The following is a 230686-nucleotide window of genomic DNA, read 5'->3' on the forward strand; positions in this document are numbered from 1 at the left end:
CAGCCCGCGGCAGATGCCGCGGCCGTGGACGACACACAGACGCTGGCCGGCCTCTACGACCTCGGCGCCTTCCGTGAGCTGCTTCAGGCAGCGGCGGATCACCGCCATCGCACCGAACAGGGCGGCGTCCTGTTGTTCGATCTGGATACCAGCAGCTCGGGAAACCCGCTCGGCGCCGAGCAGGACGTCATGGCGGCCATCGGCGTGCTGAAACAGGCCACCCGGCCGCAAGACAGTCTGGCGCGGCTGGCGCACGGGGAGTTTGCGCTGTTCCTGCCGGGCAGCAGCGAATCCGGCCTGCTGTCGGTGGCACGACGCATCCAGTCGTCGCTGCGCTCCAAGGGCCTGAGCGCCAAGTGGGGCGCAAGCTGGTTCAAGGAGATGGGGCAGCTCAACAACATCGACCACCTCATCAAGGTCGGGCCGCTGCTGCCATCCAGCCCGGTCGGCGATGCGCCAGCCGTGGCGCCGGTCAACTGACGCGCAACGTTCCGGCATGCGCCAGGCACTGCGATGTCGAGCGCCCGACGTGGATCGATAGGCGCCCCCTGCAAGCGGGCTCACCCACGCCGACAGAACCTTCATCCCCTCCCTTCGATACTGCGGCCTTGTCGCGCTCGCTACCGGGCGCTCATCCGCTGACGCTGCTGCACCGTCAGCACCGGCCGCTGTCTTCAAGAGGGCTTGCTTTTGGATACCCCGACTGTCCGGGACGTGGGCGAGTATCTGCTCACCGCCCACGTCTGCCCACTGCATGGAAAGTTCGTGCCGGAGCTTCTGGTGTCCCGGCCCGGCGGCATCACCCTGCGTCGCCATTGCCTGCCCGGTGCTGCGTTTGCGGACCGCGACACGGCATATGACTATGCCCGGCAATCGATGGCCTTGTGCCAGGTGTCGAGTACGGGCCTGGTGACCCTGTCGAACGTCAGCCTGGCCTGACGCTCCGACAACGGCGGGCTACGACCAAGCGCCGGGAGTGCGCCTGTCCACACGAGCGGCGTGAGCCCTGTACGCCAGCGATGGCGGCCAACGCATTGTGCGCGCTCGAAAGAAGTCAGCAGGCGACCCACCTCCCCCATCGATATGGGACGACGGGCCAGGATCATCTCCGGCCGCGATCGCGCAGCCGCTGTCGCCGATCAAGAGTTCCTGCCGACAGCCGCTAATCCGTGTAGCCACCGGTACCAGTGCCAACCGGTGAAGCCGAACGCTGATGAGCCTCGCACCGGAGCGGACGACGCCTTCGGATGGTCAGTTGGTGGTCGTTGTTCCGACACGCAGATCCACCACTCACCAAGGTCCACCATGCTCGCTACCATCAAGCGCAAGTTCCTGCTGGCATTGCTGGGGACATTGATCCCAAGCATCCTGCTCTGCCTCTTCCTGCTGCATAGCCTGCATGGTTCCAAGGACCGGGTGGGCACGCTCTACAACCGGGATTTCACCGGTTCGGCCCTGGCGAGCAGCATCGATGGCCAGCTGACCCGCGTCGACATCAACATCCTGCGCATGATCGCCATCGGTACGCCGGACACGATCGCCCAGTGGAAGCAGGAGAACGAGACGCGCTTCACCCAGGTGGAATCCAACATCGCGCAGCTCAAGCGCCTGCTGAGCAATGAAAGCGACCACACTGCGCAGCTGCAGAAGATCACCGCCAGCTACGCCTTGATGCACGATGGCATGCGGCGTCAGGTCGAGCTGATCGAAGCCGGCGACATTCCGGCCGGCGCAGAAGTCAACCGCACCCAGGTCAAGGACAACGCCAACGCCACCTTCGCCGGGCTCTCCACCTTGCGCGACGAGCTGGGCAGGTCCGCCAAGCTCCGTTACGAGCAGCAGCAGGAAGCCAACACGCGCGCAATGATCCTCTCGGCCATTGCGTTGGCCCTGATCGCGGTGGGTGGCATCAGCGCTGCGCTGGTGTTGGGAAACACGATCTCCCGTGCCATCCGGCGCGCGGTCGGCGAGGTCGAAAAACTCTCCAATGGCGTCCTCGACGCAGATGCCGGCCCCAAGGCGACCGGCAAGGACGAGACCGTGCAACTGGCCAATGCCGTTGACCGCATTCGTGACCGGCTGAAGGGCGTCATCGCAGCACAGGTGGAAATGGCACGTCAGCACGATGCCGGCCAGATCAGCTACCGCATGGATGAAAGCGCGTTCCCGGGCCAATACGGCCACATGGTGCGCGATGCCAATGCATTGGCAAACTCGCATGTGCAGGTCATGACGCGCCTGGCCCAGATCACCGGCCGCTATGCAGTCGGCGACCTGTCCGAAGACATGGACCGGCTGCCTGGCGAGAAGGCAGTGCTGACCGAGACCATGGATCAGGTCAAGCGCAACCTGACCGCCATCAATCACGAAATCAGCCACCTGGCCGCGGCAGCGGCGGCCGGCGACTTTGGCGTACGTGGCGACACCGCGCGCTTCCAGCACGACTTCCGCACCATGGTCGAGCGCCTGAATGCCCTGATGTCCACCGCAGACGGAAATCTGCAGTCGTTGTCGGCCCTGCTGAAGTCCATCGCCGCCGGCGATCTCACCGCGCGGATGACGGGTAGCTTCCAGGGCGTGTTTGCGCAGATGCGCGACGACGCCAACACCACCGCGGCGCAGCTTGCAGAGATTGTCGGGCGCATCCAGCAGTCGGCCGGCGCCATCAACTTGGCCGCAAGCGAGATCGCGGCGGGCAATCAGGATCTGTCGCAACGCACCGAGCAGCAGGCGGCCAATCTCGAAGAGACGGCCGCATCGATGGAAGAGCTGACCTCCACCGTGCGCCAGAACGCCGAGCACGCACGCCAGGCCAACCAGCTGGCGATCAGCGCCGCAGGGGTGGCATCGCAGGGCGGCGAGATCGTCAGCAAGGTGGTCGGCACCATGGCCGGTATCGAAGCCTCGTCGAAGAAGATCGCAGACATCATCAGCGTCATCGACGGCATCTCCTTCCAGACCAACATCCTGGCGTTGAATGCCGCCGTGGAAGCGGCGCGTGCCGGCGAACAGGGGCGCGGGTTCGCGGTGGTGGCATCGGAAGTGCGCACCCTGGCCCAGCGTTCCACCGCTGCCGCCAAGGAGATCAAGACACTGATCGATGACTCCGTGCAGCGCGTGGCCGAGGGTTCGACGCTGGTGCACTCTGCCGGGGCGACCATGTCCGACATCGTTGCCGGCGTGCAGCGGGTGACCGACATCATGGGTGAAATCTCTGCCGCCTCGCAGGAACAATCCAAGGGGATCGAGCAGGTCAACCTCACCGTCACCCAGATGGACGAAACCACCCAGCAGAACGCTGCGCTGGTGGAAGAAGCCACCGCGGCTGCCCGCGCGATGGAGGAGCAGTCCGTCCAGCTGACCGAGGCCGTTGCAGTGTTCAAGGTCGATGGCGGCGTGACCAGGCCAGCGCACGCACCGGCGGCGGTCGCACCGGCGCGCAAGGCCGGCAGCGGCAAGGCAAAAACGACCGCCCCCGTCACCTCCAACCGACACGCGACCAAACAGACGCACGTGGCGGTGGCTGCATCCGATGGCGGCAACTGGCAGGAGTTTTAGGGCCGGCGCGCATGCGTGGGCCGCAACCGGGCCGCGACCGGCGTGGCCCGACTCGATCACATGATGCTGCTGGCCATCGGACCAGTGCAGCCAAGCGCGGGGCCGGTGTGCTTGCGGCTGCTCATCGCTGCAGGGCTCCGGACAATCAGGTAGTGACAATCGGTTTTTCGCATCGTCCGGCGCATCTCCAGGCGCCTGATCTGCAAGCGCCGCTCTGGTCAGACAGCGGCCGTGCAACGTCCAGCCGCGATGACAGCGTCTGGATGCACTGCAATCACCGCTCGACGCACCGCGCGAAGCAAGCCCGCTGACGGGGCGAACGGCACGACCATCACTTCTGGCATGCGACGCGCACAGCGTGTCGCCGCTAACGTCGATGACACCGTTCAACGTGTCATCAGGCATGCATCATCCAGATCCATCACATCCTGCCGTGCAACCGGGCCTTGCCGTGCTGCGGCATCCTCTTTCGCGGCTTGTCATGATCGCGGCCATCCTGTTTCTGGCGCACTTTCCTTGGCTGCCGTTTCCGTGGCGGATGCCTCTGGTCGGTGTCGCTGGTCTTGCGCTGGTCTGGGTCGAAACGCGCTCGGCGCGTGCGTGCGGACTGGCGCCAACCGCGTTTCGCGCCGTGCTGGGTTGGACACTATTGCTGCTGGCGTTGGTCATCGGACTGATCAATCCGGTGGTGCAGCCACTCATCGATACGTTGACCGCAACCCGGACCGACTACAGCGCCTACGGCGCGCTTCGCGGCAATATGGCGGCGGCCGTCCAGCTGGCCGGTGGCGCCTGGCTCAGTGCCGCAGTGGGCGAAGAACTGGTCTTTCGCGCGTTCCTGCTGCACCAGCTCGATCAGATGCTGGGCCGCCATCGCGGCGGGCGGCTGCTTGCGGCGCTGGCCGCAGGCGTGGTGTTTGGCCTGATGCACGCCGCGCAAGGCATCTCCGGCGTGCTGCTGACAGGAATCGTCGGCACGTTGCTGGGCGTTGTCTATCTGCGCTCCGGGCGCAACCTCTATGCGCTGGTAGTGGCGCATGGACTCATCGACACCTGGGGAATCGCCACCTTGTATCTGGGATGGTATTAACGCCATGCGTCGCGGACAGACGGGTGGCGACGCCACGGCGGTGACCTGCGCGCTGGCGGCGTGAGAACCATTGGATACGCCATGTACAACTACAAGGCTCGGCACGGCGGTGACCGAGTCTTGCCATGACGTGCCACGCAGATGACACCGGCGACGATGCGCGCAACCCACGCACATCGCCGCAATCGCTCACTCGATCAGCCCACCAGCGCCAGCGCCGGCTTGGCAGCGGTGCCGCGCCCACGGTCTGCCACGCTCTGCACCAGCAGCGAGGCCTGGTCTTCCAGCGCGCGTGCCGACGCAGCCATGGTGTCCACCAGCGACGCGTTCTGCTGGGTGGCGGTATCCATCTGGATGATGCTCTGGTTGATCTGCTCGATACCGGCGCTCTGCTCGGCGCTGGCATTGGCGATGTCGCCCATGATCTGGTTGACCCGGCTCACCGACGCGAGCAGCTCCTGCATGGTCTGGCCGGCCACCGCCACCTGCTCGGCGCCCTGCTTCACCTTTGCGCCGGAGTCGGCGATCAGGTCGCGGATCTCCTTGGCGGCATTGGTGCAGCGTTGCGCCAGGCTGCGCACTTCCGAGGCCACCACGGCAAACCCGCGGCCCTGCTCTCCCGCCCGCGCCGCTTCCACTGCTGCGTTGAGGGCGAGGATGTTGGTCTGGAAGGCGATGCCGTCGATGACGGTGATGATCTCGCCGATCTTGCGTGATGACGCCTCGATCTGCGTCATCGTGTCGACCACGCCATTGACCAGCTCACCGCCCTGCTGCGCCGTGCTGGCCGCGCCGCTGGCCAGCGTGTTGGCCTGGCGCGCGCCTTCGGCATTCTTGCGCACGATGCTGGTCATCTCCTCCATCGAGCTGGCCGTCTCTTCCAGTGCGGCGGCCTGCTGCTCGGTGCGGCGGGACAGGTTGTCGTTGCTCTGCACGATCTCGCCCGCGGCCTGACTCAGGGTCTGCGCCACTTCGCCCAGCTGGCGTCCGGACTGGATATCCATCAACGCACCCACCGCACGCAGCGGCGTGCCGTCGGCCGCGCGCTTGGTCAGGCCACGCGCCCGGAACCAGCGGTACTGGCCATTCTTCAGCTGCAGGCGGTATTCGATGTCGAAGCCGGTGCGGCCGCTACGGTCGTTCAGATGCGCCGCGAATGCATTGAGCGAGCGCGCCTTGTCTTCCGGATGCAGCCGCGAGGCCCAACTGTCGAGCACATTGGGAAACTCCTGCTCATTCTCAAACCCGAGCAGGTTACGGAACTGCGGCGACCACCAGAATTCGTTGCTGGGGTTGATCGGATCACCGGCGATCACGCTCATGTCCCACAGGCCGTCGCTGAGCATCTGCGAGCCCAGCTCGAAGCGCGTCAGGGTGATATCCAGGAAGCGGTCGCGCTTGCGCCGCTCGGTGATGTCGGTAATGGAGCCGGCAACGCGTAACGGCGTGCCGTCTGCATCGCGCGCGGTCGTACCGAAGGCGCGGAACCACCGGTACTCGCCGGACTTCAGGCAGATGCGGTTTTCCACGTCGTAGGGCGTGCGGCCGCTGCGGTCGGTCAGGTGCGCCGCAAAGGCATCCAGCGTGCGCTGCAGATCGTCCGGATGCAGACGCTGCACCCAGCTGTCGAGCACATTGGGAAAGTCCTGCTCGGACGTGAAGCCAAGCAGCCGGCGCATTTGCGGCGACCACCACACCGGGTTGTCCGCATGCCCCGGGTCACCAGCCACGATACCGATGTCCCACAGGCCATCGGTGGTGCCGTCGGCGACCAGGTCAAAGCGCCCCTGCAGATGCTGCAGTGCCCGTGTGGCGTCTTGCGCCATTGCCTGCGCCTGCGCGCGTTCGCGCTGCAGGGTGGCCAACTGCTCGGACAAGCGCCTGGCCACGCCCTCGGGCACCACCGACGGCCATTGCGGAGCGCCTGCCTGCTGCAGCGTGTCCAGTGCGCGGCCCCATTGCTCGGTGTTGGGTGTCTTGGCAAACCACATGGCGGTCTCTTCAATTGCTGGGGAGACCCCGCTAGCGGCAGCGACCGCGCAGTTCTTGAGCGAGTGGATCGCCACGAGTGGGCCGTCAGTCAGTCTGGCGGCGCACAGGCCTTGCACGGGCGTTGCCACCGGCGGCGTGATATGTCGCGCCGATCGCCGCCGATGTCGGCCCGAGCTACGTGCGTGCTTCCTGTCTCATGCTGCGGATGCAGACCAGACCCATCAACCTGTGGAAGCACGGGATCAGCATGGCCGCCCGCAGCGCCCACGCTGGCAAGATAGGCGCCTGAGTCGAAGAGGAGCGGAGCGTGGGACTGTATCTGCCGCGGCGCGTCTGGCTGGGGGCAACCGTGCTGGGATTCACCGCCGGCATCGTCAATGCTGCCGGCTATCTGGGATTCAAGCACCAGGCGCTGAGCCATCTGACCGGAACAGCGTCGCTTGGGGCGCTTGCCATGGGAGCCGGGCACTGGCGCCTGGCCGCAGAACTGGCCGCGATCGTCACCAGCTTCGTGGGCGGCGGGCTGCTGGTCGGGCTGGTCCTGCGCGGGCGCGCCCTCTCGTGGCGTTACGTCGGCCTGCTCTGCGTGCAGGCCGCCTTGCTGCTCGCCGCATGCGCGCTTCTCGGCAGTGGCCATGGCTGGGGTGGCTGCCTGGCGGCAGCGGCGTGCGGCCTGCAGAACGCGATGACCACCTTCTACAACGGCTCGGCGATCCGCACCACGCATCTCACCGGTTTTTTCACCGACCTGGGCTTGCTGCTGGGGCAAGGCCTGCGCGGCGATGCCCTGCCATGGCGCAGGTTGTCATTGGGCAGCCTGGTGCTGGCCGCATTCGTCGCAGGCGGCGTCTTTACCGCCACGGCCTTCGGTCGCTTCGGCTTCCAGGTTCTCCTGGTTCCGGCAGCGCTGGCGGCCAGCCTTGCCGCCTGCCTGGCACTTCATCTCGCACGGCATGGCGGCGAAGAGCGCCCGGTGTCTGCATCCAAGTGAGCAACGTCGGCCTGCCCTGGCTGCCGGCCAGCGGCAGACCAAGCCGGCAGACACGCTGCTAGAACCGCACACGCGACAGCGCCTGGCGGCCGTGCAGCGGCACCGTTACACCAGGTCGCGGTAATCCTGCAGGATCACCATCACCAACTGGCTGCGCGAGCGCACGTCTAGCTTGTTGAACAATTGCTGGAAGGTCGCCTTGATCGCGCTTTCCGAGCTGCCCAGCTGACGTGCGATCAATTTGTTGGACTGCCCGCGCAACAGCCCCCGCAATACCTCGCGCTCGCGATCGGTGAAACTGGGACGGCTTTCCTGGGTGCCCTGCACCACCAGCGATTGCAGGTAGCGCTGGTCGATCAGCACCCGGCCCATCGCCACGGCATGGATGCTGTCGATGAGTTCATCGGTAGACACATCCTTGCGGCAGATGCCGGAGACGCCCAGGCGGATCAGGGCCAGCGCGTCGCGCTCGGGCAGGCCGGCCGTGACCACCAGCGTGGCCGGGCGGCGCGCCTGCTCGGCCTGGCGGCGCATGTAGTCCAGCGCGTTGTACTCGCCCATGTCGTAGTCCAGGATCACCACGTCCGGCGCCAGCGATGCGATCTGCACGATGGCCTGCGCCAGCGCGCCGGACTGGCCCACCACCTCAAAGCGCGCATCGGCGCCGAGCAGGCGCAGCAGCCCCTCGCGGAACAGCGTGTGGTCGTCCAGCAGGTACAGCCGGACCGGTGGGCGCGGCGCCTCATCCATCGGGCAGCTCCGCATGCGGTGCGTGCGCCAGCGGCAGATGCAGCTCGAAACACGCGCCTTGCCCGCCGGGCGCGTAGCGTAGCAGGCCGCCCTGGTTGGCCATCAGCGCCCGCGAGATGTACAGCCCCAGCCCGGAGCCATCGCTGTCGCTGCGGAACGGCTGGAACAGGCGGGCCGGCTCGGCGATGCCCGGCCCGGTGTCACGCACGCTCACCACCGCACGGCCCTGCTCCAGGCGCGCACTCACGATCAACTGCCGGCGGTGCGGCGGCAGCCCCTGTACCGCGCGCAACGAATTGCGCGCCAGATTGAGCAGCACCTGCAGCAACGCATGGCGGTCGCCCTGCAGCGACGGAAACTCGGCCGGGATCTGGATGATCAGCTGGCCGTCGATGTCTTCCCAGTCGGAGCGGATGATCACGTCCAGCTCGCTGCACAACGTCTGCAGCCGCGTTTCGTGCACCTCGTCGGGCAGCTGCCGGCGCAGGTTGAACGACGCCAGCTCCATCAGCGCCGCCACCAGGCTGCGCAGCGCAGCCAGATCCGGGTCTGCACCGATGGCCGGATGTCGCGCCAGGTTGGAGGTGACCACGCCTGCGGCCGAACACAGGTTGCGGATCTCGTGCGACACCGCACCGGCCAACAGCCGGTTGTTCTTCAACACATCGTCAAAATGCGCCGACTCGCGCGCGCGCACTTCCTCGCTGGTGTCGACCAGGATCGCGGCCAGATGGCGCTCCTGGCTGTCTTCGTAGACCGAGAACCAGGTGGTGGCCGGAAACCGGGTGCCGTCGCTGCGGCAGCCCCAGGTGCTGGCCGAGGTACGCATGCCATCCAGGTTGGCGCTCATGCTGAGCGCATCGTCGAGCAAGGGCAGGAACTCGCGCACCGCGCGGCCTTCCAGTCCACCGTCGTCGGCCATGTCCAGGATCTCGTGCGCGGCCCGGTTGGCGGCCACGATGCGGCCGTCGCCGGCCACGGTGAGCAGCGCTGCCGGGCTGCTTTCGGCCAGCAGGCGCAGTTGCCGCTCCAGCCGTCGGCGTAGCCGCTGCTCGGCACGCAGCTGCACGTAATGGGCCAGGATCACTCGCCGCGTGCGGCTGATCTCTGCCACCAGCAGGCCGCAGCCGGCATAGGCGATCGTGGCCATGAAAAACCGCAGCGCCTGTTCGACCAGGGTCTCCTCGGTCACGAACAACCCGCGCAGCACGGCGCAGGCAATTGCGGCAATGACGATGTCGCGTCGTGACAACACCGTGGCGGCTAGCACCACCGGCAGGATGTACAGCAGCCCCAGCGAGACGCCCAGGTGCGAATACCACTCGGCCCACACCAGCGAGGCCAGCATCGCCAATGATGCCCACAGCGTCGGGCCGCGATTGAGTTTGACCACCTGCCCGCGCCACTTGAATGGCAGCCTCAGTCTGTCCATCGCCCACCGGTGCACTTGCGCTGCAAATTCGCTCCTCGCCACATCCTCAACACCACAACATGCCGGCCTGGGACGCAGATTTCACCCTATCGAAAGATAGCCCGGCCGCATCGTTCGGACCGCCTGCAGCCTGTCCGATGCCGGCGCAAGGATGGCAGACACAACCGTGCAGGCCGGGTGTAATGCGGCCACCCCACCTTGGCTGCCCCTCCATGATCACCCGCGATACGTTTCCGTTGCGGCGCATCTGGCCCAAGACCTACAAGCGCCTGCTGGTGCTGCTGGCCTTCGACTGTGCCGTGGCCGTGCTGTACACCTTCTTCGATTGGCATTGGCTGTCCATCGAAGCGCTGCCGCTGGCACAACTGGGCTCGGCGCTCACCATTTTCCTGGCATTTCGCGCCAATGCGGCCTATGGCCGCTGGTGGGAGGCACGCCAGCTATGGGGCGCGCTGGTCAATACCTCGCGTGCCATCGCACGCCAGGCGTTGACCGCACTGGATGTGGACCCCGACGACCCGCGCCAGCGCGCACTGCGCGATGACATCGTCGTCCACCAGGTCGCCTTCGTCCATGCGTTGCGCTGCCACCTGCGCCGACAGAATCCCTTCCCCGAACTCACCGGCCTGCTGGGGCAGGCACGTGCCGACGCATTGCGCAGCTACGCCAACATCCCCAACGCGCTCACCCTGCGCCTGGGCCAGCAGCTGCAGCAGGCGCGCGACCACGGCATGCTCGACAGCCTGCGCTGGTCGTCGCTGGACGCCAACCTCACTGCGCTGGCCAATATCCAGGGCGCCTGCGAGCGCATCAAGAACACCCCGTTGCCGCGGCAGTTTTCATCGCTGCCCAGGACGCTGGTGAACATGTATTGCTGGCTGGTGCCGCTGGGCCTGATCGCCGGCATGGGCCTGGCCATGCCGATCGCCTCGGTCCTGATCAGCTTCACCCTGATCGCCATCGACAGCGCCAGCAGCGCCATCGAAGACCCGTTCGAAAACACCGTGCACGACACCCCGATGACCGCATTGTCGCGCGGCATCGAGCTGACACTGCGCGAAATGCTGGGCCAGCGCGTGCCACTGCGCGAAGTGCGCGCCATCGACGGCTTCATCTACTGACCACGGAGAGTGCCATGCAGACCACGCCAACCCACCTGATCTTTGCGACCAACTTTTCCGAAACCTGCCACGCGGCCATTCCCACCGTGGCGCAACTGGTGGACCGCCTGCGCGCCCGCCTCACCATCCTGCACGTGCATGCCAAGGGCAAGCGCGCGCAGGCCCGGCAATCGCTGGACGCGTTTTTTGCCGAAGCCTCCAACTACCCGGGCTGCGAGCGCGCGCTTGCCAGCGGCCCGGCCGCCGCCGGTATCGTCTCGTTCTGCCGCAGCCGCGACGACGCACTGCTGATCATGCCGCCGTCCGAACGCACTGGGCTGCCACGGCCGCTGCATGTCTCGCTGCGTGCACGCGTGCTCGAACGCGTCGCCACCCCCATGCTCACCCTTCCCTACGCCGACGCCATCCCGCGCGACGGCGCGGGCGGCGGCCATGTCGCCTGCTGGATCACCGGCCGCGAGACCAGTCTCGACACATTGCGCGATGCCGCCGCCATGGCGCGCCGTCGCGGCGCGGACCTGCACCTGCTGCACGTCATGCCGGACATCAGCGAAGGCCTGCTGGTGGACAGCCTGTTCAACGACAAGCCCCTGACCGAAGCCGCAGCCGCCAGCTGGCTCAGCGACCTGGCCCTTCAACTGCACGATGATGACCTGCGCGTGCGGCTGCATGTGGCCGTGGGCAACCCACGCCGCGAGATCGCCGGCCTGCTCAAACGCGCCTGTGCCGACGTGCTCGTCGTCGAACACGACGCTGTCGTCCGCCGCGGTGTCTGGCGCTCCTCGCTGCAGGCCACCCTGGCCAAGACCCCCTGCGTGCTGATCTGCCTGCCACCGTCGCATCTGCGCCGCCCGGCCATCGGCACCGCACCCAACCAGGACACGCCGCGACGCCGCCGCGGCCGCGCCAGATGGTTGCTGCGCGCGTAGACGCCCTTTCGCCCGATTTGGTGCATGCATGCCGAGGCTGTCAAACCGTTTCGATGTCTGACCTGCCACCCGCACGCAATAAGGCGAGACCGTGCACACCTCGAAGGCGGGAGAATTTCAGCCCTGCACCGCTGGAGCACCGCTATTGGAATGGCCTGCGTCACCACCGCATCATGGCAGGGCGCGACGGCGGGTATCTCCGTCCAGCAATCAATGCGCGTTTGAGCAACGCCGGCGAACTCCGAGCACATCATCTCCGATCTGCCACACGGCAGCTTTCACGCGTTGCAGCGGCGGAGCGCCTCAACAACGACGTTGGGTCGGATTACGAAGTCCCCAACGGCAGATACAGTGTCATCGCACTCTCAGCAGCCTCACGGAATCCGTAGCTCTTGTAGAACCCGGCTGCCTTCGTATGCAAGGCATCCACCAGCAGCACCCGCACGCCCAACTGCTCTCGCAAACCCAAGCAGCGAGCGACCGCATGTGCCAGCAGGTAATCCCCATACCCCTTACCCTGCTCTGCTGATGAAACCGCCAAGCGTCCCATCCGGATCGCGGGCACCGGGTAGTTGGGCAGGCGCTTGCGATCCTGCTCCTGTAACGCTGTCAGCAAGAGCTGAGCCGCTGACAAGGTGTAGTAGCCCAGAATGTTGCCAGCAACCTCATCATCCACCAGGACATGGGTCGTGCTGATGCCATCGCGATGGTGCTGCACCGCCTGCCGTCGCAAATAAGCATCCAGTGTCGGCTCCCCACAGCTGAAGCTGTTGCGGTCATGCCGCTTTGCCTGGAGTTGCTCAACGATGAGCACGCACTCAGCCCTGCGCAACGCGGGCGAGCGCCTTCCTCAACTTGGCGTTGGGCTGGAAGGGTGCATCCAAGGCTTTCAGGAATCGCCTGGACTCCTCTGCCGACAACGTCACCGTCAACTCGGCAGCCATGACGCTCTCGGCCTCGCGCATGACCGCATCGCGCACAAAGGCCGAAAGCGGCACGCCACGCAGATCGGCGGCACGGGAAATCCGCGCCTTGTCGGCAGGGTCTAAGCGCAGATCGAGGCGGGCAGCGGCGTTGGTCATGGCAGGCTCCTATCTTGTACGGAATATTACCGTACATGCCATTCATGTCAAATGACCTCCCTGCCCCTGGCGGGCGTTGTGGTTGACCTTCAACGACCTGGGCAGCTTGGACAAGACAGCAGACAAGCGTTGCGCGTGACAGCCGTTAGCGGCAAACAGGCGCTTCGGCCAACGCTTGGCACAAGAGATTGGGCGAGACGGCTGTCTGCGTTGAACTGCGCCGCGCGTGCTCGCTCGCCGGCTACAGCGCCCAATCTGAAAGAGCGTCAGGCACGACCACGTCGTGCCGGAGATTCTCGAAATGAGCTACGCCGACTCCAAAGCTTTTCCGTTGACACGCGCCGTGAGCTAGAGCGAGTATTCGGGCGTCGCCGCACAATCGGCGACCGGGATTGGCGTCCCGGAACCTGAGGCGCACCAGCGCCCATCGATCGATGCATGGCGCTTTTTTTATCGCCAGCGTGATCGCTGGCGCATGCCGGCCAGCTTTATGGCGGGCGGTGCGCGGGGGCCGCAAGGCCCACCGGTCCTCAGGCCGGCACGCCAACCGCGTACCGTCCGTCACCCGGATTGGCGTCGGGGTGACGGATTTCCAAAACCTGAGGAAATCCATATGTCCTACGACACCCAAGAAACGCCCGCATCTGCTGCGCGTCAGACCGTCCACCATGTCGACCTGATCGCCAACACCTCCGAATGCGGCCATGCCCCATGGCTGGGCCAGATAGCACTCTTCGCACAGGCAGGCGAAGCCATTCAACCTATCAGGCTTGCCGACGGTGATGCAGCAATCGCTACCGTCGATATCTTGTCTGCGCAGGTGCGGCGATGAGTACGCGCAAACACTTCCGCGTCTGCACCGGCGTCACCCTCAGCTTCGAGATGATGCAAGGCTACGTGCTGGCCATGCTGCATTCCGATGCGCAGCCCGATCTACCGCCGGTCCTCATCGCCTGCGAAGCCACCGGCTTTGATGACGTTCTGCCGGGCGGCGATACGCAGAGCATCGTGCTGGGCCGGCTGCATGTCTGCATGTATGAAGACCCGGCAGTTGATGTCCTCACTTGGCTGCGCAGGCAAGCGCACCGCAATGGACCTGCACAATAAATACCGCCCACGCAAACGCTTATCGAGAAACACGCCGACTCCGCGATCAGCTCAAAAAAAGACTGTTTCCGATAGGCCTCCGAATGTTCCCGACACTTTTCCGACTGACAAAAGGCACTTGGATGCGCGTCCACGTGCCTACTCTCTATGGTGGCCCACCAGAATTCGAACATGCAACCAACGGGTTATGTGGCATGGAGGCAGCTGATGTGCAGCGCCTTCGCGACCTGGAGACCGAGCACAGCAAGCTCAAACGCATGTACGCCGAGCTCGCGATGGAAAACCATGCATTGAAGGATGTCATCGCAAAAAAGCTGTAGACCCGGCGCACAAACGCCCGCTTCTTGCCTGGCTCGTCGAGCAGCATGGCTGGAGCGAGCGCCGGGCCTGTGCGGTCGTTGGCGTGGCTCGCTCGACAGCCCGCTATCGGCGCCGTCCCGATCGCGACGAGGAAGTCATTGCGCTGCTTTCCGAATTGGCCGAGCGCTTTCCCGAGCGTGGTTTTGGAAAGCTCTTTCAGATCATCCGCCGTCGCGGACATGTGTGGAATCATAAACGGTTATGGCGCGTGTACTGCCTGATGAAGCTCAATCAATGTCGTCGCAGCAGGCGCCGAGTCCCAACCCGTCATCCACAACCGCTGGCATGCGGAGCACACCCCAATGCCGGATGGTCGATCGACTTCATGTCCGATGCGTTGTGGGATGGTCGACGCTTCCGTACGTTCAATGTCATCGACGACTTCAGCCGGTAAGCATTGGCGATCGAAGTGGACTTGAATCTTCCGGCCGCCCGCGTCATCCGCACCTTGGAACGCATCGCGGCCTGGCGCGGCTATCCCAATTAGCTTCGTTTGGACAATGGCCCGGAGTTTGTCGCAGTGGCCTTGGCCGAACGGGCCGAGCGCAAGGGTATCGCCTTGGACTTCATCGAGCCGGCGCGTCAATGCAAAACGGTTTATCGAACGCTTCAACGGCAGCTACCGGCGCGTGCTGGACATGCATCTGTTCCGCACGCTGAGCGAGGTTCGCGAACAGACCGAACACTGGCTGGCCGACTACAACCAATCACACCCTGGAGCATCCTCTCGAAAGCTCCGCTGCACGCTCCCTTCGCAGCACTCGGCTTACAACGAACCCCTTCCCGCGCACGAGTACGTCACTCTGGACATCAATCGTGACAACAACGAGCTACTGAGAAAGCGTGATGAGGCGGTTCAGGAGCGCAACAAGGTCATAGCGCTATTGGCGCGTCTATTTCCCGCAGGCATTTCGCAGACACGTGTTCAGGACAACAATGGAAGAGCACAAAATTGTGTGCTCATCGACCTGCCCACAGGGCAGATTTCCTGGCATTTTGGGGAAGAGGATGCCGACTACTTCCAAGGGCTTCCAGCTTACCTCGGCCACTACGACGGCCACTCGCAGGAAGAAAAATACAAGCGGTTGGAGCAGTGGACGAAGATGCTGGATCTGGGCGAAGCGCGCCCAACCTGGCGCGCTTACAGCAGCAGAAAGACGCATGCCGGCTGACGGGCTAATTGCCGGTGCACGTGGGGCAGCGGATTGCTCTCGCCATAGCCCCTCTACGGAACCGAGATTTCCCCGCCTTCCCAGAACTTGATCAGCTGAGACACTGCCTCAGGCTTCCTGCCTGCGGCCGACAGGGCCATCCGTGTCCTAGACCAGCGCTGCGCACTGAGTTCAACAATTGATCCCGTTAGTACCTTCCTGCATGCCATTTGCCAGTCGGGGAAGTGGCGCTCGACGATCGACCCGTTGTACACCTCGGCAATAACCACGTGGCGGGACGACTGCTTGATGCGATCGTAGGTCTCCCGCACGCCTGCGGGCGAACCCTCGAAGTATTGGAAAAATCGAGCTCCGTCATACAACAGCACGCCAGTGATGCCAGCTTGCGAGTTATGTGCACTCGAGGAGATCAGAAGGCGATCGACTTCGCCCATCGACATGGGGCGGCGCCCCTCGCTGACGTAAGCAACAGCCTGCAACGGTGGATTTGGCAAGAAAGCATCTCGGTATGACCCGACCCATATCCGTATTTGCAGGTCTATTGATGCCGACATTTCCTATGTCGACCACGCGGCCCAGGTAAGGCGAAGATGTCGCCAGCGCAACGCGGCCCGCTCGCTGCGATCTCTTCCTAAACAAGTCACGGTGAGTACCCGTTCGTATGGTACTGAAAGACTGCGAGCGCAGCCTAGAGCGACCTGAACAATTCCGACGAGCAAAGAATATATATTAGTCATTATGCTAACACCTGGCCCGTCTCTTGCCCTGACCCCATAGCTGGCGAGAGGTTGAGCCATGCCATCTCTGCCGCCTTCACCTACGCCCTCTTACTCGGCCCGGCCTGTTTCAATCCGGCGCCTTCATGGCTGCCGGTCAGCGCGCTTCTGATCTAGCTCGGCTTTCCGTGCCGTGGTTCAGCCATCCACAAGGCCAACAGCGGTGCGCCGCCGGCTTGCGCCGCGCTCGGCAAAGACCGATGAGGGCGGCCGGCGATTCTGTCACTTGCTCAGCTGCATCTTGGCGACGTTGACCTTGACGATGGCGTCACCTCGGTACAAGCGCTGGCCATCGCGCTGAGGCCCGTGGTCACCAGCAAGCCCGGCAGCACAGAAGATTCGACCAGAGGTATGCCAAGAGACAGGCATGCCCCCACGTGTGCAGTGCCTTTGCTCTGCCCATATCGACTCGCTGTTGAGCGGCTGAATACCTTGCCTGGCAAAAACATCGCTCCCTTGGAGCGACCCGAAACCGATTCAGCACTCGATGCTCAAGCATTGTTCTGGGCAGGCCTACGGCAATGCCTGCTGACGCTCCAGTCAATCGAACCGAGAGATAACACCTGAATGCGACGGCAGCTCGATGGTCACGATGGCGCTCCACGCGCAAACCTTTCGCCCGGCTTGCATCGTATTGCCCCTACGCTCCTATGCTGCGATGTCGACCACGTTGGCATCGCCGTTAGCGCATCGCGAGCACAGCTGCTTTCGTGTGAGCGACGTTCTGCATAGCCGTCATTGAAAAACGCTGACCTGACTCACCTGAAGACGGCATGGCGTGTGCTGTCGCATCCGCGTGCTGCGTCTGATGCCTTGCCTTGGTATGGCGTCGGCATCATGCCCGGTGTCAGTGGACGGCGCTCCTGCCAGGCGCAGTAACCGCGCGATGTGACGATCCGCCTGAGTCATTCAGCATCGCCGCCATCGCAAGATGCTTGGCCTGTCAGCCTTTGGTACGTTGCTTCGACTTCCTTCACATCAGGACCGCGTCTTCGAGTAGGCACCCATGCCCATTTCGGGCAACATAAGCGGGCTCGGCACACGGTGATGCGATCTCCCGCAGCGGCAGTGCTGGTGTCGCTTTCGAGCTGCCGATCCTCAACCGTGTAGCAGCAGGAGCAGGCATTGTCGTCCGAATCAACTCTTGAGCCCGTCTTGGATCTGTCCAGCTGTGCCAGGGAGCCGATCCACATCCCGGGCGCGATCCAGCCTCACGGGATCTTGCTGGTCGTCGATCCATCCAGCTTGTGCGTCGTCGAGCGCGCCGCCTCCAATCCTGCGCTGCTCGAGCACTTCGGCGACCCGTTGGGCGCCGCGCTCTCGACCGTGCTGAACGGCGTACTCGCGTTTTCCTGCGCGCAACTCTCGGCGCTCCAGCCTGGCGCGTCGGTCTTCCTGGGCATGCTTGCGTTGGGCGAGTACGGCACGTATCCCGCCCTGGCCCACCGCTCCGACGCAGACATCCTGGTCGAACTCGAGGAACCGGTGGGAGGCGCACCTGGGGCGCTCGAAGATATGTATCCCACGATCCGTCAGTTCATCGAGACCATCGAGAAGGCGGCCACACCGACCGAGCTGTGCCAGGTCGCCGCCACACACATCCGCGCACTGACCGGCTTCGACCGGACCTTGATCTACAAATTCGACGACGAATGGAATGGCGCGGTCCTGGCGGAGGATCGCAACGATGTCCTGCCCTCCTATCTGGATCTGCGCTTTCCCGAGTCCGACATCCCCGCACAGGCGCGCGAGCTGTACCGGCGCAACCGGGTACGGCTGATCGCCAACAACGCCTATGTGCCGGTACCCCTGGTCGTCGCCCCTGGTCACGTGCGCGACAGACCGACCGATTTGAGCCTGGCCGTGCTTCGCAGTGTGTCGCCGGTGCATCTGCAGTACATGCGAAACATGGGCACCGCCGCATCGCTGTCGATTTCCATCGTGTGCGAAGGCCGCCTATGGGGCCTGATTTCCTGCCACCACCACACGCCCTTGCGGGTGTCCCATCCGGTGCGCACGGCGTGCGAGTTCATCGGGCAGATCTTCTCGCTGCAGGTGTCGCTCAAGGAGCGAGCGATGCGGGTGGAAGAGCGTGTGAGCCGGCGCGCAATCCAAGTGCAGCTGTTGGGCCGAATGGCAGGCGACGAAAACTTCATGGCCGCACTCGGCCGCGACCCGCAAAGCCTGCTGGCACTGACGCGCTCCAATGGCGCAGCCATCGTGCATCGCGACGAGTGCGTGCTGCTGGGCGAATGCCCCACCCAACCGCAGGTGCTGAAGCTGGTGCAGTGGCTGACCTCCCATCAGGGGAGCGAGGATCTGTTTCACACCGACCGGCTGCCTGCGGTATGGGACGACGCGGATGCGTTCTCCGATGTCGCCAGTGGCGTGCTCTCGCTATCGATCTCCCAGTTGCACGACAGCTTCGTGCTGTGGTTTCGGCCCGAGGTCGTGCGGACGGTTCGCTGGGGCGGCGACCCACGCAAGAAGGCATCCGGCCAGGTGCTGTCCCCTCGCATGTCGTTCGAGGCCTGGAAGGAAATCGTGCACAAGCAGGCCTTGCCCTGGGAGGACGTCGATCAGGACGCGGCGATGGAACTGCGTGTGGCCATCGTCGACATCGTGCTGCGCAAGGCCGAGGAAATGGCCGAGCTCAACGAGCAACTGCTCCGCAGCAACAAGGAACTGGAGGCGTTTTCGTATTCGGTCAGTCACGACCTGCGTGCGCCGTTTCGCCATATCGTCGGTTACTCCGAACTGCTTGGCTCCTCGGCAGCCGAGCGCCTGACCGACACCGAACGCCGCTATCTGGCGACCATTGCCGAATCGGCCAAGTCGGCCGGCATCCTGGTGGACGACCTGCTGAGCTTCTCGCAGATGGGCCGCTCCACGCTGGGGCGGCTGAGCATCGACATGCGCACGCTGGTCGACGATGTCCGCCATAAGCTGGAGATGGAATACAGCGGCCGCTCGATCGAATGGGTGTTGCCGCCCCTTCCCAGAGTGGATGCCGACCCGGCCATGCTGCGCCTGGTCTGGCAGAACCTGTTGGCCAACGCGATCAAGTTCACCCGCGACAGCGCTACCCCGCGCATCGAGGTCGGGCACGAGCGCACCGACATCGAGGACGTTTTCTTCGTCCGTGATAATGGCTGTGGCTTCGATATGCGCTACGTCAACAAGTTGTTCGGGGTGTTCCAGCGCCTGCATCACTCCGACGAATACGAGGGCACGGGCATCGGGCTGGCCAACGTGCAACGGATCGTTGGCCGACATGGCGGCCGGACCTGGGCCCAGGGCGAGATCGGCACGGGCGCGACGTTCTATTTCACCATTCCCTTTTTCCTCGGAGGCAACTCGTGAGAGATCTTCGTCCCATTCTGCTCGTGGAGGACAACCCCAAGGACGCGGAGCTGACCATGGCGGCCCTGGCACGTTGCCAGCTGCTGAACGATGTCGCGCACGTGCGGGATGGCGCGGAGGCATTGGATTACCTGCGTTGTGAAGGTGCCTACGCCGGCGCGCAACATGGCGGTCCAGTGGTGGTGCTGCTGGACCTCAAGCTTCCGAAGGTGAACGGGCTCGAGGTGCTGGCTGAGGTTCGCGGCGATCCCGCGCTCAGCAGCACGCCGGTGGTGATGCTGACCTCCTCACGCGAGGAGCCGGACCTCATCAAGAGCTATCAGTTGGGCGTCAATGCCTTTGTGGTCAAGCCCGTCGACTTCAAGGAATTCTTCGAAGCCATCCAGGGGCTCGGCATGTTCTGGGGCATCACCAACCAGCCACCACCGCATCGTCCGCTACCGCCTGGCAAGAGCCCGAAGAATGACTGAGCCAAGGACGGACGCGCCGGTTCGCGTCCTGATGCTGGAAGACAATGCCCTCGATGCCGAACTCATCGGCGCGCAGCTGGCAGCCGCACGGCTGAAGGTCGACATCACCCGGGTGTGGACACGCGATGCGTTTGTGCAGGCGCTGGCCACGCAGCAGCACGACGTCATCCTGGCCGACCATGTCCTGCCCGGCTTCGACGGCGACGCTGCGCTGCAGATCGCCCAGACGCTCTACCCGCAGATACCCTTCATCTTCGTCTCCGGCACGCTGACCGAGGAGTTGGCCGTTCAGGCGCTGACGCGCGGCGCGCGCGACTACGTGGTGAAGCAGCGCCTGCAGCGCCTGCCTGATGCGATCATGCGATGCATCAGGGAAAGCGGCGAACAGACAAGGCTGCTTGCGGCCCAAAACGACCTGCAGGAAAGCCGTCAGCGCCTGCAGCTCATCACCGATTCGCTGCCGGCACTGATTGCACATCTGGACATCGAGCACCGCTATCGCTTCGTCAACAATGCCTACACCCTGTGGCATGGCCGTCAGGCGGAGCAGTTGGTGGGCATGCATGTGCGCGATATCGTCGGCCACACGATGTTCGATGAGATAGCGCCCTACCTGCGCAAGGCTTCGGAGGGCGAGCGCGTCCAGTTCGAGGCGCGTCTGCCGCGACAGGACGGCGGGTTTCGTTACGCACTGGTCGACTGCGTCCCCGAGACGGACCGCGATGGGCAGGTCAACGGGTATTACTCGCTGGTGCGGGATATCAGCGACCTGAAGGACGCGGAGATTTCGCTCCGAGAAGCCAACGAATCGCTCGAGCGTCAGGTGGAAGAACGCACGGCAGACTTGCGCAGCAGCGAGAGCCGCCTGCAAGCGGTGTTTGAATCCAGTTTCCAGCACCAGAATCTGCTCTCTCCAGACGGCTACATCCTCGATGCCAATCTCGCATCGCTTTCAGCGATCCTGGCGCACAAGGACGATGTCTGCGGCACGCTGTTTTGCGATGCCCCCTGGTTTTCCGAAACGCCGGACATCCGCAGTCTGGTCGCCGACGCGATTGCCGCTGCAGCAGCAGGAACCGCCTCGCAGCACGAGCTCAAACTGGTCCTTCCAACCGGGTTGCGGTCGTTCGACTTTTCCTTCCGCCCTCTGTCTGACTACCAGGGCACGATCACCGCTGTGGTATCGGAAGCTGTCGAGACCACTGCGCGACGTCAAGCCGAAGAAGCGCTAAGGCAAAGTCAGAAGATTGAGGCAGTGGGACAACTCACTGGTGGCATTGCGCATGACTTCAATAACATCCTGACCGTCATCGCCGGCAACGTCGAGCACGCCAAGCTCTACATCGACCGCATGGGTGAGGCGGCGGCCGTTCCGTCCAGGGCGATGGACAATGCGCTGAAGGGCGTGACACGTGCTGCCTCGTTGACCCAGCGCCTGTTGGCATTCGCCCGCAAGCAACCGCTGCAGAGCCAGGCAGTCGATCTCAATGAACAGTTGCTCGGGATGCAGGACATGCTGCGGCGGACCCTGGGCGAATTGGTGTACCTGGAAATCCTGACGGCCCCGGACGTCTGGTGCGTCGAGGTCGACCCAAGCCAGGTCGAGGCATCTGTACTGAATCTGGCGGTCAACGCCCGTGACGCCATGCCCAGTGGAGGGCAGTTGACCATCGAGGTCGGCAACGGGCATCTGGAGCATGACTACGCCAACGTACTCGCCGACGTGCCTCCGGGTGAGTACGTGATGTTGCGCATTCGCGATACCGGTCACGGGATGTCGGAAGAGGTGATATCGCGTGTCTTCGAGCCATTCTTCACGACCAAAGACGTCGGGCGCGGTACCGGGCTCGGGCTGTCGATGGTCTACGGCTTTGTGAAGCAATCGGGTGGTCATGTGCTGATCGAATCCACGCCTGGCCGCGGCACGCTCGTCACCATGCTGTTTCCACGCTCATCGCTGCCGCTGTCCGGCGTTGCATCGGCTGCCAGGCACGAGCACGACCGGTATCGCACGAGCGAGGAAACGGTTCTGGTCGCCGAAGACAACGATGACGTGCGCGCATACACCGTCGAAGCGTTGCGCCAGCTGGGCTATAAAGTGCTCGAGGCACACGATGGGGCCTCGGCAATGCGCTTGCTGGAACGTCGCGATGTCAAGGTGGACCTGCTGCTTTCGGACATCGTGATGCCTGGAATGAGCGGCTGGGAGCTTGCACGCAAGGCGAAAGCCCAACTGCCGGCCTTACGCATCCTCTTTGCCTCCGGATACCCGCGCGACTTCAACGCCAAGGAAATCTCGCGAAGCGACGCGGCCATCCTCGTCAAGCCCTTCACCCGCAGCGACCTTGAACGCGCGGTTCGCTTGAGCATCGATGGATCTGACGCGGCGGCTTAGTTGCCGTTGGATAAGGCCATGTCCACCTGACGCGTAGAAGGAAATATGGGCAGTCGGTATTGCCCTTTCATGCAGTCTGGGAACTTGTTCACGACCTTCTGAGGATCGACCAAATTCCGCGCGATGCCTCGTTGAAGATGTAAGGCGGGAGGGCGCTCAAGCGCCCTCTTTTACCTCAGAGGTGGTGGAGACGCTCGCAGGTCACAGCGGCATATTGCTCCGTCATCTCAATGCCGACCGCTTCGAAGCCCTCCAGCTGCGCTGCGACCAATGTCGTGCCTGAGCCAGCAAAGAGGTCAAGTACACGACCATCCGACTCATGGATCACGCCGGGCAACACCGACGCGCGGCGATCAAGCGGCATGTGGCCCTTGTTTTTCCGAAGAAAAGATCATGGCTTCCTGCGCGAACGTAAGAGCGAGGGTGGTGACCGAAATCCACTTGGCTGCGCAAGCAAGCGCATTGCGCTGACGCGCGACGACGAAGCCCGCACACGCAGCCGTTTATCGAGAACCCGCCTACGCCGCGATTAGCTACGCAAAAAGACCTTCTCCGATAGGTCTCTGAAGACTATCGACAGTGTTCCGACGGCAACAAAAAAGGCACTTGGGCGGGCATCCCAAGTGCCTGCTATCTATTGGTGGGCCCACCAGCACACGAATAAAAAATGCATCCAATTGTTTTTACTGGACTTTCCTTGAACAAACTAGAACATCGACTCACTTTTTGACTCACTTTTAAGTCGACGTGAATCGGACATCATTGGACGACCTCAGACAGTTTGAGGGCAAAGCTGCCTACGACCAAGCACGCCAGTGTCGCTCGTGTGTGCTCTGCGAGCTCTACAGAAACAGCACCCGCCTCCCAAGCCCGAGCATCTAGGCTCTTGGCCGACTCTCACGCGCGCACCGATGGGATTGATCACCAAGACCGATCCGCCGGGAGCGCCGGCCGACGCTGGACGGTAGACCTAGAGAACGGCGGCTTTCGGCCAGTTGCCATCGTTCGCCCCACGGGAGCAACTGTCAGGTCCAGACTCGCTGCCGTCGGCGGCTTCCCGTCTGCGAAGTCGGAGGTGTCCGTGACCGGACTCCCAGCAACCGGCACGCTGGTCAAGCGTTGTTGGCAAGGGAACGAGCCCCCTAATCCCCGACCCGACGGCCACGCTGACACGCCGTGGGCGGCTAACATCGATCCTAGGAGTCGACTGAACATCACAAGACGGGGCGGGCAAATGAATCGGACAAAGGCATGGCGCAGCGCGCCGACGATCAGCAGCATGACCCGCCGGCCAACCCCGGCGTTCGACCGATGAGCGGCCCGTCACCCACCGCGGGCGGCCGGGCAACGGAAGCTGGCATGTCCTTTCAGGCGAGCGTTGCCGCTTGGTTCGCCGCCCATCTTGTTGCGGACATGCCGGTTGGCGAGAAGGTCGGCATGGCTGGTGACACACGCCTTGTCGAACTTCAGTGCGAGACCGCCGACCCCATGGATGACGTCGTTGCCCGTCTGGCCAACGGCGGCAAGATCTACGTTCAGTGCAAAACGCAGGCCGGGTTGGCAAGAACGCACGACAGCGCCCTCGGGCGCACGATTTCCCAGCTCGTCGGCCTGTATCTCGACGTCGCTCAGGCCGTGGGGACCGCGCAAATCGTCGCCGTGCTCGCAGTACAGGAATCGGCGCCGCGCTCGCTCGACAATCTGGAAGGGGCATGCCGTATGTTCGATGCCGGCGGGACATGGCCCACCGTCTTGGCTCTGCTGTCGGCGGCGCAACGCGAAGCGCTGGCTTTGTTCGAGGACCACGTTCGCGCTGCGTGGGCGGTGCGGAAGCCCGTCGGGCCGAGCGACGACGACTTGGTGGCGATGGCGCGGCTATTCCGCATCGCGCGTTTTTCTGAGCCCGGAGAAGGGGCGGAATGGCGTCTCGCCAGTCATCTGCTGGGCGGACGGCTGTACGGCAGTGCTGACAAAGGCGAGCAGCCGATGCTCGCTCTACTCGACATCAGCCGACGTGCCATCAGGTCGGGCGCGCCGCAGGATCGCAACGGGCTGCTTCGCAGCCTCCGGTCCGCGGGCCACTTGGAAGTCGCCGCCCCTGGGTTCGACGAAGACATCGCGACCGTCCTCACCTACTCAACGCATGAGCGGGAGCGGCTAAAGAAGCACACGGTGCTACCGCTCGACGGCATCGCGCCGCTTGAGCGGGACTGCCTGAAACCACTACTGGACGCTGCCAGGGATGGAAGCCTGCTGGTCACTGGCGAGCCTGGTGCCGGCAAAACAGGGGTCCAGCTGCGCTTGGCAGATCTGGCTGAGCAAGAGTCTGGCCCGGTATTGTTTCTTTCCGTCGAGCGGTTCTCAGGATTCACGCACCGACGCAACTTCCGGGACGAGCTCGGCATCGTCCACGACCTCCTGGACGTGCTGGCTGCATGGCCGGGCGACACACCGGGGCTACTCATCATTGACGCCCTGGACGCCTCGCGAGGCGGCCCGTCAGAGCAGGTGCTGGCGACCTTCATTGCCGATGCGGTGGCGAAAATCGGCGTGCGTTGGTCCATCGTCGCCTCGATCCGCAGTTTCGACCTCCGCAATGGGCGGCGATTCCGTGACCTGATGCGGGGCAGCCCGCCGGACCAGAGGTTCATGGAGAAGGAGTTGGCCGACGTACGGCATTTCCACGTCGCGCGCTTGTCTGCTCGCGAACTCGCTGCCATCGCTGCAGGATCGCCTGAACTGAAGGACCTTGAGTCGACCGCGCCGGATAAGGTCAAGGAGTTGCTGCGCAACATCTTCAACCTGTCGCTTGCCGCAGAACTGCTCGCCTCAGGGGTGGAGGCGGAAGCAATACGCCATCTCGCAACGCAGTCGGAGCTGATCTCGCGATATGAGGACGTGCGACTGACAGGACACCGGATGCAACGCGCCGCGAAGGCCGCCGTGACGCAGATGATCCAGCGGCGCCGTCTGATCGTGCCGTCCACCGCTATCGAGCATGATGCGGTAGACGATGTTCGCGCGTCCGGCGTGTTGGTATCCGCCGGCCGCGATCGAGTTGCCTTCGCGCACCACGTTCTTTTCGACCATATCGCTGGCAGGTTTTATCTTGACGCGAGCGACCCCGAGGCGTTGCGCGGACAGCTGCCGAGCGATGCGGCCACGGCGCTCTTGCTTGGGCCGGCGCTGCGCTTCGCGCTTGAGCGACTGTGGAAGGAAGGTGGCGCCAGCCATGACAGCACTTGGCTGTTTCTGCTGAACCTCGCCTCTGAAGACAAAGCTGACCCCGTGCTCCTCAGCACGGCACTGCGGACCGCTGCTGAACAGGTAGTGGTGCCATCGGACATAGACGGACTGCTCCTGGCGCTGAGGGCCTCCGAGAATGCAACGGCGCCCGGCAAACTGCTTGGACAGCTCTCGCGGTTTGTGGGAATGACAAGTGCTCAGGTCGCACCGGACGAGGCGGCGGCACCGGCCGCGCTCGCCTGGATGCGCGTGGCGAGATTTGCCGCAGCATCGACAAATCCGCAAGCCGTTGATGCCGCACGCATGTTGCTCATGGCGTACTCCGACCGGATCGAGCTAAACGATGCGTTGGTTCTCGCGGAGTTCGGAGAGGCCGCGCGGACGCTACTAAGCGCCGTGTGGTCAACCGACGTGACACATCCCGCGCTGGCGTCTGCAGCCATTAGCTTCGTGACGCGATCTTACGGGGCCGATTGCGCGGCGTCGCGCGCCTTGCTCAAGCGAATTCTGGAAGACCGGTTTGAACAGCACGCATCAAACGAGGCCCCGTGGCTCGCCGATGGCGTGCGCAACATCTATCCCCACGACCCAGACTTTGTGGTTCACATTTATGGCAGTCTTTTCGAGCGAGACGTGACGGACCAGAGCAAGACATGGATAGGTGGGACTGCGAGTCGCATCCTCCCACTGACGTCCACCCATCGCCAGGACTACCAACACGCCCGCTGGCAGCTTGGCCAGTCGCTGTCGCCGTTCCTAAAGGACCATCCAGCCGCAGCAACCCGCGCCGTCATCAGTGCAGTGCGGGGGCTGAACCTGGAGCGCCGCAGCGGACGTGGCCAGACGCCGCAGGCGGTTACCGACGTTGACGTTGATGGTCGGCTCGTCAGGGTTATCGACGACTACCTGACGCTGCAGGACTGGCGTGCGAGGAAGTCTTATGACTCCGAGGTTCTCACCAGCTTTGTTAGCTTCCTCAATGATTGCTCAGACGCGGCATTCCGCACGGTCGTCGAGGCGGCCCTGCAGGAAACCACCAACGCGGCGGTCTGGTCGCGGATATTGGGCACCGCCGCCGATCGTGGGCCGGCCGCAGACAACCTCCTCGCACCACTCGTGCTGCAGCCCCGGTTTCTCGAGATATCGGGCGTGACGCGAGACGCCATCATATTCTTGGCCGCCGTTTACCCCAGGCTGGCGCAAGAACAACGCCGAGCGCTGGAGGAGTATTTCCTACAAGACAGCTTCCTCGATGACGAGGGCCAAGCACGTCTGCTGAGCCGATTGCTTTCTAACGTGCCCGCCGAACAACTGGCAACTGAGGCCATGCGCGCGCAGCGCACAGCATTTAACATGGCTGGTCATCTGAAGGGGAACCGGCCCGCGATGGAGATGTCGTTTGGTTGGGCACCGACTGACAATATCGTCGATAGCATGCTGCAGAGTAGCGGCGCGAATCTGGAGGAAAGTCCAAACCGAGAAATCCGAGCCGCAAGCCGGCTGGTCGAGGATGCGGTCAAGGGGCTGCCGGAGAACGCTGATGCATCGGCTCTTGTCATCCTTTGGGAACATGCAGCCAGCTTAGCCGGGTTGCTCGATGAGGAACCTACGCCGCCCCCTCATCCTCAGCTGACTCATTCGAGCTGGGGAGCGCTGAGCAACGCAGTTCAAAAGCTTGCCGCCAGTCAAGCCTATGAGCCCGGCACCAGCGGCTTGCCAGAACTGAAAGAACTGCTTGACCTGATTGATCGTTTGTCTGCGAGCCCATACCCGGAGTCTGCCAATGATACGTCCAAGGGCATCGGCTGGGGCAATTGGGATGTGCGCGTGTACGCAGCAGAGAGCATCACGTCTCTAGCGCCTCGATTCGCTTTGAACCGTCCAGACTTACTAGACAGGATGGAGCGCTGCCTCGATGACACAGCGCCCACTGTCAGACATCAGATATCAGCTCACCTGAACGTGATTTGGAATGTGGCACCTGACCGCATGTGGCAATTGGTCGAAAAGGTCGTGGAGCACGAAACCCATAGAGCTGCCCTAGCTTTTTTTGTGTCTGGTCCTTTGTGGTCAATAGCTCACAAGTATCCGGACCGCATCGCGCAGATTCTGTCGCGGTTGCTGAGCAAGAACTGGCCAACAATCGAGGGGAGCCCTCCCGAAGAGCGTGATGGGTTCACTGACGCGGTGGCGGACCTGATCGCGTTTCTATACGTGGCCCACGGCAGTGACATCGCCTGGCAATGGATCGAGCGCTGGGTGACCGACCTGCAGCAGGGCGCCAGATTCCTCACGGCCATGTTACACGGCCTGCGGGAGGTGTTCTTCTTCGCCTACCGACCAACGCCAAGCGCAGAGGATCTGCAAATGGTGCAGCGGCTTCAGCGACTAGTCCAAGCTGCAGCCAAGAGTGCGGCGGCTGACCAGAATGCAGCGTGGCCGTATCTCCGCGGTACATCCACTGACGAGGCCGAACGCTGGCGGCCCCAGTTTGATGCTGCAGACAAGGTTCTCAACCAGATCTGTAATCAACTCTACTTTGGGGCTGGCGCGTTCAATTCTGGAAACCGGGACGAGAGGGAACAGCCGGGCCTTCCCGATCCCGAATCCAAGCAACGATTCATCGTCGACTACGCGCCCATCCTCGACATCCTCAATAGCTATTCCCAGGCCCGCACCACCTACAACCTAGTTAGCTTGTATGGCTTCCTTGCGGAAGGAAATCCAGGCGCGATCTTTGATAACGTGGCAAATCTGCTGCTCGGTGCCGGCGCCCAGGATGGGTATCACTATGAGCACCTGGGATCCGAGGGCTTGGTAAAGCTGGTCAGGCGCTACTTGGCCGACCACCGCGGCATCTTTGATGACGCGCAGAGGCGCGGCAAACTAATCAAGATCCTGGAGCTTTTCTCTGGGGCTGGCTGGCCAGAGGCCCTGCGCCTGATGTTCGAGCTTCCGGACCTGTTGCGGTGAGCGGCAACGGCAGGTCAGCCTTCCGGCGCGCTTGGCGCGAGTCCGTTGATCGCTTTCGCGCAGAAGAGCCGATTCTGCGAGAAACTTACGCAGGAGAGCTCGGAGCTGGCCAAGTGACGATCGAAGAACTGCTTGAGCGTCCGACACGCCGGTTCCTGATCGACAGCCTCCTGAAGGCGCTGGACTGGAATCCAGACATGCCGAGCCAAGTTGTTGAAGAGGTGCGTAGCCGCGACAAGGATAGCAGGCAGCCGCTCTTCTTCGACTACCTCGGCCGGGCGCAGGACAAATCGCCAGCACTGCTGGTAGAAGCAAAGCGATTTGACGCTGATCTCCCGCGGCAACCTCGAGGGGAAGTTTCTTCGAGCCACGAGATAACGCGCCTCATCTGTGACGGGCTGACGCAGTTGAAGGGCGGCAAGAACGCACTCGAACTTCTTTCGTCCTGGAAAGGTTGGCTCACTGATCTGATTGGCTATGTCAAGTCGCTCTCGGATAGCGAGCAGAAGGGGCTCGCCCGCGTCGTCATCACGGCAGGGCAGTGGCTCATTGTCTTCAAGCGGCCGTATTCGAGCTTTGTTGCCGACACTGTTCTGGACCCGGATGACGTAGTCTGCTTCAGCTCCTTCGAAGAAATGGAGACGAGGTCGAACGAAATCTTCGACCTGCTAAACCGTGCGCGTCTCATCGATACCCTGCCACTGACGATGGATATCGGCGAAGCGCTTGCGGTGATCCAGCCAGGCGACATCCAGGCCATGTTCCGTGGTGTCGTCGTGTCAACGCAGCGAGTGGGACCAAAACGCGCCAGCTACCCGCACAGAACGGTGATTCCTGCCATCACATTTTTAGTTGGCAACCGGGAATTTGCGGTCACCCGATACGGTGGTGAGCCCGTCGTGGAGCCCATCACTATCAACGGACTAGGTGACTTTCTCCAACGGCTAGCGACCGAGGGCGATGCTTTCGAAGCCGCAGTGTTACGAGATTTTGGTCGCGAGGATCTCCGTCCCTCTCCCGTGACTCTGTTCCCACTGACGGCCAGAACGTTTGTGGAGTCGGCGCATCCGCCGCTCATCGCGTCAACTGCGGCCCGGGCGACCGCCAGACAACCCAAGCGGCCAACACTAGTGATGGAAATCGACGAATCTGGGGGAGCGGCTGACTTCCTTGCGATCACGGGGGACGTGTGGTTCTACAAGGCCCCAGCACCGTTTGCCGGCGATTGCCAGTTTCACAACTACCCAGCAGCAAGGAAAGCAGGCTTCGCTAGTCAAACTGCAAGCATGGGCGAACGGCCCGATTCCTACACAGCGTCAGGAGATCTGCATCATTGCGAGCATCAGACGCTACTGTCTCAGCGCAGGCCGGAGGGCCGTTGTCAGCTGACAGCATTGGAGACTCACCTGTGCTGCCGGGCCTGCGTCTTTCACAACGTCTGCTGGGAGCCGGAAGAGTTGCCGCGGCTGCCCTGCGAGTAACTTTCCGCGAATCCGTAGGTTTCCGGTTGCCGAGACATTGTGGCGATGACCGTGAGTTCGCATTCGGACAGCGACTGACACCTTACGCAGTACAGCTGTCTTTCAGATTGGCGGAGCGAACGGCAGCAACGGGTCGCTTTCTGACGGTCGGGCCGCTGCCGGCTTCTGGCAATTTGAGAACCCACCATGGTCAATACCAACGCCGATCCCGGTCAGCTCCGCTGGCAATCGCTGGTCAGTTGGCTGGCAATATGCAACTGGTGTTGCCGTGTTGCTATCATGTTGGACCTGCTGCCTTAAACGCTTACCTCATGAGCCCAGAGTAGGCGCGCCAAGACGAAGTGCTTTCCAGTCGAGCATCTTTCCGGTGTTTTCGGACCTAGCCACTAGACTACGCCCAGTCCTGACACCCCATTCATGGCAACTGCGCTAACGCCGTTTTAGCCCATCTCTTTGAACCCGTGATTACGAACGAGATGTGCCCATACTGCTTGGTCATCATGGTAAAGGCCGAGAACCTGGATAACAGCCGTTCGGTCGAGCACCTAATCCCCAATGCCGCGCTGACGCGGAAACGCAAGAACGACGAAGGTGATTTCTATGCATGCCGTCGATGCAACTCCCAGAAGAGCAAGGTTGACGAGATCATCGGCGCCATGGCAAAGGCCCAGTCGGCCGATAGCGAGTTGGCGGCGTCAGCATTGATCAAGCTTGTTACGCGTCATGAGGGCCTGCCTGCACGCTATGCGCGAATGCTCGATTCGGCTCGGCCTGATCTGGACGGTGTGCACGTTGACATGCCCCTCACCGGACCCGAACTGATCCAGTACCTCACCTTCCTAGGTAAGGGCTCCTACTTCAAGAAATTCAAGAAGCCATTGCGGTCTTCCAGTCAGATCATGCTGTTTGACCTGCACAACAAGCAAGTACTGGCATCCTTTGAGCAGGCCTATGAGACCAAGCATGGCACCCGACCCGTCAGGGATCTGGAGACCAACCCTCGTTCAGAGGTAATTGAGCCCGGTCAAAGCGTGATCTGGTCCAAGGGCACGACGTTCTTCATCGTCCTGCACGATTATCTCGGCATCAGCATCAAAGTCAGGCCGCGCAATCGAAAGAATGAGATGCGCGCGCGCACCGCAACCAACTATCTTCTTCAGCACTTTGGCCACTGAGCGCCGGAATGAACACGCGTCCTATGGTCTCAGCAGCTTCAAAATTAGAAGCGTGACAATCTTGAACATATATCTCCGGGAACACCTTGTTCGTCTCCAGGAACAGATAGGCGTTGATCCGCTTTCCCGTACCTTTATCTTCCACCGCAAGTATGCGAAAGACCGTCACGTACCCTATCCCGACGATCTGAGCCGCCCTTGGCTCTCGGTGCTACTGCGCCATGCCCTGACCCCCGAGTCACGTCGCGCCCTTTATCCAAGCCGCTTTGACCTTGGTCATCCATCGGGAGGTACGGCGGAACACGCCACAGTCAGCGAGTTGATCCAACACCTCGAGAAGGAATCCCAGCCAATCAATGAGGAGCAACGGTCAGGGCGCACATCAGCATCCAAGCTCAGGGGCGAATTAACACGACGCAGCAAGCGGGATCTGAACACCGTACTGAAGGGCATACGGGAGACCACTGAACGTGTGATCGACATCGGTCAATCCGAGCAGCCGCTGGTCAACCTCAAGGTCATCAACCTGCTGCACCAACTGACCCGAACCCGCAGCAACCGTCTGTTTCAGCTCATCGACCCACCCGAGCACGTCAATCGGACCAAGCGCGCCAGGCATGTCACGTCCCATACGCTTGAGCTCAAGGACGCCTATCCTGATTCACGGAACCCAGATGCCACCCTCCTGATCGCCGACCTGATGGCGTATCTGAGCGCGGAGATCGACAGCATCCGCCTTGCGCAGATTGATGATGCCACGCCGCCATTGCCTGAAATACTCCAGATGATTGAGAATCAGAACGCCAGGCTCGGCCGACAGCTGCGGGGTCATGGCAATGGAGAACAAAGCCAGCATGCCGCCGCTTATAACTCTCTTACCTCAGCGATCGACGCGTATACATTATCGCCTCAGCCGACGCAGAGCCGGCTGGACGAGACTCTCTATACCTACCTGCGCACTCTGCGCTTCCGGCACTACGTTGGGGGCTTCGAGCAGACCATGGCTCTGGCAGTGATCAAAGGAACGGTCACCTCCATCGCCCAGGAGATGAGCGCACTGTGCGATCAGATCAGTGATAGATGGGGATTTCGCCTTGAGTTGCACAATAAAGTACTTTCCATCAATGCGCTGCCGGACTTCATTGAGCAATGGAAGCCGGAACTGCTCGCCCTGGTTGAATGCGCTACGGGACTGACCCGTTCCCGCAACGCCGATCAAATCAAACACGCGGAAAAGCTCCTAAACTTGTACACATATTTCGAGCACCGCACCCGTGATCTTGATGCCAAGCTTCTTTCAGTCTGGGACTGCGTTGCCGCGCTGTGCACCATCCGACACGAGCTGGCAGTCAAGACCCAATACAGCCCTTACTGGTATGGACAGAAGTCACAGGGCAACAATCTGCTGATGCATCTGAACGCGAAACGTAGCATCGAGTCCCTCTATCAGGACGACTACGTGCCGCACGGGGTCAACCAGATCCTGTACCAGCGATACAACAACATGTTGAGCGCATTGATTGGAATTGGAGAAATACACGAAGCGCGGATGGCGTTCAGACTTTCCCGCCTTAAGCAGCACGCCAAGATTCTTCGATTCAACGACGCAACCCTGATCCGTGCAGAACTCCAACGGCTTGATCAATACTGCACTGAGAAAGCTACGCTAATCCGCAATTGAGCGCAGTCAGTAACCATGGAGACCGCACAGAGGAATCGCGGATCTGGCTCAGCGCCAGTCGAAGCATACTGAAGTGAACGAGCATCCAGCCTCCTTCGATCAGGGCAACCCAGGCACCATGGAAGAATTCGCAGCGGCGCGTAGTCGTTGCACTCGACTGTGGCTGCTGCGAATTCTTGACGCCAGTCCCAGCCGTTGTGGGAACGATGACATCATGCACGCAGGCCTGTCGCACGTCGGGCTACCCATGGCTCATGATGAGTTGCTGACGCACCTGCACTATCTGGCTGAGAAGGACCTAGTCCAACTGGAGTACGTTGACGACTTCAGCTTCAAGGTATGGGTCATCAAACTCACACGTAAGGGGCATGACGTGGTCAACGACCTGATCGTGATGGAAGGCATTTAGCGGCTCTCAGCCGCTGACCAGTCCTTATAGCAAGGCCACGCTCATCAACTTCATGGGCTGGACATCGGATCCAGTCGGGTTGAGATGGCGTGTTCACTCTTCAGACAATAGCGATCATTACCCGATATCGTTACACCTATCCGACGACAGACATGGCGTGCGTATGTATTTTCTTACTGCCGGCCTATGTCTATGAGGAAAGATGCAGTTGAGATGACTTGACAGCGAGGGCAACTGGCTACTGGTACTCCACCACATAGGGTGGGGTATTTGGTACGCGCACTTACCGTTTCCTTCAAAGCTTCATAAATGCACCGATCCGAGAGCAGCCAGCGAGGAACACTTCGCTGGTTTTTTTGTTGATCCTCAGGAAAGGGTAGTACGCACATGGCAAGCTTTCATCACCGAGTCAAAAGCGGCAAGAAGGGAACCGCAACAGAACACGCCACCTATATCGCCCGGCAGGGCAAGCACCGGCACCGCGAAGACCTGGTTTGTGCTGGGCACGGCAACCTACCTGCCTGGTCCCAGGATGATCCGATTCGTTTCTGGAGAACGGCCGATGCGCACGAGCGTGCCAATGGCGCGGTCTATCGCGAGCACGAGATCGCCCTGCCAGGAGTACTGTCACGCGAGCAGCAGATCGAGTTGGCCCAGACGCTGGTTCAAGAGCTGATCGGTGACAAGGCCTATCAATACGCGATCCACGCACCCGACTCGGCGTTGGAGGGCGTAACGAATGCGCACCTACACCTGATGTACTCCGGGCGCATCCCTGACGGGTTCGATCGAGGCCCGGCACAGATGTTCGCCCGGCACAATCCTGTCAACCCGGCGCGGGGTGGGTGCAAGAAGGAGGGTGGTGGGCGCAGTCCCCTTCAGGTTAGAGCCGATCTGATTACCCTGCGTAAGCACAGCGCAGACATCCAGAACGCGGCGCTGGCCCGTTATGGATACGATGTTCGCGTGGATCACCGTAGCTTGAAGGAGCAAGGCATCGAACGGCAGCCCGAGCGCCACCTGGGTCCGGCTCGGATCAGAAGCATGTCAGAGCGGGAAAAGGTTGCCTACGTGGCAGCACGCCGCGATGCGCGCCTGTCACAGACTGAGGTGGGAACGTCATTGGATTGGATGCATGACGCTGAGGACTAACGACTAGGCAGAACTGTGCCTGCCCGTTACTTCGGGACGGGCAGGCACAACCGGGCACTCCGTGGTTCGCGTAGCATCCGGCGCAGTCGTCGCGCTAGGCATCCAAACCAGTTAGGGCCGGGGTATCACCTTCAAAATTCCGCAAATTTTGCTCCTGCATTAGCATCCTTAGCAGGAATTCGCACCCCCAGCCCTTTTTTTTAACAGGATCAGCGGAGCTGCTGCCGCTGGTCTTCCGCCGCGAGCAACTCAACCGTGGCAGCCAACCCTCCCCTATCCGTATGCTTTTCGGCGATACGCACGCGCCCCATATCCTCTAGCCGACCCAGCAGTCGGTGGACATGTGCGCCGCGCAGCTTGTATGGGCAGAACTTCATGAGGTTGCTAATTTCGCGCAGGTCGATGAAGCGATTGATCCGGGTTCTGCGTATCGGATTGCGGAACTTCTTGACCATCCAGTCGTAGAGTTTCAGGGCATCCAAACCCTCCTGATCTTTTGGCACTATATACTCCATGTAGTCCTTGGAGCCTTCGTCGCACAGGGCTATAGCGGCCAGCACGCAGTCCTCGCCGATGTCGGACTCGAAGCGTTCGGTAACATGGAAGGCAGCTGCCAGACGCGCGACAACATCTGCAAGCTTGGAAGCGTGATCAGTAGCCGAATGGTAACGACCGCCCTCCCGTATCTCATATTCGACATAGTCTAAATACTTCATCCACACGTAAGCCGCCTGCGGGCTGAACTTCAACGTCGTGCGGGTGCATTCACCTGCACGCGCCAAGTCAATGTATTGACCCAGTAGTGTCTTGAGATTTTGCGTGAACCGATCACGGCACGCTTTCGACACCGTACCAATACGGGATAGGCGTTGGCCCTGCGTAGTGCCAACCCAGCTAAACAGAATACGTGCCATGTAGCCGGAGTCGATGCTCGCCTTGCCGCGTCCGGCCATGATGCCCTTGAGCTTGTCAGGCTGGAGCATTAGGCATTTTGCCAGGCGCGGCTCCATGACAACGAAGCTGTCCGTCGTGATCCGGGCCACATCGATACGCTGGTTACTCCAGATATCGCATAAGTCCGCATCACTGGGAAGAATGACCTCATTGAGCAGCTTCCAGCTGTCACCGGATAGCCAAGCGACTGACGGAAGGGCAGCCAGCCCGTTCTTGACCACCTGAACGTTGGCGTCCTTGAACATCAGCTTCATCCGGCCACGCTCCTCTGGCTTGTTCATCTCGTGCTGGCGGATCTGATCATCAATGTCCGCCGTGTCGCGTCCCTCCTTAGCCAAGGCGGCATACTTTGCGTTCAAGGCACGGTACTTGCGCGTCCAGGCCCGCAAGTTGCCCTGAAGCTGCTGGACATGCGCCGCCTCCAGCGCCGACAACTCATCATTCATGTCAGTGAATGCGCGGAAGAATTCATTATCCAGTACCGTCTTGCGCTCGCCGGACTTGGCGCAGATCAGGGTGTACATGGATAGGCCGACCCGGCCTCCCCTGGGCTTTTCTACGTCAAACATGCCCTGCGCTGCTGCACAGCAGGCGGTAGCGGCAATGTAGTAGGCCATCTTCTTGGGGGTCTGATGGTCCTCCGTCGCCTCCAGGACGGCGGCCTGGTAGGTAGGCAAACGGAACTGGCCAAATTGGGGCACCCCCCCGAAGGGAAAGGCGTACGGCTTATCGGCCATGGGAGCGTACTCGGCATCGCTGAGTCGCAAAGCTCCAGTGGAGGACACACTCGTCGAGCACGTGACCTGACCATGCACGAGTACACCAGCGGGCAACAGCGAGGAGTCGTAATACATCTTCATGCGGAAGCCTCCTCACGAATGGGATGGCCGGGCATGCCGGCCAGCAAATCTGGCATCGTGTTGTGCTTCGCTGGCGAAATGGGGTGCCTGCACGTCTTGCAGTGCATAGCATCGCCGTTCCGCTTGCGGCGTTCAGTCTCCGCGTCCAGAAGTTCGCGAAAGCGAGCCGGGTGGAGCTTCAGACCGTACTTGTCCTCCAGCGCGGCCAGAATCACTTTCTGCGGCACCTTGCGTGCGATGGCCGGAACGATCAGGTCGTAGGCTTCGCGGAACAAGGCCTGCTTGCGTTCCTTACGATTGGGGTCGGCGTGCTCGAGCGCAGCGGCCAGTTGGGCGAGGCGATCGTCGGCCTGCGCATCGTTGAGGCTCACCGTCGCTTTCTGACTCATAGTCGTCATCATCGTCTCCCTCACTGAGCCTTGGCCGCATCAGCACGAGCGTGCAGCCACTCGAGCACCTCGTCCTCAAGAAACAGCGTCGGCGCGGTGGCTGAAGACGTCAATTTGAACGGACGCGGGAAAGTCGGATCGCGATTGATCAGTTCGTAAAGGCTGCTGCGGCCACAGTCGCCGATCAAATTGCAGACCCGGGGGATACGGATGGCGGGAGAGCGGCGGCGGGGCGCATCACCTTTGTGAGGCGTGGATTCGATACTGATGTTCATCTAAAGGTCCTTTAATTGGAGTGGATCGCGGTGCATATCAACCGCGTTGCGCACCTTATGCGCCCTCCTCCGGAACCTCACTGCAAATAAATTCAACGTTCTTGCAGATGCCTCGGAAGATCCCGAACCGCACCCAAGCCGACCGTCCACCCGCTCTACTTGCACAAACTCTGCCTTCCGCCGCCTTGTACGAGTCACATCGACGCTCGGGGCTCTAAGTCCGGCCGCTACTCAGCGGTGGGGTAACGTTCCCCCCAGCCACCACCACCTCCTCCACTGGCAGTAGCGCCTGAAAAAAAATAGATTCGTGTCCCCACCGCGCAGAGGGAGCAAATGCTCCCTCTGCGCGGCAAGTCAGGTACAGGTCAAGGAGATGGCTGCACCTGCAGCCACTTCCCTCCGTGGAAGACGTACAAGCGTTCCTCTTCCGTAGAGGGACAGCAGCCCGGATCATCCGGCCCTGGGACGAGCAACGTCACATGCACGATGCCGTCTTTCAAGCTCACCTTTTGAGCTGCCACGCCGTAGCCAGAGACCGATGTCGTGCCGACCAACTGCAGCTGCGGACCGTCCTTACGTTGGAATACTGCCAAATAGCCACCCGCGCCATTGCCGTTTCCGCTGCCCTCCAAGGTGTATAGGGCCACCACCTCTGACTTGCCGTCTCCGGTCAGATCGCCTTCGACTATCTTCCGCGCTTCTTTGTACTCTGTCGCGCTGTCAGCCTTCTTCGCTGCGTCGGCAATGGCCGCATTGATGACCTCAGCATCTGGCGTAACCTGCACAGCTCCCGGCGGTGACGGCATCGCCGCTCTTGCAACGGTTTGTACAGTTGTCTTTACGGCATCGCACCGAATAGCTTCAGCCTCAGCTCGCTTAGTCCCTGGCTGGACCTCGCAACCCGCTAGATTGAGCTCGCCGGCTTTCGTTACCTCGTCAACTTTGCTACATCCCGTAGCGGCTAGCGCAACTAGTAGGGTCATCATTGACCTAGAAATTGCCTTCATCATGTTCCTTATTTGATCCTGCTCTGCTGTGCGGCATTGGCTAATCGATCAATGGAGTCCGAAGGCGGAGAACCTTCAGAATGAATTGCAACAATTTCCGCCTCTCCATAGCGCTTTTTCAGCCTATCGAACGCATATTCACAGGCAGACTCCTGTCCTCCACTGCCGGCGCAGTTGCCTACGAACACACTTCGCGCCTTTTCGACCTTGCTGCTGCATGCGAAGCCAGCCCGACGACTGGATCAGCATTCAATGGCACGATCGAGCTAAGTTTCAGCGTGAGTTCTGCAGCCGAAGGCCCTGGGTTGCCACTTGATGTTGTGCGCGAAATACAGCACAACTGCGTTCCCTTCCAGGGCGCTGTGAGACGATCTGAACTTGGGCTTTGGATTTTCCAACGAAATCTGAGAACAGCCGCTAGGAAATGCTAAAAGATGGGCCCTAGCATCGACTTTTCGTAGGACAGAAGTGTCTGAGAATCGCCCTGGTCCGTTTCCACCCGATAGCGAAACGTGCGTTCGCGGCCTGATTGGTAGTCGTAAGCGATAGTGGCTTCGCATTCGTAAACGTCCGTGTCCTTGTCATGGCTCAGGACGCGGATTTTGGACACCTCGTAATTCTCCGGGATTTTCCGGAAGGCCTCAACGTTGAACATGTCCATGTACCTCTTGGCTTCCGCGCTGTTCTCGTACCACGTCACACGCTTCTCCACTGCTTTGACGATCACTCCATGGATCAGTTCCATGGTTTCGCTATCACCGCAGTCAGGCGTGCCGCCGGCACAGCCGGACAACAAGACAGACACCAGCACCATGCTGGCTGAAAAAATTCTCTTCATTTGGTTCCCCTGTGTTTGTTAAGCGATCGAGATGCGTTGAGCGGCCGGACCAATCCAGCCGCCCCCGAATGCTAATCGTAGTATGTCGAACAGTAGTATTCAAACCGGGACCATTTCGCAATGGCCCGGGCAGCTCATGAAACTGGATTAGTCACCGTCTTCGCCGGCAACGTCCGGCGACTGAGGAAGGAGCGCGGGCTGTCCCAAGAGGACTTGGCGGAGGCGGCCGGCGTACACCGCACGTATGTCGGCATGATCGAGCGCGGCGAGAAGAACGTGACGATCTACAACATTGAACGCATTGCGCTTGCACTGCAGGTTCGCCCGGGGCTACTCCTGGAGTGAGTAGCGTTGACCGCTGGCGTTCTGGGTTTAAAGCGGCCGACACCTGCTGCCAACTGCCGAGCTACATTGGCCAAGCTTAAGCCGCAACTCGCCCGCCTCGGCATTGCATAACGCCCATCGTCTGGCCGCCCTAGGAAACGCTTCGCCGACAGTGACTACGAAGTGGCCCAGTTGCTGGATATTTACCAGTCTCAAGGCAAGTATCATTCGCGTCGTGGGTGCATGATCGGCCACGAAGGATCCGGCAAGCCACTGCGGTGGTGCACCAGTGACGCTTTCGAGGCCAAGGCACGCCGGATCACGATGCGCCATTGTATTCCCGCCAAATCTACCGGGTCGGGGTGCTTTGCCCTGTTGAAGTCAGCTGGCGCTAGGTATTGAGCAAGGCCGCCGCAAAGCATTCTTGCCCCCTCGTTTCCTCACACTTACATCAGTCCGCGTGCCGCCATGGACAGCGCCGCTCGATTGGTCACGACGAAATGGTCGAGCAGCCTGACATCCACTAATGCCAGGGCCTGCGCAAGCCGTTTGGTCACAGCCTGATCTGCGGCCGATGGCTCCGGATCACCACCTGGATGGTTATGCGCCACCAACACTGCCGACGCGTTCAGCGACAGCGCGCGCTGGACAACGATGCGCGGATGCACCGTGGACTGGTCGACGGAACCGGAGAACAGCCGCTCTGCCTGGATGAGCCGGTGCCGGACATCCAGGAAGGCGACCTCAAAGTGTTCCCGTGGCTCGTCTGCCAGCCGAAGCCGGAAGAATTTGCCGCCGGCGTCAGGGCTACTCATCAGTTGGTCACGTTCAGCCGCACGCCGCTCGATGATCTTCAGCGCGCGAGTGATTGTCCGGTTCTCCCGAACCCTTGCTGCAGCAATGGCGCCAATCCCAGACCCTTCCAGGAGTTGCGGTAGCGCCATCATGGGGTCAGCTCCAGAACCTCTTCCCAAGCACGTCGCTTGATTGCAGCCCCCAACCCGAACCAGGCGGCATCCCGGCGGTTGTCATCACTATGCGCACGCCGATGATGGTCAACGAACTCGGTCAAACTGTTGAGCGCACCCCATGCAGTCCCGCGACTGGAGGAGAGGGTTGCCCCGCGCCCACCACCCTCGTACAGCGCGCGCACTCTTGCCACAGCCTGTTCATTGACAACTGCCGAGCCCGGCGTCGAGCCTCCATACACCAACACACGACGCAGTAGCCCCTCGACAGAATCAGGAGGGACGGGCACATCGCACAATGCCTTCATCCTATCCACGAAGCTGTCCCACCCACCAACGACGATGCCGAGTTGCCGCTTGATAGCGTCGGGCTGGAACTGACTGCGATGTGGCACCTTAATGGCCCCAGCGCTCTGATCCATAGCGATCTGTAGCGTGTTGTTGCATACCACGCGAACGGACGTGAACTGCGCTGTCGTTGCGAGTGTCCCGTCGCACGCTGTGGCGAGCAGCAGGTATCCATCAACTCTGTCCCGCTTCTTTAGGGCGGTACTCTGTCCGGTCCGGGCCAAGGCCCAGAACTTCTTACCCCCCCGCAGGACGCCAGCGGTTTCAAGTTCAAACCCGTGAAGTGCTGTGAGGTCGCGGTAGAACTCCAGGATCTCGCCAGGCTGTACAACCTGGAAGCGCTTGGACACCACCGCTAGCGGCGCCTGGGTGTCCGATCGATAGAGCACCTTCTGCTCAGGAAAGGTATTGGCGCCATCTGAGCCGCGGCCCTGCGTGGTGTAACGCACCTCTGATTCTTTTATTTCCCATTCCATACCAGCCTGGCGCCTCCAGACTTCGATGGGTTGGTGCTTGCCCAGCTTGTTACCCAAACCATGCCAAGGGGTCTGGCCCTTGTATGCCATCGATTCAATAAGATGCACGTGTCTCTCCTAAATGCGGCGGCATAAACGCACAAGGCCCGGACGATGCCGGGCCTTGTGCGGTGCCTATGGATGATGGATCAGTCGTTACGGAAGAACTCCGAACCACCGGGAGCAAAGGAACAGCGTGCGACGGCTGCCAGGATGGAGGCCGCCACAATAAAAACGCAGTACAGGAACTCAGACTTGTCCCTCATCAGATCACCCAGTCAACGGACGGATCAGTGCGGACCACCCCTACGCAAGGCCAGGCATCTCCTAGCGCTCATGTAGGTACTAAGGGTTTGAAATATTTTTACTTTGAGGAAGCACGCCGGGCTGCGTCATGTGCTCGGCGGCCATGAAGCCGGCGTTTCCTTAATCTGGCGAGATGGCGCTCCTCTATCGGCAGCGAAGAGCGTTACCGCGCAGCCGATGTCGTGCGCAGGTTGATCGCTCTGTATTGCCGCTGGCCGCCATAACGCGGCCCGTTTTTCTCAAAGGTGGCACAGAGCCGCCCCTCACCACAGGGCGCCAGGTCTGCTTGCGCGACGCGTTCCCAATAGTTGATCGAGGTGCGCAGCTGCACCAGTTCGTTGTGCTTCTCATGGATGATGCCGACTGAGTAAGCCACTACACCTAGCCCCAAGACGCCCGCCACGAGCATCGTGGCGGAGGCTATCCCTATGCGCCGCGTGATCCTTGTTTCCAAGGACTGCTGGGCCTGCGCGTAACGTCGCGTGGCTTGCTGCAATGTCTCGTCCGCGTGGGCCATTTCTTTGTTGAACCGCTTGGCGGCTGGCTCCAGCGTCTGCGTCAACGCCTGATTGGTCAGCTGCGTCAGCCTCGGCAGTGCGTTGTCCAATACCCGATTGACCTTGGCATCGGCGTTGCTGGCCGCGTGCTGGAGCAGCTGGAGTTGCTCGGCGACCACTTCGCGCAGCCGTTGTTCGCGCTGCTGCATGGATGCCACCAGCGTCGTTAGCACTTTGACCGTTTCCTGCAACGAGGCGTTCGATGCATTCAACGTCGCCATCATTTCCGCCATTGCGGCGGCGTCTTGCCTGTCCATGAGGTCTCCTAAACGTGGCTGGTCATGGGAGAGATTCTGACTAACCACCGCCCCCTCCACCACCACCCCCTCCTCCCCCACCATCTCCACCTCCACCGCCGTCTCCTTGGGGACCGCTCTGCATCGGCCCCTTGGCAAACTCGGGCAAGGTCATCACCATCACCGGCCCGCGGCTGGTGTTGATCTCCGCGGAGACATCCATCCCTAATGCCTGGCGTGTGGTGACGTGTTCCTGGGCCTCTTGCTGGGCCTGCGCATCAAGGAACTCGTTGCCTCTTTTGATCAGCGCCTGCGTCGCTGCACTGTTGGCCACCCGATTCAAAGCCTGCTCGATCGCCAGCTCGTTCTTGCTGTCGAGCGCATAGAGCACCTCGTCCACGTCCGGGTCACCCGTAATGGATTTCCGCGCAACCTGCGAATCCTCTGGCGCAGACTCTACACCTGGCCCGATGGAGCGCTGGGCTAGAGGTGGGAAGGCATCGGTTTGCTCAGCTGCTTCACTGGGAGAGCGACGCGTTTGTTCGTGCTGCGGGAACCCATCGAAGCTTGCGCCGTCTAAGCTTTGTGTGTCGCCGCGAACGAAGGGATAGGGTTCTCCACGGTCGCGATACTCCTTCCACTTCTGGTGGAAGCGTTCGTCTTCCCTATCCGCCGCCTCAATCTCTTGTTGCAGCTGGCGGAGCGAGCGCATGGTCTCTTCCAGGAATAGGGCGCCACCTGGGTCTGCGACGCTGCGTTCCTGCACAGGGATCGATTGGGCCTGCTGTTTTTCCGCGTCTGCTGGCTCCTTGGGAAAGCGATTCTCTGCGCTACCTCCCAGCGATTGCCCGTGTGCCTGCGCGAGGTATGCAGGCGATAGCGCTGGCGTGTCATGCTCAGCGAAAAACGTGTCCGAAGGACGGTTCTGCTCTGACGTCGTTTCTTGCTCAGGATTGGTAGACGCTGTGGACTGCGATGCACTCAACGGCTCTGCTGTCGCAGGCGTTGTTTGGGCCATGACGCGAACCGGCTCTGCCTCCTGCTCACGCGCCATGTCTTCCTGGCGGACCGGCGCTTGATCCATCTCTACTTGCTGCGTTTGCACTTGGTAATGCAGCGCTGAAGGCCCCGCATCGGCCTGTGCACTCTGAGAAGGTTGGCTATCCGGCTCCGGGCCTTCGGAGGAAGACACTTGGACGCGGGCGGCGGCGCGATTCTCGAGTGCCTGCATTTCCAGCGCGCGCTCTGCCTCTTGTGCTTGACCTGGCTTTGCGTCACTTAGACCAGGCGTCTGCTTCAGCGAGTCCTGGATGCCAGAAGCTAGGTGTTCGCCTGCATGTTGGGTCTGTGTTTCGGGCTTCTGAGGCGCGTCTTCCTGCTGCGACTCAGGCTGTGGCGTTTGTTGAGCCAGCGCGGCATCCGGAGCGTGCGGCTGAGGATTGGCTTGCTGCGAGGCTTGCTGACGTTGGTCCTGCTGCGGTTCGAGTGCTTGAGTTTGTTGCTGCTGATCCTGTGCTTGCCGAGCCTGAGCTTCCTGGACCTCAACTTGCCTGCTTTCTTGAGCCTGGCGGTCTTGCTGCTCCCGCTGGTGGTTGTCTTCGGCTTGGCGTTCCTGCGCCTGCCGCTGCTGGGCGTCCCTCTCCTCACTCTCCCGCAGCTCACGTTGCTGGCTGGTCTGCGCTTGGCGCTCCTGCACCTGGCGCTCTTCCTGTTCGCGTTGCTGCTCTGCTTGGCGTTGACCTTCCAACACCGCGTGCGCCTGGACCGTTTGTTCGCTTTGTGACCTGTGCTCGTGCTCAGGCTGTGCCTGCTGTAGGTGCTCGCGCACCTGCGCGGCGTGTTGCTCTTGCGCGAGGCGATCTTGCTGTTCGCGTTCTTGCCGCGCCTGCGCCGCGACAGAGGCCTGCATTCGTGCTTGGATATCGAGCACTTGCTGCGGATTGGAAGAATCGGAGGTCGATGTTTCCGCGTCTGCAGTTCCCTCGGTCACGCGCCCAAGGATCGGCGATTCTCGCCGGTAGCCTTGCGTCTCACTCAACGCATGCCGGATGTCATCGCTGCTGGTGACGCCTACCACCCGAGTGATCCCGTCGCTGCCGCGCTGCAAGTGGGCAATGGGGCTGTCATAACCGTATTGCCCCGACTCATTGCGCTGCAACTGCTGCATGGTCGGCCCGGTGATGCCGTTGGCCTTCATGGTCCGCTGGGAGGCCAGCTCCACGGCCTGCTGAGTATCTGGGTTGACGTTCAAATCAACGCCTGCCGCCCGGTAACGGTGCAGCAGCTCGTTGTGCTCCATCTGCGCCGCTGTGAGAGCGGGGAGCGCTTGAATCGCCGCCAGGGCTTCTTGTGACCGTTCCAGCGAGGGTTGCCGCATCTGGTCAGTCAGTTCCAGCTCCACCGCCAAGTTACCGCTGGCAACGCCATCCTTGCCGGCCCACTGTCCTGACTCTGTGCGCTGGTAAAGCTGAGCGTCCGACCCAAGCACCGCACCGGACTTGGCCTGGGCGGCTTGGACGGCCGCAGGCACTTCGACACCGTAAGCCTGGGCCCGCTGAGCAGCATGGTTTTCCAGGTAGGCGGCAGCGATGGCTTCGCGCCCGGTGGCGATGTTGCTTTCTATACGGCCCAGCGCTTCTTGGTTGAGTTGCTGCGCGCGTTCCGGGGAAGCGGTTTGGTGTTCGTAGCTGCCCCGGTCATTGGCACCGGACACGGCGGTTTTGACTTGGCGTTCCCATGCCTGGTTTTCCGGATTGCGATGCCAGTTTTGGTTGTCTAGCCCAACCTGGTCACTGGCCCTTGCAGGGAGGTTGAACGGGTCCCGGGGCGCAGGCACCTTGCCCAGCGCCAGCTCCACCGCCTTGGCGTTGGCCAGCGCCCCCAGTTCCTGCGATTTCTCATAGCTGGCGACCACGGGCTGCTCGCCCGATGTGCGGCCGCCGTCCTGGGCAAGGTCGATGGCCGTGTCGCGCTGCCAGTTGCGACCGTTGAATTGCCACTCCACACCGGCCTTGTCGGTCTGGTGATAGATGGCGCGGTTGTCCAGCAAGTCGGCGCCTTTGTCGAACGCCTTGCTCATCAACAGCGCATCGCCCACCACCAACGCCGCAGGCACGAAGCCGCTGCCACCAATCGCGGCGGCGGTGGATGCACCACCGGCCCAACCGCCGACGTTGCGAGCCAATGCATGGGTGACCTCGGAGTGGGCGGCGGTGGCATTGCCTTGTTCCAGCAACCCGGCCGAGCGGCGGGCGGTCAGCACTGCGTCTGCCCCCGTCGCCAACAAGCCGCCCGATCGCACCAAGGTGCTGGCCGACGCATTGCCCAGCAATACTTCCATGGACGCCGCACCGCTCTGACCGCGAGGAATTCGCAGAGGTCTGGCGGCTTCTTCGCCCAGGGTGTTCTCGACGATAGCCACGCCACCAGGTGACAGCGTCAGCTTTCCACCGTGGTAAGCGTCGGAGATGGCCTGACTTAAGCCCTGCCGCTGAAGATCAGTGTGGCCGCCGCGGGTCAACGGCTGCCCTGAACTTTGAAAGTGGTTGAGCGTGGAGACGATCCGGCCTTCGTTGTGCGTGACCACCGCCCATTGCCGTGTGTTCCAGCTCGCCTGCCCGTGCGCGTCCATCTGCGCCACATTCTTCGAGGCGTAGCTCGTCGTCAGGTTGCTGATCGGGTCATCGAAAAAAGCGTTGGTGATAGCGCGTGCCTGGTCCCTGGTTTGATTCAGACCAGCGTTGGTGTGTAGTTCACCATTGACCAAAGCCACTTGCGCTGCATCGCTTAACCGTTGAACCTTCATCGCCATCCGGTCCAGCGCGCCCGCATCGCCGGCCAACGCGGCGATGCCGTCCTTCGTTGAAGCCAGATCCTTCAATACCTGCGTCGAGCCGATCTTGTAGTCCTTCAGCGGTCCGCCCGAATGTGGCGAGACTCCCAAGGCATGGGCAAGCGCCCTGTCCTTGGGCATGTTGATCAGGTTCGTGGCCGCGTCCTTGTTGAACCGACCCGAATCCACCAAGGCTTCTAGCAGCGGATCTCTTGCAAACGTCTGTTGCTCAAGGGCGTGGTGACCCTGAAACAAAGGGATGTCCTTCTTTGGCATGGCTTAGGCTCCCTCCTTGTCGCCTGGCGGCCTCAAATATCCGATGCGTCAATAAAAGAGATGCCACTAGCTTCGGAGTTATCCGGGATGCCGGCTTGAAGGACTGCGGCCTTGAACACTTGGTCGCAGAAAGCCGTGGGGTTGAAGGGCGTCCTGAAGACGTGAGCCCCCTTCAGCGCCTCGTTGCGGAAAGCCAAGCTTGCGCCGCCAGCCAAGGAATAGAATTTCCCACGCACGTAATCGTCATCAATCTTGATCTTCAACCGCGATCCAGCCTCGTCGAGTGCGTCTCGCTCGCGCACCACGTCGCAGAGGTAGTAACGGGGTCCCGGAGTGCCATCAGTCAGGCGGTAATCCACCTCTGCAAAGGCAAACGCCTCAGGATCCACCGCTGCCATCACGTCATGAAGGCGCCCGGATATCAGCCAGTAGCCACTGAACCCCGCCTCCAGGTCTCGGGGCTCCGGCCCCGCGCTGGGTTCAAGAGTCAGCAGCGGAAGTTCTCGCAACGGCGGAAAGCCACCCTCGTCAGGCCGCAAGATCAACCGCGGCGGTGACAGAAGCTGGCGCTTGTTGGTGAACTGCACCCCACAGACTGAGCGATTGCTCTCCACGTCCGGCTCAAGCATGTAGAAGTCACCAGGCGTCGGCTGATTGGGTGTTGTTGATGGCATGCGTTTCATCCCTACCGTGTGCTGTGGTCTCAGCTGACGGAAAGAGCTTAACTCGGTCGCTTTGCCGACCCAAGCCATGAGGCAACGGAGAGGCTACATTCCACTTGCCGCCCTACTCGTATGCTGCCTGCCACCGATGAACAGATGAACCAGCACCCAAATGCCGAGAGGTGCCAGCGCCTGCTCTCGAAGATTCGAACCTGGGTAGGAAAACACCTACCGTCCAGCCTGCCTTTCACTGATAGTGCCTTCGCCCTTTTTCTCCATGATGATGTTCCGCCCAAGGCGGGCTCTGCCTGTCTGTGTCCGGCCATGGCGTTAGACACCCAGGAACTCTTAACACCATCAAGGAGGATCGCTGTTGGGCGCTAAGGCAACTCGGCATGTGGGCGACTACCTGCTTACAGCCCACATCACCCCGTCTGACGGTAAGTTCCTACCAGAGCTGCTAATTTCCAGGCCCGGCGGCATCACGCTTCATCGCCACCCGGTCACTGGTGTCGCGTTCCCTGATCGAGACGCGGCGTACGACTACGCCAAGCACTGGATGGCCACGTGCTACGTGTCGAACACAGGCTCGGTGGCCGCGGCCTAACAAGAACCGCGTATCTTCAGCCTTAATCGTCCACGTCTGTTAGCCCATGCCACGACAGGATTTCCTCGGCTCGACGGCCGACGAACTGCACGTCCTCGCTCGTTTCTGCCTTGCTCTCTATGGCGGCGGCCATGCTGGCGAAGGCTTGCCAAAAGTGGCGGCGGCCAGGACTGGAAGCCCGCAATGTCGGCACGGCTGCATCCAGGCGTTCGAGATGAAGGCGCAGCTCGGCTCTGTCCATAGGCACAAGTATCGGCAGCGCTGTCGCAGTGCCTGAGACACATGGCGAGCCCTCTGACAGCGAAAGCTGAGGTAGGCTGCAGCTTCGCCCCGGCTAACCCGGATGGAGCTATGGGGCCGACACGCGAGACTACGTTTTTCGCAACGAGTTTGTTTGGGTGCCGGCAAGACGCTGCTCAAGCGTCCCGCGAGGTGAGCGACCATCGGTCCCGCGTCCGACAACATCAGATTGCACCAACGGTATTTTCATAAGCTCTAGGTCTCAAGCCCTGCGGGATGTCAGGACGTTCTGAGCCAGCCGTCATCCAATAGCGCCAAGCTCCCGGGCAACGGCGCCAGCGCCTGGCGCGTGCCGTTCTTCTTGGCCTCCTACCGGGCCTGCGCTTCCAGAAACCATGCATCACTTCTTCGGCGTAAGTGTTGGAGGCAGCACGCATGCGCGTGTTGCCTCCCAAACGCCATCGACGACCCAGCCAAATTACTGGATCTGATAACGACTACTAGCATCTTGCGCCAACCAAGATCTTGCTCCGCCCAAAATGCCAGCCTCGACGTCACGCGCCAAGCCGACGTCGAGATTCGCAGCGCCGGTTTGAAACACGCCCATTGCATCAACCAATTGATTGACTTCGGCCAATACTGCACGCTGCATCGGACGTCGGGACGCAGTGGTGGCCAGCAGATCCTTGGTCTGGTCAGCGGCCACAATCTCGGTCGACACAGAAGCCATCAAACGATCAATGCTTGAGGTGCGGCTAGCCGATGCCGTCGTATTTCCGGCTTGCATCGGTGTAAGCAATGTTTCGAACTCCGACGCTGGAATGCCGTGTCCACCATCCTCGGGCTGGATCATCCACAGAGCGTTGTCGCTGCCCAGGAAGTGCTTGAGCACACTTACCTGCTGATTGGCGTCGCCGTCCACCCGTACGATCAGGTCGTCGCCGTTGCGATGGAAGCTCAGACGCGTCCGCTCGATACCAGCCATGAAGATGGAATCGCTGCCGCCACCGACACTCACCGTATCCACGCCATTGCCCTCACGGTAAGTGTAGACATCGTCGCCCGCACCACCGAACAACAGGTCGTTGCCGTCCTCGCCAACGAGAGTGTCGTTGCCTGCGCCGCCGTAGAGCATGTCGTTGCCCGATCCGCCGAAGGAACCGCTGCCACCCCACAGAGAATCATCGCCATCACCGCCTTCGATGCGGTCATCGCCGAGCATGCCGAACAGGGTGTCGTTGCCGGCAAGGCCGCGCATCAGTTCCTTGCTTGCATTGCCGATCAGCTGATCATTTGTGGCGGTGCCTGTCAGCACACGCGCATAGTCGGCCAGATTGGCCTCGCCGTCACTGCTGGAGACACGGGCATTGATCGCCGCGGTGTCCAGCTGTGTACCACTGCCGGGCTGTAGGACATCCAACGCGAAATCGCCACCAAGGAAGTGTTTGGTCACTCGCACGCTGTTATTGGCGCCACTGGCCAATGCAATCACCAGGTCATCGCCATCGCGGGTGAATCGCAGGTTGCTGACCGGTTGTCCATCCTGGAATTGCAGACGGTCGATACCGCCGCCGGTATTGTCGATGACATCGCGGCCGCTGCCAAATACATAGGTATCGTCGTTAGCGCCGCCCAGCATGAGATCATCGCCATCCTCGCCGCGCAGTGTGTCATTGCCAGCGCCGCCCTCTAGCGTGTCGTCACCACTGCCGGTTCCATTGCCGCTGCCACCGGACAAGGTGTCGTTGCCGGCGCCACCCCGCAAGGTATCGTTGCCGCCCATGCCCAGCAATGTGTCGTTACCACCCAGTCCGTCGATCAGATCCCTGCCAGTCCCGCCAGTCAGTTGCTCTCCGGAGGCGGTGCCATTGACGGTCCGGTCCGGACTGCTGCTGTTGATCAGCTGTGCGATCTGCGTTGCGGTATAGCGTGCGTTGCTGGCCTGCACGACATCCATGCCCGCATCACCGCCCAGAAAGTGGCCGCTGACGCGCGCTGCAGCGATCGTTGCACCATCGATGTGCACCAAAAGATCGTTGCCATCGCGCTTGAATGACAGACGGCTGCTGGCCACGCCATTCACCAGCAAGGTGTCGTTCCCGCCACCGGTGTTGTTGATGATGTCGCTGCCAGAGCTGCCATCGATGACATAGGTGTCGTCGCCGGCACCACCAATCAGCCGGTCATTGCCGGCGCCACCGGTCAGCTGATCGTTACCACCGCGTCCGTTCAACGTGTCGTTACCGGCAAGGCCAAGCAGGATATTGGCCGCTTCGCTGCCTTCGATGAGGTTGTCCAGCGCATTGCCGGTTGCTTGCCCACTGCCGGTCAGGCGAAGATTCTCGACGTTGCCTGCCAACTGCACCTGCGAGCCAGCAGAGCGCACGACAGTATCGATGCCCGCATTGTTGGACTCGGTGACCCGGTCCGAGTCGGTATCGACGTAATAGGTATCGTCACCGCCGTAACCTTCCATGATGTCGTTTCCTTGACCACCATCGAGCACGTTGTTGTCGCTATTACCGTAGAGCCGGTTAGCCGATGCATTGCCGATCAGCGACAGGTTTCCTTGTCCATCCAGATAGCCGTTTTCGACATTGGCTGAGAGCGTGGCAGACACCGTGGTGTAGACCGTATCAGTGCCCTGGGCTGACAACTCCACCACCGTATCGCCGGCGTCGTCGAGATAATAGCTATCGTTGCCCGCGCCGCCACGCATGTCGTCGGCACCGCTGCCGCCATCCAACGTATTGTTCTGGCTGTTGCCAATCAGGGTCTGATGGCCGTCGCGTCCGTAGGCCGCCTGGGCACTGCTGCCCTCGACCAATACAACGCGCTCGATGTTCTCGTCTGCGGCATAGACAGAGAGGCTGCTCTCGACGGTATCGGTACCTTCTCCCTCCAGCTCGACGATGGTGGTCATGTCCTGACTGTCCAAGACATAGGTGTCGTCGCCCGCCCCACCCCGCAGCACATCGTCGCCGCCATTGCCGGCGAGGCGATCGTTGCCATCAAGCCCCAGCAGTTCTTCACGCTGCCAGGTACCGACAAGACTGTCGTCGTCTGCGGTTCCCTCGATCACCGCGACAGTGCGCAACTCCAGGTACATCGCGGTTGAGGCGCCGTGTTGATCGGTCGCGATCAGATTGAAGCCGAACCACTCCAAACCCAAGGGCGGCGTGCCGCTGATGGTGCCGGTGGCGGAATCTATCTGCAGCCATTCTGGCCCATCCACCGCATAGGTGAGCGTGTCGTCTGCATCATCGACGAAGCTGCCGGCAGGAAGCGCCAAGCTGAAAGCCTGGCCTGTGCGAGGGCTGGAATCGTACTGGAACCAATTGGCCACCGGCGGATCGTTGGTGATCTGCAGTTGCGCAAGATCGCCACGGCGAATAGTGCCGTCGGCGAACACGAACTCGTCAATGGTCCGCACCAGCACCAGCTCGCCGGGATTGTTCCAGTCTTCGCGCCAATAACCCTCGATGATCAAGCGATCGTCGGCAGCGGTGCCAAGCTGGACGATCAGATCGAACCCGTCACGGGTCCAGGTCGCCTGTTCGGCGATGATGCCCTCACCGAAGATCACCCGATCGGTATCGCGACTTCCGTTGACGGAAATGATGCGGTCGGTACCGTCGCCGGCTTCATAAAAGAAGTTGTCGCTTCCTGCGCGCGTGCCGTAGGTCCTGCCGTCGCCGTTGAACCCGACCGTGCCGTACAGCACGTCGTTGCCGCGGCCACCGTAGATGTCGGCGCCGTACAGTGCCGCATGGATGGTGTCGTCACCCTCCTCGCCATACAGCGTGTCGGCCTCGTTATTGCTGGTGGCAAGATTGAACTCTGCCAGGAAGTGGTTTCCGCGAATGGTATCGTTGCCGGCTCCACCACGGATCTCGTTGGCATACATGTTGCCGGTGAGCACATTGTCGCCAAGGTCGCCCTGCAGATTGGCGCGCAGCCCGATGATGCCGTTAGGACCTTGAGTACCAATGTTGTAGAGACGCAGATTCTCTACGTTCGCATAGTCGGCTACCGAAACCCACATCGCCTGCGAGGTCAGTTCATCCCAGCCGGCGATGATCACCGTATCGTTGCCGCCGCCAGCTTGTTCGATCACTTGGTCCTTCCGGGTGATCAAGTAGGTATCGTTGCCATCCAATCCAGCCAGCTGGTTCACCGCATCGACTAGATGGCCTTCGATGATGTTGTTGTCGCTGTTGCCGGTACCGCGGACGGCGTTTCCGGTCAGGCGCAGATTCTCAAGCTCCTGGCGGCCCTCGATCGAGTAGTCGACGCTTGCCTGCACGGTGTCACTGCTATCCGAGAATCCATTCTCGACGATCACATCGTCCAAGCTGTCAACGATAAAGGTATCGCGCGTGGCGCCACCAATCAGTGTGTCCTTGCCTCCGGCACCATCAAGAATGTATTCCTGTGTGTCGGAAATGCTGTTCGGCACTATCTGGATGACATTGTCCAGCGCATTGCCGGTAATGCGGTTGGGCGCTCCCGGCCACCAATAGTTGGAGGGCGTGATCACGGCGTTCTCGATGTTCGCACCCAGGATCACGTCGTGGTAATTGGAGTAGATCGTGTCGATGCCACCGTTTTCCAGCTCCTCGATCTCGCTGGAGTTGACGGTCGTTCTCCAGGAGGACCAGGAGAACGTGTGGTTGTAGTAGTACCTGTCGTCGCCACTACCACCAACGAAGCGGTCGATTGAACTGTCCACGTTGGCGTAGATCCGGTCGTTGCCCGCGCCGCCAAGCAAGATATCCGCGCCCGCACCGTCATACAACGTGTCGTTGTCTTCGCCACCATCCAGGATGTCGTCGCCGTCGCCGCCCTGCAACATGTCGCTGCCGCCCATGCCGGACAACGTGTCGTTTCCGGCACCGCCATCCATGGAGTCCGGTGCGAAGGTACCGGTTTGCACGTCGTCGCCACTGGTGCCGCTCCACCACCGCGTCTGGAAGTTGGCAGCTGTCAACTCCACGCCATCGGCAAAAACAATGCGGTGATTATTGTTGGCGAGAAAGCCTTCAAGCATCAATGCGTTGGAAACACTGGCGTTGGACCAACCGCCGCTGGCGATCATAACGCCCAGCGTGGTTCCGCTAATCTGGAAGTTGGTGACCGCGTCGGAGTTCACCCCGATCATACGGATCACGTCGCGTCCTGCATCGGCGGCATCAAGCCGGCCGATCACGTCGTAACCGGATCCCAATGCCACTTGATAGGTATCGTCACCGCTTCCACCGTCAACCAGGTCCCCGTCCGCCATGCCATCGGCTACCAGATGGATGGTGTCGTTGCCATCTCCGCCAAGCAGCACATCGCCGCCGCGTCCGTCGGTCAGCGTGTCATCGCCAGCCCCGCCTTCGATGAGGTCGTTGCCTTCGCCTCCGTCGATCGTGTCATTGCCGTGCAAGCCGTATAGGCGTTCGTTGTCCTTGGTGCCATTCAATGAATCCGCGTCGTTGCCACCACGGATCGGTGTTCCATACATGATGCCGGTGTCGAACTGGGAACGCGTCACCACCTGAAGGTCGTCGGTCTGGATCCGCACCGCCGTTGCGGCGGCGAAGTAGCCGACGATGCGAACGCTGTCGCCGCTCTCGAGCGAGACGACCAGATCCTGTCCCTCGCGTACATACCGCAGCTCGTCCGCGGTGATGCCATCGAGAAAGTACAGCAGATCGGTGCTGCCCTGTTTCACCAGCACGGTATCGGTGCCGAATCCCCGGCGGAAACGATACTGGTTCTGGCCTTCGCCGCCATCGAGGGTATCGTTGCCAGCATCGCCGAGCAGGATATCGTTGCCCTCGTCGCCTGAGAGGACATCGTCCCCCTCGCTCCCCTCCAGATAGTCATTGCCGGCTCCGCCGTAGACAAGGTCATTGCCCTGCGCAGCGGTGACATTGTCATTGCCGTCCTCGGCATGGATGACGTCGTTGCCTGCTCCACCGTAGACACTGTCGTCGCCGATGCCGGCCTGGATCAGATCGCCGCCGTCGTCACCATCGATGGTGTCGTTGCCAGCCCCGCCGTAGATCGTATCGTTGCCAGCCTCGCCGTCGAGAATATCGTTGGCGTCGCCACCCTCCAGAAGGTCGTCGCCGTCGCCGCCATTCAGAGTATCCGCGCCGGCGCCACCACTGAGCTTGTCGCTGTCGCCGCCGCCATTCAAGAAGTCGTTGCCATCTCCACCGTCGAGTATGTCACTGCCGGCTTCGCCGAACAGGCGGTCATTTCCGGTACCACCAGTGAGCCTGTCGTCGCCTTCGCCACCTTGCAACTCGTCGTATCCCGCGCCGCCGAGCAGAATGTCGTTGCCCTGCTGTCCCAGCAGAAGATCGTCACCGGATCCGCCATCGAGCCGGTCATCGTCATCGCCGCCAGCCATCTGGTCCGCCCCGTCGCCGCCAAACAGCACATCCTTGCCGGCCTGCCCGTGCAGTACATCGTCACCGACGCCGCCATCGAGCAGATCGTCGCCATCTCCGCCCTGCAGTTCGTCGTTGCCGCTCTCGCCGAGCAGGCGATCCTGTCCCGTTCCGCCTGCCAGCAAATCGTCGTCGGCCCCACCGGAAAGAACATCATCGCCATCCTGCCCAACCAGCTGATCGTTGCCCGCGCCTCCGCGCAGAATGTCGTCGCCACCTGCGAGTTGGTCGGACTGCCCGTCACCCCAGAGCAGGTCGTTGCCGGCGCCGCCGTCAATCACGTCAGCGCCAGCCTCTCCATATATTTCATCCGTACCCTCGCCACCGTCCAGACGGTCGTTCCCGGTGCCACCAGATAGCAGATCATTACCATCGCCGCCAAAGACCACATCCTGCCCTGCGCTGCCGGAGATCACGTCGTTGCCGGTGCCGCCATCGAGCAGATCGCTGCCGGCACCGCCGATCAGCACGTCGTCTCCCTCCTCGCCGTAGAGCGAAACGCCGATGGTATGAGTGTCACCGACGCCTCCCCCGAACGCGAACACGCCGTTTGTACCGGTAACACCATCGGGTTCAGCAGCGCTGAAGTACTGCAGGGAATAGCGAGATGTGTCGATCCGTTGAAAACGATAAGTCCAGCCAGCGACTCCTGACCTACCGCTGAAGTCGAAAGCACCTCCAAGTGTGAAAGTGGCGTAGCCCACCAATCCCCCAGTCTCATCAGTCGTCATCTGCTTGGCGCCCTGCCAGCTGAAGTACGACTCGATGTCGCGCCAGACGGTGCTTTCGTCCATCGGCAGCTCTGGCGACACCCGGAAGTTGAAGCCGAATGCATGCCTAGCGCTCAGGACGTCATCGCCCTTTCCGCCATAAGCGGTCGCCTCGTCGCCAAAACCGGAAACGAAATCATTACCGCCGCCTGCAAGGATCAGGTCACTGCCGCCATTGGCATTGATGATGTCGCTGCCCTCTCCACCCTCCAGCAGATCGGCGCCATCGCTGTAGGTTCCCAGGATCATGTCCCGCCCGGCACCTCCGGCAAGATGGACCGGCGTGCTCGGAAGGGCGTCGATGTAGGGATTCAGATAGTCGGATTGATCCGTGCCAACGGTTGGATCGCTTGGCGGTTGGTACCCAGGAAGCACGATACCGAACGTGCCGGGCGTCCAGTTTTCGACAATCGTGGTACCGCCCGAGGTTCCTAGACGGATCACTAGTTGCTTGCCGTCGCCCGCCGAGGCCACGGTGACGCGGATATACCCGTCCGCAGCTTCCCAAGTGTTCTCTGAGGTTGCCACCAACCCGGCGGCCCAGCCGCTGTTGCCTTCGATCTCCAGCACGCCGATGCCGTCGGCGTCGGTGATGCGGTCGATATCGCCTGGCGCGCCCGCATACAGCACATAGGTGTCCGTGCCTGCGCCGCCGCGCAGGCGGTCGCTACCGATGCCACCATCAAGGATGTCGTTGCCGTCCTCGCCGAATATCGTGTCGTTGCCGACGCCGCCCCGCAGCACATCGTTACCGATTCCCCCGGCCAGGATATCGTCGCCCGCGCGGCCCTCCAATGTATCGCTCCCATCCATGCCGTACAGCAGGTCGCCGATGTCGGTACCGGCCAGCATGTCGTCCTGGACGCTGCCATAGACCGCGGCGCCCTTGTCGGGGCCGGTGAAGATGCGCAAGGGGGCGCTCAGCGCCGCCATGAACTCGCGCACCTGATCCTGGTTGATCTCGCCGTCAGTGCTGTCCAGCCCCATGGCGACAAGGAACTCGGCCAGCGCAGCGGACGGATTAAGTAACGACAGCGGGTTGTCTTCCAGACTCTCGGTACCGACGCGCGCCAACCACGCGGAGAAGATGTCCGGGTTATAGCCCAGCCGATCGAACCAGGAGGCAGCCTTGCCGCTGCCGTCGCTGTTCTGCCAGACAGTCAGGGCCAGCCGGATTCCGGATGCGCTGTCGAAGGGCCAACGCCCATTGCTTTCGAGCAAAACATCCCACAGTTCGTTTCGCTGGTCTTCGTCCAGCAGTTCGAATGGGGTGTTCATGGTCCACGCGTCGGTGGGAAGGTTCAAACCGCGGAAGACCTGATTATGGAATTCCCATGCTTCCCTGGCTGTAACTTCTCGCACCACGCTCCCGCCGTTACCTCTAGCGATAATATCCAACTGACCTAGAAAAGCTTCAGCCATCCGCCTTCTTATCTCTTGAATGCCAGCAGAATTTACCGGAGCTCCCGCTGCGCTGGCGGTTTCTTCGAGAAATTCTAAGGCTGATAGGCCCGAAAACATATTGCCACGTGCCACGCCGCTAGCCAGTCGAGAATAACGATGGCCGAATGCCGCGATATAGGCATACATTTCTTCGATTCGACCCGCCTCTAGTAGGGTACGGGCCTGAACTAGATTATCCGCATTCATCATATCAACCATGATCAAGTTCCTTTACGTCCTGTTTTTTTTGGGCATCTAGCAGTTATTTTTTGCAGGTAGAAATGGACCGCAGATGTGATCTTTGGCCATTCCGGCAAGAGATTAGCACGATAAGAAATACTAGTTTCCACTTGTGGGAATTCGCTCTCAATAATTAACTGTTCGCATAGCGAAGTCCAACGTGGAGGGTCGAATCTCTCGCCGTGCAGGCATGTTATTAATGTCGCTGGCTCCTGCCCGACTTCCATCTGATCGGAGTACACAATAAAATTTGTCCTATGCGGCAATGGGGTGCGGAGATGTCCAAACTTCAATTGCAGCGCTGGATCTTCCCCGTATACCAGCGGGACACCCCAGGGATATTCGGAAACCTCTCGATTTCGATAAAGCCTGAAATCTCGCCTGCCAGAGAGCGAGACCTTCTCAGTAGGCGCAAGGCGGCTCATGCCGATTTCGATCCACTGGGAATTTCCCGTCGATCGACTGTGATGCACGCGGTAGTCCTCGGCGTTCTTTTCACTGAGCGGTTCCATCTCAGGCCAGCGTAGCCGTATGACTAGGCTACGCAGTGGACGCTCACATTTGCCTTTCAGTTCCTTCGTGCCCGGCTCGGATTCGTAGAATAGGAGATCCTGTGCCGGTACACGAATGACGTTAGGGCCGATCGTGCCGACCAGATCCGGCCGGTTGGCTTTATCCGACGGACTGTTCCTGGAGCAGGCGGCCGCGAGCACCGACAGTAGCAACAGCACACACCCACGCATAACAGCCCCTATCTGGACGTGTGTGTATGCAGCACGACGCTCTGGACACGTTTGCAGTGCTTGCGCTTGTATCAGACAGCGCGCGCTTATGGTTTCAGACATGGTCAAGCTGCTCCTGGGTTTTATGCTGTTACAGACATTGGGCAACCTCTTTTTGTAAGCAGGCGTAAACGGTAGAAATGTTTAAGACCGTTCCGCCAAAAGATTCCCACGCCAAAAATTCCGAGTATAGCTACGCTGGTGCCGCCCCCACATTGGCGTTACCTTTCTCTCAAAGATTCCGAGCCATGTATTCGCAAGGGACTTAATAAATAATCAATAACCCGCCTTTTCCCTGTTTTCACTTCCGCACTCAAGCTCATCCCGGCACTCATCCGCACCTTGACCCCATCGATCTCCAACGTGCTGCCGTTTAATTTGATGCGTGCAGGAAATACCAAACCCAGCTTTTCGTCCTGCGCGGCATCGTGGGAGACGCTGGCGACTGTCCCGGTCAGATAGCCGTAGCGGGTGTAAGGGAAGCTGTCGACCTTGACGGTGACTGGCTGACCCGGGCGCATGAAGCCGATGTCCTTGTTCAAGACGGTGACTTCAACCTCCAGTGCCTCTTCGGCAGGCACTACGACCAGTAACGGCTGTGCGGGCGTCACCACACCGCCTACGGTGTGCACGGCCAGCTGCTGGATGGTGCCGTCCACGGGCGCGTGCAGAGCCATCAACTTGTCCCGCTGTCCGGTCTTGGCGACGTCCTGGGTCAGTTGGCCGGCTTGCTCGCTGGCCTGGCGTAAGACGCCCAGTGCCTGCTGGCGGGTGTCGGTGACAAGCACGCGCAATTCCTCTTGCGCTGCGCTGATGGCCGAGCGGATTTCCTGCAGGCGATTGCGTTGGGTGGCAAGCTGGCTTTCTGCAGCGATGCGTTCCTGTTCGCGTAATAGATAGTCGTGACGGCCGACGTACTTGCCTTCGACAAGACGGCCGTAGTCTTCCGCGCGCACTTTCGAGATGCGCGCCGACTCAGCCAGGGGTGCGATCGCGTCCTGGGTGGTCTGCAGTTCGGCCTGACGTTGGGCGATGCTGGCTTGCAGGTTATGCCGGCGGGCCTGGAAAGCGTCGAATTGGCTGCTGACCAATTGCTGCTCGTTGGCAACCCGCTCTGCGGGAAGATCCGGAGCCGGCCCAAGCTGCGGTGGCTGCCCGGTGGCGATGGCGGTTGCCAGAGCAGCCTGACGCAGCACGGCGAGCCGTGCATTGATCAGGGCGTCACCTGCCTGGGCAAATTCGGCACCAGTGGCGGTGGCGTCGAGCTCGACCAGCAACTGGCCTTTCTTCACCGCCTGTCCATCGCGCACCAGGATCCTGCGCACCACCGCGGTTTCTGCGGTCTGCACCACCTTGGTTCGGGAATCGACGACGGTCTTGCCCGGTGCCACGGCGACGATGTCCAGCTTGCCCAGGCATGCCCACAGCAGCGCGACACAGAAGAAGCCGATGATGATGCGCATCGTCCAGCGCGCAGTGGGCGAGACCGGCGTTTCGGTTAATTCAAGATGGGCCGGCAGGAACGCGCGCTCGTCGGCGCTGCGCGCAGGCGGGTCGAGCTGGCGGCGCACCGCCCAGGCCGATTTGAAGATCTTGAAATAGCGGAGAAAGAAATCGCGCCATCCCTGGATCTGGTGCTTCATGGTGTCCCCTGTTGCAATTTGTACAGATGCGCGTACTGGCCTTCCGGCCGGTCGACCAGCTCGGCGTGCGAGCCGCTCTCGACGATGCGCCCCTTCTCCACCACGACGATGCGGTTGGCCTGCCGCACGGTGGACAGGCGATGGGCGATGATCAGCACGGTGCGGCCCTTGCAGATCGCGCGCATGTTGCTCATCACCGCGTGTTCCGATTCGTAATCCAGCGCACTGGTGGCCTCGTCGAGAATCAGGATGCGCGGATCGCCGATCAGTGCGCGCGCGATCGCAATGCGCTGCCGTTGCCCACCGGACAAACCGGTGCCGTGCTCGCCGACTTTGGTGTCGTAGCCTTCCGGCAATTCCAGAATGAAGTCGTGGGCACCTGCCAGCTTGGCCGCATGGATCACCCGCTCCAGCGGCATGCCGGGATCGGTCAACGCGATGTTCTCGCGCACGCTGCGGTTGAACAGGAAGTTTTCCTGCAGCACCACGCCCAGCTGACGACGCAGCCAGGCCGGATCGGCCAGCGCCAGGTCCTGGCCATCGATCAGCACCCGCCCGCGCTCGGGCGTGTAGAGCCGCTGCACCAGCTTGGTCAGCGTGCTCTTGCCGGAGCCGGAACGGCCAACGATGCCGATGATTTCGCCTGGGCGAATGTCCAGCTCGATCCCGTTGAGCACCTCGGGCGCATCCGGCCGGTAGCGGAACGTGACCCGCTCGAACGTCACCTGCCCGCGAATCGGCGGCAATGCCAGGCGACTGCCCGGCACCTCGGTTCGCGTATTGAGAATATCGCCCAGCCGCTCGACCGAGATACCGACCTGCTGGAAGTCCTGCCACAACTGAGCCAAGCGAATGATCGGCGCGGTAACCTGGCCGGACAACATGTTGAAAGCGATCAACTGGCCAATCGACAGCTTGCCTTCCATCACCAGCTTGGCGCCCCAGAACAGCACCGCCACGGCGGTGAGCTTCTGTACCAGCTGTACGCCTTGCTGACCCAAGGTTGCAATGCGGGTGACGTTGAAACCGGCGCTGACATAGCCGGCCAGCTGGTTGTCCCAGGTACGGGTCACGCGTGGATCCACCGCCATCGCCTTGACCGTACCGATACCGCTGACCGTCTCCACCAGGAACGATTGGTTGTCGGCGCCGCGCGCAAACTTGTCGTTCAAGCGCTTGCGCAGCACCGGGGTGATCAGTCCAGAGATCGTGGCGTACAGCGGCAAGGACAGCACCACGATCAAGGTCAGCCAGCCGCTGTACCAGAACATCACCGATAGAAAGACCACCGTAAAGAACAGGTCCAGTACCGAGGTGAGCGCCTGCCCGGTCAGGAAGTTGCGGATGTTCTCCAGCTCGCGGACACGCGCGATGGTGTCCCCGACCCGCCGCGACTCGAAGTACGCCAACGGCAACGACAACACATGCCGGAACAGCCGCGCGCCAAGCTCCACGTCGATCTTGCTGGTGGTATGGGCGAAGACATAGGTGCGCAGGCCGGACAGCAGCACATCGAACACCGCCATCGAGACCAGCCCGATTGCGATGACGTCCAGTGTGGTCAGGCCGTTATGCACCAGCACCTTGTCCATCACCACCTGGTAGAACAGCGGGGTGATCAGCGCGAACAGCTGAATGAAGAACGAGACGACGAAGACCTCGATCATCAACTTGCGGTACTTGACCACCGCCGGGATAAACCAGCTGAAATCGAACTTGGCCAGATCGCCGAGCACCGAGGCGCGCGAGGCGACCTGCAGCAACCGCCCCTGGTAGCGCGCTTCGAATTCGGCAGGCGAGATGGAGCGCGGGCGCTTTTCGACCAGATCGTGGATCAGGATCTGGTCCGCTCCGACCTTGGCCACGATGAACGCGTCACCTCCCGGCACCAGTGCCAGAGCCGGCAGTGCAGCCATGCCGATCCGCGCGGCCGGCTGGGCGACCACCTTGGCTTTCAAGCCCAGTTGCTTGGCCGCCAGCAGCAGCGTGGTCTCATCGAAAGGCTCACCCCCACGGCCAAAGCCATGCGCCAGCTGCGTCGCATCGGCGGCAATACCATGAAATTGCGCCAGAAGGACAAGCCCCTGCAGCCCCAGATCCGGCCGATCATGCACCGACGAGCCGCCCTCGACCAACGAGAGCGACGCACTTCCCCCTGACATACGCGTTCCTTGCTATAGAGCCCAAGCCGGGCTCAAGTGTCGGAATAGGATCTGGGACTGTTAAGAAGCTGTCAATCAGCGAATCCCCTGCTGACGATCAATTTTCTCAATCGGGCGTCTCCCAGCTGAGACAGCTCCTCCGCCACACGTGCGGAGCTTCAGTTCAAGCTTGACTTGGAGCGCTAATGGCCAGTCATCAACGACAAGTCAGTTCGCCAAATAATGCGCTAAACAAGATTGCGATAGCCTTCAAGCAGGTTTTGAACTTATAGCTACTCCAGGTAGCGTATAGGCCCGGGGCGCAAAACGCGGCCATGCGGGCTTTCTAGACCCTAGGACCTTACTTACGTCCGACATAGCAGCCCACGCATCTCCAGCCACTCTATGAATTGGCCGAACCAGTGATCGCTTGTCGTCCCCTTGGGATGCAGATCGAAACCGTGTCCGCCGCGCTCATATACATGCAGTTCGGCCGACACTCCCGCCTTGCGCCACGCGTTGTAAAGCAAGATGGGATCGTCAGGCTGATAGTCATTATCGGCGGCACCGGCAACGAACGCCGGAGGAGCATCCGACGGAACCGGGGTACGTAGGCCGCCGTAAATCAAGCCCCATCTCGTCTAGGCCGCCATATCGTTGCAGCGTGCTGGCATCGTTGCAGCCACCGGATGCATGCGCGCATGCGTTCCCGACGTCTCCCGGCACGTTCAGCTTTACGTTCGCAGCGGTCATTGCGCCACGCATCGAGAACACCATGGCATCGTTTCCCACTACAGAAGGTGCCATAGCGCTTACTCCAGTTCCGCTCAGGATTTTGCAAGCGGGCAGCCCGCTGCAATCTCCCGCATGGTCATCGCAACGCCGTCCTTGGGCGGCGCAACCGCAACGCTGTCTGCCGGCAACGACTCGCCCCATTCGCGCAGCGCCTCGAACACACCGCGCAGCCCCTCGCCCAGCGGCGTGAGCGTATACACCACACGGGGCGGCGTCTGCGCATACGCGGTCCGCACAACCAGCCCGGAGGCTTCGAACTGCCTCAGGCGACTGGTCAACGTATGCGCGCTGATGCCCTGCAATGCCTGCCTGAGTTCAGTGAAACGGCGCGGACCCACAAGCAGCTCGCGCACAATCAGCGACGCCCATGGTCCCTCCAACAATTGAAAAAAACGGGCCACCCCACAGCACGAAGCGTTCGATGTTTCCATTGGCTATCTGATTCTGCGATTGAACGGCGCTACGGCCGCGTTGCACGCCGTGGTGCCGGCGTACGCGATCTCACGGGCGCCCACTAGCGCATATGCTGCCCATGTGAATCCGCATCAGGTGCAGACGCGCCCATTGGACGAACCGCAAAGTGCACATCTATGCGCGGCGCATGCTCAAACACCAGCGTGGCCACGACAGGCTTGCCCTCTTCAAAGGGCGCGTGCGGCGCAATGAACATCAAATGCATGCCGCCCGGGCCGAGCACCACCTGCTCACCCGGCGGCAAGACCAATCCCTGCTCCAGATGGCGCATCTTCATCACGCCGGCATCCATGCGCATGTCGTGGATCTCCACCTGCGCACTGGCCGGCGACTCCACCGCCACCAGGCGATCGGGCGTTGCCGACTGATTACGCAGCGTGAGGTAGCCGCCCGCCACCGGCGCACCCGGCGGCGTTGCGCGCGACCACGCATCGCTCGCCACCACCGCAGCGGCTGCAGCGGGCGCTTCGGTCGCAGTGGGCGTCACGGCGGCAGGCGCCGGGTTGGATTCGGGCGCCGGCGCGCGCTCGCACGCCACCAGCGTCAAGGCAGACAACGTAGCCATCATCAGCACATGCAGTTTCATGTCTTTCTCCTTGGGTCGACCGACGCGTGCGCCGCAGCGTCTCGCTTATCGTCATCGACGTTGATGTTCGGGAAGCCGGCAGACCGCCGTTACTTGAGTGCGAGCACTTGCCGGATATCGTGCACAACCGAGTCCACGCTCTGCTCGTGCGCAAGGCCCACGCGCAGCTGTCCTTCGCGATCGAAGAGAAAACTGCGCGTGGAGTGGTCGATGGTATAGGTCGGCCCCATCGGCACCTTCGCGTAGCTCACTTTCAGATTGCCCGCCGCTACCCGGATATCGCCCTCGCTACCGGTCAGGCCGATGAAGTCCGGATCGAATGCTTTCACGTAGGTCCTGAGCACATTCGGCTTATCCCGTTGCGGGTCCAGCGTGGCAAACGCGAACTGCACCTGCGCGGCATCCGCACCCAGCTTGCGCTTGACCTGCGCCGCACGTGCCAGCGTGGTCGGGCACACGTCCGGGCAATGAGTAAAGCCGAAGAACAGCACCAGCGCCTTGCCACGGAAACTGCGTAACGGCCGCGGCGCGCCCTCGGTGTCGTAGAGATAAAAATCCATGCCGCGCGCCATCGGGCTAAGGTCCGCGCCATTGGGAGCGAACCCGTCACTCCCCTTCCCACACCCGGCCAACATGCCGAGCAGGCACATCAGCATCAGCTGCACTAGCCGTCGCTTCCATCTACATCGCATCGTTCGCATCGTGATTTTCATCCATCCATTGCGAGCGGCCTGCTGCCTGCCGCTCTGGCGTACGCCATGTCGTGCCGATCGCGCGGTCATCGCCAAGCTTGCCGCGCGCATCAACGCCGCGCCTTGCATCGAGGACCGTGCAGCTGCTGGCCCACCGCCCGGTCGCATCGTTGCGGATGCGATGCGGCATCGATCGGTGCCGTTCGAGGCGGGAGTTGCGGTTCGTCTGCAGTCAGCCGGCGCATCTGCGCAGGGGTGATCAGCGCCAGCGTTGGCAACAGTGTCACAAGCGCAAGGCACGGCGTCGCCGCCGCTTGGGGCGGCAAAACAAAATACGTCATCTATCTGCTCCAAAACATCCAGAAGCACACCCGTTCGCGGGTGCAGCTCAACAACCGACGTTTCAGGCAACCAGTGGCGGCCCGCGTGGTGCATGCGCCCACCAGCGCGCGGCCATAGGGCCAGTAACGGCACGACGCGCGACCGCGAGTCGGTCCCGAATCGGTGCAAGCACCAGGCACGCCATCAGCAACAACGGCAGCAGGCGCGTGGCAAGCAGGCAGTACTCGCAGCCCACTGCATCGCCGCCACCGGCGTTGTGCAGCCTGTGTTCGGCACTCAGCTCCTGGTGAGCTGCACCAACCTGCGCGTCTGCCAACCGCTGCATGGCGTGAACACTACTGCCATCGGTCTCTGGCGCGTCGCCAAGCTGCCAGGGCTGGCTGTGGCAAAGAGGCGCGTCCAGGAAGCGCGATGTGTCTACGAGCGTGCGGCTCACCAAGGGCGCGCATAGCAACAGCAGCACCGCCAAACAGGCCAGGCGCTGCATCAGGCTGAACAGGGGCGAGGGAAGTAGGCGCACCGGCAAAGTGTAATGAAAAAACCGCAGGCCACCTGCGACCCTTCGTCGCAGCCCGACGCCTGGGTTCGCACCACGCGCGTTGCATGCACTGCGCGCCGCGCCCGGTTGAGGCACTACCGGCGCAGCGCGCTCGCGGCGCACACATCGCAACGCGCGCCCTACTCTTTCATCAGGCCTGCAGATACTCCTGCGTGGAGAGCACCGCCGCATAGCCGAACTTAAACGCTGCCATCATCGCCGCATGCACGTGCGCCGCAGGCACGCTGGTGCCAGCAAACTGCAGATCCATCGTGGCGCAGGCATCGTGCAGCACCGTCACCGTATAGCCCATGTCCCCAGCAGCGCGCACGCAGGCATCCACACACATGTGGCTCATCGCACCGACGATCGTCACCTGCGTTATGCCGTGCTGCTGCAGCTGCTGCTGAAGCGATGTGTCACGGAAGGCGTTGACATGCTGCTTGACGATGACCACCTCGCCGTCCTGCGGCATGAGCGCATCGCGGATCCGCGCGCCGTGCGAGCCGGCTACAAAAAACGGCGCATCCGCACCCGCCTCATGGCGCACATGAAACACCGGAACACCCGTGCGGCGCGCATCGGTAATCACCGCCAGCGCGTTTTCTGCGGCCGGTTCGATGCCGGTCAATGGCAGTTTCCCGCCAGGAAAATAATCGTTCTGCAGGTCGATGACGATGACGGCCTTGGTCATGGTGTTCTCGCGTGGGATGTCATCGGAGAGCATGCGCCGGCGCGCTCATCGCGACGAGTGGCACCACCGACATCACCGGGCCGGGAGCGACATCTCATCGCTGCCGCGGGTATCCGCCGCGCGTACCCGGCCGCAAAAGGTGGTCAACGGCTCAAGGCAGTCAGCCACCAAGCGCACCTGCAAACCGCTGCCGGTAGTCGCTGGGCGATAGCCCGAGAATGCGCTTGAACACCTTGCGAAACGCCGCCGCGTCCTGATAGCCGACCTCCCACGCAATCGCGTCGATGGTCATTGCATGCGCTTCCAGCAGCGCGCGCGCGCGGCCGATCCGCAGCCGCTGGCCATAGTCCGTGCTGGTCATGCCGGTCGCCTTCTGGAACCGGCGCAGAAAGGTGCGCGCCTCCAGCCCGGCCTGTGCGGCCAGGCTGGTCAACGCCACATCTCGCGCACCGGTCTCCTGCAGCCAGTGCTGCACCCGCAGGATCGCCGCGTCGCCATGCGTCAGGCGCGGCGAAAACACGCTGTAGTAGCGCTGCTGTCGGCCCGGCGGGTCGACCAGCAGCACCCGCGCGGTTTCCAGCATGACTGCCGGCCCCAACAGGCGATCCACCAGCCGCAGCCCAAGATCCGTCCACGACATCACACCACCGGCGGTAATGACATCGCCCTCGTCGATGAGCAGTTCGTCCGGGTCCACCTGGACCGCCGGAAAGCGCTGCTGCAATGCTTCCGCATGCAGCCAGTGCGTGGTCATGCGGCGTCCGTCCAGCACGCCGGTGCCGGCCAACAGAAACGCACCCGCGCACACCGAGCACAACACCGCGCCCTGGGCATGTTGCGCGCGCAGCCAGTCGATCAGGCAGGCATTGCGCGCCGCATCCGGCGCATCGCCCAGGCTTGGCGGCAGGATCAACGCGCACAGGCGCGTGTCGGCGTGCATGTCGTTCCCGGACACACGCAACGGTGCTGCGGCGGGCGCCGGCTGCTGCCAATGCGTGACCCGGATCGTCGCGCCCGCCCCGTTCGCTCCCGAGAACCGGTTGGCCACCGCAAACAGATCGGTCAGGCCAAGCACGGCCGCCTGCTGCGCATCCGCATACAGCACCACGCCGACCTCGATGGTTTGCCTGGATGCCATCTCGTTCTCCATGCCGACTTGCATTCAGCAACGCGCCATTAGTGCAGTTGAAGTAACCGAAGCACGTCGCCCATGCTCCGGCTCCACAGCTTGCCCACATCACAGGAGTATGCCAATGACCTACATCATCCATGGTGCCACCGGCGCACAAGGCGCGCCGCTACTCAATGCGCTGTCGCAGGCCGGCAAGCATGCCGTGGCCGCGGTACGCAACACCGATGCGGTCTCCGGGGCGTCGGTACAGGTCGATCATCTTTCCGTCCGATCGCTGACCGATGCCTATCGCGGTGCGGATGGCGTCTTCGTCCACCTGCCTCAGGCACCCGAGGACGTGCGCGTTGCCTACGCAAACAACATCGTCCAGGCCATCGACACCGCGAAGCCGGCGCGCGTATTGATTTCTACCAGCGGCAGCATCGTCGATGCACCGGGCAGCGCGCTGCAGGCAGCACCCGACTCGGCCATCGCCATTCTGATCGACGGCGTGCAACGCAGCAGCGTGTCGAGCGCTGTCATCGCCCCGCGCCTGTATCTGGAAAACCTGCTGCTGCCCATGGTCATTGGCGGCGTGCATGGCGACGGCGTCCTCGGTTATCCGATACGCGAAGAGTTCCCGGTGTCCTGGAGCTCGCATCTGGACGTCGCCGATGTCGCCGCGCAGCTATTCGACCGTCCTGGCGTGACCGGCGTGGTCGGCGTCGGCCAATTACCTGGCCTGCTCGGCGCAGACCTCGCTGCCGCACTGGCCCATCATCTGAAGCGCGATGTCTGCTTCCAGAGCGTATTGCCAGCGGATTTCGGTAAGCACCTGGAGCCGCTGCTCGGCCCCGCGGCAACGGCGGTGGCCGGTTTCTACCAAGCGTTGTGGCAGACGCCTGCCAACACCATCGACTCAGCGACCAGTGCACAGCACCTGCTTGGCATCACACCGCGCAGTGTCGACCAGTGGTTGAAAGATCTTGCTATCCAGTGATTGATTGCAGGCATCGCAGGGTGCGTGGCGTGGCTAAATCGACCACGCTACGCACTGCATTGATGGGACATTAAGTCGAAGAACAATGTCCGAATGACCTCAGGCGTCGGTACCTGTGAATCTTCCGCAGGTCGATACGGGGAATGGGAGAGGCGCATACTGCGGAGCCCTGGACTTCCAACCCAGGCACGCAGGATCAAAGATCATTCGTGGTACCTACCGGGATCGACTATCTCGCTGCGCTTGCTCGTTATGGGAGCAGCGCGCTTTCCTGACGGAGTGTTGGGCAGAACCATTGATATCAAGGTGATAAAGAAGACCTCGCGGGCAATCTTTTCGCGAACGTAGTCGTAATGACATCCGGGAACGTCGCCTTGGAGAACTTGCTGACAATCTCCCGCAAGAGCATCCGAAAAGAAAAAAAACGATCAGCAGAATCTCACTATGCCGCTACATCAGTTTCTTAGCGCTTCAGATGTACTGCCTGGAGGCGCACCCGGCGCGAAAAAATGCCGTTAGCCGATGCCTGTACCCAATGCGGGCTCACGCCATCTGCTTGCGAATGGGCAGGAGTTTCCTCTCGGAACTCCGCAGACTATCCAGGTAATCAGCCCACGCTTGCATCATTTTCATGCGCTCTGGCAAGTGCGCGGTGCGATTGTAGGCACGTCCCAGCGGATCGCGCACGGCATGCGCAAGTTGGTGCTCGATATAGTCAGGGCGAAAGCCCAGAACTTCATCCAGTACGGTGCGCGCCATCGCACGAAAACCGTGACCGACGATAGTCGCGCCATCGAATCCTAGATTACGCAAAGCGGCGTTGATTGTGTTCTCGCTCATCGGCCGGTCTGAACTGCGGACGCCAGGGAAAACATAGTCGCTACGCTTGGTAAGCGGTTGTAGATCCCGCAGCACGCTCACGGCCTGAATGGACAGTGGAACGATATGCGGCGTCTTGGTCTTACTGGTGACGTAACGCCACTCGGCGCCATCCAGGTCGATATCGGTCCACTTGGCATGCCGCAGCTCACCCGGACGCACAAATAGCATGGGAGCAAGCTTGAGAGCTGCCTGCGTCACTGCGGCACCTTGATAAGCCCAGAGTGCGCGCAGCAGATCGCCAATCTGATTGGGGTCAGTGAGACTGGCGAAGTGCCTTGTCTGGGGTTGCTCCAGCGCGCCTGTCAGGTTGTCGGCCGGATTACTTTCGGAGCGGCCCGTGGCAATGGCGTAGCGGAACACTCGTCCGGCATGTGCACGGGCCCGATGAGCAGTTTCGATGATGCCCCGCTGCTCCAGCTTCCGTAGGGCAGCCAGCAGGATTGGAGCGCTCACATTGGTTATGGGCATGTCGGCAATGGACGCCAAATCTTTCTCGATCAGCCGGCGCTCGCGCTTCACCGATCCGGGACTAAGGCCTTCCCTGGCGCGCTTGTTCAATAGCTCCAGTCCGATGGCGCCAAATGTGGTGTTAATGCGTTCGGTCTGGACAGCTCTCTCGACGCGTGCGATGTGGGCCGGATTGGCTCCACCCTTCAGTAGCGCGCGCAGCTTGTCGCGCTCCACGCGTGCCTGCATCAATGACATGGCCGGGTATTCGTCGATGGTCACAATGCTTGGCTTGCCGGCATAACGATAGCGGTAGCGCCAAGCTTTCGAGCCAGTGGGACGGACCTCTATGCAGAGGCCATTCGAGTCAGCCACCCGAAAGGCTGCCACTTTAGGTTTCAACGCGCGAAGCTTGGCATCAGTGAGCATGTGAGTCAGACAGCTGTGAGTCGGAGCCGCCCATTGCCGCTCCACGACTCACAGCCTGACTCACTTTATTGCCGGACGCAACTGGACGTCGCTGAACTTCAGAGGACGCAGGCCAGCTAATTTATCTTGATTTTTGCGGATTCTCGGACTGAGCCGGACGTCCCCGGACTGCGTTTTGGTGGGCCCACCAGGATTCGAACCTGGAACCAAAGGATTATGAGTCCTCTGCTCTAACCGTTGAGCTATAGGCCCTGCTGCACAGCGCTCGCTGGTGCCGCATGCAATGCGTCGGGCCAACAGGAGTGGGGCAAGTTTACCTGTCTGCCAACAAGCTTGTCTGCTGGATGCCTGCTGCTACCTGCTTACTTGCTGCATCCTTCGTCCGCTCCGAAAGCCCTACCTAACTGCGCTGCACGCGAACCGCGTTGCACACGCTGCGGAGATGGCCGGGCCGTTCAAGCTGTACGTGCTGTTCGATCGGCACACTTCGATCGGCACACGTAGCCCGGCGGGGCAACCATCACGCATCCGCGGTCTGCTGCTGCCTGTCGATCAGCTGGCGACCTTCGCGGAAGCCTTGCGCAATGGCATCCTGGTAGGTGTCCCAGGTCTGAGTCCGGTCGTTGATACGGGGCAGGCGCGTGCTGCCTCCGTCGGCATAGACGTCCACCCAGAGCGTCCACTTGGCCGTTGGCGTGGCCTGTTCGGCACGTACGCGGATCTCGTGATCGCGGTAGGTGGTGGTTTCGTAGCGGCTTTGTCTACTCATCGGATGGCCTCGTTTGCTTTCGTGGACCAACTTAGAAGCGCTGGCTGGAATACCACGTGAGATCGAAAGAAACATCCACTTAATAGTGCGTTGCCGTGCGGCTTCGTCGCCAAGGTGTGAAGCCGATCTCCTCCATCCAGTGCAGCCTGCAGCGGCGTCGCCGGGCCGGCGCCTGAAACGCAACAGCCCCGCGTGTGCGGGGCTGTTGGGACCACCATCAGGACGCGACTGACAGGTCAGTCGATATCCAGGAACGAGCGCAGCTGTTCCGAGCGGCTGGGGTGACGCAGCTTGCGCAACGCCTTGGCCTCTATCTGGCGGATCCGCTCGCGGGTGACGTCGAACTGCTTGCCTACCTCTTCCAGCGTGTGATCGGTATTCATGTCGATACCGAAGCGCATGCGCAGCACCTTGGCCTCGCGCGGGGTGAGGCCGGCCAACACATCGCGCACCGTCTCGGAGAGATTGATGTTGGTGGTGTTGTCGATCGGGGACTCCACGTTGGTGTCCTCGATGAAGTCGCCCAGATGCGAATCCTCGTCGTCGCCGATGGGGGTTTCCATCGAGATCGGCTCCTTGGCGATTTTCATCACCTTGCGGATCTTGTCTTCCGGCATGTCCATTTCCTTGGCCAGTTCTTCCGGCGTGGCCTCGCGGCCGAACTGCTGGAGCATCTGGCGGGAAATGCGGTTCAACTTGTTGATCGTTTCGATCATGTGCACCGGGATACGGATGGTGCGCGCCTGGTCGGCGATCGAACGGGTGATGGCCTGGCGGATCCACCAGGTTGCATACGTGGAGAACTTGTAACCACGACGGTATTCGAACTTGTCCACGGCCTTCATCAGACCGATGTTGCCTTCCTGGATCAGGTCCAGGAACTGCAGGCCGCGGTTGGTGTACTTCTTGGCGATCGAGATGACCAGACGCAGGTTGGCCTCGACCATTTCCTTCTTGGCCTTGCGTGCCTTGGCTTCGCCGTAGGCCATCGCACGGCTGATTTCCTTGATCTCGGCCAGGGTCAGGTAGTTGGCCTTCTCCATCTCGATCGAGCCCTGCTGCTCGGAGACGATCTGGTCCTTGACGTCGCGCAGCGCCGACGACCACTTCTGCTTGCGCTTGAGTGCGTCTTCCACCCATTCCAGGTTGGTCTGGTTGCCTTCCCAGGAGCGGATGAAGTCCTTGCGCGGCATGCGTGCCACGGTGGTGGCCAGGTGCAGCACCTTGCGCTCGTGATCCTTGATGCCGTTGACCACGCCACGCAGCTGGGTGACCAGCGCGTCGGTCAGCGGCAGCGGCAGCTTGAGCGTGGTGAAGATGGCGGCCATGTCTTCGCGCGCCTTGACTACCAGCTTGTGCTCGGCGCCGTTCTTGGCATAGATCTTCTTGAACTTGGCGTATTCGTTGGCCAGGTTCTCCATGCGCGTGGCAACTTCAACCGGGTCCGGACCGGTCGGGCCGGCCTCTTCTTCGGCCGCGTCGTCATCGCCGTCTTCGTCGTCGTCTTCATCGACGGCGTCTTCGTCCACCGCGACCGGGCCGGCGGCGGCCAGTGCAGCGGCGGCAGCGTCGGCTTCTTCGATCAGGTCGTTGAAGCCGACCACGATCTCGGCCAGACGCTTCTTGCCTTCCTTGTGCGCTTCGTAATCGGCCAGCAGCATTTCGGTCGACAGCGGGAACACGCCCAGTGCTGCCTGGACCTGGCTCAGGCCTTCTTCGATACGCTTGGCGATGGCGATTTCGCCTTCGCGGGTCAGCAGCTCGACGGTACCCATTTCGCGCATGTACATGCGCACCGGGTCGGTGGTGCGACCACCTTCGGTGTCGAGCGCGGTCAGCGCGGCGGCGGCTTCTTCGGCGGCGGTGTCGTCAACCTCGCGGTTGCCGGTGTTGCCATCGTTGAGCAGCAGGGTTTCGGCATCGGGTGCAACTTCATGGACATCGATGCCCATGCCGTTGATCATGCTGATGATGTCTTCGATCTGCTCCGGGTCGACGAGGTCGTCGGGCAGATGGTCATTGACTTCGGCGTAGGTCAGATAGCCCTGTTCCAGGCCCTTGCTGATCAGTAGCTTGATGTCGGATTGCTGGGCAGGACGTTCGTTGGCCATGAGTGCTCGCGCCACCGGCTTTGAGATTGGAAAGAGAACCTAGCATTATACCAGCGTGAAGCCCGGTCTGCCGGATTCAAGACGGGACCGCTGGTGGACGTGTTGTATCTAGGGTCTGAGAAGGAAGGTCACCGGGCCGTCGTTGACCAGGTCGACAACCATATGGGCCCCGAAGCGCCCGGTTTCCACCCCGCCGCGATGTTTTTCGCGGCAGATCGCCACCAATTGATTGAACGCCCGTTCAGCCTCCTGCGGCGGCGCAGCCGTGCTGAAGCCCGGCCGGTTGCCGGAGCTGGTATCCGCAGCCAGGGTGAACTGGCTGACCAACAGCAGGCCGCCACCGGTGTCGGTGAGTGAGCGGTTCATCTTGCCGGCGTCGTCGCCAAATACCCGGTAGCCGAGCAGGCGCTCGGCCAGGCGCCGGATCTGCGCATCGCTGTCGCCGGGCTCCACCCCGACCAGGGCCAGCAGGCCGGGGCCGATCTGCCCGACGCTCTGTCCGTCGACGGTGACCGAGGCCCGGGTAACGCGTTGGATCAAGGCAAGCATGGGCATCCCGGGCGGCAAACTGTGCCGCGCAGCATGCCCAGCGCTGCCGGCCGTGTCACCTGCGGGTCTTCACCGGCCGCGCTGTTTAGAATTGCGCGGATGACACCTGATCTTCGCGCTCGCCTGCTGTATGCCACCGCCGCCACCGTGGGCCGCCTGCCCTGGCCGCTGCTCAAACGCGTGGCCGATGCGCTGGCCTGGAGCTGGCGCAAGCTCAATGCACGCGAGGCGCGCGTGGCGTGGCGCAACCTGGAGCTGGCGTATCCGGAGTTGAGCGCGGCACAGCGCGCGCAGCTGCATGCACAGGTCCTGCAATCGACCGCACGCCAGACCCTGGAAGTGCTGCGCACCTGGACCCGCCCGCCGGCAGACAACCTGGCGCGTCTGCAGCGCAATGGCCAGGAGCTCTACGACGCGGCCCTGGCCTCCGGCCGCGGGGTAATCGTGGCCGCGCCGCACTTCGGCAACTGGGAGCTGCTCAACCAGTGGCTGTCCGAACGCGGGCCGATCGCGATTGTGTACCGGCCGCCGGAGTCCGAGGCGGTGGATGGCTTCCTGCAGCTGGCACGCGGCGGCGACAACGTGCGCCAGGTGCGCGCCGAAGGCCCGGCCGTGCGGCAGTTGTTCAAGGTGCTCAAGGACGGCGGCGCGGTCGGCATCCTGCCCGACCAGCAGCCGAAGATGGGCGACGGCGTGTTTGCGCCGTTCTTCGGCATGCAGGCGCTGACCATGACCCTGGTCAACCGGTTGGCCGAACGCACCGGCGCCACGGTGCTGTACGGCTGGTGCGAGCGCGCCGGCGACGACCTGCAATTTGCGCTGCATGTGCAGCCGGCCGACCCGGCCGTGGCCGACCCGGACCCGGTGCGCGCCGCCAGCGCACTCAATGCCGGCATCGAACAGATCGCCCGGCGCGACCCGGCGCAATATCAATGGACCTACAAGCGCTACACGCTGCGCCCGCCGGGCAGTGGCGAAGCCAATCCCTACGCTACCGCGCGGCACCCGCACTAGGCCATTGATCGCCAGCGGCCACTCGCCTTGCGAGACGGGCGCCGGTGCTGCCTGCACACCCGTCCCCATCGGCGCCCGGGCCGTCCCGGCGGCGGGGCACAGCTACCGGGCGTGGATGACGGCGTTGTGCCAGATGCCGTGCAGCCACCGAAACGACGCTGCAATCGGGTCCGGCGCATCACGCGTCCTGCGGCCCCGCACGCGCAGGAGAACGCGCCACGACGCGCGCTCCCATCAACCGCTTACGGCAGGTTCGCGCGCAGAACGTGTCACGCCGCATCACCACCACGCTCAATCGTCGTGCGGGTCCGCTGGCGTGGACAGGATGCGCTGATAGAAGGCCAGATCCAGCCAGCGCCCGAACTTGAAGCCGGCCTCGCGCACGGTGCCGGCGTGGGTGAAGCCGAACTGTTCGTGCAAGGCGATGCTGGCCTGGTTACTGGCATCGATGCCGCCCACCAGCACGTGCACGCCGCGCTGCTCGGCCGCGGCGATCAGGGCCTGCAGCAGCGTGCGCCCCAGCCCCTTGCCGCGATGGTCCTGGTGCACGTAGATCGAGTGTTCGACGCTGTATTTGAACGCCGGCCAGGCGCGGAAGGTGCCGTAACTGGCAAACCCCATCAGGGTGCCGTCGTCGTCTTCCACGCCGATCACCGGAAACCCGCCGGCGCGCTTGGTGGCGAACCAGCCGACCATGCTCTCCGGTGGCCGTGGCCGGTAGTCGTACAGCGCGGTCGAATGGGCGATGGCCTCATTGAAGATGTCCAGAATCGCACTGGCATGACGCGCTTCGCTGCAGTCGATAAGACGCATGGGATCTGCTGGGCTGAAAGATCGCCCGATTAGAAAGCATTGCCGGGCGCTGAACAACGCGGCCGGTGCGCAACCAACCGCTACCCGCGTGGTCACTCATGCGCGGCCGCTGGATGCAGCGTTCCAGCCGGCGGTGGCAACTGGCGGCGGCGAACCACGCGACAATGGCGCTATGCGTCCGGTCGCGGCGCGGCGGCGTCCGCCTTGAAGCGGCCGTGGCAATCCCCATCTGGAGTCGTGCATGAGCAGCCCCGTCCCCTCCCCCAGCGCACAGGCCTTCGGCGATCCGGCGGCGATCCGCTGCGAGCGCGCCGCATCCGAACTGCGCGCCGGCCGGCCGGTGCTGCTGACCGCCGCAGGCGGGCGGTCGCGTGCGGTGCTGGCGCTGGACAGCAGCACAGCACAGTCGTATGCCGCCTTCGCACGCGCCGCGCAGGGCCGCCACTATCTGTTTGTCACCCCGACCCGCGCCCAGGTGCTGGGGCTGACCGCGCCGCAGGGTGCACGGGTTGCGCTGGCCGACCAGAGCTACGACCAGTTGGCCGGGCTGGCCTATCTGCGCGACACCCCGGTGCCGACACAGTGGACCGCCGGCGATGCGCTGGATGCCGGTGGCGCGGAGATCGCGCGGCTGGGTTTGCTGCTGCCGGCCATGCTGGCGGTGGAGCTGCGCGATGTGCACGACCATGCCGCCTTCGCCGGCTGCCAGTCGCTGGCCCTGGACGATCTGGGCAGCGGTTGCGCCACGGCGGCCGCCGCCGGCTTCGAGCTGGTCACCCGCACCCCGGTGCCGCTGCGCGGCCTGGGCATGAGCGAATTTGTGGTGTTCCGCGGCGGCGTGGCGCAGCGCGACCAGGTGGCGATCGTGGTCGGCCAGCCGGATCTGACCGCCGCCGTACCGGTGCGCGTGCATTCCTCCTGTCTTACCGGCGACCTGTTCGGCTCGCTCAAATGCGACTGCGGCGACCAGCTGCGGCACGGGCTGGCCAAGCTCAAGGACCTGGGCGGCGGTGTGCTGCTGTATCTGGACCAGGAAGGCCGCGGGACCGGCATTGCCGCCAAGATGCGCGCCTACGGCTATCAACACGCTGGGCTGGACACCATCGACGCCGATGCGCAGCTGGGCTTCGGCCCGGACGAGCGCCGCTACGGCAGTGCGGTGGCGATGTTGCGCGGCCTGGGCATCGGCCGGATCCGGCTGCTGACCAATAACCCGGCCAAGGCCGAGCGCCTGCGCGCAGCCGGCATCGCCGTGGAGGACCGCATTCCGGTCACCGGCGACATCACGCCGGAAAACGAACACTACCTGCGCACCAAGGCCACCCGTGCCGGCCATGCGCTGGATGTGGATGCGCTGATCCTGGCGGCGCAATAGCGCGCCTAGTGCCGGGTGCGCCTGCACGCGGCGCCCGGCTATGCTTGCGGACCGCTTCTGCAGGCCCGCCTCGTGCACGACGTTCCACCGCCGCACCCCGACATCCTGGTCCCCGCCGCGCCTGCCCAGCTTGCGGCCGCGGACCACGCGCAGTGGCAGCAACTGCCGCGGCGTGGCGCTTATGTGGCGGCGGCCAACGGTGTGCTCGGCGGCGGATGTGCCGGGCTGATTGCCACCGGCGTTGCGCTCACCGCGCTGCATGCCTGGCGCTATTGGCCGGTGGTGCCGGGCGTGATGCTGGTGCTCGCGTTGCTGTGCGCGTGGCTGGCGGTCAAACGGCATCGGCTCACGCTGTGGAAACTCGACCAGCATGGTCTGGCGCTGCAACGTGGCCACCTGTGGCAAAGCGATACGCGGGTGCCGATCTCGCGCGTGCAGCACGTGGACCTGCGCCGCGGCCCGATCGAACGCGCCACCCGGCTGACCACGCTGGTGGTACACACTGCCGGCAGCCGGCTCAACGCCGTGGCGGTGTCCGGGCTGGATCAGGCCGATGCCGAACAGCTGCGCGACCGCCTGGCCCGCCAGCTCGATCACCACGACGACGCGCTGTGAGCGCAGTGCAGCACTCCGGCGATGACGAGCAGCGCCTGCATCCGCTGTCGTGGGTGTTCGTGCTGCTGCAGCAGATCCGCCAGTTCCTGATCCCGCTGGTGGCACTGATCGTGTTCGGCAGCCGCGATGGCAGCCGCGACGTTGCCGACCACATCGCCACCGGCGTGGTGATGGCCGTGCTGGTGGCGATCTCGGTGCTGCGCTATTTCACCTATCGCTACCGCATCGGCGAAGACAGCGTGGCGATCCGCAGCGGGCTGCTGGAGCGCAGCCGGCGCGATATTCCGTTCGCGCGCATCCATAACGTGGTGGTGCATCAGTCGCTGCTGCATCGGCTGGCCGGGGTGGCCGAAGTGCGGCTGGAGTCGGCGGGCGGGCACAAGCCGGAAGCGGAAATGCGCGTGCTGCGGCTGGATCAGGCCCTGGCCCTGGAAGACCTGATCCGCCGCCGTGCGCAGCACCCGCACACCGCGCAAGTGCAACTGCAAATGCAGGCGCAGGACCGCAGCACCCTGCTACGTCTGCCGATGGCCGAAGTGATTCGCCTGGGCCTGATCTCCAACCGCGGCATGGTGGTGGTGGCCGCCAGTATCGGTGTGATCTACCAGATGATTCCGCGCCGCGTGGCCTCCACGTTCATCGAGACCAACGGCGAACTGGCCTACCGCTACGTCAGTCAGGTCCATCCGGGCGCAGCAGTCACCGCCACGCTGGTGGTGATCGCCATGCTGGCCGTGTTGCTGGCCATGCGCGCGCTCTCGGTGGCGCTGGCGATAACGCAATACCACGGGTTTCATCTCAGCGAATCGGAGCGGCGCCTGACCGTGGAGCGTGGTCTGCTGACGCGCATCCGCAGCAGCGTGGCATTGCGGCGCATCCAGTCGTGGACGCTGTACGAAAGCCGTCTGCACCGGCTGTTCGGCCGCCGCCAGTTGCGTGTGGACACCGCAGTGTCCGGCACCGGCGACACCCACGACAGCGCACTCAAGGAACTGGCACCCATCGCCCCACCGCAGCGCTGTGACGCCTTGCTGCAGCGCCTGTTGCCCGACATCGCCTGGCCGCCGCAGCAGTGGCAGGCCGTTGCCACCCATTGCTGGTGGCGCCTGAGCCTGCCCACGGTGCTGATGCTGGTGCCGCTGGTGGCCGCGCTGGCATGGCAGATCGGCAGCCAGGCCGCATGGTTGCTGCTCTGGCTGCCGTGGAGCGGGTTCAAGGCGTATCGCCAGGTGCAGCGCATGGGCTATGCGGTAGACACGCGCTATGTGGCGGTGCGTGGCGGCTGGTGGAAACGCTGGTGGCGGCTGGCCGAACTGGACAAGCTGCAGGCGCTGCAATTGCGGCGTTCGCCGCTGGACCGGCTGACCGGCACCGCCACGCTGTGGCTGGATACCGCCGGTGCCAGCGCCACCGGCCCGGCGTTGCGGCTGCGCTTTGTGCCACTGGCGCAGGCGCAACGGCTGCAGGGGCAACTGGCCGCCGCACTGGCACGTCGCACGCTGCGCTGGTAGCGCAAGCGCCGGCTAACGGTGCTCAGCGCTGCGCCGGCCCCCAATAACCGAGTTCGCGCCGGATCTGCAGGCCGCGCCAGAGCGCACCCAATGGTCTGGGTCGCAACGTCCCGAGCTTGCCGGCGATGAAGTCGTCGGTGGCGGCAATCACCCGCTGCGACGATTGCCCGTCGCGATACGGATGAATCGCATCGGCATACGCGGCCAGCGCGCTGCGCAGTTCGGCGTCCGGCGCCAGCGCGCGTGCCAGCTGCTGCGGCAGTTGCTCGGGCTGCTCGAAGTTCAGCATATGCGGCTGCGGCACGCGGTTGCGGAAGGTCACCACCGGTTTGTGCTGCACCACGAACTCGGACACGATCGACGAGGTATCGGACACCAGCACATCGGCCGCACGCTGCGCGGCAATCACCTCTTCGGGCTCGACGAACCGCGCGTTGGCACCGGACAGCGCGCGATAGCGGTCGAACAGCTCCGGCGCGCATTTGGGATGCAGGGTGAGCAGCCAGTAGTGCGCACCGCGCGCGATGTCGGCGGCGATCTCCTCGTAGAGCACCGGTGCTGCGCTGAGGCGCTCGGTGAAGGTGGAACCGAACAGCAGCACAGGGCGGCCATTGGCCGGCGCACGCAGCGCGGCGCTGTGCCCGCCATCGTCGCGGAACACCGGGTCGAGCTTGGGCCAGCCGGTTTCGGCCACGGCAAAATGCCCTTCGCGCTCGGCCAGTGCGCGAAACGGCCCGGTGGTGGCCGGGCCTTGCGTGCAATACAGATCGAACAGCCCGCGCACACGGAAGTGGCCGCGGTTGTCTTCGCGTTTCTGCACGTTGAAGCCATGGAACAGCTGCACCTTGGCACCGGCGATGAATGGCGGCACCCAGTTGGCCGCGCTGAACACCGCGCGCGGGCGCAAGGCCAGCGCATCGCGCAGGCCGACCTCGCGCACCCCCGGCAGCACCAGCCCGCGGGCACCACCTTCGTACCAGGCCGCCACGGTGTCGCCGCGGGCCTGTAATGCCTGCGCCAATGGCGCCAGAATAGGCAACGCGTAACGCTCCGTTGCGAACAGCAGGTAATCGGCCATCACATGTCCTCTTCGACCGCACCCGACGAACGGCCTCGCATCAGCGCCTGCATTATCGCGTTCAACGAGGCCGATCGCCTACGCGACTGTCTGACCTCGCTGGCGTTCTGCGATGAGATCGTGGTGGTGGACTCCGGCTCCACCGATGCCACTGCGGCCATTGCCGGCGCGCACGGTGCGCGCGTGGTGCAACGCGCCTTCGATGGCTACCGCAGCCAGAAGGCGTATTGCGTGCAGCAGGCCAGCTACGACTGGGTGCTGTGCCTGGATGCGGACGAGCGCATCAGCGAGCGCTTGCGCGCATCGATCATCGCCGCACGCGATGCCGGGTTTCCTGCTGCTGCTGGTTACCGCTTCGCGCGGCTGTCGGACTATTTCGGCCGCTTCCTGCGGCATGGCAACGCGTATCCGGACCGGGTGCTGCGCCTGTTCGATCGACGCCGCGGCGGCTGGCGCGGCAAGCGCGAGATCCACGAGGCGGCCAGCGTGGATGGTGCAGTGATCACGTTGGCCGGCGACCTGATCCACTACCCCTATCGCTCCTTGATGCAGCAGCTGTCCAAGACCCAGCGCTACGCACAGATGATGGCCGAGCACGATTACGCGCGCGGCAAGCGCGCCACCTGGAGCAAGCTGGTGCTGGCGCCGGCGTGGCGCTTCTGGCGCGGCTATCTGCTGCGCGGCGGCTTTCGCGACGGCTGGCACGGGCTGATCTACGCCTATGTGCGCGCCAACTACGTGCGCCAGAAGACCATCATGCTGTGGCTGTTGCAGCACCAGCAGCCGGTGCAGGACCCGCCACGCGCAGCGGAACCGCGCGGCGACTGAGTGCGCGGGCGCTGCCGGATCACACCCCGTTACGGGTGACATGCAATCCCGGTGCGGCCTGCTGCGCCTGGCGCGCTGCCAGCCCCGCCAGCACGCCCACCATCGCGGTATAGAAACTGGCCGCCACCTGGTGCGCGAACATCGACTGGGTCAGCCCGCACAGCACGTAGCTGATCACGAACATCACCCCGGCCGCGGCCGGTCCGCGGAACTGCACCTGCCCACTGCGCCGATGCAGGCGCACGAACAGCCACAGCGGCACGCCGTAGACCGCAATCAGCAACAGCAACCCGGGCACGCCCTGGGTGGCGCCCCACTCGGCCAGGTCGTTGTGTGCATGGCCCAGATGGCAACGAAACAGGGCGTTGTCAGCCGCGCACGCCGGCAACTCGTGCATCGCATCGTCGAAACGGCCAACGCCGACGCCGGCGAGCGGATGCGCACGCAAGGTGTCCCAGGCCACGTGCAGGCGTTCGATGCGCGCACCGGCGGAAGAATCGCTGTCGCCGACCTCATAACGCTGCAGATCGCGCTGCAACTCTCCCACGCGCATCTGGTCGGTCAAGGCGGGCACGCTGGCGATCACACCCACGGCCACGACCGCCCCGCCGACGAAGGTGAGCAGGCGTATGCGTGCGCTGTGCCAGGGCGCGCCCCAGATCAGGACGCCCACGGTTGCCAGCAAGGCCAGCCAGACCCCGCGACTGCCGCTGAGCACGATCACCACCACCGTGGCGATGGCCGCGCCCACCAGCCAGCGCACGGCGCCGGTGGGACGGCAGAACGCCACCACCACCAGCAGCATCATTGCGATGTCGGCAAAGACAATGGCGTTGGTGAAGCCTTCGGCACGGTCGGCGCCACGCATCACCTGCACGATCGCGATCACCATGGCCGCCGCCAAGCCGGCCAGCGCGCCACGCCACAGCCAGATCTGGCGCGGCTGCAAGGCATAGGCCCACAACGCCGCCCACGGCAGCACAAGAAAGCGCGAACGGTTGCCTACATCGCGCAGGCCATGCTCGAACAAGGCGATCGACAGCAGCGACATCGCAATCACCACCACCGTCAGCCATCCCAGCGTACGCAAGGTCACATCACGCGCGGCGATGCCGCCCCGCAGGCTGCGCCACCCCAGCAATGACCCAAGCAGCAGGCACAGGCCGAACGGCAACAGGCCGCTGGGCATGCTCACCACCAGGGCGGTGAGCGCAAACACGCCCAGCTCGGCCATCCCCACCCCCGCCCGTGATACGACGGGCGCAGTGATGTCACGCGAGGCAGGCGGGGTGTGCAAGGAAGTCATCGACAGATCGGCAGCAAAAGGGAGGTGGAACAGGCAGGGGGCGTCAGCGACGCCGGCCAAGCTAACGATGCGGCGCATGAATCCCTGCTAGACGGCCACCGGCGCGCGCATTGACGCAGCGCCTGCCGCACGGGCCGCGGGCATGCGCGCCTCACTCGACGTCCAGGTTGCCCTGCTCCTTTTCTTCGACTGCCTTCTCGGTGGAGCTGGCCACGCAGTCGCCCTGCACCGCATCGGCCGGCACCAGCCACCAGCGGCGGCGATTGGCCACGCCGACCAGTTGGCTGCGGCTGCGATCCACGCAGCCCAGCAAGGCGGTCTCCTGCACCATCAGCCAGCGCTGGCCCGGTTGCGCGGCCTGCCAGGCCACGCCGCGGCGCAGCTGTTCTTCCCACGGCACCTTGAAGCCGAAGGTCTGTGCCGGGCGGTCGGCCATCAGCAGGTTCTGCTCCTTCCAGGCCACCAGGCCGAGCTGTGCGTCCGGGCCGATGCGCCGGCCAACCTCGCGCATCACCGAACCGGCCGAACTGGAGTCGTTGAAGACGGGGTAGCAGACCAACCCGAACGCCACCCACCACGCGCCCAGCAGCGAGGCGGCCGCCAGCGCGGAGCGGCGCACGCGCAACAGCAGCAGGCTGGCCACGCCCCAACCGCCGACCGCCAGCAGCAGCCAGCCCAGCGGGTCGGTCGCTTCGCTGCCGACACCGCGGCTGTCCATGATCTTCTGCTCGAACCCCGGATGCCCGATCAGCATCGCCGCCCCACCCGCAGCGAAGACCACCGTCAGCAGCACCACGAAGGCGAACAACAGCCGCTGCAAACCCGCCCGGCGCAGCAGCCCTGCTGCCAACGGCGCCAGCGCCAGGCAGAACATCGGCAGCGCCGGCAGGATGTAGACATCGCGCTTGCCGCTGGGAATGGTGAAGAACACCAGCACCAGCAGCCACCACGCCAGCGGCAGCAGATAACGCGCATCGCGTCGCCGCAACCGCCGCCGCCACGCCGGCACCGCCCACGGCAGCAGCAGGATGGTCGGCAGCCACATTGTGGCCATGCTCTGCAGGTGGTACCACACCGGCTGCGCATGGTCCCAGGAGCTGGCGTAGCGCTTGGCTGTCTGGCGCAGCAGGATGTCGTTGAGATATACGCGGTATTCGGGCTGGCCGGCAGTCAGCGCGGTGACCATCATCGGCACGAACCACAGCAGGATTGCCACGAAGAAGAACAGCGGCCCGAGCCAGAAGCGGCGGTCGCGCACATGCACGCGCACGCCCGGCCAGCCGCGCGCTGCGGCAATCCCGGCCGGGATCAGCATCAGCAGTGCGATGATGCCCACGCCTTTGGTGATCACCCCCAGCCCGGCAGCGAACCAGCCCAGCGTCCACCAGCGCCAGGCCGGGCCCATCAGCAGATGCCGCAGCAAGCCGTAATTGGCCAGGGTGATCCAGAACACCACCAGCGGGTCGATCTGCGCCTTCTTGGCCTGGAAGGTGAAGTGCAGCGTGAACAACAGCATCCACGCCGCGTAAGCACCCACCCGCCGCGTCCACAACCGCCGGCCCAAGTCATAGACGCAGGCCAGGGTGCCCAGCGCCGCGAGCAGCGACGGCAGCAGAAACGCCACCCGCCAGTTGCCCAGCAGCGTGTAGAACAGCGCCTGCAGCCACATCAGCATGGGCGGCTTGTCCGAGTACAACTCGTTGCCGCGGTGCGGGAACAGCCAGTCCCCGCTGATCACCATCTGCTTGGCGACCAGGGCAAAGCGCGGCTCGTCCGACGGCCACGGGTCACGCAATCCGAGGCCGGCACCGATCACCAGCACAGCGGTGATGGCCAGCAGCCAGAAATCCTTCGAGGCACGGGTCTTGAGCATGGCGGGCAGCAGCGGGATGCGGGAGGGGGCGCCGGAACCGGCGCGCGATCAGGAGGCTTTTAGCAAACGTGCGTAGAAGAACCCGTCGCAGTGCTGCTCGCCGGGGAAGCGCTGCCGCCCCGGCCCCGCCGCGTGGCCGAACTGCGCCCCCAGCGGCTGTGCCTGTGCATCGGGCGTGCGCTGCAGGAAGGCGTCGATCTGCGCCTGGTTTTCGCGCGCCAGCAGCGAGCAGGTGGTGTAGAGCAGTTGCCCGCCCGGCCGCAAGGTACGCCAGCTCGCATCCAGCAGGCGTGCCTGCAGCGCACACAGCGCATCGATGTCGTCGGCCCGGCGATGCAGCAGCACATCCGGCTGACGCCGCACCACCCCGGTAGCCGAACACGGCGCATCCAGCAGCACCGCATCGAACGGCCGGCCGTCCCACCACGCATCCGTATCGGCCGCGTCGGCCGCGTGCAATGCCACCTGCGCCGTCGGCACGGTGCGCTGCAGGGTCTGCTGCACGCGCTCCAGGCGGCGCGCATCCACGTCCAGCGCGGTGAGCTGCAGCGCTGGATGCCGCTCCAGCAGATGCGCCGCCTTGCCACCGGGTGCGGCGCAGGCATCGAGCACGCGTGCCGATGGCGCCAGCGGCAACGCATCGGCCACCTGCTGCGCCGACCCGTCCTGCACCGAGACCTCGCCTTCGGCAAAGCCGGGCAACTGGCTGATCGGCACGGCCGTGGACAGGCGCACCGCATCCGGCAGCACCGGGTCGGCCTGCGCAGCGATGCCCGCGTCGGTCAGACGTGCCACATAGGTGGCCGGGTCGGTGCGCCCGCGATGGACCCGCAGCCACATCGGCGCCATCTGCGCGCTGGCGGTAAAAACGGCTTCGGCACGCTCGCCCCAGTCCGCACGCAGCTGCTTGCGCAGCCACGACGGCCAGCCGGCATCGTCGGCCACTGCTGGAAAGCCTTCGCGCTGCGCGCGCCGCAAGATCGCGTTGACCATGCCGGCCTGACGGGGCCGGCCCAGTGCGCGGCACGCATCCACGGTAGCCGACAACGCCGCGTGCGCGGGCAGCTGCAGCACATCGAGTTGCGCAAAGCCCGCCATCAGCAACGCCTTGAGTTCGGCATCGCGTGGCGGCAACGGACGTTCCAGCCATTGCCGCAACGCCACGTCATACGCCGGGCGCCGGCGAATGACCGCAAAACAGATCGCCTCCACCAGCGCGCGATCACGTGGATCGCCGATGGCGGGCAAGGTGGCGGCCAGCTCGGCCTTCAACGAGCGGCCCTGGTCGAACACCGCCGTCAGCACCCGCGCCGCAGCCAGGCGCGAGCCAACGCCCGCCGCCACCGTATCGGCCGACATCAGCGCAGCGCCGGCAGGTCGCGGCGCGCGTTGAGGTAATCGGCGGCGGTAATCGCCTTGCCGCCCTCACGCTGCAACACGCGCACCCGCAGCGCGCCCCGCCCGCAGGCGATGTCGATGCCTTGCTTGCTGGCGGCCAGCAGAGTGCCCGGCGGCTGTTGATGCGCCAGCTCCAGCGCCACCGCGCCATGCAGGCGCACCCGCTCGCCGGCCAGGACCGCCTCGGCCACCGGCCAGGGGTTGAACGCGCGCACGCGCCGCGCCAGTTCCTGCGCCGGCTGCGCCCAATCCAGCTGCGCCTGCGCCTTGTCCAGCTTGTGCGCATAGGTCACGCCCTCGGCCGGCTGGGCTTGCGCCACCGGACGGATGCCGGCGCGCAACAGACCCAGGCCGTCGGCCAGCACCTGCGCGCCCAGCGCAGCCAGGCGGTCGTGCAGCTGCCCGCCGGTTTCCTGCTCGCCGATCTCGATACGTTGCGACAACAGCACCGGGCCGGTATCCAGGCCGGCTTCCATCTGCATCAGGCACACGCCGGTTTCGGTATCGCCGGCCTCGATGGCGCGCTGGATCGGCGCGGCGCCACGCCAGCGCGGCAACAGCGAGGCGTGCACGTTCCAGCAGCCATGGGTCGGCGCGGCCAGTACCGCCTTGGGCAGGATCAGCCCGTACGCCACCACCACCATCAGGTCCGCATCGAGCCCGCGCAGCGTGGCCAGCGCCTCGGGCGAGCGCAGGGTCTGCGGCTGGTAGACCGGAATGCCGTGCGCGATCGCTTCCAGCTTGACCGGCGAGGGGGTCAGCCCGCGCCCGCGCCCGGCCGGCCGATCCGGCTGGGTGTAGACCGCCACCACTTCATGCCGCTGCGCGGCCACGCGCAAGGAGGCGACAGCGAAGTCTGGTGTACCGGCGAAGATAATTCTCATAGGGCGGGGATTCGGGATTTGGGATTCGGGATTGGCAACGGCGGGAGTGCTGGCCGGGGCGGGAGTAGCGTGGAGCTGAAAGGGGCGGAGCGGGATTTACGCTGGAGATTGGGCTAACCGGCGCCGGCACCCGCATGCCCCATCATCGATGGGTACGCTGAGGAGCGGAAGTTGCATCCGGGACTCGATGCCCGCAACGGGCAGCGGCTTGGCGGTCACGAATCCGCGCCCGAGGTTTCAAGGCCATCCCCCCCGGGACTTGCCGCAATGGCAATGTGCCGGCATAGCCCTCAGATCGCACCGAGATCAGCGCTCAACGATTTGAAACCAGCCGGCTCACAGGCGTGCAAAAACCCGCCTTTACCAATCCCCAATCCCGAATCCCCAATCCCAGCCCTCAAGCCACATGCTTGCGCTGTTTGGCCAGCTTCTTGCGCACCATCTCGCGCTTGAGCGGAGACAGATAGTCCACGAACAGCTTGCCGTCCAGGTGGTCCATCTCGTGCTGGATGCACACCGCCAGCAGGCCGTCGGTGCTGAGCTCCTGTGCCTTGCCGTCGCGGTCCAGGTAACGCACGGTGATCGCATCGGCGCGGCTGACATCGGCGAAGATGCCCGGCACCGACAGGCAGCCTTCCTGGTACACCTGTTCGCCCTGGCGGGTGGCGATTTCAGGATTGATGAACACCTGTGGGGCGTTCTTCTCTTCGCTGACGTCGATCACCATGAAGCGCTTGTGCACGTCCACCTGACTGGCGGCCAGGCCGATGCCGGGCGCCTCGTACATGGTCTGGAACATGTCGTCGAGCAAGCTCTGGAACGCCGGGCTGGTGACCTCGGCCGCATCGACCGGCACGGCCTTGGTACGCAGCCGCGGATCGGGAAATTCGAGAATAGGGAGCAAAGCCATGGGGTTACCCGTCTGGGACACCGGCGCGGCGCCGGCAAGACGGTGTCATTCTAGCGCAATGCTTGCGTGGCGCCCCGGTTTCTGGACTATAGTGCGCGGACCTGTTGGGGAATCAGGCAAGAAGGCACTCATGTTGAACCGACTTCGTACGGTCGTCGCTGCGGCGATGCTGACCGTCGCGACCTACGCTGCCGCGCAAGCGGTGGGCGAGCATCCAGATACCTATGTGGTCCGCAAGGGCGATACCTTGTGGGACATCGCCGGGCGTTTCCTGCAAAAACCATGGCTGTGGCCGGAAATCTGGCAGGCCAATCCGCAGATCCAGAATCCGCACCTGATCTATCCCGGCGACGTGATCAGCCTGGCCTATCTGGATCGCGTCGGCAAAGGCACCATCCAGCCCGGCCCGCGCCAGGAAGCACCGATCAACGCCATTCCGCTGGCCGACGTCGAGCCGTTCCTGAAGAACCTGCGCGTGGTCGACGACTTCGATCAGCTGCCTTACGTGGTGGGCCTGGAAGGCGGCCGCACGCGCGCCACCACCGGCCAGGTCGCTTACGTGGTCGGCCTGGAGAACGCGCAGCCGGGCCAGCGCTTTGCGGTGGTTCGCCCGACCGTGAAGTTCAGCCTGCCCAAGCACAACGAAGACCTGGACATGGCGGGCAACATCACCGCCGGCTCCGGCAACATCTGGAAGAACTTCATCGCGCCGAGCAAGCGCCGCGAGTTCCTCGGTTATGAGCTGGCGCAGGTCAACGTCGGCACCATCACCCGCAGCGCGGCAGGCGGCAACTCCAAGGCGGCAACCCTGCTGTTGCAGGACAGCGGCCGCGAAGTGCGCGCCGGCGATCGCATCGTCGCGGTCGAAGCACAGCCCTACGATCTGCAGTTCATCCCGCACCCGCCGTCCGAACAGGCGCTGCAGACCGAACTGCGCGTGCTGGCCATCTCCGACGCCTTCATCGTCGGCGGCACCCGCGACGTGATCGCCATCTCCGGCGGTGCCCGCGAAGGCATCAACAACGGCACGGTGTTCTCGATCTGGCGCAAGGGCCGCACGGTCAGCGACCGCGTCAAGCACGCGCGCTTCTCGCGGACTGATGACGATTTCAGCGGCCCGGCCGGCTCCACCGTCGGCCTGCCCGACGAATACGCCTCGCATGCGATGGTGTTCCGCACCTTCGACAAGGTCAGCTATGCGCTGGTGATGGAAAGCGTCAAGCCGACCGGCCTGGGGTATTTCGTCAAGCATCCCGACGCGCAGTAAGCAAAAATTCCGATGCATCAACGCGACGGCGCCCGAGGGCGCCGTCGTCGTTTGCGGCCTAGCCTGAATGCATGGCCCTGACTGCTCCCGACCTGCGCGCCCTGCTGATCCTGCTGCTGGCAGGCGGCCGTAGCCCACCGCGAAAGGCATTGCTGACCACCTTCGCGTCGGCGGCCCAGATGCTGGCGGCCGGGCCCGAGGCGTGGCGCTCCGCCGGCTGCGACGAGGTGCAATCGCAGCGCCTGCACACACCCGACCAGCAGGCACTGGATGCGGCGCTGCACTGGTGCACACAGCCCGGGCACCACCTGATCGGCTGGCACGATCCGGACTACCCGGCCCTGCTGCGTCATATCGCCAATCCGCCCATGGCCCTGTTCGTGGACGGCGACCCCAATGCGCTCTGGCACCCGGGCGTGGCCGTGGTGGGCAGCCGCTCGGCCACCGCCGCCGGCCGCGACCATACCCGTGTGTTCGCCTCCAGCCTGGCGGGCGCCGGGCTGAGCATCGTCAGCGGCATGGCCGCAGGCGTGGACGCGATCGCACACGAGGCCGCGCTGGCCCACCGCGAAGCCATCACCGTGGCAGTGGTCGGCACCGGCACCGACGTGGCCTATCCCGAGCGGCACCACGGCTTGCGCGATCGCATCGCCGCACGTGGCGCGGTGGTCAGCGAATACCTGCCGGGCACCGGCCCGGTAGCGGCGCACTTTCCGGCCCGCAACCGGATCATCGCCGGGCTGGCTCTGGGCACGCTGGTGGTGGAAGCGGCGATGCGCTCCGGCGCCCTGATCACCGCACGCCTGGCGGCAGAAGCCGGCCGCGAGGTGTTTGCCCTGCCCGGCTCGCTGCACAACCCGCTCGCCCGCGGCTGCCACCACCTGATCCGCCAGGGCGCCACGCTCGCGCAGGAACCGGCCCAGGTCATCGACGGGCTGGGCCTGCTGTCGGGCGAATTGGCCAGCGCCTTGCGCGAACGCCTGAGCGCCCCAACTCAGGAGGCCAGGCCGGTGCGCACCGCCACTTCCGTGCGCTCGGACCCGGACTACCAGCGCTTGTGGCAGGCGCTGGGCCACGACCCAACCCCTATGGATTCCCTGGTGCAGCGCACCGGATTGACGGCCGCCGCGCTGTCCTCCATGCTGCTCATCATGGAACTGGAGGGAGACGTGGTCACCGAGCACGGTCGCTATACCCGCAATCCTTAGTTTCTTCACCTCCACAGCGTCGCGCGACGCAGGCCGAGGGCAATGAAAGAGAGCATTCTCGATGTACTGCTGTACCTGTTCGAACATTACTTCAGCGAAGACGCGGACCTGGTCCGTGACCGTGACTCGCTACAAAATGGCCTGATCCAGGCCGGTTTCAGCCCCGCAGAAATCAGCAAGGCCTTCGATTGGCTGGACGCGCTCTCCGAGCAGCGGCCCAGCGTCGCGCGCCCGCATGTCGATGGGCCGGTGCGGATCTATCACGGGCCGGAGCTGGACAAGCTGGATGTGGACTGCCGTGGGTTCCTGCTGTTCCTCGAGCAACACCGCATTCTCGATGCCGATCAGCGCGAGCTGGTGCTGGACCGCGCCATGGCGCTGGACCAGGACGAGCTGGACCTGGACGACCTCAAATGGGTGGTGCTGATGGTGCTGTTCAACCAGCCCGGCGCCGAAGCGGCCTATGCCTGGATGGAAACCCAGATGTTCCTGGACGAGCCTGAACCCGTACACTGAGCCTTGAAGCCGCCACGGACGTGCGTGCAGGGGAACGGGGATGCGCAGTTGGTATTACGCCGATGGCAATCGCCATCGGCACGGGCCGGTGGCCGAAGACGCCTTGCTGGGTCTGTATCGCGATCACCTGATCGCCCTGGATACGTTGGTCTGGCGCGAAGGGCTGGACCAGTGGCTGCCCTTGTCCGCCTGTGCCGACACCCTTGGCCCGCCAATTTCCACTGATATGCGTGCGGCATCGGTTCCGCCGCCATTGCCGCCCGCTGCGGCGCACGCTCCGCCGACTCATGCGCCCGCACCGCCTCTGCACCCACGCGGCAACACCACTGGCTGGCCGTTGATTGCAGTGCTGGGCGCGGTGGCCGGCGTCTTCGTCGTGGTCGGCGTGATCGGGATCCTTGCCGCGATCGCGTTCCCGGCCTACAACGACTATCTCAACCGCGCCAGGGTGGCCGAGGCGATTGGCGAGTTGGCACCGTTAAAGCCGCAGATCGCCGAATTTCTCGCGAGCGAAGGCCGCTGCCCGGTCAACGACGACGCTGGCTTCAAGCCACCCGAGCAGTACGCGAGCGAGCGCTTGAGCAGCGTGCGCATCGGCCGTTTCGAGACGACCGAGTGCGGCATCGAAGCGGTCATCCACGCGCCCAAGTCGGCCAGAATCGACGGCAAGGCGCTGTGGCTGGATCTGGATGCGGATGCCGGGAGCTGGAACTGCAGTTCCGAGATCGACGACGCCCAACTTCCGCCGCATTGCCGCGGCTGACCGCCTGCAGCACGCCAATGGCTACACGTTAAGGGGACGACATGACGCAGTGGTATTACGCCGACGCACAGCGGCAACGCCAGGGACCGGTGGACACGGACACGCTTGCCGCGCGCCTGTCGCAGGGCATCATCGACCGCTCCAGCCTGGTCTGGCGCGAAGGCCTGCCGCAATGGGTGGCCCTGCATGAGGTCGCCGCCGAACTGGGCCTCGACGGCACGGGGCCTGCGGTGCCCGAGGCCGTCGGGCCGCCGCGCGTGGAAATACCGACCGATGCACCGCTGTCGGCCGCCGATAGCGCCGACGGCGTGCCTGGCACGGCGTCGCCCGTCGCGGCCCGGCCGATCAATGACCTCGCTGCCACGTCATCGCCCGCGCAGACGGCCGTTGCCGACGCCAGCGGCAGCGCCGCCGCTGATGCCGCCGTGGCCACCGGTCTTGCCGGTCAATCTCCCTCGGTCGATTCCCCAGACCACCCGCCACGCGACCACGCCCCATCACCGGGCCGGCCGGCATGGTCTGCCCCGCCGGCAGACGCCATTACCCCACCGCAAGCCTCGGGCCCGAGCCTGAGCGAGACCGCCGGAGCGGCTTCGGCACCCGGAAACGCACCGGCAAGTGCGACGACGACGCTTCCCGGCGCCTGGGGTGACCCGGCCCTCGCCGCGCCCGCGGCAAGCGGTGCACTGCAGGATGCGCCGGTCGTCTACGCCGGCCTGTGGCGGCGCGTGGCGGCCAGCATCCTCGACAGCCTGATCACCACCTTCGCGGTGTACCTGATCGTGATCCCGCTGGTGTTCGTGGTGGCGCTGATGACCACCCGCGGCGACTCCGGTTCGGCCCTGGACGACGGCAGCGCGCTCGGCATTGCGATCCTGGTGATGTCCTACGGCATCGGCCTGGCCATCCCCACGCTGTACTTTGCCTGGATGCAGTCCAGCCGGTTGCAGGCCAGCCTGGGCAAGCTCGCCTGTGGCATCAAGGTGGTGCGCGCCGACAGCAACGGTGCCCGGGTCGGGTTCTGGCGCAACGTGCTGCGGTACCTGGCCTACATGCTGATCAGCGTCCTGACCTTGGGGATCGGCGCGGTCGTGGCGGCCTTCATGGCCGGCATGACCCAGCGCAAACAGACCCCGCACGACAAGATCTGCGACACCCTGGTGGTGGACCGCTGGGCCTTCACCGACCGCCCGGAGCTGCAGTCGCGGGGCCTGGACACGGTCACGATCGTGGTGCTGGCCATTTATGCGGTGCTGCTGGTGCTCTCCATCGTGGTCGTCGCGATCATGCTGGCAACCATCGGAATGAGCCAGAGCTAGCAGTTCGCCGCGCCAGGCGCTTGACACGGCGGCGTCCGCCGTGATCTTTCTAATAAGACGACTGAACGCCCGGGAGTACTCCCCGGGCGTTAACGTGTGGGAAACGGCCGATCTGCTTCCCTCGACCGGCCAATTAGGCCACGCTACCCGCCCCCCGGGCTCTGCCCCAAGAAGTTGCCACCATGCCCAAGCACCTGCTCATCGTCGAATCGCCCGCCAAGGCCAAGACGATCAATAAATACCTCGGCAAGGACTTCACTGTCCTGGCCTCGTATGGGCACGTGCGCGATCTCGTTCCCAAGGAGGGCGCGGTCGATCCGGACAACGGCTTTGCGATGCGTTACGACCTGATCGAGAAGAACGAGAAGCATGTCGAGGCCATCGCGCGCGCCGCCAAGGGCGCCGACGACATCTTTCTGGCGACCGACCCGGACCGCGAGGGCGAGGCGATCAGCTGGCACATCGCCGAGATCCTGAAAGAGCGTGGCCTGCTCAAGGACAAGCCGATGCAGCGGGTGGTGTTCACCGAGATCACCCCGCGCGCGATCAAGGAAGCGATGCTCAAGCCGCGCGCGATCGCCGCCGACCTGGTGGATGCGCAGCAGGCCCGTCGCGCGCTGGACTATCTGGTGGGCTTCAACCTGTCGCCCGTGCTGTGGCGCAAGGTGCAGCGCGGGCTCTCTGCCGGCCGCGTGCAGTCGCCGGCGCTGCGCATGATCGTCGAGCGCGAGGAAGAGATCGAAGCCTTCATCCCGCGCGAATACTGGTCCATCGATGCGCACTGCCGGCATCCTTCGCAAGCGTTCAATGCGCGACTGATCAAGCTTGACGGGCAGAAGTTCGAGCAGTTCACCGTCACCGACGGCGACACCGCCGAGGCGGCGCGCCTGCGCATCCAGCAGGCCGCGCAAGGCGTGCTGCATGTGACCGACGTGGCCAGCAAGGAGCGCAAGCGCCGCCCTGCCCCGCCGTTCACCACGTCCACGCTGCAGCAGGAAGCTTCGCGCAAGCTCGGCTTCACCACCCGCAAGACCATGCAGGTGGCGCAGAAGTTGTACGAAGGCGTGGCGCTGGGCGATGAAGGCTCGGTCGGCCTGATCAGCTATATGCGTACCGACTCGGTGAACCTGTCGCAGGACGCGCTGGCGGAAATCCGCGACGTGATCGCGCGCGATTTCGGCACCGCCTCGCTGCCGGACCAGCCCAACGCCTACACCACCAAATCCAAGAACGCGCAGGAAGCCCACGAAGCGGTGCGCCCGACCTCGGCGTTGCGCACACCGGCCCAGGTAGCGCGCTTTTTGTCCGACGACGAGCGCCGCCTGTACGAATTGATCTGGCGCCGCGCGGTGGCCTGCCAGATGATTCCGGCCACGCTCAACACCGTCAGCGTGGACCTGTCGGCCGGCAGCGAGCACGTGTTCCGTGCCAGCGGCACCACCGTGGTGGTGCCGGGCTTTCTGGCGGTCTATGAAGAAGGCAAGGACACCAAGAGCAGCGAGGACGAGGACGAAGGCCGCAAGCTGCCGCTGATGAAGGCCGGCGACAACATCCCGCTGGACCGCATCGTCACCGACCAGCACTTCACCCAGCCGCCGCCGCGCTTCACCGAAGCGGCGCTGGTCAAGGCGCTGGAGGAATACGGTATCGGCCGTCCGTCCACCTACGCCTCGATCATCCAGACCCTGCAGTTCCGCAAGTACGTGGAAATGGAAGGCCGCAGCTTCCGCCCGACCGACGTGGGCCGGGCGGTGTCCAAGTTCCTGTCCGGGCACTTCACCCGCTACGTGGATTACGACTTCACCGCCAACCTGGAAGACGATCTGGATGCGGTGTCGCGCGGTGAAGCCGAGTGGATCCCGTTGATGGAGAAGTTCTGGGGCCCGTTCAAGGAACTGGTCGAGGACAAGAAGGATTCGCTGGACAAGACCGACGCCGGCAGCGTGCGCGTGCTCGGCACCGACCCGGTCAGCGGCAAAGAGGTGAGTGCGCGCATCGGCCGCTTCGGCCCGATGGTGCAGATCGGCACCGTCGAAGACGAAGAAAAGCCGACGTTCGCGTCGCTGCGTCCGGGGCAGAGCATCTACTCGATCTCGATCGAGGATGCGCTGGAACTGTTCAAGATGCCGCGCGCGCTGGGCCAGGACAAAGATCAAGACGTCAGCGTCGGCATCGGTCGTTTCGGCCCGTTTGCGCGCCGTGGCAGCGTGTACGCCTCGCTGAAGAAAGAGGACGACCCGTACACCATCGATCTGGAACGCGCGGTATTCCTGATCGAAGAGAAGGAAGAGATCGCGCGCAACCGCGTGATCAAGGAATTCGAGGGCAGCGACATCCAGGTGCTCAACGGCCGCTTCGGCCCGTACATCAGCGATGGCAAGCTCAATGGCAAGATCCCGAAGGAGCGCGAGCCGTCGTCGTTGACGCTCGCCGAGGTGCAGCAACTGCTGGCCGATACCGGCAAGCCGGTGCGCAAGGGCTTTGGCGCTAAGAAGGCCACGCTGAAGAAGAATGCGGTGAAGGATTCGGCCAAGGAAGCGAAGGACGCCGCCAAGAAGACCACGGTCAAGAAAACCGCCACCAAGACGGCAGCGAAGAAAGCGCCGGCCAAGAAGACCGCCGCCAAAAAGGCGGCCAAGCGCGTGGTCAAGAAAACCGTGAGCAAGGCGGCAGGCTGAGGCAGCGCATGGACCACACGCTGAGCCCGGACAGCGCGGTCGCTACCCTGCAACGGGGCGGCGTGATCGCCTACCCGACCGAAGCGGTCTGGGGCCTGGGCTGCGACCCGGCACAGGAAGCGGCGGTGCTGCGGCTGCTGGAGATCAAGCGGCGCCCCGTCGACAAGGGCGTGATCGTGGTGGCGTCCGCCATCGAGCGGCTGTACGACTGGATCGATCTCGATGCGCTGGCGCCGGCGCGCCGGCAGGACGTGCTGGCCAGCTGGCCCGGCCCGCATACCTGGATCCTGCCGGTCACGTCCCGCGCGCCGCGCTGGGTCACCGGCACGCACGACGGGTTGGCCGTGCGCATCAGCGCGCATCCGGTCGTGGCTGCGCTGTGCGCGGCCTGGGGCGGCCCGCTGGTGTCCACCAGCGCCAACCTGGCAGGCGAGCCCCCCGCGCGCAGCCGCGAGGCCCTGGACCCGGCCCTGCTGGCGACCATCGACGGCGTGGTGGCCGGCGATGTCGGCGGGCAGGCGCAGCCCACCCAGATCCGCGACGCACGGACCGGTCAGGTGCTGCGCGACTGAGCCACCGCCGGCCGAACAAGCCGGCGTCATGGTCCACTGAAAGCGCCCGTCTGGCGGTTGCTGCTCGCTGCCATGCAGGTCTGCATCAGGCGCGCGCCTGGCCCGGAGGCCTGTCCTAGCCGTGTTCGGTCCCCACGCCCCTCTTCGGTCTTCGACGGCTGTGCCCGCATGCAACGGAGCCAGCCAGCTGCGCCTGATCGGCACGTCCGCGGTAACGACCCGGCGCGGCAGGCCCTGCGCTCTCGGCCGGGTATCGATCAACGAGCGGTCTCCTGGAGCGGCCGGGCTCCGCCACAAGCAGCACCCGGGCACCTGCGGCAGTGCCCAGCCAGGCAAGCTCATCGCCTTCAGTGACGCTGCCATGCCGCGGCGCGACGGCGTCGCAGGCGACCGCCAGCCACTTGGCGGCGCGGCCGCCGAGCGCGCACACTCAGGCCATGCGTACTCCCCTGACTCTTCTGTTGCTGGCCTGCGCACTTCCCGCAGCGGCAGCGAGCACGGCCAGCAAGCCCGACCCCAACGTGCGCGTGTACCGCTGCGTCAGCAGCACCGGTACCGTCGCCTTGCAGGATGCGCCGTGCAGCGGCGGCCGCCAGCAGGTGCTGGACATGCAGCGCCCCCAGGATCCGCCGCCACGCCCGGCACGCGTTCAGGCGCCCGCCCCGGCCGCCGCCGCACCCGCGCGCGAGGTGCGCATCGTGACCGTGCAACCGCCGCAGCCGATGTACGAGTGCACCACCGAAGACGGCCAGCGCTATACCAGCGACAGCCCCGAAGGCAATCCGCGCTGGGTGCCGACCTGGGGGCCGGCCTATGTGGGCAATGGCATCGCCCCGCCTCCGCCCCCCGCTGGCACCCTGCGCCCGCCGCTACCGGTGAGCCCGCGCCCGGCGATCTCGGTGCAGGGTGGTTCCGGACGCGGCAGCCTGCGCGGTAGCGCCAGCTTTGGCGGTGGCAGTCATCAAGGTGGCTATCAGGGCGGATACCACGGTGGCGCCTATGGCGGCACCGTGATCGTGCCCTACGGCAATGTGCAGGTCCGCGACGAATGCCACGCCCTGCCGGAACAGGAAGTCTGCGCGCGGTTGGCAGACCGCCGCTGGGAGCTGATCCGCCGGTACAACAACGCACTGCAAAGCGAGCGCCAGGACCTCAGCCGCGAACAACGTGGCATCGAAGCGCGTCAGCAACGCGATTGCGGCGGCGCATGAACCGCACCGTGGTGGTATGCCTGCTGTTGGGCGGGGTGTGGGGCGCCAGCGCCCAGGAAGTGGCCATCTACCGTTGCACCGATCCCACCGGCGCGCTCACGGTGCAGAACATGCCGTGCCCGAAAGGCATGCAGCAACAGAAGAAGCTGATGACAGCCCCGGCCGCAGTGCCATTCGCGCCAGCCGGAGCGGCAACCGCTGCGCCTGCACGTGCCACGCAGCCACGCGCCGCTGCGCCAACCGCTGCATTGGCGCCTGCCGCGCCAGCCGCGACACCTCCCACCACGCCAGTGCCGGCAGCGACCTCCACCTCGACGCTGCCACCGCCACCGCTGTTTGAGTGCACTGCGCACGATAACGGACGGTACTTCACCGAAGACCGCGAACCGGCCACGCGTTGCCTGCCGATGCAGACCACCAATCTGGCCGGCGGGCCGGCCACCGGTGGCGGCAGCGCCTGCGAAGTGGTCACCGACCGCTGCGCGCCGGTGCCGGACCAGAGCCTGTGCGAGGCCTGGCGCAAACGTGCCGAGCAGGCCGAATCCACCTGGCGCTTCTCCGATGAGGCGCAATCGGCCGAGCGCAAACAGCGCTATGACCAGATGCGGCGCGTGCTGGATGAAAGTCGCTGCGCCAATCCCGCCGCCACGCCCTGAGCGCGCGGCCTGATCACCGGCTGCAATGCGTTACGCAAACCGCGCTACGACCAGATGCGGCGTGCGCGGGATGGCCACCGCCGCGCCAATCCTTCCGCGATGCCGTCAGCGCTCTTCCCGATCATGGGCTGCAATGCATCGATGCAACGAACGTTGAGCGGCATATATCGACAGGTGTTGCGAGGTAGTACGCGCGCTGCATCTCGATCAGGCGCGAGGCGGCGCGCTCAAATGCGCCGGCCAGACCCCGCACGACGTGCCCCATCGCCCCCATGTGCACTGCCGCCGGGCGGAACCCGGGCGCCGCATAGAGCGCGACGCCGCGCAGCGACGCTGTGCACTCGCCCGCCAGTGCAACGACCGGCAACGTCGCCCTGCCGTGGCGCTGTGCTCAGAACCCGTAGCGCAGAAAGCCGCCATCCACCGCGATGCATTCGCCGGTGATGTAGCTGGCCGCCGGCAGGCATAAGAAGCCCACTGCGGCGGCCACTTCTTCGGGTTCGCCGATGCGGCGCATCGGGGTGCGCTCGATCACCTGCTCGTAGTAATCCGGATCCGCCAACGGCCCGGAGGTGCGGCGCGTGCGGATGTACCACGGCGCGACGGCATTGACGCGGATGCCGTCCTCGGCCCATTCCACTGCCAGGTTGCGCGTCATCTGCTGCAGGGCAGCCTTGGTCATGCCATACGGCGCACCGCTGCGCACATGGGTGATCCCGGACACGCTACCGACGTTGACGATGGCCGATGCGGCGTGCCGGGTCAGCAACGGATGCGCATAGCGCGACAGTTCGAACGCCGAAAACACGTTGGTTTCGAAGATGCCGCGCCACTCGTCCTCGGTGTAGTCGATCGCGGCGCGGGTGATGTTGCCACCGGCGTTGTTGATCAGCACATGCAGGCCGTCGGCATGATCTTCCACCCAGTCCAGGATCGCGCGGCGCTCCTCATCGTCGGCCACGTCGGCCGCCAGGCCATGCAGCTCGCGCTCGGGAAATTCCTCGGCCAGTTCATCGCGTGCCTGCGCCAAGGCATCGGCATCGCGCGCCACCATCAGCAGATCCGCGCCAAAACCCAGCAGCTCGCGCGCAATGGCCAGACCGATGCCGGCACTGGCGCCGGTAATGAGCGCGGTCTGTCCATCCAGCCGCCAGCGATGCATTGTCACGTGGGTGATCCTCTTCAAGACGCTGGGAAACGGCCGCTGCAGCGCAGTTGACGCGCATGCGTGGGCCGAGCGTTAGGATACCGCCACCCCGAGCGAGGTCACGACGATGAAGACGCATTGGATGCTTGCAGCCTGCCTGGCGGTGTCGCTGGGCGCCTGTCAGCGGCCGCAGCCCGCACCCACCGAACAGAAACCCGAACCGCAGGCCACCGCCTTGCGCGACCGCATCCAGCAACCGCTGAACAAGGCTCACGCAGTGCAGGCCGCGACCGATCAGGCCGCCGAAGACCAGCGCAAGGCAATCGACGCAGCCACGCAGTAGAAACAACAACGCCGGCACATGGCCGGCGTTGTCGATACAGCAATCGCCGTCCAAGCGCGACGGCTCAGAACCCGCAGAAGCAGTAGGCCAATGCCTTGACCGGCGTGCCGCCTGCCTTGCTGTCGTGCATGGCGCTTTCGACGAAGCGCAGCTGGGTGTCCACTTCCGGCAACGAGCGGGCCAGCAATGCACGTGCCATGCCCGAGTCGCCCAGCATCCACGCGCCCATGCGGCTGCCGGCGAACCCGCTCATGAACTGCGAAAACGGCGTCGCCGGTTTTTCCACATAGCGCACGCGGAACTTGCCACGGCCCAGCTTGGCGCGGTCGGCCGCATCGGCCACTGCGTCCTGCATGCCGCCGAAGGCATCCACCAGCCCATGTTGCTTGGCCTGCGCCCCGCTCCACACACGACCGCGCGCGACCTTGTCGATGGCCTCCACCGACTGGTGACGTGCCTGCGCCACCTTGCCGGTGAAGTCGGCATAACCCTTGTTGATCACGGCCTGGATCACCTGGCCAGCAGCCGGGTCCAACGGACGGGTGATGTCGAACGCACCGGCGAATCGCGTGGTGCCCACGCCGTCGGTGTGCACGCCGATCTTGTCCAGCGCGCGGGTCAGGTTGGGCACCATGCCGAAGATGCCGATGGAGCCGCTGATGGTCGACGGGTCGGCGTAGATGCGATCGGCATTCATGCTGATCCAGTAACCGCCGGACGCGGCCAGGTCGCCCATCGACACCACCACCGGCTTGCCGGCCTGCTTGAGCGCGACCACTTCACGGCGGATCTGTTCGGAGGCGAACACTTCGCCGCCGGGTGAATCCACCCGCAGCACCACCGCCTTGACCTCGTCGTCGTCGCGCGCCTGGCGCAGCAACGCCGCGGTGGACTCGCCACCGATGCGCCCGGCCGGCTGCTCGCCGCCACTGATTTCGCCGGCGGCCACCACCACGGCCACCTGCGGACGGCTGTCCATCGGCGAGCGCTGCGCCTGCAACTGGCTCAGGTAATCGTTGTAGCCGATGTTGCGGAAACCGCTGTCGGCATCGCTGTCGGCCACGCCGCGCTTGGTCAGCAGGGCATCGACGTCTTCGCGGGTCTTGAGCCCGTCGACCAGCTTCTGCTGCAGCGCAAACTTGGCCAGGTCGCCGCCGGCGGCCACCACGCCCTCCGGCAGGGTGTCGATGCCGGCGGCCAGCTGCGCGGGCGTGAGCTTGCGCGCGGCGCCGACATCGGCCAGATAGCGCTGCCACACATCGTTCATCCAGAACAGGTCCGCTTCCTTGGCGTCGGCCGAGGCCGCGTCGAGGATGTACGGCTCGGCTGCAGACTTGTATTCGCCGACACGGAACAGGTGCACGTCCACGCCGAGCTTGTCCTGCAGGCCTTCGCGGAAATACTGGCGATAGCGGCCAAGCCCTTCCATCAGCACGCTGCCCATCGGGTCCAGATAGACCTCGTTGGCCTGCGCGGCCAGCAGGTACTGGCCCTGGCTCATGCTTTCACTGAAGGCCACGATCTGCTTGCCGGAGGCGCGCAGCTTCTGCAGCGCGGCGGCCACTTCGCGCTGCGAGGCGAAGCCGGCCGGCTGCAGCTTGTCCAGGTTCAACAGCACCCGCTCGATCTTGCGGTCCTTGCCGGCCGCCTCGATCACCCGCACCAGGTCGCGCAGCTGCACTTCTTCGGCGCTCTTGTCGCCCACCGCCTTGGCCAACGACCGGCTCACCGGGTCGGCGCTGAACTGCTCAACCAGGGTGCCTTCGGGGTTGATCACCAGGGTGGTGCGCTCGGCCAGGGGTTTGGTGCCGTCGCCGCGCGCGATCGCCACCACGAACAGCAGCAACAGCAGGAACAGAAAGCCAAAGAACACCAGGTTGAAGATCAGGCGCCGGGTGAAATTCATCACGTCCCACAGGCCGACGAAGAAGCTGGCGATGGGATTGCGACGCACGGGGTGGTTCATGGAAAACTCCGTCGAAAAGACGCTGCGTACAGATGATGGTGTGCAGCATACCGGCTGCGCTGCGCGCGCGGCATGCGCTGAAAGTCAGGGGGCCACGCGGGCGGTCAATCGCCGGCTGGTATGGCGGAAGCGCAAGCCCATCAGGACCGACGCCACGGTCAGGCCCAGGATCAACCCGATCCACATGCCCTGCGGCCCCCAGCCCAGCCCCAGGCCGAGCCCGGCGCCGATCGGCATGCCCACGCCCCAGTACGACACCATCGCCAGGAACATCGGCACGCGGGTGTCCTTGAGCCCGCGCAGCGCGCCGGCCGACAGCACCTGGATGCCATCCGGGAACTGGAAGGTGGCGGCAAACAGCAGCAACACCGAGGCCAGCGCGGCCACTGCCGCATCGTTGGTATAAACGCCAACGATGGCGTCGTGGCCCAGCAGCAGCGCGCTGGCCGACAAAGCCTGGGTGCCCAGCACGATGGCGTAACCGGCCCAGGTGGCGCGCCGTATCGCCAATGGGTCGCCACGGCCCACCGCATGGCCGACGCGCACGGTGGTGGCTTCGGCCACGCCCATCGGCACCATGAAGCACAGCTGCGCGACGTTGATGGCGATCTGGTGTGCGGCCGCTTCGGTGGAGCCCAGCCGGCCGATCAACAGGGCGGTGACGATGAACAGGCCGCCTTCCATCAACACGGTGATACCGATCGGCAGGCCGGTGCGCAACAGATCGCCGATGGCGCGCCAACGCGGCCCTTCCAGGTGGGTGAACAGTTCCAGGTGCGCAAAGCGACGCGCCCGCCACAGGTACAGCGCAAAGACACCGGCCTGCACCCACATGGTGATCGCCGAGGCCATGCCCAGCCCTTCGGCGCCATGCTCGGCCAGGCCCCATTTGCCGTAGGTGAGCGCATAGCCCAGCGGCGCCAGCACCAGCAGCCCGCCAAACCCCAGCAGCATGGTCGGCAGCGTCCAGTGCATGCCTTCGCTGAGATAGCGCATGCAGAAATAGAACGTCAGCGCCGGCACGCCCCAGCGCACCGCATGCAGGAAGTCGGTGGCCCCCGGCACGATGTCCGGCGCAATGCCGAAGGTGGGCAGCAGCGGCGGCACCACGCTCAGAAACGCGAACATCAATGCGCTCAAGCCCAGCGACAGCCACAACGCCTGACGAAACAACGGGCCGATCTCGCGCTCGCGCCCGGCGCCGAGCAATTGCGAGACCGAGGCGGTCAGCGAGATCAGCGTGCCGATCGGCACCAGCATGGGCAGCCACAGCAGCGAGGTCCCGATGGTGACCGCCGCCAGCGTGGCAGTGCCGTGGTGGCCGGCGATGACGTTGTCGGTGAAGCCGATCAGGCCGGTGGAGACGTGGCCGAGCACCAGCGGCAAGGCCAGCAGGCCGGTGGTGCGCACTTCCGCGGCGAAGCCTGGCGTCGCGGACGTGGGTGCAGAAGGAACAGACATGACAAACCGATCGCTGCGCGGACTACGGCCGTACCGGGAGGCGCTGGCACCGGGTCGCGTGGGGCCGCTATCTTACGCGCAGTTTCCGACAGCGGCCTGACGCGCGCCTGGGTCACTGCCGCCGCGCTCGCTCGCGCATGCGGGGCAATACAATGCGGCACGCCAATCCCGGCCAGCCGCGCGATCATGCGGTACCGTGCGCGTGACATGGCCCTTCGGGTGGCCGTGCCAGCCGCTGCGGCCCATTGGAACCGCCAACAGGACCTGGCCATGCCCCTGCACCCGACCGCGCCGCACCCATCGGATTGCGAAAACTGTTCCACCGCCCTGCACGGTGACTTTTGCCACGCCTGCGGGCAGAGCGCCCACAACCCGGTGCGTAGCGTTGCGCATGCGGTGGAAGAAGTATTCGAGTCGTTCTGGCACCTGGACGGGCGCATCTTCCGCACCCTGCACGACCTGCTGGTGCCCGGCCGCGTGGCACTGCGGTTTCTGAGCGGGCAACGCGTGCGCTATGTGGCACCGATGCGGCTGTTTCTGGTGCTGAGTCTATTGACCTTCTTCATCGCACGCATCGCCGTGCACGCGTCCGACGAGGACACCGATGTCGCGGCGGGAGCGGCACCGCACAGCGCCACACCGAAAGACTTCGCGCATGCGCGCACGCCGGCGCAGGTGGAAGCGGTGCGTGCGCAGATGGTCGGTGCGCTGACCAGCACCCGCACGGTGGTGCCAGCCGGCATCGCACGCGACGGCGTGGATGCCGGCATTGCACGTGCCGAGAGCGAAGCGAGCAAGCGGCTGGCGCAACTGCACCAGGGCGCGCGCCTGAATAGTGCGGCCCCGGTGGTCGATGCACCCGACAACAGCACGTTCTTTTCGGTCGGCGGCACCCCCTGGGATCCGGTCAGCAATCCGTTGACCGTGGCGCCGTTGCCGCCGTTTGCCAACCGCTGGCTCAACACCCAGCTCGGCCATATCCGCGCCAACCTGCCGCGCCTGCGCAGCAACCCGCAGCTGCTCTACAACGCGTTCTTTGCGGCGGTGCCATCCACCTTGCTGGTGCTGGTGCCGCTGTTTGCGTTGCTGTTACGGGTGTTTTACCTGCGCAGCGGGCGGGTGTATCTGGAACACCTGGTGGTGGCGCTCTACAGCCATGCGTTTCTGTGCCTTAACCTGCTGGCGATGCTGCTGCTGTCGCTGCTTGGCGACGCGGTGGCGCAGGTTGCCAGCCCGATTGCCTGGAGCATCGGGCTGGTGCAGTTCGGGCTGGCGCTGTGGATGCCGGTCTATCTGCTGTGGATGCAGCGACGGGTGTACGGACAGTCGTGGCCGGTGACCGTGCTGAAATATCTCGGCCTGGGCAGCGTGTACTTCGTCGTCGTCGCGCTGGCAGCCGCATTCCTGATGGTGGCGAGCCTGGCGCGCCTGTGATCGAACACGGCATGCGTGACATCGCCATGGTGTTCTGGTTGCCCACAGTCTGACGCAGCAACGGCGCGACCTGGCCGCGGACGATTCCGAGTGGCGAGCCGCGCATCGGCCGTACCGCCTCGGTGACACCCACCAAGCCGGGACAGCCCGCTGGCCGTCGTGCAGTCGCACGGCGCAGGACGAGGCACGCGTCGCCTCCCGGCACCCTGCGGCGATCAGCGCGCCAGTTGCCGCTTCAGCCAGGCACTGCGGGTGGCCGGGGTTTCGGCCAGTAAGGCCTCGCGCAGGCCATCGCGCTCCTGCGGCGGCGTGCGTTGTGCCAGCACCGCCAGCTGCTCCAGCTGGCCGGCATCCAGGTTGCGCAGGACCGCCAGCACACGCTCGCGCTGCGCCACCGGCACATAGCCGATCAGCGGCTGCAGCTGCGGGTAGAACGCCCCCAGCTGCGAGCCCAGACGCCAGCCGTCGCGGTGCAGGCGGTCCATCGCAGTGAACTGGGTCCGCAGCGCACGCTGCTGGTCGTCGGGCAGCCCATGCAGGCGCTCGCGCGCCTGCCGCAGCACCACCTTGTCGGTGGCGGTCAGATCCTTCCAGGCCGCGTAGCGCGCGCGCAGGTCGGCCTGTTGTGCCGGGGTCAGCGCCGCCCAACGGGCCCGTTGCTGCGCAGCGCTGGGCGCGGCCGGGGCAGCCGCAGCACTGCCTTCGTCCAGTGCTGCGGGCAAGGCCTGCGCACAGGCAATGCCAGTCATCGCCAGCATCAACAGGCCGGACCACTTATTGATCGTCATCGACCGTCTCCAGTGGTGCAGAAGGCAGCTCGGCAGCGGTGGCATGCGCGCCGGACTCGTCCTTGGGAACCGGGTGGCCGGCGGCGTACCAGGCATAGAAGTCCGCCGAGCGCGCCAGCTCCAGGTCCGGGTCGGCCAGCATGGCCTGATCGCGCGGGTCCGGGCCGGCGGCCGCGGCGGAGTCCGGCAGGTCGGCGGCCGGAAGCTCCTCCACCAAGACTGGCGCGGCGTCGGTCACGTGGAGCACGCCGGCGGGCGCCTGCGAGACCGGCTCGGGCGGCAGCGCCGGCCGGCGATGCGTCCACCACCAGCCCACCACCGCCAGCAGCAGGGCCAGTGCCAGCACGCCCAGGCCGATGCCGGCGTGGCGGCGGGTGACCTGCGGCCAACGCCACGACCGCTGTGCGCGCACACGCGACGGGCGCTCCACTGCTGGTGCGGTTTGTACCGGTGTGGCCGGGGGCTGCAACGGCACCCCGGCCAGGGCCGCATCGCGCAACTGGCTGAGCCGGGTCAGCTGGGCTGGACCGAGCTCGCGCAGTTCCTGCTGGGCCGCTTCCGCCAATACCCGCCAGGCCTGCGCGTCCGGGTTGCCGGCCGCATCGCGCGGGCAGGCCCGTGCCAGCGACTGCCGGTAGTCGGCCGCCGCGATGCCCTGCACCTCGCTGGCGGCATCTTCTTCCAGCCCGGCCACGATCCGCAGCAACAGCGCCAGGCGGTCGGTCGTCTGCATCCGGCCCAGCGCGGTGAACGGTGGCAGCCAGGTGCCGGGCATGGGTTCGCGGCGCAGCGGCGGCGCGGTGGCCAGCAGGCTCCAGAAGCGCATCGGCCAGCCAGCCATCGGGCGTCCCGCCGCCTGGCTGCTGAAGGCGCGCAAGGTGGCGGCCAGCGCTCGCTCGGCGGCGGCCAGGTCGCCACATTGCAACTGCGCCAGCACCAGACCCCGGCGTTCCACGCCCCGCAGGAAGGCTGACAGCGCGGCAGGTGTCACGGGGGCGTCGGGGACTACGGTCATGTGAACTCCAGCATCGGCCGGCATGATACCGACGCAGGTCCGCCACGCCGACCGCTTGACAGATCGCGCGGCCGTTGCTCCGGTCGCGACCGCTGGTCACGCACGTTGTGCACAGCGGCAGGCATACCGATACGCCCCCGTCTGTCAACTGTTGTTTTTTCTTTGTTGCAATCGTGTTTCACGCCTAAGTGATTGATACATATTGGATTTCACCGGATGGCGAAAAAATGTCCAAGAGGTTGCCAAGGCAAGTGAATCCGCCTTCACGGCGTGGAGCACGCGGTTAATTCACAGGTTTATCCACAGGCAGTGTGGATAAACCCGTTTCCTCAATCCTCACATAGGTTTACGTCGTATTTATCACTTGGGTCACAGAAAGACGCTGCAAGTGATCACGCGGCCTTCACACCCCGAATTGCGCAGGACAGGTCCACTGGACACAGTCGGTAGACTTGGCGGATGCCTTCGACTGTGCCCACCTTGCGCGTCGCCCTGCCGGTGCCGCTGCCCCAGCTGTTCGATTACCTGCCCCCGGCAGACGTGCCGGGCGCCGATCCGGCGCGGGTCGGTTGCCGGCTGCGCGTGCCGTTCGGCTCGCGCGAGCTGATCGGAGTGGTGGTGGAAATCGGCCGGCAGCCGTCGGCCGAGGGCCTGCGCCCGGCACTGGCCTGGTGCGACGACACGCCACTGCTGGTGGATGAACTGGCTCGCTCGCTGCAGTGGCTGGCCCGCTATACCCATGCCCCGCTCGGCGAGGCCCAGGCCAGCGCCCTGCCCGGCCCGCTGCGCCGCGGCGAGCCCCTGGCCGACACCCACGCCTGGGCCTGGCAGCTGACCGAGGCCGGGCACACCGCCGCCAGCAGCCTGCGCGCCGGCAGCCGGCCGGCGTTGCTGGCCGGCCTGCTGCAGGCCGGCGCCGTGGGCGAAGAGCAGCTGGACCCGTTGCTGCCGCAGTGGCGCGAGGCCGCCCGCAGCCTGGCCAAACGTGAGCTTGCCGAACGCGTGGCAGTGTCGGCCAATGCCATCCCGGCCCGCCCCGGCAGCGGGCCGGCGCTCAACGACGAACAACAGGCCGCCGCCGCCGCGATCCGCGCGCACAGCAGCTTTGCCACCTACCTGCTCGACGGCGTCACCGGCAGCGGCAAGACCGAGGTCTACCTGCAGGCGATCGCCGACTGCCTGGCCGCCGGCAAGCAGGCGCTGGTGCTGGTGCCGGAGATCGGCCTGACCCCGCAGACGCTGGGCCGTTTCCGCGCGCGCCTGGGCGTGCCGGTGCACGCGCTGCACTCGGGGCTCTCCGATGGCGAACGCGCCCGCGTCTGGGCCGCGGCCTGGCGCGGCGAGGCCAAGCTGATCGTCGGCACCCGCTCGGCGGTGTTCACCCCGCTGCCCAACGCCGGCCTGATCGTGATCGACGAAGAACACGACGGCAGCTACAAGCAGCAGGACGGCATCCGCTATCACGCCCGCGATTTCGCCCTGGTGCGCGGCAAGGCGCTGGACGTGCCGGTGATCCTGGGCAGCGCCACCCCCTCGCTGGAAAGCCTGCACAACGCCTATTCCGGCCGCTACCGGCACCTGCGGCTGTCGCGGCGTGCCGGCGAGGCGCGCCCACCGCGGGTCCGGGTGCTGGACGTGCGCAAGCGCCCGCTCAAGGACGGACTGTCGCCAGAGGTGCTGGCTGGCATCGGCGCCACCCTGGCGCGTGGCGAGCAGGTGCTGGTGTTCAAGAACCGCCGCGGCTACGCACCGGTGCTGCTGTGCCACGACTGCGGCTGGACCGCCGCCTGCCAGCGCTGCAGCACGCCGCTGCACCAGACGCCCATGACCGTGCATGCCGGCGGCCGCCGCCTGCAATGCCACCACTGCGGCGCGCGCCAACCCGCACCGCTGGCCTGTCCGGCCTGCGCCAGCCTGGCGCTGCAGCCGCAGGGCATCGGCACCGAGCGGCTGGAAGAGCGCCTGACCGAGGCCTTCCCGGATGTGCCGGTGGTGCGCATCGACCGCAGCACCACCCAGCGCCGCGACGCACTGGAGACCCAGCTCGCGCGGCTCGGCAGCGACGCCGGCATCCTGGTCGGCACCCAGATCCTGGCCAAGGGCCACGACCTGCCGCGGTTGACCATGGTGGTGGTGGTCGGCATCGACGAAGGCCTGTTCTCGGCCGACTTCCGCGCCGCCGAAAAGCTGTCCCAGCAGCTGATCCAGGTGGCAGGACGCGCCGGACGCGCCGACCGCCCCGGCGAGGTCTGGCTGCAGACCCATCACCCCGAACACCCCTTGCTGCAGACCCTGGTCAACGGCGGCTACCACGCCTTTGCCGATGCCGAACTGCAGCAGCGCGAGGCCGCCGGCTTCCCACCGTTTGCGCATCTGGCGCTGTTCCGCGCCGAAGCCAAGGATGTCGCCGCCGCCAATCAGTTCCTGCTGGCGGTACGCGGGCTGACCGCCGACGAGAGCTCGGCGCAGTCGCCGGCGGTTGCGGCCGTGGAATGCTATGGCCCGATGCCTGCCCCGATGCCACGCCGCGCCGGGTTCCAGCGCACCCAGTTGCTGCTGTCCGCACAGCAACGCTCGGCGCTGCACCGGTTGCTCGACACCCAGTTGCCGGCGATCTACGCACTCCCGCAGGCGCGCCGCGTGCGCTGGTCGCTGGATGTGGATCCGATCGATTTGTATTAGTGCAGCGCGCGGCATCAGCCAGACCCACATTGCGCGGTGTCCCCCAGGTTTCGTAGGAGCGCACCTGGGCGCGATGTGGCGTTACCGGGAAGGCCCTCGCGCACCAGTGCGCTCCTACGGACAACGCGAGCTACCTGGCGCGCAATGTACAAGGCCCACGTACTGGAGCGGCGTGTGGGTCGGCGTGTGCTGCCTGCCACGCACCACGCTGCCCTGAGCCCTGACCCAAACTCAGGTCAGCGCCGTCATCACGCCACGCTGGTAGGCCGGCCGCGCACGCAAGCGCTGGTACCACGCCTGCAGATGCGGCAGCGCCGATCGCTCGATCGGCATTTCGAACCAGGCGTAGATGAAACTGCCCAACGGAATGTCGCCCATCGCGAAGCGCTCGCCAGACAGATACGGCTGCTGCGCCAACGCCGCATCGGCACGTGCCAGCAGTTCGCCCGATTGCGCCAGTGCCGCGGCGATACGTGTGGCATCGCGCTCGGCCTCCGGTGTGCGCACAACGCCCCAGAACAAATCACGAAACACACTGGCAAACGTCGATGTAGTCCAGTCCATCCAGCGGTCGCCCAGCGCGCGCTCGGCTGGTGATTGCGGGTACAACGCCGGTGCGTACTGCGCCGCCAGGTAGCGCACGATCGCATTGGATTCCCATAACACCAGCGTGCCGTCCTGCAAGGTCGGCACCACGCCATTCGGGTTCAATGCGCGATACGCCGGCGTGTTGTTACCGCCGAATGCACCGCCCACCTCGATCGAGGTATAGGCCACGCCGGCTTCTTCCGCGCACCACAACACCTTGCGCACATTGCTTGAATTCCGACGTCCCCAAATCGTGATGGCGGGCATCGCGGCAGCGGGCATATTTGCGTCATGCGTCATGCTCAGCCCCCTGCTGCAGGTTTGGCTGGCGCGCGCGCCGGGCGCTTGGCAGCAGCCGCCGGTTGCGCCGTCGCAGTGGCGGGCTGCGTCGGTTTGCCGCGCCCACCCTTGGGCATATCGCGCACCCACAATGCCTGCTCGTCTTGCTTGATTTCGAACAGGCCGATCGCGCGCACCAGGTCGCTGAGTTTGCGGTAACCGTAATTGCGTGGATCGAACGAGGCCTGGTTGGCGACCTGCTTGCCCACCGCGCTCAGCAGCGCCCAGCCATCGTCTTCGCAAGCGCTGACGATCGCATTGCGCAGCATCTGCACCAGCCGCGTGTCGCTACGCAATGCAGTGGCGTCCTTGCGGCCGGCCGCGCTGTCGCTGGCGGCCGCAGCCTGCTCGCCGAGCGCTTCGACATAGGTGAACTTGGAACACGCATTGACGAACGGCGCCGGGGTTTTCTGCTCGCCAAAGCCATAGACCTTCATGCCGTCGGTCAGCAGGCGCATCACCAATGGCGTGAAATCGGCATCGCTGGAGACGATCGCAAAGCCGTCCAGATTGCGTGCATACAACAGGTCCATCGCATCGATCACCATCGCCATGTCCGAGGCATTCTTGCCGGAGCTGTAGGCAAATTGCTGGATCGGCCGGATCGCGTAATCGTGCAACGCGGCTTCCCAGCCTTTCAGGTGCGGGCTCTTCCAGTTGCCGTAGGCACGGCGCACGTTGGCCACGCCATAGCGTGCCACTTCTGCCAGCACCACATCGATCTTGCCCGCCGGCGCGTTGTCGGCATCGATCAGCAAGGCGATCCGCTTGTCGGGATTGTCGGTCATGCTCATGGCTCCACTATTGTCTCAGGGGCGGTATCGAGTGCGGGATCGCTGTCCATTTCTGATGGGGTATCGGGCGTCTCAACGTCCGTAGTCGCCGCCGCCGGCAAGGTGTACTCGGTGCCATCGCGCAAGGTGAGCAGCCCCTCGCTGAGAATCTCCTGATCGGCACCGGCACTGACCCAGGTCGCTGCGACGCGACCAGCACCGCGATCGCCTTCCACGTCGAAGACGAACTCTTCGCCCCCCGCTGCCATCCCGGTGCGCAGCAGATCCACGCGCATGCTGCGGATCTGGCCGATGTGTTCCTGCACCACGGCGTCTTCCTGCAGCGCAGTGCGCGCCTGGTCGGCAAACATCGACCAGCCGGTACCGACCAGCCACAGGCCCGCAGCAAGCACCACCATCCCGAACACGCTCGCACAGGCCAGGATGCCGATCAGGCCGATGGCCACGCCACTGCGTGGCTGTCTGACCGCAGCCACAGGAGCAATGTTTGCTGCTGCGCTGTGCGCCGGGGCAGGCGGCAGCGGTGGCAAGGGCGGTGGCAGTGAAGACATGCAATGACCGTCAGCGGCAGATGCGACATGATGCCGCAGGCGTGCGACGCCCACGCGTCATGTTCATTGGCGATTTGGCATGCTGTCGCGCCCGCGTCGCACTCCATCGGACCTGACGATGACCTCTTCCCCCTCTCCCGCTCCCTTGCATCTGGTCGTGGTCGGCGGCGGTTTCGCCGGCTTGTGGGCGACCCGTGCGCTCGACGACCCCGGCATCCGCATCACCCTGATCGATCGCCAGAACCACCATCTGTTCCAGCCGCTGTTGTATCAGGTGGCCACCGCCGGCCTGTCGGCACCGGACATCGCCGCACCGCTGCGGCACATCCTGCGCGAGCAGCGCAATGTCGAGGTGCTGCTCGGCGACGTCGCAGAGATTGCGCCGACCCGCCGGGAAGTGGTGCTCGCCGATGGCACGTCGCTGGGCTACGACATGTTGCTGCTGGCCACCGGCGCCACACATGCCTATTTCGGCAACGACCAGTGGGCCGAACACGCGCCCGGCCTGAAGACCCTGTACGACGCGCTGGTCCTGCGCCGCAAGCTGCTGCTCGCCTTCGAGCGCGCCGAGGCCGAATCCGACCCCGCGGCGCGCGCCGCCTGGCTGAGCTTCGCAGTCGTGGGTGGTGGCCCGACCGGGGTCGAGCTGGCCGGCACCCTGGCCGAGATCGCCCGCCACACGCTCAAGAACGAATTCCGCCATATCGATCCACGTCAGGCACGGGTACGCCTGGTCGAAGCCGGCCCGCGCGTGCTGCCATCGTTTCCGGAAGATCTCACCGACAAGGCGCGCAAGCAGCTTGAGCGGCTGGGGGTGGAGGTGCACACCGGCACGCCGGTCAGTCATATCGATGCGCTGGGCTATCAGCTCGGCGAGACCTTCGTGCCGGCGCGCACCGTGGTGTGGGCGGCCGGCGTCGCCGCCTCGCCGCTGGCGCGCACGCTCGGCGTGCCGCTGGATCGCGCCGGGCGCGTGCTGGTTGAGCCGGACCTGAGCGTGCCCGGCCATCCGGAGATCTTTGTCGGCGGCGACCTGGCGTCGGTGCAGCAGGGCGGCCGCCCGGTACCGGGTGTGGCACCGGCGGCCAAGCAGATGGGCAAGCACATCGCCAAGGCCATCCGCGCACGCCAGCGCGGCCAGGCCGCGGCCGCCTTCCGCTATCAGGACTTCGGCAACCTGGCCACCATCGGCCGCATGGCCGCCATCGTGCATGTCGGCAAGCTCAAGCTGTCCGGCATCGTCGCGTGGTGGTTCTGGCTGGCCGCGCACGTCTACTTCCTGATCGGCTTCCGCAACCGTTTCGTGGTGCTGGTGAACTGGGCGATGGCGTACTGGAGCTACCAGCGCGCCGCACGCATCATCTTCGGCGGCGCCACCGACGACCCGCCGCCCAGCAGCAAGGACGGATGACAGCGCCACAGGCCGTGCGCGATGCTGTGCGGCCTGATGCGACGACCTGACCGTGGCAACTGTCCTGTTCCTGCTGGATCTGCTCGGCACCTTCGTGTTTGCCCTGAGCGGTGCGACCGTGGCGGTGCGCAACCGCCTGGATCTGTTCGGCGTGCTGGTGCTGTCCTGCGCGGCGGCGGTGTCCGGTGGCATCGTGCGCGATGTGCTGATCGGCGCCACCCCGCCGGCCGCATTGGTGCACCCGCAGTATCTGCTCACGGCCTGCCTGGCCGGCGTTGCCGGTTTCTATTGGCATGCAGCGGTGGAGCGGTTGCGCAACCCGGTGCAGATCTTCGACGCGGCCGGGCTGGCGTTGTTTGCGGTCTACGGCACCAGCAAGGCGCTGGACTATCAGCTCAGCCCGCTCAGTGCCACGCTGCTGGGCATGCTCAGCGGCATCGGCGGCGGCATTGCGCGCGATCTGTTGGTCGCACGCACGCCAGTGGTGCTGCAGGCCGAGTTGTACGCCGTCGCCGCGCTCGCCGGTGGCGGTCTGGTGGCCATCGGCCATGTGCTCGGCGTGCCGCAGGCCTGGTCACTGGCGATCGGCGCCGGCGTATGTTTCGGACTGCGCTTCATGGCGATCCGCTACGGCTGGCATCTGCCGGTGGCGCGCCTGCCCGACTGACACATTGTCGCGCAGGCGTGATCCTGGCAGCGGCGTCAGACGGCTGCTCGCACCCGCAGACACCCCAACGCAAACGGCCCGGATAACCGGGCCGTTTGTGCGACATGAACTGCGGAAGCAAAAGATCAGGCGACGAACAGCGCCTTCATCTTCTTCAGCGCGTTCGCCTCGATCTGGCGAATCCGCTCGGCCGACACGCCGTACTCGTCGGCCAGCTCCTGCAGCGTCACCTTGGACTCCGAATCCAGCCAGCGACGCTTGACGATGTCGCGCGAGCGCGTGTCCAGACCGGCCATGCCTTCGCGCAGCAACTGCAGCTGGTTGTCTTCGCTGTCGTGCCGCTCGTAGGCCTGCGACGGATCTTCGTCGTTGGCCACCAGGTAGCTCACCGGCGACGGCGGACCGTGGTCATCGTCTTCGTCGGAGGACGCGTCGAAACCGATATCGCGACCGGACAGGCGCGACTCCATCTCCATCACTTCCCGTTCGGAGACGTTCAGGTCCTTTGCGACCGCCGTCACCTCGGAGGCATTGAGCCAGCCCAGGCGGGTCTTGGACTTGCGCAGGTTGAAGAACAGCTTGCGCTGCGCCTTGGTCGTGGCGACCTTGACGATGCGCCAGTTCTTCAAGATGAACTCGTGCATTTCGGCACGGATCCAATGCACTGCGAAGCTGACCAGGCGCACGCCCATGTCCGGGTCGAAGCGCTTGACCGCCTTCATCAGGCCGATATTGCCTTCCTGGATCAGGTCGCCCAGCGGCAGGCCGTAGCCGTTGTAGCCGCGGGCCACGTGCACCACGAAGCGCAGGTGGGAATGGACCAGTTCGCGCGCGGCGTCCAGATCGAGCTCGTCGCGGAAGCGGCGGGCCAGATTCTGCTCCTCATCGACCGACAGCACCGGGATCTGGTGCACGGCACCGATGTAGGCGTCCAGCGAACCGAGCGCACTGGGAATCGGGAGATTGTTTGCCACGAGGGCAGTCGAAGTAGTCTGGTTCATAGGCACCATCTTAGCAGTCGAACTATTGGACTGCCGGGTATAGAAAGAGTTCCCAGCGTTCCATTTATAGGACGTTCGGGCTTCCATGCTTGCCGGCGTTCTACCGTAAAGCTCCCCGAATTCTGACTACAAACTAGCACCCCATGCCTGCGCAGACCGTGACAAAACCCGCGACGACGCGGCGCCCGGCCCGGGCTGTTCAGCCGGCGGCCGACGTTGTGTCCAACCCGTCGCGCGGCGGCAACGACCAGTCGATCGGAGGGAGACCCCGGCGCTGCAGATGCTCGTTGGTCTTGGAGAAATGCTTGCAGCCCAGAAAACCGCGATGCGCCGACAACGGCGACGGGTGCGGCGCCTTGAACACGCGATGGCGCGCCTGGTCGATCACCTTGCCCTTGGACTGGGCGTAACTGCCCCAGAGCAGGAACACCAGGCCTTCGCGCTCGCGGTTGAGGGTCTCCACCACATGGTCGGTGAAGCCTTCCCAGCCCTTGTTCTGGTGTGCACCCGCCCGGCCCTGCTCCACCGTCAGCACCGCGTTGAGCAGCAGCACACCGCGGCGCGCCCACGGCATCAGATAGCCGTGGTCCGGGCGCGGGATGCCCAGATCGTCCTGGATCTCCTTATAGATGTTGAGCAGCGACGGCGGCACCGGCACGCCGGGCAACACCGAAAAGCACAGCCCATGCGCCTGGCCTTCGCCGTGGTACGGGTCCTGCCCCAGGATCACCACCTTGACCTGATCGAACGGGGTCGCGTCGAAGGCGGCAAAGATCTGCGGCCCTGGCGGAAACACCCGCGCCCCGGCCGCCTTGCGCTGGCGCAGGAAGGCCGACAGCTCCTGCATCTCCGGGCGCAGCAGCCAATCGCCCACCTTTGCCTTCCACGACGGTTCCAGCTGGATGCGCCCTTCCACTTCACTCATAGCGTGACAGCCTGATCCTCGAGACGTGCCAGGCGCAGCTGGAACAAGACCTTGGTCACCAGCAAGCGCTCCTCGATGGGCTTTTGCACCAGGTCATTGGCGCCGGCACGCAGCAGTTCTGACTGGTTGCGTGGATTGGTGTCGCCGGTCATCACCAGAACCGGCAGGCGGCGCTTGCCGTAGGCGAAATCGATGCGGATACGTTCGACCACATCGCGGCCGTTGAGCTCGCCTTTCAGGGTCACGTCGGTCAGCACCACGTCGATACGTCGCTCGGTCCGGCCCAGCGATTCGGCGGTCAGCAGCGCAAAGGCATCTTCGGCAGTCAATACATGCACCACCTTCAGGCTCTGGCGCTCGAGCATGCGCTTGGTCGCCTCGGCCACCACGCGGCTGTCTTCGATATAGAGCACGGTCGCGCCGACCACCGGCTCGGGCTGCACATAGCCACGGATGAAGGTAGCCAGGGCCTCATGGCCCAGCGCCTTGTCGAAATAGTCGGTGACGTATTCGGTAAAGCGGCGCTCGACCAAGTGCTGCTGCGCATCGCCGGACACCACGATGACCGGCACATACGCCTGCCCGGCCGCTTCGCGCACGCTGCGCGCCAGGGCCAGGCCATCGCCATCGGGCAACGACAGCGAGGTCGTCACCAGATCCACCGCGCCGGCTTCCAGCGCATCGCGCGCTTCGGCGATGCTGGCGCAGCCAATCACCTGCACATTTTGCAGCTCGCGCGTGAGCACGTCGGCAATGAGCTTGCGCACCAGCTTCGAACCATCGACGACCATCACGCGCGGTGCGTCGCTGATCAGGTGTTTGAGATCTGGTGGATGCATGGCAGGCCTCAGGTCTCGGTGGGACGGGTCTGGCGAAGGAAATGGCCGGTCACCAGCCAGGCGCCCAGCCAGCCCAGCACCAGGGTGCCGATGAGCACCATCACAGAATGCAGCAGATCCAGCCCGTGCAGCGTAAACGAACTGCCATAGCTGTCGGCCAGGGTCGCCAGCGGCGCACGCAACGCCAGGCCCGAAGCGGCAATCAACGCAAGCGCCACGGCGCCAGCGCCCAGCCCGTACCACGCGCCCAGGTACAGGAACGGGCGACGGATGAAGCCATCGCTGGCGCCGAGCAGCTGCAGCACGCCGATCTCTTCGCGCCTCGACTGGATGTCCAGCCGCACGGTGTTGCCGACCACCAGCACCGCACCGATGCCAAGCAGGGCCGACAGCACCTGTACCAGGCGCTCGCCGAAGTGCAGCCAGCCATCCAGGCGCTTGCGCCACAGCGCGTCGTGCTGCACCTGGTCGGTTTGCGGCAGGGCCTGCAGTGCGCCGGCCAGTTGCGCGTCGTCGGCCGTGTCGGCGGGCGTGACGATCAGCAGCGTGGGCAGCGGGTTTTCGCCCAGCGCTTCGGCAGCTTCATCGAGCTTGGCGCTCTCACGCAACTCGGCCAGGCCCTGTTCGGGGGTGCGCAGCGTGACCTGCGCCACATCCGGGCGGGCTCGCAGCTCGGTGGCCAGCGCCTCCGCGGCCTCGGCCGCGACATCGACCTTCAGGAACAGATTGATCTCGCGCGATTGCTGCACGCTGCCGGCCAGCAGCTTGACGTTGTCCAGCGCGATCGACAGCCCGAGCGGCAAGGCCAGCGCCAATGCCATCACCACGATGGTCAGCAGCGTGGCCCACGGCTTGCGCATGGCGCGGCCCAGGCTGAAGGCGATGCTGTGCAGATGGTGGTCGATCCAGACGCCGAAGCGCGACGGTGCCACCGCTTCGGTATTGGCAAGCTTGCTCATTCGGCCAGGTCCTGCGGCGAGATGTCGTCGACCAGGCGGCCGTGGTCCAGGATCAGCACGCGCTTGCGCATCTGCTTGAGCAGCGCCAGGTCGTGGCTGACCACCAGCACGCTGGTGCCGCGCGCAGGAAGCTCGGCAAACAACTGCATGATTTCGGCCGCCAGCGACGGGTCGAGATTGCCGGTGGGCTCGTCGGCCACCAGCAGGCGCGGTTCGCCGACGATGGCGCGGGCGATGCCCACGCGTTGCTGCTCGCCCGCCGACAATTGCGATGGCAGGGCTTTTTCGCGATGGGCCAGGCCGATGCGTTCCAGCGCCGAGCGCACGCGCTTGCCGATCTCGGCGCGGCGGGTGCCGCGCAGGATCAACGGCAACGCCACGTTCTCGGCAATGCTGCGGTCGTTGAGTAGACGGTGGTCCTGGTAGACCGCACCCACCTGACGCCGATGCAGCGGAATCTGCCGGCCGCGCACCTTGAGCAGGTTGCGCTCACCCAGCAACACCGCGCCCTGGCTGGGCCGCTCGCTGAGGTGGATCAATTTGAGCAAGGTACTTTTGCCGGCGCCGGAGTGGCCGGTCACGAACAGCATCTCGCCATCGGCCACCTCGAAGCTGACATCGGTCAGCGCCTGGTGGCCCCCGGCGTAGTGCTTGCTGACGTTGTCGAAACGCAGAACGGTCATCCGTCGATTATGCCGGAGCGCCCGTGCCTGCGTCGCATCGCCGCGTAACGGCGATGCGATTGCAGCGAAGCGATCGTCAGTTGCCCGAGACCAGCGACCGCAGGCGGCGACCGATGCGGCTCAGCAGCGACGGGCTGCCGCCCGGCTTGGCTGCGGCGCGCACCGGCTTGGCGACCACCTGGGTCGGCTTGCGCGGGACAGCAGGTGCGGGCACCGGCGTGGACGCGACCGGCTCTGCACCGTCGACCGGACGGCCGTTGCGACGACGACGACGCTTGCGCGGTGCACGCTCGGCATCGGCCGCGATGGTGGACGGCGCGTCCACCGCTGCAGCGGCAACCACCGGTGTTTCGCTCGGTGCAGCCGTGGCAGGCGCCTGCCCTTCCACACGCGGCTTGCGGCGCGGACGCGGCTTGCCGTCGGCACCGGCGCTGGCGCCATCGCGGCGCCCGCCACCATTGCCGCTGCGCGAACCGCCGCCGGGACCACTGCGCCCGCCACCGCGACGCTGTTCTTCGGCGGCACGCTGCTCGCGCGCTTCGCGGAAGATCGTGCCCACGCTGTCGCCAGCGTCGTCGTCGGCCTCTTCGCCTTCCACCGGCACGCGTGCTGCACGCGGCAGCGGGGTCAACAGCTCGGTGGTCACCGGTTCGACCGGGATCTTCTGCTCGATGTAGGCCTCGATATCCGGCAGGCTCATCGCATAGCGCTCGCAGGCGAAGCTGATCGCATCGCCTTCTTCGCCCAGACGCGCGGTGCGGCCGATACGGTGCACGTAGTCTTCGGCGTCGAACGGCAGGTCGTAGTTGTAGACGTACTTGACCCCGTCGATATGCAGGCCGCGCGCGGCCACGTCGGTGGCGACCAGGATTTCGAGCTGGCCCTTCTGGAAGCGGTTGAGCAGCGACTCGCGCTTCTTCTGCGGCACATCGCCCGACAGCACACCAACGCGGTAGCCATGGCGCTCCAGGGTGCGCGCCACGCGCTCGACGAACGCCTTGGTGTTGACGAACACCATGGTGCGCGCGCCTTCGCTACGCGACAGCAGACCCAACAGCAGCGTCTGCTTCTCTTCGTCGGACGGGAAGTAGATGCGCTGGCGCACCCGCGCAGCGGTGATGGTCTCGGTCTCGACGACGAGCTTTTCCGGCTCGTTCATGTGCTCGTAGGCCAGCTCCAGCACGCGGTGGCTGAGCGTGGCCGAGAACAGCAGCGTCTGACGGGTGCCGCGCTCGGGCATGCGCCGCAGCAGGAAGCGGATGTCCTTGATGAAGCCCAGGTCGAACATGCGGTCGGCTTCGTCCAGCACGCAGATCTCGCAGGCATGCAGCGAGACCACCTTGTGCTGCTTGACGTAGTCGATCAGCCGGCCCGGCGTGGCGATGATCACGTCCACGCCCTGCTGCAGCAGCTCGCGCTGCTTGTCGTAATCCACTCCGCCGTAGACCAGCGCAAAGCGCAGCCCCAGGTCGGCGCCGAACTTGACTGCGTCTTTATGGATCTGGATCGCCAGCTCGCGGGTGGGCGCCAGGATCAGCGCGCGCGGGTCTTCCGGCTTGCGGTCGGCCAGCGCCGGGCGGATCAGCAGGCGGTTCATCACCGCCACCAGGAACGCCAGGGTCTTGCCGGTGCCGGTCTGGGCCTGGCCGGCGACATCGCCGCCCGGCAGCGCGACCGGCAGGGTCAGCGCCTGGATCGGGGTGCAGCGGGTAAATCCGGCGCTCTCCAGCCCGGCGATCAGCGCCGGATGCAGGTCGAACGAGGAAAAGGTCAAATCGGTCAGCGGTTTGTCGCTCATTATTCCGTCTTCGTAAGGCGCCCTGGGCAGCCCGGGCGCGGCTTGCATCGATGCCGACAGCGTCGCAAACTGCGGCAGTTGTGGCGGACAGCGCGGCTTCAGGACTGACACTTGATTCAGTCGCGCAATGCCCCAGTTTAACGCAATGTGGCGGCCTGCCCGATCGGGTGGGCCGTTTGGTTTCCAGGAGACCCAACGTGAGCGACAAGGTTCAACACGTCGGCGATGCCGACTTCGAGACAGCTGTACTGCAATCCGGCGAACCGGTCCTGGTGGATTTCTGGGCCGAATGGTGTGGCCCGTGCAAGATGATCGCACCGGTGCTGGACGATCTGGCCGATACATACCAGGGTCGGCTCAAGGTTGCCAAGGTCAACGTGGACCAGAACCGCGCCCTGGCCATCAAGTACCACGTGCGCTCGATCCCGATGCTGTTGCTGTTCAAGGACGGAGAAGTCCAGGCCAGCCAGATCGGGGCGGTTGGCAAGGGCCAGCTGACCCAGATGATCGACAAGACCCTGGGCGGCGCGGCCGCCTGAGTGAGCGGGCGTCCAGCGATGGGCGCCTGCCGTGGTAGGCCGGCAGTTAAATCCGGCCAAGGCCGATGCTTGCGCGGTTGCGCGCCGCGGTGATAGTGTCAGTTGGTCCGGCACACGTTCGTGCGCCGCCGTACCCCTCTAGAACCCTCTTCTAGACTCCCATCTACCAATAGTTCGCCCCCCAGCCGGGCGCTCGCACCTTAGCGAGGAATCACGCACTTGTCCGATCATCCTTCCTCCGATACCGGGAGCAGCGTCGACGCTCCCGTCGAGAAGCGCGTGCGCAAGCCGCGCGTGAGCAAGACCGCCGTCGCCCATGACGATGCCGGCGCGCAGCAACCCAACCTGCCCTTGCCCGCCAGTCCCGCACCCGACGCGCCACGCCCTCCGCAGGCACCGTCGCCCGCTGCCGAATCGGCACCGGCGCAGACGTCCGGCGATGGCGCAGGCACCAGCAGCGCTTCCAGCGCCAGCCAGGGCAGCGACAGCCACGGCGAGCCCCGCGAGGGCGGCCAGTCGCAGCAGCAGCGCTTCAATCAGGCGCAGCAACAGCAGAACCAGAATCAGGCGCAAAGCCAGGGCCAGAACCAGGGCCAAGGTCAGAATCAGGGCGGCCAGAATCAGCAGGGCCAGGGGCAGAACCAGCAGGGCAATCGCCGCGACCGGTTCCGCAACCGTCGCGACCGCGGTCCGCGCGACCGCTTCGGCAATGAAGGCGGCGGCATGCCGTCCTCCGACGGTAGCAACGAGCCCTTCATCGCGCGTCCGCATCCGGCCGTGCCGGAAGGCTTCCCCGTCTATTCGCTGAGCGACCTCAAGCGGATGCCGGCGCAGAAGCTGCTGGATATCGCCGACCAGCTCAACATCCAGGAAGGCGTGGCGCGCGCGCGCAAGCAGGACGTGATCTTCGCCCTGCTCAAGGTGCTGACCCGTCATGGCGAAGGCGTTGCTGCCGATGGCGTGCTGGAAATCCTGCCCGACGGCTTCGGTTTCCTGCGTGCGGCCGAAGCCAGCTACCTGGCCGGCCCGGACGACACCTATATCTCGCCCAGCCAGATCCGTCGCTTCAACCTGCGCACCGGCGATCATCTGTCCGGCCGCATTCGTTTCCCGAAGGATGGCGAGCGCTATTTCGCGCTGTCGATCGTGGACACCATCAACGGTGAGCCGCTGGAAGCGAGCAAGAACAAGGTGCTGTTCGAGAACCTGACCCCGCTGTTCCCGCGTCGTCGTTTCCGGCTGGAGCGTGGCGACGGGTCCACCGAGGACATCACCGGCCGCATCCTGGATCTGATGGCGCCGCAGGGCAAGGGTCAGCGCGCGCTGATCGTGTCCCCGCCCAAGGCCGGCAAGACGATGATGATGCAGCAGGTGGCCACGGCCATCACCACTAATCATCCCGAAGTGCACATGATCGTGCTGCTGATCGACGAGCGCCCGGAAGAAGTGACCGAAATGCAGCGCACCGTGCGCGGCGAGGTCATCTCCTCCACATTCGACGAGCCGGCTGCGCGTCACGTGCAGGTCGCCGAGATGGTGATCGAGCGGGCCAAGCGCCTGGTCGAGCACAAGAAGGACGTGGTGATCCTGCTGGACTCCATCACCCGCCTGGCGCGCGCCTACAACAACGTGGTGCCCAGCTCCGGCAAGGTGCTCACCGGTGGTGTGGACGCCAATGCGTTGCACCGGCCCAAGCGCTTCTTCGGTGCGGCACGTAACGTGGAAGAAGGCGGCTCGCTGACCATCATCGCCACGGCGCTGGTGGAAACCGGCAGCAAGATGGACGAGGTGATCTACGAAGAGTTCAAGGGCACCGGCAACAGCGAAGTGCATCTGAACCGCCGTATCACCGAAAAGCGCGTGTACCCGGCGATCGACATCAACCGCTCGGGCACGCGCCGCGAAGACCTGCTGATCGAGCCGGAGCTGCTGCAGAAGATCTGGATCCTGCGCAAGCTGCTGCACCCGATGGACGAAATCGCGGCGATGGAATTCCTGCTGGACAAGATGAAGACCACCAAGTCCAACGACGAGTTCTTCAGCTCGATGAAGCGCTGATTCCGGTCTGCGTCAACGAGAAAAAAGCCCCGCATTGCGGGGCTTTTTTGTGGGTGTGCTGCCATAAGCTGGCGACAACGAGCATCGGCAATACCCGCCCATTTCAGGACCGGTCGATACAGACAGACCCATCACGCCAGCCTGCGCGACTCCGCGTAGGGCGGCGTGTCCGGGTAATCGTCTTCGCGCAGCCGGGCCTGCAGGTTGCGCCACCATTGCGGGTCGAACAGCTCGGGGTGGATGTGCTTGACCGCTTCCAGTTGCGAGGGGGGCAAGCCCATGAACAAGGCGAAACGTTCGGGGAAGACGTCGCGCGGGCCGACGTGGAACCAGGGCTCGGCGGCCATCTGTTCTTCGTAGGTGGTGGGCGCGGGCCAGTCGCGGAACGTGCATTCGGTGATCAGGCACAGCTCGTCGTAGTCATAGAACACCGCGCGCTGGTGCCGGGTGATGCCGAAGTTCTTCAGCAGCATGTCGCCGGGAAAGATGTTGTTGCGCGCCATGTCCTTGATCGCCTGGCCGTAGTCCAGTGCGGCCGCATGCGCGGCCTCGGGCAGCTGTTCGCGCAGGTACAGATTGAGCGGGCGCAGGCGCCGTTGCACGTAGCACAGCGCGATCAGCACATCGTCGCCATCTTCGCTCAGGCTCATCGCGCAGCTGGTCTGCAGCTCTTCCAGCAGCACCGGTGAAAAGCGCGACCTGGGAAACCGCAGGAACCGGTAAGGCTGTGCGTCGAGCAGGCGGCCGATGCGATCCAGCTGGAACACCAGCTCGTATTTGCCTTCCACCTGGGCGCGGCTCATGGTCTTGGGATAGGCAAAGCGGTCGCGAATGAGCTTGAACACCAGCGGATAACTGGGCAGCGTAAACACGACCATGACCATGCCGGGCGTGCCGTCGGCATGCACCAGCTGCTCGGACGGCTGCGCCTGGAAATGGCTGAAGAACGTGCGATAGCGCTCGGTCTTGCCCTGTTTGGCACGGCCCAGCATCGTGTACAGCTCGTCGACCGGCTTGTGGGTGAGCAGGCTGCGCAGGAACACCACCGCATCGCCGACCGTCGACAGGTCGGCCTGGAAATAGCTGCGCGAATTGCTGAACAATTGCGCGACATCGCTGCGCCGGGTCAGCACCGCTTCGGCGCGCAGGCCGGCATCGTCGTTGATCAAGGCGATCACGCACGGCGAAAAGCGATGCTCGCCGAAGACGCGCCCGACCAGATAGGCGCGGCGCTCGCGATAAAACACGGTCTCCAGCAGCTCCACGCTGCGTACCGGATGCTCGCCCCAGTGCGCAAGATCGTCGAGCAGGCGCACCGCAATCGCAGCAGCGCAGCGGGTGCGATGCGCATACGGCACGGCGAATGCGTAGTCGCCCAGCACCCGCACCAGCATGTCGGTCAATCGGCCTGGCGAGACCGCATAGGTGTGGCGCGCCACCGGCACGGTAATGGCATCGGTGGGCTCGATATCCAGCGCGATGAACTCGATGTCGGCGTCCACGCCATGGGTGCCGAAGTAACGCCGGGTCAGGGTGTTGTAGAAGGTCTTGTACAACTCCTGATCGATCAACCCGCTCAGCAACGCGGCGTAATGATCGCGCGCGCGCATCCATAGCGCACGGTCGTGCGCCTGGCCCAGCAGTACTGCACGCAGCCGCAGCATGCATTCGGCGATGTATTGATCGTAGAGCGCGATGCGTGCAACTGCGTCGTCGCGCGCGCCGCTCCAATCGTGTGTTTCGAACCGCTGTTTGGCGCGTGCGGTGATCTCGGAAAACCGCGCGTGATAGTCCTCGAATGCTTCATACACGGCCTGGGCGATCGCCAGCGCGCGGCGCTCGGATTGCGGCGGCAACGGTGGGTGGCTCATGGTTGCACCGTCCGTGTGCGCTTGCGACCACGCGCGGCAGGTGGCACGGCGGTGGCCTGTTGCGCGTGCGCGGCGTGTTCGCGCGCCTGGCCCTGTAGCCACGTACGAAATGCAAGAAACCCGCCATGCGTACTGGAACGCGGCGGATACACCAGGTAATGCGACCAACTGGTCTTGAGCCGTTGCGTGGACAGCGCCACCAGTTGGCCGGACGCCAGCAACAGGCGCGCACGCGTCACGCGACCCAAGGCAACGCCGACGCCATCCAGCGCAGCGCGGTGGTGCGCCTCCGATTCGTCGAGGACGGCGACATAGCGCCGCGGAGCATCGCCGCCGAACGCGGCAAACCAGCGCAACCAGGCATCATCCGGGTCGCCCAGCAATGGCCAGTGGTGCAAGGGGGGCGCCTCCACGCCGCCCATGCGCGCGATCAGTGCCGGGCTTGCCATCGGCACCAGCCATTCGTCGAACAGGGGTTCGGCGATGACGCCCGCCCATTGCCCGGCACCGATGCGCATGGCGGCGTCCACCTGCTGCTGGCGTTCGAAATCCACCAGTCGCTCGCTCGACAGCAGATTGATTTCGATGGTGGGATGGACCGCCAGGAATTCGCCCAGCCGCGGTACCAGCCAGGCCGACGCCATCGACGGCGTGATGCTCAGCGTCAGCGTGTCTTCGCGGCGCGCACCGAAGGGCTCGAACGCTTCGGCAATCGCATCCAGATGCGGTGCGATGCGATCGAGCAACTGCTGGCCCTGCGGTGTAGCGGTGACGCCACGCGCATGCCGCTGCAGCAGTGGATACCCCAGCCGTTGTTCAAGCGCGCGCATCTGATGACTGAGCGCGCTGACGGTGAGATGCATCGCGCTTGCGGCGCGCGACAGGTTGCCCAGGCGCACCGCGCTGACGAAACCCTGCAATGCGTGAAGCGGAGGACGCGCCATGGCCAACCCTTGAATAGGATTCAACACTCACTTGCAAAAGCATCGCTTTTACGCCCCCTAGCCTGCACCTACTGTGGGTTTCACTCAAGTGGAGGCCAGGGCATGCGCATCTTTACCGACTTGTTGTTCCAGCACGGCCACATTGCCGACGCGGCGCTCGCTCGATGCCTGGCAGAAGCCGATGCGCCAGTTGAATCGGTTGAATCGGTTGAGTCCGTGGAATCAACGACGCCCCTTGCGCCGACAGTGCAGGACACGCAGCTGACGGCCGAAGCACGACAGCGCCTCCGGCGCGAGCGGCGCATGGAGCGGCTCAGCCGACGCCTGCTTCGGGCCATGACGGCGCTGTCGCCGTTCCGTTGAAACGACAAGGCCCGCCTCTGACGAGACGGGCCTTGATGGCAGCGTGCTCCGCACCGACAGGCGGTGCGTGGACTCAGGCCTTCAGCGTCGCCAGCACATCATTGAAGGTCTTGCTCGGGCGCATCGCTTCGCTGACCTTGGCCAGGTCCGGATGGTAATAACCGCCGATGTCCACCGGCTTGCCCTGCGCGCCGTTGAGCTCGGCCACGATGGTGGCTTCGTTCTCGGTCAGGGCCTTGGCCAGCGGTGCGAACTTGGCCTGCAAGGCGGTGTCTTCGGTCTGCGCGGCCAGGGCCTGCGCCCAATACATCGCCAGGTAGAAGTGGCTGCCGCGGTTGTCGAGCTCGCCCACCTTGCGTGCCGGCGACTTGTTGTTGTCCAGGAACTGCCCGTTGGCCACATCCAGCGCCTTGGCCAACACCGTGGCCGACGGATTGTCGTAGCGATTGCCCAGGTGTTCGAGCGAGGCCGCGAGCGCCAGGAACTCACCCAGCGAATCCCAGCGCAGGCAGTTCTCTTCGACGAACTGCTGCACGTGCTTGGGGGCCGAGCCGCCGGCGCCGGTTTCGAACAGGCCACCGCCAGCCATCAGCGGCACGATGGAGAGCATCTTGGCACTGGTGCCCAGTTCCATGATCGGGAACAGGTCGGTGAGGTAATCGCGCAGCACGTTGCCGGTGACCGAGATGGTGTCCTGGCCCTTGCGGATGCGCTCCAGCGAGAAGGTGGTCGCTTCCACCGGCGGCAGGATGCGGATATCCAGGCCGTTGGTGTCGTGATCCTTCAGATAGGTCTCGACCTTGGCGATCACCTGCGCGTCGTGCGCGCGAGCCTTGTCCAGCCAGAACACGGCCGGCGTGTCGCTCAGGCGTGCGCGCTCCACGGCCAGCTTCACCCAGTCCTGGATTGGCGCATCCTTGACCTGGCACATGCGCCACAGATCGCCGGCCTCCACTGCGTGTTCGAACACCGTCTTGCCATTGCCATCGGTGACCTTGACCGTGCCGGCAGCGGCGATCTGGAAGGTCTTGTCGTGCGAGCCGTATTCTTCGGCCTTCTGCGCCATCAACCCCACGTTGGGCACCGAACCCATGGTGGCCGGATCGAACGCGCCGTGCGCCTTGCAGTCGTCGATCACCGCCTGATACACGCCGGCGTAGCAACGGTCCGGGATCACCGCCTTGGTGTCCTGCAGCTTGCCATCGGCATTCCACATCTGGCCGGAATCGCGAATCATCGCCGGCATCGATGCGTCGACGATCACGTCGCTGGGCACATGCAGGTTGGTGATGCCCTTGTCCGAATTGACCATCGCCAGGCCTGGGCGCTGTGCGTATTCGGCCTGGATGTCGGCTTTGATCTGCGCCTGCTGGTCTTCCGGCAGCGTGCCGATGCGTGCGTACAGATCGCCGATGCCGTTGTTGGGATCGAAGCCGACCGACTTGAGCGCATCGGCATGCTTGCTCAGCGTGTCCTTGTAGAACTCGCCGACCACCACGCCGAACAGCACCGGGTCGGAGACCTTCATCATGGTGGCTTTCAGATGTACCGAGAACAGCACGTTCCTGGCCTTGGCATCGGCAATCTGCGCGTCGATGAAGCTGGCCAGCGCGCGCTTGCTCAACACGGCGGCATCGACGATCTCGCCGGCCTTGACCGCCACCTTGTCTTTCAGCACGGTGCTGCTGCCATCGGCAGCGACAAATTCGATCTTCAGGCTGCCGGCCTCGGACAGCGTGGCGGACTGCTCGCTGCCGAAGAAGTCACCATCGTCCATGTGCGCCACGTGCGACTTGGACTCGCCACTCCACTTGCCCATGCGGTGCGGATGCTTGCGCGCATAGTTCTTCACCGACAGCGGTGCGCGGCGGTCGGAATTGCCTTCGCGCAGCACCGGATTCACCGCGCTGCCCTTGACCTTGTCGTAGCGCGCCTTGATGTCTTTTTCCGCGGCATCCTTGGGCTCGTCCGGATACGCCGGCAGTGCATAGCCCTGCCCTTGCAGTTCCTTGATCGCGGCCTTGAGCTGCGGCACCGATGCGCTGATGTTGGGCAGCTTGATGATGTTGGCTTCCGGCGTGGTGGCCAGTTCGCCGAGCTCGGCGAGGTCGTCGGCGATTTTCTGCTGCTCGCTCAGGTGCTCGGGAAACAGCGCCAGGATGCGACCTGCCAGCGAGATGTCGCGCGTCTCGACCACGATCCCGGCGGTGTCGGTGTAGGCATCGATGATCGGCAGCAGCGACTGCGTGGCCAGGAAGGGAGCTTCGTCAGTGAGCGTGTAGAGGATCTTCGGTGTCTTCGACATGAGGTGCGATGGCTCTTGTGGTCGGGAGGAGCGCCGACGTCCAGCGATGGCGAGGTTGGCGTGCGCGACGGGGGTCGGTGATGGCACGCCGATCGGCCAGCGCATTGGACGCGGCATTGGATCAGCACGGCATTGTCGCGTCTGAGCCGCGCCCGGGTAAAGCGACCACGGGCGGACGCTTCATCCCGTCACGTGGCCAATGGGATGGATGCAGCTGTAACGAATGCGACGTGCATGGAAAAGGCGCGACCTTGCGGCCGCGCCCTGTCTGGTGCCCTGCAGAACTGGGTGTCTGCTACGAAGGTGTGCGATACAGCGCTGCACACCATCCGATGCCTCAACCAGCGCCGCTTACTTGACGGTGATGGTCTGCGGATTGCCGGCAGGCTTGCCATCCACCATCACCTGCGCGGTGTAGGTGCCGGCCGGCCAGCCATCGGGCTTGCTGAAGCTGAGATTGGTGGTCTCGGCCCCGGACGTGGTCAAGGTGGCGTTCTGTTCGCCCGCCACCTGACCATCCTGATAGGTGAGCTTGGCCGATACCGGCACGTTGCTCGCACTGCCGTTGGTCTTGACCGAGACGATGATGGTGTCCTTGGTGCCGATGTTGGCAGATGGTGTCACTGTCTTGTCGGCAGCTGCCTTGGTTCCTACCGCAACGCTGGAGACGGTGACGGCAGCGCCGGTGCCCGTTGCGGTATCGGTGCTTGCAGCGCCGGTCGCGGTGCTCTGCCCGGCCTGGTCGCTGGCCGGCGGCGTCGCGGCCGGGCCCGGCATGGCGTCGGTGGCAGCGCCGGAGGTGGGATCCTTCGACACGTTGGAATCGTCGTTGGCTTCTTTACGGCAGCCCGACAAGGCCAGGACGCCGGCAAGGGCGAGTACGAGGGAGCTGGAAACGGCTTTGCTACGCATGGATCGTTCTCCAAAGAGCGAATGGGTGGCGGCGAATGACTCGCCTTGTCTAAATCGAATGCATGAATGACGCGGCAGCTGCTTAAGCCTTCGGTGGCAGGTGCAGCACCTGGCCCGGGAAGATCTTGTCCGGGTCCTTGAGCGTTTCGCGGTTGGCTTCGAAAATACCCGGCCACAATGCGCCATCACCCAGGTGACGTTTCGCGATGCTGGATAGCGTGTCGCCTGCCTGCACGGTGACCGACTCGTCGACCAGCTGCGCTGTGCTTTGCACGCTGGTGCGCACGTTGGAAAAATCCGCTGCCGGCGTTACCTCGGCCGTGCTGTCGACCGATGCGGTGACGTTGGAAAAATCTGCTTTTTTATCGGCGCTCATTGCTGCAACCCTTGTGCCTCACGATGGCTGCAGGGTGCGCGAGCGGCTGTTAAGCGTGGATCGCGCCACCGTGAAGCCGGCGCGATCCTGTGCAGGCACGACTTACTGGCGCAGGTCGCGGAAGATCGACAGCGGTGTTGGCACGCTGGGCGAGCTGCGCAGGGGGTTGATGTCCAACCCACCGCGACGGGTATAACGCGCTTCCACCACCAGCCATTCGGGTGCGCAACGGATCAGCACGTCATTGAAGATGCGCTCCACGCACTGCTCATGAAACTCGGCGTGGTCGCGGAAACTCACCAGATACCGCAGCAAGCCTTCGCGATCGATTGGCGCGCCGCGATAGCGCAGCGTGACGCTGGCCCAATCCGGCTGGCCGGTGACCGGGCAATTGGATTTGAGCAGCGCGGAGGTCAGCACTTCGTCCACTGCAGCGCCTGCATGCGCACGCAGATAATCGGCGTTGGGCGGGCCGTAGTCGTCGATGCTGACATCCAGCGTATCGATCGACTCACCCTCGCCCACCGCATCGATCGGCGGCAGCCCGAACTCCACCGATACATCGGCACCTGCGCGCGTGGACAGGTCGGTGGCGATGCGTGTGCGTACCGCTTCGGCGCTATTGAAGCGGGTGGCATTGAGCGAGTTGAGATACAGCTTGAGCGACTTGGATTCGATCAGCGATGGCGACTCGCAGGGCACATGCACGGTGGCCGTGGCCACGCACGGCTTGCCTTGCGCATCGAGCCAGCTCAACTCATAGGCATGCCAGCGATCACGGCCGATGAACGGCAGTGCGCCGGTCAGCCCGATCGCCTCGCGCCCGGCCGCACGCGGAATCGGAAACAGCAAGGACGGGTCGTAGCCGCTCGGGTAGGCAACCTCGCGACCAAGGGTGGAATCTTCTGGGGTATTCATGCCGCCATTTTAGGCCGCACGGGCTGGCCGTGAGGTGTATGGCAGCCGCTGGAACACCGAGCCGACGAAAGGAGCAGCTGACCTCTTCACGCAGCCCATCGCCCTACTTGATCGCCAACGGAGTGGGGAATCGCGCAACTGCACCCGATTCCCCATTCCCGATTCACCCCTGCTGCAGATAATCCAGCGACACCTGCAACAGCGCACGCAAGCCCACATCCAGCGAGGACTCATCCAGCAGGAACTGCGGCGAATGGTTGCTGGGCGCGGTGGCCGGGTCGATGCCCTTGGCGGTGGAGCCGACGAAGAAGAACATCGACGGCACCTGCTGGGCATAGAACGAGAAATCTTCCGCGCCCATCTGCAACGGCGGCTCGTACACATTATCGGCGCCCACCACGGCCTGCAGGCTGGGCAGCATCCTGGCGGTCAGTGCGGGGTCGTTGACGGTGGCCGGGTTGCCGGGCTGGTCCGGCACCTGCGCTTCGACCTTGGCGCCATGGGCAGCGGCGGTGTGTTCGGCCACGTTCTTGAGATCGGCAAAGATCTGCTGGCGCATGCCCTCGTCGAAGGTGCGGATGGTGCCGACCATGTCCACATCGTCGGGGATGATGTTGTAGCGGATGCCGCCCTTGATCGCGCCGAAGCTGAGCACCGCCGGCTGCTTGGACAGGTTGGCGCGGCGGCTGATCACCGTCTGCGCGGCGCCGATCATGTCGGCGCTGGCCACGATCGGGTCGATGCCGTTCCAGGGCGCCGAGCCGTGGGTCTGGCGGCCGATCATCTTGATCGCAAACCGGTCCGAGGCCGCCATCAGCGGGCCGCTGCGCACCGCGATCTTGCCGGCCTGCACGCTGGAGAACACATGCAGGCCGAACACCGCCTGCGGCTTGAAGTCGGCGAACAGGCCTTCCTTGAGCATCAGCGAGGCGCCGCCTTCCTCGTTGCCGGGCGCGCCTTCTTCGGAGGGCTGGAAGATCAGCATCACTTCGCCGGGCAGTTGCTCGCGCATGCCCACCAGCGCCTCGGCCACGCCGAGCAGGATGGCGGTATGGGCATCGTGGCCGCAGGCGTGCATCACCCCGACCTGCTCGCCGCGGTACTCGGCGGTGGCCTTGGAGGCAAACGCCAGCCCGGTCTGCTCTTTCACCGGCAACGCGTCCATGTCCGCGCGCAGGGCGATCTTCGGGCCGGGCTTGCCACCCTTGATGATGGCCACCACGCCGTGATGGGCAATGCCGGTGCGCGGCTTGAGGCCCAGCTTGCGCAGCTGCGCGGCCACGGTGGCGGCGGTGCGCTCCTCGCGGTTGGACAGCTCCGGGTGCTGGTGGAAGTCGCGGCGCCATTGCACCACCTTGGCCTGCAGCGGGGCGGCGGCGGCCTGGACTTCGGGCCGTTGCGCAGTCTGCGCGGCGGCGAGCGTGGGCAGGGCGAGCAGCAGCGCGCTGGTCAGCAGGCGGGAGTGGCGCATCGGCAATCCTCTCAAGGTGGTTGCTTAATGTAGTGCAGGTGCGCGCCCGATGGGCTGCAGTGGGGCCCGATTCAGCCCGGCGGTCAACCGCCGCGGCCGTGGCGCGTTGCCGCTGCAGTGCCTCCATGACCGTTGCGGTCGTTTCACCGGCCGAGCCGTTACTTCAGTAACGCTCAATTGGTGGAACGCAACGATATGCTGCGCACAGCCGCCCCACGGTCGCACCACGCGCCCGGCCCGCCATCAGGAGTTGTCGCATGTCGCGTTTTTGGAAGATCACACTGCTGGTTGTCGCGGTGCTTGTCGTGGTGTTCGTCGCAATGCGGATGATGGGTGGGGGCAACCAGGGCAAGCGCGCAGGCGCGCCGGACGGCACCGGCACCGAAAACAGCGGCCCGGTGCCGGTGACGGTGGTGGCCGCCACCACCCAGGACGTGCCGGTGTATGCCAGCGCGCTGGGCACGGTGACCGCGCTCAACACGGTCACGGTCAGCCCGCAGGTGGGCGGCCAGCTGATGAGCCTGAATTTCAAGGAAGGCCAGGAAGTGAAGAAGGGCGAGGTGCTGGCGCAGATCGACCCGCGCACGCTGCAGGCCAGCTACGACCAGGCGCTGGCGGCCAAGCGCCAGAACCAGGCGTTGCTGGCGACCTCGCGGGTGAATTACCAGCGCTCTAACGACCCGGCCTACAAGCAATACGTCTCGCGCACCGATCTGGACACCCAGCGCAACCAGGTGGCGCAGTACGAGGCCGCCGTGGCCGCCAACGATGCGCAGATGCGCTCGGCGCAGGTGCAATTGCAGTTCACCCGCGTCACCGCGCCGATCGACGGCATCGCCGGCATCCGTGGCGTGGACGTGGGCAATATCGTCAGCACCAGCTCCACCATCGTGACGCTGACCCAGATCCGCCCGATCTACGTGTCCTTCAACCTGCCCGAGCGCGAGCTGCAGGCCGTGCGCAGCGGCCAGGCGGCGGCACCGCTGGGCGTGGCGGCGCTGGACCGTGGCGATGCGCATGTGATCAGCGGCGACGGCAAGCTGGATGTGATCGACAACCGCATCGCTGCCGACAGCGGCACCTTCGGTGCGCGCGCGATCTTCGACAACACCGACAACGCGCTGTGGCCGGGCCAGTTCGTCAACGTGCGGTTGCAGCTGCGCACCATCTCCGGCGGCACCGTGGTCCCGACCCAGGCAGTGCAGCGCGGCCCGGATGGCGATTACGTCTACGTGGTGGGCAACGACAACACCGCACAGATGCGCACCGTGGTGCAGGGCGTGGAAGTGGACGACAGCCATGTGCAGCTCACCAAGGGGCTCAAGCCCGGCGAGCGGGTGGTGACCGAGGGCCAGTTCCGGCTCAAGCCAGGCAGCAAGGTCAGTGCGCTCAAGCCGGGCGAAACCCCGCCGGAGCCGACCGAAGCCGAGCTCAAGGCCGCCCAGAACAAGCAGGAGCGCGGCGGCGGCGGTGGCCGTCGCGGCGGCGGCCCGCGTTGATGCCGGCCTGACCGCTGGCGACGGGCCTGCCCCGTCGCCAGTGCGCGTCGGCGCCGTGTGCGCCGGCATCGATTGACGTCTTCAGCAAGGACACCCCCCGTGGGCTTTTCGACCATCTTCATCCGCCGCCCGATCGCCACCTCGTTGTTGATGGCGGGCGTCCTGCTGCTGGGCATCCTGGGCTACCGGCAGTTGCCGGTCTCGGCGTTGCCGGAAATCGACGCGCCCAGCCTGGTCGTGACCACCCAGTACCCCGGCGCCAACGCCACCACCATGGCCTCGCTGGTGACCACCCCGCTGGAGCGCCAGTTCGGGCAGATCTCCGGCTTGCAGATGATGACCTCCGACTCGTCGGCGGGGTTGTCCACGATCATCCTGCAGTTCTCGATGGACCGCGATATCGACATCGCCTCGCAGGACGTGCAGGCCGCGATCCGCCAGGCCACGCTGCCCTCGTCGCTGCCGTACCAGCCGGTCTACAACCGGGTCAATCCGGCCGATGCGGCGATCCTCACGCTCAAGCTCACCTCCGATTCGCTGCCGCTGCGCGAGGTCAACCGCTATGCCGATGCGATCCTGGCCCAGCGCCTGTCGCAGGTGCCGGGCGTGGGCCTGGTGTCGATCGCCGGCAACGTGCGCCCTGCGGTACGCATCCAGGTCAACCCGGCACAGCTGTCGAACATGGGCCTGACCATGGAGTCGCTGCGCAGCGCGCTGACCCAGACCAACGTCAGCGCGCCCAAGGGCTCGCTCAACGGCAAGACCCAGTCCTACAGCATCGGCACCAACGACCAGCTGGTGGACGCCGCGCAATACCGCGACACCATCATCAGCTTCGCCAACGGCCGCCCGGTGCGGCTGGCCGATGTGGCCAAGGTGGTCGACGGGGTGGAGAACGACCAACTCGCCGCCTGGGCCGATGGCAAGCCGGCGGTGCTGCTGGAAATCCGCCGCCAGCCCGGCGCCAACATCGTGCAGACGGTGGAGCAGATCCGCAGCATCCTGCCGCAGTTGCAATCGGTGCTGCCGGCCGACGTGCATCTGGAGGTGTTCTCCGACCGCACCGAAACCATCCGCGCCTCGGTGCACGAGGTGAAGTTCACCCTGGTGCTGACCATCGCGCTGGTGGTGGCGGTGATCTTCGTGTTCCTGCGCCGGCTGTGGGCCACCATCATTCCGTCGGTGGCGGTGCCGTTGTCACTGGCCGGCACCTTCGGGGTGATGGCATTTGCGGGCATGTCGCTGGATAACCTCTCCTTGATGGCGCTGGTGGTGGCCACCGGTTTCGTGGTCGACGATGCGATCGTGATGATCGAAAACATCGTGCGCTACATCGAGCAGGGCAAGAGCGGGCCGGAAGCGGCGGAGATCGGTGCCAAGCAGATCGGCTTTACCGTGCTGTCGCTGACCGTGTCGCTGGTGGCGGTGTTCCTGCCGCTGCTGCTGATGCCCGGTGTCACCGGCCGGCTATTCCACGAGTTTGCGTGGGTGCTGTCGATTGCAGTGGTGATCTCGATGCTGGTGTCGCTGACGCTGACGCCGATGATGTGCGCCTACCTGCTCAAGCCCGATGCGCTGCCCGAAGGCGAAGACGCGCACGAGCGCGCCGCAGCCGCCGGCAAGACCAACCTGTGGACGCGCACCGTCGGCACCTACGAGCGCAGCCTGGACTGGGTGCTGGCGCATCAGCCGCTGACCCTGGCGGTGGCGATCGGCGCGGTGGCACTGACCGTGGTGCTGTATGTGGCCATTCCCAAGGGCTTGCTGCCCGAGCAGGACACCGGCCTGATCACCGGCGTGGTGCAGGCCGACCAGAACGTGGCGTTTCCGCAGATGGAGCAGCGCACCCAGGCGGTGGCCGCGGCGCTGCGCAAGGACCCGGCGGTGACCGGCGTGGCCGCCTTCATCGGTGCCGGCACCATGAACCCCACCATCAACCAGGGCCAGCTGTCGATCGTGCTGAAGACACGCGGCGACCGCGATGGGCTGGATGAGGTGCTGCCGCGCCTGCAGAACGCGGTGGCCGGCATCCCCGGCGTGGCGCTGTTCCTCAAGCCGGTGCAGGACGTCACCCTGGACACGCGCGTGGCGGCCACCGAATACCAGTATTCGATGTCGGATGTGGACAGTAACGAACTGGCCACCTGGGCCGGGCGCATGACCGAGGCGATGCGCAAGCTGCCCGAGCTGGCGGATGTCGACAACAACCTGGCCAACCAGGGGCGTGCACTGGAACTGAGCATCGACCGCGACAAGGCCAGCATGCTCGGCGTGCCGATGCAGACCATCGACGATACCTTGTACGACGCGTTCGGCCAGCGCCAGATCTCCACCATCTTCACCGAGCTCAATCAGTACCGGGTGGTGCTGGAAGTGGCGCCGGAATTCCGCAGCAGCACCGCGTTGATGAACCAGCTGGCGGTGGCCAGCAATGGCAGCGGCGCACTGACCGGCACCAATGCCACCAGCTTCGGCCAGGTGACCTCGTCCAACTCGTCCACTGCCACCGGCGTGGGCGCGCAGAACACCGGCATCGTGGTCGGCGCCGGCAACATCATTCCGCTGGCCGCGCTGGCCGAAGCCAAGGTCACCAACACGCCGTTGGTGGTGAGCCATCAGCAGCAGCTGCCGGCGGTGACCATCTCGTTCAACCTGGCGCCGGGGCATTCGCTGTCGCAGGCGGTGGCGGCAATCGAGAAGGCACGCGAAGATCTCGAGATCCCCAGCCAGGTGCATGCGCAGTTCGTCGGCAAGGCGGCCGAATTCACCGGCAGCCAGACCGACATCGTGTGGCTGCTGCTGGCGTCGATCGTGGTGATCTACATCGTGCTGGGCGTGCTGTACGAAAGCTACATCCACCCGCTCACCATCATCTCCACGCTGCCGCCGGCCGGTGTCGGTGCGTTGCTGGCGTTGATGATGTGCGGGCTGAGCCTGTCGGTGGACGGTATCGTCGGCATCGTGCTGCTGATCGGCATCGTCAAGAAGAACGCCATCATGATGATCGACTTCGCCATCGACGCACGCCGCGAAGGGGCGAACGCGCACGATGCGATCCGGCGCGCCTGCCTGCTGCGCTTCCGCCCGATCATGATGACCACCGCCGCCGCCATGCTGGGCGCGCTGCCGCTGGCGCTGGGCACGGGCATCGGCTCGGAACTGCGCCGCCCGCTCGGCATCGCGATTGTGGGTGGCCTGCTGCTCTCGCAGCTGGTGACGCTGTACACCACCCCGGTGATCTATCTGTACATGGAACGCGCCGGCGAGCGGCTGCGTGCGTGGCGTGCGCGCCGTGCGGCGACGGCGCATCGGCATGTGGAGGGGCGGGTATGAATCTGAGCGCCGCTGTCGGGACCGGGGGCCACGTGAGCGGGACCCGGGCCCCGGGACCCGGGACCCGTGGTGAAGCCAAGTACGCAAGCCGAGCATGTCGGGTCTGGGACGGAGCGGGCAGCGTGGGCATGCAGTTGCAGGCACAAGCGCCCTCGCATTTGCTTCTGCTTGCCCGGGTCCCGGGTCCCGGGTCCCGTGGTGAAGCCAAGTACGCAAGCCGAGCACGTCGGGTCTGGGACGGAGCGGGCAGCGTGGGCATGCAGTTGCAGGCACAAGCGCCCTTGCATTTGCTTCTGCTTGCCCGGGTCCCGGGTCCCGGGTCCCGGGTCCCGGGATTTTCCCGATGAACATCTCCGCGCCCTTCATCAAGCGCCCGATCGGCACCTCGCTGCTGGCGATCGGTTTGTTCGTGATCGGATTGATGTGCTACCTGCGGCTGGGCGTGGCGGCGTTGCCGAACATCCAGATTCCGGTGATCTTCGTGCACGCCACCCAGTCCGGTGCCGATGCCAGCACCATGGCCTCCACCGTCACCGCGCCGCTGGAACGCCACCTGGGCCAGTTGCCCGGCATCGACCGCATGCGCTCCTCCAGTTCGGAGAGCAGCAGCATGGTGTTCATGGTGTTCCAGAGCAACCGCAACATCGATTCGGCCGCGCAGGACGTGCAGACCGCGATCAATGCGGCGCAATCGGATCTGCCGTCCGGGCTTGGCACGCCGATGTACTCCAAGGCCAATCCGAACGACGACCCGGTCATCGCCATTGCGCTCACCTCGGACACGCAGTCGGCCGATGAGCTGTACAACGTGGCCGACTCGTTGCTGGCGCAGCGGCTGCGCCAGATCACCGGCATCAGCTCGGTCGACATCGCCGGCGCCTCCACCCCTGCGGTACGCGTGGACGTGGACCTGCGTGCGCTCAACGCGCTGGGGCTGACCCCGGACGATCTGCGCAACGCGGTGCGCGCGGCCAACGTGACCTCGCCCACCGGATTCCTGTCCGATGGCAACACCACCATGGCCATCATCGCCAACGATGCGGTGGCCAAGGCAGCCGACTTTGCGCAGCTGGCGATCTCCACCCAGTCCAACGGACGCATCGTGCGGCTGGGCGATGTGGCCACCGTCTACGACGGGCAGCAGGATGCGTACCAGGCGGCCTGGTTCGACGGCAAGCCGGCGGTGGTGATGTACGCCTTCACCCGCGCCGGGGCCAACATCGTCGAAACCGTGGACCAGGTCAAAGCGCAGATTCCCGAGCTGCGCAACTACCTGCAACCCGGCACCCGGCTCACGCCCTACTTCGACCGCACGCCCACCATTCGCGCGTCGTTGCACGAGGTGCAGGCCACGCTGATGATCAGCCTGGCGATGGTGGTGCTGACCATGGCGCTGTTCCTACGCCGGCTGGCGCCGACCTTGATTGCCGCGGTGACCGTGCCGTTGTCGCTGGCCGGTTCGGCACTGGTGATGTACGTGCTCGGCTTCACCTTGAACAACCTCAGCCTGCTGGCGCTGGTGATCGCCATTGGGTTCGTGGTCGACGATGCGATCGTGGTGATCGAAAACATCATGCGTCATCTCGATGAAGGCATGCCGCGCCTGGACGCGGCACTGGCCGGTGCGCGCGAGATCGGTTTCACCATCGTCTCGATCACCGCCTCGCTGGTGGCGGTGTTCATCCCGATGCTGTTTGCCAGCGGCATGATCGGCGCGTTCTTCCGCGAGTTCACCGTGACCCTGGTGGCGGCAATCGTGGTGTCGATGCTGGTGTCGCTGACCTTGACGCCGGCGCTGTGCAGCCGCTTCCTGTCCGCGCATACCGAGCCGGAAAACCCCGGCCGTTTCGGCGCCTGGCTGGACCGCATGCACGCGCGCATGCTCGCGGTGTACACGGTGGCACTGGATTTCTCGCTGCGGCACGCCTTGCTGCTGTCGCTGACGCCGCTGCTGCTGATCGCCGCCACCATCTTCCTGGGTGGCGCGGTCAAGAAGGGGTCGTTCCCGCCGCAGGACACCGGCCTGATCTGGGGGCGCGCCAATTCCAGCGCCACGGTGTCGTTTGCCGACATGGTCAGCCGCCAGCGCCGCATCACCGACATGCTGATGGCCGACCCGGCAGTGAAGACCGTCGGTGCGCGCCTGGGCTCCGGCCGTCAGGGCTCCAGCGCATCGTTCAATATCGAGCTGAAAAAGCGCGACGAGGGCCGCCGCGATACCACCGCGCAGGTGGTCGCGCGCCTGAGCGCCAAGGCCGACCGTTACCCGGACCTGGACCTGCGCCTGCGCGCGATCCAGGACCTGCCCAGCGACGGTGGCGGCGGCACCAGCCAGGGCGCGCAGTACAAGGTGTCGCTGCAGGGCAACGACCTGGCGCAGCTGCAGGAATGGCTGCCCAAGGTGCAGGCCGCGCTGAAGAAAAACCCGCGTCTGCGCGATGTAGGCACCGACGTGGACACCTCGGGCCTGCGCCAGAACATCGTGATCGACCGCGCCAGGGCAGCACGCCTGGGCATCTCGGTGGGCGCCATCGACGGCGCGCTGTACGGCGCGTTCGGCCAGCGCTCCATTTCCACCATCTATTCCGATCTCAACCAGTACAGCGTGGTGGTCAACGCACTGCCCTCGCAGACCGCCACGCCCAAGGCGCTGGATCAGGTCTTCGTGCCCAACCGTGCCGGTCAGATGGTGCCGATCACCGCGGTCGCCACCCAGCTGCCCGGGCTGGCGCCGCCGCAGATCACCCACGACAACCAGTACACCACGATGGACCTGAGCTACAACCTCGCACCGGGCGTGAGCACCGGCGAGGCGGACCTGATCATCAAGAACACGGTGGAAGGCCTACGCCTGCCGGATGGCATCCGCATCAGCGACGGTGGCGGCTTCAATGTGCAGCTGAGCCCCAATTCGATGGGCGTGCTGCTGCTGGCCGCGGTGCTCACCGTCTACATCGTGCTGGGCATGCTCTACGAGAGCCTGATCCACCCGGTGACCATCCTGTCCACGTTGCCGGCCGCCGGCGTCGGCGCGCTGCTGGCGTTGTTCCTGAGCAACACCGAGCTGTCGGTGATCTCGATGATCGCGTTGGTGCTGCTGATCGGCATCGTCAAGAAGAACGCCATCATGATGATCGACTTTGCGCTGGTGGCGCAGCGCGTGCACGGCATGGATGCACGCGCGGCCGCACGCGAAGCCTCGATCGTGCGCTTCCGCCCCATCATGATGACCACCATGGTGGCGATCCTGGCCGCGGTGCCGCTGGCAGTGGGCCTGGGCGAAGGCTCGGAGCTGCGCCGCCCGCTCGGCATCGCGATGATCGGCGGGCTGGTGTTCTCGCAGGGCCTGACCCTGCTCAGCACGCCGGCGTTGTACGTGATTTTCTCGTGCCTGAGCGAACGCTGGAAGGCGCGTCGCGCACGTGCGCGTGCACGCCGGGCAGAGCGCACGGCGGCACGGCGCCCGGCTGCGTCGTCGGCGCACTGAGGCGAGGCAGCACACCAGTCGCCGCCGCACCGCGCGGCGACGTACGCGGGTTCAGGCCACCAAGGCCTGCAGCGAGGCGCGCTCCAGCTGCGCGTATAACGCGAACTCGTCGTGCACCTGGGCGCCCAGGGCCTGTTCGAAACTGCGCTTGCTCGAATGCGCGGCATAGGCGCGCTGCTCGGCCCCACCCAGGTTGGACTGGAAGATGCCGGCCGCGCTGACCGGCAGGAAGTCTTCGTAAATGATCGGGTCGGCACTCACCAGCCCCAGCGCGATCGCGGTTTCTGCCGGCATCGCGGCCACCTGCGCCGGATCGGCACGCCCTGCCTCGGTCAGTGTGTAGCGGAAATAGCCCAGCCCTTCCTGGCGCAGCAGCGCCTCGTCATCGGGAAAGGCCACAAACGCGGTCTGCAGGCGGGTGGCGTAATCGCTGCCCGTGCTGCCGGCACCGTCGGCATCGCGCGCCTGCGCCAGCAGCGCGTCGTACAGCGCACGACCCTTGGGCGTCAGCGCAAGCCCGCGTTGCTCGATCTCGCCAAAGCGCGCTGTATGCGTGCCGTGTTCGGGCTGCCCGCCATCGCCGACAAACCGCACCGGCTCTTCCAGTGCCTTGAAGCTGGTCTGGCGCAGCAGGATCGGCACGCGCCGACGCGGCGGGCCTTCGATCACCGCCTTCGCATCGATGCCGGCGCGCTGCATCTGCGCCTGCGCCGCATCGATATCCAGCGTGCGCGGAGTCAGATGGTTGATGTGCGGGCCATGGAAGCTCACCACATCGGCAATCAACTTGTGCGCCTCGCTCAGCGCGCGATAGGTCGGCAGCGACACCGTGGCATCGCCATGCCAGCGGAAGGTCTCCAGCGCTTCGGCGACGAACTGCTGCGCCTGTGCGGCGTCCAGGCCGCCTACCTGTTCGCAGTGGTCGATCAGCTCCAGCGCACCTGCGGTAAAGATCTGCCGTTGCTGCAGGATCTGCGCGGCCTGCGCGCGCAGCGCGGCATCCTCGATCAACTCCAGGCGCAGCAGCGAGGTGAACACGCGGAACGGGTTGGCCGACAGCGCCGCATCGTCGATCGGGCGGAACGCGGTGGAATGCACCGGCACGCCGGCCACCGACAGGTCGTAATACCCCACCGGGTGCATCCCCATCACCGCAAACAGCCGACGCAAGGTGGCCAGTTCTGCGGCCGTGCCGACCCGGATGGCGCCATGCCGCTCCAGATCCAGCCGTGCCCGCTCGTCGTTGCGCTGCAGTCTCGCCGCCAGCGCGGGATCGGCCTGCAACGTCTGCGCGTTGACCTGCGCCACCAGCGTCATCAGGTCGCCGTATAACGGCACCTCGGCGCGATACATGTCCGACATCGCCTGGGCGAACAGGCTGCGGATGTGATCGGGAGAGACAAACACGGTATCGCGCATGGGCTGGTCTTGGCAGAGGCCGGCCAACGCCGGCGTTGGTCGCATTCTCGCCGACCGTGCCCTGCGGCGACCAGCTGCACGGCAGCATCGCGTGCGCGCGTTGGCATGCAGACAGCCCTGCGCGAGGTGTACGCGCACCGCCGGCGTTACAACCCGGCCTGCGCCGCCGCCTCGGCCGCTTCGCTGGCCTGACGCGCGGCCTCCAGCCGCTGCGCATGGTCGCCGAGCTGGCGACGCAACAGCGCGTCCAGGGTGATCGGCCGCTCCCACCGGTCGTAGCTGGCAACGATGGCGTGCCGCAACGCGCGCATGTGGGCATTGTCCGGCGCCACCGCCAGCCGCGTGATCACGCCTTGCCACCCATCGTGATGATCGCGGCTATAGGCCCGCACGCTGTCGCGACACGACAGCTGCACCGTCTGTGCCCACACGCAGGCGAAGTAGATGTCCCCCGCGTGCCAGCCGTGCACCTGCAGCAGCGCCTGCACGTAACCGCGCGGCGTGCCGGTGTAACGCGCCACCTCGTCGATGAAGCTGTCCGGGTAGCGTTGCGCGTAGCTGCCCATGTCGGCCAGATGCTGGTCCACCCACGCATCGCCGGTCCCGGGCATCACCGCGGGCACTGCCGCGTCCTGCACGCCGCTGGCGGCCGGCGCAGCGGCAGCCTGGGCAAGCGCCAGCGACGGAACCAGCAACGCCGCCAGCAACGGCAGCGATCGCAACAGCAAGTAGCGCAAGGCAGACATGCCGCGATGATGCCGCATGCCCGTGCCGGTGTCAGGCATGCAGAACAGGTCAGCGCAGGTCGTAGATGCCAAGGTAGTGCACCTCGCGGCAGCCGTTCAGATCGCAGGCGCCCACATAGCCGGGCCCGAGATAACGCTGGCGTGCATCGCGGTTGTGCGGGCTGCTGTACGGATCCGGGCCATACAGGCCGTTGCCGTAATAGATCTGGCCGTAGGGGCGGTTGCGCGACGCGCCCAACCGCAGTGCGGAGCCGTAACCGTAGCCGCTGTAGGCACCGACATTTCCCCCGTCGCGGTCGCCCACGAACGCAGTGCCGCGGTCACTTGCCCGTGGTCGCGACTGCAGGGTGGCGATGCTCTGCCCCTGCGCATCCACATAGCCTTGTTCGCGATCGAAGCGCACCGTGCGGAAATACACCACGTCATTGCCCACCTGCCGCGTGTGCAGGCGGACATGCTGGCCTGCATCGTCGTAATACGGCTGGCCATTGCGAAAGATCACCTCGCTGGGATTGATGACTTCTTCTTCCAGTTCGGCAGCCGCCAGCGGCGCGACGCCCATCAGCGCACCCAGCGCGACGGCCCGCCCTGCACGACGGATCACGGACAACATGTTCATGGGCATTCCCTCCAAGGTCGGCCATGCGTGCTGGCCGGAACGTCCTGTTACCGGGCGCCGTCGGGCGCCCGCATCGTCACTACATCAGCAATGGGCACTTCGCGCCAGAGCCGCCGGCCAGGCGCCAGTCTTGCGCGGCCGGCCCGCCGACTTGCACCTTGCCAGGCCGGCGCGCCGGTGGCCGATGAAGACCACCGGCGTGGACATGCCGGCCCTGCCTCGGCCGCCTGACGCAGCCGCCGCAGCCGCCGCAGCCCTCAGCCTGGCAGCTGCTGCCGCGCCACCGCATCCAGCGCCTGCACCGCCGCCGGCCAGCCCGACGCATCGGGCACCTCGCGCATGCGCGGCTCGTCTGCAGCGACACCGTGCTCCTGCTCATGCGCCCAGGTCACCGCGTACGGTGTGTAAATCCCCCAGCCACCGATCGCCAGCACCGGCTCCACATCCGAGCGCAACGAGTTGCCGATCATCACGAAGCGCTGCGCCGGCAGGTCGAATTCGCCCAGCACGCGTGCGTAGGTCTTGGGGTCCTTTTCGGACACCACCTCGACCCGCGGAAACAGGTCGGCCAGACCGGACTGCTCGATCTTCTGCTCCTGGTGAAACAGGTCGCCCTTGGTGATCAACACCACCGCACAGTGGGCGGCAATGGCGCCAACCGCCTCGCGCACACCGGCAATCACCTCCACCGGGTGCTGCAAGGTGGCGCGGCCGATCTCCACGATGCGCTGGATGTCGCGCGCATCGATACGCGCGTCGGTGAGTTCGATGGCGGTTTCGATCATCGACAGCGTCATGCCCTTGGCACCGTAGCCGAACACCTTGAGGTTGCGCCGTTCCACTGCCAGCAGATGCTGCTGCATGCGACTGTCGCCCAGGTCGAGATAGCGGGCCAGGATCGCTTCGAAATCCGCTTCGGCGGTGCGGTAGTAGTCCTCGCTTTTCCAGAGGGTATCGTCGCCGTCGAAGCCGACCAGTTGGATCGCCTGGCCGTCGCGCTGTGCAAGAGAAGTCATTGCGCAAGTCTAGCAGCGCGCTGACGCGCAGCTGCAGTCAGTCGCCTGCCACGTCGCCGGGGCCGGGCTGATAGCTGGCAAATTCGTCACGCGACAGGCGCCCGTCGCCGTTGCTGTCGAAGCCGGCAAAGTTCTCGCGCAGGATCGGGTCGGCGCCGGCTTCGGCCGGCGTCAGCGAGCCGTCGGCATCGCTGTCCAGGCTGTCGAAGCTGCGCGGCGCCAACGTGCCGGCGGTGGGTGCCCCCGACGGCGCAGCGCCCCCCTTGCCGCGGGACGGCCCCGACGGATCGGCGGGCAACAATGGGGTCGTGGCAGGTGGCGGCGGCTCGATGGGCAAGGGCCCCATGCCCGCAGCGTTGGTGCCGCCGGTGAACGGTGCTGCAGTCTGCTGGGTGGCGGGCGGCAACTCCGGTGGCGCGGCAGACGCGAGCAGTGGACTGCACAGGACGGCGAGCAAGCTGAGGCGCGTTTGCAGCATGAAGACGAGACCAGAAGCGAATGGCGTCACCGTAACGCGCACCACGTAAAGAAAACGGGAGCGGCCCTGGCAGGCCGCTCCCGTGTGTCCATCCTGATCAGTCACGCGTGCCTGGCGTGCAGACCCGCGCTGTTGCGATGCCGAGCCCTTCGCAGCTTCGTATCCGGAGCGCTACGGACGGCGACGGCTTTCGAGACACTCGATCAGTTACCTTGCGACCCCGTTGCGCCGCCGCTCTGCTGCTTGGCGACAAAGGCCTTGTATTCGTCCGGCGTCAGCTTGCCGTCGGTGTCGCCGTCGGCCTGGTCGAAAATCTGGACCAGCCCCGCGTTGACCTGCGCTTCCTGTTTGCTGATGGCGCCGTCGCTGTCGGTATCCACGCTGGCCCAGGTCTGCCCGCCGCCGGAGCTGGCACCGCCCTGGGCAGAGGTCGCAGAGCTCCCCGACTGTGCCGAGGCAGCAGGACTGCCCGCCTGCGCTGCGGCGTCCTGCGAGGTGCTCTGCGCCATGGCCGGCAGCGCCAGGGCGGCGGCAAGAGCGGCGGTGGCAGCGAGCAGCGAGGTGCGGTTGCGATTCTTCATTTGGGTGGTCTCCTTGGGCGTTGGAATGCGCGGTGTCGCCGCACATGGCACTACCGTACCGATCGCAAATGAACGCCCAACCCGGCGCAATTTCCTGCAAAACGTCCTCTTAACCACAACCGGCAGCGTTGCCGCTAGCCGGGTGTTAGGCATGGGTGAGTCAAACAGAAGCAGAGCATTCAACAAGGAAATTTATGCGAACCACGCCGCCTTTTTTCAGCTATTGCTGCGCGCCGGGCGCGCCATCGTCCCAGCTTCCGGAACTGAACAGTTTCCAACCCACCACCACGCCTGCAAGTGCGCCGGCAATCTCGAGGATGACGCGCGAGCCCAGTTCGTTCGGGTCATGGATCCTGGCCAGTGCCAGACGTGCATACAACGGCGATTCCAGTCGCACGATGCTGGTGTACACCAGGTGCCAGATGTCGTAACCGGCGCCGACCGCCACCGCCAACAGACAGGCAATCCCCAGGGTGTGGCCATGGGTGAAGTGCAGACGCCGCCCGACATGTTCGATGATGGCGAAGATCAGGACACCAAGCACCAGCGCAATCAGGCCGGCCTCCAGCGAACCGAGCAGGCCGAAGTGCAGGGGCAGATTCATCGTGTTGATCCGGGCAGCTGGCGTGCCAGTCTAGCCGCTACGGCCATGGATCCGGCTGCAATCCAGATCGACACACGAAGGCGCGAACAGGCCAGCCGCCCTGGTCGCGCGCACCGCCGCATGACGACGCTCATGCCGGGGAACGAGCGCTGCACCATGCGCATGCAATCAACTGGAGGCCGTGGGGTGCGCCCTAATCGTCCTGCCCGCGCGCAGTCACCTGCGCCTCGCCCTCTTCATCCCAGCCCACGTTGACCGAGATCGGCTTGCAGCACACCTGGCAATCCTCGATGTACTGCTGATCACCGCCGCTCAGGTCCAGTGTCAGCGTGATCCACTCCCCGCAGTACGGGCAGGCGACATCCACAAAGCGTTCCGGATCGGACATGAGGGGTTCCTCGGCAGCGGGCAGGCCGGATCGGATGCGCCAGATCGGCAATCACGACACGGGAGCGCAAGTGTACGAGCGTTCGGGCAGGTGCAGGCATCGGGCGCGCGCACCCTTCCAATGCGAGCAGGAAGGCCGCCGCGATCACTCCACCGGCACATTGTAGGCGGTGTCCGGCGTGGGCTCCGGCCGGAAGGTGAAGTGCCACCACTCCATCGGATAATTGGCGAATCCCTCGGCCGCCATGGCGCGCAGCAGGCGCCTGCGCTGGGCACGTTGCGCGTCGGTGATCTCGGGCGCATCGGTATGTGCCCGCGTATCGAAAAAATCGAACGCGGTGCCCATGTCCACCGCCGCACAGGCGCCGTGCCGGCAGTCCAGCAATCCAAGATCCAGCGTCGCGCCACGGCTATGCCCGGACGTCTCGGCGATGTAGTCGCCCAACAGCGCGCGCTTGTCCACGCGCGGGTAATACTGGGCCTTGGTCGATTGATCGCCCAGGTCAGCCGCCCAGGCCACGAACGCCTGCACGGCCCGCACCGGCCGGTAACAGTCGAACACCTGCAAGCGGTAGCCATCGGATTCGAGCCGCTGCGCCACCCGCGCGAGCGCTTCGGCAGCCGGACGCAGCAGATAGCACCGCGGCGCAAGATATCCAGGCACCACGCGCCCGGTAAAGTTGTTGCTGCCCGCGTAGCGCAGGTCCACTACGAGGTTGGGCGCAAGGCGCTGCGCATCGATCAACCCGGCTTGTGCAGCGGTCGTTGCGGGTGAGACATGCGGCTGTGCCGCGCCCACGCCCGACAACAGCAAGGCCAGAAGCACCACTACGGCGCGGGCACTGGAGCGCGGCAGGTCAGCTGCACGCCGGTTGTGGTGGATGTGATGCACGGCTGCTCCTCTATCGGGCCAGACACTCTTGCCGTCGTGGCGCTATGGGCTCTCGCCCTCGCCTGATGCCACATTACCGGGTGACGTCGAGGGCCGCAGTGGCCCGGTCAACGCATGCAGGATCCGCAGATCCTCGGCATCCAGCGTGCTGGCGCTGTTGCCGCGATAGTGATGGTGGAAGGCCTGCAGGGTGGCGGCAGGGTCGTCGAGGCTGTAGCCGAGCAGGGCAAGCGCCTGCCAGGGATCGAAACCTTCCGGTGCGGGCGGCGCATCGGCAGCCGGCCAGCGGCCAAAACCGGCGTCGGCCAGGCGCTTCCAGGGAAAGCGCGGTCCGGGGTCGTTCTTGCGTGTCGGGGCCACGTCTTCATGGCCGACGATCTGCGTGCGTGGAATCCGCAGGCGCGTGCACAGGTCTTCCAGCAGGACCAGCAGGCTGTCGATCTGCGCCGGTGCGAACGGTTCGCTGCCGTCGTTGTCCAGCTCGATGCCGATCGAGGCCGAGTTGATATCGGTGATGGTGCCCCAGCGGCCGGCGCCGCCATGCCAGGCGCGTTGCTCGTCGCTGACCAGCTGGTAGCGACGCCCGTCCTCGCCGATCAGGTAATGCGCACTCACGCGCCCCCCGCTGTTGCGCCCACGCAGCGTGCCCAGGCTCTGCCGGACCGAATGCTGGTCGGTGAAGTGCAGCACGATCAGGATCGGGCGCCGGGCATCGAAGTTCGGCGACGGCACCCACTCGGCCAGGGCGTTGCGCTGCGGCGCATGGGCGCAGGCACCCAGCGACAACGCCACCGCGCAGATGGCTGCGCGCAGCCAGGCCGATGGGCGTAGAGGGAAGCTGGACAGCATCGTTGTCTCCTGGAGGAATCGCGCGGCCCGCGCCGTCGCTGTTGGCCGCGCTACGTCCGGCGCGGCCATTATCTGCCGAGTGTCGCCGCTGTGGTCGGCAACGCGGGCCTGCGCGTGGCGACGCTGCAACGCGCCGATTGCGCCGCACCGGGATCGCCGTTGATGGCGTGGCCGTGCACTGCGTCGGGATATCGGCCAGCGGGGTCGGCGCCCGCATCCGCCTGCGCTGCGTTCGCAGCGCCAGGCGCCCCGCGTACACTGCGCCATGGTCGCCACCGCACAGTGCGGCCGTGCTGCCGCTTGCGTCACGTGCCTTGCAGTTCGCCCACGCCTGCCCTGATCCCGAGCTCTTCATGTTCCTGCCGCGCTGCCTGCTGACGTTGCTGTCGATCGCCCTTGCCCTGCCCTGCGGCGCAGCGACCACGCGTGCCAGCGTGCAGGCGCCGCCGGCCGCACCGTTTGCGGTCGGCGATGCGCAGCTGACCCCCGACCACTGGATCCGGCGCAGCCCCGACGCGCAGCGGCCGCATCTGAACGCCGCACAGATCGACGCGTTCACCACACGCTTGCTGCGCGACGATGCCTCCATGCGCGATCTGGCGCAGCTGCCCGCGCTGCTGACCGGCGCGACGGTGCGCGCGCAGATCGAGGCGCTGTCGGCGCTACCGACACGCACGCTCTACGCTGCAGACGGGCAGCTGATCCAGCCAGCGCAGTTGACGGAGCTGCGCCGCCTGCTCGCACTGGACACGCTCCCGGCCCAGGTCGCGCCGCGCTTTGCGCTGGTGGTGAAGCGCGCCGCGCTACGGACCTTCCCCAGCGCGCTGCGCGTGTTCAGCGGCCCCGACGAGCATGACATCGACCGCTTCCAGGAATCGGCGCTCTACCCCGGCACGCCGGTCGCGGTCCTGCACAGCAGTGCCGATGGCGCATGGGCGTTCGTGCTTGCGTCCAACTACGCCGCATGGATCGCCAGCGACCAGATTGCCGAAGGTCCGCGCGCGGACGTATTGCAGTATGCCCAGCGCCGCCCACGCCTGATGGTGACCGGCGCACGCGTACAGACGGCCTACACGCCGGAGCTGCCGGCCGTCTCTGCCCTGTGGCTGGACATGGGCACCAGCCTGCCCTTGCAGCGCACCTGGCCACCGCAGCAGCCGGTCAACGGGCAGTTACCGCTGGCCGCCTATGTGGTGCAGCTGCCGCTGCGTGGCAACGATGGCCGCTTGCAGTTGGTCCCTGCGCTGGTGCCACGCGGTGCCGACGTGCGCATGGGTCCACTACCGGCCACCGATGAGGCACTGCTGCGCCAGGCGTTCAAATTCCTTGGCGAGCGTTATGGCTGGGGCAACGATTACCACGCGCGCGATTGCAGCGGGTTCGTGCTGGATGTCTATCGCAGCGTGGGCATTGCGCTGCCGCGCAACACCGGCGATCAGGCACGCAGCGGCGTCCTGCGCGGCGTCGCGTTCACCGCCGACGCACCGCTGGAACAACGGCTGCAACAGCTGGCGCAGTTGCGTATCGGCGACCTGATCTATATTCCCGGCCACGTGATGATGGTGATCGGGCACGCAGACGGTGCGCCCTGGGTGATTCACGATGTCGCCGGTGCCAGCTACCGCGCAGCGGACGGCAGCGTGCAGCGCGCGCGCCTGAATGGCGTGTCGGTGACGCCGCTGCTGCCCCTGCTGGCCACCGACGGCACCGCCTTCATCGACCACATCACCCGCATCCAGCGCATCGCACCGATCGATTCCCCATGAAGATCACCGGCTTCACCCTCGGCATGCTGCGCGTGCCGCTGCACACCCCGTTCAAGACCGCGCTGCGCACCGTGCACGCAATCGAGGACGTGGTGGTGCTGCTGCAGACCGATAGCGGCCAGATCGGCTACGGTTCCGCTCCGGCCACTGCTGCGATCACCGGCGAAACCCACGGCAGCATCGTCGCCGCGATCCGGCAGTGCATCGCCCCGCGCCTGATCGGCCAGGACGTGGCCGATTTGAATCGCCTGTGCGGGCTGGTGCAGCACGCACTGGAACGCAACACCAGCGCCAAGGCTGCAGTGGAGATCGCGCTGTACGACCTGTGGGCGCAGGCCTATGGCGCCCCGCTCTACCAGTTGCTGGGTGGCGGCACGCCACAGATCACCACCGACCTCACCATCAGCGCCGATGCCATCGACATCATGGTCGCGCAGGCGCAGCAGGCGCTTGCACGTGGCTACCGGGCGCTGAAGATCAAGGTCGGCAAGGACAGCGCTTCGGATGTCGAACGTATCAAGGCGATCCATGCGGCCGTCGATGGCCGCGCGACCTTGCGCCTGGATGCCAACCAGGGGTGGACGCCCAAGCAGGCGGTGCGCAGCATGCGGACGTTGGAAGACGCCGGCATCGCGCTGGAGCTGCTCGAACAGCCGGTCAAGGCAGCCGACGTCGACGGGCTCGCGTTCGTCACCGCGCGCATCGACACCCCGGTGATGGCCGACGAAAGCGTGTTCTCGCCATCGCAGGTGATCGACCTGATCCAGCGCCGCGCCGCCGATATCGTCAACATCAAACTGATGAAGACCGGCGGCCTGTCCAACGCGATGCGCATCGCCGATATCGCGGCCGTGTACGACGTGCCGTGCATGATCGGCTGCATGATCGAATCCAGTGTCAGCGTGGCCGCCGCCGTGCATCTGGCCGTGGCCAAGGCCCACAGCATCACCCTGGCCGACCTGGACGCGCCGGCACTTGGCCAGTTCGACCCCACCGATGGCGGCGTCCGGTTCGACCACGCGCAGATCCACATCGACGATTCGCCGGGGCTGGGCATCCGCCGCATCCGCGGGCTGGAGCTGTTGCCGGACTAAGCGCGTCCTCGGCGAGGTCGGTCGTGCCGATATGGCGCCCGTCAGCCACCAGCGCGGGCAGCGGGCAAGACGGGGCCGTGCCAGCCGCATGCCCGCCTGCGCGGCAAACCACGCGTGCACGATGCACGGGCATGCGCCACGCGGCCGCATTGCTGGGTACAGTATCGCTCATCGGCACCTGCCCTGCGCGGTCTCTGCCTCGCGCGATCACACGGCGATCGGCACGGACGCACCGCGTTCGTTTCAGCTCACCCCTAGCCTCCGGAGCCTGCATGCGTCTTGCCATCCTGTTGCGATCCACCCTGTTGATGGCGTTGACACTGTGCGGCAGCGCCGCCCACGCCGGTGAACCGATGCAGGCGCTGCAGCAGGCACGTGCACTGATCGTAGTGACCACTCCCGACTGGAACAGCACCCAGGCGCGCCTGCAGACCTTTACGCGAGTGGACGGTGGATGGGCACCGGCCGCGCCGGCATTCGCGGTGGCGCTCGGCCGGCACGGCAGCGCCTGGGGCGATGGCCTGCACCCCGCCCAGCCGCAGGGCCCGCAGAAGCGCGAAGGCGATGGCCGCAGCCCGGCCGGCGTCTTCGCCATCGGCCCGGCATTCGGTGATGCGGCCCGTATCGACAGCGCCATGCCGTATCAGGCGATGAGCGCCACCCATTACTGCATGGATGTGCCCGACTCGCCGCTGTACAACCGCATCGTCGACGCCGCGCAGGTCGGCGAACGCGCCGTCGCCGGTTCCACCGAGCCGATGCGGCTGGACCTGCGGCAACCCGGCGATACGCGCTACCGCGAGGGCTTCGTCATCGCGCACAACCCCGGCAACGTGCCCGGCCGCGGCAGCTGCATCTTCGCGCATCTGTGGCGCACGCCGGGCCAGTTCACCGCCGGCTGCACTGCGATGGCGCCTGCCGACATGCAGCGCCTGCTGGCGTGGTTGAAACCGGAAGACCACCCGCTGTTCGTGTTGTTGCCGCGCGCGGACTACGCGCGCCTGCAGGCGCAGTGGCAGCTTCCCCTGCTGGCCGAGGCCGCACCATGAGTACGCCGCCCCCCGCACCCGATGCCACCGGCCTGGTACGGGTGGTCAGCCGTTGGCAGATCGTCGGCTTGTCGATCAACGACGTCATCGGCAGCGGCATCTATCTGTTGCCCGCGGCCACGGCTGCGCTGCTCGGTCCGATGAGCCTGTGGGCGGTGATGCTGGCCGGCCTGGCGGTCGCGCTGCTGGTGTTGTGCTACGCGCAGGCGGCGAGCTACTTCGACACGCCCGGCGGCAGCTATCTCTACACACGTGAAGCCTTCGGCCCGTTCGTCGGCTTCCAGATCGGCTGGATGATCTGGCTGACCCGCATCAGTTCGGCGGCAGCGCTGAGCAATGGATTGGCCGATGCGGTCGCGCGGTTCTGGCCGACCGCGTCCACCGAGACCTGGGCGCGCACGCTGGTGGTGGTCGGCTCGCTGGGCGTGCTGACCGCGATTAATGTCATTGGCGTCAGATCGGCCGCGCGCACCGGGATCGCCCTGGTGATCGGCAAGCTGGTGCCGTTGCTGCTGTTCGTGACCATCGGCCTGTTCTATGTGGACTGGTCGTGGGCGTTTGCCGGCACTGCGCCGGACCTGCGCGACATGGGCAATCTCGGCGAGGCCGCATTGCTGCTGCTGTTTGCCTATGCCGGCTTCGAGAACATCCCCGCCGCAGCGGGCGAATACCGCAACCCGCGCCGCGACGTCCCGTTCGCCCTGATCACCATGATCGTCACGGTCACCTTGATCTATTCCGCCGTGCAGGTGGTGGCGCAAGGCACGCTGCCTAACCTGGCCGCTTCGCCCACGCCGTTGGCGGATGCGGCCAGCGGCTTCGGTGGCGAGGCGTTGGCGCTGATCCTTACCGTGGGCGCCACCATTTCCATCCTGGGCACCACCAGCAATACGGTGATGCTGGGCCCGCGCTTCCTGTTTGCGCTTGCGCAGGACGGGTATGGGCCGGCGTTTCTGGCCCGTGTGCACCCGCGCTTCCACACCCCGGCGGCGGCCGTGCTCACCCAGGGCGTGCTGTCGCTGGCACTGGCGTTGTCGGGCTCATTCACGCAGCTGGCGCTGTTGTCGATGGTCACGCGCCTGTTTGCCTACATCGGCACTGCCGCCGCCGTCATCGTGCTGGCGCGTCGCTATCGGCACCGCACCGACACCTTGCGCTTGCCGGGGGGCCCGCTCATTCCCGTCGCCGCGCTGGTGCTCTCGCTTGGGCTGCTGGCCAGCGCCAGCTGGCAGAATCTGGCAGCGGCCGGTGCGGCAGTGCTGGTGGGGTGGGCGTTTTATCTGTTCCCGCGCACACCTGCCTGACAGCTTCGCAATGCACTCGCGCCGCGCTCACGCACGCCTAACCGCGCACGCCCAACGCTGCGGCTCTCACCTGCCTGGGAGCTTGCGATGAAACTGCGCCGCGTCTACAGCACACCCGATCTTGAAAGCGCGCAACGCGTGCTGCAGTCAGCGCGCAGTGCCGGTATCGACAACGATGCGCTGTCGCTGATCGCGTGTGCCGATATCGAACTGCATGATGTCCCGGACGAGAGCAAGGACGCCAAGACCGATTTCGTTCCGGCTGCGGCACGTGGCGCTGCAACCGGCGGTGCTGCCGGTCTGGTGGCAGGGCTGGTGGCGGTCGCCGTGCCGCCGATCGGTCTGACCCTGGCCGGCGTGGGGGTCATGGCATTGGCGGGCGCACTGGTGGGCAGCTGGTCGTCGGCACTGGTCGGTGCCACCGTGCCCGACCCGGTACGGCGTCAATTTGAAGATGAAATCGAATCCGGCCGCGTGTTGGTGGTCATCGACGCCGACGAGCAGACACTCCACACGTCCGAGCCAGCGCTGCTGACCGCCGGAGCAACTCCCCTGCCGTATGAAGCGGCGTCTGCTGCGGTATGACGCCAATGCCGGGGGCTGGGCTGGCAACAAGGCGGCGGCTATCCGCCTGCAATGCAGCGTTGCCTTGATCCCGTCGTCACCTCGCGTGCCGCGCTGTTAACACCTCGCTGCCTAAGTTGATCTGCACATTCGCAATGATGGAGACGAGCATGAACGTGCCGTACCAGATTCCGGGCCGCGCACCGGACGAAGACCGCAGCCAGAACGTATCCAACTATTGGCGCGAGCGCTTCACCGAAGAACCGTATTACACCGAAGGCGACCGTTACGAAGATTACGAGGGCGCCTATCTGGCCGGGCACGAAGCGCGAATTCGCGAAAATGCCCGCGCCTATGATCAGGTGGAAGCCGAACTGCACCGTGATTGGGAAGCCAAGCGCGGCACCGAAGGCCTGAGTTGGAGCAAGGCCCGTCATGCGGTCAAGCGTGCCTGGGAAAATGCAACCGACTTCGTCACCGGCGACAAGTCAAAACCGTAGACAGACACCGCCACCGTCGAGGTGGCGTTGTTTTTTGGCGTGTAAGAGCACTCCAGTGTCGGCGGCGCCACAGGTGAGTTGCACGTGGCGCCACCGGCCTCGATTGCATCGCATTGCAGGTGTCGTTTTGCACTGCTACTCCTGCGGGCAGATTCAGCACATATGCAGTGCATGAAATCTTTTTCTGCTCGGCAGCAAGATCGCCTTGAGAGCCTCTCGCCAGCGGCACCCGCAAGATGCTCAGTGAGCCAGCAATCGCAGAACGCAGCCCGGGTGTTGAAATTTCATCACACGAGCACACTTTATTGTTGCAACACAGGGGCACAAAGGCCGAACCAGCATTGGACAAGGCCGTGGGCTTTTAACCAAGCAACACCATGCATTCCCATGCGGACCGGATCGGCAGCGTGATCGCGCAACGCGGCATCCAGCCGGACGGCGACAACGCATACAGGTTTGTACCGCTGTCAGAACCGCTTTATGAACTATCCGTTCGTGAACAACGATGTGCGACGTGCCTGCCCTGCAGAGAGTGATCTGCGACAAGGGTGAGCCGCGCAGCGTCGTGTAAGGTAATAAAAACCCGACGCGGAACACGTTGCGGGAGGGCTGCAGCGTGACCGTCCCATCCCCTGGAGGACCTCATGTCTATCCGTCGTCTGCTTGCCCTGGCCTGCTCGGCCACCCTGTTTACCTCCGGCGCCGCGCTGGCCGCGCCTGCCGCCGCACCGGCAGCATCCATTCCCAAGGCGCAATGGCCGTTCCAGGCCGCCACCGTTGCCGATTTCGACGAGCCCTGGGCGATGACCTTCCTGCCCGATGGCACGCTGCTGGTCAGTGAAAAGCGCGGCGCGTTGATGCGGTTCGATCCAAAGACCAAGCGCAAGAGCGCGGTCACCGGCGTGCCTGCGGTCGCCTATGGCGGCCAGGGCGGATTTGGCGATGTGCTCGCACACCCGCGCTTTGCGAAAAACGGCCTGGTCTATGTGAGCTACGCCGAGCCGGGCCAGGGCGACACGCGCGGCGCGGCGGTTGCGCGTGCCAAGCTTACGCTGGATGCCACCGGTGGCGGCACCTTGTCCGGCCTGAAGGTGATCTGGCGACAGGAGCCCAAGGTTTCCGGCAACGGTCACTTCGGTCATCGGCTTGCGTTTGACTCGAACGGAAAGCTGTGGATCACTTCCAGCGAGCGGCAAAAGTTCGATCCTGCGCAGGACATGAAGGCCAATCTCGGCAAGCTGATCCGCCTCAACGACGACGGCAGCGTGCCGGCCGACAATCCGTTCGCCGCGCAGGGCGGTGTCGCTGCGCAGGTCTGGTCGCTGGGTCACCGCAATATCCTGGGCATCGCCTTCGACAGCAAGGGCCGCCTGTGGGAACACGAGATGGGCCCGGCCGGCGGCGATGAGCTCAACCTGATCCAGCGCGGTGCCAACTATGGCTATCCGATCGTTTCCAACGGCGATCATTACGACGGCACGCCGATCCCCGACCACAACACCCGCCCGGAGTTTGCCGCGCCCAAGATCAGCTGGACCCCGGTGATCTCGCCGGCCGGCTTTGTGATCTACAGCGGCAAGCAATTCCCCGCGTGGCGCGGCAACGGCTTCATCGGTGGCTTGTCATCGATGGCGCTGGTGCAGGTCTCGTTGGGCGACCAGCCGCGCGAGGTTGCCCGCTACGACATGGGCGCACGCATCCGCGAAGTGGAACAGGGACCGGACGGCGCCCTGTGGCTGCTGGAGGACGAAGCCAGCGGCAGCACCGGGCGCCTGCTCAAGTTGACCCCCAAGAGCAAGGCCGCAGTCGAAAACGACGCGTAAGCGTGGTGGGGTGCGGTCGTGCGACACGCACCGCGCGCATCCAGGACTGCCTTGCAGCATCACCAGCGCTCGCTGAGCGCTGGTGATGCCGGTGCAGGCGCGTACACCTGCGTCATCTGACGCGCCTCAGGCGTCCAGCAGCTCGAACGTGACCGCATCGCCGCTGATAGCCGATGCACAGACCCACACATCGAACAGGCCCGGCTCTGCGCCGAACACGCCCTTGTGATTGGTAAATGCCAGCGCATCGCGCGTCAGCGTAAATGCCACGTCCACGCTCTCGCCCGGCTGCAGCAATATCTTGCGGAAGCCCTTGAGCTCGCGCACCGGCCGCACCCGGCTAGCCACGCGATCGTGCACGTACAGCTGCACCACTTCCTCACCTGCCACCGCACCGGTGTTGGTCACCCGGGTGGTGATGGTCAGCGTGTCGTCCCAGCCCAGTTTCACGGTGCTCAGCTGCGGCTGCGCGTAGGCAAAGGTGGTGTAGCTCACGCCATGACCGAACGGATACAGCGGCTCATTGGGCATCTCGCGCCAGCGCGCCTTGTACTCGGACAACGTCGGCAACTCCGGGCGGCCGGTGCGCAGATGATTGTAGAAGTACGGCTGCTGGCCGGTCACCTGCGGAAAGCTGATCGGCAGCCGCGCCGACGGGTTGTAGTCGCCGAACAAGACATCGGCCACGGCGGTGCCGGTCTGGGTGCCCAGATACCAGGTCACGGCAATCGCATCGGCGTCGCGCACGGCACCGCTCAGCGCCAGCGCGCGGCCGTTGCGCAGCAATACCACCACCGGCGTACCGGTCGCGGCCACCGCTTCTGCCAGCGCCTGCTGCGCGGGCGGCAGGGTGATTTCGGTCCGCGACTGCGCCTCGCCGCTGAAACGCTGCGGCTCGCCCAGCGCCAGCACCACCACGTCGGCAGCCTGTGCGGCGTCGATGGCGGCGGAAATGCCACCCGGCAGTGCTTCTTCCAGGCCGCAGCCCGCCACTACGCTCAGATCTTCGGTGCCGACCACCGCACGCACGCCCTGCTCCAGCGTCACGTAGCGTTCCTTGTCGCCGAACAGGGTCCAGCAGCCCTCGATGTTTTCGCGGTCCTGCACGAACGGGCCGATCAACGCGATGCGCTGCCCGCTCTTCTTCAGCGGCAGCACCGCGCCTTCGTTCTTGAGCAACACGATCGAGCGGCGCGCCGCATCGCGCGACAGTGCGTCGTGCGCCGGCAGATGCGTCGTATCGGCTTCGCGCGCCGGGTCCAGCGAGCGGTACGGATTGTCGAACAAGCCGATCGCTTCTTTCAGCTGCAGGATGCGTCGCACGCTGGCGTCCAGGGTCGCCATCGGCACCTCGCCGCTGTCCACCAGCGACGGCAGATGCGCGGCATAAAACCCGCTCTGCATGCTCAGGTCCAGCCCGGCCAGGAACGCCTTCTTGGTCGCATCGCGCTCATCGGCGGCGTAGCCGTGCGCGATCAGTTCCATGTCGGCGGTGTAATCGGAAATCACCACGCCGGGAAACTGCCACTCGCCGCGCAGGATCTCGGTCAGCAACTCGTGGTTGGCGCTGGCCGGCACGCCATTGATGTCGTTGAAGGACGACATCACGGTCAATGCGCCGGCATCGAAGGCCGCCTTGAACGGCGGCAGATGCACATCGCGCAGGGTCTGCGGCGCAATATCGACGGTGTTGTATTCCATGCCTGCGGCCACTGCGCCATAGGCGGCAAAGTGCTTGGGCGTGGCCAGCAACGCATCGTCGGCAGTGAGGTCGCTGCCCTGAAAACCGCGCACGCGCGCGGCGGCAAACGCCGCGCCCAGCACCACGTCTTCGCCGGCACCTTCGGCACCGCGGCCCCAGCGCTGGTCGCGCGCGATGTCCACGGCCGGCGCGTAGGTCCAGTGCAGGCCGGCGGCGGTCGCCTCGATCGCGGTGGCGCGCGCGGTGCGCTCGGCCAGCTCCGGCTCGAAGCTGGCTGCCTCGCCCAGCGGGATCGGGAACACCGTGCGCATGCCGTGGATCACGTCCGCCGCCAGGATCACCGGGATGCCCAGCCGGCTTTCTTCCACGGCGACTTTCTGGATCTGCACGCCCAGGGCGGCGCCCACGCCATTGAACAGCGAGCCGACCCGGCCCTCGCGCACCTGCTGCAATACCTCGTCGGCATTGCGCACATTGGCCTCGGGATTCACGTCCGGCGCAAACGGCCGCACCATGTCGGCGAACACACCCAACTGTCCGACCTTCTCTTCGACGGTCATCCGGGCAATCAGGGTTTCGATGCGATCAGCAGCCATGAGATCCTTGAGAAAACGTTTACATGGCCGGCAATTCTAGCCTGACGCGACTGCGGGGGGGCAAGTTTTGCAGGCCGGGATTCGAGATTCGGGATTTGTAGAGGCCGGTTGTACGGCATGTTGCCCGCCGGAGCGGCAACGGCGCAGCGCCTGGTCCGCCGCAACCTTCGATACTCCGGGATCCAGGCATGCAAGCCAGGCGGGCGGTTCGCGACACTCAGGCGGCGCGTCCCCGCTCGATGATCACGCCCACTGCCTGCGCGCCACGCACAGCACCGGGCTTGCTCAGCTTCAGCCGCAGCCACTGCACGCCGAATTCGTCCAGCACGATCGCCGCGCAGCGCTCGGCCAGGGTTTCGACCAGCCCGAAATCCGACGCCTGCACGAACTCGATCAGCCGCTTGCTCACCGCCTTGTAGTTCAGCGTGTCGGCGATGTCGTCGCTGGCGGCCGGGATGCGGTTGTCGAACCCCATCTCCAGATCGAACCGCAGCGTCTGGCGGATGCGCCGCTCCCAATCGTAGATGCCGATCAGCGCATCGATGTCGAGACCTTCAATAAACACTTTATCCATGGGAATCGGGAGTCGGGAATGGAGAATGGGGAGAGCAAGGGCAACAACACACGATACGGACAGGATCGGAGTAACGCTCTTCCTATTCCCGATTCCCCATTCCCGATTCCGCCGCCGCCAACAGCGGCAAGCTCGCCATATCCCAACGCGGCGTCACATGCACCGCCGCGTCGGCGCGTTCGCCGGCCTCCAGGCGCAGCGCGCCGGCGAAGGCGATCATGGCGCCGTTGTCGGTGCACAAGGCCGGACGCGGGAAGCAGACCCTGCCCCCACGGCGCTGCGCGGCCTCCTGCAGCTGCGCACGCAGGCGCTTGTTGGCGCCCACCCCGCCGGCCACCACCAGGGTGTCGCAGCCGGCCGCATCCAGCGCGCGCAGGCATTTGATGGCCAGCGTCTCCACCACCGCGTCCTCGAAGCCGCGCGCGATGTCCGCCCGGGTAGTGTCTGACTGGTCGCTGTTTCGCCAGGCCAGCAGCACCTGGGTCTTGAGTCCGCTGAAACTGAAATCCAGCCCGGGCCGGTCGGTCATCGGCCGCGCAAACCTGTAGCGCCCCGGCGTGCCGGTTTCGGCCAGCGCCGCCAGCTGCGGGCCACCGGGATACGGCAGACCCATCATCTTGGCGGTCTTGTCGAAGGCCTCGCCAGCCGCATCGTCCAGCGTCTCGCCCAGCACTTCGTAGCTGCCCAGCGCCTTCACCGACACCAATTGGGTATGCCCGCCCGACACCAGCAAGGCCACGAACGGCGGCTGCGGGGGGTCGTCTTCCATCAGCGGCGCCAGCAGATGACCTTCCATGTGATGCACGCCGATCGCCGGCACGTCCAGCGCCCAGGCCAGCGACCGCGCCACCCCGGCACCGACCAGCAGCGCGCCGACCAGCCCGGGTCCGGCCGTGTAGGCCACGCCGTCCAGTTCGTCGATCCGCAGCCCGGCCTCGCCCAGGGTCTGGCGGATCAGCGGCAGCAGCTTGCGCACGTGGTCGCGGCTGGCCAGCTCGGGCACCACGCCGCCATACTCGGCATGCAGCGCAATCTGGCTGTAGACCGCGTGGGCGCGCAGCGCCGGCACGCCGGACAAGGCCGTGTCATAGACCGCCACGCCGGTCTCATCGCACGATGATTCGATCCCAAGGACTTTCACGGCAACTCGGCAGACAAGGAACAGGCCCGTATTTTCGCAGCTTTTGGATTGCGCAGATGCGCCGACCCGCAGGTGCGCAGAGCATGCGTCGCTGCCGGGAAACGCGCGCCGACGCACGCTCTGCTGCACCGTTCCCGGCAATTTTCACCCGGGGCTTGCAGGCCGCTTGCAAGTCGTTATAATGCGCGGCTCGCCGGGGCAACCCGGAAATTCCGTCACGCGAGTCCGCTCGCACCCGCCCGGGGCTCCCGGACGGAAATCCCACTTCTGGAGAACACATGCCCAGCGTTAAAGTCCGCGAGAACGAGCCCTTCGAATTTGCGCTCCGCCGTTTCAAGCGCACCTGCGAAAAGGCCGGCGTGCTGGCCGAGACCCGCAAGCGCGAGTTCTATGAAAAGCCGACCCAGGAGCGTAAGCGCAAGGCTGCCGCTGCCGTGAAGCGTCAGCTGCGTCGTTCCTCGCGCGACGTCACCAAGCGCCAGCGCTTGTACTGATCGAACGCGGTTCCTTGCCGCCGGGCATGCGCTGTAGGCGCGGCCCAGCGGGATTGAACCCAAGAGCCGGCACGCGCAAGCGTCGCCGGCTTTTTGTATTGGCCTGCGGCCGTCCCGCCAGGTACTCGGCGCGGGACGCCGCCGCCCCATTCCCTCTATGCCGACGCAGGCGCCCGACAGCGCGCGTCGACACCTCTCCTCACCTGCCACCCAGGAGTCACCCCATGCCCCTCAAGCAGCAGCTCACCGATGACATGAAGGCCGCGATGAAGTCCGGCGACAAGCACAGCCTGGGCGTGATCCGGCTGATCAACGCCGCGATCAAGCAGAAGGAAGTGGACGAGCGCATCGAGATGGACGATGCCGCCGTCATCGCCGTGCTCGACAAGATGGTCAAACAGCGCAAGGACTCGGTCACCCAATACGAAGGCGCCGCGCGCGAAGACCTGGCGCAGATCGAGCGCGAGGAAATCGTGGTGATCGAGCGTTACCTGCCGGCCAAGATGGGCGAAGCCGAGATCGTGGCGGCCATCCAGGCCGCCATCGCCGAAACCGGCGCCAGCAGCCCGGCCGATATCGGCAAGCTGATGGGTGCGCTCAAGCCCAAGCTCGCCGGACAGGCCGACATGGGTCTGGTCTCCACGCTGGTCAAGCAACAGCTGGCCGGCTGAGCCATGCCGTGTCGTGGTCGTTCGGCCGCGACACGGCACGATCGCCGCGACACTCGCCGGGCGGTTGCAGGGTGCGCCTGCAATTGATGCGCAAGGCGTGATGCGCAGTGCACCTCTGCAGCTGATGCACGCGCCGTTGTAGCTGAGTGCCGGCAACCTGCGCGCAGTCCACCGGCAGGCACAGCGCAGTGTTGCCCCGCGGCAACGTGCAGCGTTGCGCGCAGATCGCGTGCAGATTCCCTCACGGCTCATCCAGAGCCGCCCCATCGCGACAGTGCAGGCGCAGTGCAGCGGATCGAACCGCCGTCTGCGCGCGCCACAGCCGCGACGTGCAACAGGCAGGTTGCGGGCATGCTTGCATACGCACACAGCAACGCCACTGCCGGCGCTTTCACCAGACCTTCGATAGTGCCCTGCTAGAACGGGTCGCCAGCGCAGACGCGGGCGAGGCATGCCGCACCCGGGACTGCCTGACGACCTCTGTGCGCATGACCGTCTGCCTCAAGGACCCTCGCCGGTGACGAAGCTCTCGACCGAACACCTGCAGAAACATCTGGGCCGCCTGCAACGCAGTCTGCCGATGGCGCTGCTCAATCGCTTTCTCGAAATCGACGTGATGACGCAGGCCGCGTCGCTGTCGTTCTATGCCTTGTTGTCGCTGGCACCGCTGCTGGTGCTGCTGTTGTGGCTGACCGCATCGCTGTATCCGCCGGCGCAGGAAGCACTGGTGCAGCAGATCGCGCAATTGGCCGGCGGCAGCGCCGCCGAAGTGGCCGATACGGTGATCCGCAACGCCACCGATCAACCCGGGGTCGGATCGTTGGCGGGTCTGTGGAGCACGCTGTTGCTGTTCGTCGGTGCAACTGCGGTATTCGCGCAGCTGCAGAACGCCCTGAACCTGATCTTCCGTACCGACAAGCAGCGCCTGGAAGGGCTCATGGCGTGGCTGAAGAAGCGCGTCTTTTCGTTCGGCGTGATCCTGGCGCTGGGCTTCCTGTTGATCGTGTCGATGATTGCGACCACCGCATTGCAGGTGGTGTTCGCGCGGCTGCCCTCGGTGCTGCCTGCGGTGGGGTATGTCACCACGCTGGCGCTGTACTCGCTGGCCTTTGCGTTCCTGTATCGCTACCTGCCCGATCGCACCGTGAACTGGCGACAGGCCTTTGTCGGTGGCGTCATCACGGCCTTGTTGTTTGCGCTGGGCCGCTATGCCATCGGCGTGTACATCGCCAAGGCCGCGCCCGGCAGCGCCTACGGGTCGATGGGCACGCTGGTGATCCTGCTGGTGTGGATGTACTACGCCTCGGTGGTGTTCTTCGTCGGCGCATTGCTGACCGCGGTGATCGACGAGCGCGTGCGCTCGCATCGCAAGCTGCGCGAGGCCGGGGTCGACCCGGAGCATCCGCCGCAGGTCATTGCAACGCCCGATGCCGTGGTGCCGCCGAACCCGCCACAGGCAGCGGCGCGCCCCTGAGACCGCGCCGCACGCTGCCTCACGCCTGACTGCTGCGCCACCGGTAGACCGCTGGCGCCAGCCGGTGCCAGCGGCTGGGATATCCTAGCGGGATGGCCCGCATCCCCGACGCATTCATCGACGAACTGCTCGCACGCACCGACATCGTCGAGGTGGTGGGCGGCCGGGTGCCGCTCAAGCGCCAGGGCAAGGAATACTCGGCGCGCTGCCCGTTCCATGACGAGCGCTCGGCTTCGTTCACGGTCTCGCCCACCAAGCAGTTCTACCACTGCTTCGGCTGCGGCGCGCACGGCACCGCCATTAGTTTTCTGATGAATTACGACCGCCTCGAGTTTCTCGATGCGGTCGACGAGCTGGCCAAGCGTGCCGGCATGGACATCCCGCGCGACACCCAGCAGCGCACGCCGCAACAGCAGGACGACAGCCGCGAGCTGTATTCGGCACTGGAAGCGGCCACCAAGTTCTTTCAGCGCCAGCTCGAAGGCAACGACCGCGCCCGCGACTACCTGGACGGGCGCGGCGTGGATGCCGACAACCAGGCACGCTTCCAGATCGGCTACGCTCCCGACGGCTACAGCGCCTTGAAGGACACCCTGGGCACCGATGCGCGCCGCATGAGCGTGCTCGAACGCGCCGGGCTGTTTTCCAAGAACGATCGCGGCCACGTCTACGACAAGTTCCGCGACCGGGTGATGTTCCCGATCTTCGACCGCCGCGGCCGCGTGATCGCCTTCGGCGGCCGCATCATGGGCGCGCCGGCCGACGGCCGCGACCCGGGCCCGAAGTACCTCAACTCGCCGGAAACCGCACTATTCCACAAGGGCCGCGAGCTGTATGGCCTGTGGCAGGTGCGCCAGGCCAACCAGAAGATCGAACGGCTGATCGTGGTCGAGGGCTACATGGACGTGGTCTCGCTGTTCCAGTTCGGCGTCACCCAGGCGGTGGCCACGCTGGGTACGGCGACCACGCCCGAACATGCCGAGCTGCTGTTCCGCAACGCGCCGGATGTGTACTTCTGTTTCGACGGCGACAACGCCGGGCGCAAGGCTGGCTGGCGTGCGCTCGAATCGGTGCTGCCGCGCATGAAGGACGGCCGCCAGGCGTTCTTCCTGTTCCTGCCCGATGGCGAAGACCCCGACACCATCGTGCGCAAGGAAGGCGCGCAGGCCTTCGATCAGCGCCTGAAACAGGCCACCCCGCTGTCGCAGTTCTTCTTCGACGAGATGTCGCGCGAGATCAACCTGCACACGCTGGACGGCAAGGCACGCCTGGCCGAACGCGCACGTCCGATGCTGGCGCAGATCCCGGAAGGTGCGTTCGGCGATCTGATGAAGCAGGAACTGGCGCGCATGACCGGCGTCGGCGCGAGCACCGCTGCGCAACAGTCCCCGGCCAAAGCGCGGCCACCCGCGCGTATGGTGGCCCCCACGCAGAAGCGTAGCCTGGTGCGTGCATCGATCGCGATCCTGCTGCAACAACCGTCGCTGGCGATGAGCCTGGAAGGCGACCACGATTTTTCCGGCCTGCGCCTGCCCGGCATCGAGTTGTTGATGGAGCTGCTGGCGCTGGTGCGGCAACGCCCGGAAATCAGCACCGGAGCGCTGCTGGAGCATTTCACCGACCGCGACGAGCTGCCGGCCCTGCAGAAACTGGCCGCGCAGGAGCTGCCCGGCGACGAGCACAGCTGGGCGATCGAACTGCACGACGTCGTTGCCCAGCTCGACAAGCAATTGCTGCGTCAGCGGGTGGAAGAACTGCAGGCCAAACAGCGCGCGCAAGGCCTGGACCACACCGATAAATACGAAATGCGCGAGTTGCTCAAGGCGCTCGCCGCACTGTGATGTCGTGGCTGCCGGCGTCGTGGCAGGGGACGCAGGGCGCATCACTGCACTGGCGCGCGCAGACGATGGTGACACGGCGGCACAGGCTGCGCCCGCACGCGTCGTAGAATGGCCCGCTCCAGGCGCGTGATCGCGCGACACCTCCCACCTCGATGAAGAAGCTGCTGGCGCGGTTGCGCATTGATCCGTTCACCCTCGCGCTGCTGTGCACGGTCACGCTCGCCTCGTTCCTCCCGGTCTCGGGCACGGCCGCGGCGGTCATGGACGATGTCACCGATGTGGCCATCGCCGCGCTGTTCTTCCTGCATGGCGCGCGGTTGTCGCGCGAAGCGGTCAAGGCCGGCGCGCTGCACTGGCGGCTGCATCTGGTGATCCTGGCCTGCACGTTTGTGCTGTTTCCGCTACTGGGGCTGCTGTTCAAGCCGTTGGCACATCTTGTGCTGACGCCGGAGCTGTACATCGGCGTGCTGTTCCTGTGCGCGTTGCCGTCCACGGTGCAATCGTCGATCGCCTTCACCTCGATGGCGCGCGGCAACGTGCCCGCCGCGGTCTGTGCGGCCTCGCTGTCCAGCCTGCTGGGCGTGTTCTTCACTCCGCTGCTGATGGGCGCGCTGGTCGGCAGCCAAGGGGCCATGGCGCATCCCGCCGAAGCCATCGGCAAGATCCTGCTGCAGTTGCTGGTGCCGTTTCTGGCCGGCCATTTCCTGCGCCCGTGGATCGGTGGCTGGGTCGAGCGGCATCGCGCCCTACTGCGCTACACAGATCAGGGCACCATCCTGCTGGTGGTCTACACCGCCTTCAGTGCATCGGTGAATGAAGGCCTGTGGCAGAAGACTCCGCTACCGGCATTGCTCGCCGTCCTGGGCGCCGCCGCGCTGCTGCTGGCGGTGGCGATGCTGTCGATCACCTTCATCGCACGGCGCCTGCGCTTCAACCGCGCGGACGAAATCGCCATCGTCTTCTGCGGCTCGAAAAAGAGCCTGGCCACCGGCGTACCGATGGCCAAGGTGATGTTCGCCGGTGGCGGGCTGGGCGCGATCGTGCTGCCGATCATGCTGTATCACCAGGTGCAGCTGATCGTGTGCGCCTTCGTGGCAGCGCGCTATGCGCGTACCGCGCCGGATGCCGCGCAGGGCCAGGCCGGCCATCATTGAGGATGGTGGGCGCGGCCCACTGCGCATTGCATGACACCGGTTCGCCTGGCCGGCTGCTGCCGGTTGTCAGCACAGATACAACGGTTATGACGCCCACGCGCCAGCGTGCGCTAGCGTAGGCGATCGACATTTGCCAACCCCACGGTGACTGCCATGACGTTGTCGTTCCGACGCCCTTCCCCGCGCGCGACCGCGCTGCTGGCAGCACTGGCGCTCCTGGCCGGCTGCAACAAGCCCGCGCCCCCGGCGGCACCGGCGACAGCGCCCAAGGCAGCCACAACGCCTGTTCCCGCGTCCAGCATCGCCTGGCGCGAGGGCGACGTGGACGATGCCTTCGCCGAGGCCAAGGACAGCGGCAAGCCGGTCCTGCTGTACTGGGGCGCAGCCTGGTGCCCGCCCTGCAACCGCCTCAAGGCCACCTTGTTCAAGGACCCGGCGTTCATTGCGCGTACCCAGCAATTCGTTGCCGTGCACCTGGATGGCGATTCGGAAGGCGCGCAGGCCTGGGGCGAGCGTTTCGGCATCAAGGGCTATCCCACCATCATCGTGCTGCGCCCGGACCGCAGCGAGATCACCCGCCTGGCCGGCGACGCCGACACTGCCCGCCTGGTCGACGTATTGCGCGTGGCTGCACGCAGCACCAGCACCGCCAGACAGCTGCTGGACACCGCCCTGCATGCGCCACAGACCCTGACTCCAGACGACTGGTCGGTGCTCGGCAACTACGCCTGGGGCACCGACGACCGTCTGCTCAAGCGCGAGGAGGCAGCGGACGTGCTGACCCGGCTGTCCAAGGTGGCGCCACAGCCGGCGTTGCAGCGCAGCTTTGCGCTGGCGGCACTCACTGCCGCCAAGGACCCGCCCGCCCCCGCTCCGGGCTATCGCACGTTGCTCGAGTCGGTGCTGGCCGATCCGGCAGAGGTGCGCGCCAATCTCGGCACGCTGAACTACATGCCGGCACGCCTGGTCGCTGCCGCCAGCGCCGATGCCGGCGAACGCGCCACCCTGTCCGCCGCGGTGGTCAACGCCCTGGACAAGGCCTACGCCGACCCCACGCTGCCGGTCTCCGACAGGCTCGGCACTGCCTTCGCACGCATCCAGTTGGCCCGCCTGGCGCAAGGCCAGCCAACCGAGACCGAGCCCAAAGATCCGCCGCCGCTTCCGCAGGAGCTGGTCGATAGCGTTCGCCAGCGCGTGCAGTGGGCCAGCGAAACCGCCAGGACCGATGAAGAACGTCAGTCCACCATCAGCACGGCTGCGGCCCTGTTGAGCGAGGTGGGCGACCACAACGGCGCCGAGCACCTGCTGCTGGCAGAACTCTCGCGGACCCGGACGCCGTACTACTACATGCCCGAACTGGCAGATCTGGCCGAACACCGTGGCGACAAGAAAACCGCGCTGGAATGGCTCAGGAAGGCCTACGAGGGCGCGCAGGGCCCGGCCACCCGCGTGCAATGGGGCGTGCTGTATGTCGATGGCCTGATCCGGCTCAGCCCGGACGACACGGCAGCCATCGAGACCGCCGCCACGCAGGTGATCGGCGAGCTGGCCGGGCAACCGGACGGCTACCGCCAACGGACCCGGCAACGGTTCGACACGCTCGCTGCTGCCCTGAAAGGCTGGAGCAAGCAGCATCGCCGGGACGGCAGCGCGGTCCTGGCCAGGTTGCAGAAGAAGATGCAGTCCAGCTGCGACAGCAAGAATGCCAGCGACTGCGCCGGCTGGCTGAGCTGAGAGCAGATGCCTGCAACCGCCTGCTGCCTGCCGCAGGCAGGCTGCAGGCCTGCGCAAGCCCTTTAGCGCACCCAGGGCAGCAGCAGGTGATCAACCATCAGAAAGGCGAACAGCGCCATCAGATAGACGATGGAATACCCGAACATCTTCATCGAAAACAGCTCGTCCGGTGGGTCCAGCATGCGCCACGCATACCAGAGGAACACCGCGTTGAGCACCACCGCCCCGCCGAGATAGAACACCCCGCTCATGCCCACCGCCACCGGTAGCAGGGTCACGATGGCCAGCAGCACCGTGTAGACCAGGATCTGCTTGCGCGTGTGCGGCACGCCGTGGGTCACCGGCAACATCGGAATCGCGGCCTTGGCGTAATCGGCGCGCCGGAAGATCGCCAGCGCCCAGAAATGCGGCGGCGTCCAGATGAAGATGATCAGTACCAGCAACGCGGAGTTGATCCAGTCGGCGCTGGTCGGCAGCCCGGTCACCGCCGCCCAGCCCAGCATCGGCGGCGTGGCACCCGCCAGCCCACCGATCACGATGTTCTGCGAGGTCGCCCGCTTCAGGTAGACGGTGTAGATCACCGCGTAACCGATCATCGACGCAAACGTCAGCACCGCGGTGATCACATTCACCCAGACCACCAGAATGGTCATGGAGATCACGATCAGCACGCCGGCAAAGACCAGCACCTGCCACGGCCGCACCTTGCCCACCACCAGCGGCCGCCACGAGGTGCGCGCCATCTGTGCATCGATCTTGGCATCGAGCAACTGATTGATCGCCGCTGCCGCCGAGGCGGCAAGCCAGATGCCCAGAAAACCCAGCGTTCCGGCACGCACTTGCGCCCAGGTGGGCAGGCCGGGAACGGCCAGGAACATGCCGACCAACGCGGTGAACACGATCAGTGCCACCACCTTTGGCTTGGTCAGATCCCAGTAATCGCGTGCACTGACAGCCATGCTCACTCCGGCGCGCGCAGCCGCGCCAGCAGCGACACCAGCACGAACAGCAAGGCCACCGCGCCGCCGTTGTGCAGCACCGACACTTCCAGCGGCAGCGCCAGCTTGACGTTGAGCATGCCCAGCGTCACCTGCACGGCCACCAGCACCGCCAGCGCGCTGGCCCACACCCGCATCCCCGGCGAGCGCGACAGACGCCACGCCAGCCACCACAGGTACAGCGCGGTCGCAATCGCCCACAGCCGGTGCGCCATCTGGATGGCGATCCGCGCCGCGCCATCGAGCACGCCGCCTTCGTAATCCACGCCGATGCCGCGCCACAGCGTGAAGCCCTCGCGGAAGTCATGTGGTGGCCACCACTGGCTGACGCAGCGCGGGAAGTTGTCGGCCGACCAGCTGCCGCCACCGCAGGCCAGCGCCGCATAGTTGGCACTGACCCAGCCGCCCAGCGCGATCTGCAGGCCCAGCACTGCCACACCCAGGCGCAGCAGCCATTTCAAGCGCGACGCGTCGGCCAACGTGATCGGCAGGTGCGTTGCGCGCCACGCCATCCACACCAGCAGCGAAAACATCAGCATGCCGCCGAGCAGATGGCCCATCACCACGATGGGCTTGAGCAGCAAGGTCACCGTCCACATGCCCAGCAGCGCCTGGAAGATCACCACCGCCAGCGTCAGCACGGCCGCGCGCGCCAGATCGATATTGCTCCAGCGCAGGGCCGCCAGCAGCAGGATCGCCTCACCGGCAATCGCCACGCCCATCGCCGGGATGTGCCAGCCGGACATGTACAACGGGATCGACAGCGCCACCAGCACCGCGGCCGAGACCACCTGGGCGATGCCCATGCGACGTCGGCGCGCGGCCAGCAGCGACAGCACCAGCACCTCCACACCCAGCGCACCGGCCAGGAAGCGGTGCACCTGCTCACGCCAGGCCTTGTGCGATTCCAGCGGGCGGATCTTGCTGGCCACGTGGGTGTTGGCTTCGTCGGTGGTCTGCGGCCAGGTCACGCGGCCGTAGCAGGTCGGCCAGTCCGGGCAACTCATGCCGGCATCGGACAGGCGCACGAACGACCCGAACAGGATCGTGCTCGCAGTGAACAACGCCGCCAGCCAGGCCATGCGGTGGAAGTGGCGGAACAACGCCGGTGGCGCAAACAGATTCATCGGGCTCACATCAGTTTCAGCAGCTTGACCAGATCCGCGCGCAAGCCGGCCGGGGCGAACCCGGGGGCGTAGCGCAGGATCACGAAGCCATTGGGGTCGATCACATACACCGGCACGCCGGCGGCATCGTTGGCGCGCGGCAGCGCTTGCCGCAAGTGCGCGTCGTCGCGCAGTACACGCAGGGCGGGCATCGGCGGCAGGCCAGCCGGTGGCGCGCCGATCCACAGCACCTCCACCTTGTCGGCGCGATGCCCGAGCAATTGCCACACCTTGTCCAGCTCGGCGGCCAGCGCCACGCAGCGCTGCGCACAGTCTGCCGGTGGCGCAAGCGCAATCCGCCAGATGCGCTCGCCCGGCGCCCACAGGTACGGCTGCCCGTCCGCACGCAACGGCGTCATCGCCCGCAGGTCGGCAGGCGGATGCAGCAGTTCGCCATTGTTGCGCATCGCCGCTGGCTGCCAACCGGAGAAGCGCAGCACGCCGGCCAGCAACATCGAGCCGAAGAACAGCACTGCCAGCGCAATCAGCATCCTGCGGCCGCGTTTGACCGAGTGCGGCGTGGCCGATGTGGAAGAGGTCATGGCGGCGATTTTCTCATGCCGCAGGCGTCAGTGCCCGCGCCGACGGCGGCGTCGCGCACGCCATGTCAGCAGCGTGGCCGTGGCCAGCACGGCAGCCGCCAACCCGAACCATTGCACCGCGTAACCCAAGTGCCGCGCGGGTGGCAGCGTGTTTGGCAGCACATCCAGATCGCGCACGTAGCCCACCGGCAACGCCGGATCCAGGCGCAGGACCTGCGACGAAATGTCGCGCCTGCCCAACGCATCGCGCAGCGCCTGCGTATCCAGGCGCGTGGCCAGCCAGGTGTGCGCTGTCGCGGCGGGCGCCATTGCAGGACCGATGGCCAGGCCCGCCGATGGGGGCGCGCTCAACAGACCCTGCACTGCCTGCACACCCTCATGTGCCGCGATGGGCGGCAACTGCCGATCGGGCGGCAGCGGCAGCCAGCCCAGATCGACCAGCAGCGTGCTGGCGGTGCCCTCTACGGCGGCCAGCTGATAGACGCGCAGGCCGGCACGCCCCGCATGTAACTGGTTGTCCAGCAACACCTGCGCCGGCAAAAACCGCACCCGACCGCTTACCCAGCACAACCCGGGCTGAGCCTGCACGGCCTGGCGCAGGGTCAGCGGCCTTTCGCGTACATGCGCGGCGCGTTCCAGCAGTGCTTCCTTGCCGTGCATGCGGTGCAGCTGCCACTGCCCGAGCGCTGCGAACCCGGCACTCAGCAGCAGCGCCAGCACCCACCCGATCACGGCGGTGTGCTTGCGCGTCATGACAAGCGGCGCAAAAAGGCGTGCAATGCCCCCACCACGCCGACGACTCCCGGGGCTGCTGTGAACGATTCGCTCAAGACGCTGCTGATTGTCGCCTTCCTGATCGTGATCCTGTGGAACCTGGGTGCCGGTCTCTACTACCTGTTGACCGACCGCGGCCAGACCAAGCGCACTGTCAACGCACTCACCTGGCGCATCGGCTTATCGGTCGCGTTGATCGTCATCGTGATCATCGGCATCTACACCGGCTGGATCAAGCCGCATGGCATCGGCCGCTGACGCGGCCGACGGGATTGGGGATTCGGAATTGGGGATTCGTAAGGGCAAAAACGGATCGCGCTTGCAGATTGCTTTTGCGAATCCCGAATCACCAATCCCGAATCCCCGCCCTCAAAGTACATACACGAACAGGAACAGCGCCAGCCACACCACGTCGACGAAGTGCCAGTACCAGGCAGCCGCTTCGAATGCGAAATGGTTGTCGCGGCTGAAGTGTCCCTTGGCAGCGCGTAGCCACATCACCGCCAGCATGATCGTGCCCAGCAACACGTGCATGCCATGGAAGCCGGTGAGCATGAAGAAGGTCGAGCCGTAGATGCCCGATCCCAGCGTGAGATTGAGTTCGGTATAGGCGTGGATGTATTCCTCGGCCTGCAGGAACAGGAACACGCAGCCCAGCAGCACGGTAAGGCCCAGCCACAGCAACAGCGCCCCACGTCGCCCGCCCTTGAGTGCGTGATGGGCGATGGTCAAGGTCACGCCGGAGCTCAGCAGGATCAGTGTATTGATCAGCGGCAGGCCCCAGGCGGGAATGGTCTGGAATTGCCCGCCGATCGTGCCCGGGCCATTGGTCGGCCACGCAGCGGAGTAGCCGTTCCACAACAGCTCGTTGGTCATCACGCCATCGCCTTCGCCACCCAACCAGGGCAGCGTCAGCACGCGTGTGTAGAACAAGGCGCCGAAGAAGGCGCCAAAGAACATCACCTCGGAAAAAATGAACCACACCATCCCCATGCGGAACGAGCCGTCCACCTGGCGGTTGTAATTGCCGGCGTTGGACTCGCGAATGACATCGCCAAACCACATGAACAAGGTCGCCAGCAACATCGTCATGCCGGCGAAAAAGGTCCAGCGCCCCCAGGCCGCATCGTTGAGCCAGCTGGCCACGCCAATCATCATCACGAACATCGCAATCGAGCCGACAAAGGGCCATTTGCTTTGCGTCGGGACGAAATACGCATCGGCGTTGGGACTGTGATCGGCCATGGCGTTGCTTCCGTGTCGTGGAGCGGTGGATGAAGGTTACGGCGCCGCGCGCGGCGCGCCGGATGCACCGCCGCCCGGCAATTGCGAAGTCAGCGCGTCGTTGCGGTAGAACGTGTACGACAAGGTGATCGTGGTGACTTCCGGCGGCAACGCAGGGTCGACGATGAACCGCAGCGGCATGTCGCGCGTTTCACCGGCCTGCAGGGTTTGCGCGGTAAAGCAGAAACATTCGGTCTTGTTGAAATACCCGGAAGCACGTGCAGGCGCCACCGACGGCACCGCGCTGCCGACCACCGCCCGCTTGCTGTCGTTGCGCGCGAAATACAACGCCTCGTTGAGTTCGCCGGGCACCACATCCATCGTCATCTGCTCGGGATGGAAGGTCCAGGGCAACTTCGAATTGACCCCCGCATCGAACTCCACGCGCACCGTGCGCCTGCCCGGCACCGCGACTGCACCACCTGCGCCAGCAGCACTCGCGCGTGTACTGCCCGGCGCACGCTCCATGCGGATCCCGAACACCTTCTCGCAGGCGATGCGGTACAGCGGCACCAACGAAAAGGTCAGCACGAACACGGCCAACACCACGCCCAGCAGCTTGAACAAGCCTGACGTCGGTGCAGGTGCGGGCGCGCGTGCATTCACCGACCGATGACTCCCGAAGCGATGAAGCCTGCGTAGATCAACACCGCGATGATGCCTACCGTGATCGCCGTACGGCGCACAGCGCGGCGCTGCTGTGCCTGCCGTTCGGCTGCAGAGAGCAAACGCGCCACGGCCGCTGCCGGCGCGGACTCAGTGGCCGATGTCTTCATGCGCAAGATCTCCAGGCTTGATCACCGGCGGCACGGTGAAGGTATGCGCCGGCGCCGGCGATGGCACCGTCCATTCCAGCCCCTTGGCACCTTCCCACGCACGCGCATCGGCGCGGGCACCGCTGCGCAGCGAAGCGAACAAGATCGCCGCCATCAGGAACGGGGTGGCGAACATGCCGAACGCACCGATCGAGCTGACCAGGTTCCAGTCGGCAAACACCACGTTGTAATCGGGAATACGCCGCGGCATGCCGGCCAGGCCCAGGAAGTGCTGCGGGAAGAACAGCAGGTTGACGAAAATCATCGTCCACCAGAAATGCACCTTGGCCCAGGTCTCGTTGTACATCCGGCCGGTCCATTTCGGCCACCAGTAGTACACCGCCGCGATCAACGCGAACACCGCGCCGGTCACCAGCACGTAGTGGAAATGCGCGACCACGAAATAGGTGTCGTGATACTGGAAGTCGGCCGGCACGATTGCCAGCATCAGACCGGAGAACCCACCGATACTGAAGAGGATCACGAACGCCACTGCCCACAGCATCGGCGATTCGAACGTCAGCGAGCCCTTCCACATCGTGCTGACCCAGTTGAACACCTTCACTCCGGTCGGAATGGAGATCAGCATGGTGGCGAACATGAAATAGATCTCGCCGCCCAGCGGCATGCCCACCGTGAACATGTGGTGCGCCCACACGATGAAGCTCAGGAACGCGATCGCCGCAATCGCATACACCATCGCCTGGTACCCGAACAGCGGCTTGCGGCTGAAGGTGGGGATGATTTCGCTGACCACGCCGAACGCCGGCAGGATCATGATGTAGACCTCCGGGTGCCCGAAGAACCAGAAGATGTGCTGGTACATCACCGGGTCGCCGCCGCCGGCCGCGTTGAAGAAACTGGTGCCGAAGAACTTGTCGGTCAGCAACATGGTCACAGCACCGGCGAGTACAGGCATCACCGCAATCAGCAGGAAGGCGGTGATCAGCCAGGCCCAGCAGAAGATCGGCATCTTCAGCAGATCGATACCCGGCGCACGCATGTTGAGCACGGTGGCGATGATGTTGATCGCGCCCATGATCGAACTGACGCCGGCCACGTGGATCGCAAACACGCTGAAGGCCACGTTGTAGCCGCCCTGCAGCGACAGCGGCGGATACAAGGTCCAGCCACCGGCTGGCGCACCACCCGGCAAAAACAGCGTCAGCAACAGCAGGGTAAAGGCGACGGGCAGCAGCCAGAACGACCAGTTGTTCATGCGCGGCAGCGCCATGTCCGGTGCGCCGATCTGCAGCGGGATCATCCAGTTGGCCAGACCGACGAACGCCGGCATCACACCGCCGAAGATCATCACCAACGCATGCACGGTGGTCATCTGGTTGAAGAATTCCGGCTTGACGAACTGCAAGCCGGGCTGCATCAGTTCGGCGCGGATCACCACGCTCATCGCCGCGCCGATGATGAACATCACGAAGGAAAACAGCAGGTACAGCGTGCCGATGTCCTTGTGATTGGTCGAAAAGAACCAGCGCTCGACGAAGCCGGGCTGGTGGTGTCCGTGGTGATCGACTGCGGTATGCGCCATGACGGAACGACCTCTACGAAGCGGTGCGGTTGCGAGCGGTGTTAGAGAGCGGCGGTCGGTGCGGCAGGTTGCGCTGCCGGCGCTGCGGCAGGCGCGGCTTCACCAGCAGGTGCGGCCGCGGGTGCAGCGGGTGTCGGGGCACCCGCGGGCACGGGCGCTGCCGCGGGTGCGGTACCGGCAGCGCGGCGCGCCGCCAGCCAACGCTGGAATTCGGCCTTGGGCAATGCCTCGACCACGATGGGCATGAAGCCATGATCCTTGCCGCACAATTCGGCGCACTGGCCGCGATACACGCCCGGTTGCTCGATATTGGTCCAGGCCTCGTTGACGATGCCCGGGATCGCATCCTGCTTCCAGCCAAGCGCCGGCACCCACCAGGCATGAATCACGTCGTCGGCGGTGATGACAAAGCGGATCTTGGTGTTGACCGGCAGCACCAGCCGATTGTCGACATCCAGCAGGTAGTGCGGCTGCGAAGCGACTGTGGGCCGCTCGCCGCTCTGGCGGATGCGGTCCGACTCACGCGCCAGGCGGCTGGTGAATTCCACCCCCTGGCCCAGATATTCGTACTTCCACATCCACTGGTAACCGGTCACCTTGACGGTCATTTCCGATTCGCGGGTGTCGTACATCGCAATCAACTTGGCGGTCGCCGGCCACGCCATCGCAATCAGCACCAGCACCGGAATCACGGTCCACAGTACCTCGGCCTGCGTGTTGTGACTGAACTGCGCAGCGACGGCCCCTTTGGACTTGCGGAACTTGAACATCGCATAGCCCATGGCCGCGAACACCAGCGCGCCGATCACCACGCACACCCACAGCGCCACCATGTGCGCCTCGTAGGCCATGCGCGCAGTCTGGGTGACGCCGCGCCCCATATTGAGCTGCCACTCCTTTGGATCGGCCGACTGCGCCCACACGGCGGGTGCGCACGACAGCGCCGCCATCGCCAGGCCAAAGCGTGAATACGTCGACTTCCAGCTGCTGCGTTGCGTCATTGCCTAGACCCTTACGTCATCGGTGACGGCCATTGGCGGCCGCGAGCAAGCGTTTCAGCGTATCTGCCAGTTCCACACGTTCGGCCGGCCCGAGAAAACTTCCGATCTCGATCTGCCTGCCGCTGCTCACCAGCAGCACCCTGTCGTCGCGCTCCATGCATAGCCGCACCCAGTGCGGATGTGCCTGAAACGCTGGTGGCGCCTGTCCGGACGGAAACACCTCAACGGCGGTCTCCCCCACCCGGATCGCCTCTTCGCGCTCGCCACTTCGCCACAACTGACGTAGCGCCAGCGCCACCACACCACTGTGCAACAGGGCGAATACCGGCGCGAATGCATTGCCGGTCCACCACCCCAGGCCCGCAAACAACCACATCGTTCCTGCCAGCACCGCAAACAACATCACGAATTGCCTGGCCGACAGCGCCCGCGGAGGCCGCAACCGCAATTGCGTCCCGACCCCTTCGGACATCAACGGCAGTACTTCGATCATGGCAACACGCAGCGGGCTGCGGGAACAGCCCGATGGTAGACCCGCGCGAACGCATGCGGCAAGCATTTCCGGCGATCAAGAATTTGCTGCAGTGCAGCTAAAAACACGCGTAAATCAATCACTTCCGAAAACCCACGACGGCACAACCCAACGACGGGGCCTGCGGTCACAGCCAGTGGCGACCTGCACAAAACGGCGGGAAAGCTGCCGCTTCCACACAAGTGCGCACGCACCCTCGCTCTCTAGAATGGGCATGGATCTCCAGGCATCTTTCGCATGAACGCTCAGCTCGACCCGCTTGCCTCCGCCGCCGTTCCACATCCGCTGCTCGCCCCCGAATTGCCGGCCGCATCCGGCGCCTTGCGCGCCGCCATCACCGCTGCCTGGCTCAAGGACGAGGCCGAACACGTCCGCGAACTGCTCGACCAGGCGCGCCTGCCCGCCGCCGAGCAGGCCAAGGTGCAGGCGCTGGCCGCCGATCTGGTCACCCGCGTGCGTGCACGTGCGCAGGACCAGGGCGCGATCGAAGCCTTCATGCGGCAGTACGATCTCGGCAGCGAGGAAGGCGTGCTGCTCATGTGCGTCGCCGAAGCGCTGCTGCGCATTCCGGACCAGGAGACCGCAGACAAGCTGATCCGCGACAAGCTCGGCGATGCGGACTGGAAAAAGCACATGGGCGGCAGCGATTCGGTGCTGGTCAATGCTTCGACCTGGGGACTGATGCTGACCGGCAGGCTGGTGCAGCTCAACGACCTCACCCGCGCCGATGTGCCCGGCGCCTTCAAGCGCTTGATCGGCCGCGTCGGCGAGCCGGTGATCCGCCTGGCAGTGCGCCAGGCAATGAAGATCATGGGCCACCAGTTCGTCATGGGCCGCACCATCGGCGAGGCGCTGTCGCGTTCGCGCAAGGGCGACAACGCCGACTACCGCTATTCGTTCGACATGCTCGGCGAAGGCGCGCTCACCATGAAGGATGCACAGCGCTACCTGCAGGCATATCGCGATGCCATCCATGCGATCGGCCGCAGCGGCAGCTTTGTCGGCACCGATGTGTTCGCTGCACCCAGCATCTCGATCAAGCTTTCCGCGCTCTACCCGCGCTACGAACACGCCAAGCGCGCGCGCGTCATGGCCGAACTGGTTCCAGGCGTGCTGGAACTCGCCCAGCTGGCCAAGTCCTACGGTATCGGCTACACCGTCGACGCCGAAGAGGCCGACCGTCTGGAGCTGTCGCTGGACATCATCGAAGCCACCTTCTCCGACCCGTCGCTGGAGGGCTGGGAAGGATATGGCCTGGCGGTGCAGGCGTATCAGAAACGCACGCCGTACACGATCGATTTCCTGGCCGACCTGGCGCGTCGCGTTGGCCGCCGCATCCCGGTACGGCTGGTCAAGGGCGCGTACTGGGATGCGGAGATCAAGCGCGCCCAGATTGAAGGCCATTCTGGCTACCCGGTGTTTACCCGCAAGCAGAACACCGACGTGTCCTACCTGGCCTGCGCACGTCGCATGTTTGCGCACAGCGATGCGCTGTACCCGATGTTCGCCACGCACAACGCGCAGACGATTGCCGCCGTGCGCGCCATTTCCGCCGGCAAGACCTACGAGCACCAGAAGCTGCACGGCATGGGCGACGACCTGTATGCCGAAGTGATCCCAGCCGATCGCCTGGGCCTGCCGTGCCGTGTGTACGCGCCGGTCGGCTCGCACGAGGATCTGCTGCCTTACCTGGTTCGTCGCCTGCTCGAGAACGGCGCGAACTCCAGCTTCGTCAATCGTATTACCGATGAGGACGTTGCCATCGAAGACCTGATCCGCGATCCGGTCGAGGCTGTCACGTCGTTTGCATCCATCCCGCATCCAAAGATCCCGCTGCCGACCGATCTGCTGCGCAGCCAGAACCAGAACAGGAAAAACTCCATGGGCGCCAACCTCGCCAACGACAACGATCTGCGGCAGCTGGCCGAGCAACTCAACGCCGCAATCAAGCCATGGACAGCCGCACCGCTGGTTCCAGGTGCGGTAATCAGCACGCCGCGCGAAGCCGTGCTCAATCCTGCAGATCGCCGCGAGACGGTGGGTCACTGGCAGCCAGCCGATGCGGCCACGGTCCAGAAGGCACTCGCTGCGGCCGCGGCTGCACAACCCGGGTGGAACCGCACGCCCGCGGCCAGCCGCGCCACCATCCTGGAGCACGCCGCCGACCTGCTGGAAGCGCGCATGCCCGAGTTCATGGCCATCTGCGTCAAGGAAGCGGGCAAGACCCTCCCTGATGCCGTGGCCGAAGTGCGCGAGGCGGTCGACTTCTTGCGTTACTACGCCGGCCAGGCGCGCGCGCAATTCGGCGCGCCCGAACGCCTGCCCGGACCGACCGGCGAATCCAACGAGCTGCAATTGCATGGCCGTGGCGTCTTCGTCTGCATCAGTCCCTGGAATTTCCCGCTCGCGATCTTCCTTGGTCAGGTGGCCGCCGCCTTGGCGGCCGGCAACAGCGTGATCGCCAAGCCCGCCGAACAGACCAATCTCATCGGCTATGCGGCAGTGAAGTTGCTGCACGACGCTGGCGTCCCGGAAGCCGCAGTGCAGTTCCTGCCTGGAGATGGCGCCACTGTCGGTGCAGCCTTGACCAACGACCCCCGGGTAGCTGGCGTGGCATTCACCGGCTCCACCGAGACCGCGCGCATCATCAATCGCACCCTGGCCGCGCGCGATGCGGCTATCGGCGTGTTGATTGCCGAGACCGGCGGGCAGAACGCCTTTATTGCCGATTCCTCCTCGCTGCCCGAAGCCGTCGTGAAAGACGCCATTTCCAGCGCGTTCATCTCAGCCGGACAGCGTTGCTCGGCCGCACGCGTCCTGTTCGTCCAGGACGACATCGCTGACAAGGTCATGACCATGCTGGCCGGTGCCATGGGCGAGCTGAAGATCGGCGACCCGGGCCTGCTCTCAACCGACGTTGGACCGGTGATCGACGCCGATGCGCTCAAGATCCTCGACGATCACGCGGCACGCATGGACCGTGAGGCGCGCCTGATCGGAAGTACCAAGCTGGATGACGCTACCGCCCACGGCAGCTTCTTCGCTCCGCGTGCCTACGAGCTGGGCTCGCTGGCCCAGCTGCAGCGCGAGATTTTCGGGCCGGTCTTGCATGTCATCCGCTGGAAAGCGGACCAGCTCGATGCTGTCATCGATCAGATCAACGCGACTGGCTACGGCCTGACCCTGGGCGTGCATTCGCGCATTGATGAGACCATCGAGCGCATCACCTCGCGGGTTGCAGTCGGCAACGTCTATGTCAACCGCAACCAGATCGGCGCCGTCGTCGGCGTCCAGCCGTTCGGTGGCCAAGGCCTATCCGGTACCGGCCCCAAGGCCGGCGGCCCGCATTACCTGCTGCGCTTTGCGACCGAAAAGGTCGTCACCGTGAATACCACCGCAGCAGGTGGCAATGCATCGTTACTGACCCTGGGCGATTGATCAAAAAAGCCGCGCACAAAAAACCCCGCTTGGTGCGGGGTTTTTTGTGTGTGCATGGCGGTGTGGAAACCGGGTGACTGACCAAAACCACCCCCGCCGTCGAACAACGACAGATCCATGCACATTCCCTGCCGATCAGTAGTGCTGGTCGCCAAACGCCACGTTAAAACAGAACACAGATAGCACCGCACTGGGTGGATGTATCCAGTGCATCGCTTCTGTTGCAACAGCAGCTCTTTACGCCGGAATGCATCCAGCAAGAGCAAGGAGTAACTTAGGCTGCCGCCTCCCCTTGCTAGCGGAGGTAACAGTGATCAGACCCGTGTGCTGGCATCAACTGCGAGCCATTCAGCGCTGACGTCCTCCGCTCACGACCTCCACCGATGCCCATCGTGTTTTAACGCATCCCCTCCTCTATCGGCTTCGGCTCGAGAGTTTGTCACCAAGATCCGGTCCCAAGCGATCAGGCGAGCATCTATTGGCCGCTCACCACGGCACCCATGGCAGCCCCAGACCAGCGGTCCTGCGGTCGCCGCTCTCGATGCACGCAGTTTTCCACTCACAACTTCTGCCGATGCCTGATGTCGCTTAGCGACGCCTTTCAACATCAGCCCCTCTGGTGCCCGCGGAGGCGGCTGTCGCTGTTTTAGCGGAAGTAGCCGCGCGGACGAAGCATCGTAGATGCGTATTGGCGTGCTGTAATTGCCGCTGTCTGAGAGGCGGCCTGGCCGAAGAGGCGGCATGCTGCGGTATGCGCGGAGCAGACGATGCGCAGACAATCAGGCGTCCGTTGGACGCTGCGGGCGGCGTCGATTTGATGGCTCACATACCGCCGCCGCAGTGCGCTACAAACTCAGGCTGTGCCCAATATCCGGGCAAAAAGAAACCCTCAGTCCTGTTGGACTGAGGGTTTCGGGTAAAGCCCCTGGCGATGACCTACTCTCGCATGGCTTGAGCCACACTACCATCGGCGCAGCTGCGTTTCACTTCCGAGTTCGGGATGGGATCGGGTGGTTCCACAGCGCTAATTTCACCAGGGAGACGGTTGGAGCGTCGCCATCCAAGAAACGGATTAAGGCGCCCAGTCTCGCATAGTTAACTTGTGACGTAGCTTGCATTTGATGATCTACCAACGTTCGTTGGGACCAAGGCAACTTGAGGTTATATGGTCAAGCCGCACGGATCATTAGTATCAGTTAGCTCAATACATTGCTGTACTTACACACCTGACCTATCAACCACGTAGTCTACATGGTTCCTTTAGGGGGCTTGTGCCCCGGGAAGTCTCATCTTGAGGCGCGCTTCCCGCTTAGATGCTTTCAGCGGTTATCGCTTCCGAACATAGCTACCCGGCAATGCCACTGGCGTGACAACCGGAACACCAGAGGTTCGTCCACTCCGGTCCTCTCGTACTAGGAGCAGCCCCTCTCAAACTTCCAACGCCCATGGCAGATAGGGACCGAACTGTCTCACGACGTTCTGAACCCAGCTCGCGTACCACTTTAAATGGCGAACAGCCATACCCTTGGGACCGACTACAGCCCCAGGATGTGATGAGCCGACATCGAGGTGCCAAACACCGCCGTCGATATGAACTCTTGGGCGGTATCAGCCTGTTATCCCCGGAGTACCTTTTATCCGTTGAGCGATGGCCCTTCCATACAGAACCACCGGATCACTAAGACCTACTTTCGTACCTGCTTGATCCGTCGATCTTGCAGTCAAGCACGCTTATGCCTTTGCACACAGTGCGCGATGTCCGACCGCGCTGAGCGTACCTTCGTGCTCCTCCGTTACTCTTTAGGAGGAGACCGCCCCAGTCAAACTACCCACCATACACGGTCCCTGATCCGGATAACGGACCTAGGTTAGAACGTCAAGCACGACAGGGTGGTATTTCAAGGATGGCTCCACTGCAGCTAGCGCCACAGTTTCATAGCCTCCCACCTATCCTACACAGACGAACTCAACGTTCAGTGTAAAGCTATAGTAAAGGTTCACGGGGTCTTTCCGTCTTGCCACGGGAACGCTGCATCTTCACAGCGATTTCAATTTCACTGAGTCTCGGGTGGAGACAGCGCCGCTGTCGTTACGCCATTCGTGCAGGTCGGAACTTACCCGACAAGGAATTTCGCTACCTTAGGACCGTTATAGTTACGGCCGCCGTTTACTGGGGCTTCGATCAAGAGCTTCGCCTTGCGGCTGACCCCATCAATTAACCTTCCAGCACCGGGCAGGCGTCACACCCTATACGTCCACTTTCGTGTTTGCAGAGTGCTGTGTTTTTGATAAACAGTCGCAGCGGCCTGGTTTCTGCGACCCTCTTCAGCTATAGCTCGCATGAGCCACCAAAAAGGGTGCACCTTCTCCCGAAGTTACGGTGCCATGTTGCCTAGTTCCTTCACCCGAGTTCTCTCAAGCGCCTGAGAATTCTCATCCTACCCACCTGTGTCGGTTTACGGTACGGTCTTCGTGAGCTGAAGCTTAGGAGCTTTTCCTGGAAGCGTGGTATCAGTGACTTCGCCATAAAGGCTCGTCTCGGTGCTCGGTCTTAAAGAATCCCGGATTTGCCAAAGATTCAAACCTACCGCCTTTCCCCGGGACAACCAACGCCCGGTACACCTAACCTTCTCCGTCCCTCCATCGCACTCACGCGAGGTGCAGGAATATTAACCTGCTTCCCATCGACTACGGCTTTCGCCCTCGCCTTAGGGACCGACTAACCCTGCGTCGATTAACGTTGCGCAAGGAAACCTTGGGCTTTCGGCGTGCGGGCTTTTCACCCGCATTATCGTTACTCATGTCAGCATTCGCACTTCCGATACCTCCAGCAGACTTCTCAATCCACCTTCGCAGGCTTACGGAACGCTCCTCTACCGCGCATAAAACAAGTTTTATGCACCCCAAGCTTCGGTTCACTGCTTAGCCCCGTTAAATCTTCCGCGCAGACCGACTCGACCAGTGAGCTATTACGCTTTCTTTAAAGGGTGGCTGCTTCTAAGCCAACCTCCTGGCTGTCTATGCCTTTCCACATCGTTTTCCACTTAGCAGTGAATTTGGGACCTTAGCTGTGGGTCTGGGTTGTTTCCCTTTTCACGACGGACGTTAGCACCCGCCGTGTGTCTCCCATACAGTCCGTCTCGGTATTCGGAGTTTGCAATGGTTTGGTAAGTCGCGATGACCCCCTAGCCATAACAGTGCTCTACCCCCGAGAGGATACATATGAGGCGCTACCTAAATAGCTTTCGAGGAGAACCAGCTATCTCCGGGTTCGATTAGCTTTTCACTCCTAATCACAGCTCATCCCCGTCTTTTGCAACAGACGTGGGTTCGGGCCTCCAGTACCTGTTACGGCACCTTCACCCTGGCCATGACTAGATCACCCGGTTTCGGGTCTACTGCCCGCGACTATGCGCCCTTATCAGACTCGGTTTCCCTTCGCCTCCCCTATACGGTTAAGCTTGCCACGAACAGTAAGTCGCTGACCCATTATACAAAAGGTACGCAGTCACTCTTGCGAGCTCCTACTGCTTGTACGCACACGGTTTCAGGATCTATTTCACTCCCCTCTCCGGGGTTCTTTTCGCCTTTCCCTCACGGTACTGGTTCACTATCGGTCGGTCAGGAGTATTTAGCCTTGGAGGATGGTCCCCCCATATTCAGACAGGGTTTCACGTGCCCCGCCCTACTCGTCTTCACTGGAGTGGCCCTTTTAAATACAGGGCTATCACCTTCTATGGCCAATCTTTCCAGATTGTTTTTCTAAAGCCATTCCAGCTTAAGGGCTGTTCCCCGTTCGCTCGTCACTACTCAGGGAATCTCGGTTGATTTCTTTTCCTCCGGTTACTTAGATATTTCAGTTCACCGGGTTCGCTTCCAGCAGCTATGAATTCACTGCAGGATACTGCCGAAGCAGTGGGTTTCCCCATTCGGATATTGCCGGATCAAAGCTTGTTGCCAGCTCCCCGACACTTTTCGCAGGCTACCACGTCCTTCATCGCCTCTGACCGCCTAGGCATCCACCGTGTGCGCTTATTCGCTTGACCATATAACCCCAAGTTGCCTCGGAGTTACATTTACGTGTTGTGTGGGGTACAAAGCCACCAACGCGAACATACGACTCAATTATTTAGGGACTCGAAGTCCCCGCCTTAGCCTCAACGACACGTTTAGATAGATATCTCAAACGCTCGCTACGTCACAAGTTATAAAAGAACATGTATCAGCCTCAACGCTGATCCATATAAATTCTTAAGTGTGCACTACATTCAGAGTGGTGGGTCTGGGTAGACTCGAACTACCGACCTCACCCTTATCAGGGGTGCGCTCTAACCACCTGAGCTACAGACCCGAAGTCTTTTCACTCAATATGGTGGAGCCTGTCGGGATCGAACCGACGACCCCCTGCTTGCAAAGCAGGTGCTCTCCCAGCTGAGCTAAGGCCCCAAAAGGGACTTCGCATACCGACCTGTGCCGGTATGAATCTCTGAATGCAGGTAATTTGTGAGGACGCCCGACAGGAACAATGACGTCATGCTCAAAAGGAGGTGATCCAGCCGCACCTTCCGATACGGCTACCTTGTTACGACTTCACCCCAGTCATCGGCCACACCGTGGCAAGCGCCCTCCCGAAGGTTAAGCTACCTGCTTCTGGTGCAACAAACTCCCATGGTGTGACGGGCGGTGTGTACAAGGCCCGGGAACGTATTCACCGCAGCAATGCTGATCTGCGATTACTAGCGATTCCGACTTCATGGAGTCGAGTTGCAGACTCCAATCCGGACTGAGATAGGGTTTCTGGGATTGGCTTACCCTCGCGGGTTTGCAGCCCTCTGTCCCTACCATTGTAGTACGTGTGTAGCCCTGGTCGTAAGGGCCATGATGACTTGACGTCATCCCCACCTTCCTCCGGTTTGTCACCGGCGGTCTCCTTAGAGTTCCCACCATTACGTGCTGGCAACTAAGGACAAGGGTTGCGCTCGTTGCGGGACTTAACCCAACATCTCACGACACGAGCTGACGACAGCCATGCAGCACCTGTCTCACGGTTCCCGAAGGCACCAATCCATCTCTGGAAAGTTCCGTGGATGTCAAGACCAGGTAAGGTTCTTCGCGTTGCATCGAATTAAACCACATACTCCACCGCTTGTGCGGGCCCCCGTCAATTCCTTTGAGTTTCAGTCTTGCGACCGTACTCCCCAGGCGGCGAACTTAACGCGTTAGCTTCGATACTGCGTGCCAAATTGCACCCAACATCCAGTTCGCATCGTTTAGGGCGTGGACTACCAGGGTATCTAATCCTGTTTGCTCCCCACGCTTTCGTGCCTCAGTGTCAGTGTTGGTCCAGGTAGCCGCCTTCGCCACGGATGTTCCTCCCGATCTCTACGCATTTCACTGCTACACCGGGAATTCCGCTACCCTCTACCACACTCTAGTGACCCAGTATCCACTGCAATTCCCAGGTTGAGCCCAGGGCTTTCACAACAGACTTAAACCACCACCTACGCACGCTTTACGCCCAGTAATTCCGAGTAACGCTTGCACCCTTCGTATTACCGCGGCTGCTGGCACGAAGTTAGCCGGTGCTTATTCTTTGGGTACCGTCAGAACAATCGGGTATTAACCGACTGCTTTTCTTTCCCAACAAAAGGGCTTTACAACCCGAAGGCCTTCTTCACCCACGCGGCATGGCTGGATCAGGCTTGCGCCCATTGTCCAATATTCCCCACTGCTGCCTCCCGTAGGAGTCTGGACCGTGTCTCAGTTCCAGTGTGGCTGATCATCCTCTCAGACCAGCTACGGATCGTCGCCTTGGTGGGCCTTTACCCCGCCAACTAGCTAATCCGACATCGGCTCATTCAATCGCGCGAAGCCCGAAGGTCCTCCGCTTTCACCCGTAGGTCGTATGCGGTATTAGCGTAAGTTTCCCTACGTTATCCCCCACGAAAGAGTAGATTCCGATGTATTCCTCACCCGTCCGCCACTCGCCACCCATAAGAGCAAGCTCTTACTGTGCTGCCGTTCGACTTGCATGTGTTAGGCCTGCCGCCAGCGTTCACTCTGAGCCAGGATCAAACTCTTCACTTAAAATTACATGTCCGAAGACAAATACTTTAGCTGCAGAAGTTCAACCACTGACAACTTATCGCTTGCAAAGCAATTAATATGTTGCTTTTTGATTAAACGTCTGCAAGATGGACAATCATCCTTCCTGCAGGCGTCCGCACAAATTACCTGCGCACACTGTCAAAGAACATTGGGAAGTGGCCTCAGCGCCGTTCCCGTCAGCTTCGTCGTTTCCGACGAAGCGAGCCGCCCATTATAGCGGACTTTTTCTTGCCGTCAACACCTCATTTCGAAGTGGTTGACGCTGCTTCGTTTCGACCCGAAGGTTTTCTGCGAAGCGAGCCGACCATATTAGCAGGCTTTTCATCCTCGTCAACCCCTCGTGAAGAGGAAGTTGCCGCCGCTGCACTTCAATTCGCCGTAGCGTCTTTCCGTGTAGCGAGCCGCCCATCATAGCCGGCTTTTTCGTTTCGTCAACACCTTAATTTCAAGGAGTTTTCGAACCCTTTCTGCTCTGGCGCCGCGTTTGCGGGCCGTTGCGTCGGGGGAGGCGAACTATATGCCCAGAGAACGGTTTTGGGAAGGGTTTTGTGAAAAATTTTTCACTAAGCTGCCAGAAACGTGCGCTATGGCTCACTCAACCGCGGATCAGCCTCTCGTACATCTACGAATTCACTCTCTATCTAATGGCGTGGTTCGTAAAACCGTCGAGGTTGCCGCCCTGCAGCGACCTCGACGCGCTTCAGGCCAGTCTCGAGTCAGGCACTCACGAGCGACACCCGGGCGAAATTGCGTTTGCCCACCTGTATGACACCTTCGAAGCCGTGGTGGAAGACGCGGCTGGCATCTTCCACCACTTCGCCGTCGATCTTGACCGCGCGCTCCTTGAGCTTGCGGGTGGCTTCGGAATTGCTGGGCGTCAGGCCGGCGGCTGTCAGCAAGCTGGCGATGCGCAGGCCTTCGGGCGGCACGACCACTTCCTGTAGCGGCAATAGGCTGGTGTCGCCCTGCCCTGTCACCACAGCGTGCCAGCCGGCAATGGCCTGCTCTGCGGTGGCCATATCGTGGAAGCGCGTTGCCAGTTCGCGCGCCAGACGTAATTTGACCTCACGCGGGTGCAGCTCACCGGAGGCAACCTGCTCCTTCAGACGCGCGGCCTCGGCCATGCTGATCTCAAAGGACAGCAGGTCGATCCAGCGCCAGGTCAGCTCATCGCCGATCTTCATGGTCTTGGTGACGATGTCGATGGCTGGCTCGTTGATGCCGATGTAGTTGCCCAGCGACTTGGACATCTTGGCTACGCCGTCCAGGCCTTCCAGCAGCGGCATGGTGATCACGATCTGCGGCGCCTGGCCGTAGTGCTCCTGCAGGCCACGGCCCATCAGCAGGTTGAACTTCTGATCGGTGCCGCCCAGCTCGACATCGGCTTTCAAGGCGACCGAGTCGTAGCCCTGCACCAATGGATAGAGGAATTCGTGGATGGCGATCGGCTGCTGGCCGCCGAAGCGCTTGGCGAAGTCGTCGCGCTCGAGCATGCGCGCCACCGTGTGCTGGGCGGACAGCTTGATCATGTCCGCCGCGCTCATCTGGCCGAACCACTCGGAGTTGAAGCGCACTTCGGTGCGTTCGCGGTCCAGGATCTTGAAGACCTGCTCCTCATACGTACGGGCATTGGCCAGCACGTCCTCGCGGCTGAGCGGCTTGCGGGTGACGTTCTTGCCGCTGGGGTCGCCGATCATGCCGGTGAAGTCGCCGATCAGGAAAATGACCTGATGGCCGAGCTGCTGGAACTGCCGCATCTTGTTGAGCAGCACGGTGTGGCCCAGGTGCAGGTCCGGCGCGGTGGGATCGAAGCCGGCCTTCACCCGCAGCGGCACGCCGGATTTCAGTCGCGCTTCGAGCTGATCGAGCTTGAGGATCTCTTCGGCGCCACGGCCGATGAGTGCGAGGGATTCTTCGATAGTGGCCAACCACAGACTCCAGCGGCGCTTGCCGTCAAAAACGTGAATGATGTTAAACGCGAGTTAATTTCGCGCCAAATGAAAATAACGAACAGGCTCAATGGTTTGACGCGCTGTTACAGGCTGTCTATGGTACCGGCGATTGGGCTCGCACTTCGAGCCAGCGAGGAATTTGAACGATGCAGAACTCAGAGCAGGGCCGTGCACGCAAGCGGCGCTTTCACGAACGCCTCCACGTCCTCCACGACACTGCACTGCATCGCAAGCTCAAGGCGCATCTTCCGGCGGCCTTCAACGACCGTTGGACACGCCGCCATTGGATCCACGCCAGCCTGTTCGCCACCATCGGTGCGTTGGTGGCCACCATTGTGCCGGGCTTTTCCAACGCCATCGATACGCCACTTTCCAGTCATTCGACGCTGGCATTGCCGTTACCGCCGCTGGTACCCAGCCGCAAGCAACTGGCGCCAAGCACCGATTGGGAGATTCTGCAGGTCAAGTCGGGCCAGACGCTGAGCACCTTGTTCGGCGAGCTGGGAATCCCGACGGCGGTGATGTATCAGGTACTGGCGCATCCGGGCACCAAGGAGGCGCTGACCAAGCTGCGTCCCGGTACTGAAATTGCGTTTGACATGCCGACGCCCGGCCAGCTGCGGGCGCTGCGCTTCGATCGCGATGACAGCCACCGGGTAGAACTGCGCCTGCTGGGCGACAGCGTTCGCGAAAATGTGACCGAGCGGGCGACCACGACGCGCACGGTGGTGGCCAGCGGGGAGATCAGCAGCTCACTGTATGCCTCTGCCGGGAAATCCGGGCTGTCGCCGGCGGCGGTGGCGGTCATGACCGATGAAATCTTCAAATACGACATCGACTTCGATAAAGACCTGCAGCCGGGCGACCGTTTCAGTGTGGTGATGGACGAGACCTGGCGCGAGGGCGAGCGGATCAGTACCGGCGACATCCTGGCGGCGACCTTCACCACCGGTGGCAAGACGTACACCGGCTTCCGCTTCGAGCGCGCCGGCAAGCCGGCCGAGTATTACGACATCACCGGCCGGCCCTTGAAGAAGAGCTTCATCCGCATGCCGGTGGCCTATAGCCGGATCAGCTCCACCTTCGGTGCGCGCAAGCATCCGGTGCTGGGCACCATGCGCATGCACAAGGGCGTGGACTATGCGGCCGCTTCGGGCACGCCGATCATGGCGGCCGGCGATGCGCGGGTGGTGTTTGTCGGCACCCAGCGCGGCTACGGCAATGTGGTGATCCTGGATCACGGCAAGAACTACAGCACGCTGTACGGGCACATGTCGCGCTTCGGCAAGATCAAGGCCGGCCAGCGCATCAACCAGGGCACGGTGATCGGCTATGTCGGCATGACCGGCCTGGCGACCGGCCCGCATCTGCATTACGAATTCCGCGTGGCCGGGCAGCAACGCAACCCGATGTCGGTGACGATGCCGCCGCCGGAGCCGCTGCAAGGTGCCGAGCTCGCGGCCTTCCGGGCGCAGACGGCGCCGGCCCTGGCGCGTATCGAAGGCATGGAAAAGTTGATCTATGCCGACGCCGCCAAGCCGGCCAAGGGCAAGTCGCGCGGTTGAGCGGCTGCGGCCAGGTGACTGCGGCAGTTGCTGCAACGGTGGCGCCGCGCGGGCCGCGCAGAACGCCGACCACTGTATGCAGCCACGCTGCGTGGCTGATCCGTCTGCAGCCACCGCTGTGGTCCGCTGGTGTTGTAAGCGCCAGTAGCTCCCACACCCTGCACTGGTCTCACCACCCTCCGCCGTTGCCTAGGTGCGATGGCCGCAGAGGCCTGAGATCTGCGGGGGGAAACTCCGCGCCGCCGTGGTCCTGGCGGCACGCGTCCCGAGGTGAGGTCCGGTGGCGATGCGGGTATCGCGCATCAGCGTCGCGTGCAAGACCGGTTGACGGACCTGGCCCGGCTGCACAAGCTGGCCGACCGTGCATCTCTGGCTTCGGCATGTCTGTCCTGGAACGCGTTGACTCTCCGCTCTATCTTGGCCTGATGTCGGGCACCAGCGCCGATGGCATCGATGCGGCCCTGGTGCGTTTTGCCGATGACAGCCACCGCCGCTGCGAACTGGTTGCGGGCACGACCGTGCCATGGGCGCCGCCGCTGCGCGATGCCCTGATCGCACTGGGCCAGGGCGCCGAGACGGTGGCCATCGATGCACTGGGGGAACTGGATGCGCAGGTGGGGCTGGCCTTTGCGGACGCCGCCAACCGGTTGATCGCAGAGAGCGGCGTTGCGCGGCAGCATCTCCGCGCGATCGGCTCGCATGGGCAGACCATCCGCCACCGGCCCAAGGCCGACCCGGCCTTTACCTGGCAGATCGGCGATGCCAGCCGGATTGCCGAGCACACCGGCATCACCACGGTGGCCGATTTCCGCCGCCGCGACGTGGCCGCCGGTGGCCAGGGTGCGCCGCTGATGCCGGCCTTTCATCTGGCCATGCTGGGTGCGGGCGATGAGGATCGCGCGGTGCTGAACCTGGGCGGCATCGGCAACCTGACGCTGATTCCGCGCGATGGCGCGGTACGGGGCTTCGACACCGGCCCGGCCAATGCGTTGCTGGACAGCTGGTGTCAGCAGCACCGCGACACGGCCTTCGATGCCAATGGCCTGTTTGCCGCCAGTGGCCACGTCGATTCGGTCCTGCTGCAGGCGCTGCTGGCCGACCCATGGTTTGCGTTGGCACCGCCGAAGAGCACCGGGCGCGAGCAGTTTCATCTGGCCTGGGTCCGGGAGGCGATGGGCGGCAGGGCGCTGCAGGCGGCAGATGTGCAGGCGACCTTGCTGGAACTCACGGCGGCCACGGTGGCCGAAGCCTTGCTGCGGCTGCAGCCGCAGACCCGGCGCGTGCTGGTGTGCGGCGGCGGCGTGCGCAACCCGGTGTTGATGGCCCGCCTGGCAGCCGGCTTGCCGGGCGTGGTGGTGGAATCCAGCGCGCGGCACGGGCTGGATCCGGACTATCTGGAAGCGATGGGCTTTGCCTGGCTGGCGGCCGAACTGCTGGCCGGACGCCCGGCGAACCTTCCGTCGGTCACCGGGGCAGCGGTGCCACGGCTGCTGGGGGCGATCTATCCGGCGTAAGCGCAACAGCGGGCCGAACGGCCGCGCCGCTTTGACGGTGGAGGCTGCTCGCGCAGCGCATGCCTGATTTGTCGACCGACGCTGCCGCTGGACAGGAATACGGCTGATGCGGCAAGCCGCTGGCGATGGTCTGTCCGTCTGGCTGCGTGAACTGCGCGAGCGGCCGGGAGGCAGGCTCCTCGTCAGCGCCATCGCCGATCGTCCGTCTTCCGGGTCGGCGCCGTATGGTCCGCGCCAGCACCACCGGCATCCGTTGTCAGGGGTTGTTGCCCGCCGGGAGCGCCTTGAGCGCGGCGATCGCTTCGGCCAGGGCGTCGACTTCCGGGTGCTGCAGGCCACCGGTGACTTCGTATTCGCTGGCGAACAGGCCTTGCTCGAGCAGATGCATGACGGTCTGGTGCTGGGTCCAGCCACGTGCGACGGAAATGCGACGGATGCGGTCCACCAGCACCGGGTCGATGTCACGCAATACCAGATCGGTCATGCCCTTCCTCGTGCGACGGATTGCCCCGCCGGCATCATCGGCAACCTTGGCGGACGTTTCAATCCGGTCGGCGGTCGTGGGCCAACAGGCGCGGCCATAGCCAGGCCAGCAGTGCCAGGGTTGGAATCACGGTGAGGGCGCTGAGGATGAAGAAGGTGCTGTAGGAGGTCGACTGCACCAGAAAGCCGGAAACGCCGCCGGCAAACTTGCCCGGCAAATTGGCCAGCGACACCAGCAAGGCGTACTGGGTGGCGGTGAAATTGCGATTGGTCAGCGATGACATGAAGGCCACCAGCACGGTACCGGCGAATCCCTGGAACAGGTTGTCGGCACTGAGCGCGGCATAGAACGCCCACAGCTTGCCCGGGTTGTGCGCCATCAGCAGGAAGGCGAGGTTGGACAACGCCACGCCCAGGGTGGCCACCAGCAACATCCGCCGGAAGCCGTATGCGGCCACCGCCGCACCGCCGGCAAAGGCGCCGACGATCCCGACCCAGACGCCGAAGAGTTTGGAGACGGTGGCGATGTCGGCCTTGGTGTAGCCGGAGTCCAGATAGAACGGCCCGGCCATGACCCCGATCACCTGGTCGGGGAACTTGTACAGACCGACAAACAGCAACAGCACGATCGCCAGTGCCAGACCATTGCTGGAAAAGAAACTCGAAATGGGTTGCCAGAATGCGCCGGCGACATCGACGCGGCGCACCACCGTGGTGTCCGGACGGTCCGGCTCACGACAGACCAGGGTCGTGATGATCGGCAGCAGCATCAGCGCCGACATGCCCACATAGGCCCAGGTCCAGCCGAGATATTCGGCCATGTACAGCGCACCGGCGCCGCCCAGGATCAGGCCCACGCGATATCCCAAGGTGTAGGTCGCCGCCAATGCCGCCTGGGCGGTTTCCGGCGCGATCTCGATGCGATAGGCATCGACCACCGAATCCTGGGTGGCGCCCCAGAACGAGGCAAACAGGACCCAGCTCACCAAGCCGGTCACGCTCAACTCCGGACGCGAGAAGGCCAGCGCGGCCAGGCCGATGGTGACGCCGATCTGCGCGACCAGCAGCCAGGACCGGCGCCGGCCCAGGAAGGCGGTGAGCGGAAACGCATAGCGGTCGATCAGCGGCGCCCAGAGGAACTTGAGCAGATAGAAAAAGCTGGCCAGGCTGATCAGCCCGATGCTGCCCAGGTCCAGGCCGACATCGCGCAGCCGGGTCGACAAGGTCTGCGAGGCGATCAGCAAAAATGGCAGCCCGCTGCCGAAGCCGAGCAGCGCCATGGTCGCCGCCGATGGCGTGGTGAAGGCCTGTCGGATGCCGCGCAGGCCTTCGTAACGTTGTGCAGGCTTGGTCATGCGTGCAGCCGCTGGATGCGGTAAGCGAACGAGACGAGGCCGCCATTGTGGCCAGCACCTGCGCGGGCCGGGTTGGCGGAAGCGAACATTGCGCTCGGTACCGGAGGAGCTGCGAGGGCAACGTGGCCCACGGCGCAACGGCGGCGCCCAAGCGGCGCGACGTTTCTCGTTGCGGATACCTGCGGACTGCGCGCAGCCGACTGCCTGGTCGCCCCGGCACCGTGGCGCTGCGCCACTTCAGCCAGCCGCGGGCGCTGACTCACAGCGCGTAATCCACGATGTAAGGCGCGTGGTCGGAGAAGCGCTCTTCGCGATAGATCGAGCAGGCTTGCAGGGTCTCGCGCAGGCCGGGGGTGACCAGTTGGTAGTCGATGCGCCAACCGACGTTGTTGGCGCGCGCCGCGCCGCGGTTGCTCCACCAGGTGTAGTCCTGGCCTTGCGGGTGCAGGACGCGGTAGCTATCGACCCAGCCGCGGCCTTCGGCGGGGTTGGCGTCGTCTGCCGCGTCGGCGCACAGGCCGTTGAGCCAGTCGCGCTCGGGCGGCAGGCAGCCGGAATTCTTCTGGTTGGACTTCCAGTTCTTGATGTCCAGCGCAGTACGCACGATGTTCCAGTCGCCGCACAACACGTACTGGCGGCCGCTGGCCAGCCACTCGTCGAGGATCGGCCGCAGCCATTCCATCACCTGGAACTTGTAGCCCTGGCGCAGCTCGCCCGAAGAGCCGGACGGGATATAGAAAGAGACCACGCTGAGGTTGCCGAAGCGCGCCTCGATGTACCGGCCTTCTTCGTCGAACTCGGGCCAGCCCAGGGCGGTGCGCACTTCGTCGGGTTCGCGCCTGGCATAGATCGCCACGCCGCTATAGCCCTTCTTGGTGCTGGCATCGCGAAACCAGGCCTTGTAACCGGCCGGCAAGAATTCCGGCCCGGCCAGCTGGTGCTCCTGCGCCTTGGTCTCCTGGATGCACAGCACGTCGGCATCCTGGGTGGCGAACCAGTCGAAGAACCCCTTGCTGGCGGCCGAGCGCAGGCCGTTGGCGTTGAAACTGATGATGCGCATGGGCGTGAATGGGGAATCGGGAATAGAGAGTCGTAAAGCCTACCCCAGGCGCGTGCGGAAGGCTGCCGGCGCGCGATGCGTTTACCATTCCCGATCCCCGATTCTCCATTCCCGTCCAATGACCAACCACCGCACCCGTTTCCTGCAGCTGGCCCTGGGCGCCGATGCCCTGCGCTTTGGCGAGTTCACGCTCAAGTCCGGGCGCGTCAGCCCGTACTTCTTCAATGCCGGGCGGTTCGATTCCGGGGTCAAGACCGCGGAACTGGCGCAGTGCTACGCCGATGCGATCGATACGGCCGGCGTGGAGTTCGACCTGCTGTTCGGCCCGGCCTACAAGGGCATCCCGCTGGCCACCGCACTGGCCTGTGCCTATGCCGGGCGTGGGCGTGACCTGCCGTTGGCGTTCAACCGCAAGGAGGCCAAGGACCATGGCGAAGGCGGCACCCTGATCGGCGCGCCGCTGGCCGGGCGCAAGGTACTGATCGTGGACGACGTGATCACCGCCGGCACCGCCATCCGCGAGGCCCTGGGCATCATCCGCGCCGCTGGCGGTACGCCGTCGGGCATCGTGGTGGCGCTGGACCGGCAGGAGATCGCCTCCGAGCAGGATCGCCGGTCGGCGGCGCAGGCGGTGGCGGCCGAGGCCGGTATTGTGGTGATCGCAGTGGCCAACCTCGCCGATCTGCTTGCTTTTGCGCAAGGAAACGCCGACCTTGTCGGCTACCGGGAACCGCTGCTGGCCTATCGTGGCCGCTACGGAACCGACACCACAGGCTGACGGCAGGCGACAGGGGGCTGCGATGATGCCGAGACACACACGTTTGGCATTGCTCGCTGCCGTCGCGGCAGCCGTCGTCATGGCCCCTGGCCTGGCACAGGACAAGCCGACGGCCAAGAAACTGTATTGCTGGAACCAGAACGGCGCCCGGGTGTGCAGCGACACGCTGCCACCGGAGGCGGTGAACCAGGCGCGCGACGAGTTCAACGTCAAGAGCGGGCTGCGCAGCGCCGAGGTGCAGCGCGCGATGAGCAGCGACGAGCGTGCTGCCGCTGCGGCCAGCGAGCAGCAACGCCAGGCCGATCTGGCCGCCGAGCAGATGCGCCAGCGCACCGACCAGGCGATGCTGATGTCGTATCAAAGCGAAGACGACCTGCGCCGGGTGTTCCACGAGCGCATCGCCATCGTCGACAACAACATCCACACCGCGCGCTTCAATGTGACCAGCCTGCGCGAAGGGCTGGCCAGCATGCTGCGCACGGCCGGCGACCGCGAACTGGCCGGCCAGGCCGTGGCCGACAAGCTGGCTGGCGACATTCAGCAACGCCATCGCGAGCTGATGGCGCAGTTGCGCCTGCAGACCAGCTTCGAGCAACAACGGGTGGCGCTGGACGGCGAGATCGCCGACATCCTGCAGCGCTACCGCGCCATGAAGGAACCGCCCGGCGGCGCTCCGCCCGCCGGCTGAGCGGCGGCCGTCATTCCCGTCCAGGCGCACGGCCGCGGCGGGCGGCATTTCCCGATCCGACGCCCTGCCCGCATAATGGCCGGTCTTACTCCTTGCCCACGAGGCTCTCCCGCATGGCCCGGATCATCGCCATTGCCAACCAGAAGGGCGGCGTCGGCAAGACCACGACGGCAGTCAATCTGGCGGCCGGCCTGGCGCGCGCGCCCAAGCGTGTGCTGCTGGTGGATCTGGACTCGCAGGGCAATGCCACCATGGGCAGCGGCATCGACAAGCGCGATGTGGCCGCCTCCACCTGCGATCTGCTGCTGGGCGAAAACACCGCGGCCGAGATCCGGGTCACCGCGCCGGAAGGCTTCGACCTGCTGCCGGGCAACATCGACCTGACTGCCGCCGAGATCCAGCTGATGGACCAAGGCGAGCGCGAACAGCGGCTCAAGCGCGCTCTTGCGCCGATCCGCGACGAGTACGACTTCATCCTGATCGACTGCCCGCCGGCGCTGTCGCTGCTGACGCTCAACGCGCTGACCGCGGCCGATTCGATCATCGTGCCGATGCAGTGCGAGTACTACGCGCTGGAAGGGCTCACCGCGCTGCTGGAAACCATCGAAGCGCTGCGCGCCAACCTCAACCCGGCGCTGGAAATCGAAGGCGTGCTGCGCACGATGTTCGACATCCGCAACAACCTGGCCAACGCGGTGTCGGCGGAGCTGACCGAGCATTTCGGCGACAAGGTGTTCCGCACCATCGTGCCGCGCAACGTGCGCCTGGCCGAGGCGCCCAGCCATGGCCAGAGCATCGTGGGTTACGACCGCAGCTCCCGGGGTGGCGTGGCCTACCTGGGGCTGGCCGGCGAAATCGTGCGCCGCCAGAACGACCGTAACAAGGCCGTCCGGCCCGTGGAGACCGTCTGATGAGCAAGCCGCCTCTGGCAAAGAAGCGCGGCCTGGGCCGTGGCCTGGAAGCGCTGTTGGGACCGAAGGGCGCAGCAGCGGCAACGGCGCCCGGCGCAACCAGCGACGACGTGCTGCAGCCGGGTGACACGTTGCGCCAGTTGCCGGTAGGCCAGCTGCAACCGGGCAAGTACCAGCCGCGCCAGGAGATGGACGAGGTCAAGCTCGCCGAGCTGGCGGAGTCGATCAAGGCGCAGGGCGTGATCCAGCCGATCGTGGCGCGCGAGCTGGCGCCGGGGCAGTTCGAGATCGTGGCCGGCGAACGCCGCTGGCGCGCCTCGCAGCTGGCCGGGCTGACCGAGGTGCCGGTGGTGGTGCGCGAGCTGGACGACCGCACCGTCATCGCGATGGCGCTGATCGAAAACATCCAGCGCGAGGATCTCAACCCGCTGGAAGAAGCGCAGGCGCTGCAGCGGCTGATCGACGAATTTTCGCTGACCCATGCCGAGGCCGCCGCAGCGGTGGGCCGCTCGCGGGCCTCGGTGTCCAACCTGCTGCGGTTGCTGGAATTGCCGGTGGCGATCCGGGTGCTGCTGGAAACCCGCCGCCTGGAAATGGGCCATGCGCGGGCGCTGCTCACGCTGGCACCGGAGCTGGCCAGCAAGCTGGCACAGGAAGCGGCCGACCAGGGCTGGTCGGTGCGCGAGGTCGAACACCGTGCGCAGCAATTCGCCGCCGGCAAGGTGCCCGGTTCGCTGCGCAAGGGCAAGCCGGTGGCCGCAGCTCCGCAGGCCGATATCGCCTCGCTGCAGACCGAACTGTCCGAGTCGCTGGGCACCAAGGTGGTGTTCAACCATGGCCGCGGCGGCAAGGGCAAGCTGGTGATCCATTACACCGATCTGGACACCCTGGAAGGCGTGCTGGAACGCCTGCGCGCGCAGCGCGGCTGATCGCGGCCGCAGTCCAACAGGATCCTCGTCGGCAATGAATCCCGCCAAGGTGGACCGCCAGCATCTGCTGCAGCTGACCGACCTGCCCAATGTCGGGCCGGCCTGCGAAAAGGACCTGCGCCTGATCGGTATCCGCGTGCCTGCGCAGCTGCGCGGTCGTGATGCCTACGACATGCATGCACAGCTTTGCCTGCGCACGGGCGTGCTGCACGACCCCTGCGTGATCGATGTGTTCCTGTCGATCGTGCGTTTCATGGAAGGCGAGCCGGCGCAGCCGTGGTGGAAGTTCAGCGCCGAACGCAAGGCCAAGCTCGCCAGCGAAGCGCCGCTCGCCCTGCGGTGAACGACCACGCATGGCGCGTTGCCGTCCTTCCCTGGAGCACCGCATGAGCCGCGCCCACCGCGAGCCGGGCCTGGCGCGCTGCGCACTGCAGACGCGTCAGCAGCATCAACCCGCCGGCGCCGCATTCAGCCATGCCTGTGGCGGCCGGCGCATGCAGATCAGTCGCACCGGCCTTTTGTTTCCGCATTTTTCAGGATCACAGCCATGACCATCCTCGTCACCGGCGCCGCCGGTTTCATCGGTGCCTACACCTGCCGCGCGCTGGCCGCGCGTGGCGACACGGTGGTGGGCCTGGACAACTACAACAGCTACTACGATCCGCAGCTCAAGCACGACCGGGTTGCCGCGTTGTGCCCGGACATCGATCTGCGCACGCTGGACCTGACCGACCGCGATGGTCTGGCGGCGCTGTTCGACGAGATCCGGCCCACCCGCGTGGTGCATCTGGCCGCGCAGGCCGGGGTGCGCTACTCGCTGGAAAACCCGCATGCCTACGTCGACAGCAACCTGGCCGGCTTCGTCAACATGCTGGAGCTGTGCCGGCACCGCGGCGTACAGCACCTGGTGTATGCCTCCAGCAGCTCGGTGTACGGCGATTCGGCCACGCCGCCGTTCTCCGAAGACCAGCGCGTGGACCAGCCACGCTCGCTGTATGCGGCGACCAAGGCCGCCAACGAATTGATGGGCTACACCTACGCGCAGTTGTACGGCCTGCGCGCGACCGGGCTGCGCTTCTTCACCGTGTATGGCCCGTGGGGCCGGCCGGACATGGCGCCGCTGCTTTTCAGCCGCGCGGTGCTGGCCGGGCGCCCGATCGAGGTGTTCAACCACGGCAGGATGCAACGCGACTTCACGTTCGTGGACGACATCGTGGCCGGCGTGCTCGGCGCGCTGGACGCGCCGAGCAGCGAGCCGGTACCGCACCGGGTGTTCAACCTGGGCAACCACACCCCGGTGGAGCTGGAATATTTCATCGACGTGATCGCGCAGGCCGCCGGCCGGCCGGCCGACAAGGTCTACCGGCCGATGCAGCCGGGCGACATGATCCGCACCATGGCCGACACCCGGCGCGCGCAGGCGGCGTTCGGCTTCGACCCGGCCACGCCGGTCGAACGCGGATTGCCGCAGGTGGTGGACTGGTGCCGCAGCTACTTCGGCGAGCGCGCTTAGAGCGGCCGACAGCGCTGCTGCGCAGCCGCTAGGCGGGTCCGGCCGGTGCCCGGAATCGGCATGGTCGGCTCGTACATTCCGGTTCCTGCGCGCCCTCCGCACCCACCTGGCCATCGTTCACTAGGTCTAGCCGCTCTCGGCCCTGGTCGGGATCGGTGTGTTGGCGGCTGCCGGAGGCGCGCAGCATGGATTGCGGTGGCTGACCGGTGTGGTTTTGGGCTGCGAGGCGACATCGCATGGCCATCTTGCCGCCTCTCGTCACCCACGCAGCAGCTGATCGCAGGGCAGCGTGCAGTGCAGATCGCGGTGCAAGACTCTGGCGTGGCTGCGCTGAAACGGCAAGATCCGGGTATTCGCCCGCGCCGTTGCCGTCTCTGCTCGCGCCCAACCACACGCTACAGGCCGCTTGCGGGTCGCAGCCCGGCACATGAGGTGTGCTTGCTTCATGCCTGACTCAGACAGTCAGGGCACAATGCGCGATCTTTTTCGCTCAGCCTTCATCCGGCCACCACGAATCCATGAGCCAACCTCAGCTTTCCGTCGTCGTCCCGGTGTTCAATGAGCGCGACAACGTCGCGGCCCTGGTCGAGGAAATCACGCGCGCCTTGCGCGGGGTGGTGGCCTTCGAAATCGTCTATGTCGACGACCATTCGCGCGATGACACCCTGGCGGTGCTGCAAGGCCTGAAGGCCACCACGCCGGAGCTGCGCGTGCTGCATCACGTGACCCAGAGCGGTCAGAGCACGGCCGTGCGCAGCGGGGTCAAGGCCGCGCGCGCCAGCTGGATCGCCACGCTCGACGGCGATGGCCAGAACGACCCGGCCGACATCCCCAAGCTGCTGATCGCGCGCAGCCAGGCACAGGCGCAGGTCAAGTTGTTCGCCGGGTGGCGGGTCAACCGGCAGGACTCCGGCTCCAAGCGCTGGGCCAGCAAGTGGGCCAATGCGATCCGCTCGCGCATGCTGCAGGACAATACGCCCGACACCGGCTGCGGCATCAAGCTGTTCGAGCGTGAGGCGTTTCTGGACCTGCCCTATTTCGACCACATGCACCGCTATCTGCCGGCCCTGATGCAGCGCGCCGGCTGGCGCACGGTGAGCGTGCCGGTGAACCACCGCCATCGCACCGCCGGCGTGTCCAAGTACAACAACCTCAATCGCGCCCTGGTGGGTATCCGCGACCTGCGCGGCGTGGCGTGGCTGATCACCCGCAGCAAGCGCACCGTGGTGGAGGAACGTTGATGGAACCGTCGTTTCTCGACCAACAGCTGACCTGGCTGTACTGGACCGGCATCCACGTCACCGGCTGGAAGCTGATCGGCTATGTGGGCGCGCTGATGTTCGGCGGCCGCTGGCTGGTGCAGTTCGTGGCCTCCAAGCGCGCCGGCAAGCCGGTGATCCCACGCCTGTTCTGGTACATGAGCGTGGTCGGCAGCCTGATGACACTGAGCTACTTCGTGTTCTCGGCCAAGCAGGATTCGGTAGGCGTGCTGCAGAACCTGTTCCCGGCATTTACCGCGTTCTACAGCCTGTATCTGGACGTGAAGCATCGCGGCTGGAAGCGCGATCGCGCGGCGCATTGATGTGTTGCGGAATTGCGGACGTGCGCGGTCACCGGCGCTGGCGATGGCCCTGCGGTCGGGATGGGTGTCGCCAAGCCGCAGGGGTTGATGGACGTCTGAGGGCGCGACTGACGTTTGGCATGTGCTGTGATGCGGGCGCGTAGACCAGACGCATGGCGTCTGCCGCGGTCCGGTGCGTGTGCCGACTGTGTGGCGACCGGATGGATCCGTGATGGCGGGTTGTCACGCGCGAGCGCCGGCGCTCGGTAGCCGAGTCGTACACAAGGCTGCGAAGGTTACCGACCTGCGCGCGGGCAGCTGGCCGATAGTGCCGCCATCACCCCGTCGGCAGGCTGTGCGCATGTCCAGCGCGCGCCACTTTCCCCTGCCCCTGCCGGCGCCCACTGCGGCGTGTTGGTCGCTGTGCCTGCATGCACATCAGGGTGTGCCCTTGTTTGCAGACTGGCGCTGCGCGCGTGCTGCAGCCGCCAGTCTGGCCCTGCCGGGCCAGTGGCCTGGCGCGCGGCTGCTGTGCTGGGTACTGCTGCCACAACGGTGGTGCGCCCTGGTGCAGGCACCGGGCAAGGCCACCGTGCTGCAGCTGGCGCTTGCTGCACGACAGGCCGCCGGCGATGCCGTCAATCGTGCGCGCGGGCGCGGCGGCACGGTCTGGCAGCCGGACATCGAAGCGACCGCGCTTGCGCCGCAGGCCGACCACCGCCACTTTGCGCGCAGCCTGGTGGCCTTGCCGTTGCGCGCCGGCCTGGCCGAGCGGATCGGCGCGTATCCGTATTGGGATGCGGTGTGGTTGCCCGACCAGCGCGACCCTGCACCACTGCGTGCGCCCCACCCTCCAGCGCAGCTGACGGCAACAGGTGGCGCGCGGTGAGCCGCGTCGACGCCGGTGCGCTCCCTCAAGGCAGGCGGTCGATGTCTGTCGGCGCGCACCCTGGAGTTCTACAGGCAGGGCGGTGCGTCGCAAGCGTGCGGTGTTCAGAACGCCAGTGGGTGCTCCGGCAGCAGGGCCTGCAGTTCGCTGCGGAACAGCGCGCGGATGCGCTCCAGCGCGGCCTCGCTGTCGGCCTCGAAACGCAGCACCAGGATCGGCGTGGTATTGGAGGCGCGCACCAGGCCCCAGCCGTCCACGAAGTCCGCGCGCAATCCGTCTATCGTGGACAGGCGCGCCGATTCGAACGGCGATTCTTCGCCGGCCTGCGCACGCTCCACAAACCGTGCCACCAGCGCATGTGCATCGCCGTCCACCGGGACCTTGATCTCCGGCGTGGACACGCTCTCGGGCAGCGCGTCCAGCACCTCGGACGGGGTTTCCTCGCGCTGGGCCAGGATCTCCAGCAGGCGTGCGGCGGCATAGATGCCGTCGTCGAATCCGTACCAGCGCTCCTTGAAGAAGAAGTGCCCGCTCATCTCACCGGCCAGTTCGGCGTCGGTCTCGCGCATCTTGGACTTGATCAGCGAATGCCCGGTCTTCCACATCAGCGGGCTGCCGCCGTTGCGCAGCACATAGTCGGACAGCTTGCCGGTGCACTTCACATCGTAGATGACCAGCGCGCCGGGATTGCGCTGCAGCACGTCGGCGGCAAACAGCATCAGCAAGCGGTCCGGGAACACGACAGTGCCTTCCTTGGTGACCACGCCCAGGCGGTCGGCATCGCCGTCGAAGGCCACGCCGATGTCCGCATCGAAGCGCTGCACCATGTTCACCAAGTCGTCGAGATTGTGCGGCTCGCTCGGGTCGGGGTGATGGTTGGGGAAGGTGCCGTCGATGTCGCAATACAGCGGCACGACCTCGGCACCGATGGCCTCCAGCAGGCGTGGCGCGATGTCGCCGGCCGCACCATTGCCAGCGTCCACCACCACCTTGATCGGGCGGTCGAGCTGCACGTCGTCGGCAATGCGCTGGATGTAGGCGTCGCTGATGTCGCGCTGCTCCAGGTCGCCAGGCGTGGCCGCGGTGTGCAGCCGGCCTTCGTTGATGCGCTGATGCAGTTCGGTGATGGCCGCGCCGGACAGCGTCTCGCCCCCGATGACGATCTTGAAGCCGTTGTAGTCCGGCGGGTTATGGCTGCCGGTCACCGCCACGCAGCTGCCGGCGCGCAGTTCATAGGCACCGAAATACACCACCGGCGTGGGCGCCAGACCGATATCGGTCACGTTGCAGCCGGCACGCCGCAGGCCTTCGATCAGGCCAGTGGTCAGCTCCGGCCCGGACAACCGCCCATCGCGGCCCACCACCACATCGCGCAGCCCCTGCGCCTGCATCACGCTGCCGATGGCCTGGCCGATCAGCGCTGCAACCCCGGGATTGAGCTCCTTCCCGACCACCCCGCGGATGTCGTAGGCGCGGAACATTTCGGTGGCGACCTGGACCACCGGCAACAGCGGCGGTGGTGCAGGCGATACCGCCTGGTCCAGCGCACGCGCGTCGCTGGCAAGGCTGGCGTCGTGCTGCAGGCTTTGGCTGAAGGTGGGTTCGTCGGCCGCAGTGTCGCCGGCAACGCGACGACGTGGCAGTGCCACCCGGCCACGGCTGGCCAGCACCAGCAACACGGCGATGGCCAGCAGCAAGGCGGCCACGATGGCGCACCCCAGCGCGCCCAGACCCAATGGGCCGTCGTCGCTCTGCGGTACCGCAGCGGCCACACGCAAGCCACTGGTGCCGAGCGGGCGTGCCAGGGTTTCGGCGGCATCGGCCAGGCCCACGTCGCCTTGTTGGGCCACGTTGTAGCTGCCCTGGCGCAAGGCCAGATAGGCACTGCCGGGCACGGCGATCGCATCCAGCGGGCCGGTCAGGCGCAGCAGCGGCAGCCGGGCATACGCCACCGCCGGCTGCGCGCCCAGGCGTACTGCGGCGGCCACGCCCAAACGCACCTGCCTGGCATCGCGCACCACATGGACCTGTGCACGCTCGGCCACCAGCGCCGATTCGAGCAGGCTCAGTCGCGCATAGCCGAAGTCCTTGGGATTGGCATAGGCGGCGGCCAGATCGCCGGGCAGCACCTGCACGTCCTCGGCGCCCTTGAAGCGCTCGCGGATTGCCGAGGCGGCGGCCAGCGCATCGCCGTTGGCCAACGCAGCGGCCACCGGTGGCTGTTTGAGCACCGCGTCGAGCTGGCTGGCCTGCGCAGACATCGCCTGGCTGACACCCTGCACGGCGCGATCGCGCGCCTGTTCCAGGTCGTGCGCAATCGCATCCTCACGCCATTGCGTGTAGCTGCTCCAGCCAAACCAGGCCGCCAGCAGCACCAGCACGCCCCCCAGCACCGGACCACTCGTACGCACGCTGGACATCGACTGCCTGCGCTCGTTCGCCTTGCTCATGTGACTCCCCCGTCAGCGCACGCCGGTGTGGCCGAATCCACCCGCTCCCCGCGCGCTGTCGACGAAAGTATCCACCACTTGCAAGCCCACGCGCACGATCGGAAGGATCACCAATTGCGCAATCCGGTCGCCCGGCTCGATGGTGAAGGCCTCACGGCCGCGATTCCAGGTACTGATCAGCAGCGGCCCCTGGTAGTCGGCATCGATGAGCCCGGTGCCGTTGCCCAGCACGATGCCGTGCCGATGGCCCAGCCCCGAGCGCGGCAGGATCACCGCGCACACCTGCGGGTCGGCCAGATGGATGGCGATGCCACTGGGAATCAGCGCCGCATCGCCCGGCTCCAGCGTCATCGGCGCTTCCAGGGCCGCGCGCAGGTCCATGCCCGCGCTGGCTTCGGTGGCGTAGGCCGGCAGCGGCCACAGATCGCCGAAGCGCGGGTCGAGCAGCTTCACCTGCAAGGACTGGGTCGGGATGCTCATGCCTGCAATCTCTCCGCGATCAGGGCCAGCAATTGGTCGGCCAGTTCGGTCTTGCTGCTGCTGGGAAACACGCGCTCGCCCCCCTGCCAATAGGCGGTGGCGGCATTGTTGTCGCTTTCGAACCCGCCGCCTTCGATCCCCACCTGGTTGGCGATGATCAGATCCAGCCGCTTGGCTGCCAGCTTGCCACGCGCGTAGTGCTCCACGTCGTGCGTTTCGGCCGCAAATCCGACCACCAGCTTGAGCGCACCCGTCTGCGCGGCCACCTCGGACAGGATGTCCGGGGTGCGCACCAGTTCCAGGGTCAGAGTTTCGCCGGTCTTCTTGATCTTCTGCGCGACCACCCGCTTGGGGGTGTAGTCGGCCACCGCGGCGGCGCCGATGTAGATGTCGGCCGGGAATGCACCCAGTACCGCATCGCGCATCTGCGCGGCCGAGCGCACGTCGATGCGCTGCACACCGGCCGGCGTGGTCTGGTGCACCGGCCCGCTGACCAGCACCACCTCGGCGCCCTGGCGGGCCGCGGCGGCGGCCAGGGCATAGCCCATCTTGCCGCTGCTGCGATTGCCGACGTAGCGCACTGGATCGAGGTCTTCGAACGTGGGGCCGGCGCTGATCACGATGCGCAGGCCCTCCAGTTGCGCGCTGCTGGGCACGAAGGCCGGCGCAGCACTGACCGACGGCGCGGCGGCGAGCGTGGCGGCATCGCCCGCCAATGCCGCAATGATCGCCGCCGGCTCGGCCAGCCGGCCGGGGCCGGATTCGCCTTCGGCCAGCGGGCCGTCGTCCGGGCCCACCACGGCCACGCCGCGCGCACGCAACGTCGCCACGTTGGCCTGGGTGGCCGCGTGCAGCCACATACGATGGTTCATGGCCGGGGCCACGGTCAGCGGCGCAGTCGTGGCCAGGCACAGGGTGGTGACCAGATCGTCGGCCAGACCGTGCGCCAGGCGCGCCAGCAGGTCGGCGGTGGCCGGGGCCACGACCACCCGGTCGGCCCAGCGGGCAAGCTCGATATGCCCCATCGCCTGCTCGGCGGCGCTGTCCCACAGCGTGGTGCGGGCCGGGTGCCCGGACAGCGCCTGAAAGCTCAGCGGGGTGACGAACTGTTGTGCGCCGGCGGTCATGGCGACCTGCACCTGTGCGCCGGCGTCGCGCAGGCGACGGACCAGTTCAAGCGATTTGTAAGCGGCGATGCCTCCGCCGACGCACAGCAGCAAACGCTGTCCGTCCAGGGGGCGGGCCTGAGTGGAGCCGATCACGTCGGGGTCGTCCTACGGTTACAAGGACAACTAGATTAGCCGATGCCCCCGCTTGGCCTGATGGGCGTCGGCGATGAGCACCGGCAATCTCGCCATATGCACATACACGACTGGCCCACCCACGAACGTCCGCGCGAGAAACTTCTGGCGCGCGGTGCCGCTGCGCTTTCCGATGCCGAGCTGCTGGCGATCTTTGTCGGCTCCGGGCTGCGCGGCCAGGATGCGGTGCAGACCGCGCGCGATCTGCTGGATCGCCACGGCCCATTGCGCCCGCTGCTGGATCGTCCGCCCAAGGTCCTGGCGCGGCTGCCCGGGCTGGGCCCGGCCTCGGCGTGCAAGCTCAGCGCCGCGATGGAGCTGGCGCATCGCCACCTGATGAGCGAGCTGGAGCGTGGCGACGTGCTCAGCGACCCGCTCAGCGTGGGCCACTATTTTTCGCAGCGGCTGCGCGCGCGGCCCTACGAAGTGTTTGCGGCGCTGTTCCTGGACAATCGCCATCGCGCAATCGCCTTCGAGGAGCTGTTCACCGGCACCATCGACGGCGCCGATATCCATCCGCGTGAAGTGGTGCGCAAGGCGCTGCTGCACAACGCTGCGGCGGTGATCGTCGGCCACAACCACCCCTCCGGCAATCCGGAGCCGTCCGAGGCCGACCACGCAGTCACCGTGCGCCTGTCGCAGGGCCTGGAACTGGTGGATATCCGCCTGCTCGACCATTTCGTGATCGGCGATGGCCGCCCCGTCTCGCTGGCCGAGCGCGGCTGGCTGCAATGAGGCCGCCGCGTTGACCTGAACCATCACCCGGACCCCAGGGCCCGCGGTCGGGTAAAATCGCTGGTTTGGTTTCAAGCAGATCCCACGTGAAAGCCCTACTCCGCGCACTGATCGGCCAAGGCATCGAAGCCTTGCGCGCCAACGGCACCCTGCCTGCCGACACCCTGCCGCCGGATTTTGTGGTCGAGCGACCCAAGACACGCGAACACGGCGACTTCGCCACCAATGCGGCGATGCTGCTGGCCAAGGCGGCGCGCAGCAATCCGCGCGCGCTGGCGCAGGCGCTGGTGGCCGCACTGCCGGCCAGCGAGGACGTGGCCAAGGTCGAGATCGCCGGCCCCGGCTTCATCAACTTCCACCTCGCCCCCACCGCCTACCAGCGCGAAGTGGCGCATGTGATCAAGCAGGGCCACGACTATGGCCGCGGCCTGGCCGGAAACGGCCGCTCGGTAGGCGTGGAATACGTCTCGGCCAACCCGACCGGCCCGCTGCATGTCGGCCACGGCCGCGCAGCGGCGATCGGCGACAGCCTGGCGCGCGTGCTCGACGCCAATGGCTGGAACGTCAAGCGCGAGTTCTACTACAACGATGCCGGCGTGCAGATCGAAAACCTGGCGTTGTCGGTGCAGGCACGCGCGCAGGGGCTGACCCCCGACAGCGTGGGCTGGCCGGAGAACGGCTACCGCGGCGACTACATCGCCGACGTGGCCAATGCCTATCTGGCCGGCGACACCGTGGACCTGGAAGGCCACCTGGTCACCGGCACCAAGGATCCGGCCGATTTTGAATCGATCCGCCGCTTCGCCGTGGCCTATCTGCGTAACGAGCAGAACCACGACTTGGCCGCCTTCCGCGTCGACTTCGATATCTATTTCCTCGAGAGCTCGCTGTACAAGGACGGCAAGGTCGAAGAGGCGGTGCAAAAGCTCATCGCCTCCGGCCACACGTACGAGGAAGGCGGCGCGTTGTGGCTCAAGTCCACCGACTTCGGCGACGACAAGGACCGCGTCATGCGCAAGTCCGACGGCACCTACACCTACTTCGTGCCGGACGTGGCCTACCACCTGACCAAGTGGCAGCGCGGCTACGAGCGCGCGATCACCGAACTGGGCGCCGACCACCACGGCTCGCTGACGCGCGTGCGCGCGGGCCTGCAGGCGCTGGAACTGGGGATCCCGCAGGGCTGGCCGGAATACGTGCTGCACCAGATGGTCACGGTGATGCGTGGTGGGGAGGAAGTGAAGCTGTCCAAGCGTGCCGGCAGCTACGTCACCCTGCGCGATCTGATCGAAGAAACCAGCGCCGATGCGGTGCGTTGGTTCCTGATTGCGCGCAAGCCCGATTCGCAGCTCACCTTCGACATCGACCTGGCACGCGCGCAGAGCAACGACAACCCGGTGTTCTACGTGCAGTACGCGCATGCGCGCGTGTGCAGCGTGCTGCGCCAGGCGCAGGAAAAGGGCTACAAATACGAGCAGGGCCACGGTCTTGCCCAGCTCGCCCGGCTGGACGATGAGCACTCGCTCACCGTGATGCTGGAGCTGTCGCGTTACCCGGAAGTGGTGGAAATCGCCGGTCAGGCACTGGAGCCGTACCAGATCGCGCAATACCTGCGTGAATTGGCGCACGCCTTCCACACGTGGTATCACAACAGCAAGGTGCTGGTGGACGATGCCGCCGAGCGCGACGCCAAGCTCACCCTGGCGGTCGCGACGCAACAGGTGCTCGCCAACGGCCTGGAACTGCTCGGCGTCAGCGCCCCGGAAAAGATGTAAGCGCTGCGGGAAAACACAGGCGCGGCGATCGACTGGGCGTGCGCGGCCCGCGCGGTCGCAGCGCGCGCGGGCCGTGCCACCTGCCGGGCGCAACCGCCTGACGGCGACGCGGATCGCGCGCGCTACACGCAGGGCCTTCCACGGCCCGCAACGACATGATTCGGAGAAGTGGTAGATGGCAGCACGACGCGGTAAGAGCCAGGCACGACGCAACACCAGCAATGGCACCCCCGGTTGGGTGTGGTTGGTGGCGGGCGCCGCGATTGCGGCAGTGATCTTCCTGGCCGCCCCCAACCTGTTCAAGAAGGACGGCGACGGCTTCCTGCGCGTGGGCCCGCGGGCCAACCCGGACGCCCAGCCCGAACCGGTGGCCGACGCCGACACCGATACCCCGGCCGAACTGCCCAAGCCCAGCACGCCGCCTGCCAAGCCGCAGCCCAAGCCCGGCGATGCGCAGACCCAGTACGACTTCTATACCTTGCTGCCCGGCAAGGAAGTGCAGATGTCCGATGCCGAGCTGGCCGCCAGCGCACGCGCCGAAGAGGCCGCGCGTGCGCGCGCAGCGCTGGAAGGCAAACCGGTGCCGCCAGCACCCGGTGCGGCCGCGAGCGTGGCCGCTGCCACGCCAGCCGCCAGCGTGCCGGTGCCCTTGAACGAATCTGCCGCCAGCGTACCCAAACCGCTGCCGGAAACCGCTCCGGCACGGCCGGCAGCCACGCCGGCGCCGGCCGGCACAGCGGCCATCACCACGCCCGCGGCCACGGCGCCGAAGCCTGCGACGACGCCTGCGGCTGCAGCGCCCTCGCCCGCTGCAGCGGCGGTGACCGACAACACCCGTTACATCCTGCAGGCCGGCTCGTTCGGCGCTTCCGGCGATGCCGAATCCACCAAGGCCAAGCTGGCGATGATGGGGCTGGCCGCACGCGTGGAATCGGCCGAAATCAGCGGGAAAACCGTCTATCGCGTGCGCATGGGGCCGTACGGCAGCGCCGGCGAACTGGCCGAGGCCAAGCAGAAACTCACCGGCAGCGGCCTGCCGGCCATTGCGATCAAGGCGCAGTAAGCGCGCATGCTGCGTCGCTGCGCCGGGCTGTTGCTGGGAACGCTGGCACTGACCGGCACGGCGCAGGCCACCGATCAGATCCGCGACCGCATCCAGATCGACGGCCAGCAGGCAACGTTGCTGGCCGAGCCGTTGTCCGGGCCCCTGGATGACCCGGCCACCTGGACGCGCTTCGTGGCGCACGCACGCAGTGCGATGGGCAGCTGCACCGCCAACTGGCGCGGCTATCGCGCGGACTGGCGTCTGGACGCGCAGCAGCTGGTGCTCGATCGCGTCGTGCTGGGCGCCTGCGCCGATGCGCCACCGACCTTGCCGTTGGAGGTCCTGTTCCCCGGCCAACCAGCGCCAGTGCCGGCCGTGTGGGTGGATGGCGAAGTGATCGTCGCACTGCCGTCCACCGCGACGCCTGCCACGCACGCAGCGGGCGCCTACGTGGTGCTGCGGCTGCGCCGTGGTCATGTCGTCTCGCGCGAGAGCTTGACCGAAGAAATGCTGCGTGCCCGGCGTGCCGCAATGGCAAGTCCGCCCCCTGCGCTCTGAAACTGCCTTGCAGTGAGTCCTGAATCCCCCGTCCCCCTGGAGTTCCGCATGTCCAAGACCGTCCTGATCACTGGTGCCACCTCCGGATTCGGCAGCGCTGCGGTGCGCCGTTTCGCCGCCGCTGGCTGGAAGGTCATTGCCACCGGCCGACGCGCCGAGCGCCTGCAGGCGCTGGCGGCCGAGATGCCGGCCGGCCAGGTCCACACCGCCGCGTTCGACATGCGCGATGCGCAGGCCCTGTCGGCTGCCATCGACGCGCTGCCGCCGGCGTTTGCCGACATCGATGTGCTGGTCAACAACGCCGGCCTGGCGCTGGGCACCGCGCCGGCGCAGCAGGCCGACCTGGCCCAGTGGCAACAGATGATCGACACCAATGTCACCGCGCTGGTCACGCTCACCCATCGCCTGCTGCCGGCGCTGATCGCGCGCCGCGGCGCCATCATCAACATCGCCTCGGTCGCGGCCACCTACCCATACACCGGTGGCAACGTCTATGGCGGCACCAAGGCCTTCGTGCAGCAGTTCTCGCTGGGGCTGCGCGCGGACCTGCACGGCACCGGCGTGCGCGTGACTTCGATCGAACCCGGCATGGCCGAAACCGAATTCACCCTGGTGCGCACCGGCGGCAACCAGGCCGCCTCGGACACGCTGTATCGCGGTGCCACCCCGATGACCGCCGACGACATCGCCGAGCAGATCTTCTATGTCGCCAGCCTGCCGGCCCACTTGAACATCAACCGGCTGGAAATCATGCCGGTGACGCAATCGTTCGCCGGATTTCAGGTGGCGCGCGACGCGCAGTGACGTGCCGCGGCATGCTGGACGCATGCATCGGCAAGGGCTGAGCGCGCACGGATGCAGGACGCCATCGCGCAATGCCTGAGAAGCCGCGCACTGCGCGGCCTTTCTTGCAGGAACGCGTTCATGCGACCAAGGCACGCGCGCGTGGCAACGGCGATGCCGCGTAGCGTCGTTTGCCAGGCAATCATCGGCATGAGATCGATGGCCGAAGTCTGACCAGAGCGCACGCAGCAGCAGTCGGCGTGAGCGCGCTACGCCGACTCGGCACCACCGGCCGGCCTGGCGCGCTGCCGCAGCACCATTCCACGCAGGCGCAGGAAAGGCCGCTCCACCGCGTAGTGCAGCAACGCGCCCACCAGCAGCGCCACCCCGCCATAGACGGCAAATGCGAGCAGGCCGTGGCTGTCCAGCGCGGCGCCGAGCCAGCCCTGCGTCACATGGAACATGGCCTTGTGGGTCAGATACAGGCTGTAGGAGATGGCTGCCAGCCACGCTGCGCCCGGCACCCGCAGCCGGCCGAAGGCGCTGCCGGTGGCAGTGCCGGCCAGCACGAGCAATGCCAAGCCCAGCGAAAGCACCGGCCAGCCCACGGCATTGCCGATCAGGCCGGTGCGCTCGCGAAACAACCACATCGCCAGCGCCAGCACCGCCACGCCCGCCAGCAACCACGCGCTGCCGTACTGCTGCAGCCGTTGCCAGGTCTGCGGGCGGAAGACCTTCAGCACCGCGAGCATCACACCGGCCAGCAGGCCATCGAGACGGTTCCAGGTGGGGTAGTAGATATCTTCGACGAACCAGTTGCGCTGCTGGCCACCGCCGATCTGGTCCAGCGCGGTGTTATGCAGCCAGGCGCTGGTGCGCAAGGCGATGCCTGCCACCACCACTGCCATGCATAACGCGATGAATCGCCCGGCCGACGGGCGCCGCAGCAACACCATGGCCAGTAGCGGAAACACCAGATAGAAGTGCTCCTCCACGCAGAGCGACCAGGCATGCGAAAACGCAGCCTGCTGGCCGTAATCGACGAACAGGTTCAGGGTGAAGGTGGCAAACATCCACCACGGCGCCAACCCGGGCGCTTCGCGAAACCCCGGCCATGTGATGTAGACGATCAGCACCAGCAGAAATGCCGGCAGGATGCGAAAGGCGCGACGCAGGTAGAAATCGGTGAAGTCCAGCCGCTGCCCGCGCGCCAGCGGCGTCAGCACCTGGCTGCCGATCAAAAAGCCGCTCAGCACGAAGAACAGGTCCACGCCCATCCAGCCATAGCGCGACAGCCACGCCCAGTCCGGCCCCAGCCCGCCGACCACGAACGAATGGAACAGCATCACCCAGACGATGGCGATGGCACGCAGCAGGTCCAGGGCGGGATAGCGCATGCGCACGCTCGATGACCGAAGGACGGCGATTGTGCCGCATGGCCGGTGTGATGGCGCCGGGATGTGGCGGCCGTGTCGTTGCCTTTGCATCGGGCAGCGCCGCCCGGGCATGCCATGCGACCGCAGATGGTCCCTGCCGGTGATGCGCGCATCGCCATCCATCAGCCGCAACGCAGGTGCAGGTCAACCTGGTGGGGGTACGACACCAGCACCGCGATCGTCGCGCCATCGCAGCAGCTGCTGCCGCTGCCATTCCAGGCGAGCGGCGTGACACGGCTCCAGCGCCCTACTGCGCGCCACGGCAGTGCCGCAGCGCGTGCACGATCAGCCCAACGGTTCGTCGGACAGATAGGTGTAGCCGGTCAGCCCGGCTTCCAGCGCGTCGCTCAGTTCCTTTGCGCGCTCCGGTGGCAACTGCGCGGCGGCGATGCGTTCGGCGTAGGTCGCGCGCAGCGTATCCAGCTGATAGCCCACGTAGTCGAGCATCACGTCGGTGGTATCGCCGCGACGCTGCTGCACGATGCGATAGCCATCGCCATCCACCGCCACTTCCACCGCGTCGGTATCGCCGAACAGGTTGTGGATGTCGCCGAGAATTTCCTGGTAGGCACCGACCAGAAAGAAGCCGATGCGGTAGCTCTCGCCCGGGTTCAACGTGTGCAACGGCAACGAGCTGTCCAGGCTCTCGTTCTCGACATAGGTCTTGACCATGCCATCGGAATCGCAGGTCATATCGGCGATGATGCCGCGCCGCTGCGGCGCTTCGTTCAGGCGTTCGATCGGCACGATCGGAAACACCTGGTCGATCGCCCACACATCCGGAATCGACTCGAACACGCTGAAGTTGACGAAGTACTTGTCCACCAGCCGCTCGTTGAGCTCGTCCAGCACCGGGCGGTGGCTCTTTTCGTCGAAGCTCAACCGCGCACGCACGCCGTGCGCGATGGCATAGAACAGATCATCGATACGCGCACGATGGGTCAGGTCGATCTGGCCCAGGGCGTAGGCACTCAAGCCTTCGGCATGAAAATGCTGCGCCTCCTGGAACAGTTCTACCGCCGGGCGCACATCCAGTTCGTCGTGGATCTCGCGCAGGTGGCGGATGGCTGCCGGTTCATCGTCGTGCGCATCGGGCACGCGGCCTTCCGGCGCCTGCTCCACTTCGGAGACATTGGCGATCAGCACCGCATGGTGCGCAGTCATCGCGCGCCCGCATTCGGTGACGATGCGCGGCGGGGTCAGGCCGTGCTCTTCGCAGGCGCTGGCCAGCGGCTGCACGATGTTGCTGGCGTACGAATGCAGGCCGTAATTGATCGAGCAATAGCTGCGCGAGCGGGTGCCTTCGTAATCGATGCCCAGGCCGCCACCGACGTCGACATGGCTGATCTTGGCGCCCAGCCGCGAAAGCTCCACGAAATAGCGGGTGGCCTCGCGCATGCCGTTGGCGATGTCGCGCACGTTGGAGATCTGCGAGCCCATGTGGAAATGCAGCAGATTCAGGCTGTCGGCGTACTCGGTGTCGCGCAAGGTCTTCCACAGGTCCAGCACCTGCCGGGGCGACAGCCCGAACTTGGCCTTGTCGCCACCGCTGTTCTGCCACTTGCCCGCGCCCAGCGAGGCCAGGCGCATACGCACGCCCAGGCCCGGCTTGACGTCCAGCGCGCGTGCTTCTTCCAGCACCAGCTTCAGCTCGGAAGGCTTTTCGATCACGATGAAGGTCTGCAGGCCCAGCTTGCGCCCGATCAGCGCCAGGCGGATGTATTCGCGGTCCTTGTAGCCGTTGCACACGATCAGCCCGCCCGGGCGCGACAGCGCCAGCACCGCCATCAGCTCCGGCTTGCTGCCTGCTTCCAGCCCGAAGCCGTCGCCGTGGTGGCCGGCCAGGGTGCCGGCCACGCCGCGGTGCTGGTTGACCTTGATCGGGTACACGGCGGTATAGCCGCCGGCGTAATCCCACTCCGACTGCGCCTGCGCAAACGCTGCCTGCAGCTTGCCCAGGCGCTGGCCCAGGATGTCCGGAAAGCGCACCAGCAGCGGCAGCTTGGCGCCGGCCGCACGCGCGGCGTCCACCACTTCGGGCAGCGACACCGACGGGCCGCCGGCGGTCGGGCTGACCACCACGTGGCCGGCGGCGTTCACATCGAAATACCCATCGGCCCAATGCGGGATCGAGTAGGTCTTGCGGGCTTGGTCGAGGGACCAATCGCTCATTTCGCTGTCTCGGCTGGAATAAAAAAGGGCGTGAAGTGTAACGCCTGGCATGCGCAGGGTCCGTTACAATCCGCGCCGACTTCACGCCCCTCTCCTGCTGGAGCGGGGTGGAATGCAGGTTCAGCCGCTGCGCAGGTTGACTGCACGAGGCTGCGCCCGACCCCCATCCGGCGCTTTGCGCCACCTTCTCCCGGTGGGAGAAGGGACAGCTCCCCTTCTTTTCAGGATTTTTGCATGAGCGCCAACGACAACTGGTACATCGAACACTTCCAGCCCACCGGGTCGGCGATCGGCTTCCGCATCAGCGGCAAGCTGGACGAGGTGCAGTCCCCGTTCCAGAAGATCGAGATCTACCAGACCACGGACTGGGGCAAGTTGATGCTCATCGACGGCGCGGTGATGCTGACCAGCCGCGACAACTTCTTCTATCACGAGATGATCAGCCACCCGGCGCTGTTCACCCACCCCGCGCCCAAGCGCGTGGTGATCATCGGCGGCGGCGACTGCGGCACCCTGCGCGAGGTGCTCAAGCACCCCGGCGTGGAAAGCGCCACCCAGTGCGATATCGACGAGCAGGTCACCCGCATGTCGGAGAAGTATTTTCCCGAGCTGTGCGATTCCAACCACGATGCGCGCGCCGAGCTGCTGTTCGACGATGGCGTGGCCTACATGGCCAATTGCCCGGCCGGCAGCGTGGACATCGTGATCGTCGATTCCACCGATCCGGTGGGCCCGGCCGAGGGCCTGTTCAATAAGGCGTTCTACGAGAGCTGCTTCAAGGCGTTGAAGGACGACGGCATCCTGGTGCAGCAGTCCGAATCGCCACTGGCGCTGCTGGACCTGATCAACGAGATGCGCACCGAAATGGGCAAGGCCGGCTTCCAGTCGTTCAAGACCCTGCCGTTCCCGCAGCCGTGCTACCCCACCGGCTGGTGGAGCGTGACCATGGCCAGCAAGCAGGCCAAGGCCGATTTCGCGTTCCGTCAGGATGCCGCGCAGGCCAAGGGCTTCGAGACGCTGTATTACACCGCCCATCTGCACACCGGCGTGCTGGTCGCCCCGCCCTTCGTGGCCAAGGCACTGGGCGAGTAAGCGCAGCGAACAACCCTTCGCCTGCGGGCGCGGACGGCGCGCGCAGGCGCGATGCTTGAATGGTTGCGGCCGATTGACGACACCGGCCGCAACGGCCTGGCAGTGAGCCCAGGCTGTCGGCAGCCGCCCGTTGACGCGACTGCCTGCACGCCTGCAGTGCGCGGGCTGATCTGCCAATGCGTTGCGCCTGGTGTGCTGGCGCACCGATGCCGATGGTGCGGCGATGCGCCGCTCACATTCCCTCGAAGGGCGATCGATCGACAGTGCAGCCGTGCGCGGGAAGCATCGTCTTGCGCGCCATTGCTGCGTCACGCTGCCGTCGATGCCGCTGCCCATGCCATGCCGACCAATGTATGGGACCGCGCAGCCTATAACCGGGCCAGGACTTCCGTTTTCTTTGCGTCGAATTCGTCCTGCGTGACCAGCCCCGCATCCAGCAATTGCTTGAGCTTGCTCAACACCTGCACCGGATCGTCTGTGGCGGGAACGGCACCGGCCTGAGATGGCACTGCCGCCCCTTGCGCACCCGGCGCATGCACCACCACGCCACCGGCCGCCGCACGCAACTTGTCGATCTCCAGCTGTTGGCGCTTTTCGTAGGCCGATTCTTCCACCTGCTGCGCATAGGCATAGACGCGCCGCGCCTGCTTCTTGGGCAGGCTATCGATGGAGGCAGAGGTGCCCTGGGTAGTGCGGCACATGATGGTCGCCCCGAGCATCTGTTCGCTCATATGCACATCGAGCACCTCGCGCCAGGGGAAATCGCGGAATGTCATGCCGAACAACGTGGGGTAGACCACGATGAACCTGCGGTTGGTCAGCACCACCGCATCCGGCGACAGGTTCATCACCATCTTCTTCTGCACGGCGATGTACTCGACCTGCTCGTCGCGGGTCAGCAACTCACTGACCTTGGGCAGGATCTTGCCGACTGCCACCGGATCCTGCTCGTCTGTCAAAAACTGCGCCACTGCGTCCATAGGCCCTCGCCAACGGCTGACTCACTGCGTTGACCACGACACTACAACAACCTGCATAGATGGCTATGCAATGCCGATGAGCTCCGGCGGCACGGCGTCACCTGCGCTGCGTTTCACTGCGCAGCTGACGCAACGCTAGCTCACGGAAAAGGGCGGACGTTGCCGCCCGCTCTTCGTGACCATCGACCCGTATCAGAAGCGGACTTCGGCTCCGAAGCTCAGCACTTCGGCACGATTGATCGTGAGGTCTTCGTAGTCATCGTAATACTCGTCAGCGTAGACATAATTCGTGTAAAGCGCGCTCAAGCTGACGTGCTTGCCGATATCTACGCCAAGACCGGCGCCGACGTAGGCACCATAGACGCGCTCGTTGTAGTCCTCACCTTTCGCCTTGCCGCCCCAATAGCCCAGCCGCACGAGCGCAAAAAGGGGAACATCGCCAAAGTTGAAGCGTGCCGTTCCACCGATGCTGCCAAAATCCACATTGGGAATGACGACAAAGCCATCCGCATCCTTGGAACCATCCACTTTCCCGGTTGCGGCTTCGATACCGATCAATGTGACCGGACCTGCGCGCCAGCGGTAGCCAACGTTAAAGCCCTGCATATCCTGCTTGCCGTTTTCAAACACCTTGGCTTTGCCACTCTGCACGCCAAGGAACAGCCCGCTCTTGAGGCGCTGCTCTTCTTCGCGCGGCGGCGGCGGTACGTAGGCCGGCGCGACTGGCGCCGCCACTGCCGACGCCTGCTCGGCCACCGTACTGAATCCGCCAGCCTCACCGGTCTGGCTGGTGCCGCTTCCACCGACAGCAACCGGCGCGCCGCCGATGCCGGCTTGCGAGGTGCGCGACGACTGCGCTGCCGGCGCGCTCGCGTCCTGGGCGCCGGTCTGCTGCTTTTGCTGTTGCCGGTAGCTGTCCCAGCCGCGCGACAACGATTGCGCCGAGGCCTGTGCCGTGACGCCGAAGGCCGTGCAGGCCAACAGCAGTGTTGCGGTCCTTTTCATCGTTTCCCCCAATGAGTCGTACTCCATCGTTCCCGCATCCTTGCGCACGCAGGGGTCACCTGACGGCGTCTGGAAGTGGCGCAGTTGCTGTCGAATTCGGGGCTTTCCCGGCATCACCGGATGTCGTGCGACACCGATCCAGGCGCCGTCCCTGAGAACGTGCCCGTACTAACGCGTGATGCAGCCCCCTGACCGCAGCCGGCACAGTGTCTGGAGTCTCAGCAGCTGTCAAGAAAAGATGTGACAGCCTGCGCCTGGTTGAAGCGATCGCAAGTCAGGCGCTGATCGAAGCGGGCAGAGGGCACCGCCGACGCCATTTTCTGCCCGCGCACGCGCGGCCCCACGCGATGCCGGCCAATCTTTCGGGTCGAGGCCGCCAAGCACTTGATTAGCAACGCCGTTCCACCTCCGGAACATTTCATTTGTTAAACAACTGTAATTTCAATACTCACAAGTTCTAAAATTGCGCAGACCGATCCCTCGCGATCATCGTGAACCTGCGCAACGCGTGACATCTCCGCGCCGCCAAGGTCCGGAGAACTGCCATGCACTACCAACCGCTGGACGTGCCCAGCCTGCACGTTGTCACGCCCGTGTTGCTCAAGCAGGGCACCCGCCTGCTGGAACCCGACGTCTACCGCACCCACGTGGATGGGCAACTGGCGGTGGTCAAGGACTACGGCCGCTACCGCCGCACGCTGCTGGCGCCGGTCGCGCGGCTGATGGTGCGTCACGAGGCCAGGATGCTGGAACAGCTGAAGGGCTGGCGGCATGCGCCGGCCCTGCTCGGCACGCTGGGTGGCCTGGCGCTGGGCATGGAGTTCATTCCCGGCGACACGCTCAGCGCCAGCGCGGTGGTGGGCCAGGAGGTCTTCCAGCAACTGCAGCAGGCGTTACGCCGGCTGCATGCGTTCGGCATCACGCATAACGATCTGCATGGCACCAATGTGGTGGTCAGTGCGGGCGTGCCGGTGCTGATCGATTTTACTTCGGCGTGGCGATTCCCGCGCTGGTTGCGTCGCGGCACGCTGGCGCGTCAGCTGCAACGCAGCGACGTGGCCAACTTCCATAAAATGCGCCAGCGCCTGGCCGGCATTGCACCGACGGCCGACGAAGCCGCACGCAGCGCCGAACCGCGCTGGGTGCATGCCGTTCGCAGCGGTTGGAAGCGGCTGTATCGGCGTCTGAAAGGCACTGCGTAACCCGCGCTGCTGGCCGGGAGCCGCTCTTGGAGAGCGGCTGGCCAACGTTGTGACGTCAGCCGCTGCGCTGATTGCACCGGTTTGATCTGCAGCGCGGAACATCCCCGAGTGCTCTGTGCATGCCACGTGCTGCGACGCGGATGGCAAGGGCGCTGGCGCGTTTGCCTGCACCGCGACGCGAACAGTCACCCCTGCGCGTCGCGGTGCCTGCGCACTAACCCATCACTTTGCTGCTGCCGAAGCGGCAACTGCCGGCGCGCGATAGGCGATCAAGCTCGGTGCATCGGTGACGAAGCGGTCGAGCACGCCGTCGGCGATCTTGACCGGGCCCCCGAAGCGGGTGGCGCCGGGAATCGATGGGATGGCCGCAGCGTTGGCTGCAAGCGCAGCCGCATCCGCAAACAACGCCGGTGCCTCGGTGCCGCCGCGATTGGCCGCATCCAGCCCGGCTGCGGTCTTCTGCAGCGCGCGGCCCCAGCCTTCCATCGCCTCCAGCCAGGGACGCGATTGCGCGGCGAAGCCCTTGTCGGCCACGCCGTCGCGGATGATCTGCGGCGCGGCTGCCAGCTCGTCGGCCGTACGCGCCAGCTCGGCAATCGCCTGCGTGCGCGCTGCCGTATCGCCCAGCGCGATCGCTTCGCGCACATGGTCGAGCACGGCCTTCAGCCGTGGCGCCTGCTCCTGCCACGGCTGGCTGCCGAAGGTGGGCGCCAGGTGCTGGGTGTCGAAGAAGGTCAGCAATGCCGCGGTGACGCGCGCATCGCCGCCGGCCAGATCGCGCGCCGCCGCATGCCAGGTACGTTCTGCGTCGTAGCCTTTGTCGTTCCAGGCGAAGGCGGTCAAGCCCATCACCGCCACGCGGCTGGGCACTTCCTGGTTCATCGGGTTGGAGACGATGCCCGACAACTCGGCCGACAGGCCGGCCTCGCGCCGCGCGTACGGCGCCATCAACAGGCGCCCGGCCGAGGTTTCGAAATCGTTGACCGGGTAGTTGTCCCACAACAAGGTCTTGCGGCCGAACGCCTTGGTGGCGGCGCGCGCATCGGGAATGGAAATGGCCGGCGGCACCACGTCGGTGCCGGTCCACTGCACCACGATCTTCGGGTCCAGATGCTTGCGCAGCGCTTCCTTGTAGGGGCTCTCCTTGGCGTCGTAATACTCGGTCGGCACCATGATCAATTCCGACGCTGCATCGTGCCGCGCAACCAGATCGGCCTGCACCAGATTGAGCAGGTGCGATTGCGCGATGCCCGCCGCCTGCGCGCCGGACTCGCCGAAGGTGGCCTTGTCGCGTTCGCAGTTCCACTTGGTGTATTCGATGTCGTCCAGCGCCACATAGAAGCTGCGCACGCCCAGCGCGCGGAACGCATCGAACTTGCGCAGCAGTGCCTTGGCGTCGGCGGGATCCGAGAAGCACACCGTCGGGCCCGGTGAGATCGCGTAGACGAAATCGACGTGATTGCGCTTGGCGGTGGCAGCCAGCTGGCCGAGCGCCTTCAAGGTCGGTTTCGGATACGGCTCGCGCCAGCGATCGCGCGCGTAGGGGTCGTCCTTGGGGCTGTAGATGTAGGTGTTGGCCTTGGTACGGGCAAGAAAGTCGATGTGCTTGCTGCGGTCGCTCATCGACCACGGCGCGCCGTAGAAGCCCTCGATCGTGCCGCGGATCGGCATGGCCGGGTAATCCTGGATCGTCAGCGTCGGGATGGCCGGCCGCGCGAGCAGTTGGCGCAGCGTCTGCGCGGCGTGGAACAGGCCATCGCCGTCGTGGCCGGCAAGGGTGATCAGGCTGCCGCGATCGAGGGCAACGCTGGCCAGCGTGTAGCCCTCCTTGTGCGTGTCCTGCACGGCCTTGCTGCGCGTCAGCGCGTCGTGCACCACTGCTGCATCGCCGGTGCCGAGCATGATGTGCGGGCGGTCCAGCGTGGCGGGCAGGCGCGTGGCAGTGGCAATGTTGCTGACGCCGGCCGTGGTGAGGATGCTGCGCACCAGCGCGACTGTGGCCTTGTCCGCGCCAGGCGCGACCACCAGCACCACGGACCGGCCCAGGCTGATCGTCTCGCCATCCAGGGTGATCGATACCGGGGCCGGAAAGATCGCCGGCTGGGTGACCGACTCGGCCAGCGCCGATGTCGCCAGGCCCAGCGCCACCACCATCGGGAGCAGGCGCAAGCCCGACTTGCCACTGCGTCGCTTCATGTCCGAACTCCGGTATTGGAATGGTATTAACGCCTAGAGTAGGCAAGTCGCTACGCGGGGACAAGAGCAGCGCCTTGCCATGGGTCGAGTCCGTTTTGCGCGTAACGAAAGCTGCTGTCGCCAGGCATCCGCAATACAGTACCGTCGCCGCGCAACCTGCAGGCTGCGGTATTGAAATGGTATGAGGCGAGATGGCTACGCGGCTCAGAGCAACAGCCGACTCGCGGTCAACGGATACTTGTCGGTACCGGTAGGGGCGCCGCTGGCTGGTACGTCGCTTATGGAGGCAGCCGTCAGGCAGCTGCAGACCCCGTCGCGCGAACCGTTTGGCATCACGCGCTGGGCCTGCTTGTCGTCGATCGGGCCCGTTGATGCCGACCTTCGACCCAGGCATCACGGTCGCGCGGAGACCGGCAACGCCGCCGCAGGCTCGGCCTACGGCGTGCGCTCACTCCTACAGCGCGTCGCTATCCAGCTCGCCGGTGCGGATGCGCACCACCGTGCCTAGGTCGTAGACGAACACCTTGCCATCGCCGATCTTGCCGGTGCCGGCAGCAGCCACAATGGCTTCGACCACGCGCTCGGCCTGGTCGTCGGTCACCGCCACTTCGATCTTCACCTTGGGCAGGAAGTCGACCACGTATTCGGCGCCGCGATACAGCTCGGTGTGACCCTTCTGCCGGCCGAAGCCCTTGACCTCGGTCACCGTGATGCCTGCCACCCCGCAGCCGGCGAGCGCTTCGCGCACATCGTCGAGCTTGAACGGTTTGACGATGGCCATGATCATTTTCATCGGTGCAGATCCCAGGGCATGACGGCCGCGCAGCATACCGTGGACGCAGGCAACACTCATCTAATGCGGCAGCGCCGTCACCGCGGACCACAGCCGAATGGGACTATCCTTACCGCCTGCCGACTGCCTTGCCGATGTCCCGCGTGTCCCGGCCTGCACTAGGCTTCCTACGGACCTGCGGAGAACACCATGATCGATTTCAATCAGCTCGACGACCTCGCCCGCCGCCTCAGCGACCTGGTGCCACCGGGCCTGCGCCAATCGCGCGAAGAACTGCAGAGCACCTTCAAGGGCGCGCTGCAGGCCGGCCTGGGCAAGCTGGACCTGGTCACCCGCGAAGAATTCGACGTGCAGCGCGCGGTGCTGCTGCGCACGCGCGAAAAACTCGACGCGCTCGAACAGGCCGTCGCCGCACTGGAAGCGCGCGCAGCGGGCGCACCGCCCAGCGCCGCTGCCAGCGCCGACAGTCCCTGAGCTGAGCCGCCCACCATGAGTCTGGCGCTGGTGCACAGCCGTGCCCGCGTAGGGGTGCAAGCGCCCGAGGTCCGGGTGGAAGTGCATCTCTCCGGGGGTCTCCCCTCCACCCAGATCGTGGGCCTGCCCGAGGCGGCGGTGCGCGAATCGCGCGAACGCGTGCGTGCGGCCCTGCTGTGTGCCCAGTTTGAATTCCCGGCGCGGCGCATCACCATCAACCTGGCGCCAGCGGATCTGCCCAAGGACGGCGGTCGCTTCGATCTGCCGATTGCGCTTGGCATCCTGGCTGCCAGCGGGCAGATCGACCGGCAGGCGCTGGCCGAGTACGAATTCCTAGGCGAGCTGGCGCTGACCGGCGAGTTGCGCGGCGTCGACGGCGTGTTACCGGCGGCCCTGGCGGCCGCGCAGGCCGGGCGGCGGCTGATCGTGCCGCTGGCCAATGGCGCCGAGGCCGCCATTGCCGGGCATGTCCAGGCCTTTACCGCACGTACCCTGCTGGAGGTATGCGCCGCGCTCAACGGCACCCAGCAGGCACCAGCCGCCGCGCTGGCGGTGGCCACCCTGGGCACAGCGGCCCTGCCCGACATGGCCGATGTGCGCGGCCAACCGCACGCACGCCGCGCACTGGAGATCGCCGCCGCGGGGGGCCACCACTTGCTGCTGATGGGCAGCCCCGGATGCGGCAAGACCCTGCTCGCCTCGCGCCTGCCCGGCCTGCTGCCGGATGCCAGCGATGCCGAGGCGCTGGAAACCGCCGCCATCCGCTCCATCAGCGGGCGCGGGCTGGATCTGGCGCGCTGGCGGCAGCGGCCCTACCGATCCCCGCACCACACCGCCAGTGCGGTCGCCCTGGTCGGTGGTGGCACGCATCCGCGCCCCGGCGAGATCTCGCTGGCCCATAACGGCGTGTTGTTTCTGGACGAGCTGCCCGAGTGGCAACGACAGACGCTCGAGGTCCTGCGCGAGCCGCTGGAATCGGGGCTGGTCACGATCTCGCGGGCAGCGCGCAGCGTGGATTTCCCGGCACGGTTCCAGCTGGTTGCCGCCATGAACCCGTGCCCGTGCGGCTGGGCCGGCGATGGCAGCGGGCGCTGTCGCTGCAGCAGCGACAGCATCCGCCGGTATCGCAGCCGCATCTCCGGGCCGCTGCTGGACCGCATCGACCTGCATGTCGATGTACCGCGCCTGCCGCCGCAAGCGCTGCGCAGTGGCAACCCGGGCGAGGACAGCGCCAGCGTGCGTGCACGCGTGGTCGCCGCGCGGCAGCGCCAGCTTGCGCGCGGCCCGCTGCCCAACGCACGCCTCGACCAGCCGGACACCGATCGCCACTGCCGCCTGCACGGCGACGACCAATTGCTGCTGGAGCGGGCGATCGAGCACCTGCAACTGTCCGCACGCTCGATGCACCGCATCCTGCGCGTGGCGCGTACCATCGCCGACCTGGACGACAGTGCCGTCATCGCCACGCGCCACCTGACCGAAGCCATCGGCTATCGCAAGCTCGATCGCGCGCTTGCCCCTGCCAGCGCGGCCTAGCGGGCGGCCGAAAATGCCGGAACCGTGCTGCGGCGATTGGAGCAACACAAGCGGCTTCCGCACGCCCTGAGTGATGTGCGACTGCGGGCAGTGATACGCGACTGCGGGCAGCGCCGCGCGATGCTTGGTCGCCGCATCGAGCGCAAGGCGGGACATCGCAACATCCACTTCATGGCGCTCCGCGTACAACGTCGGCCACTCCATTGCGCAGAGGCCGTCATGAGCCGACATCCCGACCTGACCACCGTTCCGTCGCTGGATCTGAACCGCTATCTGGGCACCTGGTACGAGATTGCACGGCTGCCGATCCGCTTCGAGGATGCAGACTGCACCGACGTGTCGGCGCACTATTCGCTGCAGGACGACGGCAGCGTGCGCGTGCAGAACCGCTGCCTGACTGCGGCGGGCGAGCTGGAAGAGGCCGTGGGAGAGGCCCGCGCCATCGACGACACGCACGGCCGGCTGGAAGTGACGTTCCTGCCCGAGGGATTGCGCTGGATTCCCTTCACCAAGGGCGATTACTGGGTAATGCGGATCGATCCCGAGTACACCGCCGCCCTGGTGGGCAGCCCCGATCGCAAGTACCTGTGGCTGCTGGCGCGGCTGCCGCAGCTGGATGAGAACATCGCCCAGGCCTATCTGGCGCAGGCGCGCGAGCAGGGGTTCGATCTGGCACCGCTGATCCACACCCCACACACCGGACGGTTGACCGAACAACCGCTTCCCTGAAACCCCGCGAGGTACCAGCGCTGCTGCGCGACAGCCGAGCGGTTGCACGGTGCCCCGTTCGACCTGCCTCCTGCAGCGCCTGAGTGCAAGCGCGTGCAACGGATCGCCAACTGATCCGTGGCACGTTCGACGGCGCAGCATCCGCGCCACGCACGCACGCTTGCAACGCCGCACATGCGACGCTGCAGCATGTCGCCCGGACTCGGCTGGCGCGCCGGCTTGGCTGCGGCGACAGCCGCCGCAACGTCGTCCAGCCCGCGGCGCGAGCTGACGCATGCCGGACCACACCCTTCCTCTCCCGCCGGCAGCCTTATGAGAACGGCCGGGCCCGGACCAGCACTACCAGATCGGCAGCGCCATCCTGACCCGGCCGCACCGGTTCATGCGCGCGATGGGCGGCCATACCGCCCGGCCGGTTTACCCGTTGAGGGTGCCCAGATCCTTGGCCGCGGCCTGCGCACCTTCCAGACTATCGAAGGCCACACCGGTATCGCCCACCACGTACTTGATCAGTTCGCCGTCGCGCGTGGTTTCGCGCATCTTGAAGATCGGCACTGCGTCGGTGCCGCCGACGCGTTCTTTCTGCGTTGTCATGGTGATTCCTCCAGTGAGAGCGCCTTGCAGGGGACCGGCTGGCCCCGCAGCCCGCGGTGGCGAGCACAGACGTACCGACCCTAGCGCGCCCATGCGTGCAGGCGCGTGAATCCCTCCAACGCAGCGGCCACCCTGTGCGTACATGGTCCGCCGCAAGAAAATCACAGCGACTTCGCTCCGCGGACGCGCGCAATGCACGCGTGTGTCGTACATTCGCGACGTGCAGCCTCATCCGTCCACTTCCGTTGTTCACCTAACGCCGTTACGGCGCACTGCCTGGCGCGGTGGTAGTGCCATGGCACTGGCTCGATGCGTGCTGCGCCACCGGCATCATGCAAGGCCGTGTGCGTGAGCTGGCCTGTATGTCGATGCAGGTGAGGACATGAAGCGTCAACGCATCATCAGTCTGACCGTGCTGCTGGTGGTGCTGTGCGCAACGCTCCCGATCGGACTGTCGTATTACCTGGCCTGGCGGCTGGCGCTGTCGCGCGAGGAGAGCAGGCTCAGCCAACTGGCGGCGCTGTCGATCCGGCGTACCGACACGGCCTTCGACGAAGCGCATGGCGCGTTGTTGAGCATGGCCGCCTCACAGGCGCCGCCCTGCTCGCCCGCACATCTGGCGCAGATGCGCGCGCTGGTGCTGACCAGCCATTACATCGTCGAGCTGGGCCACTTTCGGCAACGCTGGCTGCGCTGCACCTCGTGGGGGCAGTTTCCCGACAACATCCCGCAGACCGCTCCGGATTTCGTGGTCAAGCGCGGCATTGCAGTGACTACCCGGCTGCTGCCGCTGGCCAATCCGCAACATCCGTTGATGGCGCTGCAGCTGGGCAACTACAACGCCCTGATCAATCCGAACACGCTGGCCGACATCAACATCCCGCCGGGCCTGCAGCTGGCGATCGGCACGCCCGACGGCCAGGTGCTCAGCAGCACCGGCACCGCGGCCGAACAGTTGCTGGTGGCGCCGCCCACCGACGCCGCCACGTCCCGCCCCGACGGAGACACCCAGCCACAGGTGCTGTACGGCCGCGACCGCCGTGGCGACTGGGCGGCGGTGGTGACCGAGCCGGCGGCCTATCTGCGCGGGCCGCTGGCTGCGGCACGCCTGCAGGTGATGCCAGCCGGCATCGCGGTGGCCGTGCTGCTGGTGGGCCTGGTGCTGTGGGTGTCGCGGCGCCGCCTCTCGCCGCTGGCACGGCTGGAGATTGCGGTGCAGCGCGGCGAATTCATCGTGCACTACCAGCCCATCATCTCGCTCGATAGCGGCCACTGCGTCGGTGCCGAGGCACTGGTGCGCTGGCAGCAACCCGACGGCGTGCTGGTGCCGCCGGATGCCTTCATCCCGCTGGCCGAAGAAAGCGGGTTGATCCTGCCGATCACCGATCTGGTGGTGGCCGAGGTCATCCGCGAGCTCGGCCCCACCCTGGCCGCCGACCCGACCCTGCATGTGGCCATCAACGTGTCGGCCGACGACATCAAGAGCGGCCGGGTGCAGTCGGTCCTGGCGCAGGCGCTGCAAGGCACCGGGGTGGACAGCGGACAACTGTGGGTAGAGGCGACCGAGCGCAGCCTGATGGATATCGATGCGGCGCGCACCACCATCACCCACCTGCGCGGCGCCGGCCACACGGTGTCGATCGACGATTTCGGCACCGGCTATTCGAGCCTGCAATACCTGCAGGGGCTGCCGCTGGATGCGCTGAAGATCGACAAGTCGTTCGTGGACACCATCGGCACCCACTCGGCCACCAGTTCGGTGACCGCGCACATCATCGAGATGGCCAAGACGCTGCAGTTGCGCACCATCGCCGAGGGCGTGGAGCGCCAGGAACAGCTGGATTACCTGCGCGCGCATGGCGTGGACCTGGCGCAGGGCTGGCTGTTCTCGCGCGCGCTGCCGGCAACCGGCTTTATCGCCTACCACGCGCAGACCCGCAGCGCGGCGCACTGATCCACTCGGCGGCATCACCCGCACGTGCCGGGTCGGCTCGCTGCAGCGGTGGGTCGAAGGCAGATCTGCCGCCGCGTCGCGCGCGCATCGCCGACCGATATGGACTGGCGCTGTGCGCATCATCGACATACACGCGCGAGCCGATCATCCAACCGCGACGGGAAAGTCGGTGCTGCGCCCTCGCAGGCTGACGCGCGCAGCGCATCCTGCTCCAGTTGCGCACCCAAGTGTTGGCCACCATCGCCGCAAGACAGCGACGGGCGCTACCCATGGCCGAACCAGGCGCCAGCCTGCGTGCGAGAACCCTGGGCTGGACATCTCCACCACCGTTGCCACGCGGCCTACCTGCAAAAAGAAAGGCCGCCAATGGCGGCCTTGCAGTAGCGGCAGCGCGCCCGATCAGGCGCTCTGCAACGCGCCGCTGCGTTCGCGCACCGGCTTGGGCCGGCTGGGAAACGCATGCCGCACGATCCGCCACATCACCTGGCCAAACTGCCGCGGCAGCGAGCCGGTGTTGTAGTGCTGGCCGTAACGGGCGCAGATCTGCCTTACCTCGACCGCAATCTGCGCATAGCGATTGGCCGGCAGGTCCGGATAGAAGTGATGTTCGATCTGGTGGCTCAGGTTGCCCGACAGCACGTTCATCAGCTTGCCGCCGGTCAGGTTCGACGAGCCGCGCAGCTGACGCAGGTACCAGTGCCCGCGCGACTCGTTGCGGATCGATTCCTTCGGAAACACTTCCGCATCGGCGGTGAAGTGGCCGCAGAAGATGATCACGAAGGTCCAGATGCTGCGCAGCACGTTGGCGGCCAGGTTGCCCAGCAGCACGGTCAGGAAGAACGGGCCGGCCAGCGCCGGAAACACGATGTAGTCCTTGAGCATCTGGCGGCCGATCTTGCGGCCGACCGGCAGGAACGAGGCGCGCAATTCGGCCGCCTTCATCTTGCCGGCGAACCAGCGGCCCAGGCGCAGGTCCTGGATCGCCACGCCCCATTCGAACAGCAACGCAAAGACCACCGCGATGAACGGCTGCATCAGGTAGAACGGGCGCCAGCGCTGCTCGGGGAAGATGCGCAGCAGGCCGTAGCCGATGTCGTCGTCCATGCCGCGCACATTGGTGTAGGTGTGGTGCTTGAAGTTGTGCGTCTTGCGCCAGTTGTCGCCGGTGGCGACGATGTCCCACTCGTAGGTGTTGCCGTTGAGCTGCGGGTCACCCATCCAGTCGTACTGACCATGCATGACGTTGTGGCCCAGCTCCATGTTCTCCAGGATCTTGGACAACGTCAGCAGCACCACGCCGGCGATCCAGGCCGGGATCAGCACGCTGTGCACGAACGCACCCAAAAACAGCAGCGCACGGCCGGCCACGCCGGTCCAGCGCACGGCCGCCACGATGCGGCGGATGTAGCGCGCGTCGTCGGCGCCCACCTGGCGCTGCACGCGGGCGCGGATGGCATCGAGTTCGTCGCCGAAAGACTGCAGTTCGGCAGCGGACAGGGCACGGTTGTGGACTCGGCTCATGAGGGTTCCTTACAGATCCAGGATCAGGTCAGTGCTCGGGGCACTGATGCACAGGCGGACCTGTGCGGTGGGTTCGTTGCTGCGCTCACCGGTCAGCAGGTGGCGCGTGGTGCCGGACTGGCGCGCGCACGCGCAGCTGTTGCAGATGCCCATGCGGCAGCCGTGCTTCGGCCGTAGGCCCTGGGCTTCCAGTCCTTCCAGCAGCGACTGGCCGCGCGGCAGGGTGAGCGTACGGCCGCTGCGTGACAGCTGGACCTGCACCTGCCCGGCTTCGCTTTCGTCCAGTGCCGGCACGCTGAAGGCTTCGGCCTGGAAGGCGGCCACGCGCCCTTGCAAGCGCTCGCGCGCCGCCTGCACAAAACCGCCCGGGCCGCAGGCCATCACATGGCGCTGGTCCAACGCGGCAATCTGCTCCAGCGGATAGCTGTCCACGCGCGCGGCCGGTGTCTGGCCCTCGCGAGTGGTGAGAAGGCGCACGCGCAGGCGCGGATGCGCCGCAGCCATCGCCTCGAACTCATCCATGAAGCAGGCTTCGTCGCGCTGGCGCACCCAGTACAGCAGGTCCACGTCCACCGGCATGCCGGCCTGCGCGGCGGCCTGCAGCAACGCGCGCATCGGGGTGATGCCCGAGCCGGCGGCCAGCAACAGCAACGGGGTGGGGGTAGCCGGCAGCAGCATGTCGCCAAAGGCCGGGTCCAGCGACACCACCGTGCCCAGCGCTGCATCGCGCGCCAGGTACCGGCTGACCTGCCCGCCTTCGATCGCCTTGACGGTGATCGCCAGGCGGCCGTCGGCCAGCACGGTCGGGCTGTAGCTGCGCAGCAGGCGGCGGCCATCGATCTCCACGCCAACGCTGACGTGCTGACCGGCCTGCAGACCCTGCCAATGGCCATTGGGCTGCAACACCAGCGTCACCGCATCGCGGCTGGCGGCGCTGCGCCCGACCAGGCGGGCCATCGGCCGCTCCAGCGTCCACAGCGGGTTGATCCGGGTTGCCCAGAAATCGAACAGCTGCGGCGACACCAGGCGGCGCGCCAGCCGTGCAGGCAGGGGGGACTTGGACTTGGGAGTGGATGCCAGGCTCATAGGGTGCACTATACGCGTGCATGCACACACGTGTATACAGTTGTATATCGGCCGGAAGCGCTATGATTCATGCCCACGCCCGGCTGCTGCCTCATGACCTCCATCGCCCTGCCTTCCCACGACGCGCCGCCGTCACGCAAGCCGGCGATTTCACGCGAGGACCTGATCGCCGCGGCGTTGTCGCTGATCGGCCCGCACCGCAGCCTGTCCACCCTGAGCCTGCGTGAAGTGGCGCGCGAGGCCGGCATCGCGCCGAACAGCTTCTACCGCCAGTTCCGCGACATGGACGAGCTCGCCGTGGCCTTGATCGACCTGGCCGGGCGCTCGCTGCGCACCATCATCGGCCAGGCGCGCCAGCGCGCCACCTCCACCGACCGCAGCGTCATCCGCGTCTCGGTGGAAGCCTTCATGGAGCAGTTGCGCGCCGACGACAAGTTGTTGCACGTGCTGCTGCGCGAAGGTGCGGTGGGTTCGGACGCCTTCAAGCAGGCGGTGGAGCGCGAGCTCACCTACTTCGAAGACGAGCTGCGGGTGGACCTGATCCGCCTGGCCGCCGCCGACAATGCCAAGCTGCATGCGCCGGCGCTGGTGTCCAAGGCGATCACCCGGCTGGTATTTGCGATGGGCGCGGTGGCGATGGACTCCCCGCCGGAAAAAGATCCCGAGCTGGTCGAACAGATCTCGCAGATGCTGCGCATGATCCTCACCGGCGCGCGCACCCTGGGCACGCACGGCGGCTGATTGTTCGCGTTGGCGATGGCGTTGCCGCGAACGAGCAGCGGCATCGGCGCATGGACCAGCGCACACGCCGATGCTGAGCACGCCGTACATACCGTCTGACAAATGCTTGCTACGTGCTGTCGGCGTGCTTCCTCTGCAATGCCTGACATCAGGTCAGCGGCGGATACCGACCGTCGCATTCAAATCCAATACCGCCTTGCGGTCGTTACACAGCTGCATTCTCTTTCGACTATCCGAAAGATAATCCGAAAAATAATTGCATAAAGTGCTTGCGCAATGAAAAGGACGCAGGTAATGTTCGCGCCCTCGGCAGGTACGCCTGCATTTTCAACGAACCAACCTCATGCCCCTGCTCCATTCCGCCACATTCAATCGACTGCCCAGCGCACACCGCGCGGCATCGTTTGTGCGCACGAAGAAAGCAGCCGTGCGCATCACCCGATTCGACTGATGTCCTGACAAGGAGATCGGTCACCCGATCTCCGAGGCAAGCGAACGCCCTCGGATGCTGCATCCGGGGGCGTTTTTCGTTATGCGTTCGCATCGCATCGTGTGGATGACCTTCCAGGCACCCGGGCATGGATTGCCCGACAACATGGACGTTGCAAAGCGGTCAGGCGCGAAAGCGCTGTGCCCAGGTGTCGGGCACGGGCGGCGCGTGGTCATGCACATACAAGAATTACCGTTTGAATAAAACGGTGATCAGAAACACTGCGGAAGATATTCAGCGGCCTGGAGTTTATTCCAGCTGGTGCGCGCGGCTGTGCCGTGGCGTATACCGAACGCTTTCTCAATGTTTCTCGTTACGGGTATCGGCTCCTGGTGGAGCGGCGGCAAGTACGCAGGCCCGGTTCAATTCCGGAATACTCACCACTGGATAGCTCAGTTGGGTAGAGCAACAGATTTCTAATCTGTCTGTCGCGGGTTCGAATCCCGCTCCATGCATGACCTTATTGGTCATTTCTCGGGACGCAAGTCCCTTTACGGAAACGCCCATGCCGCAGGCACACAGGCAACCCATCGCCTGACCGCCTGCAGCAGCGGCGCCGTGGCCGGGCCCTTGCCCTGAACGCGCGTGCTGCACCGTTTGCAACCGCTGCGCACTACATCGCACAGCGGCGGCAACGCGCATGCAAGCGCCAACAGCGCATCGCGCCCCGCACGGCCGCCGTCACCGGCGTTTCCACCTTTCAACGCCGCGTTGCATCGGCACACGTTTCGCCAGCAGTCCGATCCGGGCGGCGCGACGGCAGTCACTTTGGATCGGACCACCAGAGCCAAACCTAACAGGAGTAATGCCATGTTCTGGACCAAGAGGGTCGTGATCGGTGACGGCGAGCGTGGCCTGGTGTATCGCAACCGTCGGTTCGAGCGCGTGCTCGTCCCCGGTGTCTATCGCCTGTTCGACCCACTGGGCCGCAGCGAAGTCATCGTCCACGCAGTCACTCAGGGCGCCTACGTCGGCCCCGATGCGGAGATGCTGATCGACACGCTCGGCAACACCCTGCCGCAGCACTTCGTGCTGGCGGATATCGGGACCGCGCAGGTCGGCCTGCTGATCCGCAACGGCAAGCTTGAGGAGGTGCTGCCACCGGGCACGCGCGCGCTGTACTGGCGTGGGCCGGCAGCGATCGAGGTGCAGACCCTGCCGCTGGGCGATGGGCTGCAGGTGCCTGCCGATGTGCAGCGCAGGTTGCGTCAGCTCGGCACGCTGTCGCGGGTGGCAGTGTGCATGGACGTGCCCGCCGAGTCGCAAGGGCTGGTGTTCATCGATGGCAAGCTGGTTGCACCGTTCGGACCGGGGGCGTACGCGTTCTGGAATTTCCAGAAGAACATCGCCACCGAGGTGATCGATCTGCGCGTGCAGTCGGTCGAGGTCTCCGGGCAGGAGCTGTTGACGCGCGACAAGGTGTCGTTGCGGGTCAACCTGGCCGCCAGCATGCGCTTCACCGATGCCGTGGCGATGCGCACGCGCGTGGCCAAGGCCGGCGAATATCTGTACCGCGAGTTGCAATACGGCTTGCGCCGTGCGGTGTCGGCCAAGACGCTGGACGAGTTGCTGGGCGACAAGGCCTGCCTGGATGCGGATATCTTCGGGTATGTGCGTGGCAGCGTGAGCGGCTTCGGCATCGAAGTGCTGGGCGTCGGCGTCAAGGACGTGATCCTGCCGGGCGAAATGCGCGAGATCCTCAATGCGGTCGTGCAGGCGGAGAAGCAGGCGCAAGCCAACATCATCCGCCGGCGTGAAGAGGCCAACGCCACGCGTTCGTTGCTCAACACCGCCAAGCTGATCGAAGACAGCCCGGTGCTGATGCGTTTGAAGGAACTGGAGGCGCTGGAAAAGGTCACCGAAAAGATCGACAAGCTCACCGTGTTCGGCGGCCTGGACGGCGTGCTGAAGCAATTGGTGACGATCAGGCAATGAAGGCTGCGCGTGGTGGAAGGATCTGCCACGCACTGCCGCAAGGGAATGACGACAATGAGTACCTCACAACATTTTGAATTACTGCATGCCGAAGGCAGCACCACCCCGATCAAGGGCTGGGTGCGCGGCGTGCCGCTGGAAGCGCAGGCGCATGCGCAGTTGCGCAACATCGCCGCGGTGCCGTTCGTCGGCCCCTGGGTGGCGGTGATGCCCGACGTGCATCTGGGCAAAGGTGCAACCGTGGGCTCGGTGATCCCGACCCGTGGCGCCATCATCCCGGCAGCGGTGGGCGTGGACATCGGCTGCGGCATGGCCGCCGTACGTACCACGCTGCGTGCCAGTGATCTGCCGGACAATCTGGCGCAGTTGCGCTCCAGCATCGAGCGTAGCGTGCCGGTGGGCAATGGTCGCGGCGGCGAACACCGCACGCTGCCCGACAGCATCGAAACCCGCATCGCGCGTTCGGGGTTGGTGCAACGTCTGGACGCGATCAAACAGCAGCACAGGCGCATCCGCACCGACAAGCTGGAATGCCAGATCGGCACGCTGGGCGGCGGCAATCACTTCATCGAACTCTGCCTGGACGAAACCGATGCGGTGTGGGTGATGCTGCACAGCGGCTCGCGCGGCACCGGCAACCTGATCGGCAGCTACTTCATCGAGCGCGCACGCGAGCAACTGGCGCACCGCGTGCTGGGCTTTCATCTGCCCGACAAGGACCTGGCCTTCTTCATGCAGGGCGAGCCCTTATTCGAAGAGTACGTCGAAGCGGTGTCGTGGGCGCAGGATTACGCACGCGAAAACCGCGAGGCGATGATGGCGCGCGTGCTGGCCGAGATGCGTCACCGCTTGCCGAAATTCCAGCTGGAAAAGCTCGCGGTCAACTGCCACCACAACTACGTGCAGAAGGAGACTCACGGTGGCGAGGAGCTGTTGATCACCCGCAAGGGCGCGGTGAGCGCACGTGCCGGCGAGCTGGGCATCATTCCGGGCAGCATGGGCACGCGCAGCTACATCGTGCGCGGGCTGGGTAACGCGGAGAGTTTTCACAGCTGCAGCCACGGCGCAGGCCGCGTGATGAGCAGGACGGCCGCACGTGCACAG

General features: G+C 64.9%; 183 protein-coding genes, 3 tRNA genes, 3 rRNA genes, 1 other RNA gene and 4 pseudogenes (2 of these 194 running past the window's edge). 88 read left to right on the forward strand and 106 right to left on the reverse strand.

What is annotated here, in order from left to right:
* The 4 genes from ACCQ12_RS17750 to ACCQ12_RS17765 all read left to right on the forward strand — a co-directional run.
* Positions 1–480: the 3' portion of a sensor domain-containing diguanylate cyclase gene (locus tag ACCQ12_RS17750; RefSeq protein ID WP_372361490.1), read on the forward strand. Its footprint begins 471 nt before the window's first position; 480 of the gene's 951 nt are visible here — the last part of the coding sequence; its start codon lies off the left edge, out of view; the stop codon is at positions 478–480.
* 234 nt (positions 481–714) lie between these two features.
* Positions 715–939, forward strand: a complete 225-nt coding sequence (locus tag ACCQ12_RS17755; RefSeq protein WP_166753042.1) for a hypothetical protein — start codon at positions 715–717, stop codon at positions 937–939.
* 366 nt (positions 940–1305) lie between these two features.
* A complete protein-coding gene (locus ACCQ12_RS17760) occupies positions 1306–3558 on the forward strand; it encodes a methyl-accepting chemotaxis protein (RefSeq protein ID WP_372383658.1) in 2253 nt (750 codons plus the stop codon).
* Positions 3559–4096: 538 nt separating this feature from the next.
* Positions 4097–4648, forward strand: a complete 552-nt coding sequence (locus ACCQ12_RS17765) for a CPBP family intramembrane glutamic endopeptidase (protein WP_184441775.1) — start codon at positions 4097–4099, stop codon at positions 4646–4648.
* 197 nt (positions 4649–4845) lie between these two features.
* Here ACCQ12_RS17765 and ACCQ12_RS17770 read toward each other — a convergent pair whose 3' ends face one another.
* Positions 4846–6639 carry a methyl-accepting chemotaxis protein gene (locus ACCQ12_RS17770; RefSeq protein ID WP_372382373.1) on the reverse strand — a complete coding sequence of 598 codons (1794 nt, stop codon included), beginning with the start codon at positions 6637–6639 and terminating at the stop codon, positions 4846–4848.
* Between the two features lie 308 nt (positions 6640–6947).
* On the opposite strand from ACCQ12_RS17770, the gene ACCQ12_RS17775 reads away from it, so the two are divergent.
* Positions 6948–7631 carry a YoaK family protein gene (locus ACCQ12_RS17775; protein ID WP_372382374.1) on the forward strand — a complete coding sequence of 228 codons (684 nt, stop codon included), beginning with the start codon at positions 6948–6950 and terminating at the stop codon, positions 7629–7631.
* Positions 7632–7736: 105 nt separating this feature from the next.
* Here ACCQ12_RS17775 and ACCQ12_RS17780 read toward each other — a convergent pair whose 3' ends face one another.
* Positions 7737–8381 (reverse strand): LuxR C-terminal-related transcriptional regulator, encoded by a 645-nt coding sequence (locus ACCQ12_RS17780; RefSeq protein WP_039405954.1) that lies wholly within the window; start codon positions 8379–8381, stop codon positions 7737–7739.
* Positions 8374–9813, reverse strand: coding sequence for a sensor histidine kinase (locus tag ACCQ12_RS17785; RefSeq protein ID WP_166749401.1), 1440 nt, complete (start codon positions 9811–9813; stop codon positions 8374–8376). Before ACCQ12_RS17785 ends, ACCQ12_RS17780 begins: the two co-directional genes overlap by 8 nt.
* Before the next feature lie 212 nt (positions 9814–10025).
* Between ACCQ12_RS17785 and ACCQ12_RS17790 the strand changes: the two genes are divergently transcribed.
* Positions 10026–10934 carry a bestrophin family protein gene (locus ACCQ12_RS17790; RefSeq protein WP_047694694.1) on the forward strand — a complete coding sequence of 303 codons (909 nt, stop codon included), beginning with the start codon at positions 10026–10028 and terminating at the stop codon, positions 10932–10934.
* A gap of 14 nt (positions 10935–10948) precedes the next feature.
* Complete coding sequence (locus ACCQ12_RS17795) at positions 10949–11863, forward strand: universal stress protein (protein ID WP_372382375.1); 915 nt, start codon at positions 10949–10951, stop codon at positions 11861–11863.
* Between the two features lie 325 nt (positions 11864–12188).
* On the opposite strand, the gene ACCQ12_RS17800 is transcribed toward ACCQ12_RS17795, so the two are convergent.
* Complete coding sequence (locus tag ACCQ12_RS17800; RefSeq protein WP_179456387.1) at positions 12189–12677, reverse strand: GNAT family N-acetyltransferase; 489 nt, start codon at positions 12675–12677, stop codon at positions 12189–12191.
* Between the two features lie 4 nt (positions 12678–12681).
* Complete coding sequence (locus ACCQ12_RS17805; protein ID WP_104579531.1) at positions 12682–12945, reverse strand: type II toxin-antitoxin system TacA family antitoxin; 264 nt, start codon at positions 12943–12945, stop codon at positions 12682–12684.
* Positions 12946–13558: 613 nt separating this feature from the next.
* On the opposite strand from ACCQ12_RS17805, the gene ACCQ12_RS17810 reads away from it, so the two are divergent.
* From ACCQ12_RS17810 to ACCQ12_RS17825, 4 genes and pseudogenes are all read left to right on the forward strand, one after another.
* Complete coding sequence (locus ACCQ12_RS17810; protein WP_372382376.1) at positions 13559–13777, forward strand: hypothetical protein; 219 nt, start codon at positions 13559–13561, stop codon at positions 13775–13777.
* The gene (locus tag ACCQ12_RS17815; RefSeq protein WP_372382377.1) at positions 13774–14052 is read left to right on the forward strand and encodes a hypothetical protein; all 279 of its coding nucleotides are present in this window, start codon (positions 13774–13776) and stop codon (positions 14050–14052) included. The genes ACCQ12_RS17810 and ACCQ12_RS17815 overlap by 4 nt, the downstream gene beginning before the upstream one ends.
* Positions 14053–14243: 191 nt before the next feature.
* Positions 14244–15129 (forward strand): annotated as a pseudogene (locus tag ACCQ12_RS17820) (IS3 family transposase); the annotation flags it as partial.
* Positions 15102–15584 (forward strand): WDGH domain-containing protein, encoded by a 483-nt coding sequence (locus ACCQ12_RS17825; RefSeq protein ID WP_506191680.1) that lies wholly within the window; start codon positions 15102–15104, stop codon positions 15582–15584. The pseudogene ACCQ12_RS17820 and the gene ACCQ12_RS17825, both read left to right, overlap by 28 nt.
* 53 nt (positions 15585–15637) lie before the next feature.
* On the opposite strand, the gene ACCQ12_RS17830 is transcribed toward ACCQ12_RS17825, so the two are convergent.
* Positions 15638–16138 (reverse strand): BLUF domain-containing protein, encoded by a 501-nt coding sequence (locus ACCQ12_RS17830; protein ID WP_184441672.1) that lies wholly within the window; start codon positions 16136–16138, stop codon positions 15638–15640.
* Between the two features lie 1377 nt (positions 16139–17515).
* Here ACCQ12_RS17830 and ACCQ12_RS17835 point away from each other — a divergent pair.
* The 3 genes from ACCQ12_RS17835 to ACCQ12_RS17845 are packed head-to-tail and all read left to right on the forward strand — an operon-like array spanning position 17516 to position 22588.
* Positions 17516–19723, forward strand: a complete 2208-nt coding sequence (locus ACCQ12_RS17835) for an ATP-binding protein (RefSeq protein WP_372382378.1) — start codon at positions 17516–17518, stop codon at positions 19721–19723.
* The gene (locus ACCQ12_RS17840) at positions 19720–20193 is read left to right on the forward strand and encodes a response regulator (RefSeq protein WP_166749406.1); all 474 of its coding nucleotides are present in this window, start codon (positions 19720–19722) and stop codon (positions 20191–20193) included. Before ACCQ12_RS17835 ends, ACCQ12_RS17840 begins: the two co-directional genes overlap by 4 nt.
* 31 nt (positions 20194–20224) lie before the next feature.
* The gene (locus tag ACCQ12_RS17845) at positions 20225–22588 is read left to right on the forward strand and encodes a response regulator (RefSeq protein WP_243851645.1); all 2364 of its coding nucleotides are present in this window, start codon (positions 20225–20227) and stop codon (positions 22586–22588) included.
* A gap of 175 nt (positions 22589–22763) precedes the next feature.
* On the opposite strand, the pseudogene ACCQ12_RS17850 reads toward ACCQ12_RS17845, so the two are convergent.
* Positions 22764–22964 (reverse strand): annotated as a pseudogene (locus ACCQ12_RS17850) (DNA methyltransferase); the annotation flags it as partial.
* 875 nt (positions 22965–23839) lie between these two features.
* On the opposite strand from ACCQ12_RS17850, the gene ACCQ12_RS17855 reads away from it, so the two are divergent.
* The 6 genes from ACCQ12_RS17855 to ACCQ12_RS17880 all read left to right on the forward strand — a co-directional run bounded on the left by ACCQ12_RS17855 (position 23840) and on the right by ACCQ12_RS17880 (position 34705).
* Positions 23840–28807 carry an NACHT domain-containing protein gene (locus ACCQ12_RS17855; protein WP_372382379.1) on the forward strand — a complete coding sequence of 1656 codons (4968 nt, stop codon included), beginning with the start codon at positions 23840–23842 and terminating at the stop codon, positions 28805–28807.
* 113 nt (positions 28808–28920) lie between these two features.
* Positions 28921–30288 (forward strand): hypothetical protein, encoded by a 1368-nt coding sequence (locus tag ACCQ12_RS17860; protein WP_372382380.1) that lies wholly within the window; start codon positions 28921–28923, stop codon positions 30286–30288.
* A gap of 500 nt (positions 30289–30788) precedes the next feature.
* Positions 30789–31463 carry a hypothetical protein gene (locus ACCQ12_RS17865; protein ID WP_372382381.1) on the forward strand — a complete coding sequence of 225 codons (675 nt, stop codon included), beginning with the start codon at positions 30789–30791 and terminating at the stop codon, positions 31461–31463.
* Between the two features lie 61 nt (positions 31464–31524).
* Positions 31525–33144: a hypothetical protein gene (locus ACCQ12_RS17870; protein ID WP_372382382.1), complete on the forward strand. Its 1620-nt coding sequence runs from the start codon at positions 31525–31527 to the stop codon at positions 33142–33144.
* Between the two features lie 73 nt (positions 33145–33217).
* Positions 33218–33553, forward strand: coding sequence for a hypothetical protein (locus tag ACCQ12_RS17875; protein ID WP_372382383.1), 336 nt, complete (start codon positions 33218–33220; stop codon positions 33551–33553).
* Between the two features lie 387 nt (positions 33554–33940).
* Positions 33941–34705, forward strand: a complete 765-nt coding sequence (locus tag ACCQ12_RS17880; protein ID WP_372382384.1) for a MobA/MobL family protein — start codon at positions 33941–33943, stop codon at positions 34703–34705.
* Between the two features lie 209 nt (positions 34706–34914).
* On the opposite strand, the gene ACCQ12_RS17885 is transcribed toward ACCQ12_RS17880, so the two are convergent.
* From ACCQ12_RS17885 to ACCQ12_RS17905, 5 genes are all read right to left on the reverse strand, one after another.
* The gene (locus ACCQ12_RS17885) at positions 34915–36519 is read right to left on the reverse strand and encodes a DUF3987 domain-containing protein (protein WP_372382385.1); all 1605 of its coding nucleotides are present in this window, start codon (positions 36517–36519) and stop codon (positions 34915–34917) included.
* On the reverse strand, positions 36516–36908 hold the full coding sequence (locus ACCQ12_RS17890) for a hypothetical protein (RefSeq protein WP_372382386.1): 393 nt from the start codon (positions 36906–36908) through the stop codon (positions 36516–36518). The genes ACCQ12_RS17885 and ACCQ12_RS17890 overlap by 4 nt, the downstream gene beginning before the upstream one ends.
* 20 nt (positions 36909–36928) lie before the next feature.
* Positions 36929–37183: a helix-turn-helix transcriptional regulator gene (locus tag ACCQ12_RS17895; protein ID WP_104579539.1), complete on the reverse strand. Its 255-nt coding sequence runs from the start codon at positions 37181–37183 to the stop codon at positions 36929–36931.
* Between the two features lie 365 nt (positions 37184–37548).
* On the reverse strand, positions 37549–37989 hold the full coding sequence (locus ACCQ12_RS17900; RefSeq protein ID WP_233549029.1) for a hypothetical protein: 441 nt from the start codon (positions 37987–37989) through the stop codon (positions 37549–37551).
* Positions 37990–38617: 628 nt separating this feature from the next.
* Positions 38618–39028: a hypothetical protein gene (locus tag ACCQ12_RS17905; protein WP_146093159.1), complete on the reverse strand. Its 411-nt coding sequence runs from the start codon at positions 39026–39028 to the stop codon at positions 38618–38620.
* A gap of 120 nt (positions 39029–39148) precedes the next feature.
* On the opposite strand from ACCQ12_RS17905, the gene ACCQ12_RS17910 reads away from it, so the two are divergent.
* The gene (locus tag ACCQ12_RS17910; RefSeq protein ID WP_104579542.1) at positions 39149–39373 is read left to right on the forward strand and encodes a helix-turn-helix domain-containing protein; all 225 of its coding nucleotides are present in this window, start codon (positions 39149–39151) and stop codon (positions 39371–39373) included.
* A 425-nt stretch (positions 39374–39798) separates the two neighbouring features.
* Here ACCQ12_RS17910 and ACCQ12_RS17915 read toward each other — a convergent pair whose 3' ends face one another.
* The 17 genes from ACCQ12_RS17915 to ACCQ12_RS17995 all read right to left on the reverse strand — a co-directional run bounded on the left by ACCQ12_RS17915 (position 39799) and on the right by ACCQ12_RS17995 (position 66623).
* Positions 39799–40299: a JAB domain-containing protein gene (locus ACCQ12_RS17915; protein ID WP_372382387.1), complete on the reverse strand. Its 501-nt coding sequence runs from the start codon at positions 40297–40299 to the stop codon at positions 39799–39801.
* The gene (locus ACCQ12_RS17920; RefSeq protein ID WP_104581328.1) at positions 40296–41252 is read right to left on the reverse strand and encodes a DUF932 domain-containing protein; all 957 of its coding nucleotides are present in this window, start codon (positions 41250–41252) and stop codon (positions 40296–40298) included. The genes ACCQ12_RS17915 and ACCQ12_RS17920 overlap by 4 nt, the downstream gene beginning before the upstream one ends.
* A 400-nt stretch (positions 41253–41652) precedes the next feature.
* Positions 41653–42303, reverse strand: coding sequence for a hypothetical protein (locus ACCQ12_RS17925; protein ID WP_104581342.1), 651 nt, complete (start codon positions 42301–42303; stop codon positions 41653–41655).
* Positions 42304–42343: 40 nt separating this feature from the next.
* Complete coding sequence (locus ACCQ12_RS17930) at positions 42344–46390, reverse strand: coiled-coil domain-containing protein (RefSeq protein WP_372382388.1); 4047 nt, start codon at positions 46388–46390, stop codon at positions 42344–42346.
* Between the two features lie 32 nt (positions 46391–46422).
* On the reverse strand, positions 46423–47064 hold the full coding sequence (locus tag ACCQ12_RS17935) for a DUF1629 domain-containing protein (protein WP_104581341.1): 642 nt from the start codon (positions 47062–47064) through the stop codon (positions 46423–46425).
* 617 nt (positions 47065–47681) lie between these two features.
* Positions 47682–47900, reverse strand: a complete 219-nt coding sequence (locus ACCQ12_RS17940) for a hypothetical protein (RefSeq protein WP_146093266.1) — start codon at positions 47898–47900, stop codon at positions 47682–47684.
* A 477-nt stretch (positions 47901–48377) separates the two neighbouring features.
* Positions 48378–56705, reverse strand: coding sequence for a putative Ig domain-containing protein (locus tag ACCQ12_RS17945; RefSeq protein WP_372382389.1), 8328 nt, complete (start codon positions 56703–56705; stop codon positions 48378–48380).
* A gap of 74 nt (positions 56706–56779) precedes the next feature.
* Entirely contained in the window at positions 56780–57643 is an 864-nt protein-coding gene (locus ACCQ12_RS17950; RefSeq protein ID WP_372382390.1) for a hypothetical protein, read from the reverse strand.
* A 158-nt stretch (positions 57644–57801) separates the two neighbouring features.
* Positions 57802–59223 carry an HlyD family type I secretion periplasmic adaptor subunit gene (locus tag ACCQ12_RS17955; protein WP_372382391.1) on the reverse strand — a complete coding sequence of 474 codons (1422 nt, stop codon included), beginning with the start codon at positions 59221–59223 and terminating at the stop codon, positions 57802–57804.
* On the reverse strand, positions 59220–61385 hold the full coding sequence (locus tag ACCQ12_RS17960) for a type I secretion system permease/ATPase (RefSeq protein WP_372382392.1): 2166 nt from the start codon (positions 61383–61385) through the stop codon (positions 59220–59222). The genes ACCQ12_RS17955 and ACCQ12_RS17960 overlap by 4 nt, the downstream gene beginning before the upstream one ends.
* 806 nt (positions 61386–62191) lie before the next feature.
* Entirely contained in the window at positions 62192–62590 is a 399-nt protein-coding gene (locus ACCQ12_RS17965) for a winged helix-turn-helix transcriptional regulator (RefSeq protein WP_104581321.1), read from the reverse strand.
* A gap of 83 nt (positions 62591–62673) precedes the next feature.
* A complete protein-coding gene (locus tag ACCQ12_RS17970) occupies positions 62674–63219 on the reverse strand; it encodes a copper chaperone PCu(A)C (protein ID WP_104581320.1) in 546 nt (181 codons plus the stop codon).
* Between the two features lie 89 nt (positions 63220–63308).
* Positions 63309–63779, reverse strand: a complete 471-nt coding sequence (locus tag ACCQ12_RS17975) for an SCO family protein (RefSeq protein WP_233549034.1) — start codon at positions 63777–63779, stop codon at positions 63309–63311.
* Between the two features lie 121 nt (positions 63780–63900).
* On the reverse strand, positions 63901–64101 hold the full coding sequence (locus tag ACCQ12_RS17980; protein WP_104581319.1) for a hypothetical protein: 201 nt from the start codon (positions 64099–64101) through the stop codon (positions 63901–63903).
* A 213-nt stretch (positions 64102–64314) separates the two neighbouring features.
* Positions 64315–64740 (reverse strand): DUF2946 family protein, encoded by a 426-nt coding sequence (locus ACCQ12_RS17985; RefSeq protein ID WP_104581318.1) that lies wholly within the window; start codon positions 64738–64740, stop codon positions 64315–64317.
* Positions 64741–64942: 202 nt separating this feature from the next.
* Positions 64943–65485: a cysteine hydrolase family protein gene (locus ACCQ12_RS17990; protein WP_372382393.1), complete on the reverse strand. Its 543-nt coding sequence runs from the start codon at positions 65483–65485 to the stop codon at positions 64943–64945.
* 160 nt (positions 65486–65645) lie between these two features.
* Entirely contained in the window at positions 65646–66623 is a 978-nt protein-coding gene (locus ACCQ12_RS17995; RefSeq protein WP_233549032.1) for a GlxA family transcriptional regulator, read from the reverse strand.
* Here ACCQ12_RS17995 and ACCQ12_RS18000 point away from each other — a divergent pair.
* Complete coding sequence (locus ACCQ12_RS18000; RefSeq protein WP_233549030.1) at positions 66604–67596, forward strand: SDR family oxidoreductase; 993 nt, start codon at positions 66604–66606, stop codon at positions 67594–67596. The two genes, ACCQ12_RS17995 and ACCQ12_RS18000, sit on opposite strands and share 20 nt — an antisense overlap.
* 543 nt (positions 67597–68139) lie before the next feature.
* Here the strand turns inward: ACCQ12_RS18000 and ACCQ12_RS18005 are convergent.
* From ACCQ12_RS18005 to dtd, 5 genes are all read right to left on the reverse strand, one after another.
* Complete coding sequence (locus tag ACCQ12_RS18005; RefSeq protein WP_372382394.1) at positions 68140–69354, reverse strand: tyrosine-type recombinase/integrase; 1215 nt, start codon at positions 69352–69354, stop codon at positions 68140–68142.
* A gap of 176 nt (positions 69355–69530) precedes the next feature.
* A tRNA-Ile gene (locus ACCQ12_RS18010) sits at positions 69531–69606 on the reverse strand.
* 268 nt (positions 69607–69874) lie between these two features.
* Positions 69875–70198: a DUF6566 family protein gene (locus ACCQ12_RS18015; RefSeq protein ID WP_372382395.1), complete on the reverse strand. Its 324-nt coding sequence runs from the start codon at positions 70196–70198 to the stop codon at positions 69875–69877.
* Positions 70199–70359: 161 nt separating this feature from the next.
* Complete coding sequence (gene rpoD / locus ACCQ12_RS18020; protein ID WP_039564462.1) at positions 70360–72234, reverse strand: RNA polymerase sigma factor RpoD; 1875 nt, start codon at positions 72232–72234, stop codon at positions 70360–70362.
* 108 nt (positions 72235–72342) lie between these two features.
* Positions 72343–72783, reverse strand: a complete 441-nt coding sequence (gene dtd / locus ACCQ12_RS18025; RefSeq protein WP_047694681.1) for a D-aminoacyl-tRNA deacylase — start codon at positions 72781–72783, stop codon at positions 72343–72345.
* 99 nt (positions 72784–72882) lie between these two features.
* Between dtd and ACCQ12_RS18030 the strand changes: the two genes are divergently transcribed.
* Positions 72883–73797: a lauroyl acyltransferase gene (locus ACCQ12_RS18030; protein WP_104581314.1), complete on the forward strand. Its 915-nt coding sequence runs from the start codon at positions 72883–72885 to the stop codon at positions 73795–73797.
* A 291-nt stretch (positions 73798–74088) separates the two neighbouring features.
* Here the strand turns inward: ACCQ12_RS18030 and ACCQ12_RS18035 are convergent, their stop codons facing one another.
* A complete protein-coding gene (locus ACCQ12_RS18035; protein ID WP_104581313.1) occupies positions 74089–74610 on the reverse strand; it encodes a GNAT family N-acetyltransferase in 522 nt (173 codons plus the stop codon).
* Positions 74611–74851: 241 nt separating this feature from the next.
* Between ACCQ12_RS18035 and ribA the strand changes: the two genes are divergently transcribed.
* The 3 genes from ribA (at position 74852) to ACCQ12_RS18050 (ending at position 78111) form a co-directional block, all read left to right on the forward strand.
* Positions 74852–75985 (forward strand): GTP cyclohydrolase II RibA, encoded by a 1134-nt coding sequence (gene ribA / locus ACCQ12_RS18040; protein ID WP_179456379.1) that lies wholly within the window; start codon positions 74852–74854, stop codon positions 75983–75985.
* A 105-nt stretch (positions 75986–76090) separates the two neighbouring features.
* The gene (locus ACCQ12_RS18045) at positions 76091–76600 is read left to right on the forward strand and encodes a PH domain-containing protein (protein WP_228890353.1); all 510 of its coding nucleotides are present in this window, start codon (positions 76091–76093) and stop codon (positions 76598–76600) included.
* On the forward strand, positions 76597–78111 hold the full coding sequence (locus tag ACCQ12_RS18050) for a PH domain-containing protein (protein ID WP_372382396.1): 1515 nt from the start codon (positions 76597–76599) through the stop codon (positions 78109–78111). Before ACCQ12_RS18045 ends, ACCQ12_RS18050 begins: the two co-directional genes overlap by 4 nt.
* Before the next feature lie 22 nt (positions 78112–78133).
* Here the strand turns inward: ACCQ12_RS18050 and ACCQ12_RS18055 are convergent, their stop codons facing one another.
* Positions 78134–79192: a CDP-glycerol glycerophosphotransferase family protein gene (locus ACCQ12_RS18055; RefSeq protein ID WP_372382397.1), complete on the reverse strand. Its 1059-nt coding sequence runs from the start codon at positions 79190–79192 to the stop codon at positions 78134–78136.
* On the opposite strand from ACCQ12_RS18055, the gene ACCQ12_RS18060 reads away from it, so the two are divergent.
* A complete protein-coding gene (locus ACCQ12_RS18060) occupies positions 79193–80017 on the forward strand; it encodes a glycosyltransferase family 2 protein (RefSeq protein ID WP_372382398.1) in 825 nt (274 codons plus the stop codon). It abuts the gene before it with no gap.
* Positions 80018–80036: 19 nt separating this feature from the next.
* Here the strand turns inward: ACCQ12_RS18060 and ACCQ12_RS18065 are convergent, their stop codons facing one another.
* From ACCQ12_RS18065 to def, 5 genes are all read right to left on the reverse strand, one after another.
* Positions 80037–81323, reverse strand: coding sequence for an O-antigen ligase family protein (locus ACCQ12_RS18065; RefSeq protein ID WP_372382399.1), 1287 nt, complete (start codon positions 81321–81323; stop codon positions 80037–80039).
* 151 nt (positions 81324–81474) lie between these two features.
* Entirely contained in the window at positions 81475–83196 is a 1722-nt protein-coding gene (locus ACCQ12_RS18070; protein ID WP_372382400.1) for an ArnT family glycosyltransferase, read from the reverse strand.
* Positions 83197–83244: 48 nt separating this feature from the next.
* Complete coding sequence (gene rsmB / locus ACCQ12_RS18075; protein ID WP_372382401.1) at positions 83245–84555, reverse strand: 16S rRNA (cytosine(967)-C(5))-methyltransferase RsmB; 1311 nt, start codon at positions 84553–84555, stop codon at positions 83245–83247.
* Positions 84555–85478 (reverse strand): methionyl-tRNA formyltransferase, encoded by a 924-nt coding sequence (fmt, locus tag ACCQ12_RS18080; protein ID WP_372382402.1) that lies wholly within the window; start codon positions 85476–85478, stop codon positions 84555–84557. Before fmt ends, rsmB begins: the two co-directional genes overlap by 1 nt.
* Positions 85479–85875: 397 nt before the next feature.
* Complete coding sequence (def, locus tag ACCQ12_RS18085) at positions 85876–86388, reverse strand: peptide deformylase (protein WP_039564470.1); 513 nt, start codon at positions 86386–86388, stop codon at positions 85876–85878.
* A 130-nt stretch (positions 86389–86518) separates the two neighbouring features.
* On the opposite strand from def, the gene ACCQ12_RS18090 reads away from it, so the two are divergent.
* The 9 genes from ACCQ12_RS18090 to ACCQ12_RS18130 all read left to right on the forward strand — a co-directional run bounded on the left by ACCQ12_RS18090 (position 86519) and on the right by ACCQ12_RS18130 (position 96578).
* On the forward strand, positions 86519–87655 hold the full coding sequence (locus ACCQ12_RS18090; RefSeq protein ID WP_104581307.1) for a LysM peptidoglycan-binding domain-containing protein: 1137 nt from the start codon (positions 86519–86521) through the stop codon (positions 87653–87655).
* 71 nt (positions 87656–87726) lie between these two features.
* The gene (gene dprA, locus ACCQ12_RS18095; protein WP_104581306.1) at positions 87727–88863 is read left to right on the forward strand and encodes a DNA-processing protein DprA; all 1137 of its coding nucleotides are present in this window, start codon (positions 87727–87729) and stop codon (positions 88861–88863) included.
* A gap of 42 nt (positions 88864–88905) precedes the next feature.
* Positions 88906–89379, forward strand: a complete 474-nt coding sequence (locus ACCQ12_RS18100; protein ID WP_003484452.1) for a DUF494 family protein — start codon at positions 88906–88908, stop codon at positions 89377–89379.
* Between the two features lie 40 nt (positions 89380–89419).
* Positions 89420–90142, forward strand: coding sequence for a pilin (locus tag ACCQ12_RS18105; protein WP_372382403.1), 723 nt, complete (start codon positions 89420–89422; stop codon positions 90140–90142).
* A gap of 41 nt (positions 90143–90183) precedes the next feature.
* A complete protein-coding gene (locus tag ACCQ12_RS18110; RefSeq protein ID WP_047694652.1) occupies positions 90184–91461 on the forward strand; it encodes an RDD family protein in 1278 nt (425 codons plus the stop codon).
* A 182-nt stretch (positions 91462–91643) separates the two neighbouring features.
* Positions 91644–94139 (forward strand): DNA topoisomerase I, encoded by a 2496-nt coding sequence (locus ACCQ12_RS18115; protein WP_047694650.1) that lies wholly within the window; start codon positions 91644–91646, stop codon positions 94137–94139.
* Positions 94140–94147: 8 nt separating this feature from the next.
* Entirely contained in the window at positions 94148–94711 is a 564-nt protein-coding gene (gene tsaC / locus ACCQ12_RS18120; protein ID WP_104581302.1) for an L-threonylcarbamoyladenylate synthase type 1 TsaC, read from the forward strand.
* A 437-nt stretch (positions 94712–95148) separates the two neighbouring features.
* Positions 95149–95922, forward strand: coding sequence for a DUF4124 domain-containing protein (locus ACCQ12_RS18125; RefSeq protein WP_179456353.1), 774 nt, complete (start codon positions 95149–95151; stop codon positions 95920–95922).
* Positions 95919–96578, forward strand: coding sequence for a DUF4124 domain-containing protein (locus tag ACCQ12_RS18130; RefSeq protein ID WP_372382404.1), 660 nt, complete (start codon positions 95919–95921; stop codon positions 96576–96578). Before ACCQ12_RS18125 ends, ACCQ12_RS18130 begins: the two co-directional genes overlap by 4 nt.
* A gap of 121 nt (positions 96579–96699) precedes the next feature.
* Here the strand turns inward: ACCQ12_RS18130 and ACCQ12_RS18135 are convergent.
* Positions 96700–96918 (reverse strand): annotated as a pseudogene (locus ACCQ12_RS18135) (hypothetical protein); the annotation flags it as partial.
* Positions 96919–96969: 51 nt separating this feature from the next.
* Complete coding sequence (locus ACCQ12_RS18140; protein WP_047694792.1) at positions 96970–97746, reverse strand: SDR family oxidoreductase; 777 nt, start codon at positions 97744–97746, stop codon at positions 96970–96972.
* Positions 97747–97852: 106 nt separating this feature from the next.
* Between ACCQ12_RS18140 and ACCQ12_RS18145 the strand changes: the two genes are divergently transcribed.
* The gene (locus ACCQ12_RS18145; protein WP_047694645.1) at positions 97853–98068 is read left to right on the forward strand and encodes a hypothetical protein; all 216 of its coding nucleotides are present in this window, start codon (positions 97853–97855) and stop codon (positions 98066–98068) included.
* 64 nt (positions 98069–98132) lie between these two features.
* Here the strand turns inward: ACCQ12_RS18145 and sppA are convergent, their stop codons facing one another.
* Together sppA and ACCQ12_RS18155 are read right to left on the reverse strand one after the other, a co-directional pair.
* Positions 98133–100034: a signal peptide peptidase SppA gene (gene sppA, locus ACCQ12_RS18150; RefSeq protein WP_372382405.1), complete on the reverse strand. Its 1902-nt coding sequence runs from the start codon at positions 100032–100034 to the stop codon at positions 98133–98135.
* Positions 100035–100118: 84 nt separating this feature from the next.
* Positions 100119–101495, reverse strand: coding sequence for an MATE family efflux transporter (locus ACCQ12_RS18155; protein ID WP_047694641.1), 1377 nt, complete (start codon positions 101493–101495; stop codon positions 100119–100121).
* Between the two features lie 235 nt (positions 101496–101730).
* Between ACCQ12_RS18155 and ACCQ12_RS18160 the strand changes: the two are divergent.
* Positions 101731–102929: pseudogene (locus ACCQ12_RS18160) on the forward strand (DUF3667 domain-containing protein).
* Between the two features lie 215 nt (positions 102930–103144).
* Here the strand turns inward: ACCQ12_RS18160 and ACCQ12_RS18165 are convergent.
* Both ACCQ12_RS18165 and ACCQ12_RS18170 read right to left on the reverse strand, forming a co-directional pair.
* Entirely contained in the window at positions 103145–103717 is a 573-nt protein-coding gene (locus tag ACCQ12_RS18165; protein ID WP_104581297.1) for a DUF3106 domain-containing protein, read from the reverse strand.
* On the reverse strand, positions 103704–104732 hold the full coding sequence (locus ACCQ12_RS18170; RefSeq protein WP_372382406.1) for a hypothetical protein: 1029 nt from the start codon (positions 104730–104732) through the stop codon (positions 103704–103706). The genes ACCQ12_RS18165 and ACCQ12_RS18170 overlap by 14 nt, the downstream gene beginning before the upstream one ends.
* A 459-nt stretch (positions 104733–105191) precedes the next feature.
* On the opposite strand from ACCQ12_RS18170, the gene ACCQ12_RS18175 reads away from it, so the two are divergent.
* A complete protein-coding gene (locus ACCQ12_RS18175; RefSeq protein WP_372382407.1) occupies positions 105192–107414 on the forward strand; it encodes a primosomal protein N' in 2223 nt (740 codons plus the stop codon).
* A 231-nt stretch (positions 107415–107645) separates the two neighbouring features.
* Here ACCQ12_RS18175 and ACCQ12_RS18180 read toward each other — a convergent pair whose 3' ends face one another.
* From ACCQ12_RS18180 to ACCQ12_RS18190, 3 genes are read right to left on the reverse strand one after another with little or no spacing between them, the layout of a single operon-like run.
* On the reverse strand, positions 107646–108269 hold the full coding sequence (locus tag ACCQ12_RS18180; RefSeq protein WP_372383659.1) for a glutathione S-transferase family protein: 624 nt from the start codon (positions 108267–108269) through the stop codon (positions 107646–107648).
* 35 nt (positions 108270–108304) lie between these two features.
* A complete protein-coding gene (locus ACCQ12_RS18185; RefSeq protein ID WP_166749434.1) occupies positions 108305–109135 on the reverse strand; it encodes an NYN domain-containing protein in 831 nt (276 codons plus the stop codon).
* Positions 109132–109686, reverse strand: coding sequence for a hypothetical protein (locus ACCQ12_RS18190; RefSeq protein ID WP_372382408.1), 555 nt, complete (start codon positions 109684–109686; stop codon positions 109132–109134). Before ACCQ12_RS18190 ends, ACCQ12_RS18185 begins: the two co-directional genes overlap by 4 nt.
* 118 nt (positions 109687–109804) lie before the next feature.
* Between ACCQ12_RS18190 and ACCQ12_RS18195 the strand changes: the two genes are divergently transcribed.
* Both ACCQ12_RS18195 and ACCQ12_RS18200 read left to right on the forward strand, forming a co-directional pair.
* Positions 109805–111097 (forward strand): NAD(P)/FAD-dependent oxidoreductase, encoded by a 1293-nt coding sequence (locus tag ACCQ12_RS18195; protein WP_166744119.1) that lies wholly within the window; start codon positions 109805–109807, stop codon positions 111095–111097.
* Positions 111098–111149: 52 nt separating this feature from the next.
* Positions 111150–111764 carry a trimeric intracellular cation channel family protein gene (locus ACCQ12_RS18200; protein WP_039405257.1) on the forward strand — a complete coding sequence of 205 codons (615 nt, stop codon included), beginning with the start codon at positions 111150–111152 and terminating at the stop codon, positions 111762–111764.
* A gap of 125 nt (positions 111765–111889) precedes the next feature.
* Here ACCQ12_RS18200 and rpoH read toward each other — a convergent pair whose 3' ends face one another.
* The 6 genes from rpoH to rhlB all read right to left on the reverse strand — a co-directional run bounded on the left by rpoH (position 111890) and on the right by rhlB (position 117969).
* Entirely contained in the window at positions 111890–112765 is an 876-nt protein-coding gene (gene rpoH, locus ACCQ12_RS18205) for an RNA polymerase sigma factor RpoH (protein ID WP_039564933.1), read from the reverse strand.
* Positions 112766–112964: 199 nt separating this feature from the next.
* Positions 112965–113690, reverse strand: coding sequence for a uracil-DNA glycosylase (gene ung, locus ACCQ12_RS18210; RefSeq protein ID WP_166752337.1), 726 nt, complete (start codon positions 113688–113690; stop codon positions 112965–112967).
* Positions 113687–114529 carry a response regulator gene (locus ACCQ12_RS18215; protein WP_039405267.1) on the reverse strand — a complete coding sequence of 281 codons (843 nt, stop codon included), beginning with the start codon at positions 114527–114529 and terminating at the stop codon, positions 113687–113689. The genes ung and ACCQ12_RS18215 overlap by 4 nt, the downstream gene beginning before the upstream one ends.
* Positions 114530–114537: 8 nt before the next feature.
* On the reverse strand, positions 114538–115488 hold the full coding sequence (ftsX, locus tag ACCQ12_RS18220; protein WP_372382409.1) for a permease-like cell division protein FtsX: 951 nt from the start codon (positions 115486–115488) through the stop codon (positions 114538–114540).
* Positions 115485–116171 carry a cell division ATP-binding protein FtsE gene (gene ftsE / locus ACCQ12_RS18225; protein WP_372382410.1) on the reverse strand — a complete coding sequence of 229 codons (687 nt, stop codon included), beginning with the start codon at positions 116169–116171 and terminating at the stop codon, positions 115485–115487. Before ftsE ends, ftsX begins: the two co-directional genes overlap by 4 nt.
* A 76-nt stretch (positions 116172–116247) precedes the next feature.
* The gene (rhlB, locus tag ACCQ12_RS18230) at positions 116248–117969 is read right to left on the reverse strand and encodes an ATP-dependent RNA helicase RhlB (protein ID WP_372382411.1); all 1722 of its coding nucleotides are present in this window, start codon (positions 117967–117969) and stop codon (positions 116248–116250) included.
* A gap of 197 nt (positions 117970–118166) precedes the next feature.
* Between rhlB and trxA the strand changes: the two genes are divergently transcribed.
* Together trxA and rho are read left to right on the forward strand one after the other, a co-directional pair.
* Positions 118167–118508 carry a thioredoxin TrxA gene (trxA, locus tag ACCQ12_RS18235; protein WP_039405310.1) on the forward strand — a complete coding sequence of 114 codons (342 nt, stop codon included), beginning with the start codon at positions 118167–118169 and terminating at the stop codon, positions 118506–118508.
* 219 nt (positions 118509–118727) lie between these two features.
* Positions 118728–120566 carry a transcription termination factor Rho gene (gene rho / locus ACCQ12_RS18240; protein ID WP_179456333.1) on the forward strand — a complete coding sequence of 613 codons (1839 nt, stop codon included), beginning with the start codon at positions 118728–118730 and terminating at the stop codon, positions 120564–120566.
* Positions 120567–120697: 131 nt separating this feature from the next.
* Here the strand turns inward: rho and aceK are convergent, their stop codons facing one another.
* Complete coding sequence (gene aceK / locus ACCQ12_RS18245; protein WP_372382412.1) at positions 120698–122437, reverse strand: bifunctional isocitrate dehydrogenase kinase/phosphatase; 1740 nt, start codon at positions 122435–122437, stop codon at positions 120698–120700.
* A complete protein-coding gene (locus tag ACCQ12_RS18250; RefSeq protein ID WP_047694616.1) occupies positions 122434–123381 on the reverse strand; it encodes a LysR substrate-binding domain-containing protein in 948 nt (315 codons plus the stop codon). The genes aceK and ACCQ12_RS18250 overlap by 4 nt, the downstream gene beginning before the upstream one ends.
* 102 nt (positions 123382–123483) lie before the next feature.
* Between ACCQ12_RS18250 and ACCQ12_RS18255 the strand changes: the two genes are divergently transcribed.
* The gene (locus ACCQ12_RS18255) at positions 123484–123744 is read left to right on the forward strand and encodes a hypothetical protein (protein WP_372382413.1); all 261 of its coding nucleotides are present in this window, start codon (positions 123484–123486) and stop codon (positions 123742–123744) included.
* Between the two features lie 73 nt (positions 123745–123817).
* On the opposite strand, the gene ACCQ12_RS18260 is transcribed toward ACCQ12_RS18255, so the two are convergent.
* The 5 genes from ACCQ12_RS18260 to ACCQ12_RS18280 all read right to left on the reverse strand — a co-directional run bounded on the left by ACCQ12_RS18260 (position 123818) and on the right by ACCQ12_RS18280 (position 129726).
* Positions 123818–126049 carry an NADP-dependent isocitrate dehydrogenase gene (locus ACCQ12_RS18260; protein WP_372382414.1) on the reverse strand — a complete coding sequence of 744 codons (2232 nt, stop codon included), beginning with the start codon at positions 126047–126049 and terminating at the stop codon, positions 123818–123820.
* 351 nt (positions 126050–126400) lie between these two features.
* Complete coding sequence (locus ACCQ12_RS18265; RefSeq protein WP_372382415.1) at positions 126401–126961, reverse strand: RodZ family helix-turn-helix domain-containing protein; 561 nt, start codon at positions 126959–126961, stop codon at positions 126401–126403.
* A gap of 82 nt (positions 126962–127043) precedes the next feature.
* Positions 127044–127337, reverse strand: coding sequence for a LysM peptidoglycan-binding domain-containing protein (locus ACCQ12_RS18270; protein WP_372382416.1), 294 nt, complete (start codon positions 127335–127337; stop codon positions 127044–127046).
* Between the two features lie 102 nt (positions 127338–127439).
* Complete coding sequence (gene queF, locus ACCQ12_RS18275; RefSeq protein ID WP_372382417.1) at positions 127440–128255, reverse strand: NADPH-dependent 7-cyano-7-deazaguanine reductase QueF; 816 nt, start codon at positions 128253–128255, stop codon at positions 127440–127442.
* Positions 128256–128418: 163 nt separating this feature from the next.
* On the reverse strand, positions 128419–129726 hold the full coding sequence (locus tag ACCQ12_RS18280) for a M20 family metallopeptidase (protein WP_166744112.1): 1308 nt from the start codon (positions 129724–129726) through the stop codon (positions 128419–128421).
* Positions 129727–129983: 257 nt separating this feature from the next.
* On the opposite strand from ACCQ12_RS18280, the gene ACCQ12_RS18285 reads away from it, so the two are divergent.
* From ACCQ12_RS18285 to ACCQ12_RS18295, 3 genes are all read left to right on the forward strand, one after another.
* Entirely contained in the window at positions 129984–131225 is a 1242-nt protein-coding gene (locus tag ACCQ12_RS18285) for an efflux RND transporter periplasmic adaptor subunit (RefSeq protein WP_047694605.1), read from the forward strand.
* 99 nt (positions 131226–131324) lie between these two features.
* Positions 131325–134558, forward strand: coding sequence for an efflux RND transporter permease subunit (locus tag ACCQ12_RS18290; protein WP_372382418.1), 3234 nt, complete (start codon positions 131325–131327; stop codon positions 134556–134558).
* Positions 134559–134901: 343 nt separating this feature from the next.
* Complete coding sequence (locus tag ACCQ12_RS18295) at positions 134902–138045, forward strand: efflux RND transporter permease subunit (RefSeq protein ID WP_372382419.1); 3144 nt, start codon at positions 134902–134904, stop codon at positions 138043–138045.
* A gap of 51 nt (positions 138046–138096) precedes the next feature.
* Here the strand turns inward: ACCQ12_RS18295 and hglS are convergent, their stop codons facing one another.
* From hglS to ACCQ12_RS18345, 10 genes are all read right to left on the reverse strand, one after another.
* On the reverse strand, positions 138097–139464 hold the full coding sequence (gene hglS / locus ACCQ12_RS18300; protein ID WP_372382420.1) for a 2-oxoadipate dioxygenase/decarboxylase HglS: 1368 nt from the start codon (positions 139462–139464) through the stop codon (positions 138097–138099).
* A gap of 146 nt (positions 139465–139610) precedes the next feature.
* Entirely contained in the window at positions 139611–140228 is a 618-nt protein-coding gene (locus ACCQ12_RS18305; RefSeq protein ID WP_372383660.1) for a hypothetical protein, read from the reverse strand.
* Between the two features lie 31 nt (positions 140229–140259).
* Entirely contained in the window at positions 140260–140829 is a 570-nt protein-coding gene (locus tag ACCQ12_RS18310) for a hypothetical protein (protein WP_372382421.1), read from the reverse strand.
* 257 nt (positions 140830–141086) lie between these two features.
* Positions 141087–141845, reverse strand: coding sequence for an HAD family hydrolase (locus ACCQ12_RS18315; protein WP_104581281.1), 759 nt, complete (start codon positions 141843–141845; stop codon positions 141087–141089).
* Positions 141846–141882: 37 nt separating this feature from the next.
* The gene (locus tag ACCQ12_RS18320) at positions 141883–142290 is read right to left on the reverse strand and encodes an EF-hand domain-containing protein (protein ID WP_372383661.1); all 408 of its coding nucleotides are present in this window, start codon (positions 142288–142290) and stop codon (positions 141883–141885) included.
* 236 nt (positions 142291–142526) lie between these two features.
* Entirely contained in the window at positions 142527–142904 is a 378-nt protein-coding gene (locus tag ACCQ12_RS18325; protein ID WP_047694591.1) for an EF-hand domain-containing protein, read from the reverse strand.
* Positions 142905–143124: 220 nt separating this feature from the next.
* Positions 143125–143508, reverse strand: coding sequence for a hypothetical protein (locus ACCQ12_RS18330; protein WP_372382422.1), 384 nt, complete (start codon positions 143506–143508; stop codon positions 143125–143127).
* Positions 143509–143701: 193 nt separating this feature from the next.
* Entirely contained in the window at positions 143702–143896 is a 195-nt protein-coding gene (locus ACCQ12_RS18335) for a CPXCG motif-containing cysteine-rich protein (RefSeq protein WP_039405377.1), read from the reverse strand.
* A gap of 144 nt (positions 143897–144040) precedes the next feature.
* On the reverse strand, positions 144041–144724 hold the full coding sequence (locus ACCQ12_RS18340) for a M15 family metallopeptidase (protein ID WP_104581278.1): 684 nt from the start codon (positions 144722–144724) through the stop codon (positions 144041–144043).
* Positions 144725–144829: 105 nt separating this feature from the next.
* The gene (locus ACCQ12_RS18345; RefSeq protein ID WP_355582101.1) at positions 144830–145636 is read right to left on the reverse strand and encodes an N-acetylmuramoyl-L-alanine amidase; all 807 of its coding nucleotides are present in this window, start codon (positions 145634–145636) and stop codon (positions 144830–144832) included.
* Between the two features lie 353 nt (positions 145637–145989).
* Here ACCQ12_RS18345 and ACCQ12_RS18350 point away from each other — a divergent pair, with 353 nt between their 5' ends.
* From ACCQ12_RS18350 to ACCQ12_RS18380, 7 genes are all read left to right on the forward strand, one after another.
* Positions 145990–147402 carry a C40 family peptidase gene (locus ACCQ12_RS18350; RefSeq protein ID WP_372382423.1) on the forward strand — a complete coding sequence of 471 codons (1413 nt, stop codon included), beginning with the start codon at positions 145990–145992 and terminating at the stop codon, positions 147400–147402.
* Positions 147399–148496 carry a dipeptide epimerase gene (locus ACCQ12_RS18355; RefSeq protein WP_166744103.1) on the forward strand — a complete coding sequence of 366 codons (1098 nt, stop codon included), beginning with the start codon at positions 147399–147401 and terminating at the stop codon, positions 148494–148496. The genes ACCQ12_RS18350 and ACCQ12_RS18355 overlap by 4 nt, the downstream gene beginning before the upstream one ends.
* A 272-nt stretch (positions 148497–148768) precedes the next feature.
* Positions 148769–149545: a L,D-transpeptidase family protein gene (locus tag ACCQ12_RS18360; protein ID WP_372382424.1), complete on the forward strand. Its 777-nt coding sequence runs from the start codon at positions 148769–148771 to the stop codon at positions 149543–149545.
* The gene (locus ACCQ12_RS18365; protein WP_372382425.1) at positions 149542–150849 is read left to right on the forward strand and encodes an APC family permease; all 1308 of its coding nucleotides are present in this window, start codon (positions 149542–149544) and stop codon (positions 150847–150849) included. The genes ACCQ12_RS18360 and ACCQ12_RS18365 overlap by 4 nt, the downstream gene beginning before the upstream one ends.
* Before the next feature lie 87 nt (positions 150850–150936).
* Positions 150937–151434, forward strand: a complete 498-nt coding sequence (locus ACCQ12_RS18370; protein ID WP_372382426.1) for a hypothetical protein — start codon at positions 150937–150939, stop codon at positions 151432–151434.
* 149 nt (positions 151435–151583) lie between these two features.
* Complete coding sequence (locus ACCQ12_RS18375) at positions 151584–151913, forward strand: hypothetical protein (protein WP_047694578.1); 330 nt, start codon at positions 151584–151586, stop codon at positions 151911–151913.
* A 644-nt stretch (positions 151914–152557) separates the two neighbouring features.
* A complete protein-coding gene (locus ACCQ12_RS18380; protein ID WP_372382427.1) occupies positions 152558–153736 on the forward strand; it encodes a PQQ-dependent sugar dehydrogenase in 1179 nt (392 codons plus the stop codon).
* A 126-nt stretch (positions 153737–153862) separates the two neighbouring features.
* Here ACCQ12_RS18380 and ACCQ12_RS18385 read toward each other — a convergent pair whose 3' ends face one another.
* The 3 genes from ACCQ12_RS18385 to tsaD all read right to left on the reverse strand — a co-directional run bounded on the left by ACCQ12_RS18385 (position 153863) and on the right by tsaD (position 157749).
* A complete protein-coding gene (locus tag ACCQ12_RS18385) occupies positions 153863–156034 on the reverse strand; it encodes a glycoside hydrolase family 3 N-terminal domain-containing protein (RefSeq protein WP_184441747.1) in 2172 nt (723 codons plus the stop codon).
* A 217-nt stretch (positions 156035–156251) separates the two neighbouring features.
* Positions 156252–156608, reverse strand: a complete 357-nt coding sequence (folB, locus tag ACCQ12_RS18390) for a dihydroneopterin aldolase (protein WP_039408607.1) — start codon at positions 156606–156608, stop codon at positions 156252–156254.
* 82 nt (positions 156609–156690) lie between these two features.
* Positions 156691–157749, reverse strand: coding sequence for a tRNA (adenosine(37)-N6)-threonylcarbamoyltransferase complex transferase subunit TsaD (gene tsaD, locus ACCQ12_RS18395; RefSeq protein ID WP_166749455.1), 1059 nt, complete (start codon positions 157747–157749; stop codon positions 156691–156693).
* Between the two features lie 278 nt (positions 157750–158027).
* On the opposite strand from tsaD, the gene rpsU reads away from it, so the two are divergent.
* The 6 genes from rpsU (at position 158028) to ACCQ12_RS18425 (ending at position 165117) form a co-directional block, all read left to right on the forward strand.
* Positions 158028–158243, forward strand: a complete 216-nt coding sequence (gene rpsU / locus ACCQ12_RS18400; RefSeq protein ID WP_002808376.1) for a 30S ribosomal protein S21 — start codon at positions 158028–158030, stop codon at positions 158241–158243.
* A gap of 224 nt (positions 158244–158467) precedes the next feature.
* A complete protein-coding gene (locus ACCQ12_RS18405; protein WP_039408646.1) occupies positions 158468–158914 on the forward strand; it encodes a GatB/YqeY domain-containing protein in 447 nt (148 codons plus the stop codon).
* 517 nt (positions 158915–159431) lie between these two features.
* The gene (locus ACCQ12_RS18410; protein ID WP_166749456.1) at positions 159432–160388 is read left to right on the forward strand and encodes a YhjD/YihY/BrkB family envelope integrity protein; all 957 of its coding nucleotides are present in this window, start codon (positions 159432–159434) and stop codon (positions 160386–160388) included.
* 92 nt (positions 160389–160480) lie between these two features.
* Positions 160481–162229, forward strand: a complete 1749-nt coding sequence (gene dnaG, locus ACCQ12_RS18415; RefSeq protein ID WP_372382428.1) for a DNA primase — start codon at positions 160481–160483, stop codon at positions 162227–162229.
* 152 nt (positions 162230–162381) lie between these two features.
* A complete protein-coding gene (locus ACCQ12_RS18420) occupies positions 162382–163383 on the forward strand; it encodes a bile acid:sodium symporter family protein (RefSeq protein WP_372382429.1) in 1002 nt (333 codons plus the stop codon).
* 153 nt (positions 163384–163536) lie between these two features.
* Positions 163537–165117 (forward strand): thioredoxin family protein, encoded by a 1581-nt coding sequence (locus tag ACCQ12_RS18425; RefSeq protein ID WP_372382430.1) that lies wholly within the window; start codon positions 163537–163539, stop codon positions 165115–165117.
* A gap of 62 nt (positions 165118–165179) precedes the next feature.
* Here the strand turns inward: ACCQ12_RS18425 and cyoE are convergent, their stop codons facing one another.
* The 4 genes from cyoE to ACCQ12_RS18445 are packed head-to-tail and all read right to left on the reverse strand — an operon-like array spanning position 165180 to position 168576.
* On the reverse strand, positions 165180–166076 hold the full coding sequence (cyoE, locus tag ACCQ12_RS18430; RefSeq protein WP_104581265.1) for a heme o synthase: 897 nt from the start codon (positions 166074–166076) through the stop codon (positions 165180–165182).
* A 2-nt stretch (positions 166077–166078) separates the two neighbouring features.
* Positions 166079–167242, reverse strand: a complete 1164-nt coding sequence (locus ACCQ12_RS18435; RefSeq protein WP_039408698.1) for a COX15/CtaA family protein — start codon at positions 167240–167242, stop codon at positions 166079–166081.
* 5 nt (positions 167243–167247) lie between these two features.
* Complete coding sequence (locus tag ACCQ12_RS18440) at positions 167248–167823, reverse strand: redox-active disulfide-containing membrane protein (protein WP_104581264.1); 576 nt, start codon at positions 167821–167823, stop codon at positions 167248–167250.
* Between the two features lie 27 nt (positions 167824–167850).
* Positions 167851–168576, reverse strand: a complete 726-nt coding sequence (locus tag ACCQ12_RS18445; RefSeq protein WP_372382431.1) for an SURF1 family protein — start codon at positions 168574–168576, stop codon at positions 167851–167853.
* Between the two features lie 60 nt (positions 168577–168636).
* On the opposite strand from ACCQ12_RS18445, the gene ACCQ12_RS18450 reads away from it, so the two are divergent.
* A complete protein-coding gene (locus tag ACCQ12_RS18450; RefSeq protein WP_372382432.1) occupies positions 168637–168855 on the forward strand; it encodes a twin transmembrane helix small protein in 219 nt (72 codons plus the stop codon).
* A gap of 111 nt (positions 168856–168966) precedes the next feature.
* On the opposite strand, the gene ACCQ12_RS18455 is transcribed toward ACCQ12_RS18450, so the two are convergent.
* The 5 genes from ACCQ12_RS18455 to ACCQ12_RS18475 all read right to left on the reverse strand — a co-directional run bounded on the left by ACCQ12_RS18455 (position 168967) and on the right by ACCQ12_RS18475 (position 173736).
* On the reverse strand, positions 168967–169842 hold the full coding sequence (locus ACCQ12_RS18455; RefSeq protein ID WP_047694555.1) for a cytochrome c oxidase subunit 3: 876 nt from the start codon (positions 169840–169842) through the stop codon (positions 168967–168969).
* A gap of 36 nt (positions 169843–169878) precedes the next feature.
* Entirely contained in the window at positions 169879–170487 is a 609-nt protein-coding gene (locus ACCQ12_RS18460; RefSeq protein WP_372382433.1) for a cytochrome c oxidase assembly protein, read from the reverse strand.
* Between the two features lie 150 nt (positions 170488–170637).
* Positions 170638–172242, reverse strand: coding sequence for a cytochrome c oxidase subunit I (ctaD, locus tag ACCQ12_RS18465; RefSeq protein WP_039408685.1), 1605 nt, complete (start codon positions 172240–172242; stop codon positions 170638–170640).
* Positions 172243–172283: 41 nt separating this feature from the next.
* On the reverse strand, positions 172284–173243 hold the full coding sequence (gene coxB, locus ACCQ12_RS18470; protein WP_047694549.1) for a cytochrome c oxidase subunit II: 960 nt from the start codon (positions 173241–173243) through the stop codon (positions 172284–172286).
* A 16-nt stretch (positions 173244–173259) separates the two neighbouring features.
* On the reverse strand, positions 173260–173736 hold the full coding sequence (locus ACCQ12_RS18475; protein WP_039408691.1) for a DUF2244 domain-containing protein: 477 nt from the start codon (positions 173734–173736) through the stop codon (positions 173260–173262).
* A 276-nt stretch (positions 173737–174012) separates the two neighbouring features.
* Between ACCQ12_RS18475 and putA the strand changes: the two genes are divergently transcribed.
* Positions 174013–177213, forward strand: coding sequence for a bifunctional proline dehydrogenase/L-glutamate gamma-semialdehyde dehydrogenase PutA (gene putA, locus ACCQ12_RS18480; protein ID WP_104581259.1), 3201 nt, complete (start codon positions 174013–174015; stop codon positions 177211–177213).
* Positions 177214–178136: 923 nt separating this feature from the next.
* Here putA and rrf read toward each other — a convergent pair.
* The 6 genes from rrf to tyrS all read right to left on the reverse strand — a co-directional run bounded on the left by rrf (position 178137) and on the right by tyrS (position 185249).
* Positions 178137–178251: ribosomal RNA gene (rrf, locus tag ACCQ12_RS18485) — 5S ribosomal RNA — on the reverse strand.
* 127 nt (positions 178252–178378) lie between these two features.
* Positions 178379–181259: ribosomal RNA gene (locus ACCQ12_RS18490) — 23S ribosomal RNA — on the reverse strand.
* 228 nt (positions 181260–181487) lie between these two features.
* A tRNA-Ile gene (locus tag ACCQ12_RS18495) sits at positions 181488–181564 on the reverse strand.
* 19 nt (positions 181565–181583) lie between these two features.
* Positions 181584–181659: transfer RNA gene (locus ACCQ12_RS18500), tRNA-Ala, on the reverse strand.
* A gap of 94 nt (positions 181660–181753) precedes the next feature.
* Positions 181754–183300, reverse strand: a 16S ribosomal RNA gene (locus ACCQ12_RS18505).
* The 16S, 23S and 5S rRNA genes sit together here with 2 tRNA genes alongside, the layout of an rRNA operon.
* 737 nt (positions 183301–184037) lie before the next feature.
* On the reverse strand, positions 184038–185249 hold the full coding sequence (tyrS, locus tag ACCQ12_RS18510) for a tyrosine--tRNA ligase (protein WP_372382434.1): 1212 nt from the start codon (positions 185247–185249) through the stop codon (positions 184038–184040).
* Positions 185250–185419: 170 nt separating this feature from the next.
* Between tyrS and ACCQ12_RS18515 the strand changes: the two genes are divergently transcribed.
* Together ACCQ12_RS18515 and ACCQ12_RS18520 are read left to right on the forward strand one after the other, a co-directional pair.
* Positions 185420–186838 (forward strand): M23 family metallopeptidase, encoded by a 1419-nt coding sequence (locus ACCQ12_RS18515; protein WP_179456629.1) that lies wholly within the window; start codon positions 185420–185422, stop codon positions 186836–186838.
* Positions 186839–187218: 380 nt separating this feature from the next.
* Positions 187219–188352: an anhydro-N-acetylmuramic acid kinase gene (locus tag ACCQ12_RS18520; RefSeq protein WP_372382435.1), complete on the forward strand. Its 1134-nt coding sequence runs from the start codon at positions 187219–187221 to the stop codon at positions 188350–188352.
* 256 nt (positions 188353–188608) lie between these two features.
* On the opposite strand, the gene ACCQ12_RS18525 is transcribed toward ACCQ12_RS18520, so the two are convergent.
* From ACCQ12_RS18525 to ACCQ12_RS18535, 3 genes are all read right to left on the reverse strand, one after another.
* Entirely contained in the window at positions 188609–188836 is a 228-nt protein-coding gene (locus tag ACCQ12_RS18525; protein WP_003489057.1) for a hypothetical protein, read from the reverse strand.
* 58 nt (positions 188837–188894) lie between these two features.
* Positions 188895–190190 (reverse strand): AmpG family muropeptide MFS transporter, encoded by a 1296-nt coding sequence (locus ACCQ12_RS18530; RefSeq protein ID WP_179456625.1) that lies wholly within the window; start codon positions 190188–190190, stop codon positions 188895–188897.
* 259 nt (positions 190191–190449) lie between these two features.
* Positions 190450–191250 (reverse strand): exodeoxyribonuclease III, encoded by an 801-nt coding sequence (locus ACCQ12_RS18535; protein ID WP_355605508.1) that lies wholly within the window; start codon positions 191248–191250, stop codon positions 190450–190452.
* Between the two features lie 118 nt (positions 191251–191368).
* Here ACCQ12_RS18535 and pyrE point away from each other — a divergent pair, with 118 nt between their 5' ends.
* The 10 genes from pyrE (at position 191369) to ACCQ12_RS18585 (ending at position 198519) form a co-directional block, all read left to right on the forward strand.
* Positions 191369–192028: an orotate phosphoribosyltransferase gene (gene pyrE, locus ACCQ12_RS18540; RefSeq protein WP_372382436.1), complete on the forward strand. Its 660-nt coding sequence runs from the start codon at positions 191369–191371 to the stop codon at positions 192026–192028.
* Between the two features lie 22 nt (positions 192029–192050).
* The gene (locus tag ACCQ12_RS18545) at positions 192051–192716 is read left to right on the forward strand and encodes a hypothetical protein (RefSeq protein ID WP_184441264.1); all 666 of its coding nucleotides are present in this window, start codon (positions 192051–192053) and stop codon (positions 192714–192716) included.
* 113 nt (positions 192717–192829) lie between these two features.
* Positions 192830–193627, forward strand: a complete 798-nt coding sequence (locus ACCQ12_RS18550; RefSeq protein WP_039413394.1) for a ParA family protein — start codon at positions 192830–192832, stop codon at positions 193625–193627.
* The gene (locus ACCQ12_RS18555) at positions 193627–194556 is read left to right on the forward strand and encodes a ParB/RepB/Spo0J family partition protein (protein WP_039413397.1); all 930 of its coding nucleotides are present in this window, start codon (positions 193627–193629) and stop codon (positions 194554–194556) included. The genes ACCQ12_RS18550 and ACCQ12_RS18555 overlap by 1 nt, the downstream gene beginning before the upstream one ends.
* Positions 194557–194590: 34 nt before the next feature.
* Positions 194591–194899, forward strand: coding sequence for a helix-hairpin-helix domain-containing protein (locus ACCQ12_RS18560; RefSeq protein ID WP_039413399.1), 309 nt, complete (start codon positions 194591–194593; stop codon positions 194897–194899).
* A 204-nt stretch (positions 194900–195103) separates the two neighbouring features.
* A complete protein-coding gene (locus ACCQ12_RS18565; RefSeq protein WP_104581170.1) occupies positions 195104–196069 on the forward strand; it encodes an SDR family NAD(P)-dependent oxidoreductase in 966 nt (321 codons plus the stop codon).
* A 60-nt stretch (positions 196070–196129) separates the two neighbouring features.
* Positions 196130–196201, forward strand: a non-coding RNA gene (locus ACCQ12_RS18570) — sX9 sRNA.
* Positions 196202–196587: 386 nt separating this feature from the next.
* Positions 196588–197310, forward strand: a complete 723-nt coding sequence (locus ACCQ12_RS18575) for a glycosyltransferase family 2 protein (RefSeq protein ID WP_166744870.1) — start codon at positions 196588–196590, stop codon at positions 197308–197310.
* Positions 197310–197651: a lipid-A-disaccharide synthase N-terminal domain-containing protein gene (locus ACCQ12_RS18580; protein ID WP_039411109.1), complete on the forward strand. Its 342-nt coding sequence runs from the start codon at positions 197310–197312 to the stop codon at positions 197649–197651. Before ACCQ12_RS18575 ends, ACCQ12_RS18580 begins: the two co-directional genes overlap by 1 nt.
* Positions 197652–197991: 340 nt before the next feature.
* A complete protein-coding gene (locus ACCQ12_RS18585; RefSeq protein ID WP_372382437.1) occupies positions 197992–198519 on the forward strand; it encodes a hypothetical protein in 528 nt (175 codons plus the stop codon).
* Positions 198520–198623: 104 nt separating this feature from the next.
* Here ACCQ12_RS18585 and ACCQ12_RS18590 read toward each other — a convergent pair whose 3' ends face one another.
* From ACCQ12_RS18590 to coaBC, 3 genes are read right to left on the reverse strand one after another with little or no spacing between them, the layout of a single operon-like run.
* On the reverse strand, positions 198624–200969 hold the full coding sequence (locus tag ACCQ12_RS18590; protein ID WP_372382438.1) for a phosphomannomutase/phosphoglucomutase: 2346 nt from the start codon (positions 200967–200969) through the stop codon (positions 198624–198626).
* A gap of 12 nt (positions 200970–200981) precedes the next feature.
* On the reverse strand, positions 200982–201449 hold the full coding sequence (gene dut, locus ACCQ12_RS18595) for a dUTP diphosphatase (RefSeq protein ID WP_039411114.1): 468 nt from the start codon (positions 201447–201449) through the stop codon (positions 200982–200984).
* A complete protein-coding gene (gene coaBC / locus ACCQ12_RS18600; RefSeq protein ID WP_372382439.1) occupies positions 201446–202711 on the reverse strand; it encodes a bifunctional phosphopantothenoylcysteine decarboxylase/phosphopantothenate--cysteine ligase CoaBC in 1266 nt (421 codons plus the stop codon). The genes dut and coaBC overlap by 4 nt, the downstream gene beginning before the upstream one ends.
* Before the next feature lie 96 nt (positions 202712–202807).
* On the opposite strand from coaBC, the gene radC reads away from it, so the two are divergent.
* The 5 genes from radC (at position 202808) to ACCQ12_RS18625 (ending at position 207667) form a co-directional block, all read left to right on the forward strand.
* Positions 202808–203485, forward strand: coding sequence for a RadC family protein (radC, locus tag ACCQ12_RS18605; protein WP_435808860.1), 678 nt, complete (start codon positions 202808–202810; stop codon positions 203483–203485).
* Between the two features lie 86 nt (positions 203486–203571).
* Positions 203572–205260 carry an arginine--tRNA ligase gene (gene argS / locus ACCQ12_RS18610; protein WP_372382440.1) on the forward strand — a complete coding sequence of 563 codons (1689 nt, stop codon included), beginning with the start codon at positions 203572–203574 and terminating at the stop codon, positions 205258–205260.
* Positions 205261–205435: 175 nt separating this feature from the next.
* Entirely contained in the window at positions 205436–206323 is an 888-nt protein-coding gene (locus ACCQ12_RS18615) for an SPOR domain-containing protein (protein ID WP_184390341.1), read from the forward strand.
* A 6-nt stretch (positions 206324–206329) separates the two neighbouring features.
* Positions 206330–206863: a hypothetical protein gene (locus ACCQ12_RS18620; protein WP_355605523.1), complete on the forward strand. Its 534-nt coding sequence runs from the start codon at positions 206330–206332 to the stop codon at positions 206861–206863.
* Positions 206864–206911: 48 nt separating this feature from the next.
* Positions 206912–207667: an SDR family NAD(P)-dependent oxidoreductase gene (locus ACCQ12_RS18625; protein WP_372382441.1), complete on the forward strand. Its 756-nt coding sequence runs from the start codon at positions 206912–206914 to the stop codon at positions 207665–207667.
* A 248-nt stretch (positions 207668–207915) separates the two neighbouring features.
* Here ACCQ12_RS18625 and ACCQ12_RS18630 read toward each other — a convergent pair whose 3' ends face one another.
* Both ACCQ12_RS18630 and speA read right to left on the reverse strand, forming a co-directional pair.
* Entirely contained in the window at positions 207916–209043 is a 1128-nt protein-coding gene (locus tag ACCQ12_RS18630; RefSeq protein ID WP_166744876.1) for an acyltransferase family protein, read from the reverse strand.
* Between the two features lie 324 nt (positions 209044–209367).
* On the reverse strand, positions 209368–211254 hold the full coding sequence (gene speA / locus ACCQ12_RS18635; protein ID WP_355582130.1) for an arginine decarboxylase: 1887 nt from the start codon (positions 211252–211254) through the stop codon (positions 209368–209370).
* A 234-nt stretch (positions 211255–211488) separates the two neighbouring features.
* Here speA and speE point away from each other — a divergent pair, with 234 nt between their 5' ends.
* Entirely contained in the window at positions 211489–212346 is an 858-nt protein-coding gene (speE, locus tag ACCQ12_RS18640; RefSeq protein WP_123137647.1) for a polyamine aminopropyltransferase, read from the forward strand.
* Between the two features lie 368 nt (positions 212347–212714).
* On the opposite strand, the gene ACCQ12_RS18645 is transcribed toward speE, so the two are convergent.
* Positions 212715–213326, reverse strand: a complete 612-nt coding sequence (locus tag ACCQ12_RS18645; RefSeq protein ID WP_047692758.1) for a PH domain-containing protein — start codon at positions 213324–213326, stop codon at positions 212715–212717.
* A gap of 192 nt (positions 213327–213518) precedes the next feature.
* Positions 213519–214331: an outer membrane beta-barrel protein gene (locus ACCQ12_RS18650; RefSeq protein WP_372383662.1), complete on the reverse strand. Its 813-nt coding sequence runs from the start codon at positions 214329–214331 to the stop codon at positions 213519–213521.
* 545 nt (positions 214332–214876) lie between these two features.
* Here ACCQ12_RS18650 and ACCQ12_RS18655 point away from each other — a divergent pair.
* Positions 214877–215533 (forward strand): RIO1 family regulatory kinase/ATPase domain-containing protein, encoded by a 657-nt coding sequence (locus ACCQ12_RS18655; RefSeq protein WP_372382442.1) that lies wholly within the window; start codon positions 214877–214879, stop codon positions 215531–215533.
* A 222-nt stretch (positions 215534–215755) separates the two neighbouring features.
* Here ACCQ12_RS18655 and ACCQ12_RS18660 read toward each other — a convergent pair whose 3' ends face one another.
* Together ACCQ12_RS18660 and ACCQ12_RS18665 are read right to left on the reverse strand one after the other, a co-directional pair.
* Positions 215756–217729, reverse strand: a complete 1974-nt coding sequence (locus ACCQ12_RS18660) for a glycoside hydrolase family 84 protein (protein WP_372382443.1) — start codon at positions 217727–217729, stop codon at positions 215756–215758.
* 454 nt (positions 217730–218183) lie between these two features.
* Positions 218184–218558, reverse strand: a complete 375-nt coding sequence (locus ACCQ12_RS18665; protein ID WP_199680230.1) for a P-II family nitrogen regulator — start codon at positions 218556–218558, stop codon at positions 218184–218186.
* A 153-nt stretch (positions 218559–218711) separates the two neighbouring features.
* Between ACCQ12_RS18665 and ubiK the strand changes: the two genes are divergently transcribed.
* From ubiK to ACCQ12_RS18680, 3 genes are all read left to right on the forward strand, one after another.
* The gene (gene ubiK, locus ACCQ12_RS18670; RefSeq protein ID WP_039411142.1) at positions 218712–218996 is read left to right on the forward strand and encodes a ubiquinone biosynthesis accessory factor UbiK; all 285 of its coding nucleotides are present in this window, start codon (positions 218712–218714) and stop codon (positions 218994–218996) included.
* Positions 218997–219011: 15 nt separating this feature from the next.
* Positions 219012–220532 (forward strand): YifB family Mg chelatase-like AAA ATPase, encoded by a 1521-nt coding sequence (locus ACCQ12_RS18675; protein ID WP_372382444.1) that lies wholly within the window; start codon positions 219012–219014, stop codon positions 220530–220532.
* 219 nt (positions 220533–220751) lie between these two features.
* Complete coding sequence (locus tag ACCQ12_RS18680; RefSeq protein ID WP_039411161.1) at positions 220752–221261, forward strand: lipocalin family protein; 510 nt, start codon at positions 220752–220754, stop codon at positions 221259–221261.
* A gap of 417 nt (positions 221262–221678) precedes the next feature.
* Here ACCQ12_RS18680 and ACCQ12_RS18685 read toward each other — a convergent pair whose 3' ends face one another.
* A complete protein-coding gene (locus tag ACCQ12_RS18685; RefSeq protein WP_372382445.1) occupies positions 221679–221855 on the reverse strand; it encodes a hypothetical protein in 177 nt (58 codons plus the stop codon).
* 382 nt (positions 221856–222237) lie between these two features.
* On the opposite strand from ACCQ12_RS18685, the gene ACCQ12_RS18690 reads away from it, so the two are divergent.
* Positions 222238–223809: an EAL domain-containing protein gene (locus ACCQ12_RS18690; protein WP_166750695.1), complete on the forward strand. Its 1572-nt coding sequence runs from the start codon at positions 222238–222240 to the stop codon at positions 223807–223809.
* Between the two features lie 399 nt (positions 223810–224208).
* Here ACCQ12_RS18690 and ACCQ12_RS18695 read toward each other — a convergent pair whose 3' ends face one another.
* Positions 224209–225330, reverse strand: coding sequence for a fatty acid desaturase family protein (locus ACCQ12_RS18695; RefSeq protein WP_372382446.1), 1122 nt, complete (start codon positions 225328–225330; stop codon positions 224209–224211).
* A gap of 9 nt (positions 225331–225339) precedes the next feature.
* Positions 225340–226416 carry a ferredoxin reductase gene (locus ACCQ12_RS18700; protein WP_166750696.1) on the reverse strand — a complete coding sequence of 359 codons (1077 nt, stop codon included), beginning with the start codon at positions 226414–226416 and terminating at the stop codon, positions 225340–225342.
* 93 nt (positions 226417–226509) lie between these two features.
* On the opposite strand from ACCQ12_RS18700, the gene fabR reads away from it, so the two are divergent.
* From fabR to ACCQ12_RS18715, 3 genes are all read left to right on the forward strand, one after another.
* A complete protein-coding gene (gene fabR, locus ACCQ12_RS18705) occupies positions 226510–227157 on the forward strand; it encodes an HTH-type transcriptional repressor FabR (protein WP_039411152.1) in 648 nt (215 codons plus the stop codon).
* A gap of 1300 nt (positions 227158–228457) precedes the next feature.
* The gene (locus tag ACCQ12_RS18710; RefSeq protein WP_372382447.1) at positions 228458–229582 is read left to right on the forward strand and encodes a slipin family protein; all 1125 of its coding nucleotides are present in this window, start codon (positions 228458–228460) and stop codon (positions 229580–229582) included.
* Positions 229583–229636: 54 nt separating this feature from the next.
* On the forward strand, positions 229637–230686 hold the 5' portion of the coding sequence (locus ACCQ12_RS18715) for an RtcB family protein (RefSeq protein ID WP_166744887.1). 174 nt of this gene lie beyond the right edge of the window; the window shows 1050 of its 1224 coding nt (coding positions 1–1050); its start codon is at positions 229637–229639; its stop codon lies beyond the right edge, outside the window.

The sequence above is a fragment of the Xanthomonas sp. NCPPB 1068 genome, assembly GCF_041479385.2.
Taxonomy (GTDB): Bacteria; Pseudomonadota; Gammaproteobacteria; order Xanthomonadales; family Xanthomonadaceae; genus Xanthomonas; species Xanthomonas cannabis.

Excerpts from the sequence above, each read along its gene's own strand:
- ACCQ12_RS18285 (WP_047694605.1), top strand. The coding sequence starts at position 129,984 with ATGTCGCGTTTTTGGAAGATCACACTGCTGGTTGTCGCGGTGCTTGTC.
- ACCQ12_RS18125 (WP_179456353.1), top strand. The coding sequence starts at position 95,149 with ATGCGTACTCCCCTGACTCTTCTGTTGCTGGCCTGCGCACTTCCCGCA.
- ACCQ12_RS18545 (WP_184441264.1), top strand. The coding sequence starts at position 192,051 with ATGATGCCGAGACACACACGTTTGGCATTGCTCGCTGCCGTCGCGGCA.
- coxB (WP_047694549.1), bottom strand. The coding sequence starts at position 173,243 with ATGACGCAACGCAGCAGCTGGAAGTCGACGTATTCACGCTTTGGCCTG.
- cyoE (WP_104581265.1), bottom strand. The coding sequence starts at position 166,076 with ATGGCTGTCAGTGCACGCGATTACTGGGATCTGACCAAGCCAAAGGTG.
- ACCQ12_RS18385 (WP_184441747.1), bottom strand. The coding sequence starts at position 156,034 with ATGGCTGCTGATCGCATCGAAACCCTGATTGCCCGGATGACCGTCGAA.
- ACCQ12_RS18660 (WP_372382443.1), bottom strand. The coding sequence starts at position 217,729 with ATGAAGCGACGCAGTGGCAAGTCGGGCTTGCGCCTGCTCCCGATGGTG.
- ACCQ12_RS18565 (WP_104581170.1), top strand. The coding sequence starts at position 195,104 with ATGACCATCCTCGTCACCGGCGCCGCCGGTTTCATCGGTGCCTACACC.
- ACCQ12_RS18260 (WP_372382414.1), bottom strand. The coding sequence starts at position 126,049 with ATGTCGAAGACACCGAAGATCCTCTACACGCTCACTGACGAAGCTCCC.
- ACCQ12_RS18165 (WP_104581297.1), bottom strand. The coding sequence starts at position 103,717 with ATGACGATCAATAAGTGGTCCGGCCTGTTGATGCTGGCGATGACTGGC.
- def (WP_039564470.1), bottom strand. The coding sequence starts at position 86,388 with ATGGCTTTGCTCCCTATTCTCGAATTTCCCGATCCGCGGCTGCGTACC.
- ACCQ12_RS18380 (WP_372382427.1), top strand. The coding sequence starts at position 152,558 with ATGTCTATCCGTCGTCTGCTTGCCCTGGCCTGCTCGGCCACCCTGTTT.
- ACCQ12_RS17950 (WP_372382390.1), bottom strand. The coding sequence starts at position 57,643 with ATGTCTGAAACCATAAGCGCGCGCTGTCTGATACAAGCGCAAGCACTG.
- fmt (WP_372382402.1), bottom strand. The coding sequence starts at position 85,478 with ATGAGAATTATCTTCGCCGGTACACCAGACTTCGCTGTCGCCTCCTTG.
- ACCQ12_RS18070 (WP_372382400.1), bottom strand. The coding sequence starts at position 83,196 with ATGCTCAAGACCCGTGCCTCGAAGGATTTCTGGCTGCTGGCCATCACC.
- ACCQ12_RS17960 (WP_372382392.1), bottom strand. The coding sequence starts at position 61,385 with ATGTCAGGGGGAAGTGCGTCGCTCTCGTTGGTCGAGGGCGGCTCGTCG.
- ACCQ12_RS17830 (WP_184441672.1), bottom strand. The coding sequence starts at position 16,138 with ATGTCGGCATCAATAGACCTGCAAATACGGATATGGGTCGGGTCATAC.
- rhlB (WP_372382411.1), bottom strand. The coding sequence starts at position 117,969 with ATGAGCGACAAACCGCTGACCGATTTGACCTTTTCCTCGTTCGACCTG.
- ACCQ12_RS18375 (WP_047694578.1), top strand. The coding sequence starts at position 151,584 with ATGAACGTGCCGTACCAGATTCCGGGCCGCGCACCGGACGAAGACCGC.
- ubiK (WP_039411142.1), top strand. The coding sequence starts at position 218,712 with ATGATCGATTTCAATCAGCTCGACGACCTCGCCCGCCGCCTCAGCGAC.
- ACCQ12_RS18265 (WP_372382415.1), bottom strand. The coding sequence starts at position 126,961 with ATGCGTAGCAAAGCCGTTTCCAGCTCCCTCGTACTCGCCCTTGCCGGC.
- ACCQ12_RS18175 (WP_372382407.1), top strand. The coding sequence starts at position 105,192 with ATGCCTTCGACTGTGCCCACCTTGCGCGTCGCCCTGCCGGTGCCGCTG.
- ACCQ12_RS18305 (WP_372383660.1), bottom strand. The coding sequence starts at position 140,228 with ATGCGGCATCATCGCGGCATGTCTGCCTTGCGCTACTTGCTGTTGCGA.
- ACCQ12_RS18005 (WP_372382394.1), bottom strand. The coding sequence starts at position 69,354 with ATGCTCACTGATGCCAAGCTTCGCGCGTTGAAACCTAAAGTGGCAGCC.
- ftsE (WP_372382410.1), bottom strand. The coding sequence starts at position 116,171 with ATGACCGTTCTGCGTTTCGACAACGTCAGCAAGCACTACGCCGGGGGC.
- ACCQ12_RS17845 (WP_243851645.1), top strand. The coding sequence starts at position 20,225 with ATGCTGGAAGACAATGCCCTCGATGCCGAACTCATCGGCGCGCAGCTG.
- ACCQ12_RS17970 (WP_104581320.1), bottom strand. The coding sequence starts at position 63,219 with ATGAAACTGCATGTGCTGATGATGGCTACGTTGTCTGCCTTGACGCTG.
- ACCQ12_RS17765 (WP_184441775.1), top strand. The coding sequence starts at position 4,097 with ATGCCTCTGGTCGGTGTCGCTGGTCTTGCGCTGGTCTGGGTCGAAACG.
- ACCQ12_RS18270 (WP_372382416.1), bottom strand. The coding sequence starts at position 127,337 with ATGAGCGCCGATAAAAAAGCAGATTTTTCCAACGTCACCGCATCGGTC.
- ung (WP_166752337.1), bottom strand. The coding sequence starts at position 113,690 with ATGAGTGAAGTGGAAGGGCGCATCCAGCTGGAACCGTCGTGGAAGGCA.
- fabR (WP_039411152.1), top strand. The coding sequence starts at position 226,510 with ATGACCTCCATCGCCCTGCCTTCCCACGACGCGCCGCCGTCACGCAAG.
- ACCQ12_RS17795 (WP_372382375.1), top strand. The coding sequence starts at position 10,949 with ATGCAGACCACGCCAACCCACCTGATCTTTGCGACCAACTTTTCCGAA.
- ACCQ12_RS18700 (WP_166750696.1), bottom strand. The coding sequence starts at position 226,416 with ATGAGCCTGGCATCCACTCCCAAGTCCAAGTCCCCCCTGCCTGCACGG.
- ACCQ12_RS18680 (WP_039411161.1), top strand. The coding sequence starts at position 220,752 with ATGAGCCGACATCCCGACCTGACCACCGTTCCGTCGCTGGATCTGAAC.
- ACCQ12_RS17985 (WP_104581318.1), bottom strand. The coding sequence starts at position 64,740 with ATGCAGCGCCTGGCCTGTTTGGCGGTGCTGCTGTTGCTATGCGCGCCC.
- ACCQ12_RS17880 (WP_372382384.1), top strand. The coding sequence starts at position 33,941 with ATGGCAAGCTTTCATCACCGAGTCAAAAGCGGCAAGAAGGGAACCGCA.
- ACCQ12_RS18580 (WP_039411109.1), top strand. The coding sequence starts at position 197,310 with ATGGAACCGTCGTTTCTCGACCAACAGCTGACCTGGCTGTACTGGACC.
- ACCQ12_RS18535 (WP_355605508.1), bottom strand. The coding sequence starts at position 191,250 with ATGCGCATCATCAGTTTCAACGCCAACGGCCTGCGCTCGGCCGCCAGC.
- ACCQ12_RS18590 (WP_372382438.1), bottom strand. The coding sequence starts at position 200,969 with ATGAGCAAGGCGAACGAGCGCAGGCAGTCGATGTCCAGCGTGCGTACG.
- ACCQ12_RS17760 (WP_372383658.1), top strand. The coding sequence starts at position 1,306 with ATGCTCGCTACCATCAAGCGCAAGTTCCTGCTGGCATTGCTGGGGACA.
- ACCQ12_RS17890 (WP_372382386.1), bottom strand. The coding sequence starts at position 36,908 with ATGAGTCAGAAAGCGACGGTGAGCCTCAACGATGCGCAGGCCGACGAT.
- ACCQ12_RS18445 (WP_372382431.1), bottom strand. The coding sequence starts at position 168,576 with ATGACGCGCAAGCACACCGCCGTGATCGGGTGGGTGCTGGCGCTGCTG.
- ACCQ12_RS17865 (WP_372382381.1), top strand. The coding sequence starts at position 30,789 with ATGGTAAAGGCCGAGAACCTGGATAACAGCCGTTCGGTCGAGCACCTA.
- ACCQ12_RS17990 (WP_372382393.1), bottom strand. The coding sequence starts at position 65,485 with ATGACCAAGGCCGTCATCGTCATCGACCTGCAGAACGATTATTTTCCT.
- ctaD (WP_039408685.1), bottom strand. The coding sequence starts at position 172,242 with ATGGCGCATACCGCAGTCGATCACCACGGACACCACCAGCCCGGCTTC.
- dut (WP_039411114.1), bottom strand. The coding sequence starts at position 201,449 with ATGAGCATCCCGACCCAGTCCTTGCAGGTGAAGCTGCTCGACCCGCGC.
- ACCQ12_RS17910 (WP_104579542.1), top strand. The coding sequence starts at position 39,149 with ATGGCCCGGGCAGCTCATGAAACTGGATTAGTCACCGTCTTCGCCGGC.
- ACCQ12_RS18345 (WP_355582101.1), bottom strand. The coding sequence starts at position 145,636 with ATGCTGTCCAGCTTCCCTCTACGCCCATCGGCCTGGCTGCGCGCAGCC.
- ACCQ12_RS18110 (WP_047694652.1), top strand. The coding sequence starts at position 90,184 with ATGACGCAGTGGTATTACGCCGACGCACAGCGGCAACGCCAGGGACCG.
- ACCQ12_RS17780 (WP_039405954.1), bottom strand. The coding sequence starts at position 8,381 with ATGGATGAGGCGCCGCGCCCACCGGTCCGGCTGTACCTGCTGGACGAC.
- rpoH (WP_039564933.1), bottom strand. The coding sequence starts at position 112,765 with ATGAACCAGACTACTTCGACTGCCCTCGTGGCAAACAATCTCCCGATT.
- ACCQ12_RS18370 (WP_372382426.1), top strand. The coding sequence starts at position 150,937 with ATGAAACTGCGCCGCGTCTACAGCACACCCGATCTTGAAAGCGCGCAA.
- ACCQ12_RS18330 (WP_372382422.1), bottom strand. The coding sequence starts at position 143,508 with ATGAATCTGCCCCTGCACTTCGGCCTGCTCGGTTCGCTGGAGGCCGGC.
- ACCQ12_RS18455 (WP_047694555.1), bottom strand. The coding sequence starts at position 169,842 with ATGGCCGATCACAGTCCCAACGCCGATGCGTATTTCGTCCCGACGCAA.
- radC (WP_435808860.1), top strand. The coding sequence starts at position 202,808 with ATGCACATACACGACTGGCCCACCCACGAACGTCCGCGCGAGAAACTT.
- ACCQ12_RS17790 (WP_047694694.1), top strand. The coding sequence starts at position 10,026 with ATGATCACCCGCGATACGTTTCCGTTGCGGCGCATCTGGCCCAAGACC.
- ACCQ12_RS18665 (WP_199680230.1), bottom strand. The coding sequence starts at position 218,558 with ATGCTGCGCGGCCGTCATGCCCTGGGATCTGCACCGATGAAAATGATC.
- rpoD (WP_039564462.1), bottom strand. The coding sequence starts at position 72,234 with ATGGCCAACGAACGTCCTGCCCAGCAATCCGACATCAAGCTACTGATC.
- ACCQ12_RS17900 (WP_233549029.1), bottom strand. The coding sequence starts at position 37,989 with ATGCCGTCACCGCCGGGAGCTGTGCAGGTTACGCCAGATGCTGAGGTC.
- ftsX (WP_372382409.1), bottom strand. The coding sequence starts at position 115,488 with ATGAGCAAGCTTGCCAATACCGAAGCGGTGGCACCGTCGCGCTTCGGC.
- ACCQ12_RS18360 (WP_372382424.1), top strand. The coding sequence starts at position 148,769 with ATGCGTCTTGCCATCCTGTTGCGATCCACCCTGTTGATGGCGTTGACA.
- ACCQ12_RS18440 (WP_104581264.1), bottom strand. The coding sequence starts at position 167,823 with ATGACCTCTTCCACATCGGCCACGCCGCACTCGGTCAAACGCGGCCGC.
- ACCQ12_RS17805 (WP_104579531.1), bottom strand. The coding sequence starts at position 12,945 with ATGACCAACGCCGCTGCCCGCCTCGATCTGCGCTTAGACCCTGCCGAC.
- ACCQ12_RS18520 (WP_372382435.1), top strand. The coding sequence starts at position 187,219 with ATGTCTGTCCTGGAACGCGTTGACTCTCCGCTCTATCTTGGCCTGATG.
- ACCQ12_RS18475 (WP_039408691.1), bottom strand. The coding sequence starts at position 173,736 with ATGATCGAAGTACTGCCGTTGATGTCCGAAGGGGTCGGGACGCAATTG.
- ACCQ12_RS18315 (WP_104581281.1), bottom strand. The coding sequence starts at position 141,845 with ATGACTTCTCTTGCACAGCGCGACGGCCAGGCGATCCAACTGGTCGGC.
- ACCQ12_RS18515 (WP_179456629.1), top strand. The coding sequence starts at position 185,420 with ATGCAGAACTCAGAGCAGGGCCGTGCACGCAAGCGGCGCTTTCACGAA.
- ACCQ12_RS18280 (WP_166744112.1), bottom strand. The coding sequence starts at position 129,726 with ATGCGCCACTCCCGCCTGCTGACCAGCGCGCTGCTGCTCGCCCTGCCC.
- ACCQ12_RS18675 (WP_372382444.1), top strand. The coding sequence starts at position 219,012 with ATGAGTCTGGCGCTGGTGCACAGCCGTGCCCGCGTAGGGGTGCAAGCG.
- folB (WP_039408607.1), bottom strand. The coding sequence starts at position 156,608 with ATGGATAAAGTGTTTATTGAAGGTCTCGACATCGATGCGCTGATCGGC.
- ACCQ12_RS18195 (WP_166744119.1), top strand. The coding sequence starts at position 109,805 with ATGACCTCTTCCCCCTCTCCCGCTCCCTTGCATCTGGTCGTGGTCGGC.
- ACCQ12_RS18060 (WP_372382398.1), top strand. The coding sequence starts at position 79,193 with ATGTCCTCTTCGACCGCACCCGACGAACGGCCTCGCATCAGCGCCTGC.
- putA (WP_104581259.1), top strand. The coding sequence starts at position 174,013 with ATGAACGCTCAGCTCGACCCGCTTGCCTCCGCCGCCGTTCCACATCCG.
- ACCQ12_RS18710 (WP_372382447.1), top strand. The coding sequence starts at position 228,458 with ATGTTCTGGACCAAGAGGGTCGTGATCGGTGACGGCGAGCGTGGCCTG.
- ACCQ12_RS18405 (WP_039408646.1), top strand. The coding sequence starts at position 158,468 with ATGCCCCTCAAGCAGCAGCTCACCGATGACATGAAGGCCGCGATGAAG.
- ACCQ12_RS18685 (WP_372382445.1), bottom strand. The coding sequence starts at position 221,855 with ATGACAACGCAGAAAGAACGCGTCGGCGGCACCGACGCAGTGCCGATC.
- ACCQ12_RS18090 (WP_104581307.1), top strand. The coding sequence starts at position 86,519 with ATGTTGAACCGACTTCGTACGGTCGTCGCTGCGGCGATGCTGACCGTC.
- ACCQ12_RS18065 (WP_372382399.1), bottom strand. The coding sequence starts at position 81,323 with ATGACTTCCTTGCACACCCCGCCTGCCTCGCGTGACATCACTGCGCCC.
- ACCQ12_RS18335 (WP_039405377.1), bottom strand. The coding sequence starts at position 143,896 with ATGTCCGATCCGGAACGCTTTGTGGATGTCGCCTGCCCGTACTGCGGG.
- speE (WP_123137647.1), top strand. The coding sequence starts at position 211,489 with ATGAGCGCCAACGACAACTGGTACATCGAACACTTCCAGCCCACCGGG.
- ACCQ12_RS17930 (WP_372382388.1), bottom strand. The coding sequence starts at position 46,390 with ATGCCAAAGAAGGACATCCCTTTGTTTCAGGGTCACCACGCCCTTGAG.
- ACCQ12_RS18295 (WP_372382419.1), top strand. The coding sequence starts at position 134,902 with ATGAACATCTCCGCGCCCTTCATCAAGCGCCCGATCGGCACCTCGCTG.
- speA (WP_355582130.1), bottom strand. The coding sequence starts at position 211,254 with ATGAGCGATTGGTCCCTCGACCAAGCCCGCAAGACCTACTCGATCCCG.
- ACCQ12_RS17975 (WP_233549034.1), bottom strand. The coding sequence starts at position 63,779 with ATGGATTTTTATCTCTACGACACCGAGGGCGCGCCGCGGCCGTTACGC.
- ACCQ12_RS18185 (WP_166749434.1), bottom strand. The coding sequence starts at position 109,135 with ATGAGCATGACCGACAATCCCGACAAGCGGATCGCCTTGCTGATCGAT.
- ACCQ12_RS18145 (WP_047694645.1), top strand. The coding sequence starts at position 97,853 with ATGAAGACGCATTGGATGCTTGCAGCCTGCCTGGCGGTGTCGCTGGGC.
- rsmB (WP_372382401.1), bottom strand. The coding sequence starts at position 84,555 with ATGTCGGCCGATACGGTGGCGGCGGGCGTTGGCTCGCGCCTGGCTGCG.
- hglS (WP_372382420.1), bottom strand. The coding sequence starts at position 139,464 with ATGCGCGATACCGTGTTTGTCTCTCCCGATCACATCCGCAGCCTGTTC.
- ribA (WP_179456379.1), top strand. The coding sequence starts at position 74,852 with ATGAGCAGCCCCGTCCCCTCCCCCAGCGCACAGGCCTTCGGCGATCCG.
- ACCQ12_RS18695 (WP_372382446.1), bottom strand. The coding sequence starts at position 225,330 with ATGAGCCGAGTCCACAACCGTGCCCTGTCCGCTGCCGAACTGCAGTCT.
- ACCQ12_RS18655 (WP_372382442.1), top strand. The coding sequence starts at position 214,877 with ATGCACTACCAACCGCTGGACGTGCCCAGCCTGCACGTTGTCACGCCC.
- ACCQ12_RS18645 (WP_047692758.1), bottom strand. The coding sequence starts at position 213,326 with ATGGACGCAGTGGCGCAGTTTTTGACAGACGAGCAGGATCCGGTGGCA.
- ACCQ12_RS18530 (WP_179456625.1), bottom strand. The coding sequence starts at position 190,190 with ATGACCAAGCCTGCACAACGTTACGAAGGCCTGCGCGGCATCCGACAG.
- dnaG (WP_372382428.1), top strand. The coding sequence starts at position 160,481 with ATGGCCCGCATCCCCGACGCATTCATCGACGAACTGCTCGCACGCACC.
- ACCQ12_RS17895 (WP_104579539.1), bottom strand. The coding sequence starts at position 37,183 with ATGAACATCAGTATCGAATCCACGCCTCACAAAGGTGATGCGCCCCGC.
- ACCQ12_RS18100 (WP_003484452.1), top strand. The coding sequence starts at position 88,906 with ATGAAAGAGAGCATTCTCGATGTACTGCTGTACCTGTTCGAACATTAC.
- ACCQ12_RS17955 (WP_372382391.1), bottom strand. The coding sequence starts at position 59,223 with ATGAAGCACCAGATCCAGGGATGGCGCGATTTCTTTCTCCGCTATTTC.
- ACCQ12_RS18310 (WP_372382421.1), bottom strand. The coding sequence starts at position 140,829 with ATGAACATGTTGTCCGTGATCCGTCGTGCAGGGCGGGCCGTCGCGCTG.
- ACCQ12_RS18030 (WP_104581314.1), top strand. The coding sequence starts at position 72,883 with ATGACACCTGATCTTCGCGCTCGCCTGCTGTATGCCACCGCCGCCACC.
- ACCQ12_RS18035 (WP_104581313.1), bottom strand. The coding sequence starts at position 74,610 with ATGCGTCTTATCGACTGCAGCGAAGCGCGTCATGCCAGTGCGATTCTG.
- tsaC (WP_104581302.1), top strand. The coding sequence starts at position 94,148 with ATGGACCACACGCTGAGCCCGGACAGCGCGGTCGCTACCCTGCAACGG.
- ACCQ12_RS18585 (WP_372382437.1), top strand. The coding sequence starts at position 197,992 with ATGTCCAGCGCGCGCCACTTTCCCCTGCCCCTGCCGGCGCCCACTGCG.
- ACCQ12_RS17915 (WP_372382387.1), bottom strand. The coding sequence starts at position 40,299 with ATGATGGCGCTACCGCAACTCCTGGAAGGGTCTGGGATTGGCGCCATT.
- ACCQ12_RS18625 (WP_372382441.1), top strand. The coding sequence starts at position 206,912 with ATGTCCAAGACCGTCCTGATCACTGGTGCCACCTCCGGATTCGGCAGC.
- ACCQ12_RS18620 (WP_355605523.1), top strand. The coding sequence starts at position 206,330 with ATGCTGCGTCGCTGCGCCGGGCTGTTGCTGGGAACGCTGGCACTGACC.
- ACCQ12_RS18630 (WP_166744876.1), bottom strand. The coding sequence starts at position 209,043 with ATGCGCTATCCCGCCCTGGACCTGCTGCGTGCCATCGCCATCGTCTGG.
- ACCQ12_RS18250 (WP_047694616.1), bottom strand. The coding sequence starts at position 123,381 with ATGGCGCGTCCTCCGCTTCACGCATTGCAGGGTTTCGTCAGCGCGGTG.
- ACCQ12_RS18690 (WP_166750695.1), top strand. The coding sequence starts at position 222,238 with ATGAAGCGTCAACGCATCATCAGTCTGACCGTGCTGCTGGTGGTGCTG.
- ACCQ12_RS17925 (WP_104581342.1), bottom strand. The coding sequence starts at position 42,303 with ATGGACAGGCAAGACGCCGCCGCAATGGCGGAAATGATGGCGACGTTG.
- ACCQ12_RS17935 (WP_104581341.1), bottom strand. The coding sequence starts at position 47,064 with ATGCCATCAACAACACCCAATCAGCCGACGCCTGGTGACTTCTACATG.
- ACCQ12_RS18550 (WP_039413394.1), top strand. The coding sequence starts at position 192,830 with ATGGCCCGGATCATCGCCATTGCCAACCAGAAGGGCGGCGTCGGCAAG.
- ACCQ12_RS18355 (WP_166744103.1), top strand. The coding sequence starts at position 147,399 with ATGAAGATCACCGGCTTCACCCTCGGCATGCTGCGCGTGCCGCTGCAC.
- ACCQ12_RS17785 (WP_166749401.1), bottom strand. The coding sequence starts at position 9,813 with ATGGACAGACTGAGGCTGCCATTCAAGTGGCGCGGGCAGGTGGTCAAA.
- pyrE (WP_372382436.1), top strand. The coding sequence starts at position 191,369 with ATGACCAACCACCGCACCCGTTTCCTGCAGCTGGCCCTGGGCGCCGAT.
- ACCQ12_RS18425 (WP_372382430.1), top strand. The coding sequence starts at position 163,537 with ATGACGTTGTCGTTCCGACGCCCTTCCCCGCGCGCGACCGCGCTGCTG.
- ACCQ12_RS17885 (WP_372382385.1), bottom strand. The coding sequence starts at position 36,519 with ATGAAGATGTATTACGACTCCTCGCTGTTGCCCGCTGGTGTACTCGTG.
- ACCQ12_RS17810 (WP_372382376.1), top strand. The coding sequence starts at position 13,559 with ATGTCCTACGACACCCAAGAAACGCCCGCATCTGCTGCGCGTCAGACC.
- ACCQ12_RS18650 (WP_372383662.1), bottom strand. The coding sequence starts at position 214,331 with ATGAAAAGGACCGCAACACTGCTGTTGGCCTGCACGGCCTTCGGCGTC.
- ACCQ12_RS17995 (WP_233549032.1), bottom strand. The coding sequence starts at position 66,623 with ATGGCATCCAGGCAAACCATCGAGGTCGGCGTGGTGCTGTATGCGGAT.
- ACCQ12_RS18105 (WP_372382403.1), top strand. The coding sequence starts at position 89,420 with ATGCGCAGTTGGTATTACGCCGATGGCAATCGCCATCGGCACGGGCCG.
- ACCQ12_RS18350 (WP_372382423.1), top strand. The coding sequence starts at position 145,990 with ATGTTCCTGCCGCGCTGCCTGCTGACGTTGCTGTCGATCGCCCTTGCC.
- sppA (WP_372382405.1), bottom strand. The coding sequence starts at position 100,034 with ATGAACCACCCCGTGCGTCGCAATCCCATCGCCAGCTTCTTCGTCGGC.
- ACCQ12_RS18215 (WP_039405267.1), bottom strand. The coding sequence starts at position 114,529 with ATGCATCCACCAGATCTCAAACACCTGATCAGCGACGCACCGCGCGTG.
- ACCQ12_RS17945 (WP_372382389.1), bottom strand. The coding sequence starts at position 56,705 with ATGTATGCCTATATCGCGGCATTCGGCCATCGTTATTCTCGACTGGCT.
- queF (WP_372382417.1), bottom strand. The coding sequence starts at position 128,255 with ATGAATACCCCAGAAGATTCCACCCTTGGTCGCGAGGTTGCCTACCCG.
- ACCQ12_RS18180 (WP_372383659.1), bottom strand. The coding sequence starts at position 108,269 with ATGCCCGCCATCACGATTTGGGGACGTCGGAATTCAAGCAATGTGCGC.
- ACCQ12_RS17905 (WP_146093159.1), bottom strand. The coding sequence starts at position 39,028 with ATGAAGAGAATTTTTTCAGCCAGCATGGTGCTGGTGTCTGTCTTGTTG.
- ACCQ12_RS17980 (WP_104581319.1), bottom strand. The coding sequence starts at position 64,101 with ATGCCGCATCGCATCCGCAACGATGCGACCGGGCGGTGGGCCAGCAGC.
- ACCQ12_RS18525 (WP_003489057.1), bottom strand. The coding sequence starts at position 188,836 with ATGACCGATCTGGTATTGCGTGACATCGACCCGGTGCTGGTGGACCGC.
- ACCQ12_RS17815 (WP_372382377.1), top strand. The coding sequence starts at position 13,774 with ATGAGTACGCGCAAACACTTCCGCGTCTGCACCGGCGTCACCCTCAGC.
- ACCQ12_RS17965 (WP_104581321.1), bottom strand. The coding sequence starts at position 62,590 with ATGGAAACATCGAACGCTTCGTGCTGTGGGGTGGCCCGTTTTTTTCAA.
- aceK (WP_372382412.1), bottom strand. The coding sequence starts at position 122,437 with ATGAGCCACCCACCGTTGCCGCCGCAATCCGAGCGCCGCGCGCTGGCG.
- dprA (WP_104581306.1), top strand. The coding sequence starts at position 87,727 with ATGGCCCTGACTGCTCCCGACCTGCGCGCCCTGCTGATCCTGCTGCTG.
- ACCQ12_RS18325 (WP_047694591.1), bottom strand. The coding sequence starts at position 142,904 with ATGAAGAATCGCAACCGCACCTCGCTGCTCGCTGCCACCGCCGCTCTT.
- ACCQ12_RS18130 (WP_372382404.1), top strand. The coding sequence starts at position 95,919 with ATGAACCGCACCGTGGTGGTATGCCTGCTGTTGGGCGGGGTGTGGGGC.
- ACCQ12_RS17855 (WP_372382379.1), top strand. The coding sequence starts at position 23,840 with ATGGCGCAGCGCGCCGACGATCAGCAGCATGACCCGCCGGCCAACCCC.
- ACCQ12_RS18615 (WP_184390341.1), top strand. The coding sequence starts at position 205,436 with ATGGCAGCACGACGCGGTAAGAGCCAGGCACGACGCAACACCAGCAAT.
- ACCQ12_RS18555 (WP_039413397.1), top strand. The coding sequence starts at position 193,627 with ATGAGCAAGCCGCCTCTGGCAAAGAAGCGCGGCCTGGGCCGTGGCCTG.
- ACCQ12_RS18170 (WP_372382406.1), bottom strand. The coding sequence starts at position 104,732 with ATGACCGTAGTCCCCGACGCCCCCGTGACACCTGCCGCGCTGTCAGCC.
- ACCQ12_RS18115 (WP_047694650.1), top strand. The coding sequence starts at position 91,644 with ATGCCCAAGCACCTGCTCATCGTCGAATCGCCCGCCAAGGCCAAGACG.
- dtd (WP_047694681.1), bottom strand. The coding sequence starts at position 72,783 with ATGCTTGCCTTGATCCAACGCGTTACCCGGGCCTCGGTCACCGTCGAC.
- ACCQ12_RS18560 (WP_039413399.1), top strand. The coding sequence starts at position 194,591 with ATGAATCCCGCCAAGGTGGACCGCCAGCATCTGCTGCAGCTGACCGAC.
- rpsU (WP_002808376.1), top strand. The coding sequence starts at position 158,028 with ATGCCCAGCGTTAAAGTCCGCGAGAACGAGCCCTTCGAATTTGCGCTC.
- ACCQ12_RS18000 (WP_233549030.1), top strand. The coding sequence starts at position 66,604 with ATGGTTTGCCTGGATGCCATCTCGTTCTCCATGCCGACTTGCATTCAG.
- ACCQ12_RS18365 (WP_372382425.1), top strand. The coding sequence starts at position 149,542 with ATGAGTACGCCGCCCCCCGCACCCGATGCCACCGGCCTGGTACGGGTG.
- ACCQ12_RS18420 (WP_372382429.1), top strand. The coding sequence starts at position 162,382 with ATGAAGAAGCTGCTGGCGCGGTTGCGCATTGATCCGTTCACCCTCGCG.
- ACCQ12_RS18255 (WP_372382413.1), top strand. The coding sequence starts at position 123,484 with ATGCGCATCTTTACCGACTTGTTGTTCCAGCACGGCCACATTGCCGAC.
- ACCQ12_RS17770 (WP_372382373.1), bottom strand. The coding sequence starts at position 6,639 with ATGTGGTTTGCCAAGACACCCAACACCGAGCAATGGGGCCGCGCACTG.
- ACCQ12_RS18575 (WP_166744870.1), top strand. The coding sequence starts at position 196,588 with ATGAGCCAACCTCAGCTTTCCGTCGTCGTCCCGGTGTTCAATGAGCGC.
- ACCQ12_RS18015 (WP_372382395.1), bottom strand. The coding sequence starts at position 70,198 with ATGTTTCTTTCGATCTCACGTGGTATTCCAGCCAGCGCTTCTAAGTTG.
- ACCQ12_RS18155 (WP_047694641.1), bottom strand. The coding sequence starts at position 101,495 with ATGTCTGTTCCTTCTGCACCCACGTCCGCGACGCCAGGCTTCGCCGCG.
- ACCQ12_RS18435 (WP_039408698.1), bottom strand. The coding sequence starts at position 167,242 with ATGAATCTGTTTGCGCCACCGGCGTTGTTCCGCCACTTCCACCGCATG.
- ACCQ12_RS18190 (WP_372382408.1), bottom strand. The coding sequence starts at position 109,686 with ATGTCTTCACTGCCACCGCCCTTGCCACCGCTGCCGCCTGCCCCGGCG.
- ACCQ12_RS17940 (WP_146093266.1), bottom strand. The coding sequence starts at position 47,900 with ATGGACAGAGCCGAGCTGCGCCTTCATCTCGAACGCCTGGATGCAGCC.